Here is a 226809-nt window from a genome sequence, read left to right as displayed (position 1 = left end):
GGTCGGCGGGGTCCGCACCGTCCAGGTCGCCGCGGGCTCCGGCTCCGGCGGCACCCTCGACGTCTCGCTGGAGGGCACCCCGTATCCGCTGCGGTTCCAGCGCGCGGGCGGCGCGGGGGAACTCACCCTCGCCGACTGGGGCAAGAGCGTGGACCTCAAGACCCCCGACCAGAGCCAGGTCGTCGACTACGGCAAGCGGATCTCGCAGACCGGCGGCTGACCGCCGCGGACCCGGGCCGGTCAGCCCCTGCGGCCCCGGCGCAGCAGCTTCGGCAGCGCGGCGGGCACCGGTCGGCGGGTGATCGCGGGCGAGGCCGGCGGCGGTGCGGCGTGCGAGCCGTCCGGCATCCGGCCGGGGCGCTGCTCCGCCTCGCCGGCCGGCGTCAGCCGCAACACCCGGCACTCCCGGGCCCAGCGCTCGGCGATGGTGTCGGCGTCCGGCGCGTTGAGCCGCTTGCCCTTCAACTCCTCGACGGCGGCCTGCCACTCCTCGCCGCCGGGCGGGAGTTCACGGACCGCGGCCGGCCAGGCGACGAGCCGGCCGCCCTTGTCCTTGCTGCGGACGGTGACCGTGGCGGTGCCGCCGTCGGTGAGCCCCAGCGCGGCCAGCGGCTGCTCACCGGTGCCGTCGCCGACCAGGCAGACCGCCCCGTCGTGCCAGACGTGCCACAGCGCGCGGGCCGGGCCCGTCGCCCCCCGCACCCAGATCAGGCCGGACTTCTTCGTGGCCTCTTCGACGAGCGCCTGATCCAGCAGGGCCTGCGACACGGTCTCCTCCGTCATGGGCTCAGCCTAATCGGCCCGCTGACGGGTATCCGGGGGCGCCCAGGCGGTGAGACACCGAGTCCCGCCCCGGCCGGAGCAGCCGCCGGCCGGGGCTACAGCCAGCCGTTGCGCTTGAACCCGCGGTGGATCCCCAGACAGATGGTGACCGTGACGAGCATCATCGCCGGGTAGCCGTACTTCCAGTGCAGCTCCGGCATGTACGTGAAGTTCATGCCGTAGATGCCGGCGATCATCGTGGGGACGGCGAAGATGGCCGCCCAGGCGGTGATCTTGCGCATGTCCTCGTTCTGCGCGACGGCGGCCTGCGCGAGGTTGGCCTGGAGGATGGAGTTCAGCAGGTCGTCGAAGGACAGCACCTGCTCGTTGACCCGCGCCAGGTGGTCGGCGACGTCCCGGAAGTACTTCTGGATGTCGCTGTCCACCAGCCGCATCGGGCGCTCGCTCAGCAGCTGCATCGGCCGCAGCAGCGGGGACACCGCGCGCTTGAACTCCAGTACCTCGCGCTTGAGTTGGTAGATCCGCCCGGCGTCACCGCCCTTGGCGGCCCCCTTGCCGCCGGCGCCCTTGCCGTTGGTGCCCGAGCTGAAGACGTCGATCTCCACCTCGTCGATGTCGTCCTGGACCGCGCCGGCCACCGCCATGTAGCCGTCGACGACCTGGTCGGCGATGGCGTGCAGCACCGCGGACGGGCCCTTGGCCAGCCGCTCCTGGTCCTCCTGGAGGCGGTGCCGCAGCGCGCGCAGCGAGCCCTGGCCGCCGTGCCGGACGGTCACGATGAAGTTCGGGCCCGTGAAACACATCACCTCGCCGGTCTCCACCACCTCGCTGGTCGAGGTCAGCTCGGCGTGCTCCACGTAGTGCACGGTCTTGAAGACGGTGAACAGGGTGTCGTCGTACCGCTCCAGCTTGGGCCGCTGGTGGGCGTGGACGGCGTCCTCCACGGCGAGCGGGTGCAGCCCGAACTCCTGGGCGATACCGGCGAATTCGGCCTCGGTCGGCTCGTGCAGGCCGATCCAGACGAAGCCGCCCTCGTCCCGGACGCCGGCGATCGCCTCGCCCGGGGTGAGGTGCCCGCGCACCCGCTGGCCGTCGCGGTACACGCCGCAGTCGACGATGGCGCTGTTGGCGCAGGCCGGTGCGGCGGACGCGGTGCGGTAGGGGGAGTCGTCGCGGCGTCGAGCCGGGCGGACGGCGGCGCGCAGGTCGCGGATCATCGACATGGCAGGCTCCTTCGGGCCGGCCGTCAGTGGGGCGTGCCGCGGGCGCAACGCGGCCCGGAACGAGGGCGTACGAGGCGACAAAGGGCCGTACGTCCGCAAAGCGGGCGGCGCTCGGCGCGGGGGCTACTGACGGCAGTTCGCTGACATCACGGAAGTAAGAGTCGGAGGCGCTCTTCCGTCATCTGCGTCCGGAGCGGGAGAACTTCGTCGGTTTAGCCGCGGTGCGGCCGGGTACGGAAGCTCTCGGATCAGAAGGATCGCGGTGCGAACGGGATGACGGGAGAACTATCGGTACTGCACGGTCGACTCGGATCCACCGCAGCCCCACCTCCTCCGGCCGGTCCCCGCTGGGGGACGTTCGTCATTCCCTGACCAGACGGCAAGGCTATCAGCCGCCTGAAGCACTATGGCTCCCCTTTGCACGTTCGATACGAAGTGCAGAGCCAGGGCGCCGCCTCCGGCGCATCGGGGCGCGGCGGGCGGGCGTCGGGGCGACACCTATGCTCGGCCCATGTCTGACGTTCTTGAGTTGGTCGAGGCCCGGTTGCGCACGGCGCTGGGCGAACCGGACGCGCGTGCCGCCGTCACCTTCCTCGGTACCGACCGCATCGAGGTGCTCCGCTTCGTCGACGGGGACGTGCTCCGCTACGCCACCCTCGGAATGTCCGCCCAGTCCATGGCCGACCCCACCGCGGTGGTCGCCGACCCGCTCCGCGGCCCGCGGGCCGAACTCCTGCTCTCCGTGCGGGCCGGCCGCGCGGACACCGACAAGGTGCTCCGGCCGCTCGCCGTCCTCGCCGCGTCGCCTCAGGTCGAGGGCGTGATCGTGGCTTCCGGGGCGTCGCTGGACGTCGGCGAGCCGCTGTGGCCCGGGGCGCCGTTCACCTCGGTCCTGGTGGGGGCCTCCGGCGGCCTCGTCGAGGACCTGGAGCTGGACGAGCCCATGGAGCCGGTGCGGTTCCTGCCGCTGCTGCCGATGACGCCGAACGAGGCCGCCTGGAAGCGGGTGCACGGCGCCGAGACACTGCAGGCGCGCTGGCTGGAACGGGGCACCGACCTGCGCGATCCGCTGCGCGCCGGGGTGCCGCTGGACTGACCGCACGGGGGGCACGGTGGGGCGTACCGCCCGTGCCGTACCCGGGCGGCGCGTCAGGTCCCTTGCCCCGGCCGCCGGTTGCCGGGGCCCGCGGGATCTCAGGGGTTGGCCAAGGCCGAGCCCCCGTCCCCCTTCGTGTGCCGGGGTGCCGGCTCCTCGGCATGCGGGGTCGGCGCCCGGCGGCGGACCGCGACGATGCCGGCGCCGATCGCCGCGGGCGTCGCGTGCGCCGAAAGCGTTGACGTTTGCGCACGATGAGTTAGGCGGACTAAAGAATGCGAGATGCAGCTAATTTTCGAGGATGCGGAGCACTGGCAGGAATCAGCCAAGTGTGCGGTCCAGTACGCGATTAGGGGCACACCGGTCGGGTGATCGTCCTTGACGGGACGGCGGCCCAGGAGGACCGTTGGTCCTTATGAGGGGCGAACCCAGTTGCCCAAAGTGCGGAGGCCGGGTGCGGACGCCCGGTCTCTTTTCCGATACCTGGCAGTGCGCCATTCATGGCGCCGTGCACCCGCTCCAGCCGGTCGTCCCGCCGAGCGTCGAGGCGCTCGGTGTTGTCGTGCACCGCGCACAGGTACCGGTATGGATGCCCTGGCCGCTGCCGGTCGGCTGGCTGTTCACCGGTGTGGCCTGCGCCGGTGACGACCGCAGCGGCGGTCGGGCGACCGCCGTCGCCTGCTCCGGCCCCGGGCCGCTCGGCGGCCCCGGTGAACTCCTGCTGATCGCCGAGGAGCTGGGCGTCGGGCTCGGCGCCCGCTATGCCGGCATCGACGGCCCCGACCCCGGCCTGCACCTGCGCGTCGACAAGCCGCCGAACGCGAAGGTGTTGGCCGCCGGCCGCCCGACCCCGATGTGGCAGGTTCATGGCGCCCCGGCGGACCGCGCGGTCTTCGCCGGCGAGGCCCGCGGGCTGTGGCTGTGGGCCATCGCCTGGCCGGAGCAGTCCGGACTGCTGATGTACGACGAACTGGTGCTGACCGATCTGCGGGAGGCCGGCGCCGAAGTCGATCTACTGCCCTGCGGGGCCCTGTCGCCGAGGATTCTGAGCTGAGGCGAGCGGTGCGGCTGCGGATCTTCGGATCCGGTGGAGCGGTGGACTGACGGGGGCATGTCCGGCCGCCCGGTATCCTTCCTTCTGTAGTCCGTGGTAGTGCCGTGTAGTCCTTACGGTGGCCCGCGGTGCGGTGCCCGGCCCGGGACCACCGCCGAGTCCGTCCCGCAGCAGTCTGGAGCCCGTGCCGTGCGTATCGATCTGCACACCCACTCCACGGCCTCCGACGGCACGGACACCCCCGCGGAGCTGGTGCGCAACGCCGCGGCCGCCGGTCTGGACGTCGTCGCGCTGACCGACCACGACACCGTCGGCGGGCACGCCGCGGCGCGCGCCGCGCTGCCCGAGGGGCTGACGCTGGTCACCGGAGCCGAGCTGTCCTGCCGGCTCGACGGGGTCAGCCTGCACATGCTCGCCTACCTCTTCGACCCCGACGAGCCGGAACTCGCCCGCGAGCGGGAGCTGGTCCGTGACGACCGGGTGCCGCGCGCCCGGGCCATGGTCGGCAAGCTGCGCGAGCTGGGCGTCCCGGTCACCTGGGAGCAGGTGGCGCGGATCGCCGGCGACGGCGCCGTCGGACGGCCGCACATCGCCACCGCCCTGGTCGAGCTGGGCGTGGTCGGCTCGGTCTCCGACGCCTTCACCTCCGAGTGGCTCGCCAACGACGGCCGGGCCTACGTCGAGAAGCACGAGCTCGACCCGTTCGACGCGATCCGGCTGGTCAAGGCGGCCGGCGGGGTCACGGTCTTCGCGCACCCGCTCGCCGTCAAGCGCGGCAGCTGCGTCCCGCAGAGCGCGATAGCCGAGCTGGCCGCTGCCGGCCTGGACGGCATCGAGGTCGACCACATGGACCACGACGACGCCACCCGTGCCCGGCTGCGCGGGCTCGCCGCCGACCTCGGGCTGCTGACCACCGGCTCCAGCGACTACCACGGCAGCCGCAAGACCTGTCGCCTCGGCGACTACACCACCGACCCCGAGGTCTACGGGGAGATCGTGCGCCGGTCCACCGGTGCCTTCCCCGTCCCCGGCGCGGGCGGCTGAGCCCGCGGCACCGGTCGTCCGGCCGTTCGCCGAACCGCGTGCACCGCTGAGCGGGCCGCGCTCCGGTACGCCGCCTCCTCTTTCCTCCCTCCGCTTTCTTTCCCACGGGCCGCCGTCGGCCGTGCCGCCTCCGGTCCCGTGCGTCTCCTTCCGTTCGTCCGTACCACTCGCAAGGCCAGCACTGTGTTCGACGTCGCCGTCTTCAGTACCCTCTTTGTCACGCTATTTGTGATCATGGATCCCCCGGGAATCACCCCGATCTTCCTCGCCCTGACCTCCGGCCGGCCGGCCAAGGTGCAGCGCCGGATGGCCTGGCAGGCCGCCACCGTCGCGTTCTGCGTGATCGCCGTCTTCGGGCTCTTCGGCAAGCAGATCCTGGGGCGCCTGCACATCTCCACGCCCGCGCTGATGATCGCCGGTGGGCTGCTGCTCCTGCTGGTGGCGCTCGACCTGCTGACCGGCAAGTCCGAGGAGCCGACCCAGACCAAGGACGTCAACGTGGCGCTGGTGCCGTTGGGCATGCCGCTGCTGGCCGGGCCGGGCGCCATCGTCTCGGTGATCCTCGCGGTGCAGCACGCGCAGGGCGTCGCGTCCCAGGTCGCGGTGTGGTCGGCGATCGCGGCGATCCATGTGGTGCTCTACCTGGTGATGCGGTTCTCGCTGGTGATCATCCGCGTGATCAAGGACGGCGGGGTGGTCCTGGTGACGCGACTGGCCGGCATGATGCTCTCCGCGCTCGCCGTGCAGCAGATCATCAACGGTGTGACGCAGGTGATCCAGGCGTCCTGAGCGGCCCCGGACACGACGGCGCCCCCCGTACGGCAGGTCCGTGCGGGGGGCGTTCGCGCGTCGTCGCTACGTGGTCGTCACGTCGTCGTCCGGACGCGGTCGGCGGTGTCGGTGATCAGCTGACCGCGGCCGTGTCGGCCGGGCGGATGTAGATCCGCTGCCCTATGGCGGCGGCCTGCTGCACGATCTGGTTGACGGAGGCGGCGTCCACGACGGTGCTGTCCACGGCGGCGCCGTCGACATCGTCCAGGCGCATGATCTCGAAGCGCATACGGCTTCTCCCTTCGTCTGATCCTCCTGCGGAGAACTTTTTGACAGGACTTGCCTGGCTTCGTTGCCGGGCGTTCCGTATGGGTACAACGAGCCTACAGCTGAAATGATTCCCTACGCTAAGGAAATTTTTTCATGGTCTAAGGAATGCATCTGTGGAAGCCCGCGTGGTTGTGCCCTCCGAGCGCCCGCCCGGACAATGGATCCCGAAATGAACGACCTCCAGCCCACGGGCACCACCGACCTCGCGGCGCTCGCCGCCGGCATCGAGCGCACCAACGAGCTGCTCACCCGGGTCCTGGCGGAGGTCGCCACCACCCCGTCCACCCATGCGATCTTCGTTGACGCGGGGTACGTCTACGCCGCCACCGGGCGGCTGGTCACCGGTACGGAGGACCGCAAGGCGTTCGAGCTGGACGCCGAGGGGCTCATCGAGGCGTTCATCGACAAGGCGCGGACGATCTTCCCGGACAGCCGGCTGCTGCGGGTCTACTGGTACGACGGCGCCCGCCGCCGGATCCACACCCCGGAACAGCAGCGGGTCGCCGAGCTCCCCGACGTCAAGGTCCGGCTCGGCAACCTCAACGCCCACAACCAGCAGAAGGGCGTGGACTCGCTGATCCGCACGGACCTGGAGTCGCTGGCCCGGCACCGGGCGATCACCGATGCCGTCCTGATCGGCGGCGACGAGGACCTGGTCTCCGCGGTGGAGGCGGCCCAGGGCTACGGCGCCCGGGTCCACCTGTGGGGCATCGAGGCCCCGGGCGGCCGCAACCAGGCCGAGCCGTTGATGTGGGAGGTGGACAGCGCGCGCACCTTCGACCTGGACTTCTGCAAGCCGTACGTCACCCGGCGGACGGCCGCGGAGCACCCCGAGCCGGGGGTCGGCGAGGGGCCGGTGCCCAGCCGCGAGGAGGTCCGGTTCGTCGGGGCGCGGGTCGCCGCCCAGTGGCTGTCGGAGCGCGGCCCGGCATGGGTGGCCGATCTGCTGCCCGGCCACCCCTACCTGCCCGGCGCCGTCGACCAGGAGCTGCTCACCGCCGCCGAGGCGCTGCTGAAGCACTCCCTGCGCGGCCACGCCGATCTGCGGCGGGTGCTGCGCGACGGGTTCTGGGACCACGTGCAGGGGCGGCTCTAGCGGCGCGGCGGCGCGGCGACGTCGCGGTGCCGGCCCGGACCGTGGGCGAGCGTCAGCCGACGTCGCTCCAGAAACCCGCCAGCGCCCCGGCGGTCTTTTCCGGGCGCTCGGCGTTCGGGGAGTGCTCGGCGCCCTCGACGACCGTGCGGCGGGCGGACAGCCGACGGGCCATCGCGTCCATCAGCGCCACCGGCCAGGCGTAGTCCACGACTCCGGAGACGACGTGCACCGGCAGCCCGGTGCGGGCCAACTCGTCGACCCGGTCCGGCTCCGCCAGCATCTGCCGTGCGGTGGCGATCAGTTGCTCGGGGGCGGTGTTCAGCCAGCGCTGCCGGAGGAACGCGGCGATCTCCGGCGGCGCCGCGTCGTCCGCGGCCTCCGGCGGATCCAGCGCCCGCATGGCCTCCCACACCTGTTCCCGCTCCATCGTGCCGAGCGCGTCGATCAGCATCCGCACCCGGGCCTGCTGGGCCGGGTCGATGGCCGCCGGACCGGAGCTGAGCACGGTCAGCGAACGGAACGGGGCCGGGTCGCGGAGCACCGCGGCCCGGGTGATCAGCCCGCCGAGGGAGTGGCCCAGCAGGTGCAGCGGGCCGCCGTCGGGTACCTCCAGGGCCCGCGCCTGGGCCAGTACGTCCAGCGCCAACTCCTGCTGTTCGTACGCCTGTTGAGTGCTCCGGCCGGGGGATTCGTGCTGCCCGCGGCCGTCCACCGCGACCGTTCGGAAGCCGGCCGCGGCGAGCGGTGCCAGCAGGGCGATGAAGTCCTCCTTGCTGCCGGTGAACCCGGGGACCAGGAGGGCGGTGCCGATCGCTGCGCCGTCGGGTCGGGCGTCGTGCACGGCGAACGCGCCGCGTGCGGTGTCGAGCCGGTACGCGCGGGCGCACGGCGGCAGTGTGAGGGTGGGCGGCCTGCTCATGGGGTGAGGCTATCGGGACGGCCGGGGAAAACCCGCCGGTACGCCGGCGTTGCCGGGGCACCCCGGCCCGAAACGGCGGCGACCCGGCGCCCGCACGAGGCGGGGCCGGGTCGTCAGGTGCCGTCGGAGGCGGGCCGGATCAGCTCTCGGCCGGCGCCTCGGCGGGCTTCGCCGGCGTCCGCTTCCGGGTGCGCTTCGGCTTGGCCTCCGCGCCGTCCACCGCTTCCGCGGGGGCGGCCTCGGCGGCCTTGGCGGCGGCGGTCTTCCGCGTCCGCTTCGGCTTGGCGGGGGCCTCCCCGTCGGCGGCCTCGGTCACGGCGGGCTTCGCGGCGGTCTTGGCGGCGGCGGTCTTGGCCGTGGCCGTCTTGGCCGCGGCGGTCTTCCGGGTCCGCTTGGGCTTCTCCGGGGCGACCTCGACGCTCTCGGCCGCGGCGGGGGCCACGGCGGCCTCGGCCTCGGCCGCGGGCTTGGCGGCGGCCACCTTCCGGGTCCGGGTGCGCTTGGGCTTGGCCGGCGCCTCGGGGTCCGCGACGGCGGGGTCCGCGACGGCGGTGTCCGCCACGCCCTCCGCCGCGTCCACGGCGTCAGCCGCCACGGCCTTCTTGGTCGCGGCCCGCTTGCGGGTGCGCTTGGGCTTCTCCGGGGCGGCCTCCGCCGCGACCGGCGCCGACGCGGTCTCCTGCGCCGCCTCGACCACGGTCTCCACGGTGGCCTCCGCCGCCTCGCCCACGCTCTCCGCGGCGGCCTTGGCGGCGCTCCGGGTACGGCGTCGGCGCGGCTTGGCGGCCGGGGCCTCCTCGGTGTCCGGACCGACCGTGGCGGCCGGCGCGGGGGCGGCCTCGACGACCGTGTCGGCCGCGGCCTCGCGGGCCTCGGCCACCGCGGCCTCGGTGGCAGCGGCCGTCACCGCGCCCCGGGTGCGGCGGCGGCGCCGGGGCGTCCGCGGTGCCGCGGCGGCCTCGGTGCCCTCGGCCGTGCGCACCGCCGCGTCGGCGGCGCTCTCGGCGTTCGCGGTCTCCGGCGCGTCCGCGCCGGCCGCCTCGGTCACGGGCGTCCCGCCCCGCGTCCGGCGCCGCTGGCGCGGCGTCCGGGTCCGCCGGGGCTCTTCCTTGGTGTCCGGGGCCCCGGACCGCCGGCCGCGCCCGCGGCCACCGGGCTCGCCCAGGTCCTCGACCTCCTCGGCGGCCAGCCCCGCCCGAGTGCGCTCGGCGCGCGGCAGCACGCCCTTGGTGCCCGCGGGGATGTGCAGCTGCTCGTAGAGGTGCGGCGAGGTGGAGTAGGTCTCCTCCGGCTCGTCGAACGACAGGTCCAGCGCCTTGTTGATCAGCTTCCAGCGCGGGATGTCGTCCCAGTCGACGAGGGTGACCGCGGTGCCCTTGGCGCCCGCCCGGCCGGTGCGGCCGATCCGGTGCAGGTAGGTCTTCTCGTCCTCGGGCGACTGGTAGTTGATGACGTGGGTCACACCCTCGACGTCGATGCCGCGGGCGGCGACGTCGGTGCAGACCAGGACGTCGACCTTGCCGTTGCGGAAGGCGCGCAGCGCCTGCTCGCGGGCGCCCTGGCCGAGGTCGCCGTGGACCGCGCCGGACGCGAAGCCGCGGCGGGCGAGCTGGTCGGCGATGTCGGCGGCGGTCCGCTTCGTGCGGCAGAACACCATGGCCAGCCCGCGGCCCTCCGCCTGGAGCATGCGGGCGACCATCTCCGGCTTGTCCAGGGAGTGCGCCCGGTAGACGTGCTGGGTGATGTTGGCGACCGTCGCGCCCTCGTCGTCCGGCGCGGTGGCACGGATGTGCGTCGGCTGCGACATGTAGCGGCGGGCCAGCGAGATGACCTGGCCGGGCATGGTCGCCGAGAACAGCATGGTCTGCCGCTTGGCCGGCAGCAGCTGGATGATCCTCTCGACGTCGGGCAGGAAGCCCAGGTCGAGCATCTCGTCGGCCTCGTCCAGGACGAGCGTGCGCACCCGCGACAGGTCGAGCTTCCGCTGGCCCGCCAGGTCGAGCAGCCGGCCGGGCGTGCCGACGACCACGTCGACGCCCTTCTTCAGCGCCTCGACCTGGGGCTCGTACGCCCGGCCGCCGTAGATCGCCAGGACCCGGACGTTGCGCACCTTGCCGGCGGTCAGCAGGTCGTTGGTGACCTGCTGGCACAGCTCACGGGTGGGCACGACCACGAGGGCCTGCGGCGCCTCGGTCAGCTGCTCGGGCGTGGCCCGGCCGGCCTCGACGTCGGCGGGGACGGTGACCCGCTCCAGCAGCGGCAGGCCGAAGCCGAGCGTCTTGCCGGTGCCGGTCTTGGCCTGGCCGATGACGTCGTTGCCGGAGAGGGCGACGGGGAGGGTCATCTCCTGGATGGGAAAGGGGGTAACGATGCCGACGGCTTCCAGGGCCTCGGCGGTCTCGGGGAAGATCCCGAGTTCTCGGAACGTCGTAGACAGAGTCTTGCCTCTTCTGTGAGACGCGGCGAGAGGCGGCGAAGGGGGTCGTACCGCACCGTCGTACGGGTTCGTACGGCGCCGACCCGAAGGGGCCGGACGGCGCGGGACCACTGCCGTCGCTCAGGCACTCTTGCCGCGAGCGGTGTGCCTCCTGCTGTGCGTACGTCGCGTACGCGCCGCGGGGGAGGGCGGTCGGTTGGAGCCGATCGGGCCACCGACCGGGCATCCGCTTTCGTGGAACGACCCACCGATACTCGGCGGGTCCTTTAGCACTGTACCCCGGATATCGCGCGTGAATCCGAAGGCGTGTATGACTGAGGAATTCATCACGGCGCGCCGGACCGCTCTCGGCGATCACTCGCACGGGTGACCGAGCCGTGGCTGACCAGGGCCTTCCACGACCCCTCGGGCGGGCTATTGTGCCGGTCATGGAGACGCCTGACAACGCCGCTGCCGACGCGCAGGAACACACCGGAATCGCCGCCCAGGACTGGGACCGGGCATCCGCGGACCCGCAGTACCGGGCCGCTGTGATCGATCTGCTCGGCGCCCTCGCATACGGCGAGCTGTCCGCCTTCGAGCGCCTGGCGGAGGACGCCAAGCTCGCCCCCACCATGGACGACAAGGCCGAACTGGCCAAGATGGCCTCGGCGGAATTCCACCACTTCGAGCGGCTCCGCGACCGGCTCGCCGAGATCGAGGCGGAGCCCAACGAGGCGATGGAGCCGTTCGCCGCGGCACTGGACGAGTTCCACCGCCAGACCGCGCCGTCGGACTGGCTGGAGGGCCTGGTCAAGGCGTACGTCGGCGACTCGATCGCCAGTGACTTCTACCGCGAGGTGGCGGCCCGGCTGGACTCCGACACCCGCGACCTGGTGCTCGCCGTGCTCGACGACACCGGGCATGCCACCTTCGCGGTGGAGAAGGTCCGGGCGGCCATCGAGGTCGAGCCGCGGGTCGGCGGGCGGCTGGCGCTGTGGGCCCGCCGGCTGATGGGCGAGGCGCTCTCGCAGGCCCAGCGGGTGGTCGCGGACCGCGACGCGCTCTCCACGATGCTGGTCGGCGGGGTGGCCGACGGCTTCGACCTGGCCGAGGTCGGTCGGATGTTCTCCCGGATCACCGAGGCGCACACCAAGCGGATGGCGGCGCTGGGCCTGGCGGCCTGACGCCCGTCAGCAGGCCGTCCGGTGGCCCTTCAGGGGGGTGGCCGGACCGGGGGCGCCTCCCGGCGACAGCCGGGGGAGCACCCGGCGGCGCGGCGGGCGCACCAGGACCGACAGCAGCGCGGCGCCCACGGCGAACGCGGCGACCATCACCTGCACGGGGTGTCCGGGGCCCAGGATCGAGCGGGTCAGCAGCGCGCCGAGCAGCGCCGCGACCGGTCCGGTGGCCAGGGTGAGGGCGTGGGCGGGGAATCGCTCGGGGAGCCAGCGCCGCGCGGACAGGGCGATGGCGAATCCGACGATCACGGAGCCGAGCGCTTCCCAGATCATGCTGTTCCCTCCCGCGTGACGAGGCCGATCCAACAAACAAATCGGTCGTAGGCGGTCGTACCCAAGGGCCGCCGGCAGCAACCCTCCGGCGCGGCCCCCTTGTCCGGTCAGCGTGCGCCCTCGTCCGGCCATCGGGCAAGGGTTTTCGGACAGGGATTGCGCACATCCCGGCCGACGGTCGGCGTCGGGCGCCGGTGACACGACGCAGGGCGGCGGCCCGGAAACTTCTCCGGGCCGCCGCCCTGCGTCAGTGATGGCGCCTCGTACGCCGCTGCGCGTCGCTCAGGGTGCGCCGAAACCGACCTTGCGGGTGGTCGGCTCGCCGAGCTCCACGTAGGCCACCCGGTCCGCCGCGACGAAGACCTTGCGGCCGTGCTCGTCCACCAGGCTCAGCAGCTCCGTCTTGCCGGTCAGCGCCTCGCTCACCATGCGCTCGACCTCTTCGGCAGACTGCCCGCTCTCCAGAACGATCTCGCGGGGCGCGTGCTGCACGCCGATCTTGACCTCCACGGCTTCTGTCCCTCCGATGGTCCGGGTGTCCCCCAGCGTCGGCTGGGGGAGGATGCGCGGCCAGCCGCGCGGTACGCAGCACACATTAGCCCGGTACGGGGACGGACAGGACGTCGCCGACCACGCCAGCAGCGAACACGGTCAGTGCATGTCGGTGCCGTGCAGTGGGAATCCGGCGATGCCCTTCCAGGCGAGCGAGGTCAGCAGCTGCACCGCGGTGTCCCGCGGCACCTGGCTCTCCGAGGACAGCCAGTAGCGCGCCACCACCTGGGAGACTCCGCCCAGGCCGACGGCCAGCAGCATCGACTCGTCCCGTGACAGCCCGGTGTCCTCGGCGATCACCGCGCTTATCGCCTCGGCGCACTCCAGGGACACCTTGTCCACCCGCTCGCGGACCGCCGGCTCGTTGGTCAGGTCCGACTCGAAGACCAGGCGGAAGGCGCCGCCCGGGTCCTCCACGTAGGCGAAGTAGGCGTCCATCGTGGCCGCGACCCGCTGCTTGTTGTCCGTGGTGGACTCAAGGGCCGTGCGCACCGAGTGCAGCAGGGCCTCGCAGTGCTGGTCGAGCAGGGCCAGGTACAGCTCCAGCTTGCCGGGGAAGTGCTGGTAGAGCACCGGCTTGCTGACGCCCGCCCGCTCGGCGATGTCGTCCATCGCGGCCGCGTGGTAGCCCTGCGCGACGAAGACTTCCTGGGCCGCGCCCAGGAGCTGGTTCCGCCGGGCTCGGCGTGGCAGGCGCGTGCCCCGCGGACGCGCCGCCTCGGTCTGCTCGATGGCGCTCACGCTGCCTCCCAGAAATCGTTCCGTTCGCGGTCCGTACGAGAAGGTGGTGCACCGCGGCCGTCATCGTACTTTTGGGTAACGGGGCTGTGTGCGGTCCGCGGCGAGAAATTCTGCCCCGCACCCTTCCTCGAAGCCGACATAACGTCCCAGGTCATCGATATTCGTCTTCGTTGAGCTCGACGACCCGGGCCTGTTCGGCCCGGTCCGCCTCATTGGCTGAGAAGTCGCCGCCGGTCACCGTCTCGTCGTGCCGCGGCGCGAGCTCGGCGTGCTGTTCGGCGGCATCGGCCTCCGGTGCCTCCACGTCGAACTGGGTGAGGGCGGGGCCTTCGGCCGCCTCCTCGAAGGTGTCGGGGTCTGTCGGGTCGACGCGCATGGTGGCTCCCTTTCCGGTGCTTTGCTGGGGCCGTGGCCCGCCGTGGGGGCGGTCGCCCTAGCTACGAGCCTAGGAGAGCGGTTGCGGCAGCGCGATGCGGTGTGTGACCGCGAACACACAATCGGGGGCGTGATCGTCTCGTAACATCGACAGCATGTCTTCGACCGAGTCGCCGGACACCGCGACAGCCGCCGCCCTCCCGGTGCCGCCGGCCGGACCCGGCGCCCCGGACGCCGCGGACGAGGCGGTCGACTGGGTCGCGCTGGCGACGCCGCCGCGACTGACGCTGGCCGTCCGCACCCCGGCCGCGCGCCCCGACGCCCCGGCCGACGCCGCCGGCCGGGACCGCGAACCGGCGCTCTACGTCCACGGCCTGGGCGGCTCGTCCCGGAACTGGTCGGCCCTGATGCCGCTGCTCGCCGACCGGCTGGACGGCGAGGCGATCGACCTGCCCGGCTTCGGCGAGTCGCCGCCGCCGGAGGACGGCAACTACTCGGTCTCCGCGCAGGCGCGCGCGCTCGTCCGCTACCTCGACGCGGCCGAGCGCGGCCCCGTCCACCTCATCGGCAACTCCATGGGCGGCGCCGCCGCGACCCGGGTAGCGGCGATGCGCCCCGACCTGATCCGCACCCTCACCCTGATCTCGCCCGCGCTGCCCGAACTCCGGCCGCAGCGCACGGCGGTGCCCACCGCGCTGCTCGCGGTCCCCGGCGCGGCCCGGCTGTTCGGCCGGCTCACCCGCGACTGGACGCCCGAGCAGCGCACCCGCGAGGTGCTGGCGCTCTGCTACGGCGATCCGGCCCGGATCACCTCCGAGGGCTTCGCATCAGCCGCCGAGGAGTACGCCCGACGGCTGGAACTCCCTTATTTCTGGGAGGTGATGGAGCGCTCGGCGCGCGGTGTGGTGGGCGCCTACACGCTCGGTGGCCAGCAGGGTCTGTGGCGCCAGGCCGAACGGGTCCTGGTGCCCACGCTTCTCGTCTACGGTGGACGCGACCGCCTGGTCTCCATCCGGATGGCACGGCGGGCGGCCGCGGCGTTCCGCGGCTCACGGCTGCTGACACTTCCGGAGGCGGGGCACGTGGCGATGATGGAGTACCCCGAGGCGGTGGCACGGGCCGTCCGCGAGTTGGTCGACTCCTCCGCAGCGGCCCGGTCCGACGTGTCGACCGGCGCGGGCGGGAGCTGACGGCGCCGTGGGACGACACAGCCGCCAGGGCGGGCCGCAGCGCCCGTCCGCGGAACCGGCCGGGAGCGCCGGCAGTACCCAGCACGCCCCGGGGACGGGGCGCCGCCGCCGGGTGAGCGGGGCGCCGGAGGGCGGCGCCGCGGTCCGCGGCGGCCATCCCGAGCAGCACGAGCCGGGCGGCGCCTGGGGCGCGGTCCCGCCGCCCGCAGCCGGACCGCACGGCTCCGCGAGGGGCGTGCCGGCCGCGCCGAGGATTCCCCGGCCGCGGTCCGCCGAGCCCGGTGGGCCGGCTTCCGGTACGCCGCCGTTCGGCACGCCCGCGTCCGGCACCCCCGCTTTCGGCACGCCCGCCTTCGGCACGCCGGTGGTCTCGCCGCCGGGCGGCGGTCCGGGGCCCCGGCAGGAGTATCTGGAGGCGTTCGGCGAGACGGCCCGCCGGGCCGCGCCGGGCACGCCGGCCGACGGTTTCCCGACGGGCTCGCCGGACGGCGCCGCCGCCGGCTTCCCGGAGGGCGTCCCCGACGACGTCCGCCAGGGGGATGCGGCGCCGCGGACCGATCGCCGGGACGGCGGTGACGGGCTCGGGCCCGAGACCGTCGGGCCGACCGACGACGGGTCCGGCGCGCGAGGCCCCCGGAAGGGGAGCAGGGCGCGGACCTTCACCGGCGCGGCCGCCGCGGCGGTGACCACCGCGCTCGCCGTCGTCATCGGGGGCCAGGTCGCCGACCAGCACCGCGAGGACGGCGGTCCGCAGGCCCGCAGCGGCGACGACCGGGCCGACGGCGCCGGCGAGGCGTCGCGCTCGCAGACGCGGGCCGGTCAGGACGCCAAGCCCGCCGACTACGCCACCCAGATGGCCGAGGTCTTCCCGCTCGACCCGCACCTGACCGCCGGCGGCCGGTTCCGGCCGGTCGGCGGCGACGCCAAGGCGCCCGGCCACGGCAAGGTGCTGCGCTACCGGGTGGACGTCGAGGAGGGACTGCCGCTGGACGGCGAGCTGTTCGCCGAGGCGGTGCACAAGACCCTCAACGACGACCGGAGTTGGGCGCACGGCGGGCAGCGGACCTTCCAGCGGGTGGGCTCCGGCGACGCGGACTTCGTGATCTCCCTGGCCAGTCCGGGGACCACCGCGAAGTGGTGCGCCAAGTCCGGCCTGGACACCACCGAGGACAACGTCTCCTGCGACTCGGCGGCCACCCAGCGGGTGATGATCAACGCCTATCGGTGGGCGCAGGGCGCCAAGACCTACGGCCCCGACAAGATGCTGGCCTACCGGCAGATGCTGATCAACCACGAGGTCGGGCACCGGCTCGGGCACAACCACGAGGCATGCTCCCGGGCGGGCGCGCTCGCCCCGGTGATGATGCAGCAGACCAAGTTCCTCACCACGGACGGGGTGACCTGCCGCCCCAACTCCTGGCCGTATCCGACCGGGCGGTGAGCCCGGTGCCGGCGGCGGCGATGCGGGCCGGCCGGGGCACGGGGGAGAGGTGGACGAGCGGGCGCACGGCGACACTCAACCCCCTTGCGTGCGAGGGGCGTTGAGGGTCGTTCCGGCACCGGATCCGCAGGTCGCGCTCGGGATGCGCGCCCCGTGGGCGGCGGCGCGACGGCCGGACCTCACCGTCCAACGGGCCGCATAGCGCGTCGAAACGCCCCCAGGGGTGGAAAGTCACGCGTGTTCACCCCTTCCGGTGGTGCGACGGACAACCGTCCATCGCGCCACCGGACCCTTTGCGTAGCTTCTTCCTGCAGGTGGCGGGGGACGTGCCGCGCCAGGACGCCGATATGGGAGGACGGGGGTGCCGTCGTGCGCATTGGACTGCTCACCGAGGGTGGCTATCCCTATGCGTCCGGTGAGGCACACGGCTGGTGCGACCGGCTCGTGCGCGGGCTCACCGGCCATGACTTCGCGCTCTACACGCTGATCACCGACCCCCGTCAGGAGGCCCGCGGCCCCGTCGAACTGCCCGTCAACGCCCGGCTGATGGGGCAGGCGCGGCTGTGGGGCGACATCCCGACGGGGCGCCGCCGGGCCGCCGGCCGCCGCGCCCGGCGCCGCTTCGCCGAGCACTTCGGCGATCTCGCGGCGGCCTGCGTGGCGCTGTCGGCGGGGGAGCCGGTGGCCGGTGCGGAAGCTGCCGCGGACGGACAGGCGGACCGTTTCGCCAGTGGCCTCTACGGGCTCGCCGACCTCGCCCGGGGCAGTGCCGCGCTGCCCGCCCTGCTCCGCTCCGAGGACGCCGTGCGCGCCCTGGAGGCCGTCTGCCACGGCGCCGGCGCACCGTCCGCCGTCCGCGGCGCACAGGTCGCGGACCTGCTGGCGGTCGCCGCCGAGCTGGAGCCGGCGCTGCGCCCGCTCTCGCTGGCCTGGTACGGCGACGCCGGGCTCGCCGCGGTGGACCTCTGCCACGCCGCCTCGGCCGGCACCGCCGCGCTCCCGGGCCTGCTGGCCAAACGCTTCTTCGGTACCCCGCTCCTGGTCACCGAGCACGGTGTGGGGCTGCGGGAGCACTACCTCGCGCTCCCCGCGGCGCCGCGGACCGTGCCCGTGCGGGTCCTGCTCGCCGCCTTCCGGCGCGCCCTCGCCGCCGAGACCTACGCCCGGGCCGCGTTGATCACCCCGGGCGGCACCCGGGCCCGCCGCTGGCAGGAGCGCTGCGGCGCGGACCCGGCCCGGCTGCGCACGGTCTACCCGGGCATGGCCGCGGGCCCGTTCGCGGCGGTCCCGGACGCCGCGGCGGACGACTCCGCGACCCTGGTGTGGACCGGCGCCATCGCCCCGGACAAGGACCTCGTAGGACTGCTGCACGCCTTCGCCGACCTCCGCAGGACCGTCCCCGCCGCCACCCTCCGGATCATCGGCGGCCTCGGCGCCGACCCGGAGGCCGCCGGATACCGCGCCCAGTGCCGGGCGCTGGCCGCCCAGCTCTTCCCCGACGAGGCCGCCGACGCCCGGACCGCCGGGGAGAACCCGGTCAGCTTCGAGGAGATCGGCGGCCCCACCGCGCCCACCGCGGCGGACGCCTACGCCTCGGCGACGGTGGTGGTGCTCTCCAGTGCGGTCGAGGGGTTCCCGCGCTCCCTGGTGGAGGCGATGTTCTGCGGCCGGGCCACGGTCTCCACCGACACCGGCGCGGTCTGCGAGGTGATCGGCGGCACCGGTCTGGTGGTCCCACCGCGCAACCCCCGTGCGCTGGCCGACGCCTGCCGGGCGCTGCTCGGCGACCCGGAGCGGCGCGCCCGGCTGGGCGCCGCGGCCCGCGCCCGGGCCTTCGAACTCTTCACCGTCGAGCAGAACACCGCGGCATTTCGTGGCATCTACCTGGAGCTGATCGCCGGCGCCCCGGGCGGTCCGGCGGGGTGCGGCGCCGGGGACGGCGTCCCGCGGCCCTTCGCCCGGCCCGCCGAGTCCCGGGTGCCCGGGGGGCCGCCCCCGGCCGGCACCGCCCGCACCCCGAGCTGGGCCCGGGCCGAGCAGGCGGATCCGGCGGACCAGGCAGGCGGACGGTCCCGGCGTACGCGGCGCGGGGCGGCCGGCGAACCGGCCGCCGGGCAGGTGTGGTGAGGGTGAGGGAGGCGACAGTGGTGACAGTCGTGCTGGACGTGCTCTGCGCGATGGGCGTGGTGGGCGCGGCCCTGGTGACGGGGATGGCGGACGTGGCACACGAGGGGAGCTGGGGCGCCGCATGGTGGGACGGCCGTCCGGGTGCCGGACGCCGCCCCCGTACCGGGCGCGCGCTGCTGCCCGCCCCCGCCATCCGTGCCGCCGGCCTCTGTCCCCGCGGCCGGGGGAGAGGAGACGGCGCATGACCGCACCCGAGAGCGGCACCGCGGCCCCACCCGCCCGGCCGGCCCCGCGGCACGGCCCCGCCGACCCCGTCAAGATTCTGATGTACCGTCACCGCACCTTGTGCGAAAGGGCAGTTGACCCACTGGAGATCGCCGCCGGACTGGAGGCGCACGGGGTCACCGACCGTGCCGCCGCCCGCTTCCGGCACCGCGACGTCTTCTCCCTGGCCGAGGAGCTCTACGCCCGGGTCCCGCGCACCGACGGACCGGAGCGCGACGCGTCGGCGGGCCCGGAGGACGAACCGGAGGCGCCGAATCCGGCCCCGGCCCCGGACCCGGCGGCCCCCGCCCCGGCCCCCCGCTCCCGGTTCACCCGCGGTGCGGTGCAACTGCTCCCCGGCGCGATCGGCCTCGCCACGGTCGCCGCCCACGCCTCCGTCGTGGCCCCGACCCCGCCGGTGCGCGGCGCCGTTGACGCGGCCGGGCTGCTGCTGACCGTCCTCGCGGCGCGGTTGGCGCTGCGCCACGGACCGCTGCGGCTGCGGCGCGGCCCTGGTTCCCGTACGGCGGTGCTGGGGGCGGCCTGGGCGGTGGGGTACGCGGTCTACGGTGACTGGCTGCTGGCGCAGCTGCTCTCCGGCGGGCCCGACGTGCCGGGCCCGCACCCGCGGGCCGCCGTCGCCGCCGCCGTGGCGCTGGCCTGCGTGATCGCCCCGGCCGCCGGCTGCGCCCACTGGTTCGCGCGGCGCGCCCGGCGCGGGGTGGTCGCCAGCCGCGCACTGGCCGAACTCGCCGCCCGGGTACGGCCGTTGCTGATCGGAGCCACGCTGCTCTTCGTGGTCGTGGCGGGGGCGCTGACGGTCGGCGCCCACCTGCTGCTCGCCCGCGCGGGCAGCCCCGGCGGCCGCTGGGCGGTCCCGGCGGTGGTCGCGCTGGCGGTGCTGCTCTTCCTCGCCCGGCTGCTCGCGGTCCACGGCTTCCCGGCGGCCGCCGCGGCCGGCCTCGGCGGCGCCGCGGCCCTGGAGGTGGTGGCCCTGGCCCTCGTCCTGACCGCCCGGCTCCCCGGCCTGGCGCGGCTCGGCACTCCGGTGGAGGCGCTGGTCACCGCCGCCGGACCGGCCGCGGTCCCGGCCGTCGCGTGCGCGGTTGCCGCGCTGGGCCTCCTCGTCCGCGGCCTGCGGGCGCTCACCGGCGCCTGTGCGCACCCGCCCGCCGTCATGCCCGAACGGCCCGTCGGCACCCCCGTCGGCGACCCCGCGGAGGCCCACCGGCCATGACCGCCCCCCTCCGCCCGTATGGGCCTTCGTACCCCCCGCATGCCGCGGCGCGGTGCCCCGATGCCGCCGCTCCGCGCTCCCCGGCCTCCGTGCCGCGGACCGCACCCCCCACCTGGTCCCCGCGCCCAGCGGCGGACGCCGAACCCGCGGCCGGAGCCGGAGGAACCGGCCCGCTTCCCTCGATCCCCATGAGGAGTCGACACATGAACGTCCACCCGACCACACGGCACGCGCGCAGGGGGGACGCACGATGAGGGTGCTGCTCATCGGCGCCAACGGGTACCTCGGCCGCTATGTCGCCGACCGCCTGCTCGCCGACCCCGCCGTCCAGCTCACCGCCCTGGGCCGGGGAGACGACGCCGACGTCCGCTTCGACCTGGCCACCGGCAGCCCCGGGGCGCTCACCCGCTTCCTCGACGCGGTCCACCCCGGCGTGGTCGTCAACTGCGCCGGCACCACCCGCGGCGGCGCCCGGGAGCTGACCCGGCACAACACCGTCGCGGTCGCCACCATCTGCGAGTCGCTGCGCCGCAGCGGCTGCGGCGCCCGCCTGGTCCACCTCGGCTGCGCCTCGGAGTACGGGCCCTCGCAGCCCGGCTCCTCCACCGCGGAGGACGCGGTGCCGCGCCCCGGGGGCCCGTACGGGGTCAGCAAGCTGGCCGCCACCGAACTGGTGCTGGGCTCCGGGCTGGACGCGGTGGTGCTGCGGGTCTTCTCGCCGGTCGGCCCGGGCACCCCGGCCGGGTCGCCGCTGGGCCGGCTCGCCGAGGCGATGCGGCGCGCGATGCAGTCCGGGGACAACGAGCTGAAGCTGGGCGGGCTCGGCGTCCAGCGGGACTTCGTCGACGTCCGGGACGTGGCCCGGGCGGTGCACGCCGCCTCGCTGTCCGCCGCGCAGGGCGTGGTCAACATCGGCACCGGGCGCGCGGTGCGGCTGCGGGAGGCCGCCGCGGTGCTCGCCCGGGTCGCCGGGTTCGGCGGCTCGCTGCACGAACTCGACTCCCCGCCGGCCCGGTTGGTGATCCCGGCCCCGGCCACCGAGGGGCACGCGGCGGGCGCACCGCCCACCGCCTACCCGTATCCGGACGGCTGCGGCACCTGGCAGCAGGCCGATGTGCGCACCGCCCGCGACCGGCTCGGCTGGCGCCCGCGGATCGGCCTGGAGGAGTCCCTGGCCGACATCTGGATGGAGGCCGCCTGCCGCATCTGAGCGGGCGGCGCCCCGGGCCCCACCCGCGTCTCCACCGGGGCCGGGCCGCTGCGGGCGGGGGTGCCGGGCTTCGCGCACCCCCACCGGCGCCCGCGCCCGTGAGACGGATGTCCACCCAGTGGGACGCCTGGATGCGGAGCGGGGCGCCCGGTCCTTCGCCGCGCCGCTCTCCGGTGCCCGGCGCGGTCGGGAGCGGCATCGGAGGGCGGCGTCTGCCTGGGCCTCCGTCCCGCGGGTCGGCCGCCGCCGGTGCCGCCCCGGAGTCGCTGCCCGGCCACTGGGACGCATTCGTCTCGCACACCGGACCGGGTGTCTCGGAATGAAGAAGGGCGTGGCAGTGTTACGGGGAGAACCATCTCCACCGTTCCCGGTTCCGACCGGGGCGGGGGAACCCCATCGAGACCGACCAACGGAGTCCCCGTGTCGCTGCCACCCCTGGTCGAGCCCGCTCCGGAGCTCACCGTCGACGAGGTCCGCAGGTACTCCCGCCACCTGATCATCCCCGATGTCGGGATGGACGGGCAGAAGCGGCTGAAGAACGCCAAGGTGCTGTGTGTCGGCGCCGGCGGCCTGGGTTCGCCCGCGCTGATGTACCTGGCCGCGGCCGGCGTCGGCACCCTGGGCATCGTGGAGTTCGACGAGGTCGACGAGTCGAACCTGCAGCGCCAGATCATCCACAGCCAGGCGGACATCGGCCGTTCCAAGGCCGCCTCCGCCAAGGACACGGTGCTCGGCATCAACCCGTACGTCACGGTCAACCTCCACGAAGAGCGCCTCGACTCCACCAACGTGATGGAGCTCTTCGCCCAGTACGACCTGATCGTCGACGGCACGGACAACTTCGCCACCCGTTACCTCGTCAACGACGCCTGTGTGCTGCTGAACAAGCCGTACGTCTGGGGTTCCATCTACCGCTTCGACGGCCAGGCGTCGGTGTTCTGGAGCGAGCACGGCCCCTGCTACCGCTGCCTGTACCCGGAGCCCCCGCCGCCCGGCATGGTGCCGTCCTGCGCCGAGGGCGGCGTGCTCGGCGTGCTCTGCGCCTCCATCGGCTCGATCCAGGTCAACGAGGCCATCAAGCTGCTCGCCGGCATCGGCGACCCGCTGGTCGGCCGCCTGATGATCTACGACGCGCTGGAGATGACGTACCGCCAGGTCAAGGTCCGCAAGGACCCCAACTGCGCGGTCTGCGGCGAGAACCCGACCGTCACCGAGCTCATCGACTACGAAGCGTTCTGCGGCGTGGTGTCCGAGGAGGCCCAGGAGGCGGCGGCCGGTTCCACGATCACTCCGCGCCAGCTCAAGGAGTGGATCGACAACGACGAGAAGATCGACATCATCGATGTCCGGGAGCCCAACGAGTACGAGATCGTCTCGATCCCCGGCGCCCGCCTGATCCCGAAGAACGAGTTCCTGATGGGCACCGCCCTCCAGGACCTCCCGCAGGACAAGAAGATCGTCCTGCACTGCAAGACCGGCGTCCGCTCCGCCGAGGTGCTCGCGGTCCTGAAGTCCGCCGGCTTCGCCGACGCGGTGCACGTCGGTGGCGGCGTCATCGGCTGGGTCAACACCGTCGAGCCGGAGAAGCCCGTCTACTGAGCGGCGCAGTCGCCCCGTGACGCTTAAGGCGCCGGTCCGTGCACCACGGACCGGCGCCTTCGCGCGTACCGGCGGAGGCGGGCTTCCCGGCGTGCCGGGGCAGCCCGCCTCGGTCAGATCTCGCCCTTGCGGCTCAGGAAGTTGAAGGCCAGCCAGCCCGGCAGCACCGGCAGCCAGAAGACCATCAGCCGGAACAGCAGCACCGCCGGCAGCGCCGTCTCGGCCGGCAGCCCGCCGAAGATCAGCGCAGCACTCAGGGCGCCCTCCACGGCGCCCACGCCGCCCGGGGTCGGCGCCGCCGAGCCCAGCGCGTTGCCCGCCAGGAAGGCCACCGCGATACCGGCGTAGCTGATCTGGTCGCCGCCGCCGAACGCCCGGATCGAGGCGTCCAGACACATCACGTTCGCCCCCGTCAGCAGCAGCATCCCGCCGATGCCGGTGACCAGCTTGCGCGGCCGCTGGAGGATGTCCAGCATCCGCGGCACCACGCCGGCGAACAGCGACCGCAGCCGGGTCACCACGAACTTCCGCAGCACCGGGACCGCCGTGACGACCAGGACCAGCACCGCCACCGTCAGCAGACCGGCGATCACCGTCCGGGACGCCTGGATCTGCGGGGCGTGCTCGGTGCCGGTCAGATAGCCGAACGCCAGCAGCAGCACGATGTGGCTGCCCAGCCCGAACAGCTGGGACGCGCCGACGCTCGCCACCGCCAGGCCCGGACGCACCCCGGCCCGCTGGAGGAACCGGGTGTTCAGCGCCACCCCGCCGATCGCGGTGGGCGCCACCAGTTTCACGAAGTCGCCCGCGACCTGCGCGAGCAGCGTCCGCAGGAACGAGACCTTCTCGGTGACGAACCCCAACAGGCTCATCGCCGCCGCGACGTACGTCAGCGCCGAGAAGAACGCCGCCACCAGCACCCACACCCACCGGGCCTGGTTGATCACGTCGCCGAAGTTGAAGTTGGTGAGCTGGGACAGCAGCAGGTACGCGGCGAGCGCACCGGCGATCCAGGTGATCAGGATCCGCGGGCTCAGCCGCTCCAGCTTCGCCGGCTCGATGACCGCGGTCGGCCGGATCAGCAGCACCTGTCGGCGGATCTGGGCGAGCAGGTCCTCCTCCAGCGCCTCTTCCGACGCCTCCTCCAGGGCCCGCTTCTCGGCGGTCTTCTCCGCGTTCCGCATCGCCCGCAGCGCCTTGCGGTCGCGGGGGCCGCTCGTTTCCCGGGCCTCCCGCGCCTCCTTCGCGGCCTGCGAGGCGGTGAGCACCGCCTCCCGCTCCCGCTTGGACCGCTCCCTGGCCAGCTGGCGCAGGGTGGCTCGGGTGGTGCGGCTGAGCGCGATCGGCTGGAGCAGCGGCAGGCTGTCGGCCACCGCGTCGGGGCCGAGCACCTCGACGGCCGCGGCGACCGCCCGCTCGGCGCCGACCCGCAGCCCACAGGTGGACAGCAGCTGGGCGATGTCCATCCGCAGCACCAGATCGCCGGCGGCGATCTCGCCGCCCCGCAGGTCGGTCAACACGATGTTGCCGGAACGATCCACCAGCAGGGCGTCCCCGACCAGCCGCCGGTGCGCGATCCGCCGCGACTGCAGCGCGGCCACCTGCCGCCAGGCGCTGTGCATCAGCTCGTCGGTGATCTCCTCGTCGGCCAGCGCGTCGAAGCTGCGGCCGCCGATGTGCTCGTAGACCAGCATCACCGCGTCCGGTCCGAGCTCGGAGGTGGCGATCAGCTTGGGCGCGTTGGCCCCGGCCGCGATCGCCGCGTACGCCAGCAGCGCCTCCTGCTCCAGGGCCTGGCGCAGCGACTGGAGGCTGCGGCGCTGGTTGATGCCGCGCAGCGACAGCCGCCGCCACACCCGGTAGAAGAAGCCCTGCGCCTGCTGCTCGCGGTCCACGACGGTGACGTCGATCGGCGGGCCGTCCTCCAGGGCGACGAGGTAGCGACGGCCCCGGTCGCCGTGGTCCGGGCTGCCGTCCTCCGCGCGCATCGCGCTGACCGGCCGGAAGCCGACCCGGCGCAGGCCCGCGAGGAGGTTCTGGCCGGTGGGGCGGACGTTGGGCGAGCCGACGGCGTAGAGGGTGCCGAAGGCGACGGTCCAGCCGATCAGCACGGTCACCACGATCGCGAACGGGGTGGTGTACCGCCCGATCAGCACCGCGAACGCGTCCAGCAACAGGACGCACCACATCGCCACCCGCCAGCGGGGCCGCCGGGACATCCCCACCGCCGTCATATAGGCGATCACCGGCGCCAGATAGCTGTGCACCGGCGGGGAGAGCGCCCCGTTGGCCAGCGGCTGGGTCAGCGCGCTGCGGATCGAGGCGGGGGCGGCCTCGGCCACCCACAGGTCGGTGGCGAGCGACACCCCGTGTGCCAGTACGGCGGCCAGCACGCCGTCCGCGATCCGCAGCCCGTCCCGCTTGATCAGGCGTTCCACGGCGTAGGCCACCGGCACGATCAGCACCAGGACGCTGGAGGCCAGCCCCGCCAGGTTGATCAGCAGCGGCGGGGCCGCCCCGGCGCCCTGCCCGATGTCGTTCTTCAGCCCCTGGGTGGTGCCGTGCGCGAACGTCGCCAGCGCCAGCACCAGTGCGATCCCGGCGATGCCGAGCAGCAGCCGCAGCAGGTCGGCGGGGCGGTGCACCCGCGCCGGCAGCAGCGGCTCGTCGACCGCGAGCCGGTCCACGTGGAACTCGCCGCTGTCCTCCGGGCCGCCCGTGGAGCGGTACGCGCCGGTGCGGGGCACGCCCCGGGGCGCGTCGTCGGCGGTCTTGTGGTGCTCCAGCCGCTCCTCCGGCTGCTGATCGCTCTGGGCGCTCTCCTTCGTCCGCCGTACGGGCTGGTGCCGCTCGGGTGGCTCCGGCGCCGTGGGCCGTCCCGGCCTCGCGGACGCCTCGGGTCGTTCGGCCTTCTCGATCGTGCTCGCCTTTTCGGTAGCGGAGGCCGCGGTCGGCTTCCGTTGTTGCTTCCCCTGTTCCGCCGCCCGCGGCCCTTGCGGCTGCGCGGTCCCTGCGGTCGGTCCCGGGGCGGTGCCGGCTGCCAGCACATCAGGGGCGCCCGCCTCCCGTGGAGGCGCCGCACCCTGCTGTTCGGCCGTCTCTTCTTGATCTCGTATCACCAGTCACCGTCCGGAAGATGGTGGCACGGCCGTCCGGCCCGGGGAGGCATCAGGGTGCATTTGGGGCCCACGGGAAGTGGAACCACCGCCACCGCACACGGTCTCCGCCGTTCTCAGGGTCTACCCCGGCCGACGCAGGACCCAGCGTCCAAGCCCATTGTCGGTGCTGTGCGGCAGGATGGACCGAATGAAGGGGACCGGAGACACGGACAGCGCCGGCGCCGCCGGCGACGGACCGGCCGCCGCCGTGGAACTGCCCGACTACGCCGAGCGGGTCCTCGGCGTCGCCGAGCTGATCCCGCCCGGCCGGGTCATGACGTACGGGGACGTCGCGGAGTGGCTCAAGGACGAGGAGCACCCCCAGGGGCCGGCGCCCGGCGGCCCCCGGCAGGTGGGCCGGGTGATGGCCCTCTACGGGGGCGCGGTGCCCTGGTGGCGGGTGGTGCGCGCGGACGGCACCCTGCTCCCCGGGAGCGAACTGCGCGCCCTGGCCCACTACCGCGAGGAGGGCACGCCCCTCCGGGAAGCCTCGGCGGTATCCGAGGGCCACATACCGCGGATCGACATGCGGCGGGCGCGATGGGACGGCGGCGGGGCCCCGGACGTGCCCTAGGGTCTGTCGTCAAACTCCCGTCGTTCGCCCGGAGGGCGGGCCTCGCGGCGTCTGGTGCGTGCGATCTCAAGGCGGAGGGTCATCCCGGTACCGGGCGTACCGGGATGAGCCCGACAACGCAGAGAGCGTGCGTGCCAGGCGTCGCGAGGCAGGCGGGAGTTTGACGACAGGCCCTAGGGTTGGCCCCTTGGCCGGTACGGTCGGCGGACCGCCGTGCCGGGCGCGGCCCGCCGCGGCGCCCTGGACGGGCAGCGGCACCGCCGGCACCGCCCGGCACCCTCCGCACCACCACCAGCACTTCCCTTCCCAGGACCGGCGATCCACGTGAGTTCCTCCCTTCCGGCCGTCCCGCCGGCGCAGCCCCGCGAGGCGGCGCGGCGGGACGCCCCCGGCGCCTACCGCCTGGTGCGCACCCCGCCGGAGCGGACCGCGCCGCCCACCCTGGACGCCGGACAGCGCGCCGTGGTGGCACACCGGGACGGGCCGCTGCTGGTCCTCGCCGGCCCCGGCACGGGCAAGACCACGACCCTGGTGGAGTCCGTGGTGCGCCGCATCCGGGACGGGGGCGACCCCGAGCGGATCCTCGTCCTCACCTTCAGCCGGAAGGCCGCGGTCGCCCTCCGCGACCGGCTGACCGCCCGCCTGGCCGACGAGGGGGACGTCCCCGCGCAGTCCAGGCATGGGGGAGGCTCGACCGCCGGGCGCCGGCCGGGCGTCCCGCAGGCCACCACCTTCCACTCCTTCTGCTACGCCCTGGTCCGCGCCCACCAGGACGCCGACCTCTTCGCCGACCCGCTGCGGCTGCTCTCCGGACCCGAGCAGGACCTCGTCGTCCGCGAGCTCCTGGAGGGCCAGGCGGAGCTCGCCGGCGCCGGCCGCGCCCGGGTGAGCTGGCCGGACGAGCTGCGGGCGTGCCTGACCACCCGCGGGTTCGCCGACGAGGTCCGCGCGGTGCTGGCCCGCAGCCGTGAACTGGGCCTGGGGCCGGACGCGCTGGGCGCCTTCGCCCGCCGCACCGGCCGCCCCGACTGGCAGGCCGCGGCCGGCTTCCTCGCCGAGTACCTCGACGTCCTGGATGCCCAGGGAGTGCTGGACTACGCCGAGCTGGTGCACCGCGCGGTACTCCTGGCCGAGCGCCCGGAGGCCGCCGCCCAGCTGGCCGGCGCCTACGACGCGGTCTACGTCGACGAATACCAGGACACCGACGCCGCCCAGGTACGGCTGCTGCGGGCGCTCGCCGGCCACCGGGGCGCACCGGCCGCGCCCGGCTCCCCGGGGCGCACGCTGCTCGCCTTCGGCGACCCCGACCAGTCGATCTACGCCTTCCGCGGCGCCGACGTCAACGGCATCCTCGACTTCCCCGAGACCTTCCGGCGCGCCGACGGCACCCCCGCCCCGGTCGCCGTCCTCGGCACCTCCCGCCGCTCCGGGGCCGAGCTGTTGGCCGCCACCCGCCTGCTGACCCGCCGGATGCCGCTCACCCGTCTTCCGGCCGACGCCGTCCGTGCCCACCGGGAGCCGACGCCCGTACGGGACGGCGGCCGGGCCGAGGTGTACACGTATCCGACCCCCGGCGCCGAGCTGGACAACATCGCGGACCTGCTGCGCCGTGCCCATCTGGAGGAGGGGGTGCCCTGGCGGGAGATGGCCGTCCTGGTACGCGCCGGGGGCCGCTCGATCCCCGCCGTGCGCCGGGCGCTGACCGCCGCCGGGGTCCCGCTCGACATCGACGGCGACGACCTGCCGCTGCGCCACGAACCGGCGGTCGCCCCGCTGCTGACCGCCCTGCGGGTGGCCGCGGGGGCGCCGGGCGCACCGGACGGCGCCGTGGACGTACCGGACGACATCGTGGACGTACCGGACGACGCCGTGGACGCATCGGACGCGCCCGACGGCGCCCCGGGCGACCCGGACCCGCAGGACGCCGCCCCGGACGGCGCGACCGCCCTGCGCATCGACCCCGAGACCGCCGTCGACCTGCTGACTTCCCCCCTGGGCGGTATGGACGCGGCCGATCTGCGGCGGCTGGGCCGGGCGCTGCGCGAGGAGGAGCGGGCGGCCGGCCGCCCGCTGCCGCCCCCCTCCGACGAGCTGATCGCCCGCGCGCTGTCCGAGCCCGAGCGCCTGGTGGCCCACGACCCCCGTTACGCCCGCGGCGCCCAGCGGCTCGGCCTGCTGCTGCGCAAGGCCCGGGAGCTCCTCGCCGGCGGCGGGACGGCCGAGGAGGCGCTGTGGCTGCTGTGGGACGGCACCCCCTGGCCGGGGCGGCTGGAGCGGGCCGCCCGGCGCGGCGGGGCCGCCGGCCGCAACGCCGACCGGGACCTGGACGCGGTGGTCGCCCTGTTCGAGACCGCGGCCCGCGCCGAGGAGCGCACCGGTGGCCGCGGCGCCCGGAACTTCCTGGAGGAGCTGGACGCCCAGGACATCGCCGCGGACACCCTCACCCGCCGCACGGTCCGCCCCGACGCGGTGCGGCTGATGACCGCGCACCGCGCCAAGGGCCTGGAATGGCGGTTCGTGGTCGTCGCCGGGGTCCAGGAGGGCCTCTGGCCCGACCTGCGGCGGCGCGGTTCGCTCCTGGAGGCGGACCGGATCGGCCGGGACGGCCTGGCCGAACCGCTCACCCCGGGCGCCCTGCTCGCCGAGGAGCGCCGGCTGTTCTACGTGGCCGCGACCCGGGCCCGGGAGCGCCTGGTGGTCACCGCGGTGAAGGCCGCGGCCGAGGACGGCGACCAACCGTCCCGGTTCCTGACCGAGCTGGGCGTCGTCCCCCAGGACGTCACCGGCCGCCCCCGCCGCCCCCTGACGGTCGCCGCGCTCGTCGCCGAGCTGCGCGCCACCACCGTCGACCCGGAGGCCGGGCCGGCGCTGCGCGAGGCCGCCGCCCGACGGCTGGCCAAACTGGCCGCCCTGCGCGACGACGACGGGTACCCCCTGGTGCCGGCCGCGCACCCGGACAGCTGGTGGGGCCTGCACGAGCCCACCCACAACGCGGTCCCGCTGCGCGACCGCGACCAGCCCGTGGTGCTCTCCGGCAGCGCCCTCGACCAACTGGCGAACACCTGCGCCCTCCAGTGGTTCCTGGGCCGCGAGGTGAAGGCCGACGCCCCGGCCACCGCCGCCCAGGGCTTCGGCAACGTCGTCCACGTCCTCGCCGACGAGGTCGCCTCCGGACGCACCCCGGCCGACCTGTCCGTCCTGATGGAGCGGCTGGACTCGGTGTGGGACGCGCTCGCCTTCGACGCCCCCTGGAAGTCCCGCCAGGAGAAGGACAGCGCCCGCGCCGCCCTGGAGCGCTTCCTGCGCTGGCACGTCATGGAGCGCGAGGCCCTCGGTCGGGACACCGTCGCCACCGAGCACGGCTTCGACGTCACCCTCGACGCCGGCTCCTACGAGGTCCGCATCCGCGGCAGCATGGACCACGTCTCGCGGGACGCCCAGGGCCGCGCCTACGTCGTCGACTTCAAGACGGGCAAGCAGAAGCCGACCGGGCCCGAGGTCGCCCGCCACCCGCAGCTGGCCGTCTACCAGCTCGCGGTCGTCGAGGGCGCCCTGGACGACGCCTTCGACGGCCGCCGGCCGGAACCGGGCGGCGCCGAACTCGTCCACCTGCGGCTGGGCGCGCCCCGCAAGGAGGGCGGCGACGCGCTGCCGGCCGTCCAGGCGCAGCCGCCGCCGGAGGGCGACTGGGTCGGCGACCTGCTCGCCACCGCCGCCGGCCGCGTCCTGGAGGAGCGCTTCACGCCCACCACCGGTTCGCACTGCACGCACTGCGCCTTCCGGGCCTCGTGCAGTGCGCGGCCGGAGGGCCGGCAGATCGTGGAGTGATCGGCCCGGGCCGGCTCGTGCCTGCGCTGACCTGCGCGGACGCCGAGCGCGGAGGGATTGTCGGTGGCGGCCGTTACGGTGTCCGATGTGTCAGCTCGTATCACCGACCCCGAGCAGCTCAAGGAGTTGCTCGGCATCCCGTTCACCCCGGAGCAGACGGCGTGCATCACGGCGCCGCCCGCCCCGCAGGTCATCGTGGCCGGAGCCGGGTCGGGCAAGACCACCGTCATGGCCGCGCGGGTGGTGTGGCTGGTCGGCACCGGCCAGGTCGCCCCCGAGCAGGTCCTCGGGCTGACGTTCACCAACAAGGCGGCGGGGGAGCTGGCCGAGCGGGTCCGCGCGGCCCTGCTGGCGGCCGGCGTCACCGACCCCGAGCAGCTCCCCGACGGCGCCGGGGGAGCCGAGCCGTCCCCGGGGGAGCCGCGGATCTCCACGTACCACGCCTTCGCCGGCCAGCTCCTCAAGGACCACGGCCTGCGCATCGGCCTGGAGCCCAGCGCCCGGCTGCTCGCCGACGCCACCCGCTTCCAGCTCGCCGCCCGCACCCTGCGCGCCGCCCCCGGCCCCTACCCGTCGCTCACCACCTCGCTGCCCACCCTCGTGGAGGACCTCCTCGCCCTCGACGGCGAGCTGGCCGAGCACCTGGTGGAGCCGGCCGCCCTGCACGCCCACGACACCGCCCTGCTCGCCACCCTGGACGGCGCCAAGCTCAGCAACGCCGACCTGCGCAAGGCCCCCGAGGCCGCCCACGGCCGGCTGGAGCTGCTCGACCTGGTCGGCGCGTACCGCCGCGAGAAGCGCCGCCGCGACCTGCTGGACTTCGGCGACCAGATCGCCCTCGCGGCCACCCTGGCCACCACCCGCCCCGAGGTCGGCGCGCTGCTCCGCGACGAGTTCCGGGTCGTCCTCCTCGACGAGTACCAGGACACCTCCGTCGCCCAGCGGCTGCTGCTCTCCGGCCTCTTCGGCGCCGGTCCGGCCACCGGGTCCGCCACCGGGCATGCCGTCACCGCCGTCGGCGACCCCTGCCAGGCCATCTACGGCTGGCGCGGTGCCTCCGTCGCCAACCTCGACGACTTCCCCGCCCACTTCCCGTTCGCCGACGGCAGCCCGGCCCGCCGCTTCGCCCTCAGTGAGAACCGCCGCAGCGGCGGCCGCCTCCTGGAGCTCGCCAACCGCCTCGCCGCCCCGCTGCGCGCGATGCACGCCGGGGTGGAGGCGCTGCGCCCGGCCCCCGGCGCCGAACGGGACGGCGTGGTCCGCTGCGCCCTGCTGCCCACCCACGCCGAGGAGCTCGGCTGGCTCGCCGACTCCCTCGCCCACCTGGTCCGCACCGGCACCCCGCCCGGCGGGATCGCGGTGCTGTGCCGCACCGCCGCCGATTTCGCCGCCATCCAGGGCGAGTTGGTGGCCCGGGACGTCCCCGTCGAGGTCGTCGGCCTCTCCGGGCTGCTGCACCTCCCCGAGATCGCCGACCTGGTCGCGGTCTGCGAGGTCCTCCAGGACCCGACGGCCAACGCCTGTCTGGTCCGCCTGCTGATCGGCCCCCGCTGGCGGATCGGCCCCCGCGACCTGGCCCTGCTGGGCCGCCGGGCCCGCGCGCTGGCCCACCACGGCACCGCCGCCGCCGACGACCCCGAGCGACGCCTCGCCGAGGCCGTCGAGGGCGTCGACCCGGCCGAGACGGTCTCGCTCGCCGACGCGCTCGACACCTTCCTGGAGACCGGCGGCTCCGACGACGGCCTGCCGTTCTCGGCGGAGGCCCGGGTCCGCTTCGCCCGCCTGGCCACCGAACTCCGCGACCTGCGGCGCTCGCTCGCCGACCCGCTGATGGACGTGCTCCACCGGATCCTCGCCGTCACCGGCCTGGAGGTCGAGCTGTCCGCCTCGCCGCACGCCCTGGCCGCCCGCCGCCGGGAGACCCTGGGCACCTTCCTCGACCTCGCCGCCGGGTTCGCCGCCAAGGAGGGCGGCGCTGCCCTCGACGGCGAGGCGACCCTGCTGGCCTTCCTCGGTTTCCTGCGCACCGCCGTCCAGTACGAGAAGGGCCTGGACAGCTCGCTCCCGGGCGGTGAGCACACCGTCAAGGTGCTCACCGCCCACAAGTCCAAGGGCCTGGAGTGGGACGTCGTCGCGGTGCCCGGCCTGGTGGCCAAGCAGTTCCCCAGCGAGCAGGCCCGCGAGTCCTGGATCAGCCGAGCCAAGGTCCTGCCGCACGCCCTCCGCGGCGACGCCGAGACCCTGCCCGACGTGGCGGAGTGGACCGCCCGCGGCGTCAAGGACTTCAAGGAGGAGACGAAGCACCACCAGGAGATCGAGGAGCTCCGCCTGGGCTACGTCACCTTCACCCGCCCGCGCTCCCTCCTGCTGGGCTCCGGCCACTGGTGGGGCCCCAGCCAGAAGCGCCCCCGTGGCCCGTCCGCCTTCCTGGAGGCGCTGCGCGAGCACTGCGAGGCCGGCCATGGCGAGATCGAGGTCTGGGCCGACCCGCCGGAGGAGGGCGCCGAGAATCCGGCCCTCGCCGAGGACGCCGCCGATCAGCCCTGGCCGCTGCCGCTGGATCCCACCGCCATGGCCCGCCGCCGCGCGGCCGCCGCCACCGTCCGCGACCACCTCGCCGCGTACGCCGCGCCCGCCGTCCCGTCCCCCGGGTACGACCCGGAGTGGCCGCCGCCACCGGACGACGAGGAGTGGGACGAGGACTGGGCGGCCTCCTCCGAGGACGCGCCGTACCCGCCGTTCGACGACGCCCCCTATGAGGAGGCCCCGTTCGACGACGCCCCGTATGACGACGCGTACGCCGCACACGACGACGGGCCCGACGCCCCGCATGCCGGCGGCGAGGGCGGAGCCGCGCTCCCGCACCCCCACCTCATCGCCCAGCGCTCCGCCGAGCCCGATCCGGCGACCCTCGCCGGCGGCCCCGCCCCCACGGCCCCCCCGGGGCGACAGCCCTCGGCGCTGCTCCCCGAGGAGCGCCGCACCGTGGCGTCCTGGGACCGCGATCTGGAGGCGCTCGCCACCGAGTTGCGCAGCTCCCGCGCCCGGGTCCGCGACGTCCCGCTGCCGGCCTCGCTCACCGCCACCCAACTGCTCCAGGTCGCCGCCGACCCGGACGGCTTCGCGCGCGAGCTGGCCCGCCCGATGCCGCGCCCGCCGCAGCCCGCGGCCCGCCGCGGCACCCGCTTCCACGCCTGGGTCCAGTCCCGTTTCGAGGAGCTGCCGCTGCCCCTGCTCGGCCCCGACGAGCTGCCCGGCGCCGAGCCCGGCGAGGCGGCGGAGATCGCCGACGAACAGGACCTGGCGGCCCTGAAGGAGGCGTTCGCCCGGACCCCGTACGCGCACCGGACCCCGTTCCGGGTGGAGGTCCCCTTCCGGATGACGCTCGCCGGGCGGGTGATCCGCGGCCGGATCGACGCGGTCTACAAGGAGCACGGCCCGGACGGCGACCGCTTCGAGATCGTCGACTGGAAGACCGGCCGGCACCTGCCCGCCGGCAGCGGCGGCGCGGACCCGCTCCAGCTGGCCGTCTACCGTCTGGCCTGGGCCGAGCGGTACGGCCTGGCGCCGTCCGCGGTCGGCGCCGCGTTCGTCTTCGTCCGTACCGGCGAGGTCGTCAGGCCCCCCCGGCTGCCGGGCCGGGCCGGGCTCGAACGGATCCTGCTCGGGGAGACCGCCGACCGACATCCCCCGGAAGGCCGATAGGCTCGGGCGTATGAGCACCACCTCGGACAACGCCGTCCGCGCGTACATCGCCGACCACCGCGACGGCTTCCTCGCCGATCTCGCGGAGTGGCTGCGCATCCCCTCCGTCTCCGCCGACCCCGGTTGTGCGGCCGAGGTGCGTCGCAGCGCCGAGTGGCTCGCCGGCAAGCTCGCGGAGACCGGCTTCCCGGTGACCGAGGTGTGGGAGACCGAGGGGCTGCCCGCGGTCTTCGCCGAGTGGCCCGCCGGGGACCCGTCCGCCCCGACCGTGCTCGTCTACGGCCACCACGACGTCCAGCCCGCCGCCCGCGAGGACGGCTGGCACACCGACCCCTTCGAGCCGGTGACCGTCGACGGCAGGCTCTACGCCCGCGGCGCCGCCGACGACAAGGGCCAGGTCTTCTTCCACACCCTCGGCGTCCGCGCCCACCTGGCCGCGAGCGGCCGCACCGCGCCCGCGGTCAACCTCAAGCTGCTCATCGAGGGCGAGGAGGAGTCCGGCTCGCCGCACTTCCCGGCCCTGATCCAGCGCCATGCCGACCGCCTGGCCTGCGACGCGGTGATCGTCTCCGACACCGGGATGTGGGCCGAGGACACCCCCACCGTCTGCACCGGCATGCGTGGACTGACGGACTGTCAGATCGATCTGTTCGGCCCGGACCAGGACATCCACTCCGGCTCGTTCGGCGGCGCGGTGCCCAACCCGGCCACCGAGGCGGCCCGGCTCGCCGCCGCGCTGCACGACGCCGACCGACGGGTCGCGATCCCCGGCTTCTACGACGGGGTGATCGAGCTCACCGAGCGCGAGCGCGAACTCTTCGCCGAGCTGCCCTTCGACGAGGAGCGCTGGCTGCGCACCGCGCACTCGCACGCCACCCTCGGCGAGACCGGCGCCACCACCCTGGAGCGCATCTGGGCCCGCCCGACCGCCGAGGTCAACGGCATCGGCGGCGGCTATCAGGGCCCCGGCGGCAAGACCATCGTGCCGTCCTCCGCCCAGCTGAAGCTCTCCTTCCGCCTGGCCGCCGGCCAGGACGCCGCCGCCGTCCAGCAGGCCGTCCGCACCTGGGTCGCCGACCGGCTGCCGGCCGGCATCCGCCACGAGATCACCTTCTGGGGCGCCACCCGCCCCTGCCTCACCCCGCTCGACCACCCGGCGCTCCAGTCCGTCGTCCGCGCCATGGGGCGGGCCTTCGACACCACGATCCGCTTCACCCGCGAGGGTGGTTCGGGTCCGGCGGCCGACCTCCAGGACGTCCTCGGCGTCCCGGTCCTCTTCCTGGGCATCTCGGTGCCCTCCGACGGCTGGCACGCGCCGAACGAGAAGGTCGAGCTCGACCTGCTGATGAAGGGCGTGGAGACCGCCGCCTACCTCTGGGGCGACCTGGCGGACGCCTGGCGCCCGTCCTGACCCGCGCGCACCGCCGTACCGCTCCGCGCCCGCACGCAGCAATCACCCACGCCATAGGGGGAGTTGGAAACAGCAGTGACCACCTGGACCGACAGCACGGCCGATCGACCGATCACCTTCAGCGCGCCGAGCGGAATTGACCGCTCCGCCCATCACCGTCTCGACGAGGCATGGCTGGCGGCGGCCTGGAGCCACCCGACGACGCGCGTCTTCGTCGTGTCCGGGGGCCAGGCGCTGATCGACGACACCCCTGACGGCCGCACCGAACTGATCATGACGCCGTCTTTCGAGGCGCCGCTGACCGAGGCCCACCGCTACTACCTCGGCACCGACGAGGACGGGGTCAGCTACTTCGCCCTCCAGAAGGACTCGCTGCCCGGCCGCCTGGACCAGTCCGCCCGCGCCGCCGGACTCCGCGAGGCCGGTCTGCTGCTCTCCCCCCGGGACGCCGGCCTCCTCGTCCACGCCGTGGCCCTGGAGAACTGGCAGCGGATGCACCGCTTCTGCTCCCGCTGCGGAGAGCGGACGGTCATCGCGGCGGCCGGCCACATCCGGCGCTGCCCGGCCTGTGGCGCCGAGCACTACCCGCGCACCGACCCGGCCGTGATCATGCTCGTCACCGACGAGCAGGACCGCGCCCTGCTCGGCCGCCAGGTCCACTGGCCCGAGGGGCGCTTCTCCACCCTCGCGGGCTTCGTCGAACCGGGCGAGTCCATCGAGCAGTCGGTCGCCCGGGAGGTCTACGAGGAGGCCGGCGTGGTCGTCGGCGACGTCGAGTACGTCGCCAGCCAGCCCTGGCCCTTCCCCTCCAGCCTGATGCTGGGCTTCATGGCCCGCGCCACCTCCTCCGAGATCCAGGTGGACGGCGAGGAGATCGAGGAGGCCCGGTGGTTCTCCCGGGACGACCTCACCGCCGCCTTCGCCTCCGGCGAGGTCCTCCCGCCCTACGGCATCTCCATCGCGGCACGGCTCATCGAGCAGTGGTACGGCAAGCCGCTGCCCAGGCCCTGACCCTCTCGGTCCCGGCCGCGGACGACGTCCCGGCCGGGACCGCGGACGGCATGGGGCCGCCGGCCGGCTCCCTCACCGGACCGGCCGACGGCCCCGCTTCGGCGGTGCGCCGGGCCCTCAGGCCGCGGCCACCTTCTCCTTGACCTGCGCCAGGGACGGGTTGGTCAGCGTCGTGCCGTCGGCGAAGAGCACGGTCGGCACCGTCTGGTTGCCGCCGTTGGCCTTCTCGACGAACGCCGCGGACTCCGGGTCCTGCTCGATGTTGATCTCGGTGTAGGCAATGCCCTCGCGGTCCATCTGGCCCTTCAGCCGACGGCAGTATCCGCACCAGGTCGTGCTGTACATCGTCACAGTGCCCGCCATGCGTCCCGCGCTCCTTAGCTCGGTTTCTCTCGTGATCATGTGCCACGCGCGTCCAGTCGACGCCGTGGCACCGTCCCTCACAACGCGCACCGGGCCCGGACCATTCCCGCCCGCCCACCGGCGCCCGCCGCCGTCCCCGGCCCGGCCCACCGGTACGACCGGTCCCCGGCCGGTGTGGACGGCTTTCCCGGGTGCCTCCGCGGACCTGGCAGCATGGCGGGGTGACAGCAGCAACGGACGCCACTCTCTTCCCGCAGGTTCCGGCGACGGCCGACGCGGTGCTCGACGGGCTCGACCCCGAGCAGCGCGAGGTCGCCACCGCCCTGCACGGACCGGTGTGCGTCCTGGCCGGTGCCGGCACCGGCAAGACCCGCGCGATCACCCACCGCATCGCCTACGGCGTCCGGGCCGGGATCCTCCAGCCCGCCAGTGTGCTCGCGGTCACCTTCACCGCCCGCGCGGCCGGCGAGATGCGCGGCCGGCTCCGGCAGCTCGGCGCGGCCGGCGTGCAGGCCCGCACCTTCCACTCCGCCGCCCTGCGCCAGCTCCAGTTCTTCTGGCCCCGGGCGATCGGCGGCGAGCTGCCGCGGCTGCTGGACCGCAAGGGCCCGCTGATCGCCGAGGCCGCCGCCCGCTGCCGCCTCCGCCTGGACCGCAACGAGCTGCGCGACGTCACCGGCGAGGTCGAGTGGTCCAAGGTCACCCAGACGGTGCCGGCCGACTACCCGGCCGCGGCCGCCAAGGCCGGCCGCGAGGCGCCCCGCGACCCCGCCGAGATCGGCCAGATCTACGCCACGTACGAGCAGCTCAAGCGCGACCGCGGCACCATCGACTTCGAGGACGTGCTGCTGCTCACGGTCGGCGTGCTCCAGGACCGGCACGACATCGCCGAGCAGGTCCGCAGCCAGTACCAGCACTTCGTCGTCGACGAGTACCAGGACGTCAGCCCGCTCCAGCAGCGGCTGCTGGAGCTGTGGCTGGGAGACCGTGACAGCCTGTGCGTGGTGGGCGACGCCAGCCAGACCATCTACAGCTTCACCGGCGCCACCCCGGACCACCTCCTCGACTTCCGGGTCCGCCACCCGCACGCCACGGTCGTCAAGCTCGTCCGCGACTACCGCTCCACCCCCCAGGTCGTCCACCTCGCCAACGGCCTGCTCTCCCGGGCCCGGGGCCGGGCCGCCGAGCACCGCCTGGAGCTGATCTCGCAGCGCGAGCCGGACACCGAGCCGGTCTTCACCGAGTACGCCGACGAGCCCGCCGAGGCCGAGGGCACCGCCCGCCGGATCCGCGACCTGATCGCCACCGGCGTCCCGGCGAGCGAGATCGCGGTCCTGTTCCGCATCAACGCCCAGTCCGAGGTCTACGAGCAGGCCCTCGCCGACGCCGGGGTGCCCTACCAGCTGCGCGGCGCCGAGCGGTTCTTCGAGCGGCCCGAGGTGCGCGAGGCCGGCGCCAAGCTGCGCGGCGCGGCCCGCTTCGGCGGCAACGACACCCTGCTCGCCGGCGCGACCGGACTGCCCTCCGAGGTCCGCGCGGTGCTCAGCGACATGGGCTGGACCGACCGGCCGCCGGCCGGCTCCGGCGCCGTGCGCGACCGCTGGGAGTCGCTCGCCGCCCTGGTGCGACTCGCCGAGGACTTCGCCCGGGCCCGTCCGACGGCCACCCTCGCCGACCTCGTCGCCGAACTCGACGAGCGGGCCGGCGCCCAGCACGCCCCGACCGTCGAGGGCGTCACCCTCGCCTCGCTGCACGCCGCCAAGGGCCTGGAGTGGGACGCGGTGTTCCTGGTCGGCCTCACCGAGGGCATGCTGCCGATCCACCACGCCCGCACCGACGAGCAGGTCGAGGAGGAGCGCCGGCTGCTCTACGTCGGCATCACCCGGGCCCGGCGCCACCTGGCGCTGTCCTGGTCGCTGGCCCGCTCGCCCGGCGGGCGGCCCTCGCGCAGCGCCAGCCGCTTCCTGGACGGCCTCCGGCCCGGCTCCCGCGCGGCGGGCCACCGCGGCGGCGCGGGCGTGCTCAGGGGCGGCGTCGAGCGCGGCGGCAGCGCCCCGGCGGCCCCCGGCCGGCCCCGGCGGACGCACCGCAGCCCGGCCCGCTGCCGGGTCTGCAACCGCACGCTGACCGACCCCGGCGAGATGAAGCTGATGCGCTGCGAGGAGTGCCCCTCGGAGCTCGACGAGGCGCTCTACGACCGGCTGCGGGACTGGCGCGCCGGGCAGGCCGCCCGGACCCGTCAGCCCGCCTACTGCGTCTTCACCGACAAGACCCTGATGGCCATCGCCGAGGTCGTCCCGACGGCCGCCGAGGAGCTCGCCGTCATCCCCGGCGTGGGCCGTCGCAAGCTCGACCGCTTCGGCGCCGACGTGCTGGCGATCTGCGCCGGTGAGGAGCCCGGCGGCGCCGTCGCGGAGGGGTGCGAGGACGGCGCGGAAAACTCGTCGGAAAAATAGTTTGCGCGCGCGGAGCGCATCCCCATAGCCTTCGGAAGCAGCGGAAACAACGGAACTTCCGAGATCCGATGAATCCGTGCTGTACTTGAACACCCTGGACCGGGTTTCCCGGTCCCCGAGACGCCGAGAGGAGGCGAGCCCAGTGATCAGCTTCATCGAGACCCACAAAATGACCGATCCCTCGGTCGTCGCCCCCTGCGCTCTCGGCATCTCGCTCCTGGGCACCGGTCTGTCCGGCCTCGGCCGCCTGTCCGGTACCAAGGTCGCGCGTCCGGCCGCCCTCGCCTCCCTGACGGCGAGCGAGCGCATCGCGCGACCGACCGAGGCACCCGCGGCAGCAGTAGCGACGGCGGCGCATGCCTTCGCCTTCGCGACGGCGGCCAATGGTGCCGAATCCCGGGAGCAGTACCAGCCTCAGAACGACATGTGGGCCTACCGCGGCCTCGAACCCTGGAGAGATCCAGCCTGATCGGCGATCAGGTCGGCACCTTCCAGGGCCGCGGAACCCACACCGGGATCCGCGGTCCTTTTGTTTTGCCCAACGCGCCCGCCACCAGCCGGGCCGGAACAGACGAGGAACACACCACCGTGCAACTCCAGTCGCACACCCCGTCCGCCACCGACCTGATCCCTCCGCCTGACCTCCAGGAGAACCCCTTGTTGCCCCTCACCGAGCTCGACGACGAGATCGACCGCCTCGGCACCGCCGTACCGTGCCGCACCTACGACCCCGAGGTCTTCTTCGCAGAGTCCCCGGCCGACGTCGAGTACGCCAAGACGCTGTGTCAGACCTGCCCGGTGCGTGAGGCGTGCCTGGCCGGCGCCAAGGACCGCCGCGAGCCGTGGGGCGTCTGGGGCGGCGAGCTCTTCGTCCAGGGCGTCGTCGTGCCGCGCAAGCGTCCGCGGGGCCGTCCGCGCAAGAACCCGGTCGTGGCATGAACACCGCCCGCACAGGAACGATCGACCGTCCCGTCACCCGGGACCCCCAGAAGCAGGACCCCACGATGAACCCGACTTTCACCGAGACCACCGCTCCCGCGAACTTCGGCGCCCTCGAGTCGCGCCAGAACAGGAACCTCGCCATGCAACTCATGCCAGAAGCCCTGGCCAGGGCCCATGTGGAACAACGCCTGCAGGAAGCCGAGTCCCAACGCAGGGGACATCGGCTCGCCGCCGCGCGGCGGATGCAGCGGCGCGCCGAGCGCGCGTCGCTGCGCGCCCGGCGGGCGCTGGCCATGGCCGTGATGCAGTGACCGGGCACCCCCGCACCGCACACTGAGGCTTCGTCACCACGGGGTCCGTCCGACAGGACGGGCCCCGTGCTGCGTTGCGCCCCGATTCGCGGGGCCTGCGGGGATATCGTCGGATGGTGGACCAGAAGACGCATCGACAGGCGGAGTTGACCCCCGACGGCACGGTCTGCGCGCGATGCGGCGCGGTGGCCGAGGGCGCCCCGCCGACCTGGACCTGCTCGGTCGAGAACGGCGAGCGCCGGTACTTCTGCGACCGCTGCGCCCGGGACAACATCCGTGCCATCGAGGGCCGGCTGGACTCCAGCTGGTGGTGACGGTCAGGCCGGACTCTCCGCCGGATCCCCGGCAGAACTCTCCGCGCCCGGCTCGTCCGCGCCCGGTTCCTCCTCGGCCGCGTCCTCCGGCAGGAAGCCCGGCATCCACGCCTCCAGCTCGTCGCGCAGCCGCACCGTGGCACCCAGCTGGCACAGCACCCCGATAGTGCTCAACGTCACACGGTGTATCAGGAGGTAGGAGGGCGGCAGATTGAGCTGCTTGCCCAACTGGTGCGCGGGGGAGCGCGGGTCGCCGATCCGGGTCGCCTGGCGGCGCATCCAGCCCCGGGTGAAGGTGAACGCCTCCACCTGCGCGGGCTCGATGATCGGCAGCAGGTACTCCAGCACTGTGTCCGGATCCAGCTCGATGGACTCCTTGACGAAGCCCTCCTCGCACAGCATGCGGTAGACCGCGTCCGCCTCGCCGTCCAGGGCCATCCGCAGCGAGGTGCCGATCGTCGGCGGCAGCCCGTCGGGCAGCCGGTCGACCGTGCCGAAGTCCAGTACGCCCAGCCGCCACTGCGACACCGGACCGTCCGGCTCCGCCCCGGGCAGCAGCCGGAAGTTGCCCGGGTGCGGGTCGGCGTGCAGCAGGCCCGTGCGCGCCGGACCGGAGAACAGGAAGTGCGCCAGCAACTGGCCGGCGCGGTCGCGCTGCTCCTCGGTGCCGTCGGCGATCACCTCCGACAGTGGCACCCCCTCCAGCCACTCCGTCACCAGCACCTGGTCGCTCTGGTGCACCACGGCCGGCACCACCACGTCCGGATCGCCGGCGAACTCCGTGGCGTGCGCCTGCTGGGCCTCGGCCTCCAGGGCGTAGTCCAGCTCCTCCGAGACCCGGTCGCGCAGCTCGGTGATGAGCGGCTTGATGTCCATGCCCGGGATCAGCGGTCCGAGCAGCCGCGCGAACCGGCTGAGCTGCGTCAGGTCCGACAGCAGAGCCGGGCCCGCCCCCGGGTACTGCACCTTGACGGCCACCTCCCGGCCGTCGTGCCACACCGCCCGGTGCACCTGCCCGATCGACGCCGCCGCGGACGGCTTGTCCTCGAACTCCTCGAACAGTTCCCGCCAGTCCGCGCCGAGCCGCTCGGCCAGCACGGCGTGCACGGTGCTCGTCGGCATCGGCGGTGCCGCTTCCTGGAGCTTCGTCAGGGCCGCGCGGTAGGGACCGGCGACCTCCTCCGGCAGCGCCGACTCGAAGACGGACAGTGCCTGGCCGAACTTCATCGCACCGCCCTTCAGTTCGCCGAGCACCTTGAAGAGCTGCTCCGCGGTGCGCTGTTGGAGCTCCCGGCCGACGATCTCGGCGGATCTGCCGCCGAGCCGTTTGCCCAGGCTCCAGGTGGCACGGCCGGCGAACCCCAGTGGCAGCGCGGCCAGCTTGGCGGTCCGGGTGACCGCCTTGCGGGGAAGATCAGACATGCGCCCCTCCAACTCACACCGTCCCCTACCGGGGTTACCCCGTCATTGTTGCGTGTCGCGGCCGCGGAACCGAGGCGTCCGCCGCGCCCCGTACGGCGGCGGCCCCGCAGCCGCAGTCGGGATGCGGGGCGATCCGCACCGTCCGGGCGCTCGCGCACGGCAGGGGGAGCTCCATCCGCGCCCCTGTGCACGGCGGCGGCTCGCCGTCGAGGAACGCCAGCGCCTGGACGGCGGCGAGCCCGGCGACCGCCGTCGCCAGCGAGGCGTCACAGGCCGGCACCGCCGGTGTGCCGCGCCCCGAGCGCCACTGCGCGAGCAGGCGCGGCCAGGCTGGTTCCGCGTCCGTGCGCCGGAGTTCGTCGCAGCCGGCGCAGGCCGAGACGCCGGGCACCACCAGCGGGCCCACCACTCCGGTGCCCTCCAGCACACCCGCGTAGAGGTGCGGGATGCCCGCGGCGAGCAGCGGCTCGGCGAGCACCGGATCGGGGGCGTAGGCACCGAGGCCGTCGCGCGGGGCGAGCACCAGGAGCGAGATGCCGGGCTCGCCGGACTCGGTGACGGGGGCGCCCGGCCGCGGCCGGCGGCTCCACGGGGAGGACTCCCGGACCAGCCGGCGCGCGGCGTCGCCCCGCCGCTCGCCGATCTCACCGGCCGCCGGCCCGCCCGGGACGACGTCCCACGGTGCGACCGTGCCGCCGTCGACCGCGTCCACCCGGCCGATCCCCGACGCCGCCAGCAGCGCCGCGATCTGGGCGCCCACCCGCCCCGCGCCCTTCACCTTGACCCGGACCGACCGTCGTGCCGCCATCTGCGCGAGCGGCCCCGCGGCGCCTCCCCGCTGCCGCACCGCCAGCGCGGCCAGATCCGCCCGCAGCCGCTCGACCGCCGGGCCGTCCGCCCGCACGGCGCCGTCCGACGGCCCCTCATCCGCCGGCGCCTCCAGCAGCCCTGCCGCGCCGAGCCGCGCCACCACCCCGCGCGCCCGCTCCGGCGGGACGTCCAGCGCCACGGCCTCGTCGACCAGTTGTGCCAGCGAGCGGGTGCCGTCGATCAGCTCCATGAAGCAGCCGGTCGCGAGGTCGAGCGGCCCGACCACCCGCGCATGGGCCGGCGCCACGCCGAACCGCACCGTCTCCCGGTCCCGCCAGCCGCGCCGCAGCGCGGGCTTGAGCATCGGATGCATGCCATCCGCCCCCCGTCTCTTCTCGTCCGACCCCCAGCATGCGCCGGCCGCGCGAACGGCACGGAAGTTATCCACAGGCGCCGGGGCATTACTCCTACGAGCCGTGCGCGCCGGGGCGTTCAGGTGGCGAACCGTCCGTGCGGCGGGACTTCCCGCAGTGCCAGCGGGTAACGTCGGGCGCGTGCCCGCCGACCCTTCCCCGCGCGGATCCGGGGAGACGCCCCTGCGCCGCGCCGCCGACCCCCCGCGCCGGGTCGAGCCGAGCCCGCCGGCCCGCACGGTCGAGGTGCGCCGCAGCACACGGCGGCGGCGGACGGTCTCCGCTTACCGCGAGGGCGACCGCACCATCGTCCTGATCCCGGCCCGGATGTCGCAGGCCGAGGAGCAGCGCTGGGTGGCGGTCATGCTGGACAAGCTCGCCGCCCAGGAGAGCAAGCGGATGCTGGGCGACGACGAACTGACCGAGCGGGCCGAGCGGCTCTCCGGGCAGTACCTCGACGGGCGGGCCCGGCCGGCGACGGTCCGCTGGGTCACCAACCAGAACACCCGCTGGGGGTCGTGCACTCCGGCCGAGGGCAGCATCCGCCTGTCGCACCGCCTGCAGGGCATGCCGGAGTACGTCATCGACTACGTCCTGCTGCACGAGCTGGCGCACCTTCTCGTCCCCGGCCACGGGCCGGAGTTCTGGCGCCTGCTGGAGCCCTATCCGCGCACGGAACGGGCCCGCGGCTATCTCGAAGGCGTGGTGGCCGCCGACCGGCTGCCGCATCTGCCCGCCGCCCGCCGCCGCTGACCGGGACGGGCCGTCCCCCGACGCGCACCGGCGCCGCTGGCCGCCCGCGCCAGGGGCTAGCCTGGCGCGGGTAAGGACTGAGCGCGAGAGTGGGGGAGGGGCGTTGCACATGGCCAGGCAATTCCAACGCGGCCACAAGGCCAGGCTTGCCGATCTGACGGCGGAACGGGACCTGTATATCGGGGTGCAGATCGCCGGCCCCGGTCTGACCTTCGACATCAGCTGCTTCGGACTGGACGCCGACGAACGGCTCTCCGACGACCGCTACTTCGTCTTCTACAACCAGCCCACGACGCCCGAGGGGGCGATCCGGCAACTCGGCCCGCGGGACGGCGACACCGACTCCTTCCAGGTAGCCCTCGACCGCGTCCCCCCGCACATCCGGAAGCTGACCTTCACCGCCGCCCTCGACGGGGCGGGGCAGATGGCGCAGATCGGCCCCGGCTGCCTCCGCCTCGTGGCCGGCGGCGAAGAGGTGGCCCGGTACCCCTTCACCGGCGGCGAGTTCAGCACCGAGCGCGCTGTGATGCTCGGCGACCTCTACGTCAAGGACGTCTGGCGGTTCGCCGCGGTCGGCCAGGGCTTCGACGGTGGACTGGAAGCGCTGCTGACGAACTTCGGCGGCGAGGTCCTGGAGGAGGGCGACGAGACCGGCGCGGCGACGGCGCCGCCCGCCGCGCAGGGCGGGCCCGACTTCCTGCTGCCGCCGCCGGTCCCGGGCCCCGCCCCGTCCGCGGTGCCGCCCGCGTTCGTCCCGGCACCGCCCGTGGCGTCCGCCCCGGACCCGCGCGCCCCGATGCCACAGCACCCCCAGCAGACTCCGCCCCCGCTGCCGCAGCCGGCCGCCGCGCAGATCCACAGTGCGCCGACGGTCATCGCGCCGCTGGTCCCGCCCGGTGGCCCGGCGCCGCACCCGGGCGTACAGGGGCCGCCCCCGCCGCCGCCCCCGCCTCCGGGCGTGCGCGGCACCCAGCCTCCGCCTCCGCCGCCCCTGTACGGCCAGGCCCCCGGCGGCTTCCCCAACGGTCAGCAGCCGCCGCCACCGCCTCCGCAGGGCCAGCAGCCGCCCCCGCTGCCCCCCTATGGTCAGCAGCCCCCGCCGCCTCCGTACGGGCAACAGCCGCCCCCGCTGCCTCCGCAGGGTCAGCAGCCCCCGCCACCGCCTCCGTACGGTCAGCAGCCCCCGCCGCCCGGCGGATACGGCGCGCCCCAGGGGCAGCCCGTGCCGCTCCCGCCCCCGGGTGCGTACGGTCAGCAGCCCCCGGGAGCCCCGTACGCCCCGTATCCGGGGCAGGGCGCGCCGGCCCCGGTGGACGGCGGCACGGGGCCCTGGCCGCACCCCGAATATCCGGGAGCCCCGGGCGATCCCCAGGGCGACCCGCACCGGGGGCGCTGAGCGACCCGGTCCGGACATGCCTCCGGCGTCCGCCCCGAGGAGGGCGGACGCCGGAGGTGATGGTTCGTCAGGAGCTCGCGGACAGCAGCGCGCGGGTGTCCGCCACCAGGCGCACCACCGAGTCGTCGGCGACCGAGGGCACCTCGTCGTAGCGGAACCACCGCAGGTCCAGCGACTCGTCGCTGATCGCCGCCACCGCGTCCGCCGGCGCCAGCGCGGCGTACTGGACGTCCAGGTGCTCCGCGCAGGGCGTCTGATGCCGGTCCAGCCGCACCGGCGTGCCGCCCAGCAGCGTCAGCCCGTGCGCGATCCCGGACTCCTCACGCGCCTCGCGCAGCGCCGCGTCGGCCAGTGAGGCGTCCTCCGGCTCGCAGTGGCCGCCCATCTGGAGCCACATCTTCAACTTGCGGTGCAACGTGAGCAGCACCCGGCCGCCGGCCGGGTCGACCACCAGCGCACTGGCCGTGATGTGCCCGTCCTTGCACGGCTTCCACATGCCGTCCCGATGGGCCGCGAGATGGTCCAGATAGGCCAGTCGCAGCCGCTCCTGGTCGGCCGACGGCGCGGGCCACTCCTTGAGCACCCGCGCCGCGTCCTCACGCAGGCTCACTTGGCGCCGTCACCCTTGCCCTCGTCCTCGGGGCCGCGCGGGCCGCCGTCGGCCGGGCCGTCCCCGGTGCCCTCGGCGTCCCCGGGCCGCTTGGTCAGGTGCGGTCCGCCGCCGCTCGCCGCCTCGCCCAGCATCTTGTCGAGCTCGGAGAAGTCCAGGTGCTCGCGGTGCACGAAGCCGTCCGGGTCGTCCAGGTCGGCCGCCGTCGGCAGCATGTCCGGGTGCTCCCACAGGCCGTCGCGGCCTTCCAGGCCCCGCGCGTCCGTCAGGGAGGCCCACAGCCGCGAGGCGTCCCGCAGGCGCCGCGGACGCAGCTGGAGGCCGATCAGCGTGGAGAACGTCTGCTCGGCCGGGCCGCCGGTGGCCCGGCGCCGCCGCAGGGTCTCCCGGAGCTTGTCGGCGGACGGCAGGTGCGGCTTGGCGGCGGCGTGCACCACCGCGTCCACCCAGCCCTCGACGAGCGCCAGCGCGGTCTCCAGACGGGCCAGCGCGGCCTTCTGCTCCGGGGTGTCCTCGGGCTGGAACATGCCGCCCTGGAGGGCGTTCTGCAGCTCCTCGGGGTGCTGCGGGTCGATCTGGCCGACCATGTCCTCCAGCTTGGTCGTGTCGACCTTGATGCCGCGGGCATAGCCCTCGACGGCGCCGAACAGATGCGAGCGCAGCCACGGCACATGGGCGAAGAGCCGCTGGTGGGCGGCCTCGCGCAGGGCCAGGTAGAGCCGCACCTCCTCCTCCGGGACGCCCAGCCCGGCACCGAACGCCTGGACGTTCGCCGGCAGCAGCGCGGCCTTGCCGGCCGGGCCCAGCGGCAGCCCGACGTCCGTCGAACCGACGACCTCGGAGGCCAGCACGCCCAGCGCCTGCCCGATCTGGGTGCCGAACATGGCACCGCCCATGGAGCGCATCATCCCGAGCAGCGGGCCTGCCATGGCCTGCATCTCCTCGGGCATCACCTCGCCCATCGCCGACCCGACCCGCTCGGCGAGCGGATCGACCAGATCCCGCCACACCGGCAGGGTCTCCTCGACCCACTCGGCGCGGCTCCAGGCCACCACCGAGCCGGCGCCCGACGGGAGCGACGTCACACCGTCCAGCCACAGGTCGGCCAGGCGTACGGCCTCCTGGACCGCGGTCCGCTCACCGGCGGAGACGCTGGCGTCCTTGCTGCCGTCCTCGGCGCCCTGCGCGACGGTCTGCCGCGCGATGTCCTTGGCCATCTCCCAGTTCACCGGGCCGCCCTCGTAGGAGAGCATCTGGCCGAGCCGCTGGAAGGCGGCGCCGAGGTCGCCAGGGTTCATCTGGCCGCCGGGTCCGCCCATGCCGCCGAAGAGCGCCGCGAACGGATTGTCCGCAGCGCCGCTCCCGCCGCCGAACCCGAAGGGGTTCGCGGGGCCCTGGCTACCTCCCTGGCCGTCCTTCTTCTTGCCGTTGTCGCCGTCCTCCGGCTCCTCCGGCGGAAGGCCGAATCCAAATGGGGTGTCACTCACGGGTTTCCTCGGCTCGTAGGGCCGCCGGCCCTACGCCGACGGCGGCTGCCCGACATCACCTCCAGCGTAGACACTCGCCCCGCCTCGGGGCTCGGTGCTTCGCTGTCCCGGTGTCTGCGGCAGGATGGATGTCACCTGGTGCGGACGCGTTCGTCGTGCCCGTACTGAAGACAACCGCTGGAGACGCCCGGTGAGTTCCCCAGATCCGACCGTTCGCGCAGCGCGAAACGCTGCCGCCACAGCCGATCAGGCAGACCGCACCCCGGTCGGCGCCGACCGGCCGCTGCGCCGCCCCGTCGTCGCCGTCACCGGAGCCGCCTCCGGGGTCGGCGCGCTGCTCACCCGTGCCCTGGTCGCGTCCGACGAGGTCAAGGAGGTGGTGGCCATCGACGAACGCCCCGGCGACATCGCCGAGGCGAAGTGGCACGTCCTGGACGTCCGCGACCCCGCCATCGCCGACAAACTGCGCGGAGCGGACGTCGTCGTCCATCTCGCCCTCGACCTCGACCTGGAGACCGACGCCGCGGCCCGCACCGCCTACAACGTGCGCGGCACCCAGACCGTGCTGACCGCCGCCGCGGCCGCCGGCGTCCACCGGGTGGTGCTGTGCACCTCCGCCATGGTCTACGGGGCGCTGCCCGACAACGACGTCCCGCTCGCCGAGGACGCCGAGCTGCGCGCCACCGCGGACGCCACCGGGGTCGGCGACCTCCTGGAGATCGAGCACCTGGCGCGCCGCGCCCCGCGCGCCCACCCCGGCCTGAACGTCACCGTGCTGCGCCCCGCCGTCCTGGTCGGCGGCACCGACACCGCGCTGACCCGCTACTTCGAGTCGCCGCGCCTCCTGGTGGTCGCCGGATCCCGCCCGGCCTGGCAGTTCTGCCACGTGGAGGACCTGGTCAGCGCCCTGGAGTACGCCGCCCTGGAGAAGGTCGAGGGCGAGCTGGCGGTGGGCTGCGACGGCTGGCTGGAGCAGGAGGAGGTCGAGGAGCTCTCCGGCATCAGACGGATGGAGCTGCCGTCCTCGGTGGCGCTGGGCGCCGCCGCCCGCCTGCACCGGATCGGCCTGACGCCGTCGCCAGCCGGGGACCTCGCGTACACCATGCACCCCTGGGTGGTCAGTGGCAGCCGGCTGCACGACGCGGGCTGGCGGCCCCGGTGGACCAACGAGGAGGTCCTCGCCGAGCTGCTGGAGGAGGTCGCGGGTCGGCACACGGTCGCCGGCCGACGGCTGGGCCGCAAGGACGCCACCGCCGCGGGCGCCGCCGGAGCCACCGTCGCCCTCCTGGGCACCGCCGCCCTGGTCCGCCGCGCCCGCAAGGCCCGCCGCCGCATCTGACGCCACCGGGGCCACCGACCACGAGCCGCCGCGTACACCGGGGGCGCATCGCGGGCCGCCTACTGTACGAGCCTCCATACGAGGCCCCGGACGCCCGGTGGAAACGGCCATTCCCCGAGGCATGCCCGGTGCGGCACGATGGGACCATGTCTGGCACGCACTCCCGCCCGTCCACCGGCCGCGACCACCCTGGTGAGCAGGGCGCCGAGGATCCCATCCGGCTCCTGGAGATCCGCGACACCGCGCTGTCCGTGGACGAGGTCTTCGCGGCCGTCGGGGACGAGGCGGCGGGCGGCACGGCTCTCTTCGTCGGCACGGTCCGCTCGCACGACGGCGGCACGGACGTGGACGGCCTGGGCTACTCCGCCCATCCGTCCGCCGCGGCGGAGCTGCGCCGGGTCGCCGAGAAGGTCGTCGCCGACTATCCGGTCCGCGCGCTGGCCGCCGTCCACCGGGTGGGCGATCTGGCCATCGGCGATCTGGCCGTGGTCGTCGCGGTGGCCTGCCCCCACCGTGCCGAGGCGTTCGCCGCCTGCCGCAAGCTGATCGACGACCTCAAGCACGAGGTCCCCATCTGGAAGCACCAGACCTTCTCGGACGGGACAGAAGAGTGGGTGGGCGCGTAAGCGCTCTCTTCTGGGGGTGGAGGTCGGGTGACGGGAGGGCGGGTGGGCGCGTAAGCGCTCTCTTCTGGGGGTGGAGGTCGGGTGGGCGCGTAGCGCCCTTCTTCCGAGGGGGCGGAGGTCCGGCGCGTAGTGCTTCCGGCTCTTGGCCTGCGGCCGAACCGGTGCCCCCGGTTCCGGTTGCGTAACCCGCTCCCCGGCACCAGCGTTGACGTGGCAGATGGTTAATCTGTTTATTCGTCGATCGTGGGCGCGCTAGGTGTAGGGAGGTCGCCATGGGAGCGCTCCTCTGGCTGCTGATTCCGGTGCTGGCCGGTCTGGTCGCTGCGCTCTGGAGCAGCTGGGCCATGCGCAACCGCCGGACCGGGGACGTCGCCGAACTGGCCGGCTACGCCCGATTCCGCGCCGCGATGGAGAAGGAACACGCCGCTCCCGTCCCCGCCGCCGCCGTCCCCGAGGGCGCCTCGGACCTGGTCTGACGCCGCCGGCGCCCGGTGCGGCCCGGTCGTCCGCCCGTCCCCGTACGGACGGCCCCGCGGGCCGGTTGTCATACCCGTCCCGTACTGTCGTTCCATGCCACGCCGCACCGCGACGCTGCTCGCCTCGACCCTGATGCTGATCGCGCTGCTCTGCGCCGGGGTGCTGATTCCCGTCCCGTATTCCGAGATGTCGCCGGGACCGACGGTCAACACCCTCGGTGACCACAACGGCGAGCCGGTGCTGCAGATCTCCGGCCGCAAGACGTATCCGACCTCCGGCAACCTCAACATGACCACGGTGCGGGTCACCGGCCCGGACTACAACATGAACCTCTTCGAGGCGGTCTACGGCTGGCTGGACCCGAGCAGCGCGGTGGTGCCGCACAAGACGCTCTACCCCGAGGGGCAGACGGCCGAGCAGGCCGACCAGCAGAACGCCGAGGAGTTCACGCAGTCCCAGGAGAGCGCCAAGGTCGCCGCGCTCAAGCAGCTGCACATCCCGGTCGCCACCCAGACCGTGGTGGGGGCGGTCGTCAAGGGCAAGCCGGCCGACGGGGTGCTGCACGCCGGCGACGTGATCAAGGCGGTGGACGGCAACGAGGTCCGGCAGACCGGCGACGTCGCCAAGTTCGTCACCCGGCACAAGCCGGGCGAGAAGGTGGTCTTCACCCTCATCCCCGCCAAGGACGCGGCCGCGGCGGAGAAGCAGGGCAAGCGGCCCGAGGGGCCGCTGAAGCAGGTCGCGATCACCACGGCGGCGGACGGCGGCCGGGCGGTGGTGGGCATCCAGGCCCAGGCGGACCACACCTTCCCGTTCACCATCGACGTGAAGCTCGCCGACGTCGGCGGCCCCAGCGCCGGGCTGATGTTCGCGCTCGGCATCGTCGACAAGCTCACGCCCGGCGGCAATCTGACCGGCGGCAGGTTCGTCGCCGGCACGGGCACCATCGACGACCAGGGCAAGGTCGGCCCGATCGGCGGCATTTCGATGAAGACGATCGGCGCGCGGGACAAGGGCGCGGAGTTCTTCCTGACGCCCAAGGAGAACTGCGCGGCCGCCGCGAAGGACACCCCCAGCGGTCTCCGACTGGTCAAGGTCGGCACCATAGGGGACGCGGTGCAGGCGCTGGAGAAGATCCGCAAGAACGACCTCGCCGGCCTGCCGAGCTGCAGCCCGGCAGGCCGGTAGCGAGGTACGAGGCCGACGGCGGGGCATCCATCCGGTGTCCCGCCCGTCAGAAGCGCCCTAGTCCTCGAAGGTCGCCGTCAGGGCGTCCGCGAGGCTGGGGACCAGCGACTTGCCGGTCAGCACCTCGGAGGTGGAGTCCTTCTCCCGCAGCCGCAGCGCCGACTCGCGGGCGCCGTCCCGCAGGACGGCCACCGTCATCCGCACCTCCTGGCGCTCGGGGTGCTCGGCGACCCACTTGGCGAGCTGCCGTTCGGACATGCCCTCCGGCCCGGCCTTCTCGGCGGACGGCGGCAGCATCAGGCGTTCCACGGTCAGTGCGCAGCCGACGACGGCGTCGGGCCAGGCGATGGTGGCGAGGAACTCGTCGAGCGGGGTGCCGGCCGGGATCTCGTCCTGCTCGATGGGGGTCAGGGAGGTGCCGGTGGACTCGTCGATGCCCAGCTGGGCGGCGAGCGAGGGCTCCTGTGCACGGAGCTTGGCGGTGTCGACGAGGGCGAACAAACGGGCGGGCTGGTCCCAGCCGAGGCTGGCCGCGTACTCGTCGATTTCGAGTACCGCGCGGGTCAGTGGGTCGGCGGCGAGGGGGGTGCCGTCAACGGGGAGGTTGGTCATGCTCAACATCGTGCCTTGTGCACCCCGGAAATCGGGAACCGAGTAAAGCCGTCGTAAGTTGCATCACTGGGTCCTAGTATCGCCGGGCCTGCCCCACACGACAGCGAACTTCGAGGTGCGCACCTTGGCTTTCCAGATGCCGGACCGCGGCGGAGGCCCCTCCGGGCCACGGATCAGAGTCGGCCGACCGTCGCGGCGGTTCAGGACCCTGCTCATGACGTTGGGTGTACTGGCCGTGCTGGCCATGCTCTTCGTGATGTTCTCGGGGTTCTGGACCGACTGGCTCTGGTACCGCTCGGTCCACTTCTCCTCGGTCTTCACCACCACCCTGTGGACCAAGATCGGACTGTTCTTCTCCTTCGGCGTCGTGATGGCGGTGGCCGTCGGCGTCAACATCTGGCTGGCGCACCGGCTGCGGCCGCCGCTCAGCGCGATGTCCGTGGAGCAGCAGAGCCTGGACCGCTACCGCATGGGCGTCGCCCCGTTCAAGAAGTGGGCGCTGGTCGCGGTCACCGCGGTGATCGGGCTGATCGCCGGGGCCTCCGCCTCCGGTGAGTGGCGGACGTGGCTCCAGTGGGTCAACGGCGTTCCGTTCGGCACCACGGATCCGCAGTTCCACAAGGACGTCTCGTTCTACGCCTTCGACCTGCCGTGGTACCGCTTCCTGCTGAGCTTCGGCTTCGCCTGCGCGGTGCTGTCCCTGGTGGCCGCCGTGCTCACCCACTACCTCTACGGCGGGCTGCGACTGACCAGCCCCGGTTCGCGGGCGACCGCCGCGGCCACCGGCCACCTCTCGGTGCTGCTGGGCCTCTTCGTCTCCCTCAAGGCGGTCGCGTACTGGCTCGACCGGTACGGCCTCGCGGTGAAGTCCAGCGGCCTGAAGTCGGCCGACAACTGGACCGGTCTGCGCTACGTCGACGCCAACGCCTATCTCCCGGCGAAGACCATCCTGTTCTTCATCGCGGCGATCTGCGCGGTGCTGTTCTTCGCCACCCTGTGGCGGCGCACCTGGCAGCTGCCGGTGATCGGGTTCGGTCTGATGGTGCTCTCCGCGGTCCTGATCGGCGGGCTGTACCCGGCGATCGTCCAGAAGTTCCAGGTCCAGCCGAACGAGCAGGCCAAGGAAGCGCCGTACATCAAGCAGAACATCAAGGCGACCCGGGATGCGTACGACATCCAGGACTCCGAGGTGAAGTCCTACAAGGGCAACTACAAGCCGGCCTCCGAGGAGGACCGGCAGCGGCTCCGGGACGACGCCGACACCGTCGCCAGCATGCGGCTGCTCGACCCGAACGTGGTCTCGCCGGCCTTCCAGCAACAGCAGCAGGTGCGGTCTTACTACCAGTTCCCGTCCACCCTGGACGTCGACCGGTACAAGGGCAAGGACGGCAAGGAGCAGGACACCGTCATCGGCCTGCGCGAGCTGAACCTCGCCGGCATCCCCGAGCGCAACTGGATCAACGACCACTTCAAGTACACCCACGGCTACGGCGCGGTCACCGCCAAGGGGACCGAGACCGCCGACGGCGGCGGCCCGCAGTACACCGAGTCCGACCTGCCGACCAAGGGCCAGCTCCCGAAGTACGAACAGCGCGTCTACTACGGCGAGAAGACCACCCAGTACTCCATCGTGGGCGGGCCGCAGAAGGAGCTGGACTACTCCGACGACAGCGGCGAGAAGGGCTACCGCTATCAGGGCAAGAGCGGCGTGAGCCTGTCCAACCCGATCAACCGCGCCGCGTACGCGGTGGCGTTCGGGGAGCCGCAGATCCTCTACTCCGGGGCCATCGGGGACAAGTCGCGGATCCTGTACAACCGCACGCCCAAGGAGCGCGTCGAGTCCGTCGCCCCCTGGCTGACCATCGACGGCGACGCCTACCCGGCGGTGATCGACGGCCGGATCCAGTGGATCGTGGACGCGTACACCACCAGCAACGGTTACCCGTACGCCTCCCGCACCACCCTCGGGGAGAGCACCGCCGACTCGCTCACCAACGGCCAGCGCGCGGTGGTGGCCCAGCAGAACCAGGTCAACTACATCCGCAACTCCGTCAAGGCGACGGTCGACGCGTACGACGGCACGGTCAAGCTCTACCAGTGGGACACCAAGGACCCGGTCCTGAAGACCTGGATGAAGGCGTTCCCCGGCACGGTCGAGAAGAAGAGCTCCATCAGCCCGGACCTGCTGGCCCACCTGCGGTACCCGCAGGACCTGTTCAAGGTGCAGCGCCAGCTGCTGACCACGTACCACGTCACCGACCCGGGCACCTTCTACACCGGTTCGGAGCGCTGGCAGATTCCCAGCGACCCGACCACCAAATCGGGCAACGCGGTGCCGCCGTACTACCTGAGCATGAAGATGCCCGACCAGAAGGCACAGGCGTTCTCGCTGACGACGACCTTCACGCCCAACAAGAAGGACAACCTGGGCGCCTTCATGGCGGTCGACGCCGATGCCACGAGCGCCGACTACGGCAGGGTCAGACTGCTGAAGCTGCCGGCGCAGACCCCGGTGCCGGGCCCGCAGCTCGCGCAGTCGAAGTTCAACTCCGACCCGACGATCGCCAACGAGCTCAACATCCTCAAGAAGTTCGGCGACTCGGAGATCGAGTACGGCAACCTGCTGACCGTGCCGCTGCACGACGGCCTGCTCTACGTCGAACCGGTCTACCTGCGCGGCGCCAACACCAACTACCCGCTCCTGAAGAAGGTGTTGGTGAGCTACGGCGACAGCAAGCCCGTCCTGGAGAACAGCCTCAAGGACGCCCTCGACGTCGTCTTCGGCAAGAAGGCGCCGAGCACCGGCTCGGAGAACCCGCCGCCCGGCGGCGGGCAGACCGGCGAGCAGCCGCCGGCCGGCCAGACCGTGCAACAGGCCCTGACGGACGCCGAGAAGGCGTACGACGACGGCGAGAAGGCACGGGTGGCCGGCGACTGGGCCGCCTACGGCGAGGCCCAGAAGCGGCTGAAGGACGCGCTGGACCGGGCGGCCAAGGCGTCCGAGAAGGGCGGCAAGGCGAGCGACTGAGCGCCCGGCGCGGATCCCTTCGGTCCGGTGGCCGCCGGCGCACAACGGCGGCCACCGCGACCCGGGTGTCAACCGCGCTCCCCGCGACGTGATACGTTGGAGTCACAACGGCGCGGGGTGGAGCAGCTCGGTAGCTCGCTGGGCTCATAACCCAGAGGTCGCAGGTTCAAATCCTGTCCCCGCTACTGAAAGACCAAGGCCCGGATTCCTTGAGAATCCGGGCCTTTGTCATGCGTTCGGGTCAAAGCTTCCCGGGGGCGGGTCGGACAACCCATGTGGGAAAGCTGTGTGCTTGAGTTTGGCATGTCGTCGTGTCGGGAAGTCGACAAACCGCTGAAGTGACCTCACTGGCTGCGGTATACCAGGTGTACGCGGGTTACAGGTGATGCGACGATGGTTCTTATGGGGGACAAGGCAAGGTTGTTGGAGACGGACCGGTTTGTGCAGGCGCCCGACGACGGGCGCGATTCCGAGATGGCGATGGACGCGATGGAGGCCGACGGCACGGCCGAGGCGTCCGACGCGGTGACCGAGTCCGGCCACCGCCGTGCCGCAGAGGCGGGCGACACCGCCGCCATGAGCGCGCTGGGTGCGATGCTGCTGCGCCGCGCCGACCTCGACGGCGCCGAGCCGTACCTCCGCTCGGCCGCTGCCGCCGGGGACCGGGCCGCGGCCAACAACCTCGGCGTCCTGCTCCACCAGCGGGGCTACGCCGACGAGGCCGCCGGCTGGTGGCGGATCGCCGCCGTCGCCGGCTCCGCCGCCGCGGCGCACGCCCTGGGCCGCCACTACCGCGAGCGCGGCGACGAGCCGGCCGCCGAGTACTGGCTGCGCCAGTCCGCCGAGTCCGGCCACTGCCTGGGCGCGTACGCCCTCGCCGACCTCCTGGAGCACCGCGGCGACATCGGCGCCGAGCGCTGGTTCCGGGCCGCCGCCGAGCGGGGCCACCGCGAGGCCGCCTACCGCCTCGCCCGGCTCATCGAGGACGGCCGCGACGCCGACCGCCGGACGGTGCCCGCCTACGGGGAGCTGACCCAGCAGGCCGAGGCCGAGCAGTGGTACCGCCAGGCCGCCGCCCGCGGCCACCGGCGGGCCGCGCTCCAGCTCGGCGCGCTGCTGGAGGAGCGCGGCGACATCCAGGAGGCCGGCCGCTGGTACCTCTCCGCGGCCAAGGACGGCGAGGCCCGCGCCGCCTGCGCGCTGGGCTTCCTGCTCCGCGACGCCGGGGACGAGGAGAGCGCCGCGGAGTGGTGGCGGCGGGCCGCCCAGGACGGCGACGGCAACGCCGCCAACGCCCTCGGTGCGCTGCACGCCGACCGCGGCGAGCTGCAGACCGCCGAGCGCTGGTACCGCGCCGCGCTGGACGCCGGGGACGTCAACGGCGCCTACAACCTCGGCCTGCTCTGCGCCGAGCAGGGCCGGCCCGGCCGGGGTGAGCAGTGGTACCGCCGCGCCGCCTACGCCGGCCACCGCGAGGCCGCCAACGCGCTGGCCATCCTGCTGCTCCAGCGCGGCGACGCCTCCGGGGCCGAACCGTGGTTCTCCAAGGCGGCCGAAGCGGGCAGCGTGGACGCCGCGTTCAACCTCGGCATCCTGTTCACCGGCCGCGGCGAGGAGCGACTGGCGCGCTCCTGGTACGAGCGGGCGGCGTCCGCCGGGCACACCGACGCGGCGCTCCAGGTCGCCATAGCGCAACTGCGCGACGGCGACCTCCAGGACGCGGAGCGGAACCTGCGCTGCGCGGCCGGCGGCGGCAGCGCCGAGGCGGCCTTCCGGCTCGCCGACCTCCTCGACCGGCGGTCCGGGGAGCCGGACGGCGAGCGGTCCGAGGGCGACGAGAGCCGGCAGTGGTACGAGCGCGCCGCGCGCCAGGGCCACCGCCGCGCCCAGGTCCGGGTTGGCATGTTCGCGGCGGCTCGCGGGGACGCCGTGGAGGCGGCGTCCTGGTACCGCGCGGCGGCCGAGGCCGGCAGCCGTAACGGCGCCTTCAACCTCGGGCTGCTGCTGGCCCGCGAGGGCAGCCTCCCCGAGGCCGTCCTGTGGTGGCAGCGCGCCGCCGAGAGCGGCCACGGCCGGGCGGCGCTGCGGCTGGCGCTGATCGCCGCCCGCCGCGGGGCGCTCACGGAGGCCCAGCGCTGGTGCGCGCGGGCCGTGGAGCTCGGCCCGCCGGAGGTGGCGGAGCGGGCGGCCCGGCTGCGGACCGCACTCCAGGAGGAGCTGAGCGCGTGACGGCCGGCGGCCGGGGACGGTGACCCCGGTTTCCGGGGTGCGGTCCGACGGCCGTGCCCCGGGCCGGTCGGAGCGAATTTGCGCTGGTCGTCGGCGTGGGGTTAAAGTAAAGCCACAACGACGCGGGGTGGAGCAGCTCGGTAGCTCGCTGGGCTCATAACCCAGAGGTCGCAGGTTCAAATCCTGTCCCCGCTACTGAAACCGAAGGCCCGGATCCTCAGGATCCGGGCCTTCGGTGTATGCGGGGCGATGACTACGAGCGGTGCCCAACCGCCTCCGCGTGCAGAGCGCGGTCCACGATCTTCTCCTCCGGCAGCGGTGCCCCCTTGGTGACACCGGCGTCGCGGTAGGCCCGCTGGAGCCGGTCGGGTGCCCTTCCTGATCTCCCAGTCCATCCGGCGCGGCGGCACCGAGGCGAGGATCTCCGGATCCACCTTCAGCAGCCCGGCCAGTTCCGCGACCGCTCCGTGGAACGCCGAAGATCCCCGGGGCGGCAGGGGCCCACGGGGTGGCGGGGGTGCGGCGCGGCCCGGACGGGGCCGGGCCGGGTCAGGAAGCGGCGCTGCAGTTGGGGCAGATGCCCCGGTAGGTCACGGTGACCTCGGAGACCTGGAAGCCGTAGCGCTCCGGCTCGGGCAGCGCGGAGAGCGGGTCGCCGTGGAGGTGCACGTCACGGATCGTGCCGCAGCGCGAGCAGACGAGGTGCTGGTGGTCGTGGTGGGCGTTGGGGTCGTAGCGCTTGGCGCGACCGTCGGTGCTCACCTCGATCACCTCGCCGAGCGAGACCAGCTCGCCGAGGGTGTTGTAGACCGTGGCGCGGGAGATCTCGGGGAGGCGCTCGGACGCCTTGGCGTGCACCTCGTCGGCGGTGTAGTGGACGTGGTCCCCGTCCAGGACCTCGGCGACGACGCGGCGCTGTGCGGTCAGCCGCCAGCCGCGTCCCCGGAGTCGTTCCAGCAGGTCACTCATGCCAATCACCTATCAGTCAGATAGTCACCAGGGTAGCAGTGACGGTCCATCGCCGGACCAGGTACGGATTTCGGGTCCTTCTTGACTTAGACAATGTCCAATGTAGGATCGGGTACGGCGCAAGCCAAGGGCAGGTGAACGAAGACATCAGGAGGCGCACGTGTCGGTAGAGAGCACCACCGGACCGCTGACCACGGAGACCGGAGCCCCGGTCGCGGACAACCAGAACAGCGAGACGGCCGGCCTCGGCGGCCCCGGTCTGATCCAGGACCAGCTCCTGATCGAGAAGCTCGCGCACTTCAACCGGGAGCGCATCCCGGAGCGCATCGTCCACGCCCGCGGCGCGGGTGCGTACGGCACCTTCACCGTCACCGCGGACGTGACGAAGTACACCCGCGCGAAATTCCTCTCGGAGGTTGGCAAGCAGACCGAGACGTTCCTGCGCTTCTCGACGGTCGCCGGCAACCTCGGTGCGGCCGACGCGGTGCGCGACCCCCGCGGCTTCGCGCTGAAGTTCTACACCGAGGAGGGCAACTACGACCTCGTCGGCAACAACACCCCGGTGTTCTTCATCAAGGACGCCATCAAGTTCCCCGACTTCATCCACACCCAGAAGCGCGACCCGTACACCGGCTCCCAGGAGGCGGACAACGTCTGGGACTTCTGGGGCCTTTCGCCCGAGGCCACCCACCAGGTGACCTGGCTGTTCGGCGACCGCGGCATCCCGGCCACGTACCGCCACATGAACGGCTACGGCTCGCACACCTTCCAGTGGAACAACGAGGCGGGCGAGGTCTTCTGGGTCAAGTACCACTTCAAGACCGACCAGGGCATCGAGAACCTCACCCAGGGCGAGGCCAACAGGCTCGCCGGCGAGGACCCCGACAGCCACCAGCGCGACCTGCGCGAGTCCATCGAGCGCGGCGAGTTCCCGACCTGGACCGTCCAGGTGCAGATCATGCCGGCGGCCGACGCGGCCACCTACCGCTTCAACCCGTTCGACCTGACCAAGGTCTGGCCGCACGAGGACTACCCGCCCATCGAGATCGGCACGTTGGAGCTCAACCGCAACCCGGAGAACATCTTCGCCGAGGTCGAGCAGTCGATCTTCTCCCCGCACCACTTCGTGCCGGGCATCGGCCCGTCCCCCGACAAGATGCTCCAGGGCCGCCTCTTCGCGTACGGCGACGCGCACCGCTACCGCGTCGGCATCAACGCCGACCACCTCCCGGTGAACCGCCCGCACGCCACCGAGGCGCGCACCCACGGCCGGGACGGCGCGCTCTACGACGGCCGCCACGGCCGGCAGAAGAACTACGAGCCGAACAGCTTCGGCGGCCCGGTCCAGACCGGCCGGGCGCTGTGGCAGCCGCTGCCGGTGTCCGGCGCGACCGGCGAGACCGTGGCGCCCTCGCACGCCGAGGACGACGACTTCGTCCAGGCCGGCAACCTCTACCGCCTGATGTCGGACGGCGAGAAGGAGCGCCTGATCGACAACCTGGCGGGCTTCATCGCCAAGGTCTCCCGCGACGACATCGCGCAGCGGGCGATCGAGAACTTCCGCAAGGCGGACGCGGACTACGGCAAGCGGCTGGAGGCCGCGGTCCAGGCCCTGCGCGGCTAGGGGTCCCGCGCGGCGGTCCGTCACCTCGGTGGCGAGCCGCCGCGGGGCGACCCGACGTCGCTTGCCGTACATGCCGAAGAGGTCGGACGCCACGGGGCTCCGGCCTCTTCGTGCGGGCGCGTGCGCCCGCGTCCGCACGCTCGTTGCGCCCTCGTGCCGTGACCGCCGGGGCAGCCGCCCTCAGGCCGCCGCGGGCGTCCGCGCGGAGACGTCGGACCAGCAGCGGATGATGTCGCGGACCGAGACGATGCCGACCGGTTCGAGGTTGTCCAGGACGACGAGATGGCGGAAGCCGCCGCGCACCATGGCGCCGGCCGCCTCGTCCAGGGTCCAGTCCGGGGTCGCGAAGACCACGTCGGACGTGGTGTGGCTCTGTGCGGTCTCCCGGTCGGGGTTCTCGCCCGCCCCGAGGGAGTTGAGGATGTCGCGCTCGGTGAGGATGCCGATGCCGAAGGTGTCCTTGTCGAAGACCACGGCCGCGCCGATGCGGCGGGCCGCCATCAGTCGTGCCGCCTGGCGGAGGGTGTGGGCCGGCCCGATGGTGAGGACCGTCGTGCTCATGGCTTCTTTGACGAGCATGGACATGAAAGGGAGCCACCTCCTTGGGTGTATGTGAATATGCGAATCGATTCACAAGTGCACAAAGTGGGGGGTTCTCATGTTCACATGCTCCCGTCCACGTCACAAGGGGCAGATGTTGGACATCAGTCCGAGCATCTGCCCCTTCGCAGGTCGGTGGCGGTTTTCGGCGGCCGGCCCGGCGCCGTCCGCGCGGCGCCGGTCAGCCCCGGTTGTCCCCGACGTACGACAACAGGTCCTCATGGAGCAGGCCGTTGGAGGCCGCCGCGTTCCCGCTGTGCGGACCGGGTCGGCCGTCCAGGCCGGTGTAACGTCCGCCGGCCTCCTGGACGATCACCGCACAGGCCGCCATGTCCCACAGGGACAGCTCCGGCTCCGCGCAGATGTCCACCGTCCCCTCGGCGACCATCATGTAGGGCCAGAAGTCGCCGTAGGCCCGGGTGCGCCAGCAGTCCCGGGACAGGTCGAGGAAGCCGGAGAGCTTGTCGCGCTCCTCCCAGCCGCTCAGCGAGGAGTACGCGAAGGACGCGTCCTGGATGCGGGCGACCTGGGAGGTCTGCAGCCGGGTCGCCGAGGTCAGGCTGCGGCCGGTGAAGGCGCCCAGGCCCTCCGCGGCCCACCAGCGGCGGTTCAGTGCCGGGGCGGAGACGAGCCCGACCACCGGGCGGTCGCCGCCCTCGCCGCGCTCCATCAGGGCGATCAGGGTCGCCCAGACCGGCACCCCGCGGACGTAGTTCTTGGTCCCGTCGATCGGGTCGATGATCCAGCGGCGCGGCCCCGAGCCCTCGCTGCCGAACTCCTCGCCGAGCACCGCGTCCCGCGGCCGGGCGCGCTGGAGTTGGCCGCGGATCAGCTCCTCGGCGGATTTGTCCGCCTCGGTGACCGGAGTCATGTCCGGTTTGGTCTCCACCTTGAGGTCGAGGGCCTTGAACCGTTCCATGGTCGCGGCGTCCGCGGCGTCCGCCAGGACGTGTGCCAGGCGGAGATCATCGTGATAGTCGGGCATGTGCGAACAGTATCCACTGGTATACGCGGGATCCACATGGCCGTGCCGCGTCCTGCGGGTGGTCTCCCGGGAGTCGTCGGCCGGGCCCGCCCGGGGGGTGTCCGCAGTGGGTCTTGACAGTCCCTGACGGTGCGTCAATTCTGTGATCTGGACCACTGTTCGGGTGGAGCCAGGGAGGTGGCCGATGCCTTCGGCACGCGAGGCCCTGCTGGACGCCGCCTACACGGCGCTGCTGACCCGGGCCTGGACGGCCGTCCGGATGGTGGAGGTGGCGGCCGCGGCGGGGGTGTCCCGGCAGACGCTCTACAACGAGTTCGGCGGCAAGGACGGGCTGGCCCGGGCGCTCGTCCAGCGGGAGACCGAGACCTATCTGGCCGGGGTGGACCGGGCGCTGGCCCGCGGGGTCGCCGGACCGGCGGACGACGCCGGCGCCCGGGTGGCCGCGGCGGCCGCCTGGACCCTGCGGACCGCACGGGCGAACCCGCTGGTGCGGGCGGCGCTGACGGGGTGTTGGGGCGATCGGCTGCCGGCCGGTCAGGACGGGCCCGGCGAACTCGTCGGCCGGTTCCGTGACCGGGCGGTGGCGGCGCTGGCGCCCGGCCGGCCCCGGGAGGAACTGCCGGCCCTGGACGCGGCCTGCGAGACCGCGGCCCGGCTGACGCTGTCCTGCGTGATCGCTCCGGCGAGCGCGGAGCGGGACCCGGAACCGGTCCGCCCACCGGCCGACGTGTGCGTGGCGGTGCCGCGGCAGCGGGCGCGGCGCAGGCCCGAGGCCGAGACCGAGGCGGTCTCCCGGCTCGTGCGGGGCGCCTTCGCCGGACTCGCCGGATGACGCGGGCGGCCGGAGCGTCAGTGCGCCGAGCCGGACAGCTGGAGCCCGACCACCCCGACGATGACCAGGGTGATCGAGATGATCTTGAGCGTGGAGACCAGGTCGCCGAGGAAGACCATGCCGTAGATCGCGGTGCCGGCAGCGCCGATGCCGGTCCACACCGCGTACGCCGGGCCGACGTCGAGCTTGCGCAGTGCCAGGGTCAGCAGGCCGAAGCTGCCCAGGGCGAAGACCGCGAAGGCGACGGTCGGGTAGAGGCGGGTGAAGCCGTGCGAGAGCTTGAGGCAGACCGCGAAGCCGGTCTCCAACAGGCCCGCCACCACGACCAGCAGCCACGCCATATCCCATTGCCTCCGTCAGCTCGGTGACTGCTTCAGCCCAGGCGACCCATCACGACCGGATCAGACCGGATCGGACCGGTCCTGGTGTGAGGGTGATTATGCCGTTGGCCCCGACGGACGGCAGGGGATTACCCGGATCAGTCGCCCTCGCGTCGCTCCCGGGTGGACAGCAGTCGGCGCAGGGAATACAGGCGGGCCGGGTCGGCGTGCCCCCCGGCCACCCATGCCTCCAACGCGCAGTCCGGCTCGTCGTGGCTGCACGCCCGGGGGCACTCCTCGGTGCCCGGCTCCAGGTCCGGGAAGGCGTGGATGACCCGGGACGGGTCGATGTGGGCCAGCCCGAAGGACCGCACGCCCGGGGTGTCGATGACCCAGCCGGTGTCGCCGGGCAGCGGCAGCGCCAGCGCCGAGGTGGTGGTGTGCCGGCCGCGGCCGGTGACCGCGTTGACGTGTCCGGTGGCCCGGCGGCGCTCCGGCACCAGGGCGTTGACCAGGGTCGTCTTGCCCACCCCGGAGTGCCCCACGAACGCCGTCATCCGACCGGTCAGCTTCTCCCGGACCCGCTCGGCGGCGCTGCCGTCGGCCAGTTCCTCGCGGTTGGTGACGACGTACGGGACGCCGAGCGCGCCGTAGGACTCCAGCAGCGTGTCCGGCGCGGCCAGGTCGGACTTGGTCAGCACCAGCAGCGGGTCCAGCCCGGCGTCGTAGGCGGCGACCAGGCAGCGGTCGATCAGCCGCGGCCGGGGCTCGGGGTCGGCGAGCGCGGTGACGATCGCCAACTGGTCGGCGTTGGCGACCACCACCCGCTCGTATGGGTCGTCGTCGTCCGCCGTGCGGCGCAGCGTGGAGCTGCGCGGCTCGACCCGCACTATCCGGGCCAGGGTGTCCTTGTCGCCGCTCAGATCGCCGACCACGGCGACCCGGTCGCCGACCACCGCGCTCTTGCGGCCCAGCTCGCGGGCCTTCATGGCGGTGACCTTGCGGTCGTCGATCAGGCAGGTCAGACGGCCCCGGTCGACGGTCAGGACCAGGCCCTCGCGGGCGTCCTCGTGCTTGGGGCGGATGTTCGTCCGCGGGCGGTTGCCCTTGCGGTTGGGACGGACTCGGACGTCGTCCTCATCGGGGTTCTTGCCGTAGCGACGCATGGTGCGGCGACCCTCAGGCTCTCCGGGCGGCGGTGGACGTCGGATCCAGCATCTGCGTCCACAGTGCGGGGAAGTCGGGCAGGGTCTTGGCGGTGGTGGCGACGTTCTCCACCTCCACGCCCTCGACGGCCAGGCCGATGATCGCGGCGGCGGTGGCCAGCCGGTGGTCCTCGTAGGTGTGGAAGATCCCGCCGTGCAGCGGACGCGGCCGGATGTGCAGGCCGTCCGCGGTCTCGGTGACGTCGCCGCCGAGCTCGTTGAGCTCCTTGGTGAGCGCGGCCAGCCGGTCGGTCTCGTGCAGCCGCAGGTGCGCCACACCGCGCAGCGTGGAGGGCGAGTCGGCGAGCGCGGCGACCGCGGCGATGCCCGGGGTCAGCTCGCCGACCTCGCCGAGGTCGATGTCGATGCCGTGGATGCGGCCGCTGCCGGTGAGGGTCAGACCGCGCTCGGTCAGCTCGCAGGAGCCGCCCATGGCGGTGAAGATCTCGCGCAGCGCGTCGCCGGGCTGGGTGGTGTGCTCGGGCCAGTCCGGGACGGTGACCCGGCCGCCGGTGACCAGCGCCGCGGCCAGGAACGGCTGGGCGTTGGAGAGGTCCGGCTCGACGACCAGATCGCGGCCGAGCAGCGCGCCGGGGGTGACCCGCCAGACGTTCGGCTCGCCGCCCGCCTCTGGGGTGTCCACCTGGGCACCGACGCTGCGGAGCATGTCGACGGTCATCCGGATGTGCGGCATCGAGGGCAGCGCCGCGCCGACGTGCCGGACCTCGACGCCCTGGTTGAAGCGCGGCGCGGACAGCAGCAGGGCGCTGACGAACTGCGAGGACGAGGAGGCGTCGATCTCCACCGCGCCGCCCTCCAGGGCGCCGCCGCCGAACACCGTCATCGGGAGGGCGCCGCGGTTGTCGTCGTCGATCCGGGCGCCCAGGGTGCGCAGCGCGTCGATGACGCCGTGCAGCGGGCGCTCGTAGGAGCGCGGGTCGCCGTCGAAGCGGATGGCGCCGTCGGCGAGCGTGGCGACCGGCGGCAGGAAGCGCATGACCGTGCCGGCGTTGCCGACGTCGACGGTGGCCGGGCCGTGCAGGCCGGCCGGGATGATCCGCCACGCCTCGCCGCCGGAGGTGCCCGCGGAGCTGGACGAGGCGGTCTCCTCGATGCCGACGCCCAGGGCACGCAGCGCCTCGGCCATCAGCAGGGTGTCGCGGGAGCGGAGCGGGCGGCGCAGCCAGCCGGGCTCGGAGGAGAGGGCGGCCAGGACCAGGCCGCGGTTCGTGACCGATTTGGAGCCGGGCACGGTGACGGTCGCATCGACCGCCCCGGGAGCGACGGGGGCGGGCCACAGGGCAGGGAGGGCGGGGCTCTCGGTCATGCCCTTACTTTAATGGCTGGACAAGGGTGCCGATCTTGATCAAAAGCGGCGCAACCTGTGCGAAACACGGCTCCCGCGGTGCAACCGCAGGCAGCGGCCCCCTCCGGGGCAACAGGCGCGACACCGACATACGGAATGTGGGTTACCGGATGCCCATCAGTAGGGACATCGGCTCCTCATACACCGAGCAGCCAGCGCCCGCCGCCCATGAGGGAACAGAGGGTCACCACATGGAAGAACCCGAGCCAGACACCGGCCGGGACATGGGTGAGCCGGGCCAACTGATCCGGGTCGGAGTCCCCCGGGCCAGCCCCTCGCCCGACCACCACCCCGGCACGAGCCGCTGACGCGGCGCGCATCATCCGCCGCCGCTTCCCCTGGAGCTCGAACGGCGGCCGCACGCCGCCCAGCAGCAGGAACCACACCACCGCGTACGCGAACCCCGCCTGCACCTCGGGCGCGGTCAGCAAGGACACCAGGAGGAAGGTGCCGCCGGCGAGCACGACGGTCAGGACGCCGTACGCGTTGCGGATCATCACCAGCATCGCCAGCAGCAGCGCGGTGGCCCCCCACAACAGCGCCGTGGTGTGCCCGGCGCCCAACAGGGCGGCGCCCGCCAGACCCAGCAGTGACGGGGCCAGATAGCCGGCCGCGGCGGTCAGGATCATGCCCGGACCGTGCGGTTTGCCGCGGGAGACGGTCAGCCCCGAGGTGTCGGAGTGCAGCCGGATCCCGTCCAGCCGGCGGCCGGTCAGCAGGGCGACCAGGCCGTGGCCGCCCTCGTGGGCGATCGTGACGGCGTTCCGCGACAGCCGCCAGGCGGTGCGCGGTATGACGGCGCCGAGGGCCAGCACGCCGGTGACGATCACCAGCCAGAGCGACGGCCCGGGCTGGGCCGAGAAGACCCGGTCCCAGACGTCCGTGATGTGGTGGGTGTCCAAGATCTCCACGTCTCCCTTCGGCGTGCATGGCAGTGTGGCACGCATGTGCGGTAGGTATGCAGCGAGCCGGCAGCCCGAGGACCTGGTCGGCATCTTCGACGTCCGGCAGTGGCAGCCCACGGAGACCCTGGCGCCCAGTTGGAACATCGCCCCGACGGCCAACGTGCAGGCGGTACTGGAACGTCCCCTCAAGGGCGAGGCCGCCGCCGCTTTCCCGCCCGGCCCGGTGCGCCAGCTGCGGACGCTCAAGTGGGGCCTGGTCCCGTCGTGGGCGAAATCACCCGAGGGCGCCGCGCGGATGATCAACGCCCGGGCCGAGACGGTGCATGAGAAGCCCTCGTTCCGGCAGGCGTTCGCGACCCGCCGCTGCCTGCTCCCCGGGGACGGCTACTTCGAGTGGGTCACCGGCGCCGCCGAGCGGGAGCTGGAGGAGCAGGGCCGGAAGAAGCGGCCCCGCAAGCAGCCGTACTTCGTGACGCCGGCGGACGGCTCGGTGATGGCGATGGCCGGCCTCTACGAGTTCTGGCGGGACCGCACCCTGCCCGGCGACCACCCGCTGGCCTGGTGGGTGACCTGCACGGTCGTCACCACCGAGGCCGAGACCACCCCGCTGGCCGGGGCCACCGGGGACGACGGCCCGCGGACGCTCGCCGACATCCACCCGCGGATGCCGCTGGTGCTGCCGCCGGACCGCTGGGACGCCTGGCTCGACCCGGCCCGCACCGACCCCGACGACCTGCGCGCGCTGCTCGCCCCGCCGCCGCCCGGGCTGATGCGGGCCCACCCGGTCCCCACCGGCGTCAGCAACGTCCGCAACAACGGGCCGGAGCTGGTCACCGAGCTCGAAGGCCCCGAGGTCGGCACGCTGTTCTGACGCGCCGGGCGGGCCGCGCCGCGCTCCCCGGCACGGCCCGGGCAGGATGGCCGTATGAGTACGAGGGCGAACGAGAGCGAGACGGTCGCGACGCCGGCGGGCGACGCCCGGATCTCCTGGTACCGCGACGCCGAGCCGGCCCGGGCCGTGGTCGCCGTCAGCCACGGCGCGGGGGGCGGCATCGAGGCGCGTGACCTGCAGGCCCTGGCGGCCGCGCTGCCGGCCCGCGGCTACACCGTGGCGCTGGTCGAGCAGCCGTGGCGGGTGGCCGGCAAGAAGGTGGCGCCCGCGCCGAAGACCCTGGACACCGGGTGGACGGCGCTCTGGCCGGCGCTGGAGAAGCCCGGCCTGCCGGTGGTCGCGGGCGGCCGGAGCGCCGGCGCCCGGGTGGCCTGCCGCACGGCGCGCGAGCTGGGCGCGCAGGCCGTGCTGGCGCTGAGCTTCCCGCTGCACCCGCCGGGGAAGCCGGAGAAGTCCCGGGCGGAGGAGCTCACCGGCGCCGGGGTGCCGACCCTGGTGGTGCAGGGCGGCCGGGACCCGTTCGGGCGCCCCGAGGAGTTCCCCGCGGGCACCGGGCTCACCGAGGTGGCCTACGGCGACCACGGCTTCGCGGTGCCGAAGTCGGCGGGGGTGACCGAGGCGGAGTCGATGGCGGTGCTCACCGACGCGGTGGTGGCGTGGCTGGACGGGATGTTCGGTTGACCGACCGGGCCCGGGCGGGGCGCCGCCCGGTCCGCGGAGCCCCGGCCCGACCCGCCGGAACGGGCGGTGAAACCGGTGCGTCCGGCCGGGAATGATCCGCACCCGTGCCGCTGTTGTGCCAGGCGAAAGCAGTGGAGTACGTCCAGCGCGCACGAGGAATGGGAGTCCGTCGCATGGGGATCGCTTGCCCGGCCCGCCCGGCCGCCGACCTGCAGTGGTCGCAGATGCAGGTGACGCAGCCCGCTCTGGCTGGAGCGGCGGCGGCACCGGATCGTCGTCTATTCTCCGAATCGAGAGGGTCCGCGGCGGCAGTCGCGGGATCCGCCACGGTGTTGGAGGAGGTGGGTCCGGTCACCGGAACCGACGCAGGGACCGACGGCTCGGCTGCGGAGCAGCCCACGGGCCGGACGGAGAGCGACGTCGAGCGCAATGCGCGCTTCGAGCGGGATGCCCTCGTCTTCCTCGACCAGATGTACTCCGCCGCTCTGCGCATGACGCGCAATCCGGCCGACGCGGAGGACCTGGTGCAGGAGACGTACGCCAAGGCGTACGCGTCCTTCCACCAGTTCCGGGAGGGCACCAACCTCAAGGCGTGGCTGTACCGGATCCTCACCAACACCTTCATCAACTCCTACCGCAAGAAGCAGCGTGAGCCGCAGCGCAGCGCCGCCGACGAGATCGAGGACTGGCAGCTCGCCCGCGCCGAGTCCCACATGTCGACGGGTCTGCGCTCCGCCGAGTCGCAGGCGCTGGACCACCTCCCCGACTCGGACGTGAAGGCCGCGCTCCAGGCGATCCCCGAGGAATTCCGGATCGCCGTCTATCTCGCGGACGTCGAGGGCTTTGCGTACAAGGAGATCGCCGACATCATGGGGACACCCATCGGCACGGTGATGTCCCGTCTCCACCGTGGCCGGCGCCAACTGCGCGGCATGCTGGAGGATTACGCCCGTGAGCGCGGGCTGGTCCCGGCGGGGGCGGCTGCCGAGGCGCAGTCCGCGCCGGCGCCGGAGTCGCACGACCGGAAAGGCACGGGATCATGAGCTGCGGAGAGCCGCACGAGAAGGACTGCTCAGAGGTCCTTGACCACCTGTACGAGTATCTCGACCGCGAGATGCCGGCCGGGGAGTGCGCCGACTTCCAGGTCCATCTCGACGAGTGCTCGCCGTGCCTGGAGAAGTACGGCCTGGAGCAGGCCGTCAAGAAGCTGGTCAAGCGCTGCTGCGGGCACGACGACGTGCCCGTGGACCTGCGGTCGAAGGTCATGGGCCGGATCGAGCTGATCCGGGCCGGCGAGACCGTGCCCGAGGTGAGCGTGCTGGACCAGGCCCGGCACGAACAGGCCCAGCGGGAGCGGGCGGCGGACGCCCAGGGCGCCGCCGGCGCGTCCCCGAAGGCCGACGCGGCGGGCAACGCCGCGCACGCCGAGTAGGACCGCACGGCCCCTCCGGAGCCCGGCTCCGCACGGCCCGCGCGCGTACGCCCGACCCGCCCGTTTCTCGAACGGGTGCGCGCTCCTGTCATCCCTGGGAGTGAGGGGTGGGGCGATCCGTCCCGCTCGATCCGCCGATGCGCCTCCGCCGGCGCCCCGGCCCCTCTATTCTCGCCGGACCCCCGCGGTGCGTGGTCTCCCGCCGTGTGGCGGCGGGTGCGTCGGGCTGGGGGCACCTCCCAGCGGTAGCTGGAGGAGGGGGAGGAGGGCGCGATGCGGGAACTTCCGGCGGCCGCGCGGATGTACATCGGCTGTGCCGCCCTGGCCGCGGCGCTCTGCGCGGCCCCCGCGGTCCGGCTCGGCGCCGCCGCCCCCTGGACCGGCGCGCTGGCCCTCGGCGCCCTCCACGGCCTGTGCGCGCGGATGCGCCGCTGCCCGCTGACCGACGGCCGCGCACGGCAGTCCACCGGCCCCGACGCAACGCCCGGGACGTTTCCGCCGGGCTGGGCCACCCCCGTCGTCCTCGCCGGATCCTTCCTGCTGCCGCCGTCGCTGGCCGTCCTGGTCGCCGTCCCCGGCGCCCTGCTCACCCCGCCCGCCCGGCCCTGGCCGGTGGCCCGCCGCGTCTGGCACACCGCCGAACTCGCCCTCGCCGCCTGGACGGCCGCCCAGGTCTTCCGCACCGCCGCGCCCGCCGCCCCGGCCGCCGCGCCCTTCCCGGAGCTGCTGCCGCCCGCGCTGGCCGCCGCCGGGGCCTTCTGCGCCGTGCTCGTCGCGCTCGGCGGCGGGGTGCTGGTCCTCGCTGAGCGGCACCCCGTGCGCACCGCCTGGCGCGGCCCGACGGTCCGGCTGCCGGTCCCGCACCTCGTCCACGGGCTGACCGGGCTGATGATGGCGGTGCTCTGGCACAGCGTCTACGGGCCGCCGGCGGCGCTGCTGGTGCTGCTGCCGGTGCACCTGTCCTGCTGGGCGTCCGCGCAGTACCAGCGGGAACGCGCCGCCCACCAGGCCACCGTGCGGGCCCTCGTCCAGGCCGTGGACCTCAAGGACCGCTACACCCGCGGGCACAGCGAGCGGGTCGGGCGGGCGTCGGTGCTGATCGCCCGGGAGCTGGGCATGGCGGAGGACCGGCTGGAGGTGCTGCGGTTCGCCGGGATCCTGCACGACGTCGGCAAACTCGGCGTCCCCACCCGGCTGCTGCGCAAGGACGGCCCGCTGACCCCGCAGGAGCGCCGGATCATCGAGCTGCACCCCGAGTACGGCCACGAGATCGTGCGCGGCATCGGCTTCCTCGGCGAGGCGCGGGCGGCGATCCTGCACCACCACGAGCGGATGGACGGCAGCGGCTACCCCTACGGGCTGGCGGGGCATCACATCCCGGAATGCGCCCGGGTGGTGGCGGTCGCCGACGCCTTCGACGCGATGACCTCCACCCGCTCCTACCGACGCGCCCGCCCGGTCCCCGCCGCGGTCGCCGAACTCCGCCGGTGCGCCGGGACGCAGTTCGACCCGCGGATGGTCCGGGCGCTGGCCGCCGCCCTCGACAAGCACGGCTGGCGGCCGGACCAGGTGACCGCGGAGGAGCAGCGGGCGCCGGACCCGGTCCCGGCGGGGCGCGGAAACGTCCCTCCGGCCCGGGCCCACCGGCCGGGCGCGGGCCACGGCGCCGCCCGATGAGCCGCCGCGCGACCGCCTGGGTGCACGGGCCGGCCGCCGTACTGGCCTGCTGGGGCCTGGGCCACACCCTGTGGCACGGGATCACCGGGCCGCGCACCGCGCTGGCCTTCGGGGTGCTGATCGCGGCCGGCGAGGCGGTGCGCCGGGTCCCCGCCCGGCCGGCCGGCCACCGGCCCGACCCGCCCCGAGCACCGCGCTCCGCACCCGCCCCCCACGTCGCTCCGGCGGCGGGAGCCCCCTCCGCGGTGGAGCCCCCGATCCCCTCGGTGCGCCGGCAGCAGCCGCTCCCCGGTCTGCGGGAGGGCGCCCCGCTCGGCGCGGCCGGGGCGCTCGGGTACGCGCTGCTCGACGCCACCGGCGGGCGGCCGGCCGTGCACGGGGTCCCACAGACCGTGGCGGTGGTGGTGGCGGCCGGGCTGGTGGGGCTCGTCCCGTACCTGGTGCGCGGTGGCGGGCCGGCGCTGGACCCGCTCGCCCGCCGGGTGCTGACCGTCGGGTTCGCCGCCACCTGCTGCCAACCCCTATACCACGTCGACGCCTTGCGCTCCTGGGGTGCGGCCGGTCCGGTTCGCCCGCTCTTCCTGGCCGTGCTGCTGGGGCTGACCGCGCTGTGCGACGCGGTGCTGGCGGCGGCGCTGGCCCGGGCCCGGACCGGCTGGCCGTACGGGCCGCTGCTGCGCGACGAGTTGCGGGCGCTGCCCGGCATCGGCACCGCCATCTGCGCCACCGGCGTGGTCATCGCGCTGGCCGTCGCCGCCGCCGGGCTGTGGGCGCTGCCGGTGTTCTGCCTGCCGCTGCTGCTGACCCAGATCGCCTTCCGCCGGTACGCGGCGGTGCGCGCCACCTACCGCCAGACCATCGCCTCGCTGGCCCGCGCCACCGAGATCGCCGGCTGCACCCCGCCCGGCCACGCCCGCCGGGTCGCCGCGCTCAGTCGCGCGGTCGGCCGGGAACTCGGGCTCGGCGGAGCGGACTTGGACGTCCTCGAACACGCCGCCCTGATGCACGACATCGGCCAGCTCTCGCTCGTCGACCCGGTGCCGGACGGCGCCACCGTCCCGCTGCCGGCCGCCGAACAGCGCCGGATCGCCCTGCTCGGCGGCGCCGTGGCCCGGCAGACCGGCGCCCCGGCGCAGGTCGCGGTGATCGTCGAGCGGCAGGCCGATCCGTACCGGGAGCAGCCGGTCACCGCCCGCATCGTCCGCACCGTCAACGCCTACGACGACCTCGTGGCGGGCGCCGCCGGCCCCGCCGGGCGGCTGCGCGCCCTGGAACGGCTGCGGCTGGCCACCGCCAGGGACCACGAGCCGGGGGTGGTCGAGGCGCTCGCCCGGGTGCTGGCGCGCGGGGGTCCGGCGGGCTGATCGCGCACGGTGTGCGCCGGTGCGCGGAAGGGGCCCGTACGCTCCCGTAGCGGGCCCCGCACACCCCTGCCGCATGGTGTTCCCGGGCCGTCCACCGCACGGGAACCCATGGGTAATGAGCGCCCCGCGAGATGGGCATGGTTGGATGCGAAGGGAGCCCCCTGAACGGGGGTTCAGGGGGTCGGCGCAGGGCATGAGCCGCACGGGGGCGCAGCGCACCAGGCTGAGCCCGACGGCAATCTGTGGCAGGTTGTCGAGTGGGCCCCCAGAAGGTCCCGGGCGCCGCCCGGGACACCTCCGGAGCGGCACAAGAGCAACCAGCAGGCGGGAATCGTGAGGATCTTCGGCAAGGTACGGCACCGGCCCTCCGCCTCGTGGCGGCAGGCGACCGACCGCGCTTTCACGCTGATCGGCGACGGCCGTTACGAGGACGCGGGGGCGCTCCTGACCCGCGCGGCGGACATGGAGCCCTGGCTGTCGGAGTCCTGGTTCAACCTCGCGCTGCTGCACAAGTTCCGGCACGACTGGGAGCAGGCCCGGGCCGCCGGACTGCGCGCGGTGGCGCTGCTGGACCGCGAGACCGGGGCCCCCGACTGGTGGAACGTGGGCATCGCCGCCACCGCCCTCCAGGACTGGCCGCTGGCCCGCCGCGCCTGGCAGGCGTACGGGCTGAAGGTCCCCGGCGAGGGCTCGCCCACCGGGGAGCCGCTGGGCATGGCGCTGGGCAGCGCCGCGGTCCGGCTCTCGCCCGAGGGCGAGGCGGAGGTGGTCTGGGGCCGCCGCCTGGACCCGGCCCGGATCGAGGTGCTCTCCATTCCGCTGCCGTCCTCCGGGCGGCGCTGGGGCGAGGTGGTGCTGCACGACGGCGTCCCGCACGGCGAGCGGACCACCACCGCGGTCGGCGGCGAGACCCGGGCGTTCCCGGTCTTCGACGAGATCGAGCTGTGGGCGCCCTCCCCGGTACCCACCTGGGTGGTGCTCCTGGAGGCCGCCTCCGAGGCCGACCGGGACGCCCTGGAGCAGCTGGCGGCCGACGCCGGCTTCGCCGCGGAGGACTGGTCGTCGTCGGTGCGGCTGCTGTGCCGCACGTGCTCCGAGAGCCGCATGCCCAGCGACGAGGGCGACGGCGAGCACCTGGACCCGCACGACCACAGCGAGCCGGGCCACCCCGGGCCGCTGGGTCACCGCACGGCGGGCTCCGGCTCGCTGTGGGTCCCCGAGCGCGAGTGCGGCATCGCGGCGCCCGCGGCCCTGGTGCGCGGGCTGCTGGACGGCTGGGTCGCGGACAGCCCGGACACCCGGGAATGGCGTGATCTTGAAGAGGTCTGCTGAGCGGCGACCGCGTCCCCCGTAGGCTGTAGGGCGTTCCCCGAGGGTTTTGCAGGAAGGCGTACGGCGGAGATGGCCCAGCAGGACAGTGATCAGCAGGAGAACGTCGAGTTCATCGACGACGTCACGGACGCCAAGGAGCGCGAGGCGGCCCACCGGGAGCGCGGCACCTCCCGTCCGATCACCGTGGTCGGCAACCCGGTTCTCCACAAGGAGTGCAAGGACGTCACCGCGTTCGACGACGAGCTGGCGCAGCTGATCGACGACATGTTCGCCAGCCAGCGCACCGCCGAGGGCGTCGGCCTGGCCGCGAACCAGATCGGCGTGGACCTCAAGGTCTTCGTCTACGACTGCCTGGACGACGAGGGCGTCCGGCACGTCGGCGCGGTGTGCAACCCCGTCCTGGACGAGCTGCCCGCCGGCCGTCGGGTGCTGGACGATTCCAACGAGGGCTGCCTGTCCGTCCCCGGCGCGTACGCCGAGCTGCCCCGCCCCGACTACGCGGTGGTCCGCGGCCAGAACGCCGAGGGCGAGCCGATCGTCGTCCAGGGCACCGGCTACTTCGCGCGCTGCCTCCAGCACGAGACCGACCACCTCTACGGCTACCTCTACATCGACCGGCTCTCCAAGCGGGACCGCAAGGACGCGCTGAAGCAGATGGCCGAGCGGGAGCCCCGCTACCCCGTCGTCCCCAACGACTGAGACGACGGCGCGGCGGGGCTCCGGTGATCCACCGGACCGGCCCTATGCGACGTTCTGGTAGGCGGCCCAGACCTGGGGCGGGAGCGAAGTGCCCAGCCCGGTGTCGGGGCCGCCGACGCCGTTCAGCGGCAGCAGCTGGGGCGCGCCCGGTTTGTTGCGGAAGAGAGTGATCGCGGTGGTGGGCTCGCCACCGTCCCCCCGGCCGGAGGCCCGGTCGGCGCGGACACCGGCCCCGCCGGGACCCGACCCGGCCCACCCCGCGCCCCAGTCGGCGGCGCCGGCCGGCGGCGGGGAGCCGACGAACCACGCCGACTTCATCCGGTCCTTGGCCTCGCTGACCGCGGCCGCGACCGGCTGCTGCACCGGCTTCCCGCCCGGCACGCCCAGCGCCCGCCAGCCCAGCCCCGACAGCGTGTTGGTCATCTCCTGCGCGACCGCCGGGGTGACCACCCGCTGCGGCTCGGTGCGCTCGAACCCGGTCACGGCCTTGCCCTGGTGACTCATCTTCGCGACCGCGTACGGCTCGGCGTGCAGCCCGCCGTTGGCGAAGGTGGTGTACGCGCTGGCCAGCCGGACGGCGCTGGGTGCCGAGGTGCCCAGCGGGAAGGTCTGCTCCAGCTGCGCCAGGCTCTCCTTGCGCAGCCCGAGGCCGAGCGTCAGGTCCCGGATCCGCTCCAGTCCGAGCTGCTTCCCGGCCTGCACGAACGGGATGTTGTCGCCCTGCATCAGGGCGCCGCGCAGCGCCTCGGCCCGGCTGGGCGCGTCCACCGGGCGCGGCTGGTCGCCGTACTGCTCGGCCTCCTGCTGGAGGGCGGTGGCCAGCACGAACGGCTTGAAGGCGGAGCCGGCCGGCACCGCCGTGGTGTCGGCGTTGTTGCTGAAGTGCCGGGTGGCGTCGGCGCCGCCGTAGAGCGCGACGATCGCGCCGTCGCCGGGGCGCACCGAGGCCGCGCCGAACTCCACGAAGGTGTCCGCGGCGCGCTTCTTCGGGTCGAGGCTCTTCGTCCGGACGCCGTCGACCGCCTGTTCCAGCCGGAGGGTGCGCTGTTTGTCGAACGTGGTGTGGATGCGGTAGCCGCCGCGGGCCAGGTCCTTGTCGGTCAGCCCGGTGGCGCCCTTGACGAACTTGTTGGCGACGTCCACGAGATAGCCGATCTGGCCGGCCTGGCTGGTGGGCTTGGCCACCGGGTGCGGCTCGGGGAAGTCGCGGTACTGCGCCCGCTCCTCCTGGCTCATCGCGCCGGTGGCGACCAGCCGGTCGAGGATCCACTTCCAACGGGCCACCGCCCGGGCGTGGTTGGCCTTGCTCAGCCCCGGGTCGTACTGCTCGGAGCCCTTCAGCAGGGCGGCCAGCAGGGCGCCCTGGCTGGGATTGAGGTCCTTGGCGTCGATGCCGTAATAGGCGTGTGCCGCGGCCTGTATGCCGTTCGAACCGCGGCCGAACCAGCTGGTGTTGAGGTAGCCCCGCAGGATCTCCGGCTTGGACTTCCGGTTGTTGACCTTCAGCGCGATGATGAATTCCTTCACCTTGCGGGTGGCGGTCTGGTCCGGCGAGAGATAGGTGTTCTTCACATACTGCTGGGTGATGGTCGAACCGCCCTGGGTGTCCCCGCCGGAGAGCATGTTCACCACGGCCCGGCCGATGCCGGTGAGGGAGACCCCGTGGTCCTCGTAGAAGGTGGCGTTCTCCGCTGCTATCACCGCGTTCTGGACGTGCTTGGGCACCTTGTCGAGGGTGACGTTCTGCCGGTTGACGGCGCCGACGCTGACCATCTGGCTGCCGTCCGCCCAGTAGTAGACGGTGGCCTCGCGGGCGGCCAGCGCGTTCTCGTTGGGGATGTCGATCTTCGCGTAGACGAACGCGAACAGCCCCGCCAGAGCGGCGAGGACGAAGGTGAACGTGCCCAGCCACAGGCGCCACGACGGCAGCCAGCGGCGCACCCCCTTGCGGCCCAGACGGGGATAGTCGATGTATCGGCGACTTTTCTTCCTGCCCTCCATATCTGCGTAGATGTGGTGGCAGGGGCTCCGGTTGCCGCTCCGGCCACCCGCTAATCGAACGCTCACATTCGGCGGGTGGCCGGACGACGGGTCAGGCGGTCGGGATCAGAAGTCGTCGTCGAACGAGACCGAGCCCTCGACGGCGACCTGGTAGGCCGAGGCGCGCCGCTCGAAGAAGTTGGTCAGCTCCTGGACGTTCTGCAGCTCCATGAAGGAGAACGGGTTCTCCGAGCCGTACACCGGGGCGAAGCCCAGGCGCTGCAGCCGCTGGTCGGCCACGCACTGGAGGTACTCGCGCATCGAGTCGGTGTTCATGCCCGGCAGGCCGTCGCCGCACAGGTCGCGGGCGAACTGCAGCTCCGCCTCCACGGCCTCCTTGAGCATGTCGGTGACCTGCTGCTGGAGCGCGTCGTCGAAGAGGTCGGGCTCCTCCTCGCGGACGGTGTCCACCACCGAGAACGCGAAGTCCATGTGCATGGTCTCGTCGCGGAAGACCCAGTTGGTGCCGGTGGCCAGGCCGTGCAGCAGGCCGCGCGAGCGGAACCAGTACACGTACGCGAACGCGCCGTAGAAGAACAGGCCCTCGATGCACGCCGCGAAGCAGATCAGGTTCAGCAGGAAGCGGCGGCGGTCGGCCTTGCTCTCCAGCTGGTCCAGCTGGTCGACGTGGTCCATCCACCTGAAGCAGAACTCCGCCTTCTCGCGGATGGACGGGATGTTCTCCACCGCGGCGAAGGCGGCGGCCCGGTCGTCCGGGTCGGGCAGGTAGGTGTCCAGCAGCGTCAGGTAGAACTGGACGTGCACCGCCTCCTCGAAGAGCTGACGGCTCAAGTAGAGCCGCGCCTCGGGGGAGTTGATGTGCTTGTACAGCGTCAGGACGAGGTTGTTGGCCACGATCGAGTCGCCGGTGGCGAAGAACGCCACCAGGCGGCCGATGAGGTGCTGCTCGCCCGGGGAGAGCTTGGCGAGGTCGGCCACGTCGGAGTGGAGGTCGACCTCCTCCACGGTCCAGGTGTTCTTGATCGCGTCCCGGTAGCGGTCGTAGAAGTCCGGGTAGCGCATCGGGCGCAGGGTCAGCTCGAACCCCGGGTCGAGGAGGTTCTTGCGGCCGCCGGCGGTGACGGTGTGGGCGGCGCCGGCGTTCTTCTCGGGTGCAGTGGTCATGATTACTGGCATGCCTCGCAGGACTCGGGGTTTTCCAGGGAGCAGGCGACCGCCTCGGGGTCGGCCACCGGCGGCTGTGCGGGGACGGACGCGGCGCGGGCCGACTGGGCGATCCGGGTCGCCGGCCGCGAGCGCAGGTAGTACGTGGTCTTGATGCCGCGCTTCCAGGCGTAGGCGTACATCGAGCTGAGCTTGCCGATGGTCGGCGACGCCATGAAGAGGTTGAGCGACTGGCTCTGGTCCAGGTACGGCGTGCGGTCCGCGGCCATGTCGATCAGGGCGCGCTGGGGGATCTCCCAGGCCGTGCGGTAGCGGTACCGGACGTCCTCGGGGATCCAGGCCAGCTCCTGGACCGAGCCGTTGGCCTCCCGCAGCGCGTCCCGGGTCCGCGCGTCCCACAGGCCCAACTCCTTGAGCTCCTCGATCAGGTACGTGTTGACCTGGAGGAACTCACCGGACAGCGTCTCGCGCTTGAAGAGGTTGGAGACCTGCGGCTCGATGCACTCGTAGACGCCGGCGATGGAGGCGATGGTGGCGGTCGGCGCGATGGCCAGCAGCAGCGAGTTGCGCATCCCGGTCGCGGCGATCCGGGTGCGCAGCGCCGTCCAGCGGTCCGCCCAGCGCGGTTCGGCGTTCGGGTAGTGGTCCGGGTGCAGCACGCCGCGCGCCGTACGGGTCGCGGACCAGGCCGCGTGCGGGCCGTGCCGCTCGGCGAGGTCGGCGGACGCCTCGTAGGCGGCGAGCATGATCCGCTCGGAAATACGGGTCGACAGCTCGCGCGCCTCGGCCGAGTCGAACGGCAGCCGCAGCCGGAAGAAGACGTCCTGCAGGCCCATCAGGCCCAGACCCACCGGCCGCCAGCGGGAGTTGGAGGCGGCGGCCTGCTCGGTCGGGTAGAAGTTGATGTCCACGACCCGGTCGAGGAAGGTCACCGCGGTGCGGACGGTGGCGTCCAGCCGCTCCCAGTCCATCTCGCCGTCCGCGCCCAGGTGCGCGGCGAGGTTGACCGACCCCAGGTTGCAGACCGCGGTCTCCCCGTCGTCGGTCACCTCCAGGATCTCCGTGCACAGGTTCGAGGAGTGCACGACCCGGCCGGGCTCGGCGGTCTGGTTGGCGGTGCGGTTGGCGGCGTCCTTGAACGTCATCCAGCCGTTGCCGGTCTGCGCCAGGGTGCGCATCATCCGGGAGTACAGCACCCGCGCCGGGACCTGCTTGAGGGCCTTGCCCGCGGCCTCCGCCGCCCGGTAGGCGGCATCGAACTCCTCGCCCCACAGGTCGACGAGCTCGGGCACGTCGGACGGGGAGAACAGCGACCAGTCCGCGTCCGCCTCCACCCGGCGCATGAACTCGTCCGGGATCCAGTGCGCGATGTTGAGGTTGTGGGTCCGGCGAGCCTCCTCGCCGGTGTTGTCCCGCAGCTCCAGGAATTCCTCGATGTCGGCGTGCCAGCTCTCCAGGTAGACGCAGGCCGCGCCCTTGCGGCGGCCGCCCTGGTTGACCGCGGCCACCGACGCGTCCAGGGTCCGCAGGAACGGCACGATGCCGTTGGAGTGCCCGTTGGTGCCGCGGATCAGCGAACCGCGGGCGCGGATCCGGGAGTACGACAGGCCGATCCCGCCGGCGTGCTTCGAGAGCCGGGCCACCTGGTGGTAGCGGTCGTAGATGGAGTCCAGCTCGTCCAGCGGGGAGTCCAGCAGATAGCAGGAGGACATCTGCGGGTGGCGGGTGCCGGAGTTGAAGAGCGTGGGGGAGGACGGCAGGTAGGAGAGCGTGCTGGTCATCCGGTACAGCTCGGCGACGTCCGCGAGCGCCCGCGCCGAGTCGTCCTCGGCGAGCCCGCAGGCCACCCGCAGCAGGAAGTGCTGGGGCGTCTCGATCACCTTGCGGGTGAGGGGGTGCCGCAGCAGATAGCGCGAGTGCAGGGTGCGCAGCCCGAAGTACCCGAACCGGTCGTCGGCGCTGGCCTCCAGCGCCCCGTCGACCAGGGCGTCCAGCCGCTCGGCGTGGGTGCCGACGAACGCGGCGGTGACGTCCGCGATCAGCCCCTCCTGGTGGCCGACCGCGATCGACGCCGAGAAGGAGGTGGCGCCCTGGCCGGCGGCCTCCTCGGCGATGGCGAGGGTCAGCAGCCGCGCGGCGAGCTTGGAGTACTGCGGCTCGTCGGCGATCAGCCCGGCCGCGGCCTCGGTGGCCAGCGACCGCAACTCGGCCTCGTCGGACCCGGGGTGCCGGCCGCGCAGCGCGGCGGCGGCCACCTTGCCGGGGTCGGTCGCGGTCAGGTCCACGGTCAGCTCGGTCAGCGTCCGCAGCAGGGCGGTGCCCGGCCCGTCCGCGTGCGCGGGAGGCGCGGCCACCACGGGCTGCACGACCTCGGCGTCTGACGCTGGCTCCGTTGGCGCGATGGTCACCTGATGCTCTCCCTCACTCGGCGGGGGCCGGGAGGGGTGGCGGCATGACGGGAGCCGAGCGGGCATGGGGCACCCCGCGGCGAACCGGGGGTGCGCGGGTCGGCCGCGCGGCGTCCATCTGCCCATCCCTCGGGGCCCGGACGTATCGACGCCGCACCGATGGCGGTGCGGGCGTACCGTCGGCAGGTCTTCGGACTCGGGAGCGCGCGACCGGCCCTTGAGGAAAGGGCCGTGGTCCGCGCTCGCACACCGTTGCGGGGCAGTCCCGGATTCGCACCGGATTCCCCTGCGGCGACAGCGAGGACGAGCATACATCTTGTGTCGCTCCCCGCACGCACCCCCACATCTTGTGTCGCCGCCTCATACCATTCCCCCAGGTGTGCGAAGCGCCGACCCGCCCGGATCCCCTCGGAAACGCCTCGGAACCCCACCGAAATTCCGCCGGTGGCCCGCCCGAAGGGGGCCCGGAGCCCGCCGGAACGCCGCTTAGGCCAGCTCGCGGGCGAACGCCCACAGCGTCAGACCGGGCACCGGCGCCCAGTCCCGCTCGGCCGCCCGCGCGAACCCCAGCCGCCGGTAGAGCCGGTGCGCCGGCAGCAGGTGCTGCTGGCTCGACAGCACCATCCCGCGCAGCCCCAGCGCCCGCGCCCGCGCCAGACAGGCCCGCACCAGAGCCTCCCCGATGCCGCGCCCGCGCCCCTCGGGCCGCACCGCCAGCATCCGGAACTCGCCCTCCCCGGGCCCGGCCAACTCCGCGTACGGGCTGCCGTGCGCCGCGAACGTCACCGCCCCCAGCACCGCCCCGTCCACGCCGTCCGAGGCCACCAGCACCTCGGCGTGCTCCGCGCGGTGCGCCACCTTCCGCAGCTCCGCCGCGTACGGATCGTGCTCCCCGCCGTGCAGCAACCCCTCGGCCAGATACACCTCCGCCACCAGCTCCCCGACCGTCTCGAACTCCGCCTGGCGTATGGGCCTGATCGTGATGTCCATGGGGCCAGTGTGGCGGCGCGGTCGCCGCCCGTACACGCGAAAGGGCCGCCGCGCCCCAGGGGAACGCGACGGCCCTCCGCCGTAGTTGATGACCGTCAGTGCCCCGCCGGCGACCCCGCCGTGGCCGGCGGCAGGTCGGCGGTGACGCCCTTGTCGCCGAGGTCGGCGGTGTAGTCGGCCGGGACGGTCTCGTCGGTGCCCTCAGGGGCCTTGAGGGCCTTCAGAACGACCGTCAGGACGACCGTCACCACCACGTTCAGCACGAAGGCGGTCAGGCCGATGTAGCCGATCTCGCCGATCCCGGGGATCTCCGCGCTGGAGCCGCCGAAGTGCTTCTGGGTCGGGCTGGCCACCCCGTACGCGGCGAGGGTGCCGTAGACCATGCCGATCGCCCAGCCGGCCAGCAGTGCCCAGCGGTGGAACCACCGGGTGAAGAGGCCGCCGACCAGCGCCGGCATGGTCTGCAGGATCCAGATGCCGCCCAGCAGCTGGAAGTTGATCGCTACGGTCTTGTCCATGGTGAGGACGAAGGCCAGCGCCCCGACCTTGACCAGCAGGGAGACCAGCTTGGCGACCTTGTGCTCCTGCTCGGGCGTGGCGGTCGGCTTGAGGAAGTCCTTGTAGACGTTCCGGGTGAAGAGGTTGGCGGCGGCGATCGACATGATCGCCGCGGGCACCAGTGCGCCGATGCCGATCGCGGCGAACGCCACCCCGGCGAACCAGCTGGGGAACATGTCCGCGAAGAGCTGCGGGATCGCCAACTGCGCATTGCCCCGGGTGTCCGTGCCGGCCTTGATCGCCATGAAGCCGAGCAGCGCGAGAAGGCCCAGCATCAGGGAGTAGAGCGGCAGGATGGTGGTGTTGCGGCGGATGACGTTGCGGCTGCGCGAGGAGAGCGTCGCGGTGATCGAGTGCGGGTACATGAACAGTGCCAGCGCCGAGCCGAGCGCGAGCGTCGCGTACGCCCACTGCGCGTTGGGGCCGCTGGCCAGTTCACCGCGGGGTTTGCCGGTCGGCCCGTGCACGGCGAGCGTTTCCTTGGCCGAGTGGAAGATCTCGCCGAAGCCGCCCAGCTTGATCGGGATGTAGATGATCGCCACCACGATGACGAGGTAGATCAGCCCGTCCTTGACGAACGCGATCAGCGCGGGCGCCCGCAGGCCCGAGGAGTAGGTGTACGCGGCCAGCACGGCGAACGCGATCAGCAGCGGCAGGTCCTTGACGAACCAGTTGGCGTGCTCGCCGCCGCCGACCCCCATCACGTCCAGCACGGCCTGGATGCCGACGAGTTGGAGCGCGATGTAGGGCATCGTGGCGAGCAGGCCGGTGAGCGCCACCGCCAGCGACAGGCCCTTGGAGCCGAAGCGGCCGCGGACGAAGTCGGAGGTGGTGACGTACCCGTGCCGGTGCGAGACCGACCAGAGCCGGGGCAGGAAGGTGAAGATCAGCGGGTAGACCAGGATGGTGTACGGGACGGCGAAGAAGCCGGAGGCGCCGGCCGTGTAGATCGCCGCCGGCACGGCCACGAACGTGTACGCGGTGTACAGGTCGCCGCCCAGCAGGAACCAGGTGATCCAGGTGCCGAAGCTCCGCCCGCCCAGGCCCCATTCGTCGAGGCTGGCGGACTGCTCGGCCCTGCGCCAGCGCGCGGCCAGGAAGCCCATGACCGTGACGGCGAGGAAGAAGAAGACGAAGACGGCGAGCGCCACGCCGTTGACGCCCCGGGAGGCTGCGGCGAGCGTCGTGACAGGGGTCGTCATCGGTCCGCACCACCCTTGCGGGCGCGCTGCTCACGCTGAACCAGCTTGTAGGCCACGGCGGTCAGCGCCGTCGAGATCAGCACCCACGCCATCTGGTACCAGTAGAAGAACGGGATCCCGATCAGCGTCGGCTCGATCCTCGCGTACGAACTCACCCACAACATCGCAACGAACGGGGCGAGCAGGCACAATCCGGCCACCACCCGCGTGGGGGTGACGACCGGTCTGCGGTCCGGTGGTGCGGCTTTCTCGGCCATGACCGTGGCTCCCGTCCCTGGTGAACTCCTGTGTAATCGGCTGGAAATCTAAGCCAGGGACGTGGCACGCGTCACTAGCTGTCCGCATATCGGTATGGGGCGGTTATCGCGGGGGAGTTGGGCGGAGAAGGTGCCGGGACGGCGCTCGTGGTGTGACGCGGTGGACGGGCGGCGGTGCGGTCGGGGCCCGTACGGCCCGGCCCGTGCGGCGTACGCGGGCGGGTTCAGTCCGCCGGGCGCTGGAGGCGGGCGACGAACTTGTAGCGGTCGCCGCGGTAGACCGAGCGCACCCACTCCACCGGCTGCCCGTGGGCGTCCAGGGAGTGCCGGGAGAGCATCAGCATCGGCAGGCCGACGTCGGTGCCCAGCAGCCCGGCCTCGCGCGGGGTGGCCAGCGAGGTCTCGATGGTCTCCTCGGCCTCCGCCAGCCGGACGTCGTAGACCTCGGCCAGCGCGGTGTAGAGCGAGGTGTACTTGACGAGGTTGCGGCGAAGCGCCGGGAACCGCTTGGCCGACAGGTGGGTGGTCTCGATGGCCATCGGCTCGCCGCTGGCCAGCCGCAGCCGCTCGATCCGCAGCACCCGGCCGCCGGGGACGATGTCCAGCAGCCCGGCCAGCCGGTCGTCGGCGGTGACGTAGCCGATGTCCAGCAGCTGGGAGGTCGGCTCCAGGCCCTGGGCCCGCATGTCCTCCGTATAGGAGGTCAGTTGCAGTGCCTGGGAGACCTTGGGCTTGGCGACGAAGGTGCCCTTGCCCTGGATGCGCTCCAGGCGGCCCTCGACGACCAGCTCCTGGAGGGCCTGGCGGACGGTGGTGCGGGAGGTGTCGAACTCCGCGGCGAGGGTGCGCTCGGGCGGCACCGGGGTGCCCGGCGGCAGGGTCTCGGTGATCTCCAGCAAATGCCGCTTGAGCCGGTAGTACTTGGGCACCCGGGCGGTCCGCGCGCCACTGCCGCCGCTCTCGGCGCTGCCCGCCTCGGTGTCCATGACCCGCCTCTCCGATGCCTGTCGTGCTGCCGTCACCGGCTCCTCCGTACGTAGCGGCTCACATCGTGGCACGGACGGGGTGTCCGGGGGTCCACGCGGGTCCCGCCCCGTCAGATGTCGGTCCGGTAACGGACCTGACAGCGACTCTTATACACCCTTGACACCCCTAAAGGTCTAGGCCAAGCTGCGGGAACTGGTCTAAACCATTAAACCCAAACCCGTCCTTGAGGGGGAGAGCGCGATGAAGCGTGGGCTCATAGCGGCGACCGCGGTCGCGGGAATGCTGGTGAGTGTCGCTGCCTGTGGGTCGAGCGGCGGAAATGCGGGTGCCGACGGCTTCAAGGGGCAGAAGCTGACCGTATGGGTGATGTCCGGCTCCAATCCGGACCAATGGACCAAGCAGGTGTCCGAGCAATTCAAGAAGAAGACCGGCGCCACTGTGGAATTCAAGGTCCAGCAGTGGAACGGAATTCAGCAGAAGCTGAGCACCGCGCTTTCCGAGGACACCCCGCCGGACGTCGTCGAGATCGGCAACACCCAGACCGCCGCCTACGCCAAGGCCGGCGCCCTGGTCGACCTCGGCGATCTGAAGAAGGAGATCGGCGCCGACTGGAACGACGCCTTCAACAAGGCCGCGATGGTGGACGGGAAGCAGTACGCCCTGCCGTGGTTCGCCGGCAACCGCGTGGTGATGTACAACAAGAAGATCTGGGCCCAGGCCGGGATCACCAAGCTCCCCACCACCCGCGCCGAGCTCTTCCACGACCTCGACGCCATCAAGCAGAAGACCGACGCCGAGCCGCTCTACCTGCCCGGCCAGAACTGGTACTTCCTCGACGGCCTGACCATCGGCACCGGTGCGCAACTGGTGAAGAAGGAAGGCGGCAAATGGGTCTCGAATTTCTCTGACCCCAAGGTCGCCAAGGCGATGGACATCTACAAGCAGTACCAGGCGTTCAGCACCGCCCCCAAGAACAAGGACGAGGCCACCCCGCAGCAGGGCGAGATCTTCGCCAAGGGGAAGACCGGCGCCATCATCGCCATGGGTTACGAGGCGGCCACCGCCATCAAGGCCAATCCGAAGATCAAGGACGACATCGGATTCTTCACCATTCCGGGGGAGAGTGCCGCCAAGCCCGAGGGCGTCTTCCTCGGCGGCTCCAACTTCGCCGTCGCCGGAATGAGCAAGAACCAGGAACTCGCCAAGGAATTCCTCAAGGTCGCCCTCTCCAAGGACAACGACGCCCAGATGGTCAAGGAATCCGGCTGGACACCCAAGTCCCCGGCCCTGGCCGGCGCCGCCAAGGACAACCCGGCCGCCGCGGCCGCCGCCCCGGCCGCCGAGAAGTCCGGCGGCACCACCCCGCTGATCCCGCAGTGGGCCGCGGTCGAGAACGTGCCGAACCCGATCAAGAACTACATGACCGCGGTCCTGAACGGTAAGGCCCCGACCGACGCCGCCAAGGACATCGAGTCCGAGCTGAACGCCCGGCTCGCCAAGCAGTAGCCGGCCACCGGACGCGTACGGGCCGGGCGTCCCTGCCGCCCGGCCCGTACGCCCGGTACAGCGACCGCGGCCGCCGCCACCGCGCCGGGCCGGCCCCCGCGGGACCGGCGGCCGCCTCCACGGGCACCACAGGCGCATCCACGGGAACGAGGGGACCACACGCTCATGGCAGTGCAGCTCGACGAAGCGGCGGGGAGGACCGCGCCGCGGACCGGCAAGGGCGGCGCACCGCCGGCCCGGAGCGGCGCCGGCGGCCGGCGGGCCGCCCCCTACCTCCTGCTGCTCCCTGCCCTGCTCGCCACCGCGGTCTTCCTGGGCTGGCCGCTCGTCCGCAACCTGGTGCTCTCCTTCCAGAACCTCAACATGAAGGAGCTGATCCAGCACCTCACCGACTGGCGGGGGCTGGGCAACTACCAGGAGGTCCTGGGCAGCGAGCAGTTCTGGCGGGTCACCGTCCGCACCGTCGTCTTCACCGCCGTCAACGTCGTCCTGATCATGGTGCTGGGCACCCTGCTCGGACTGCTGCTGGCCCGGCTGGGCAAGAAGATGCGGCTGACGCTGTCGGTGGCGCTGGTGCTGGCCTGGGCGATGCCGTCGATCGCCGCCACCACCGTCTTCCAGTGGCTCTTCGACTCCCGCTTCGGCGTCGTCAACTGGGTGCTGGACCACCTCGGTTGGCACTCCATGGCCCGCTACGACTGGGTCGGCACCCAGCTGTCCACCTTCTTCGTCATCACCGTCCTGATCGTCTGGCAGTCGCTGCCCTTCGTGGCCCTCAACCTCTACGCCGCCACCACGACGATCCCCAAGGAGCTCTACGAAGCGGCCCGGATGGACGGCGCCGGCACCTGGAAGATCTTCACCTCCGTCACCTTCCCCTTCCTGCGCCCCTTCTTCATGGCCACGACGTTCCTCGAAGTCATCTGGGTCTTCAAGGCGTTCCCGCAGATCTTCGCGATCAACCAGGGCGGCCCGGACCGGCTCACCGAGACGCTGCCGATCTACGCCTTCACCGAGGGCGTCGGCAACCTCCACTTCGGGATGGGCGCCGCGATCTCCGTGCTGACCATCGTGGTGCTGCTCGCCCTCACCGCGTACTACCTGCGCCTGACGCTCAAGCAAGAGGAGGACGCGCTGTGAAGCGCTCACTCGCCGGCCGGATCTGGCCCAACGCGACAGCCGCCGTCCTCGCGCTCGTCTTCGCCTTCCCCGTGTACTGGATGTTCGCCACGGCCTTCAAGCCGACCCAGGACATCCTCAGCGAGGACCCGGTGTGGTTCCCGTTCCACAGCACCTTCTCGCACTTCGTGACGGCCGTGGACGCCCCGAACTTCTGGCGGCTGGCCGGGAATTCCGTCCTGGTGACCGTGGTCGCCGTCGGACTGTCGCTGGTGATCGGACTGTGCGGCTCGTTCGCCATCGCCCGGATGCGGTTCAAGGGCCGCAAGGGCATCCTGCTGACCTTCATGGTCGCCCAGATGGCGCCCTGGGAGGTCATGGTGATCTCGATCTACATGATCGTCCGGGACGCGGACCTGCTGAACAGCCTGCTGCCGCTCACCTTCTTCTACCTGCTGATGGTGCTGCCCTTCACCCTCCTGACACTGCGCGGCTATGTCGCCGCCGTACCCAAGGAGTTGGAGGAGTCCGCGATGGTGGACGGCTGCTCGCGCCGCCAGGCGTTCGTCAAGGTCGTCCTGCCGCTGCTGGCCCCCGGCCTGATGGCCACCTCCCTCTTCGGCTTCATCACCGCCTGGAACGAGTTCCCGCTCGTGCTGGTGCTCAACAAGGAGCCCGGCGCCGGCACCCTGCCGTTGTGGCTGTCCCAGTTCCAGACCCAGTTCGGCAACGACTGGGGCGCCACGATGGCCGCCGCCTCCCTCTTCGCCCTCCCGATCCTCGTCCTCTTCCTGTTCCTGCAACGCAAGGCCGTCGGCGGTCTGACCTCCGGCGCGGTGAAGGGATAGCCATGGCCACCGTCACCCGCTCCATCGACACTCTCACCCGGGACGCGCTCGCCGTCCTCCAGCCCGGCTTCACCGGCACCACCGCGCCGGACTGGCTGCTGCACCGCCTCGACGAGGGACTGACGACCGTCGCCCTCTTCGGTCGCAACGTGCACGACCCCGAACAACTCGCCGCCCTCTCCGGCCGGTTGCGCGACGTCCGCGAGGACCTGCTGATCGCCATCGACGAGGAGGGCGGCGACGTCACCCGCCTCGAAGTGCGCGGCGGCTCCTCCTTCCCGGGCAACCTCGCGCTCGGCGCCGTCGACGACACCGAGCTGACCCGCGCCGTCGCCCGCGAACTCGGCCGCCGCCTGGCCGACTGCGGCATCAACGTCAACTGGGCCCCCTCCGCCGACGTCAACTCCAACCCCGCCAACCCCGTCATCGGGGTCCGCTCCTTCGGCGCCGCCCCCGACCTCGTCGCCCGGCACACCGCCGCCTACGTCGAGGGGTTGCAGTCCGCCGGCGTCGCCGCCTGCACCAAGCACTTCCCCGGTCACGGCGACACCGCCACCGACTCCCACCACGACCTCCCCCGCATCACCGCCGACCTGACGACGCTTCAGGAACGCGAACTGGTGCCGTTCCGCGCCGCGGTGGCCGCCGGCACCCGCGCCGTGATGAGCGCCCATATCCTGCTGCCCGCCCTGGACGCCGAACGTCCCGCCACGCTCAGCCCCGCCGCCCTGCACGGCCTGCTGCGCGCACCCGTCACCGAAGGCGGCCTCGGCTTCGACGGCCTGATCGTCACCGACGGCATCGAGATGCGGGCCATCGCCGCCACCTACGGCATCGAACGCGGCAGCGTCCTGGCGCTCGCGGCCGGGGCCGACGCGATCTGCGTCGGCGGCGGACTCGCCGACGAGGACACCGTGCTGCGGCTCCGCGACGCGCTGGTCCGCGCCGTCCGGGAGGGCGAACTGCCCGAGGAGCGGCTCGCCGACGCCGCGGCACGGGTCCGCGCCCTGGCGCACTGGACCACGGGTGCGGGCGCGGGGGAGGGGATCGCGCCCGCACCCGGGATCGGCCTGGCCGCCGCCCGCCGCGCCCTCCGCCTGACCTCCGCCGCCCCCTGCGCGCCGCTGACCGGCCCCGCCTACGTCGCCTCCTTCACCCCCCTTGCCAACATCGCCGTCGGCGACGAAACCCCCTGGGGCGTCGCCGCCGAACTCTCCCGGCTCCTCCCCGGCACCGAAACCGCCGCCTACGCCGCAGAGGACGCCGCGGCCGGCCCCCGCGCCCTCGTCGACACCCTGCTCACCGCCGCCGGCGAACGCCCCGTCGTGGCCGTCGTCCGCGACCTGCACCGCCACCCGTGGATGGCCGACGCGCTGCACGCCCTGCTGACCGCCCGCCCCCACACCGCCGTCGTCGAGATGGGCGTCCCCCAGGCGCCACCCCAGGGCACCCCCCACCTCGCCACCCACGGCGCCGCCCGCGTCTGCGCGCAGGCCGCGGCCGAGGCCCTCACCGGCCGACGGCCGAACTGACCGGCCCTGACGTCAGCCTCCCTGACGGGTGAGCCGCACCACGCGGCACACCCCTGACGTCAGTGGCCCCGAGGGCGCGCACCCCCTGACGGGTCGTGCGCCCTCCCCGGCGGCCCCTCCCCGACAGCGGACACGCCCGCGGGTGGGGGCAGCCGCCAGGCGGGGCGACCGCGTGGGGCGCGTCGCCCCGCCCCGCGACACGCGCAGGGCCCGTACCCGCGCCGGCCCCGCGAAGGCCCGGCACCGGTACGGACCCTCGGGCCGCCGGTGGGTTCTTCTAGAGCCCCTGCCACTCCGGCTTGGCGGCGTAGGTCGCGCGGAAGTAGTCGGCCAGCTTCAGCTTCGACGCCGCGGCCTCGTCGACGACCACCGTGGCATGCCGGTGGAGCTGGAGTGCCGAGGCCGGCACCAGCGCGGCGACCGGCCCCTCGACGGCCTGTGCCACGGCGTCGGCCTTGCCCTCGCCGGTGGCGAGCAGCACCAGGTGACGGGCCTCCAGGATGGTGCCGATGCCCTGGGTGATGACGTGGTGCGGGACCTCGTCCAGGCTGTCGAAGAAGCGGGCGTTGTCCTCCCGGGTCTGCTGGGTGAGGGTCTTGATACGGGTACGGGAAGCCAGCGACGAACAGGGCTCGTTGAAGCCGATGTGCCCGTCGGTGCCGATGCCGAGCAGCTGGAGGTCCACCCCGCCGGCGTCGCGCAGCGCCTTGTCGTACGCCTCGCAGGCGGCCTGGACGTCCTCCGCCGTGCCGTCCGGCCCCATGAACGCGCTCTCGTCGAGCCCCAGCGGCTCCACCACCTCGCGCAGCACCACCGAGCGGTACGACTCGGGGTGCCCGGAGGGCAGGCCCACATACTCGTCGAGCTGGCAGATCCGGGCCCGCGAGGCGTCCACCGCACCGGCCCGGACCTTCGTCGCCAGCGCCTCGTAGATGGGCAGCGGGGTCGAGCCGGTGGCCACCCCGAGCAGCGCCTCGGGCTTGCGGCGCACCAGGGTCGCGATGGCCTCCGCGATGAGCTCGCCGCCTGCCACGGCATCCGGGACGATGACAACTTCCACGCTTGGCCTGCCGTTCTGGAGAATGGGCTATGTGGTATAGACCAATCTAGCAGAGGCGGGCCACCGCGACCCCGTGGCGCCGCTGAACAAAAGCGCACGTTTTCCCCACTTCTCCCCCTCGCCCCGGTGACCGGACCGAGGCCCTGCGCCCGGGCGCCGAATCCGGCGTACGGTCCGGAACCGGCGTACGGGTGGGAAGGGGCATGTGGGCGGGATCGGGCGCGTCGAGCGGTGCGCCCGGCCGGAGTGCGCACTCGGGCCGCGGCAATCGCGCGGGGCGGCGCGGTCGCGGAGGTCGATCCGCCACTCGTCACCGGTCACCCGTCAGAGCAGGGCGCCGCCGGTGGCATCTATCCACTGGCCCGTCACCCACCGGCTGTCGTTCGAGGCGAGGAACCCCACGAGGTCGCCGATGTCGGTGGGGTCCGCGACCCGCCCCAGCGGCGAGCGCGCCCCGGTCGCCGTGCGCGCCCCGGCGTTCCCCTCGCCGCGTAGCCAGGCGGCGTTCATGTCCGTGTCGACCGCGCCGGGTGCCACCGCGTTGACCGTGATGCCGCGGGGGCCGAGCTCCCGTGCCAACGAACTGGTCAGTATGTCGATCGGGCCCTTGGACATGGCATAGGCGATCAGGTCGGACTTGGCGGCGCTGCGCGTCAGCCCCGTGGAGACGTTGATGATCCGTCCGCCGTCCCGCAGGCGGGACAGCCCCTCCTGGATCACGAAGAACGGCGCGGTGGCATTGACCGCGAAGAGGTGCTCGATATCGCCGCGCGTGATCGCCTCGAACGGGCGCAGGGTGCCGTCCAACGCCTTGTTGATCCCTGCGTTGTTGACCAGGATGTCCAGCCCGTCGGCCTGCGCGTCGAACGCGGCCCACAGCGCCTCGGCGTCCCCCGGTCCCCCCAGCTCGGCGCGCACGGTGAACGCCTCGCCGCCCGCCGCCTCGATCGCCGCGACCGTCTCCTTCGCGGCCGTCTCGTCGCTTGCGTAGTGCACGCCGACCCGCGCGCCGTCCCGCCCCAGTCGCTCCGAGATCGCCCGGCCGATGCCCCGGCCGCCGCCCGTCACCAGTGCCGTCTTCCCGCTGAGTGCACCCATCTCGGGCCCTCCCCTTCGTCTTCCGCGCCCGTGCGTCTCGTCCGCACGCGCAACAGGCCGTCCGGCGAGCCCTTTCTGTAGTGCTCGCTACACAAAAACCGTAGCACGCATTTCTTATCGACCGCTATAGAATTCACTCCATGGTGGCCAAGGAGACCAAGCAGCGTGGCCGGCCCAGGTCGTTCGACCGGGACACGGCCCTGGAGAAGGCGCTCCGTTCGTTCTGGGAGCACGGATACGAATCGACGTCCATCTCCGACCTCACCCGCGAGATGGGGATCAGCGCCCCCAGCCTCTACGCCGCCTTCGGCGACAAGCGGGCCCTGTTCGACGAGGCGATCGCCGTCTACGGACAGCTGTACGGCGGCTTCATCTCCCGCGCGCTGGCCGAGGAGCCGACCGCCCGCCGCGGCGTCGAGCGGGCGCTGCGCGAGGCCGCCGCCGAATACACCGTTCCGGACCGCCCGCGCGGCTGCATGGTCATCAGCGCCGCGCTGAACACCGCACCCGCCTCCGCCGAGGTCGCCGCGTCCCTCCGGGAGAAGCGGCACGCGAACGTCCAGGAGATCGAGCGCGCGATCCGGGCCGACGTCGCCATCGGCGAGGTCCCCTCCGACACGGACGCCAACGCGCTGGCCGAGTACGTGAGCGCGATCCTCGCCGGGATGTCGCAGTCGGCGCGGGACGGCACGGACCGGGCGACGCTGGAGGCGGTCGCCGGGCTGGCGATGAACGCCTGGCCGCGCGAGGGGGAGCGGGGCTAGATCTTCTGCCGCCGGCCCCCGAAAGCACCCGCGGGCCGCGGCGCCGGGACAGGACCCTCAACCTGTCCGGCACCGCAGCCCGGAGCTGACATCGGCCGGCTCCGTACTACGGACGGGAGGCGCCCCCAGTGCGGTAGGGGACGCGGTCCCGTCCCGGGACCGGTCGATCGGAGGCCCGGGCGCAGTCAGGGCAGAGAGCGCCGTGGGCCTCTATCCGCCCTCCTGTGCGGGGAGAGCGGAAGTTCCAGCGGTCCGGGGTTTCCCCCGGTGTGCCGCACCGCACATTCTGGACTAGACCATTCTGCCGTGTCCATGGCCGTGCAGGCACAACACATACCGTACGCCGGTAGGCTCCAAGGTGTGCCCTCGATGAACGATCTCGTACGCCAGCACACCGCTCTGAGCGACTCCGACCTGGAGTGGCTGCACCTGCTGGTCTCGGAGTGGCAGTTGCTCTCCGACCTCTCCTTCGCCGACCTCGTCCTGTGGGTCCCCACCCTCGACGGCACGCGTTACGTGTCGGTCGCCCAGATGAGGCCCAACACCGGACCGACCTCCTACCAGGACGACATGGTCGGACATCTCGTTCCCCGGGGCCGCCGCCCGATGCTGGACTCCGCCCTGGACGAGGGCCGCATCGTGCGCGAGGGCGACCCGGAGTGGCGCGAGGAGGTGCCGGTGCGGGTCGAGTCCATCCCGGTCCGCCGGGAGGGCCGGGTGCTCGGGGTGATCGCCCGGAACACCAACCTGCTGACCGTGCGGACCCCCAGCCGGCTGGAGCTCACCTACCTCCAAAGCGCCTCCGACCTGGCCCAGATGATCGCTGCCGGAACGTTTCCCTTCCCGGAGCAGCAGGTCGACATGGACGCCTCGCCGCGCGCCGGCGACGGACTGATCCGCCTCGACGCCGACGGCGTGGTCCAGTACGCCAGCCCCAACGCGCTCTCCGCCTACCACCGGCTCGGCCTCGCCGCCGACCTGGTGGGCCACCACCTCGGCCAGGCCACCGCCGAACTCGCCCCGGCCCGTGGCCCGGTGGACGAGGCGCTGGTCAAACTGGCCAGCGGCTGGGCCCCGCGGGAATTCGAGGTCGAGGGCAACGACGGGGTGATCCAATTGCGGGCCATTCCCCTCAAACCCAAGGGCACGCACATCGGTTCGCTGGTCCTGCTGCGCGATGTGACCGAACTCCGTCGCCGCGAACGGGAACTGATCACGAAAGACGCGACCATTCGGGAAATCCACCACCGGGTGAAGAACAATCTCCAGACCGTTGCCGCCCTGCTGCGGCTGCAGTCCCGCCGGATGGAATCGGAGCAGGGTCGCGAGGCGCTCGACGAGGCCGTGCGCCGTGTCGGTTCGATCGCGATCGTCCACGAGACGCTTTCCCAGACGCTCGACGAGCGGGTGGAATTCGACGAGATCGCCGACCGGGTGCTGGCCATGGTCGCCGAGATCGCCCCGGGCAAGGTGACCACCCGCCGCACCGGACGCTTCGGCGTACTGGACGCCGAGGTGGCCACCCCGCTGTCGATGGTGCTCACCGAGGTGCTCCAGAACGCCCTGGAACACGCCTTCGACCAGGAGCAGCACGGCACGGTCGAGGTCACCGCGGTCCGTGGCGGCAGCCGCACCGAGCCCCGACTGCTGGTCACCGTCCAGGACAACGGCCGCGGACTGCCCGAGGGATTCGACCCGCACCGCGCCGGAAACCTGGGGCTGCAGATCGTACGGACCCTGGTGGAAGGGGAGTTGGGCGGCACGTTCGACATGGTCCGCCGACCCGAGGGCGGCACCCAGGTGCTCCTCGACATCCCCGTGCGCGCGGAGAAGCAGCACTAGGGCCTGTCCGATGGGTCATGGCCGGGGGTCGCGGCGTCCGGCACCGCCCCCCGGCGCGTGGCACCGCCCCCCGGCGCGCGGCACCGCCCCCCGGCGCGTGGCACTCGCTCTCGACGCATCGGGTGAACGACGGGACGTCGCGGACCCGATCTGGGGCCTGACGCCGGATCGGGTCCGGTTTCACTGGAGAGGTCCGGAATCCGGCCGGCCCCTGGAAGGCCACCCCCCAACAGCAACAAGCCCCGGACCGAAATCGGTCCGGGGCTCAAAGCTGTAGCGATGCGATAACGCCCGGGTCTCAGCTCCGGGTGGGCATCGAAGGTACTGCGCGCTGCGGCTCGGGGGCCACGGGGAGGCTGGCTCAGGCGCTGGCGTTGCGCGCCCGGTTGCGAGCTGCACGGCGCTTCATCGCGCGGCGCTCGTCCTCGCTCAGACCACCCCAGACGCCGGAGTCCTGGCCGGACTCAAGCGCCCACTGCAGGCACTGCTCCATGACGGGGCAGCGGCGGCAGACGGCCTTGGCTTCCTCGATCTGCAGCAGCGCGGGACCGGTGTTGCCGATGGGGAAGAAGAGCTCGGGGTCTTCTTCGCGGCAAACGGCGCGGTGACGCCAGTCCATGGCTGCTCCATCTCCTCGTGTGACGGGAACGTTGCTTGTGAATGTGAACGCTTTCACGAATCCCTCCACAAGGGAAGGGCCGGAGGCCAGTCAACGACTGGTGCGGTCCTGTGGGATGAGGAGGAGGATTCGGGCTCTCAAGGGGGCCGGTAGAGCGGCCGTCCCGATCGCCATGAAGAGACTCGCAAACCTCGGCGACGGATACAACCCCTTCCGGAAACTTTTTTTTGATTCCTTGGTGTCGCCTAGCTCACAGCCGTCATTCCAGGGGGTGGAAGCCAGTCTAAACGTTCGAGTGAAAGGACTTTAGGCCCTACTGCTCACACAATCACACGCAGTGCACGGCGAACGCCTGTGAACGTCACACTCGTCCGCAGTCCCAAGTGGTCACCGTCCATCTGAAACGGCAGGGGAACCTGCGAATGCAAGGTGAAGTCGGTGAGGTCGTGGAGCGAGAGAACGTGTTTGCCCCGTGGGCCGCGATCCGGTGTGGAGGCGAGGAGTTGGGACGCATAACGGGTCACCGCGGGCACCGAGAACTTGTCCAGCGCGAAGAGGTCCAGGGCGGTGTCGAAGGACGCCTCGGGGGAGGGGTAGATCGGGCGATTGCCCAGGTAGGACCAGGGCGCGGTGTTGCAGATTATGGACATCGTGAGGTTCTCGATGACCTCCGTCGTGCCCGGCTCCCCGCCCGGTCGCTCCAGCGTGATGGTGCCGCGCCGGCGATTGGCCTCGCCCATGAACTGCCGGACGACCTGGCGCACGTACAGCGCGTGGGTGGACCGCTTGCCGCGCTCGCGCTGCTGTTCGACCCGGCCGACCACGCCCGCGTCGAAGCCGAAGCCGGCGCAGAACGTGAACCAGCGGGCCGGCACCCCCTCGTCCGGGCTCCCCGGCGTACCCGCGGCCAGGCCCAGGCCCACCGTGCGCTCGCTGCGGTCGCGCAGCGCGTCCAGCAGGGCGCCGGTGGCCTCCACGACGTCGTTGGGCAGCCCCAGGGCCCGGGCGAAGACGTTGGTCGAGCCGCCGGGGACCACGGCGAGCCGGGGGTGCGAGTCCGGGTCGGGGCCGGTCGTCAGCAGGCCGTTGACGACCTCGTTGACCGTGCCGTCGCCGCCGAGCGCCACCACCAGGTCGGTCTCCCCGCCCTCGGCGGCCTCCCGGGCCAGGTCGCGGGCGTGCCCGCGGTACTGCGTCTCGGCGACCTCCAGCTTGAGGTCGCTGGCCAGTGCGTGGGTGAGAACCTCACGGGTGCGGGCACTGGTGGTGGTTGCTGCGGGATTGACCACGAGAAGTGCGCGCATATGCAGCAGCGTACCTACCTGCCGGTACTCCTCTCACTCCTGTCCAGGGTGCGGGCGGGCCCGATCCGGCAGGGGCCCGACGCTACCCTGCTGAGGTGACCAGTCAGCAGAAGCAGTCCCCGAAGCGAGCCGCGGGCACCCCCGCGGTGCCCGAGCCGGACGGCCCGCGGCCCACCCGGCTGAGCGCCGCCGCGGCGCTCACCGGCATCGAGGGGCTGGCCCTGGCCGCCCTCGGTACGTACATGCTGATCAACGGCCTGGTCGGGGCGCCGGACAGTCCGCAGCAGGCGGAGATGGGCGGGGCGACGATCCTGGCGCTGGCGGTGCTGCCGCTGGTCGCCGCGCGGGGGCTGTGGCTGCGTCGGCGGTGGAGCCGGGGGCCGTCGCTGATCACCCAGATCGTGGCGCTGCCGGTCGCCTGGACACTCGTCAAGGGCGGCGGTCTGCTGATCGCCGCCGGGGCCGCGCTGGCGGTGGCGGCGCTGGTCGTGCTCGTCCTGCTGGTCAATCCGACGGCGACCGAGGCGCTGGGCATCGGTCCGCGCGAGGCGCCGTAGCCCGCGAGCGGCGGAGCGCGCGGGGCCCGCGGCGGAGGGGCCCGAAACGACGCGAGGCCCCGTAGGGGAGGGGCGAACGGATCCCGTAGGGGATGCCGGCGCCCCCTGCGGGGCCACAACGGGATGGGGCGGGGTGGGATTCCCGCCCCATCGGGGTTTTCGGGGAGAGATCGGGCTCGATCGGGGTTTTCGGGGGAGACGCCGGGCTCGATCGGGGTGTTTCGGGGAGAGATCGGGCACGACCGGGATTTTCCGGGGAGGGACGCGGCTCGACGGATTGCGAGGCGGATTCCGAGAGGCTCCGAGGAGCGGCCGGAGCGGCCGGAGCGGCCCGAGGGGCGCCGGGCTCGGCGGGTGTGGAGGTCGACGGGGTCGCAGGTGTCGAGGGATGCGGAGTTCCAGGGCCCCGGGGGACCGGGGGCCTGGGTTCCGGAGACCGGGGTTCCGGGCCGGGGGTGCCGGTTACTCCTCCACGAGGAGCTTGTCGCGCAGTTGGGCCAGGGTGCGGGCCAGCAGGCGGGAGACGTGCATCTGGGAGATGCCGACCTCCTGGGCGATCTGTGACTGGGTCATGTTGCCGAAGAACCGCAGCAGCAGGATCTTCTTCTCGCGCGGCGGCAGGTCCTCCAGCAGCGGCTTGAGGGACTCGCGGTACTCCACGCCCTCCAGCGCCTCGTCCTCCGCGCCGAGGGTGTCGGCGACCGCCGGGGACTCGTCGTCGGTGTCCGGGACGTCCAGCGAGAGGGTGCTGTAGGCGTTCGCCGACTCCAGGCCCTCCAGGACCTCCTCCTCGGAGATCCCCAGGTGCTCGGCCAGCTCGTGGACCGTGGGCGCCCGGCCGTGCCGCTGGGACAGCTCGGCGGTCGCCGTGGTCAGCGACAGCCGCAGCTCCTGGAGACGGCGCGGGACCCGGACCGCCCAGCCCTTGTCGCGGAAGTGCCGCTTGATCTCCCCGACGACGGTGGGCGTGGCGTACGTGGAGAACTCCACCCCGCGCTCCGGGTCGAACCGGTCGACCGACTTGATCAGGCCGATGGTGGCGACCTGGGTCAGGTCGTCGAGCGGTTCGCCGCGGTTGCGGAACCGCCGGGCCAGGTGCTCGACCAGCGGCAGGTGCATGCGCACGAGGGTGTTGCGCAGCTCCGCACGCTCCGGGGAGCCGTCCGGGAGCTTGCGCAGCTCGTAGAACATCGCCCGGGCGCCGCCGCGGTCGTGCGGATCCTCCGGTGCCGGGGAATGCCGCTCCTGGGGCCGGTCGCCGGTGGCCGGCGCTTCCTGCCGGTCCGCCTGTCGGCCCTGCTGCTCGCTGTGGTCCATGTGGTCCGCCCGCTCTGCCTGCTCCGCCGCGGCCAGCCGGCCGCCGTGGTCGTCCGCTCCCACCGGGTGCGGCCGGGCATGCTGCCCGGGGATGACCGCGCCCGCCGCCATCCTCGCGCCGCGTTCGAGATCTTTCACGGGGCCCCCTGTTCGGTCATGACGGTCCGGGACCGGCGCCGCGCTCCTTGTACAGACTGATGGTGACCGTACGGTCCTCGGCGACGGTGGAGTCGACCTTGCCGGCCAGTGCGGAGAGCACCGTCCAGGAGAACGTGTCGCGCTCGGGAGCGCGGCCGTCGGTCGTCGGGGCCGACACCGTCACCTGCAGCGCGTCGTCGATCAGCTGGAAGACGCAGCTGAGCACGCTGCCGGGGACGGCCTGTTGCAGCAGGATCGCGCAGGCTTCGTCGACCGCGATGCGCAGATCCTCGATTTCGTCGAGGGTGAAGTCCAAGCGGGCTGCGAGCCCGGCCGTGGCGGTACGCAGCACGGACAGGTAGGCACCCGCAGCGGGCAGACGGACTTCCACGAAGTCCTGAGTCCCGGGCTCGCCTGCGATCTGGGACACCCTCACCTCCAAGGTGGCACAAGCTGGTAGAGCTGGAATGCGTGATGAAGCTCTTGCGGTTCGCGTTTTTCGCGTACTTCGGGGCATCCGTGCCGGGCGGCTCTCCCGCCAGGTGCTAAGGAGAACGATCCGGCGCGGCTCGTGGTTCGGCTGTGACGCTATCGCGATCCGCGGGCCGGTGTCGCCCAGAAGGAGCAGGGCAGCCGTCCGAAAGGCGACGGACGGCTCGCGGCGGAGCATCTGTTACAGAGTGTAAAACCTCGGGCACGGACGGTGGTAGGGGTCTGGGGCGCCAAATCGAGGCTGATTACGCTCCGTTGGCAGGTGCAGCACCCGACAGTGAGTACAGCGCATCTCCAGTGAGCCGGAAGACCGTCCATTCGTCCATGGGCTCGGCGCCGATGGATCGGTAAAAACCAATGGTCGGTTCGTTCCAGTCCAGGACCGACCACTCGAAACGTTCGTAGCCGCGGGTCACGCAGATCTGTGCGAGGGTCGCCAGCAATGCCTTGCCGTGACCGCCGCCGCGCGCCGCGGGGCGGACGTACAGGTCCTCCAGGTAGACACCGTGCGTGCCCGTCCACGTCGAGAAGTTCCGGAACCACAGGGCGAAGCCGACCGGCTCCCCGGCGTCCTCGGCGATCAGTGCGAAGGCGGCCGGCTGCGGACCGAACAGCGCCTCCTTCAGCTGCGGTTCGGTGGCCCGCGCGGCCTCGGGGACGCGCTCGTAGGCGGCCAGTTCGCCGATCATGGCGAGGATGACGGGGACGTCGTCGGGCAGCGCTTCGCGGATCATGCCGCAAGGCTAAACCGGGGCCCCGGAACGCCCCGAGGGGGTCCGCCGCACGCCCCGGCCGGGCTCAGACCAGCACCTCGTCGACGAAGCACCAGCGCCACGAGGCGCCCGGTTCGAACGACCGCATCACCGGGTGGCCGGTCTCCTTGAAGTGCCCGGTGGCGTGGCGGTACGGCGAGGAGTCGCAGCAGCCGACGTGCCCGCATTCCAGGCAGAGCCGCAGCTGTACCGGGTGGCTGCCGACGGCCAGGCACTCCAGGCAGGTCTCGCTCAGCGGCACCGGTTCGGCGCGCGGGAATTCGGGAACATGCGTGCACTCGCTCATGATGGCCAGGTTAGATCGCCGGGACGGCCGGCGGGGGATGAGCGTGGGGACGGTGCGGGCGTGGACGTGATGCCGCTGTTGCTGCTGGTCGCGGGCAGCGCGGGGGTCGCCGGGCTGGCGCGGCGCACCCCGGTGCCGGCGCCGCTGCTGCTGGTCGCCGTGGGGCTCGGGGCCTCGTACATCCCCGGCATCCCGGACTACACCCTCAACCCGCACATCGTGCTGCCGCTGCTGCTGCCCCCGCTGCTGCACACCGCCGCCCTGGACAGCTCCTACCTGGACCTGCGGGCCAATCTGCGGCCGGTGGCGCTGCTCTCCATCGGCTATGTGCTGTTCGCGACGCTGGCCGTCGGGTACGTGGCGTACCTGGTCGTCCCGGACCTGCCGCTGACCGCCGCGCTGGTCCTGGGCGCCGTCGTCGCCCCGCCGGACGCCGTCGCGGCCACCGCGATCGCCCGCAGACTGGGCCTGCCGCACCGGATCACGACGATCCTCCAGGGCGAGTCGCTGGTCAACGACGCCACCGCGATCACCGCGTACAAGGTCGCGCTGGGCGCCGCCGTGGGAGCCAGCGCCTCCTGGGGCGCCGGCCTCCGGGAGTTCGCCGTGGCGTCCCTGGGCGGCATCGGGATCGGCCTGGTGCTGATGGTGCCGCTGCACTGGCTGCGCTGCCGGCTGCGGGAATCGCCGCTCCTGGAGAACACCCTCTCCCTGCTCATCCCGTTCACCGCGTACGCCGCGGCCGAACAGGTCGGGGCCTCCGGGGTGCTGGCCGTCGTGGTCGTCGGCCTCTACCTGGGCCACCGCTCCTGGCAGGTCGACTTCGAGACCCGGCTCCAGGAGGAGGCGGTCTGGAAGATGGTCTCCTTCGTGCTGGAGTCCGCGGTCTTCGCGCTGATCGGACTCCAACTGCCGGTCGTGCTGCGCGGCCTGGGGGAGTTCGGCACGGCCCAGGCCCTCGGGTACGCGGCGGTCGTGTTCGGCGCCGTGGTGCTGGCGCGCTATCTGTGGGTCTTCCCCGCGACGTACCTGCCGCGGCTGCTGTCGGCCCGGATCCGGAACCGCGAACCGGACACCACCTGGACCGCGCCGGTCATCGTCGGCTGGGCCGGGATGCGCGGGGTGGTCTCGCTGGCCATCGCCTTCTCCATCCCCGCGACGGTCCTGGGCGGCGGCCCCTTCCCGGCCCGCAACCTCGTGCTGTTCCTGACCTTCACCACCGTCATCGGCACGCTGGTCGTCCAGGGACTGACGCTGCCGCCGCTGATCCGGGCGCTGCGGCTGCCCGGCCGGGACGCCCAGGCCGAGACGCTGGCCGAGGCGCAGGCCCAGAACGAGGCGTCGCGGGCCGCCGAGGACCGGCTCGACGCCCTGCTCCAGGACGAGCGGAACGCCCTGCCGGGGCCGCTGGCCGACCGGCTGCGCACGGTCATGGAACGCCGCCGCAACGCGGTCTGGGAGCGGCTGGGCGCCGTCAACGAGCTGACCGGGGAGTCCGCCGACGACACCTACCGGCGACTGGCCCGGGAGATGATCGAGACCGAGCGGCGGGTCTTCGTCGAGCTGCGGGACGCCCGGCGCATCGACGACGAGATGATGCGGACGCTGCTGCGGCGGCTGGACCTGGAGGAGGCGGCGGCCTACCGGGAGGCCGAGGGCTGAGGCCGCGGGCTGGGGCCTGTCGGCGCGTCGGCCAGGCCCCGTCGGGTGGGCCTCAGGCGGTGCCGGTGACGACGGCGGCGACGGTGCTGCCGGGCGGGAAGGCGCCCCGCTCGGCGAGCGTGGCCAGGGCGAGCAGCAGCTTGGCGACGTAGACCCGCTCGACGGGCAGGCCGTGCCGCTCCTCGAAGGCGTCGGCGAACGCGTCGAGTTCGGGGGTGCGGCGGGCGTAGCCGCCGCAGTGGAAGTCCTCCGCCAGCGTCCAGTCGCCGCGGACGTCGCCGAAGGCCGCGCGCTGGAGGTCGGCGACCGTCCCGTGGAGGAAGTGCGGGCTGCCGCCCTTGAGGACCGGTATGCCCAGCGCGCGCTGGCCGGGGCCGAGGCCGGCGGCGAGCCCGGCCAGGGTGCCGCCGGTGCCGCAGGCCACCGCGACCGTGTCGGCCTGCCCGCGCAGCTCCCGGCCCAACTCCGTGCAGCCCTGTGCGGCGAGGGCGTTGCTGCCGCCCTCGGGTATGAGGCGGAAGGCGCCGAACCGCTCGTGGAGGGCGGCGAGCACCTCCGGGTCGGACGCGCGGCGGTAGGTGGCGCGGTCGACGAAGTGCAGTTCCATCCCGTCGGCGGTGCAGCGCGCCAGGGACCAGTTGAGCGGGGCGCCGGCGAGCTCGTCGCCGCGGACCACGCCGATGGTCGTGAAGCCGAGCAGCCGGCCCGCGGCGGCCGTGGCGCGCAGGTGGTTGGAGTACGCACCGCCGAAGGTGAGCAGCGCACGGTCGCCGGCCTCGGCCGCGGCCCGGAGGTTGGGGGCCAGCTTGCGCCACTTGTTGCCCGGCAGGGCGGGGTGGATGAGGTCGTCGCGCTTGAGCACCAGCCGGACGCCGTGGCGGGTGAACCGCTCGTCGTGGACGGGCTGGAGGGGGGACGGGAGGCGGGGGCGGAGGGCCTGGGGATCGGGGCTGGTCACGGGAGCGGGGAGGGGGAGGGGGACGGGGGTGCGGTGGTGGTGTGGCGTCAGCCGTGCAGGAAGCCGTCGCCGTGGGCGCTGATGTGGGCTTCGAGGGCGGTGAGGGCGCTCTGGGTGGCATCGGGGGTGCCACTGCCGCGGCGCTCCGCGTAATAGGCCGCGCCGAGCTTCCTCAGGAGGTCGTTGCCCGCGCGCTGCTGCTGCAACTCGTCGACCTTCTGCTTGCCCTGGGCCAGCCCCTGCTTGGCCTGCTCCTTGGCGCGGTCGAGAAACCCTGACATTGCTGCCTCCCTGGCGTACGGGCCGGTGTGACCCGGTCGGTGTCGGTTTCGTAAGGGATCAACGGCGGGGACGGCCGTACGGTTCCCGTGCCAGGCTGGGGGATGTGGGCGAGGAGCGCGACATGGGTGAGCCGGTTGGTGCAGCGGGGGCGGACTCCGGCCGGACCACCCGGGGGACTTACCGGGAGCGGACGTCCCGGCTGCCGGGGGCGGTGCTGTGGAGCACCACCACGCTGCCCGGGGCGGGGCCGGTGCTGCCCGACGGGTGCACGGACCTGATCTGGAGCGCGGGGCGGCTGCTGGTGGCCGGGCCGGACACCGGGCCGCAGCGCGTGGCCGCCGCGGTGCCGGACGGGACGCGCTGGGTGGGGCTGCGGTTCGCGCCGGGGCAGGGGCCGGCCGTCTTCGGGGTGCCGGCCCATGAACTGCGCGACCGACGGGTGCCGTTGGAGGATCTGTGGGGCGCCCGGCGGGCCCGCGAACTGGCGGAGCGGGCGGCGGCCGACGGCCCGGGGGCGGTGCTGGAGGAGGCCGCGCGGGACCGGCTGCGGGCGGCCGGGCGGTGGGCCGCCGGGGCCGGTGCGCGCGGTGAGCTGCCCGGACGGGACGGGCGGACCGCGGTGCTGGTGGCCGCGCTCGGGAGCGGCCGGCCGGTGGCGGAGGCCGCCCGGCTGGCCGGGCTGGGCGAACGGCGGCTGCACCGGCACAGCCTGGCGGTGTTCGGGTACGGACCGAAGACGCTGAGCCGGGTGCTGCGGCTGGTGCGGGCGCTGGACCTGGCCCGCGCCGGCGTCCCGTACGCCGAGGTCGCGGCGCGCGCCGGATACGCGGACCAGGCCCATTTGGCGCGCGAGGTGAAGTCACTTGCGGGGGCTCCGATGGGAGCGGTCCTCGGCGCGGGTTAGCGTGTCCCGTATGGACTACCAGGCCGTTCTTGAAGAGGTAGCGGCCTATGCGAGGCCGTTCGTGGGGCGCGGGCACGTCGCCGACTACATTCCGGCGTTGGCGGAGGTGTCCCCGGACCGCTTCGGGATCGCGGTGGCGGACATCAACGGCGAGGTGTACGGGACCGGTGACTGGCAGGTCCCGTTCTCCGTGCAGTCGATCTCCAAGGCGTTCTCGCTGGCGCTGGTGATGGCCGGTTCCCATGGGGACGACGACATCTGGCAGCGGGTCGGGCGGGAGCCCTCGGGGACGCCGTTCAACTCCCTGGTGCAGCTGGAGTGGGAGAACGGGATTCCGAGGAATCCTTTCATCAACGCGGGCGCGCTGGTGGTGACGGACCGCCTGCTGACCATGACCGGTGACGCCAGCACCTCGATGCTGGAGTTCCTCCAGGCCGAGAGCGGCAATGCGGAGCTGGCGTTCGACCAGGCGGTGGCCGGTTCCGAGGCCGACCACGGGGACCGCAACGCGGCCCTGGCGCACTTCATGGCGTCGTTCGGGAATCTGGAGAACCCCGTGCCGAGCGTCATCGAGCACTACTTCTGGCAGTGCTCGATCGAGATGTCCTGCCGGGACCTGGCGGTGGCCGGCGGGTTCCTGGCCCGGCACGGGCTGCGGGCCGACGGGAGCCGGCTGCTGGAGGCGCGCGAGGCCAAGCGCATCAACGCGGTGATGCTGACCTGCGGCACGTACGACGCCGCCGGGGAGTTCGCCTACCGGGTGGGCCTGCCGGCGAAGAGCGGGGTGGGCGGCGGCATCGTGGCCGTGGTGCCGGGGCGGTGCACGCTGTGCGTGTGGAGCCCGGGGCTGGACGCGCGGGGAAACTCCGTGGCCGGGATGGCGGCGCTCGACCAGTTCACCACGCTCACCGGCTGGTCGGTCTTCTAGGGCGGGCCCCAGGACAGGCCCCAGGGCGGGCCGATGGCCGCCCGGCCGGGTGGGCTGGCGTTGTGGGGTCGGGAGCGGCGGCGCATGGTGGGCGGTAGGAGGTGCACCTGCCATGGAGCATGAGATGCGCGCGGAGTATGCGGAGGGCGTGCTGCCGCACGAGGACACACCGGTCAAGAAGTGGCACATGACCAGGGTGGGCGCGACCATCGCGATGTGCGGCCAGCCGCTGGCCCCGGCTGCCATGACCCAATCGGCCGGCAAGTGGGGGACGGCCGAGGCGCAGCCGTTCTGCCGCACCTGCGGCGTGATGTACCTGGAGGAGCATCCACAGGACACCGAATGACCGGGACGGCCGGCCGGGCCCCGACCGGCCGGGCCCGGCCCTAGGGCAGCGGGGCGAAGAGGTCCACCCCGTGGCCGTCCGGGTCCTGGACGACGGCGTAGCGCTGGCCCCAGTCGGCGTCCCAGGGGGCCTTCCCGCCCCGGTAGCCGGCGGCGGTGAGGTCCCTGTACACGGCGTCGACGTGGGCGGCGTCCGCGCAGGCGAAGGCCAGGCCGGTGGGGGCGCCGGCCGGGAGCGGCGTCCAGCCGGGGTCGAGGGAGCGGGCGGTCTCGTGGGTGTCCCACATCAGGCGGAGGCCGCCGGGGAGCGGTGCCTCGGCGTGCGGGGCGGTGTCGCCGCCGTCGGGGACGGTGAGGCCGAGCCGGCGGTAGAACGCCAGGGAGGCGGCCATGTCGGCCACCACCAGGCCGATCGCGTCGAGGCGGGGTACTACGGGTGGGGTGTTCATGGCCGCGAGCGTAGGAGCGGCGGCGGGGCGCCGTCTTGAAGGAATCGGACGCCGCCGGGCCGGGGCCGTCAGGGGATGCGGACGACCTGCCCGGCGTAGGAGAGGTTGCCGCCGAAGGCGAAGAGCAGCACCGGGGCGCCGGCCGGGACCTCTCGGCGCTCGACCAGCTTGGCCAGGGCGAGCGGGACCGAGGCGGCCGAGGTGTTGCCGGAGTCGACGACGTCCCGGGCGACGACGGCGTTGACCGCGCCGATGCGCTCCGCGACCGGCTCGATGATCCGCAGGTTGGCCTGGTGGAGGACGACGCCGGCCAGCTCCTCGGGGTGCAGGCCGGCCCGGTCGCAGACCTTGCGGGCGATGGCCGGGAGCTGGGTGGTGGCCCAGCGGTAGACGGTCTGGCCCTCCTGGGAGAAGCGGGCCGGGGTGCCCTCGATGCGGACGGCGTTGCCCATCTCCGGGACCGACCCCCACAGCACCGGGCTGATGCCCGGCTCGGGGGAGGCGGTGACCACCGCGGCCGCGGCGCCGTCGCCGACCAGGACGCAGGTGGAGCGGTCGGTCCAGTCCACCACGTCGGTGAACTTCTCCGCGCCGATGACCAGGGCGTTCGTCGCCGAGCCGGCCCGGATCGCGTGGTCGGCGGTGGCCAGCGCGTGGGTGAAGCCGGCACAGACGACGTTGATGTCCATCGTGGCCGGGGCGGCCAGGCCCAGGCTGGCCGCGACCCGGGCCGCGGTGTTGGGGCTGCGGTCGGTGGCGGTGCAGGTGGCGACCAGCACCAGGTCGATGTCCGTGGTGGCCAGGCCGGCGGCGGCCAGGGCCTTCTCGGCGGCCGCGGCGGCCATCGCGTCCACCGTCTCCTCCGGCGCCGCGACGTGCCGGGTGCGGATGCCGACGCGGCTGCGGATCCAGGCGTCGTCGGTGTCGACCATTCCGGCGAGCTCGTCGTTGGTCAGCACACGGGAGGGCTGGTAGTGGCCGAGGGCCAGGATGCGCGACCCGATCATGAGGTCCCCTGCGGTACGTGGAGCGGGCGGTACCCGCACAGTCTCGCCGCTCGTCGGCGCCGGAAGGATGTGCGAACCGCCAACGTTCGGCGCCGAGAACTGGAGGCTTCCGACGCGTCCCGGCCCCGGCGGCGCGGTGCGCGGCCGGGGCCGGGACGGGCCGCGGGGGCTCAGGCCAGGGCGCGGAACCGCCGCAGGCGCAGGCTGTTGCCGACCACGAAGACCGAGGAGAAGGCCATCGCGGCGCCGGCGATCATGGGGTTGAGCAGGCCCGCCGCGGCCAGTGGCAGCGCGGCGACGTTGTAGCCGAACGCCCAGAAGAGGTTGGCGCGGATGGTGCCGAGGGTGGCCCGGGCGAGCCGGATGGCGTCCGCCGCGGCGCGCAGGTCGCCGCGGACGAGGGTGAGGTCGCCGGCCTCGATGGCGGCGTCGGTGCCGGTGCCCATCGCCAGACCGAGGTCGGCGCGGGCCAGCGCCGCGGCGTCGTTGACGCCGTCGCCGACCATGGCGACCGAGCGGCCCTCGGCCTGGAGGCGCTCGACGACGGCCACCTTGTCCTCGGGCAGGACCTCGGCGATCACCTCGTCGATGCCGACCTCCGCGGCGACCGACTCGGCGACCGCCCGGTTGTCGCCGGTCAGCAGGACCGGGGTCAGGCCCAGCGCGCGCAGCCGGCGGACCGCCTCGGCGCTGGTGGGCTTGACCGCGTCGGAGACCACCAGCACGGCGCGGGCCGCGCCGTCCCAGCCGACCACGACCGCGGTGTGCCCGGCCCGCTCGGCGGCGTCCTTGGCGGCGGCCAGCGCGGGCGGCAGCTGCTGGCCGCGGTCGTTGAGCAGCCGTTCCCGGCCGACCAGGACCGAGTGTCCCTCGACGGAGCCGCGGACGCCGAGGCCGGGGACGTTGGTGAAGCCCTCGGGTGCCGGCAGGGTGCCGGTCGGCTCGGCCTCCTGGGCGGCGGTGGCCAGGGCGCGGGCGATGGGGTGCTCGGAGGAGTGCTCCAGGGCGCCGGCCAGCCGCAGCGCCTGCGCGCGGGTCACCCCGTCGGCGAGGTGGACGCCGGTCAGGGTCATCACGCCGGTGGTGACGGTGCCGGTCTTGTCCAGGACGACGGTGTCGACGGCGCGGGTGGTCTCCAGCACCTCCGGCCCCTTGAGCAGGATGCCGAGCTGGGCGCCGCGGCCGGTGCCGACCATCAGCGCGGTCGGCGTCGCCAGGCCCAGCGCGCACGGGCAGGCGATGATCAGCACCGCGACCGCGGCGGTGAACGCGGCGACCGCGCCGTGGCCGGTGCCGAGCCAGAAGCCGAGGGTGGCCAGGGCCAGCGCGATGACGATCGGGACGAAGACGGCGGAGATCCGGTCGGCGAGCCGCTGGGCCGCCGCCTTGCCGTTCTGGGCGTCCTCCACCAGCCTGGCCATCCTGGCGAGCTGGGTGTCCGCGCCGATCCGGGTGGCCTCGACGACCAGCCGGCCGCCCGCGTTGACGGTGGCGCCGGTGACGGTGTCGCCGGGGGCGACCTCCACGGGGACGGACTCGCCGGTGAGCATCGAGGCGTCCACGGCGGAGGAGCCCTCCACCACCCGGCCGTCGGTGGCGATCTTCTCGCCGGGCCGGACCACGAACCGGTCGCCCACCCGCAGCTCGCCGACGGGGATCCGGACCTCCTTGCCGGCGCGGAGCACCGCGACGTCCTTGGCGCCCAGTTCCAGCAGGGCCCGCAGGGCCGCGCCGGCCTTCCGCTTGGCGCGGGCCTCGAAGTACCGGCCGGCCAGGATGAAGGTGGTGACGCCGGCCGCGGCCTCCAGGTAGATGGCGCCGCTGCCGTCGGTGCGGGCGATGGTCAGCTCGAAGGGGTGGGTCATACCGGGCATCCCGGCCGTACCGAAGAACAGCGCCCACAGCGACCAGCCGAAGGCGGCGAGGGTGCCCATCGAGATCAGGGTGTCCATGGTGGCCGCCCCGTGCCGCAGGTTGGTCCAGGCGGCCCGGTGGAACGGCCACGCCCCGTAGGCCACCACGGGGGCGGCCAGGGTCAGCGACAGCCACTGCCAGTTGGTGAACTGGAGCGCCGGGACCATCGCCATCAGGATCACCGGCACGGAGAGCGCCAGGGAGACGAGCAGCCGCTGCCGCAGCGCGGCGAGCGGGCCGTCGGCCGCCTCCGCGGCCGGGCCGCGCTCGGCGCCGTCGGCGGGCGGTTCCGGGGCGGGCGGCGCGGGGACCGCGGCGGTGTAGCCGGTCTTCTCCACGGTGGCGATCAGGTCGGCGGTGCCCACGCCGCTGCCCTCCGCGAGCGTCACCTGTGCCTTCTCGGTGGCGTAGTTGACGGTGGCGGTGACCCCGTCCATGCGGTTGAGCTTCTTCTCGATGCGGGCCGCGCACGAGGCGCAGGTCATACCGCCGATCTCCAGCTCGACTACGGGCCCATCGATCGCGGTGGTCATGACGGCTGCTCCTCCTGTTCGCGGGGCCGTGCGGCAACCGGTGGCGGCCGACGTCCCGTCCACCTTCCGCCGACCCCACCGACACTTTACCCCCCTGGGGTATTCTCGGAAGAGGGTGCCGGCGTGGCGTCCGTCTCGGTGGCGCCGCCCGCCCGCATCATCCGGCCACCCATCTCCCGCACATATCCGGCCAGCTCGGCCGGCTCGTGCACGGTGAACTCCCGGCCCAGCAGCGCCAGCCGCATCGCCAGCCACTCCAGCGAGTCGGGTGCGCTGTGCCAGCGGCAGCTGCCCTCGTCGAGCGGCTCGACCCGGCCCGCCGCCGGGCCGCCGAGCCGGGCCGCCACCTCCTCGGCCGGCCCGTGGACCGTCGCCACCGCCCGATAGGTCGCCGTCATCCCCGCCATGCCGCGCATCCGCTCCCGGACGTACGCCCCGGCGTCGGCGGCCGGCAGTTCGCGCGGCGCGGTCCGCGCACCGGTGGCGAACGGTTCGCTCAGCCGGTCCACCCGGAAGATCCGCCAGTCGTCGCGGTCGTTGTCGAACGCCACCAGGTACCAGCGGCGGCCCGCCGCCACCAGCCGGTGCGGCTCCACCAGGCGCCGGCTGAGGTCGCCCGCGCCGGCGCGGTAGCGGAAGCGCACCCGCTCGTGGTTGGCGATCGCGGCGGCCAGCACCGCCAGGTGCTCCGGGTCGACGGTGGGGCCGTCGCCGGTCGGCATCGGGACGGTCGCCGTGCCCAGCGTGGCCACCCGCCGCCGCAGCCGGGCCGGCAGCACCTGCTCCAGTTTGGCCAGCGCCCGGACCGACGCCTCCTCGATGCCCGCGATGGTGTGCCCCGCCGTCGAGCGCAGGCCCACCGCGATGGCCACCGCCTCCTCGTCGTCCAGCAGCAGCGGCGGCATGGCGGTGCCCGCGGCCAGCCGGTAGCCGCCCTCGGCGCCCATCGTGGCGTGCACCGGATAGCCCAGCTCGCGCAGCCGCTCGATGTCGCGGCGGATGGTCCGGGTGGTCACCCGCAGCCGGTCGGCGAGCTCCCGCCCCGGCCATTCCCGGGGCGTCTGGAGCAGCGACAGCAGGTTCAGCAGACGTGCCGATGTCTCACTCATGGGGACGATGATGGCCGAGCAAGTAGGACGGGAGCTGTCCTAGACGGCGCCTAGTGTCGAGGACGTCCGGGGCGGTGCGCGCCGTCAGCGCAGCGCGTGCCGCCCCGGACGTCTCCCTTCCGTTCGTCCGCCGCACCACCAGGAGTTCCCGCATGACCCCGTCCGACCCGACCCCCGCCGCACCGGTGGGCGACGCGCCCGCGTCCGCCGACCGCAGACGGTGGATAGCCCTCGCCGTCGTGCTGACCGCGAGCTTCATGGACTTGGTCGACGCGACGATCGTCAACATCGCCCTGCCCAACATCCAGCAGGACACAGGAGCCGGCTTCGGCGCCCTGCAATGGATCACCGCCGGATACGCGCTGGCCTTCGCCATCGGCCTGATCACCGGCGGCCGGCTCGGCGACATCCACGGCCGCAAGAAGCTCTTCCTGCTCGGCATGGGCGGCTTCACCGTCGCCTCGGCACTGTGCGGCCTGGCCGCGGACCCGGCGATGCTGGTCGCCGCGCGGGTGCTCCAGGGCGCGATGGCGGCGTTGATGGTGCCGCAGGTGCTGGCGATCATCCACGTCAGCTTCCCGGCCCACGAGCGCGGCAAGGTCTTCGGGATGTTCGGCGCGGTGGTCGGCCTGGGCGCGGTCTGCGGTCCGCTGATCGGCGCCCTGCTCACCCAGGGGAACTTCTTCGGCCTGGAGTGGCGGCCGATCTTCCTGATCAACCTCCCGGTCGGCCTGGTCGGGATCCTGCTCGGCCGCCGCTTCCTCACCGAGTCCCGGTCGGACACCGCGCTCCGCCTCGACCTGGTCGGCACCGCGCTGCTCACCGTCGGCCTGCTGCTGGTGCTCTACCCGCTCACCCACGGCCGCGAGGCCGGCTGGCCCGTCTGGGGCTTCGTCGCCATGGCGGCCGGGCCGCTGGTCCTCGCCGGCTTCGTCCGCTACGAGCGGCACAAGGCCCGCAAGGACGGCTCGCCGCTGGTCGAGCTCTCGCTGTTCCGGATCAAGACCTTCGCGGCGGGCGCCGGCGTCCAGCTCCTCTTCGGCGCGGTCAGTGGACTGTTCTTCCTCATTTGGACGCTCTACATGCAGCTCGGGCTGGGCTGGGGACCGCTGCACGCCGGGCTGACCGGTCTGCCGTTCTCGCTGGCCTGCTCCGCCGCGGCCGGCCTGTCGGTGCAGAAGCTGGTGCCCCGGTTCGGCCGCGCGGTGCTCCAGGCCGGTGCGCTGATCATGCTCGTCGGCGCCCTGCTCTACCTCTGGCAGGCCGACCACTACGGCACCGCCATGCAGTCCTGGCAGATGGCCCCGGCGATGGTCCTGATGGGCGCCGGCATGGGGCTGATCGTCGCGCCGATCACCGACGCGGTGCTCTCCGAGGTGCCGGTCCGGCACTCCGGCTCGGCCTCCGGCATCTTCAACACCACCGGCCAGGTGGGCATGGCGCTGGGCCTGGCGCTGTCGTCGGTGGCGTTCTTCGGCGCGGTGGACGGGCCGGGGCGCGCGGGCTTCGTGGCCGCCACCACGCACGCCCTGTGGTGGATCGCCGGCGGGCTGGTGCTCGTCCTCGGCCTGCTGTTCCGGCTGCCCCGGCGGGCCCGGGCCGGCGGCCCGGCCCAGGAGGAGCCGGGGGCGCCCGCCGAGGCGGCGCCCGACCCGGTCGCGGTCGACCAGCCGGCGCTGGTCCCCTGACGGACGCGCGGGGCGCACGCCCGGGGGCGTGCGGGCAAACGGACGGCACGGCGCGGCCCACGACAGGGTGCGGAGTCCGCAAAATCGAGCACCGGCCGTACCACCCGCGCGCCCCCACGGGCGATACTTGCCGGGTGTCGATGATCAGCAACCTCCGCAAGGCCGCCCGGCTGCCGCAGCCGCGCCAGGGCGGGGTGGACCTCAGCCACCCGGCCCGCTCACCGCTCGGTACGGCCGTGGTGAACTGCGCGGTCTATGTGGCGGGCGCGCGCCAGGACGGCCACCAGCCGGCGCAGGAGGCGATCCGGCAGGTCCGGGAGACCGGCGACGGCTTTGTGTGGATCGGTCTGCACGAGCCGTCCGAGGTGGAGTTCGCCGGCATCGTCGAGCTGTTCGGGCTGCACCCGCTCGCCGTCGAGGACGCCGTCCACGCCCACCAGCGCCCCAAGCTGGAGCACTACGACGACTCGCTGTTCACCGTCTTCAAGACCGTCCGCTACGTCGAACACGACCAGCTCACCGACACCAGCGAGGTCGTCGACACCGGCGAGATCATGGTCTTCACCGGCGTCGACTTCGTGATCACGGTGCGGCACGGCGGCCACGGTTCGCTGGGCCCGCTGCGCGAGCAGCTGGAGCGCGACCCGGAGCAGCTCGCGCTCGGCCCGTCCGCGGTGCTGCACGCCATCGCCGACCTCGTCGTGGACGACTACCTCGACGTCGCCGCCGCCGTCCAGGACGACATCGACGACGTCGAGAGCGAGGTCTTCTCGGTCCGCGGCAGCCGCGGCGCCGACCGGATCTACCAGCTCAAGCGCGAACTGCTGGAGTTCAAGCGGGCGGTGACCCCGCTGGACCGCCCCCTCCAGGAGCTGGCGACCCGCTCGCTGCAGTTCATCGACCCCCGGACCAAGACCTACTTCCGGGACGTCGCGGACCACCTCGACCAGGTCCGCGAGCGGATCACCGGCTTCGACGAACTGCTCAACTCGATACTCCAGGCACATCTCGCCCAGGTCGCCAACGCCCAGAACGACGCGATGCGCCGGATGTCCGCCTGGGCGGCGATCCTGGCCGTCCCCACCATGGTCACCGGCGTCTACGGCATGAACTTCGAGTACATGCCGGAGAAGAGCTGGACCTTCGGCTATCCGCTGGTGATGGTCGTGATGGTGGCGATCTGTGGGCTGATGCACCGCGGATTCAAGCGGAACGGCTGGCTGTAACGCCGTTACGGGGCCGGGCGCGGGGCGCCGTGACGGGCGCTCACCGCCCCCCGACGTGCCCCGGCCGGGCGGCCCCGAACCCCGCCACCACCTGCGGCACCAACAGCACCAGCAGCACCGCCAGCGGCACCGCCCAGGTGCCCGAGGCGTCGTGGACGGCGCCCAGCACCGCCGGGCCGGTGGCGGCCAGGACGTATCCGAAGCACTGGGCCATGCTGGAGAGTTGGGCGGTGCGCCGGGCGTCCGGGGCGCGCTGGACGATGAACAGCAGCGCCAGGCTGATCGCCGCACCCTGGCCCAGGCCCAGCAGCGTCATCCACAGGTACGCGCCGCCGACCGGCGCCGCCCAGACCCCGGCGAAGCCCGCCGCGCACAGCACCGCGCCCAGCGCGGCCAGCGTCCCCGCCCGCAGCCGGCGGCCGACGATCACCGGCGCCAGGAACGAGCCCGCGATCCCCGACAGCGAGGAGAACGACAGCATCCAGCCGGCGTCGCCCGCGCTCATCCCGGCGTCCTTGAGGATCGTCGGCAGCCAGGCGGCGGCCGCGTAGTAGCTCAGCGACTGGAGCCCCATGTAGGCGGTGACCTGCCAGGCCAGCGGGGAGCGCCACAGACCGCGGACGGGGTGGGCGGCCTGCCGGGCGGCGGCCTCCGTCGCCGCGGCGCGGGAGCGGACCTGCGGCAGCCAGACAACCAGCGCGAGCACTGCCAGCGCGCCCCAACAGGCCAGCGTGGCCTGCCAGGAGAGCCCGGCGGCCTGCTGCACCGGGACGGTGACGCCGGCGGCCAGCGCCGCGCCGCCGAACAGCGACATCGAGTAGAGCCCGGTCATCAGGCCCGCCTTCGCCGGGAAGTCCCGCTTGATCAGGCCGGGCAGCAGGACGTTGGCGACGGCGATGCCGGCGCCGATCACGACGGTCCCGGCGAACAGCGCCACCACCGAGTCCAGCAGCCGCAGCCCGGTGCCCAGGCAGATCAGCACCATGGTGCCGAGCAGCGACCGCTCCGTGCCGAAGCGCCGGCCCAGCCGCGGCGCCACCGGCGCCAGCAGCCCGAAGCAGAGCAGCGGCAGCGCGGTCAGCAGGCTGGTGGCGGCCGCCGACATCCCGCTGTCGGCGCGGATGGTGTCGGCCAGCGGGGAGACCGCGACCAGCGCCGGGCGCAGGTTCAGCGCCAACAGGACGACGCCGGCGGCGAGGTGGAGGGCGCGCCGGCCGGTGGCGCCGGCGGGCGCGGGGGCGTCCCCGGCCGGGGCCGTCGTCCCGCCGGCCGGCTGCGGCCGGGCCTCCGATATGGCCGATGCCGGTCCTTGGCTCATGACCGGGGTTCCTCCTCTGTCGCGTCGTTGCTGTTCGTGCCGTCCGCCGGTCGCGCCGGCGGCTCGCGCAGGGCGTCGGCGGCCTCCGCGAGGTGCGCCAGCGCGGCCCGCTCGGCGGCGTCCGGGTCGCGGGCCTCGATGGCGTCGACGATCGCGGCGTGCGCGTCGAACTGGTGGCGGACCGCGTCGGGCAGCAGCGGGGTGTCTACCACGGCCGCCAGCGCCTCCCGCAGGGCGTCGCTGAACTGCTCGTACAGCTCGGCCAGCAGGCTGTTGTGCGCGGCCGCCGCGACCGCCCGGTGGAAGCGCACGTCCGCCTCCACGAACCGGGGCACGTTGCCGGCCTCCCAGGCCCGGCCGCGCACCGCCAGCGCTTCCCGCAGCGCGGCCAGGTCCTCGTCCGTGCGGCGCTCGGCCGCATACCGCGCGGCGTCCCGCTCCAGGCAGGAACGGACCTCGTACGCCTCCAAGTTGGCGGCCCGGCGCAGTCGGCGCTGGACGGCCGCACCGAAACCGCTGCGGGCGCGGACGTAGGTCCCGTCGCCCTGCCGCGGCTCCAGCATCCCGGTGTGCACCAGGGCCCGGACCGCCTCGCGGACGGTGTTCCGGCCGACGTCCAACTGCTCCACGAGCACCGGCTCGGCCGGGATCTTCGCGCCGACCGGCCACTCGCCGTCGGCGATCAGCCGCTCCATCTGCTCGATGACCAGCTCGACGAGGCTGGTGCGGGCGGTGCTGCGCAGCGGCATCGGCGTCGTCCTCTCGTCCGCGTTCCGCGGGTCCGCTCACGGCGGATACCCGTCGACAGGGCATCCGATTCCACCGGTGATGGGAACATCCCATGTTTAGCCGTGTCAAATGATCAGGCTTAACCTGGGGGCGGCGGTGACCCGCCGGACACAGACAGGGAGGCCCACGGACCCATGGACGAGCGAGCCCGCCGGCCATTGCCCTGGCAGGGCGAGTGGCCGGTGATCGGCGTGGTGGCCGTCGGCGGTGCCCTCGGCGCCACGGCCCGCTACGCCGCCGGCCTGCTCTGGCCGACCTCCGACGCCGCCTTCCCCTGGACCACGCTCGTGGTCAACGTGGTCGGCTGCGCACTGATGGGCATCCTGATGGTGCTGATCACCGAGGTGTGGACGGCCCACCGGCTGCTCCGCCCGTTCCTGGGCACCGGCATCCTCGGCGGCTTCACCACCTTCTCCACCTACGCGGTGGACGTCGAGCGCCTGGTGGCCGCCGGGCGGCTGCCGCTCGCCCTGGCCTACCTCGCCGGCACCCTGCTCGCCGCGCTGTCGGCGGTGGCGCTGGCCGGCACCGCCACCCGGGCGCTCCTCGGACTGCGGCGGCGACCGGCATGACAGACCACGCGGCGCCCGGTCCGGCGCCTTCGGTCGGGAGCCCGGCGCTGCGGCTGACCGTCGTCGTCGGCGAGCAGGACGCCTGGCACCACCGGCCGCTCTACGCGGAGATCGTGCACCGCGCCCGCGCCGCGGGCCTCGCCGGGGCGAGCGCCTTCCGCGGCGTCGAGGGCTTCGGGGCGACCTCGCTCATCCACACCCAGCGGCTGCTGTCGCTCAGCGAAGAACTGCCGGTGGCGGTGGTCGTGGTGGACACCGAGGAGCGGGTGCGGGCGTTCCTGCCGCAGCTGACCGAACTCCTGGCGGGCGGGGGCCTGGTGACCCTCGACCCGTGCGAGATGATCGCGTTCCGGGGCCGGGCGGACGGGACCGCCGGCGGGGAGGGCACACGCGGGTGAACTGGCTGCTGGTGGTGGCCGGTGCCATGGTCGGGGCACCGCTGCGCTTCCTCACCGACCGCTTCGTCCAGGCCCGGCACGACACCGTCTTCCCCTGGGGGACGTGGACCGTCAACGCCGTCGGCAGCCTGATCCTCGGCCTGCTGACCGGCGCGGTCGCCACCGGCGCCGCCGGGCCGCACGCCCAACTGCTGCTCGGCACCGGCCTGTGCGGGGCGCTGACGACCTATTCGACGTTCTCCTACGAGACCCTGCGGCTGGTCACCGACGGGGCGCGCCGGTACGCCGCGCTCAACATCGTGCTGAGCCTGGCGGCCGGACTGACCGCCGCCGGCGCCGGGATGGCCCTCGCCCACGCCCTGTGGTCCTGACCCCGGGGGCCGGTCCGCCCAACTGCCCGCACACACGGAAGCGGTGGGGCCCGACGAGGAGCCCCACCGCGTGGGTGGACGTACGGAACGCGAGGGCTGGTGGGGGGTACGGAGCCGGCCGCCAGGTACCGGCCCCGTCAGCCCGGGCCCGCCGTCCTCCCGACCGCCGTCAGCCCGGCCGGGGGACGGCGGACCGACCGCCGTGCCGCGTCCGGGGACGGCCGGGTGGGTCAGCCGCCGAAGCGGATCCCGGCCAGGCCGTTCGCCCAGAGCTGGTCGACCTGGGCGCGCTCGTTGGCGTCCGGCTGGGTGTTCTGGCAGGACGGGCCGGGCCCGCCACCGGACATCAGCTCGCTGCACGGACCCTCGTAGTGGTCCGGCAGGCCCAGCACGTGGCCGGTCTCGTGCGCCACGATGCGGGTGCGGTTGTACTGCTGGGCCTGGCTGTAGTCGATGAAGACGAAGCCCTTGCCGTGGCCGTCGGTGCTGGCGTACGAACCGCGCGGGTCGTTGCCCTCCTTGTACTGGAAGTCGCCGCCGCTGCCCGATTGCAGCTTGACGTTCTGCACCGCGCTGTTCCAGATCGAGGCGCTCTGGGATATCTCGTTCGCGAAGGTCGGAGCGGCGCTCGCGTCGTAGGTGACGGTGACCGACTCCAGGTGCGGGTTGGCCTTCAGCTTGGCCTGGGCCGACTTCATGACGGCCTGGAAGAACGCCTTGGTGTCCGCCTTCTCGGCCGCCGAGCCGGTGTAGGCGGCGATCGAGGCGGGGGTGCTGTGGTGGGAGGCGGGGGAAGTCGCCGACACCGGGGCGGCCGCGGCGAACGCGGCGGCGAGGCCCAGACCGAGCGCAGCCGACAGCGCCGTCTTGGGAGATCTCATGTGGGGGGCTCCTTAATTTCCGAGTGGCCGTACGGCCGCCGTGTGGGGCGGCGGCCGGGGCCCTGCGGATTTCTTGGTGCCGTTGAGTGTGGACGGAGTTCACCCGTGGGGCGGAGATGCCAGGTGGCGATAGCGCGAGTCAATACCCTTGATGGCCATGGACCAACGTGCTGGTGAAGCCCCGGAGTTCGGAGCGCCCTGAGAGTCTGGTGTGAGCCGTGCCTGCGCGTTTATGCTCCGGGCGTGGAGCTTGAGGTAAGGCATCTTCGCGCCCTGTGCGCCATCGCCGACACCGGCAGCGTGCGCAAGGCGGCCCGACAGCTGGGGATGACGCAGCCTTCCTTGACGACCCAGCTCCACCGCATCGAGAAGGCCCTCGGCGGCCAGCTCTTCTTCCGGGAGCCGACCGGTAGCCGGCCCACCCCGCTCGGGCATTCCGTGCTCTGTCGCGCCCGGCCGATAGTGGCCGAGATGCGCGCGCTTGTCGAGGACATCGCCTCGGTCTCGGTCAGGGAGGAAGGCACCCGGCTGCGGATCGGCAGCACCAACAGCCCGGCCGTCGCGGGCTGGTTGCGCCGGCTGCGCGCCCGACTGCCGGAGACCGACACCACGATACGTACCGATGTGTCCGCCAACGCCCTGCTGCACATGGTGGCGATGGGACAGCTCGACGCGGCCTTCGTGCACGAGGTCGAGGGCGCCCCGCTGCGCGTCCCCGACGGCCTGGTGGAGCGCGAACTCCTCGCCAGGGAACCGCAGTTCATCGCCCTCGCGGAGAGCCACCCGGCGGCCGGGCGGACCGTCGTCCGGGTCGCCGACCTGGCCACCGACCAGTGGATGGTCGATCCGACGGTGGACGGCGAGTGGGCCGGACTGCGCCGGATCTGGTCGGCGGCCGGCATCAACCCCCGGGTGGTGCACGGCGATTACCTCACCGCCGTGGACCTCGTCATCGCCGGCGAGGTGGTCACCCCCTGCCAGCCCACCGCCCGCTCACGCCCCGGCATGGCCATCCGCCCGCTGCACTGCGACCCGCTGGCGGTCCGGCTCTTCATGGCCTGCCGCGCGGACGGCCCGCCGGCCGCCTCCGCCGACGAGCTGTTCGCCGACCTGACCGCCGCGTACACCGAGATCGCCTGGGCCAGCGAGGCGTACCACGACTGGCTGGTCCGGCACGGCGGCGTGCTGGCGCCCGGTCACTAGGGCGTCAGGGGCTTATAGGGCAGGGCTATCACCCACCCGTGACCGGCGGATCCGCCCCGCCCGCGAAGGTCGCGTCCTGGCGCACACGACCGCAACCGACCGCACATCACCGCAAACGACCGCACCCGGCCCGCCAGGGCCGCCGGGTTGCGGCGGCTCGCGGACCGGGTGCGGTCAGGGGACCAGGCGGTCGGGAGGACCGCCGGCCGAAGGGGATGAGCCGGGCTCAGCCCTTCTTCGTCTCCAAGTAATCGGCCAGGTCGGTGACCTGCAGCGATGACTGCTGTAGGTCGCTGACCTGGCCTTTCGCTGATTACTGGCGACGGGGTGCGACGGTCTCGATCGGGTGTCTTGCGGACTGTGTGCGGACTGCTCCGGTGCTGTGCCGTTGTCCGGGCCCTCGCTGGCTTCCAGCTGTCCCGGTTGAGGTTGTGCAGTCTGTTGTTCGTCCCAGGGCCTGTTGTCGCGCGATCTATCGCCGCATGAGCGAGGGGCCTGGCACCGCTGCTGTTCGCCAGGCCCCTCGCATGTCAACAGGCGCTCACCATGACAGCGACGTTGCCTGGCTGGTTGGCGCTCTCAGGACCGAGCTGTCCGCGGCAACCAGGCACCGCACGGACACGCCCTGCTCGGCCAGCTTCACCTCGCCCTCCGGGTCCAGCGCACCCGGGCCAGCCGTTACACACCCATCAGGATCGGGAACTCTGATGCCGGAGGTCAGGGGCGATCGGCGGAGTGATCACGGCACGGTGTCAGGCAGCCTGCCTTTGGACCGGGTTCATATCCGGTACAGCACAGTGATGTTGTCAGCACTGGCCGCCAGTTCGGTGCCGGCGTCGTTAAGCGCGAGATTGGCAATGGCCCAAGGTGTTCTCATCGCTCGCATCAGATGACAGTGGTTGTCGTAGATCAGGATGGTGTCTTGGACCACGGTAGCGAGTCGCGTGCCCGTGGCGTTGATCGCTCCGATGCCGCCTTCGTAACCCGGCCCGACAGGTGCAGGCACGGAGCAGCTGGATGCGCCCGGTGCCTTCTGTGTGCCGGCAATCACCCAATCTCTTGCGTCGGAACGATGGTAGAAGACGCGCTTGCCGTCAGCGCTCAGTACCGAGCGTGCTGGATGGGCGGCACGCAGGGTCACCGTGGTCGATTTCCCGGTCAGCGTGTCGCGTAGCTCGCTTCGTTGCTCCTTGCCGACGATCTTGCGTGGAATGAGTAGGTATCGGCCTCCCGGGCTTACGGCAACGGGCACGTAGCGGCCGTCCAGAGTCAGGGCATCGGAGGGGAGGCGGGATGGGAAGTGCGGGGGTAGGCGGGCTGGGCGGCTTGGTGCGCCGTCCCACGGGAAGAGCAGCGCGTTGCGGCCGCTGGTGGGGAAGGGGGGAACTACAAGTAGGCCGTCCTTCTGCGCTGTCACAGCGGGAGGACGATGGTCCGGCATGAAGCGTGGAGGCACTTGCGCTGAGCCCGCTGTCTCCTCTTCGCCTGTACGGGTGTTCCAGCTTTGGAGCGTGCCTTTGTGGTCCATGGTGACGAGGTGCTGCGTGTCCGGTGCGAAGGCGATGTCCTGGACGTCGTGTTTGGTCGTCACAACAACCTCTGAAGGGTCGTCCGGCAGTGCGTAGCGGACCGTGAGAGCACACGCGAGCAGCGTTGCGGTGGAGGCCCCGACCGTCCGGATGCGGCGGCGCGCGATGCTTTGCGGAGTGTGGGGGGCTCGGTCCTGTGCCAATGAGCGACCGGCGAGCCGTTCTTGCAGACGGATGTGGCGGAACTGGTAGGCGCCGGCGGACTGGCGCAGCAGCTGACGGTCTCGAACGTCGGCAAGGAACCGCATGAGCCTCCAGGGGAGTTTGCCGCGTGCGGCGAGAAACAGCCGCAGGAGGAGGAACCGGGGCCAGGCCCGGGTCAGCACGACGAGCAGGGCAATACTCGCTGCGTACATCGAGAAAAACAGGGCGCTGGCCGGCAGGTCGTGGACGGGGCGGCCGAACGGCGAGGGATAGGCGTCGTCCACGGTGGGGAGCTGTTCGAATGCGCCGGTGGGAAGACCAAAGGGCGTGTGGGTGATGTAGAGGACCCCCATAGAGGCTGCGGCCCTCGTCAAGATCGGCAAAGGGGTCACAGCGAGACCGAAGGTAGCTCCTGCGGCCAGCGCTCCGGTCACGGAGGATGCGCGGTCTTGTCGCAGGAGGCCCAAGGGGCTGGCGCCGGTTGCCCGCTCAGGCGGGGCATCGAGCCATGCGTGGACCGCCACAGTCAGGCTGACCGCGAACCCAACCCCCACAACGGACGCCAGGGACAGGATGTAGCCGAGACGTTCGACGCTGGTCCAGCCTTCTTCGGAGAAGGTGACCTGTCCGGCCATCGTGACGACGACAGGGCCAGCGAGGATCGTGCTCAGCTTCATCCCGGTGGTGAAGCCGCTGCGTATCCGCCCGATTGACCCGCGCCGGGTGAACGACAGCCTGCCCGGCGGCCGGTGCGGTGCCGCGTACCACGTGATGGTGGCCAGAACTCCGCAGCCGACGCACAGCAGAACCCCATCTGCGCCGAAGAGTTTTTTGCCTTGCGCCACGGCGACAATGGCGGCAAGGGCCATGACGGTCAGGGCCACCACGATGCCCACGACGAGCCCGGCCGACCGTGGCAGCAGACGGTAGTTCATCACCCACCAGCGCAGGTCGCGTTCCCGCTGCCGGTGCAGGTAGGTGGCCAGGAAAGTCAGGTACCGCTCTGCGCGCTCGGCTTTGCGTAGCCAGGCGCCATCAGCCCGCTGCCCGCGGCTCCCCGGCGGTGGTGCGTAGGCGGCGGTGACGAGATGGTCGACCAGATGATCCTCCACCGCGTGTGCCGATTCGAACGCCAGCAGTTCGGCGGGGTCGCGGCCGGTGTTGCTGTAGACGGTGCGCGCCAGGGTCAGTGCCAGTGGGGTGGACAGTGCCGTGGCCAGCGGACCATTGGGATCCGTGCGTAGGCGCTCGTAGACCGGCTCCCAGGTCACGCCCTCGGGCCAGCTCACCGCACTCAGGTAGGCCATGCCGTCCGCCACGGAGACCGGGGCCACCTCCACGACCGGGGCCCGGCGCAGCACCGGGGAACCGCCCTTGATGACGTCCTGGTACTCCGCCGAGCGGCAGGTCAGCACCACGCCACGTTCCTCGCCGAACGCTTCATTGATCGCCCGCACCGCACTGCGCCGGGACGCCTCGGGCATCTCGTCCAAACCGTCGAGCACGGCCAGCAGGCGCCGGTGCGCCAGCAGCCGCCGCGGAACATCCTCCCGCCCGCCGTAATACGCCTGGGCCAGCTCGGCCACCATCCAGTCGTTGAGCGACACACTCACCGGATCCCAGCCGGACACCTGTAACAGCACCGGCACCGGCGCGCCGGAGGCGCGCTCGGCGAGCAGGCCGAGGGTGAGCATGGCGGCCAGCACCGTCTTGCCTGCCCCGGGCTCCCCGAGGATCACCAACCGGCCGCTGTCGAGGCGCCGATAGCCTTCCGCCAGGCGTGTGGCGGCGGCATCGAACCCGCCCTCCAGACGGCCGTCCAACGACAACCGCAGCACGCGACCGCCCACTGAGCCGACCAGACTGGCCGGGGGTGCGGCCACCGGACGGTTCGTCGCCGCCCAGGACAGCGGGATCACCTGGGGGCCCCGCAGACTTCGGGCGGTGATTTCCTCCTGCCACTGCTCGCGCACCGTGACAGCCAAGTCGTCCGCGAGCTGCGCGGTGTCCGTCGGCGGTACCAGCGTCGGAAACAGATCGGCCAGGGATACCGCCAGCGCGGCAAGGGATACGAACAGACCTGCCCAGGCAACGAGCTGGTCTTCCCCGAAGTCCTTTCCGGAGCGCAGCACCACCCAGCCCAGGACAAGTGTCACCAGTGTCAGCAGGCCGAACACCCCAAGGCGTACCCACCGCCGCCGCACATACCGCGGAAGTCGACTCATCCCAGCAGAGTGCCCAAAATCCTCCGACCCTGACCGCGGAACACCAAGAATCGGCCGATGCCCGCGCACCACTCAGGAGCGAAATCCGTTGAAATAGAGTTCAGTTCGACCGTCTCACCTGTGGACACACTGCACACCGTCGGCCCCGGCAGCCGCAAGGTCACTGACACTGGCCCTAGAGTCACCCCGACCCGTCGGACCCTACCTAGCGCCAGCCGTCGCGGGAGACCTCCGGGCCTCCCGCGAGATATCGGTGGAGAGCGCTTGAGGCGGTGTCGACAAAGTTCTCGGGGATGGCGTCGGCATCGGCCCAACGGACCTGGGCGTGTTTGCGTGGTTCGCGGTTTTCGGTGTCGCCGGTCCCTTCGTGGGCGGCGAAGACGACGGTGAGGAAGCCGTTGGGGGCTTCGACGCCCCAGGCTCCGTGGATGATGTGGGCGACCTTCAGCGCTTCGGGCTTCACGGATAGGCCGGTCTCCTCGGACAGCTTGCGGACCGCCGTTTCGGTGATGGGCTCGCGGGGTTCGCTCTTGCCGACCGGCAGATCCCACGTGCCTTGCGTGAACTTGGCGTTCTGGCTGCGTTGGAGGAGGACGACGCGGTTGGTGGCCTTGTCGTGGACGATGACGGCGGCGACCAGCAGGGTCATGGATTCGAGGGCGGGCTTGACGGCTTTGGGCTGGTCGTCGGTGGTCGGCCGAGCCACAGTGCATCCCTTCGTCGGCCGGTTGGTCGGCAGCTTGGGCCAGCGCCTCTCGTGCGCGGCGGGCGAGTATGGCGGCGCCCTGTACTACCCGCCGCGGGTAAGGCAGACGGCAAGAGTTGACCTGAGCGAGGTGATCGCCTTGCGCGTACGGTCCGAGGTCAAGGTTGTCTTGACTGCCAGACTGACCCTGCCTGTTCAGCTGAGGTGGTCGAGATGCTGCCGCACACTGTCGGCTAGGTCGGCGTAGAACGGCACTCGGGCAGCTGCCTGAAGGATTTCGGTGCAGGCGGTCAGCTCCCCGACCTGGCCGGCGGGGGTGCCCAGGACGTCGGCGAACTCCTTGCGGACACGTTCTGCAAGGTCCGGTACGGGCAGGGAGTGCAGGTACAAGTTCGCGGCGTCGTAGCCGGTGGGCGCGGTGCCCCAGCCTTCCCAGTCGAGGAGGGTCAGTTGTGGTCCGGTGAGGTTGGCCCAGTGGAGGTCGCCGTGGGCGGTGGTCCATGTGATCTCGTTGGGGGTGATGCCGGTGTATTCCGGAACGCGGTGGCGGATGTACTGCTCGCGTACCGCTTGGCGGCTGGTGTCGACGGGCGCGAGGCGGTCGATGGCCTGGTGGAGGTCGTGCCACCAGGTATCCGACAACTCCACGCTGTGGTGGAGGACCGGGCTTTGGGATACCGGCGGCGTGGTGACGTACTCGTACAGTTCTGCCCGGTAGCCCCAGCCGCCGGCTGACCAGTCCCGCAAGCCGATCAGCTGTGGCCGGGGCACGGTGGGGGGCACGAGCTGTTCTGCCTCTTTGGGGCCTTCCCACAGCTTCCCGCCTTCTCTGCCGGCGGGGTCGCTGACCAGCCGCAGCCAGACGGGGCTGTCCGGGGTCGTGGCGGCCCCGGACAGGGTCCGGCCGGCATATCCCCACACCTCCCCGCCCGCGGTGCCTGTGAGGTCTAGCAGGTTGTAGGCGTGGGCGCGGGCGGAGAGCATGCGGTCCCTGATAGTTGGCTCAGGGGCAGTGAACATCGGGATTGCTACCTTCTGCGGCTGACGGCTGCGACGTCGGCCGCGACCAACTCGGTGATCAGAGCGGCGACCTGGCCGACGGAAAGCGACGAGGCTACCGCCAACTCGCCTATGGATGCGGTCCTTCCCTCGGCGAGGTGTTTGACCACGGAGAGGGCCGGGGCGGCGAACGTCCACTGCCGGCCGCCTGCGTTCATCACAGGTCGGCCCTCGCCGTCCACCTCGTACCACGCGCCTGAGGTGGTGAGGCGGACGTGGAGGCGTTCGTCGGCGGGGATGGCGCCGATGAACGGCAGGGACGGCATCGGCCGACCCGGGTCCATTGCGCCCCGCGCGCAGAGGAACTCCTCGATCACCCCCTCGTGCAGGGCTGCCGTGAACTCCTTCAAAAGCGCTGCCAGATAGGCCACCTGCTCCTCGCGGGATGCGAGGTGGGGGAGGTTGGCACGGACGGCTGCCGAGGCTCGCAGCTGGCCCGCCAGCCATGAGAGCAGGTCGGCGCCGGTGGTGGGCTTCAGGCCGCAGGTCAGGTGCAGGGAACGGCCTTCGGTGGCGGCCACGGCGTGCCACCAGCCGCGGGGCAGGTAGAGCATGTCGCCGGCGCGCAGAATGATCTCGGCGACCGGCTCGCTCTCGGGCGGTTCGGGCGCTTCGACGTCGATCCGGAGCGGGTCGATGCGGGTGGGTTCGTGGATCTTCCACCGCTTGGCGCCTTCGAGTTGGACGACCACCACATCGTGGTCGTCGAAGTGGAGGCCGAACCCCTCCTTCGAGGTCCACGACGCATAAAGGTTGACCTGCACGTCGGTACGAAGGTGCCGTTCCAGTGCTTCGGCGAAGCGCTCCACCCTGCGGTGCAGGGTGTCGACCGCGTCCAGGACGAGCGAAGCGCCTTCGTTGAGCTGGTGGTGGAGGTTGCCCGGTTCGATGCGATGCCAGACAGTGTGGCGCTTGGTGACCACTGGGTGGGTGTAAGTGTGCTGGGGGACCTGGGCACCGTCGTTGAACAGCCGCAGCCGCGGGGGTTCGAGGCGGTGCCGGGCGATGATCTCGTTGAGGTCGTCCCAGGTGAACAGGTCAGAGAAGTCGCTGACTTGGGGCCAGAGGCGGTAGGTGCGGCCGAACGCCTCGGCGGGGAAGTCCCCGCCGAGGCTCCGGACCGCCGCGGTGATGGCGGTCATCTTCTACTGGCTCCGATCAGTCGTTGCCGTCGCCCTTGCCGGTGCCGCCGCCGTCGCTCAGGCGGTCCTGGGTGCGGGCGGCCTTCACCGTGCGCTTCGAGACGATCAGGTTGTCCATCTCGTACTCCCTTCTCTCTTTTCGGTTTCCCCGCCGAGGTTTCGGCGGGAAGCTATAGGGCCGCCTACGACGGCGGTTCGGTGTCAGGGGCGGAGACCGGGGCAGCCACGGCGTGGTCGCCGTCGTGCTGGACGACCAACGCCGCCAGGAGGGTCAGGCCGGCGGTGGTGCCCAGCAGCCACACCCTCTCCAGCCACACGTCCAACCGCGGGTCCCTACCGCGGTGGCGGCCCTTCACCGGTCACCGGCCGCCATGTCGGGGTTCAGGTGCCGGTGGAAATACAGCAGGCACCTGGCGAGGGCCTGGAGGCGGTGGGTGGCCGAGACCAGGCCGTTGCCAGGTCCAGCCTTGAGTTGGAACTCGGCCCCGGCGATGGCCTGGCGCCAGGCGCCCTCTCTCGGCTGGTGCTCGTTGACGTGCTCTTTTGCGTGCTCGACCAGCGGGGCGAGGTGCCCCTTGAGGGTGTCGATCAGCTGGAGGACTTCGTCGTATGGCGGGAGCGTGGTCCGAGAGCGCAGTGCGGCGGCGATGTCGGCCCGGCACTGGTCACTGCCGATACCCGTGGTGGGCGGGAGTGGGGCGGTGTGGGTGGTTGCCATGGTGCGACTCCTCGAAGACGGGGGTGGTCAACCGCCGCCGCCTGGGGCGAGGAGAGGCCGGCCGTGCGCGGCCCCTGGCGGCTTAAGAAGAGTCAACCGCCGTGAGGAAGGGCAGATCCGCAAACGCTTTGCGACCTCGCAAACCGCTTGCGGGTCAGTTCAATTGAGGGGGACTCCAGCGCGACCGGCGAAGGCGCGGACGCCAGGAAGAGCCCGGTCATGGTGGAGCAGGCCGTTGGCCATGCCCTTGACCGCACCGCGGCGGATCTCCTGCGGTGCGGCCCGCTCGGCGGCCAGCAGGGCTCGGTAGCACTGTTCGGGCTTGCCCCACTGGTCGAAGCAGCGGGCCACGTCGATGAAGAACCGCCCCTGCCGTTCGGCGGTCGGCAAGGTGGTGGGGTCGATGGTCTTGGCCAGGTCGATCGCCTGTCCCGCGTCCCCGAGCAGATAGTGCACCGACAACTGGTGCAGCTGTACCTGCTGGATCCCGGCGTCTGTGCGGACATCTGCGGCCGCCCGGCCGGCTTTGGCGGCATCGGCCGCCTCCGCGATCAGTGCGTGCGCAGTCTGCCGGTCGCCCATCTTGGCTGCCGTGTAGGCGGCGGTCGCCAGCAGCGACGTGCTCGCGGCCAGTCGCGCCGGCTCCGCGGTGCCGCGGCCGGCCCGTACATCCTGCGCGGCCCGCACGGCGATGTCGGTGGCCCGTGCGAGGTGTCCCTGGCGCCGCCACGCGCTGGAGACCATCCGGTGGGCCTCGGCGATCGTCAGCGCGTCTCCGCCGGTCCTCGCTGCGTTCAGCGCGCGGTCCGCGGTGATCGCCACGAGTCCGTCCTCGCCGAGTTTGATGCACAGGCGAGCGGTGATGTTGTAGAGGTCGGCGACCGCCGTGGCTGCCGTCTCCGCAGGCTGGAGCGCACGGGCGCGGGCGATCTGACCGGGCAGGGTCCGGGCCAGGGTGTCGTAGCGGGCGGCTCGGAAGTGTGCCCGGGATTCCTTCACCGTGGCGGCGACGCCGGCCGGTGACACGTCACCGTCCTCGGGCACAGCGGCGCTGCCGTACAGGAGGAGCTCTTCGAGGGGCGCGAGCGTGCTGGCCTCGGCTGGTGTGGCGCTGGTCAGGGGAGAAGCGAAGACCACCGCCGCAGCGGCCAGAAGTTCACGGCGTCGCACGGGGTCGTCACCCTCCTCCGGACCAAGATTGCGGACCACACTAGCGGAGGCAGATGCTCGGCGAACTGATGCCGGAGGTTGCGCGGGCAGCGGCGCGGCAGCGAGAAGTTCGGGCAGTGGAATATCCAGGACTTCGGAGATCTGACGCAGCGTCTCCAGGCTGTTGACCGGGATCACGTCCCGCTCGACCTGGGACACCCAGCTCTCCGACTTACCGGTCATCGCGGCCAAGTCCCGCTGTGGCCACCCCTTGCGCCTGCGGGCCTTGGCGATCATTTTCCCAAGCGTCAGTGCGTTCCCCGCCACTGGGAGCCCCCGAGATCCGTGTCCCCACCGCGTGAGCAAGCCACGGTACTGCCGTGAGGACCGTGGTTGTAGGGGGCATCACGTCGATGTAAGCGCTGCTTGCCAGTAGCGGTTGGCTCCTCGTTGGCCCGCTCCGGCCCTCGTGCTCGTGCCCGCCCAGGGCCCCAGCGCCCATCTGGTCTCAGCTGCACGACCAGAACGCTGCCGAGTCGCCTCTAGCGACCGGAAGCAGCCTGACGAGAACCAGGGCAGATGTCGCTCGCGGCTCTTCGGTCTTCCTCTGCAGGTGAGGTGTGACCTTTCCCGTCCGGGCCGCTATTCCGTAGTACCGCGGCAGAGGCCCTCGACGCGGAACCACAATCCCGGGGCGTAGACCGAATGGATGACGGCCTCCTGCCCTCTCGTGACCCGCAGGATTCTCAGGGCGCCACTGGGCAGCACGTCGTATTGGTAACTGATCTCGGAATTTCCCTCGACGGCGTCGTCGTAGGAGATATCCGCCGTACGTGCTTGCGCGTATTCCTTCGGCGGACGATTTTCCACCAACTTGATGAAGACGCTCATGGGCCAACAGTAAGGGCGTCTCGCGAGCTCCGCCTTCTGGGATGAGGCGACGGTACGGGCGCCGACTGGGTGGGGCCTCACGCCTGGTTCACAGCAGCCCTGGCAGCCCTGGTCAGGGGAGCGGTTGCTTTCCTCCGTTGGTGCCGGTCATGCGGATTCGACGGCTTGCCGGCTGCCTTTCGGGAGGCCGGGACCGCGGGCTGTACAGGGCATGCGCGGGCCTTGTCACGCCTCGCTGCCCTGTGGGCGGTCAGCTCTCTGTGGTTGGCTGGCCGCCAGCCAGGACCGCGCGGGCCCGGCGGGATGCGCGGTGTCCACGGTGAGCTGGAGCCGGGTGCCGCCGTCGTGGCCGGCCGGGTAGCTGCGCTGCTCGGTGGAATCGAAGCAACGCCGGAGAACGTCTGCCACGCGGCGGGCGATATCGGGGGAAGCCGCGATGATGCGAACGTCGGCGTACCCGGCCCGGGGCAAAGGTTCCGCAGGGTTCATGCCAGCCTCGTTTTCTGGATGACGTGAGGTGGTCTCCGGTGGCTATGGCGTGGTGCGAGCCTACGTCACGCTCGCCGCCCCGGCTGGAGAAAGCCGGAGCCGTCTGCGGTCTCCGTGCGGGCGGCCACGGGTGAGGAGAAGCCTGCCGGGTCGGTTGCCGGCCGTGGTCGGTTCCTGGTTTTGTCGCCATGCCCCAGCACAGCTTCCGGAGGACGAAACCGCTCCGGCGCGAGGAGTACAGTGGGGGCTACTGAGCCTTCGCCCGGTGGCTGCCGACATCGTCGGGCGGTGAATGGACGCGTCCGTCGCCGGGCGTGAATGGATGCGTCGAATTCTCGAAGGCGGACAGAAACGCCATGACCGATTCCGATATTCCTCGTGTCCCAGGACTTTTGCCGAGCGCGATCCATCGATCCGTGAAACCCGGGACGGCACTTCTGCGGCTGGAGACCACGCAGGCCCGTGAGGGGATCCTGGATGGCGCATGGTGGCCACGTTCCCGCGACATAGGTGCAGAGCTTCCCGCGCTGGTCAGTGCCCTGGCCGAGCACCTTGGCCCCATCACACGCGTGGGCTTGGACGCGAGTGCCTGGGAGGAACTGCCGACGCGGCTTACGATCGACGATCGCGTGGTCCACCTCGATTCCTTCCCGATCGGTGACGACACGGTTCTCATCACCCGGGGCGACAACGATCACTTCGCCCTGCTGGTGGTCCCGCCCGATACGCCACCCGACGCCGCGCACGTCGCGATGGCCAGGGCAGTGCGGACCGACAACGTGGCGCAGGCCCGACAGATCCTCATCGAAACTGGCAGCACCCGGCAGACCTAAGCGCCCGGGACGCGGCGCGGCCGAGGAAGGACAGCCGCACCTGATGATGGGGTCACGAGGACGACAGCCTGCGAGACCCAGGAGCGACGGACTGCCAGGCTCACGTCCTGCCGAGGGTTACCTGCGGTGGCCCTGTCGGTGACCATTGGCAATGGGCGGCGTCGTGGCCGTCGGCGCTGTAGCTCGGTAGTTCCCGCGTGTATGTGAGCTGCGGAGTGTTGCAGCTGCACGACGCTTGTTGGGCTGGATGGCGATGCGCCAGTTGAGGACCTCGGCGGGGTGTTCGGCGCTGTCGAGTTCTCGCCGGGCGGCGACTTCTGCCAGGAGGTGCCGGGGGTTGTGGCCGGCGGTTTCGGCGCGGGCGAGGGTGGTGGTCAGGGCGGGCCAGGCGGGGTCGGCGAGGATGCGGTCGGCGTGGTCGGGTATGGCTTGTCGCACGGTGTCCTTGAAGCGTTCGGCGGTCTGGGGGCCTGGGGCACGTCGGCAGAGGTCCGCCAGGACGGGCTCGGCGGCTTGGCGGTAGCCCTGTTGCAGGTGGCGGAAGGCTTCCTCGGCCGCTGCTGCCTGCTGCTCGTGGCCACGTTGTTCGTGCCACTTGGTAGCGGCGCGAGCCAGGTGCAGGGCGGCGAAGACCACGGCGATGGCAAGGCCGCCCGGAATGTTGGGGGCGTAGGCGAGTTCCTTGGCGGCTTGGCGTAGCCCGTTGGCGGCCTGATGGTCGGCCCGGACGGCCGAGCGGCGTGCCCGGTTGAAAGCCCGAGCTGCGGCTTGTAGTTCGGGCTGATGTGGGCCGGGTGTGGTGCGGGCCAGGTTGTGCAGGGTGTCGCCGAGGGCGTCCAGGTGGCCCTGGGCCACGGCATCGTCGCCTGCATCGAGAACTGTGCCGGCCGTGCGCAGCGCGATTTCGGCGCGGCGCCACGAGTCGGCCGGGTCCGCCACCTGCTGGGGGCGGTCAGCCACTTCCTGGGTGAGGAGGCGTTCGGTCAGGCGGTTGTAGGACAGGTCGGGGGCGAGTTTGGAGCCGCCGTAGCCGATGGTGTCGCCGGGTGCGGCCAGGCTGTAGCCGTCCACTTCGCCGGTCTTGGTGCTGATGCGCGGCTTGACCTGGATGCCGAGTGAGCCCAGCACGGTGAAGTACTCGTCGATGCTGTGCACGGAGGCGGCGACCGCGTACGCCTGGTCGCGCAGCCACTCCCGCGCGGTCACGTCCTGCCCCTGGCGCTCGGCCTTGGCCCGCTCGGCCCCGGTGGGCGTCTTGGGGGCGGTGAGGTCGCCGGACTTCAGGCGGCGTAGCCCGAACTCGGCCTCGATCTTGCGGCATTCCTTCTGTGCCCGCCAGCCGTCCCGGTTCGTCCGGGGCCGGCGGCCGTCGGCGCGGACGGTGGTGGCCAGGATGTGGATGTGGTCATCCGCGTGCCGCACGGCTATCCATCGGCAGGCTTTTTCGTCGCCCTCGGGGGCGATGCCTGTGGCGGCGACGACGCGGTGGGCGACCTCGGCCCACTCGGCATCGGTCAGGTAGCGGTCACCGGGTGCGGTGCGTACCGGGCAGTGCCACACGTGCTGCGGTGGCTTCTTGCCGCCCAGCTCGCGCGTGCGCAGGTCGACGTGGTGGTCGAGGCGCTTGGCGAGCTGAGTGTAGGTGGCGTTCGGGTCGCGACCGGGGTCGGGAGCGCCGGCCATGTCCCAGGCGGCCACGATGTGCGGGTCGGTGTGCTCCTCGCGACGTCCCTTGCCGTACAGGTAGTTGATCAGGCCGAGGGTGCTGGAGCCGGTGGAGACGTCAGGCACCATGGGCGGCGCCTTCCTCCATGAGCTGGTCCATCAGCCGGTAGCTGCGCTCGACAGCCTGGCCCACGCGGTCGAGTACCGCCTCGGCCAGGTCGGGGACGGCTCTGCTGTTGATGGCCATGGTGATCTGGTTGAGGTTGTTGCCGACGCGGTTCAGCGCGGTGACGTGCACTTCGATGGCTTCCACCAGAGGGCGCACGGGGTCGTCCTCCGGGCTGCCGGTCAGCGTCATGTGACCGAGGGCTACGGCAAGTGCGGCGTCGCCGACGAACCCGGCGAACGTCTGATCGCGCCGTGCGGCTTCCTCGTCGATGATGCGAACCGCGGTGGGAGTGAAGCGGACGGTCTTGTCCTGGTCGCGCTTTTCGGTGGTGCGCTTGCGGTTCATGCGCGCAGGCAGCTTGGGGGCGTCGGGCTCGCGCCACGAGGGTTGCTCGGTGGGCGGGGCGGTGTCGGCAGACGGCTCGGTGGGCGGGGCGGTGGAGTCGGCGACGGGCGCGGCGTTGGGCTCGGCCTTCCCCTCCCCAGGCTCGGGTGCCCGCTGGCGCCCGGCCTCCTCTTCCTCCGCCACCCCTGGGGCGGGGGCAAGCGCGGACGAAGCCTCGTTAGAGGCTCGTTCGCTCCAGCTTGCTGCTGTGTGGTGGGGCCGGCTGAACAGATGCCAGCGGCGGCGAGAGCGACCTGGCGTGTGGTGGCCATCCTGCCGGTTGGCGTCCGTGTCGTCGATGGGGTCGTGCATGTCTTGCTCCGAAGGGTGTTTCTGGGGTCGGGGAGGTGGTGGTGAGGGCGTTCACGGAGGGGGCGTTCACGCGAGCCCCCCTCTAAGAGGGGGCTCGCGTGAACGCTTTGGCGCGTGACCGCCGTGCACCCCGCCGTGATCGCTTGACCTGGGGTTTCGTGTGGAACGTGAACGCCGTGAACGGTCCGTGCGGGGTGCCGGCCGCCAAGGCCGCGTGAACGGTGCCGTGAACGCTCGACGCGGGCAGAACCTGGGGTGGAGGGACGGACCTGGCGCCCGTTATCTGGCGGAAGTCCGGTTGGCTTCCGGCGGGTGACCGGAAGTCCCCGCGTTGACCGAAAGTCGCGGTCACCACCGGAAGGCGCCACCGGAAGAGGGGCAGGACCGCAGGCGGTCGGCGGCGCCTGCGGTCAAGCCGGTAGTTGAGGCGGTCAGGACACGGCGACCAGGCGATGGGCACGGTAGCGCGCCTGGCTACCGCCACCGGTTCCGCCGGCGCTGCCCTGGGTCCTCTCGACGTGTCCGGCCCGGGCGAGCTGGTCCAGCTTGCGGCGGGCCTTCTCCACGTCCGCGCGGCTGGGTTTGGCCTCCTCGGTCAGATGAGAGGCCAGCTCGCGTGGGGTCAGCCCCTCCGGCGATGCCCGCACCAGGGCGAGCGGGTCGAGTGTCTCCTCGACATAGGAGGTACCGCGCTCGTGGTTGTGGATCACGGGCAACGGGCCGATCTCACCGGTCGGCGTCTTGAGGTGGTGGATCTTGACCGCGGGGTCACCGGCCTCACCCGCTACGAAGAGCACGCTGCCCGCGCCGCTGACGAACCAGGTCGAGCCGTACACCCGGTCCAGGACCGGGCGCTGGTCGCGGGGTGCCTCTGCGGTGGACTTGCGCTGGTGGTGCAGCTCCAGGACCTGTGCCCCCTCGCGCAGAGCATGCTGACGGGCGTTGTTGTACGCGATGGCTGCCTCGTCCTCGGTCAGGCGGCTGACCGCGTCCTTGAGGCTGTCGATCACGACGGTGTCCGCCTTGTGGGCGGCGGAGAGCTCGGCGAGCAGGTGGGGCTCCTTGTCGAGGGTGGTGGGCAGCGGGCCGGACCAGACCCGCAGCCGGTCCCGCAGCGTCGGCTCGTCCCGGGGGCCGAGGTGGCGGCGCAGAGCGCGGGCGATCTGCGGTGGCCGGTCCAGAGCGAGGTACAGCACCCGCTCGCCTTCGGCCACCGGCAGGTCCAGGACCGCCTCGTACACGCCGAGCCGGGCGAGGACGACCTGGTGGGCGAGTGTGGTCTTGCCGACGCCCGGCGGGCCGACGATCATCAGGCTTTCCCCCTTGGCCCAGGCGGTCTGCTCGGGCGTGCCCCACAGGGGGTCGGCGGGCGCGCCGGTCTCGGTGACGAAGTCCCACCCGTCGCTCATGTAGCGGTCGAGGCGTGAGCCGGCAGTGGTGCGGGACCGCTCACGCTGGGCGCGCACCAAGTCCTCTACCGCGGCGAGGACTTCGTCCGGGTCTGCCCCCGGATCGCCGGCGCGCTGGACGGCCTGCAAGCCAGCGGCTTGGACCGCGCGCAGCCCTGCCAGGCGGCGCACGATCGAGGCGTAGTACTCGGCCCGGCCGGGCTCGCCGCACTCGTCCGCGAGGTGGTGCAGGTAGGCCGGCCCACCGACGCGCTCCAGGTCGCCCTGCCTGCGCAGCAGATCGGTGACCGCGATCGGGCTGGTGGGCGCCTCGTCACGCCGAAGCTGAAGCAGGGCGGCCCAGATGGTTCCGTGCCGCGGCTCGTAGAAGTCGGCCCCGTCCAGTACGGAACGGACTTGGTCGACATCATCGGGACGGTGCAGGCACGTCCCCAAGACGGCGCGCTCGGCGAGCGGGTCGCGAGGCGTGTTCCCCTGCGCGTCACCGCTGACGGGCGGCTCGGGTGACGTGCGCGGGGGAGGGACATTACGATGGGGCACGGCAAGTCCTCACCGGCGGTTGCGAGGCGGGCAAGGCCCCGCACCACTCAGGCTGGTCGTTCAAGCGGGCGATCTCGTGGGACTTCGAACGGCCTTTGGTGTTGACGCACCAGGGGCCGTCGCCATTTCCGGGATCGGCTCGTGTCATACGGCCATCCCCCACTCGCCCGAGCCCTGCGCGAGCGCGTGCTCGTAGCGCAGCAGCTCCGCCGTGCTGTACAGCACCCGCTTTCCGATCTTGACTCCGCGCGGCCCCTTCCCGATCTGGCGCCAGTACCGGACCGTGCTCTCGGACGTGCGGTAGCGCTCGGCGACCTCGGCGGTGGTGAGGTAGGTCTCCATCGTTTTCCCATTCGACTAGCTTGCGAGTCGTTCTGGAAAGTTTGTAGCCGACGGATGGCGGCAAGTCAAATGGGGAAGCGTATGATTCAATTTGGAAAACGATGTGATGGTGACAAGGGAGGCCGGCATGGCTGAAGGTCAGGCAGGCGGTGGCGACGTGCCACTGCTGTACAGCGAGGGCAACATCGCGGCGCGAGTGGCTCTGGAGCGCGAGGTCAGGGGGTGGAGTACGACGGAGCTGGCGGACCGGGTCTCCAGGGCCGGCGTCAAGATGAACCAGACGGCGATCTGGCGCATGGAGAACGGCAGCCCGCGACGCCGCATCAACGTCGACGAGGCCCTGGCCTTCAGCAGAGTCTTCGAGCTGCCCCTCGAAGAACTCATGTCTCCGCCGCTCGAAGGCATCGACCTCGAAGGGCGGCGCCTGGTTCAGGAAGCCGTCGAGGCGTTCTACGAGTCCCGCGACGCCCAGGACCGCCTCCACCGGGCCGTGACCGCCACCGCCGAGTACATCGAGGCGCACCCCGACGGCTCACGAGCCATCCATGAACAGTGCCTTCGCCTCACGGGCGACGAGCGCGACGCCCGCACCCTCACCGAGTACATCCAGGGCGGCGGCTACTACCACTAACCAACCCAAAGGAGAACGAACTTGGCGAATATCCAGAAGCGCCCCAACGGCAAGTGGCGTGCCCGCTACCGCGACCTCGACGGCAGGGAGCACGCCCGCCACTTCGACCGCAAGGTCGACGCCCAGCGCTGGCTCGACGAGGTCACGACCAGCATGGTCACCGGCCTGTACGTCGACCCGCGTGCCGGAAAGATCTCCTTCGAGAAGTACGCGACCAAGTGGGAGGGTGAGCAGATATCCGGTGAGGCGGGCACCCGCATCACGGACAACGCCCTGCGGGTCCACCTGATACCCGCCCTCGGCTCGTACGCGATGGCCTCCCTGCGGCGGACCCACCTCCAGGCGCTCTTCAAGAAGCTCTCCGAGCAGCTCGGCCCCGGCAGCGTGCGCAACGTCTACGACGTCCTCGTCCGCGTCATGACGGCCGCCATCGAGGACAAGGTCATCGCCACGAGCCCGTGCAAGCGGATCACGCTGCCGGCCATCTCGGACGAGGAGGTCACGCCGCCCACCGTCGCGCAGGTCGAGGCGATGGCCGGCGTGATGCCGCCGTACGTTCGCGCGGCGATCGTCGTGCTGGCCGGATCGAGACTGCGCATTGGCGAGTTGCTCGGCCTGAAGGTCTCGGACGTCGACTTCAAGCGGGGTGCCATCCGCATCGAGCGGCAGCGGCTGCAGTCCGGGCTCATCGGCCCGCCGAAGACCGCCAAGTCCCGGCGCACGGTCCCGGTCGGAGAGGTCGTCACGGACGCCCTCCTCGCGCACCTCGCCGCACGGCCCTCGAAGGAGTGGCTGTTCACGATGGAGGAGGGGGAGCCCCTCAACTACAGCCGCTGGAAGACCGAGTGGAAGTGCGCCCGCAAGGCGCTGCAGAAGGCGGAGAACGAGGCGGCCGAGCGCGAGGGGCGCCGGCCCGTCGAGCTGCCGCACATGGTGACGCACGACCTGCGGCACTTCTATGCCTCCGCGCTCATCGCGGGAGGGGCCAGCGTCAAGCAGGTCCAGCTCGTCCTCGGCCACGCATCCGCCGTCATCACGCTGCGGATCTACGCCCACCTGTGGCCGGGCGAAGAAGACCGCACCCGATCCGTCATGGACGCCGTGCTCGGCGGCCTGCGGACCGGGTGCGGACAGGGCGACGCTGCAAGTAAGGAAATTGCAGGTCAGAGGGCATGATCCAAGATCAAGCCTTCTTCGTCTCCCAGAAGATCTTGTCGATCTCGGCGATGAGCTCCAGGGCCTTCGTGCCCGTCTTCGGGTCGTTCGAGGCCTTGGCCGCGCTGAGGGCCTTGAGCGTGTCGTTGACCAGCTGGTGGAGCTGCGGGTACTTCTCGAAGTGCGGGGGCTTGAAGTAGTCGCTCCACAGCACCGAGATGTGGTGCTTGGCCAGCTCGGCCCGCTGCTCCTTGATCAGGACGGCGCGGGTGCGGAAGTCCGCGTCCTCGTTGGCCTGGTACTTCTCCTGTACGGCCTTGACCGACTCGGCCTCGATGCGGGCCTGGGCCGGGTCGTACACGCCGCAGGGCAGGTCGCAGTGCGCGCTGACCTTGACCTTGGGGGCGAACAGGCGGGAAAGCATGTTCAGTCCTTCCTCGTGATCGTCTTCTCACGTGCGAGATTACTCGGTGCGGGAAGGCTTTTCTCGGGTGCCCCGGGGGTCTTAGGGCAAAAGTCCGGTGGCGGGCCGGGACTGATGGAGGATGGTCTGGTGAAGGTCGCACAGGGGCTGGACCGGGAGGTACGAATGCCGGAGCGGGTGCGCGAGCCGGAGCAGGACAGCGGCGGCGGCGCGGAGCCGGTGCGGGGCGGGCCGCTGCGGTCGTTCGGGTTGGCGGAGGTCTACAACCCGTCGATGGTGCCGACGCTCCGGCCGGGGGACCATCTGGTGGTCCGGTACGGCGCGGTGGTGCGTCCCGGTGACGTGGTCGTGCTGCGGCACCCGTTCCGGCAGGACCTGCTGATCGTCAAGCGCGCGGTGGAGCGGCGGGACGGCGGCTGGTGGGTGCGCGGCGACAACCCGTACGTGGAGAACGACAGCCGGGAGTTCGGCACGGTCCCCGACGACCTGGTGATCGCCCGGGCGTGGCTGCGGGTGCGGTCGCCGCGCGGGCTTCAGCGCTCGCCGCGGGCCGCGCTCGCCTGGGGCTCCTGGGCGCTGTCGGCGGTGCGGCCGCTCTCCAGGCGCTTGCGGGCGCGGTAGGCGGCGACGTTGGCGCGGGTGGCGCAGCGGTCGGAGCAGTAGCGCCGCGAGCGGTTGGTCGAGGTGTCCAGGTAGGCGTTGCGGCAGGGCTTGGCCTCGCAGATGCCCAGCCGGTCCACGCCGAGCTCGGTGAGGTGGAAGGCCAGGCCCATGCAGGCGGTCGCGGTGAAGCCGGCGGTGGCGTTGGCGGCGTGGTCGGCGATGTGCATGTGCCACTTGGGGCGACCTCCCCCACTCTCGACTCCTCCCCCACTCTCGACTCCGTTCGAGCGGGGGGACCCCCATGAGCGGGAGGTGCCCCCATCGTCGCGGTACTCATGGCCGGAGATCTGTGGGCTGACCGGGAACTCCATCATCAGCGCGTTCAGCAGGTCCACGGCGAGTACCTCGTCGCCGCGGTCGGCGGCCTCGAAGACCGCGCGGAGCCGGGTGCGGACCGTGCGCAGCCGCGTGACGTCGCTCTCGCTGGCCCGCCGGGCGGCCTGCTGGGCACCGCCGAAGAGCTCACGGACCGCCTCGACCGATGTCAGGGTGTCCTCGCCGCGCTCGGGCTGCTCGGTGTTGACCAGTCGCACGGCGTAGTCCGAGTAATAGGTCAGTTCCACTTGTAGTCCTTACGGGACGCGTCCAGAGTGCGGGTGCCCACCTGCGTAATGGGTGTTGTCACTACGAGGGTATTACGACCCGTCCGGTCCGTAACGCCGTGCCGCCTGACGGCGGGGTGTTGCGTTGTCCGCCGTGTCCGCCTGACGGCGGGGGGTGCGTTGTCCGCTGCGCGGGGCTGTTGGGTGCGGTGACGGGCCTGCGGGGGTGGTGTGCAGGACTGCTGCGCTTTACGTCCTGCACACCACCCCCTCCGGCCCGTCCCCTCCCGTGAGTGGGTGGGAAAGACAGGTTCGTCCACCCTCGCGCCGGTGGTCTGCTCACGGTCACCACTCGACAACGAACCCGCACCGGCCGACCGGCCGGCACCTCCACCCACCCTTTCCATGACCACCCACGGGAGGGGACGGGTCTGCGGGGCAGGGGTTGTCCGGACGTAAAGCGCAGCAGTCCGGACAACCCCTGCCCCGCAGACCCGGCACCGCGGCCGAACAGCCCCGCGCAGCGGATTCGCACCGCACCCGAAACGCCCCGCGCAGCGGCACCGCCCACCGCAGGCGACACGGCGGCGGGGCCGGCAACGTACGAACGAGCTCCGCGCAGCGGACCCGCCGCGGCCTCCTAAGGTCACAGCACCTTGGACAGGAACGACTGGGTCCGCTCGTGCTGGGGGTCGGTGAGCACATCGCGCGGGTGGCCGGATTCCACCACCACGCCGTTGTCCATGAACACCAGGGAGTCGCCGACCTCGCGGGCGAAGCCCATCTCGTGGGTCACCACGACCATCGTCATGCCGTCGGCCGCCAGGTCCTTCATGACGTCCAGGACGTCGCCGACCAGCTCCGGGTCGAGGGCCGAGGTCGGCTCGTCGAAGAGCATCAGCTTCGGTTCCATGGCCAGGGCCCGGGCGATCGCCACCCGCTGCTGCTGGCCGCCGGAGAGCTGCGAGGGGTAGTTGCCGGCCTTGTCGGCCAGCCCGACCCGCTCCAGCAGCGCGCCCGCCCGCTCCCGCGCGGCCGCCTTGGACTCGCCCTTGACCTGGACCGGCGCCTCCATGATGTTCTCCAGCGCGGTCATGTGCGGGAAGAGGTTGAAGCGCTGGAAGACCATGCCGATGTCCCGGCGGCGGGCGGCGACCTCGCGGTCGCGCAGCTCGTAGAGCTTGCCGTTGTGCTCGCGGTAGCCGACCAGTTCGCCGTCGACCGACAGCCGGCCGGCGTTGATCTTCTCCAGGTGGTTGATGCACCGCAGGAACGTCGACTTGCCGGAACCGGACGGGCCGATCAGGCAGAAGACCGCGCCGGGCGCCACCTCCAGGTCGATGCCCTTGAGGATGTGCGCGGTGCCGTAGGACTTGTGGACGCCCTCGGCCTTCACCATCGGGACGGTGGCCTCGCCGGAGTCCTTCTCCGCGGTCGTGCTCGTGGTCTTGCTCATGCCGTACCTCCGGCGCGGTTCGGGCCGGCCAGCTTCGCCTTGACGCGCTGGAACGGGGTGGGCGGAAGCTGGCGGCTGGAGCCGCGGGCGTAGTAGCGCTCCAGGTAGTACTGGCCGATGCTGAGCACCGTCGTGGCGATCAGGTACCAGGCGGCGGCCAGGATCAGCATCTCGACCACCACGCCGGAGTCCCGGCCGACGTTCTGCGCGGCCTGGAGGAGGTCGTAGTACTGCACCGCGATCACCAGGGACGAGGTCTTGAGCATGTTGATGACCTCGTTGCCGGTCGGCGGCACGATCACCCGCATCGCCTGCGGCACGACGATCCGGCGCAGCGTCTTGCCGTGGCTCATGCCCAGCGCGTGCGCCGCCTCGGTCTGGCCCTCGTCGACGGCGTTCAGGCCGGCCCGACAGATCTCGGCCATGTACGCGGCCTCGTTGAGGCCGAGACCGAGCAGTGCGCACAGGAACGGGGTCATGAAGTCCGACCACTCGTCCTTGTAGATCGGCATGATGTCGATGTACTGGAAGACCAGGCCGAGGTTGAACCACAGGAAGAGCTGGACGTAGACCGGGGTGCCGCGGAAGAACCAGACGTAGAACCACGCCACGGACTTGGTGACCGGGTTCTTGGACTGTCGCATGACGGCCAGGACCACGCCCAGCACGATGCCGATCACCATCGAGAGCACGGTGATCCACAGGGTGTTGCGCAGGCCCTTGAGGATGTCCGTGTTGAACATGTACTCCGGTATCGCGCCCCAGTTGACCTTCCCGGAGGCGAAGGCCCGGACGAGCAGGGCCAGCAGCCCGATGACGACGAGGGCGGCGACCCAGCGCCCGTAATGGCGGACCGGTATGGCTTTGATGGGCTCGGGCTGGGCCGGCGGAGCGGACGCCGGCGGCTCGGCCGGCTTGTCGACGTCAACTGACACGAAGGTTGCCTTTCAGCGTGTGGCGGGAGAGGCGTGAGGGCGGCCGCGCGGAGCGCGCCGGCGAGGGGGGACGGGCCGCCGGCTCAGGTGCCGCCGTTGATCTGCACTTCCTTGACCCCGGCGTCCTTGACGTTCCACTTGGCCAGGACGCCGTCGTACGCGTGGTTCTTGATCACCAGCTCCACGGCCGCCTTGAGCGCGTCGCGCAGCTGCTCCTGGCCCTTGGGGACGGCGATGCCGTACGGGGCCGCCTTGAGCGGGGCGCCGCCGACCATCTGGAAGTCGTTGCCGCCGCCGGAGACCTTCACCGCGTAGGCCGCGACCGGGTAGTCGCTGGAGACCGCGTCCACACCGCCGGTCCGCAGCCGGGTCTGGGCCTCGGAGTCGTTGTCGAACGCCTCGATGGAGATCGGCTGTTCGCCGCCCGCCTCACATGCCTTGGACTTGTCCTTGGCCAGGTCGTGGGAGACGGTGCCGCGCTGCACGGCGAGCTTCTTGCCGCACATGGTCTCCCAGCCGTCGATGCCCTTGGTCTTGCCCTTCTGGGTGTAGAGCGAGACACCGACGTTGAGGTAGTCCACGAAATCGACGCCCTCACCGATCTTCTTGCCGGTGGTGGAGTCGATGCCCTGCTGGCGGTCCTTGGTGTCCGTCATGGCCGACATCGCGAGGTCGTAGCGCTTGGACTTCAGGCCGCCCATGAGGGTGTCGAAGGTGGCGTTGTTGAAATTGAGCTTGATGCCCAATTCCTTGCCGATTGCCGCCGCGAGATCCGGATCGATGCCTTCCACCGCGCCGTTCGAGCGGAACTCCACCGGCTTGTAGGTGATGTCCGAGCCGACCTGGAGCATCCCCTTGTCCTGGACGTCCTTGGGGAGCTTGCTGAAGAGCGGGGCGTGCGGATTGCGGTTCTTCGCCGCCTCCCGTCGGGCGATCGCCGCGTCGGTCTGGTCACCGCAGGCGCTGAGCAGCAACAGCGATGCGGTGACCGTGGCTATCGCGGCGGCAGTCTTGACGGACTTACCGGACCTGCCGGCCGCCGCGCGACGGGTGGTGTCTGCGGTCATGCGGATCCTCCTGCGGATGGGTAACCGACGTGCCAGTGTGGGCAGCCGATGTGCTGGTGAGAAGGGGGTGTGCACACACCTTTGGGCACCTTTGAGCGTCGCGCCCTCGGTCGGTGACGGAATCCTGCCATCCGCACTCCGGTATGCGGACTGTTGCGCAGGTCAAAATCGGATAACGGACGAGCGAGGGTGATCGTCGGCCGCGTCCCACAAGGGGAAACGCCGCTCACCGGCCCGGGAGGCGATGATCGCGAGTGCGGGGGCGTCTCGGAATTCGGACAGTCGCGGGGGATCTTCGGCGATTTCCGCTATTCCATCACTAATGTCGGAGCTCTGTACCGACAGGTAACGAATCTAACTCGTCGCGCCGGACGCACGTCCGGTAGAAAGGTTCGTTACACCCCTCATCCGGGGCTCAGGGCGCGTGTGCGGCGCGCCCGGCGTCCGTACCTCCCCCCGCGCGGCGGCTATCCGCAGCGCAGGGCGCGGGCGCGGTGCCCGCCCACTCCCCAACCAGGGAGTGGCCACCCTCAACAGATTTACGACAAAGGGGTCAGAGAAAAGTGGCAGCGGAGATCGTCAATCCTCGCAGCGACAGTGAGACAGGCGTCGAAGGGGGCGCGGACGGCACGTCCGGCGAACTCTTCGACCCGGCCTTCGCGCTGCATCGTGGCGGCAAGATGGCCATCCAGGCAACTGTGCCGGTGCGCGACAAGGACGACCTGTCCCTCGCGTACACGCCGGGCGTGGCCAAGGTGTGCAGCGCCATCGCCGAGCGTCCCGAGCTCGTGCACGACTACACGTGGAAGTCCCAGGTCGTGGCAGTGGTCACGGACGGCACCGCGGTGTTGGGCCTGGGCGACATCGGGCCGGAAGCCTCCCTCCCCGTGATGGAGGGCAAGGCCATCCTCTTCAAGCAGTTCGGCGGCGTGGACGCGGTCCCGATCGCGCTCGCGACCACCGACACCGACGAGATCGTGGAGACCGTCGCCCGGCTTGCGCCGTCCTTCGGCGGCGTCAACCTGGAGGACATCTCGGCGCCCCGGTGCTTCGAGATCGAGCGCAAGCTCCAGGAGCGGCTGGACATCCCGGTCTTCCACGACGACCAGCACGGCACCGCCGTGGTCACCCTGGCCGCGCTGCGCAACTCCGCCAAGCTCACCGGGCGCGAGCTCGGCGACCTGCGGGCGGTCATCTCGGGTGCCGGCGCGGCCGGTGTCGCCATCGCCAAGATCCTGGTCAACGCCGGCATCGGCGACGTCTCGGTCTGCGACCGCAAGGGCATCGTCTCGGCGGACCGTGCGGACCTCACGGACGTCAAGCGCGAGCTGGCCGGCTTCACCAACAAGGCGGGCCTGACCGGTTCGCTGGAGACGGCGCTGGACGGCGCCGACGTCTTCATCGGCGTCTCCGGCGGCACGGTGCCGGAGGAGGCGGTGGCGAAGATGGCGAAGGACTCGCTGATCTTCGCGATGGCCAACCCCAACCCGGAGATCCACCCGGACGTCGCCCACAAGTACGCCGCCGTGGTCGCCACCGGGCGCAGCGACTTCCCGAACCAGATCAACAACGTGCTCGCCTTCCCGGGCATCTTCGCCGGCGCCATGCAGGTGCGCGCCTCGCAGATCACCGAGGGCATGAAGCTCGCCGCCGCGGAGGCGCTGGCCGCCGTCGTCGCCGACGAGTTGAGCGCGGACAAGGTCATCCCGTCGCCGTTCGACGAGCGGGTGGCCCCGGCGGTCACCGCCGCCGTCGCGGCCGCCGCCCGTGCGGAGGGCGTCGCCCGGCGCTGACCTGCCACCGTCGCGGACACCACTGACGGGCCGGGCCGGCATCCCTCGCGGGTGCGGGCCCGGCCCGTCGGGCATCTGCGGCGATGGCCGGAAACGGTGGGCGGAATCCGGCCGTCCGAGGCCCGTGCCGGGCGGCGCGCGTCACACCCGCGCCCGCTGTCGCCGGGGGCGCCCGCGCCCTACGTTGGGATCATGTTTGCTGCCTACGCCGCCCGCATCGACCGCGACCAGCCGCTGAACGGCCTCGAATTGGGGGACCGCCCGGCCCCCGCCGCCCGCCCCGGCTGGACCACCGTCGACGTCAAGGCCGCCTCCCTCAACCACCACGACCTGTGGACGCTGCGCGGCGTCGGGATCACCGAGGACTCGCTCCCGATGATCCTCGGCTGCGACGCCGCCGGCATCGACGAGCACGGCAACGAGGTTGTCCTGCACTCCGTCATCGGGCAGACCGGCCACGGCGTCGGACCCGACGAGAAGCCCTCGATCCTCACCGAGCGCTACCAGGGCACCTTCGCCGAGCGGGTCACCGTGCCGACCTGGAACGTCCTCCCCAAGCCCGCGGAGCTCTCCTTCGCGGAGGCCGCCTGTCTGCCGACCGCCTGGCTGACCGCGTACCGGATGCTGTTCACCAACGCCGGGGTCCGGCCCGGGGACAGCGTGCTGGTCCAGGGTGCCGGCGGCGGCGTGGCGACCGCCGCCATCGTCCTGGGTGCCGCCGCGGGCCTGCGGGTCTTCGCCACCAGCCGGGACGAGGCCAAGCGCAAGCGCGCCGTGGAGCTGGGCGCCGAGGCGGCGTTCGCGAGCGGCGAGCGGCTGCCCCGGCGGGTGGACGCGGTGATCGAGACGGTCGGCGCCGCCACCTGGTCGCACTCGGTGAAGTCGCTGCGACCCGGCGGCACCCTGGTCATCTCGGGTGCCACCAGCGGTTTCACGCCCAAGAACGGGGAGCTCAACCGGATCTTCTTCCTGGAGCTGAAGGTCGTCGGCTCGACGATGGGCAGCAAGGAGGAGCTGGCCGGACTGCTCGACTTCTGCGCCGCCAAGGGCATCCGGCCGGTGATCGACTCCACGCTGCCGCTGGACCGGGCCCGCGAGGGCTTCGCGAAGATGGCCGAGGGGGAGCTCTTCGGGAAGATCGTGCTGACGGTCTGACGGCCGTGGTGCGTCGAGTGCGGGGAAGGAGCGGGGACGTGCGGATCCTTCGGGCGGACGGGCGGGCGGCCGTGCCGTGGCGCAACGGCGGCGGGCTCACCCGCGAGGTCGCCGCGCATCCGCCGGGCGCGGGCTGGGACGCCTTCGCCTGGCGGGTGAGCCTGGCCGAGGTGACCCGGGACGGGCCGTACTCCCCGCTGCCCGGTGTCCGGCGGATCCTCACCGTCGTCGATGGCGCCGGGCTGGAACTGACGGTGGACGGCGCCGTGCACCCGCTCCCCGGCCGCTACCGCCCCTTCGCCTTCCCCGGCGCCGCCGCCACCGACTCCCACCTGCTCGACGGCCCGGTGGTCAATCTGAACGTGATGGTCCGGGAGGGGCGGACGGCGGCGCGCGTCACGATGGTGCGCGGGAGCCGGGAGCTGACGGGGGCGCGGACCGCGGTGGTGGTCGCACTGGACGGCGGGGCCCTGATCGATGCCGCGGCGGCGGGGGAGCCGGGCGTGCGGCTGGCGCGGTACGACGCGGCCGTGTGGGAGCCGACGGGGGACACGGCGGCGCCCGTGGTGGTGCGGACGGACGGGGTCGCGGCGGTGATCGAGCTGTCCGACGTCGTCCCCGATGCCCCGTCCGACGTCAACGGGGCCGCGGGGACGGGACGTTGACCAGGGTCTTGTACGGCTGGTAGCCGGAATCCGATGGGCGGGCCGGACCGTCGGCCGTCGCGGGGTCCGTGTGTTCCGCGGGGACGGCCGGTACGGCTGTGACGCCGGGCAGGGCGTCGAGCGCCGCCCGCAGCCGGTCCGCGGTGCCCCCGGCGAGGAATTCCCGCCGGGCCGAAGCGTCCGCCCACTCCGCGTAGTTGAGCACCCGTCCGCCGTCCTGGGCGAGGTGGAGGTGGGCGCCGAGCAGCCCCGGGACCCGTGCGCGGCCCAGGAGGTCGACGACGGTGTCGGCGAGGGCGCGCTGGGCGTCGGGGCCGGTGGTGGCGAAGACCGGGGTGGCCACGAAGCCGGGGCGGGCCGCGGGGCGTTCCTCGGGGACGTGGCTGCGGTAGCGGCGGTAGCGGGTCGGGCCGGGGCGGCGGATGCCCGGGAGGGCCTCGTCGATCGGGGCGATGGCCGCGGGGCGCCGGGTGCGCACCCACTCCCGGTGGGCCCGGTCGTCCGTCCACTGCGCGTAGTTGAGGACATGGCTGCCGTCGGTGCTCAGGAAGGTGGCGAGCGCCAGCATCGCGGCGGGGCGCGGTTGGTCCTCCCAGGCGGCGAGCACCGCGTCCGCCGCCGGGCGCTGGAAGCGGGGCTCCGGTACGAGCCAGGGGCTGATGAGGACGGTGGCGGCGTCGGGGCGGCGGACGTCGGGGAAGTCGGCGGTGGACGGCATGCGGGCTCCGTGATGTCGCGGTGGTGGTGCTGGAAGCCTCTTCCCTCAAGTGCGGTTGAGGTCAAGGGGGTCGAAGGGGTCACCCCACCTGTCAACGATGGTTGACAGGTGGGGTGTGTCAACCTAGATTGACGGTCATGACCGAGGCAACGGATCTCGCCGCACGGGCGAGCGACCCCGACCCGCGGGCCGGCCTCCGCGCCGTGGCCGCGCTCCGCCGGCTGTTGGAGCAGCTGGAGGCGGTACAGGTGCGCAGCGCCCGTGCGAAGGGCTGGTCGTGGCAGGAGATCGCCGCCGAGCTGGGAGTCAGCCGGCAGGCGGTCCACAAGAAACACGGGAGGCGTTGATGTTCGAGAGGTTCACGGCCGCCGCCCGGGCGGTGGTGGGCGGTGCGGTGGAGCACGCGGACCGCACCGGAAGCGACTGCGTCGGCGAACCGGAGCTGCTGCTCGCGCTGTTGGACCAGCGGGACTCCCCGGCCGCGGCCGCGCTCGACAGGCTCGGCGCGCCGCGGCCGGCGGTCGTCCGCGACCTGGCGGCGGACCGGCGGCGGGGCGGTCTCTCGGTGGCCGACACGGTGGCGCTGGCCGCACTCGGGATCGACGTCGACGCGGTCGTGGCCCGGGTGGAGGAGACGCACGGGGCCGGGGCGCTGGCCGGCGGGGGGCGTCGGGCCGGGCGCGGCAAGCGGGTGCGCCGGACGTTCGCGCCGGAGGGCAAGGCGGTGTTGGGGCGCGCGCTGCGGATCGCGGTGGGCCGCGGCGACCGGCGCCTGGGCGACGAGCACCTGCTGCTGGCGCTGACCGCCGGGTCCGGCCCGGCCGGGGTGGTGCTGGCCGGCCACGGGGTGACGTACGACGCCGTGGCGCGGGTCCTGGCGGAGCGCTCCGCCCGACGCGCGAGTTGACCGGTCCGAGGAGGAGCGCGGCGGCGTTGCCCGCGGCCCGGCCCGGCGGCCGTGCACAGGACCCTGGCCCGCGCGAATTCGGTGGAACGGGCCGCACCGGGCTGCGTACCGTGACCCGGATACCGGCCGGCGGCCGGCAGCCGGCGGCCGGTGCGCTCGCCCCTGCCCGCCCGCGGGCCGACCGGAGCGGCAAGAGGAGCACGTGGTGTCGGGTTGGGACCTCCCAGCGGTGGCTGGGGGAGGAGCGGCGGACGAGGGGTTCGGCGCGGTCGCGGAGGAGTTCCGGCGGAACTTCACCGAGCGCGGGGAGCTGGGCGCCGCCGTCACCGTCCACGTCGGCGGGCGCAAGGTCGTGGACCTGTGGGGCGGCACCGCCGACGCGCGGACCGGGCGGGCCTGGGAGGCGGACACCGCGGTTCCGGTGATGTCCTGCGCCAAGGGGATGCTCGCGGTCAGCGCGCATCTGCTGGCGCAGCAGGGCGTCTGGGACCTGGACGCGCCGATCGCCGCGTACTGGCCGGAGTTCGGCCGGCACGGCAAGGAGCGGATCACCGCCCGGATGATGCTCACGCACACCGCCGGGATCCCGCTCGCCGAACGCAAGCTGACGTTCGATCAGATCATGGCGTGGACGCCGATGATCGAGGCGCTGGAGGAGCAGCCGCCCCTGTGGGAGCCCGGCACCGCGTACGAGTACCACGCGCATGCGCTGGGCTTCGTGCTCGGCGAGGTCGTCCGCCGGCTCACCGGGCTGAAGCCCGGCGCCTACTTCCGCCGGGCGATCGGCGACGACCTGGGCCTGCGCACCTGGATCGGGGTGCCGCAGGAGGAACTTCCGACGCTGGCCAGGCTGGTCGAGGCCGAGGGGCGCCCGACCCTGCCGCCGAGCGACTCGCTGATCATGCGGGCGCTGACACTGCACGGCGCGGTGCCCTTCCCCGGCCTCGACGATCCGCACGGCTACAACGCGCCGGACGTGCTGACCCGGGAGTTCCCCGGGGCCGGCGCGGTCTCCTCGGCGCGCGGACTGGCGGCGCTGTTCGCGGCCGTGGCGACCGGCGTGGAGGGCGGGCCGCGGCTGCTGGGCGAGGAGACCGTCACCGACGCCGTCCGGCCGCTGTCCGGCGGCCCGACCTTCTCGGGGCTGCCGGACCTCGGCGCCCGCTACGGCAGCGGCTTCCTGCTGGACTCGCCGTTCCGCCGACTGCTGGGCCCGCGCTCCTTCGCCACCAGCGGGGCGGGCGGCCAGTTCGCCTTCGGCGACGACGAGTTCGGGGTCGGCTTCGGCTATGTCACCAACCGGCTGGGCGCCAGCGGAGACGTCCGCGCCGAGCGGCTGATCGAGGCCGTCCGGGCCTGCGTGGGGGCGCCGGCCGTCGCCTGAGCCCGCGGCGGCGGTCCGCGCCGGGGAGCCGTCGCCCCCGGCGCCGACCGCCGGACCGGCCGCTACGCCTCCCGGTCCGCCTCCGTGCCGTCGGTCCCCGGGCGGCGCAGCAGGGTGCCGATGTGGGCGGCGGCGTTCGCCAGCCGCCGGCGGGACTCGGTGAGCTGATCCTCGGTGACGCCGTGGTCGCGGGCGGCGTCCCGCAGATCGTCCCGGAAGCGGTCCAGCAGGCGGTCGAAGTCGCGGGCCGGATCGCCGCTGGCCGGTTCGGCGGCCCATCCGGGCGCGGGGGGCTCCTCGGGGGCGCGCACGTCGGGGGACCCCGACGCGGCGGGCTCCGGCGCCGCCGGGGCCTGCTTGGTGAGGTCGATCCGCTCGGCCGCCACCCGGGTGCCGTCCGGGGCGGTCCCGGTGTGCTCCTCGGCCGGGGCGGCATCGGTCGGGGCGGTGTCGTGCGGGCCGGCGTCGGACGAGCCGGTGTCGTGCGGGGCGCCCGTGAAGCGGCCGACCTCGCGGGAGACCTCGCTCAGCGCCTCCCGCACCGCCGCCGACCAGTCGCCGGTGCGCACCGCCCCCTGGGTCTGCTCCTGCACGCGCCGGATGACCCGCTGGATCTCCTCGCGGGCGAACACCTGGGCGTCCCGGGCCTGTTTGCGGGCCCGCTGGGCGTCCTGCTTGGCGCGGCGGCTCTCCTCCTTGGCGCGGCGGGCCTGTTCCTTCCACTCCTCCTTGGCACGCCGGAACTCCTCCTTCGCCTGCCGCCAGGAGTCCTTGTCGCCGAACGCGGCGTCGAAGTAGTCCGAGGCTTCCGGGAACGGTCGCCCGCCGGCTTTGCGCCCGGACTTCCCGGCGCCCGCCCGGGCCTGCTGGGCGGCCTCCTTGACCTCCCGGCGCAGGTCCCGCACCGAGCCGCTGACGTCCTCCCGGATGTCGGAGGCGAGGGCCGCCACGGACTCCCGGATCTCCAGCTCCAGATCGGCGAGTTCACCGCCGCGGTCGGCCAGTTCGGCGCGGCCGGCGTCGGTGATGGCGTAGACCTTGCGGCCGCCCTCGGTGGTGTGGTTGACCAGGCCCTCGGCCTCCAGCTTGGCCAGCCGCGGGTAGACCGTGCCGGCGGACGGGGCGTAGAGCCCCTGGAAGCGCTCCTCCAGGAGGCGGATGATCTCGTAGCCGTGTCGCGGGGCCTCGTCGAGCAGCTTGAGGAGGTAGAGGCGCAGACGGCCGTGGGCGAAGACGGGGGGCATGCTCAGAGCACCTTCTTCCCGGCGGGCGGGGTCGTGGGGGAGGGGCCGTCGCCCGGCTCGCCGGCCGGGCCGCCGTCGGCCTCCTCGTAGGCGGGACGGCGCAGCAGGGCGAGAGCGCCGGAGACGGTGGTCGCCTTGAGCCGGCCGGTGCCGGCGCCCAGCGAGCCGGTGATCCGCTTGGTGCCCCACTGGCCGCTGACTCGCAGGTCGTCGAAGGCGTTGGTGACCACGCCGGTGGTGGTGTTGGCCTCGACCTTGGCGTCGGCCGGGTCGGGCAGCCGGATGGCGATCTCGCCGGAGACCGTGGTCAGGTCGATCTCCGCGCCCGCCGCCGGGTCCAGGTCCAGGACCATGTCACCGCTGACGGAGTCGGCGTGCACCGCGCCGCCGGCGCCCTCGACGACCGTCAGATCGCCGGAGACGGAGTTGAACTCCAGGGATCCGGTGAGGGCCTGCGCCTCGACGTCGCCGGAGACGGTGTCGGCGCGGACCGGGCCGGAGAGGCCGACGAGGGTGCTGTTCCCGCTGACCCCGCGCAGCTCGGTGCGCCCGGCGATGCCGGAGACGACCGCGGTGGCGCCGACCACCCCGACCTCGACGCGGGTGGTGGTCGGCACCGTCACCGAGACCACCGCGCTGCGGTTCCAGCCCCGGCGGTCCAGGAACTTCAGGATGCCCTTCCACTGCACGTCGTCATAGCCGACGCACAGGACGCCGTCCTCGTAGGAGACCTCCACCGGCGGGCCGTGCAGCTCGGAGATCTCCAGCCGGGCCGGCCCGCCCTCGGAGGTGCCGACGACGTTGACGGTGCCGCCCACCAGGCGGACGGTCAGGGCGCTGACGGGTTCCTCGATCTCCAGCGTGCGTGCGGTGGAGACCGTCCACTCGGTCCGGGCTGACATACCTGGCCTCCCCTGGGTAGGCAGACAACGCAACATATCGCGTCTTCGTTAGACACGATATATCGCAGCCTGTGGGAGTCAAGTGGATCCGACCCTGACCGTGCCCTGATACACCCCTTTCGTTCCCCCTAGGTGACGCCGACGGGCCGGCGTCCCGGCCGGTGCCTACTCGTCGTCGTCCTCGTCGTCCAGCCGGGCCAGCCAGGTGGCCAGCCGCTCCACCGGCACCTCGAAGTCCGGGTTGAGGTCGACGAACGTCCGCAGCTGATCGGCCAGCCACCCGAGGGTGACCTCCTCGTCGCCGCGCCGGTTCTCCAGCTCCTCGATGCCGCGGTCAGTGAAATACACGTGCTCTCCAGCAGGTCAATGGGACAGTGCGGCCAGGATAGGCAGCCGCGCGGACCGCCCGTGCCGCGGGCGGCGGGTGGACATACCGCTCCCCGACAGCCCGAAGGGCCCGCCCCACCCGGAGGTGGTGACGGGCCCTTCGGGGACCGTGTTCAGCGGTGGCCGACCGCTCAGGCGTCGAAGACCTCCGCCATGAGCTGGGCCTGCTCGGCCTGGTGCCGCTTGGCGGAGCCGACCGCCGGCGACGAGCCGTGCGGCCGCGAGATGCGGCGCAGGCGCTCACCGTGCGGGACGTCGGCGCCGACCGCCAGGTCCAGGTGGTCGATCAGGTTGAGACCGAGGAACGGCCAGGCACCCTGGTTCGCCGGCTCCTCCTGCGCCCACAGGTACTTCCCGGCGTTCGGGAACTTCTTGATCTCCGCCTGGAGCTCGGCACCCGGCAGCGGGTACAGCCGCTCGATGCGGACCAGCGCGGTGTCGAAGGCGCCGCGCTTCTCCCGCTCGGCCTCCAGGTCGTAGTAGACCTTGCCGGAGCAGAAGACGACCTTGCGGACGTCCTCGGCCTTGACCGTGCTGTCGCCGATGACCGGACGGAAGCCGCCGGTGGTGAACTCCGCCGTCTTCGACGCCGCCGCCTTCAGACGCAGCATCGACTTCGGGGTGAAGACGATCAGCGGCTTGTGGTGCGGGTTGTGCACCTGCCAGCGCAGCAGGTGGAAGTAGTTCGACGGGAGCGTCGGCATCGCGACGGTCATGTTGTTCTGCGCGCACAGCTGGAGGTAGCGCTCGATCCGGGCCGAGGAGTGGTCCGGGCCCTGGCCCTCGTAGCCGTGCGGGAGCAGCAGGGTGACGCCGGAGGTCTGGCCCCACTTCTGCTCCGCCGAGGAGATGAACTCGTCGATGACGGTCTGCGCGCCGTTGGCGAAGTCGCCGAACTGCGCCTCCCACATGACCAGCGACTCCGGACGCGCCAGCGAGTAGCCGTACTCGAAGCCCATCGCCGCGTACTCGCTGAGCAGCGAGTCGTAGACGTTGAAGCGGGCCTGGTCGTCGGACAGGTACAGCAGCGGGGTGTAGTCCTCGCCGGTCTTCCGGTCGATCAGCACCGCGTGGCGCTGGCCGAACGTGCCGCGGCGGGAGTCCTGGCCGGCGAGCCGGACCGGGGTGCCCTCCATCAGCAGCGAGCCGATGGCCAGGGTCTCGCCCATGCCCCAGTCGATGGTGTCGTCCTCGATCATCGCCGCCCGGCGCTGCAGCTGCGGCAGCAGACGCGGGTGGACGGTGATGTGGTCGGGGATGTTGACCTGGGACTCGGCGATCCGCTTGACGACCTCCTGGGAGATCGCGGTGTCCACGAAGACCGGGAACTCGGCCTTGGGCTGCGGCACCTCGGGGGTGACCGGGGCCGTCGTGGCGTCGCGGACCTCGGTGAAGACCTTCTCCAGCTGGCCCTGGAAGTCCTGCAGCGCCTGCTCGGCCTCTTCGAGGGTGATGTCGCCCCGGCCGATCAGCGACTCGGTGTAGAGCTTGCGCACCGAGCGCTTCTTGTCGATCAGGTCGTACATCAGCGGCTGGGTGAAGGCCGGGTTGTCCGACTCGTTGTGGCCGCGGCGGCGGTAGCAGATCAGGTCGATGACCACGTCCTTGTTGAACGCCTGGCGGAACTCGAAGGCGAGCCGCGCGACGCGGACGACGGCCTCGGGGTCGTCGCCGTTGACGTGGAAGATCGGGGCCTCGATCATGCGGGCCACGTCCGTCGCGTACATGGAGGAACGCGAGGACTCGGGGGCCGCGGTGAAGCCGACCTGGTTGTTGATGACGACGTGGACCGTGCCGCCGGTGCGGTAGCCGCGCAGCTGCGACATGTTCAGCGTCTCGGCGACCACGCCCTGGCCGGCGAACGCCGCGTCGCCGTGCAGCTGGATCGGCAGGACGGTGAAGTCCGTGCCGCCCTTGTTGATGATGTCCTGCTTGGCGCGGGAGACACCCTCGACGACCGGGTCCACGGCCTCCAGGTGGGAGGGGTTGGCGGTCAGCGAGACCTTGATCTGCTCGCCGTCCAGGCCGGTGAAGGTGCCCTCGGCGCCCAGGTGGTACTTCACGTCGCCGGAGCCGTGCATCGACTTCGGGTCGAGGTTGCCCTCGAACTCGCGGAAGATCTGCGCGTAGGACTTGCCGACGATGTTGGCGAGGACGTTGAGGCGGCCGCGGTGGGCCATGCCGATGACGACCTCGTCCAGCCGCGCCTCGGCCGCGGAGTCGATGACCGCGTCCAGCAGCGGGATGACCGATTCGCCGCCCTCCAGCGAGAACCGCTTCTGGCCGACGTACTTGGTCTGCAGGAAGGTCTCGAACGCCTCGGCGGAGTTCAGCCGGCGCAGGATGCGCAGCTGCTCGTCGCGCTCGGGCGACTTGTGCGTGCGCTCGACCCGGTCCTGGATCCACTTGCGCTGCTTGGGGTCCTGGATGTGCATGAACTCGATGCCGGTGGTGCGGCAGTACGAGTCGCGCAGCACGCCGAGGATGTCGCGCAGCTTCATCATGGACTTGCCGGCGAAGCCGCCGACCGCGAACTCCCGCTCCAGGTCCCACAGGGTGAGGCCGTGCTCGGTGATGTCCAGGTCGGGGTGCTTGCGCTGGTGGTACTCCAGCGGGTCGGTGTCGGCCATGACGTGGCCGCGGACCCGGTAGGAGTGGATCAGCTCGAAGACCCGGGCGGCCTTGGTGACGTCGTCGTCGTGCGAGGCGTCGATGTCGCGCAGCCAGCGGATCGGCTCGTAGGGGATCCGCAGCGACTTGAAGATGTCGTCGAAGAAATCGTTCTCGCCGAGCAGCAGCTGGCTCATGATCCGCAGGAACTCGCCGGAGGCGGCGCCCTGGATCACCCGGTGGTCGTACGTGCTGGTCAGCGTCATGACCTTGGAGACGCCCAGCTTGTTCAGGGCGTCCTGCGAGGTGCCCTGGAACTCGGCCGGGTAGTCCATCGAGCCGACGCCCATGATCATGGACTGGCCGGGCATCAGACGGGGCACCGAGTGGACGGTGCCGATGCCGCCGGGGTTCGTCAGCGACGCGGTGACCCCGGTGAAGTCGGCCATCGTGAGCTTGTTGTCACGGGCCCGGCGGACGATGTCCTCGTACGCCTGCCAGAACTCGAAGAAGGTCATCGTCTCGGCCTTCTTGATGGCCGCGACGACCAGCTGGCGCTCGCCCTTCGCCTTGACCAGGTCGATCGCCAGGCCGAGGTTGATGTGCGGGGGCTTGACCAGCGTCGGCTTGCCGTCCTTCTCCGCGAAGGAGTTGTTCATCGACGGCATGGCCTTGAGGGCCTGCACCATGGCGTACCCGATGATGTGCGTGAAGGAGACCTTCCCGCCGCGGGCGCGCTTGAGGTGGTTGTTGATGACGATCCGGTTGTCGAACAGCAGCTTCACCGGGACCGCGCGGACGGACGTGGCCGTCGGCAGCTCCAGGGACGCGCTCATGTTCTTCGCCACGGCCGCCGACGGGCCGCGCAGCGTCACGAGCTCCGGACCCTCGGGGGCCTCGGCGGGCTGCGTGGCGGCCGGCGCCGGCTTCGCCGCGGGCTTCGCGGGGGCAGCCTTGGCCGGCGCGGCCGGCGCGACCGGCGCAGCCGCGACGGGCTTGGCCGCGGGGGCGGCGGCGGGCTTCGGCGCGGCCGCGGGGGCCGGCGCCGACGGAGCCGGGGCGGGGGCCGAGCCCTGCGCAGGCTTGGCCGGCGCGGTGGCATCGCCCGGCTTGTAGTCGGCGAAGAAGTCCCACCAGGCTCGGTCTACCGAGTTCGGGTCCTGGAGGTACTGCTGGTAGATCTCGTCGACGAGCCACTCGTTGGGCCCGAACGCGGCGGCAGGATTCTTCCCCTGCGCTCCCTGTTCGGTCGAGACACTCGCACTGTTGGGGGACTGTAGCGACACGGCGGCAACCGCCCTCTTCCGCTTCCTAAGGTGGTGGACAGCGGGAATAAAGGCTACGCCTCTTGTGACCTTTGGTGCAGTCCGGGAGGGCCACTCGTCGCGCACGTCACATTCACCGAAGGGTTTCAGGGCCTGACTTGGCGGGAAACACACGTGGTTTGCCCGCGTGCGGGTAGCGCTCATCGCCGATGCACCCCGGAATGAGTGCTCCCGCCACCGACCCTACGTCAGTCGACGTCAACCCCGGGATGACTCCAGCCCCGGAAGAGTGACCCGGATCCGGCAACCCCGGGATGATTCCGCCACCCCGATCCGTCCGCCGTGCAGGTCCACCGCCCAGCGCGCGATCGCCAAGCCCAGCCCCGTCCCGCCGTCGGTGCCCGGGCCCGAGGGGCCGGGGCCGCCGCGGTTGAACCGCTCGAAGACCCGGTAGCGCTCGGACTCCGGAATACCGGGGCCCTCGTCCTGCACCTCCAGCACCAGGCTCGCCGGCCCGTCGCCGCGCCGGGCCCGGACCGTGACCCGGCCGTGCCGCGGGCTGTGCTTGATCGCGTTGTCGATGAGGTTGGCGACGACCTGGTGGAGCCGCTCGGCGTCGGCGTACGCGGTCAGCTCCGGCGGGGAGACGTCGAGGTGCAGATGGACGTCGGTACGGGTGTGGGTGCCGGAGCCGGCGAGGCCGGAGAGCCCGGAGAGGGTGGAGGCGCCGCGGCTCATGTTGGCCTCCTTGAGCACCCCGGACAGGTACGGCCAGACCTCGAAGCGTTGGGCGTGCAGCGGCACCACGCCGTTGTCCAGCCGGGACAGGTCCAGCAGGTGCTCCACCAGCCGGCCCAGCCGCTCGGTCTGCTTCAGCGCCGTGCGCATGGTGTCGGAGTCCGGCTCGCAGACGCCGTCGACGACGTTCTCCAGCACCGCGCGCAGCGCCGCGATGGGGGTGCGCAGCTCGTGCGAGACGTTGGCGACCAATTCCTTGCGGTGGGTGTCCACCGCCTCCAGGTCGGCGGCCATGCGGTTGAAGGCGTCGGCCAGGTCGCCGAACTCGTCGCGGCGGTCGGCGCGCACCCGGCGGGTGTAGTCGCCGTGCGCCATCGCCCGGGTGACGTCGGTCATCTCGCCGAGCGGGGCGGTCAGGCCGGTCGCCACGAACTGGGTGATCAGCAGCGAGGCGATGATCGAGAAGACCGTGATCACCCGCAGCTCGGTCGCCGAGTGCATCGCCACGAAGACCAGGAGTGTGGTGATGATCACCGAGATGATCACCAGGGCGCCGAGCGCCGCCTTGACCGAGCGGTACGGGTCCAGGGGGCGCAGCGCCTCCCAGGTCCGGTCCCACAGGGCGCGCGCCCGTGGCCGCCACTGACGGATCATGCCGGCGGGGTCTCCAGGGCGTACCCCACGCCGTGGACGGTGCGGATGCGCTCGGCTCCGATCTTGCGGCGCAGTGCCTTGATGTGGCTGTCGACCGTCCGCGTGCCCGAGGCGTCCGCCCAGTCCCAGACCTCGGCCAGCAGCTGCTCGCGGGAGAGCACCGCGCGCGGGGTGTTCGCCAGGCAGACCAGCAGGTCGAACTCGGTGGGGGTGAGGTGGACGTCGGCGCCGCGCACCCGTACCCGGCGCTGGGCGTGGTCGATCTCCAGCTCGCCCAGCCGCAGGATGCCGCTGCGCGGGGTGTGCGCGGCCAGCGCGGCCCGCTCGACCCGGCGCAGCAGGACGTGCACCCGGGCGGCCAGCTCCCGCATGGAGAACGGCTTGGTCATGTAGTCGTCGGCGCCGACCCCGAGGCCGACCAGCATGTCGGTCTCGTCGTCGCGGGCGGTGAGCATCATCACCGGCACCGGGCGCTGGGCCTGCACCCGACGGCACACCTCCAGGCCGTCGAAGCCCGGCAGCATCACGTCGAGCACGAGCAGGTCCGGCTGCCACGCCTCGGCGGTGTCGACCGCGGCCGGGCCGTCGGTGGCCGTCTGCACCTGGAACCCCTCGGCGCGCAGCCGGGCCGCGATGGCCTCGACGATCGTCGGATCGTCCTCCACGACCAGGACCCGGCGCTGGGCGCCCGGCGTGGCCGCGGTGGTGCCGCCCTGGGTTGTCTGAGTCTGGTCCATCGCCCGCCCCTGCATGTGCCCTGCGTGGTCGCGTCTTGCTGGGCAGCAGCGTAAGGGCATGATGTGACAGTCGGCTACGCGCCCTACGCGGACCGGAGCGCCAGGTGGACGACGTCCGGGACGCCTCGGGCAACCGACATCTCTTCCGTCCTTACGCCCGCGAAACCGGCATTTCTCAGCGCCTGTTCGAACGCCGGCGAGGGCTGGGCCGACCACACGGCGAGCACCCCGCCCGAGGTCAGACGGTCCCGGCAGGCGGCCAGGCCGGCGGGGGAGTAGAGGCCGTCGTTGTCCTCGGTGACGGTCCAGTCGGGGCCGTTGTCGATGTCCAAGCACAGGGCGTCGTAGGCGAGTTGGCCGACTTCCGCGCACAGGTGCGCCACCAGGTCGGTGTGCAGGATCTCGGTACGGGGATCGGCCAGCGCCGGCCCGGAGACCGCCGCCAGCGGGCCCGTGCGGTGCCAGTCGATCACCGCCGTCTCCCGCTCGACGACCGTGATCCGGCCCCATCGCGGCTCGTCCGCGGCCCGGGCCAGCGAGAAGCCCACGCCCAGTCCGCCGATCAGTACCGAGGGGTCCTCGCGGTCGGGCGGCAGGGCGGCCAGCGCGGCGTCCACCAGCAGCCGTTCGGAGCGGCCGTCGGAGGTGTCCATCAGGAAGCAGCCGTTGGCGATGATCTCGTAGACCGGGCCGCACCTCCCGGGCGCCGCAAGGGCGTTGGGGTCCGCGGCGGCCGGACCCCGCTGCCGCAGCACCACCTCCCCGTAGGGGCCCTCGCGGCGGTCGAGGGTGCGCACGGCCGGCTCGTCGCCGGCGGTCGGATGCCAGGGGTGAACGGGAGCCATGCGGCCATCTTGACCACAGTCCGGCGCGGCGGTCCAACGGTTTCGGACCCGGTTCCGGGACGGTTCCGGGGCGATCCCGCGAGGCCGACACGCGCAACGCCGCGCATCGCACGAGGGTTGAGGGCTGTGAGGGATATCACTCGCACAGCTGACTCATGGGTTGGCCGGGCACAGTGGAGCGCGGACGGTGCGCGGGGCGGCGGAAGGGGCCTGGAATGGCGAGTGCGGTGGAGACGGCCGGCGGCGCGCCGGCCGGGGACGGGCCGGCGCCGGACAGCGGTGCGCCGGTCCTCCTCGCCGGGCTGCCCCGGCAGCGCGGCGGCGCGGCCGCGCCGGCCGCGCACCCCACCGCCCCGGTCCCCGCCGCCCGCCGCCCCTGGACGGGCCTGCGCCCCTGGCGGCTGCTCCCCACCCCGACCGGCACCCCCTTCACGTTCGGTTACGCGCTGCTGCTCGTGGCCACCTCGCTCTTCGCCGAGCACGGCAACCCCTCCGTGGTCTCCGCACTGCTCCAGGGCTCCAGCACCGACGTGGTCCACCTCGCCCAGGCGCCGCTGCTGGTGCTGGTCGCCAGCGCGCTGTGGATCGCCGGCGGGCTGACCTCGGGGTACGCCATCGCCTTCCTCTTCGTGCTGACCGCCCTGGAGCGGCGGATCGGCGGGGTGCGCTGCGCGGTGGTGTTCTTCGGCGGGCACGCGCTGGCCACCCTCGCCACCGAGGTGCCGATCGGCTTCTCGGTCGCCGCCGGCGGGCTGCCGGACAGCTCGCTGCACCGCCTCGACTACGGCATCAGCTTCGGCGTGATGGCCTGCCTGGGGGCGCTCGCCGGGCTGCTGCCCGCCTGGGCGCGCTGGCCGCTGCTGGCCGCCGGCGGCTACCAGGCGGTGACCGGCCTGCTCGCCTACATCGACCCGATGACCGACTGGGGCCATCTGCTCTCGCTCGCCCTGGGCGTCGCCGCCTGGCCGCTGCTGCGCTGCTGGCAGGCGCGGCGGGCCGGGCCCCCGCCGCTGCCGGGGGACCTGGGCCATCCGGCGCTCCGGACGCCCGGGCTGCCGCGGACGTCCTGATCCCCGGCGCCCGGTGCTCGGGCCGCCCGGCCCGCCGCGGGTCACGGACAATGGGACTCCTCGCGGGCGCTCGGTAGGGAGGGCGCCCGCCGGCCGTAGGAGCAGAGAAGAACCGTGTCGCACGAGCACCGCCGCCCCGCCCAGGACCGCACGTCCGCCCCGGCACACGCCCCGGACGCCGCCCGGTTGCCGCTGCTCTCCGACTGCGGGAACTGCTTCGGCCTGTGCTGTGTGGCGCTGCCGTTCGCGCGCTCGGCGGACTTCGCCCTCGACAAGGAGGCCGGGCGGCCCTGCCCGAACCTCCAGGCCGACTTCCGCTGCGGCGTCCACCAGGACCTGCGGCAGCGCGGCTTCTCCGGCTGCACGGTCTTCGAGTGCTTCGGCGCCGGCCAGAAGATCTCCCAGGTCACCTTCCAGGGGCAGGACTGGCGGACCGCGCCGGAGACCGCCCGGCCGATGTTCGACGCGTTCGCCGTGATGCGCCAGCTGCACGAACTGCTCTGGTACCTGACCGAGGCGGTGGCGCTGCCCCCGTCCGGTGCAAGCACCGGCTCCACCGGAGCGGCCGGCGCCGCGCTGCCCGCTGCGCTACGGGACGAGCTGCGGGCGGCCCTGGAGAAGACCGAGCGGCTGACCCTGGGCACCGCGGAGGAACTGGCCGGGCTGGACGTGCCCGCCCACCGGGGCGAGGTCAACACCCTGCTGCTGCGGGTCAGCGAGCTGGTCCGGGCGAAGGTCCCGGGCCGGAAGAAGGACCGGCGCGGCGCGGACCTGATGGGGGCACGCTTGACGGGCGCGGACCTCAAGGGCGCCAACCTGCGCGGCGCCTATCTCATCGCCGCCGACCTTCGGGGCGCCGACCTGCGCTCCGCTGACATGATCGGCGCCGACCTCCGGGACGCCGATCTGCGCGGCGCCGACCTCACCGGCAGCATCTTCCTGACGCAGGCCCAGGTGAACGCCGCCCGGGGCGACGCGACCACCAGGCTGCCGCGCGGGCTGCGCCGCCCCGCCCACTGGTAGCGGCGCGCGCTTGTCCCCGGTCGGGCCCACCGCCCCTGGCCCGTAACCGAGTTGCCGCCTCCTGATCGCTCACAGCGAACACGCGCGAGGGAACAACGGCAGGGCTCCCGGCATTGAGTGGGTAAAGCTCAACTTGCTTGCCGAAGGGGAGATCATGACTGCTGAGTCTGCTCGGTCGACGGAGTCCACACCGCTCACCCTGCCCGTGCTGCCCCTCGACGACGAGGTCGTCCTGCCCGGCATGGTGGTGCCCCTGGACCTGTCCGACGCCGAGGTGCGCGCCGCCGTGGAGGCCGCCCAGGCCGCCGCGCCATCGGGCAGCAAGCCCCGTGTGCTGCTGGTGCCGCGGATCGACGGGACGTACGCGGGGATCGGCACGCTCGGGCGGATCGAGCAGGTCGGACGGCTGTCCGACGGCGATCCCGGGGCCCTGATCCGGGGGCTGGGCCGGGTGCGGATCGGCTCCGGCACCACCGGGCCGGGCGCCGCGCTCTGGGTGGAGGGGACCGCCGTCGAGGAGAAGGTCCAAGACCCTTCCCCCAGCTCTCAACTCCGTTCGAGCAGGGGAGGCCCCAATCCCGGAGCGGTCACCGAACTCGTCACGGAATACAAGGCACTGGCCACCAGCTGGCTGCGCAAGCGCGGCGCCTGGCAGGTCGTGGACCGGGTCGCCGGCATCGACGACGTCCCCACGCTCGCCGACAACGCCGGCTACCTGCCGTTCCTGACGGGCGAGCAGAAGCTCCAGCTGCTGGAGACCACCGACCCGGTCGCCCGGCTGAAGTACGCCACCGAGGTGCTCCGCTCCCACCTGGCCGAGCAGGACGTCGCCGAGTCCATCGCCAAGGACGTCCAGGAGGGCGTCGACAAGCAGCAGCGGGAGTTCCTGCTGCGCCGCCAGCTGGACGCGGTCCGCAAGGAACTGCGCGAGCTGAACGGCGAGAACTCCAAGGACTCGGGCGAGGAGTCCGACGACTACCGCGCCCGCGTGGAGGCCGCCGACCTGCCGGAGAAGGTCCGCGAGGCGGCCCTGAAGGAGGTCGACAAGCTGGAGCGGGCCAGCGACCAGAGCCCGGAGGGCAGCTGGATCCGGACCTGGCTCGACACCGTCCTGGAACTCCCCTGGAGCGAGCGGACCGAGGACGCCTACGACATCGCGGGCGCCCGGCAGGTCCTGGACGCCGACCACGCGGGCCTGGAGGACGTCAAGGAACGGATCACCGAGTACCTGGCCGTGCGCAAGCGGCGCGCCGAGCGGGGGCTCGGGCTCGTCGGCGGGCGCCGCGGCGGCGCGGTGCTGGCGCTGGTCGGGCCGCCGGGCGTCGGAAAGACCTCGCTCGGGGAATCCGTGGCGCGGGCCATGGGGCGGAAGTTCGTGCGGGTCGCCCTCGGCGGCGTCCGGGACGAGGCGGAGATCCGCGGCCACCGGCGGACGTACGTCGGGGCGCTCCCCGGCCGGATCGTGCGGGCCGTCAAGGAGGCCGGCTCGATGAACCCGGTCGTCCTCCTCGACGAGATCGACAAGGTGGGCTCCGACTACCGGGGCGACCCGGCCGCCGCCCTCCTGGAAGTGCTGGACCCCGCGCAGAACCACACCTTCCGGGACCACTACCTGGAGGTCGAACTGGACCTCTCCGACGTGGTGTTCCTGGCCACCGCCAACGTCCTGGAGGCGATCCCCGAGCCGCTGCTGGACCGGATGGAACTGGTCCGGCTGGACGGCTACACCGAGGACGAGAAGGTCGTCATCGCCCGGGACCACCTGGTGCCGCGCCAGTTGGAGCGGGCCGGACTGGAGCCCGGCGAGGTGACCGTCGCCGACGCCGCGCTGCGCAGGCTGGCCGGCGAGTACACCCGTGAGGCGGGCGTGCGGAACCTGGAGCGCTCGGTCGCCCGGCTGCTGCGCAAGGTGGCCGCCCGGCACGAACTGGGCGAGCAGGAGCTGCCGTTCACCGTCGGGGTGGACGAGCTGCGCCCGCTGCTCGGGCGCCCGCACCACACCCCGGAGTCGGCCCAGGACCCGACTGAGCGGCGGACCGCGGTGCCCGGTGTGGTCACCGGTCTGGCGGTCACCGGCGCCGGCGGCGACGTGCTCTACGTCGAGGCGTCGCTGGCCGACCCGGAGACCGGCGCCTCCGGGCTCCAGCTGACCGGCCAGCTGGGCGACGTGATGAAGGAGTCGGCGCACATCGCGCTGTCCTTCCTGCGCTCGCACGGCGCCGAACTGGAGCTCCCGGTGGGCGACCTGAAGGAGCGCGGGGTCCATCTGCACGTCCCGGCCGGCGCCGTCCCCAAGGACGGCCCCAGCGCGGGCATCACGATGACCACCGCGCTGGCCTCGCTGCTGTCGGGCCGGCAGGTCCGTCCGGACGTGGCGATGACCGGTGAGGTCTCGCTCACCGGGCGGGTGCTGCCGATCGGCGGCGTCAAGCAGAAGCTGCTGGCGGCGCACCGGGCCGGCATCACCACCGTGATCATCCCCAAGCGCAACGAACCGGACCTGGACGACGTCCCGGCCGAGGTCCTCGATGCGCTGGCGGTGCACCCGGTCGCGGACGTGAGGCAGGTGCTGGAACTGGCCCTGACGCCGGCCGCGAACGGCCGGCGCCCGGAGGTCCCGGTCGCGGCGTAGCGCACGGTCGGTGACGTCCGGCACGGGCCGGTCCGCCCCTCGCCAGGGGGACGGGCCGGCCCGCCGCGCGTCAGCCGTTGGCCAGCGCCTGGAGCCGGTCGTAGGCCCCGTTGAACTTGTTGTGGTCACCGACCGTCGGGCCGGTCGAGGTGTACTGCCAGATGGTGTGGAAGCCCCAGCCGGCCGGGAGTTCGCCGACCGAGGAGCCGTAGCGGGGGATCCACAGCGGGTTGATGCTGCCGAAGGCGCCGGAGTTGCCGGTGCACTGCTTCCACCAGCCGGTGGAGGTGTAGACGACCGCGTCCCGGCCGGTGCGCGCCTTGTAGGTGGCGAACCAGTCCTTCATCCAGTTCACCAGTCCGGCCGCGCTCAGCCCGTAACAGGTGGCGCCGTAGGGGTTGTACTCCATGTCCAGCGCGCCGGGCAGCGTCTTGCCGTCCTTGGACCAGCCGCCGCCGTGGTCGACGAAGTAGTTGGCCTGGGCGGCGCCGCTGGAGGTGTCGGGCGTGGCGAAGTGGTACGCGCCGCGGATCATGCCGCTGTTGTAGGAGCCGTTGTACTGCTGCGCGAAGGAGGGATTGGTGTAGCTGGTGGACTCGGTGGCCTTGACGTAGGCGAACTTCACGCCGCTGTTCCACAGCGTCGACCAGGCGACGCTGCCGTTGTGGCTGCTGACGTCCACGCCCTCGACGGCCGCGGCCAGCGAGGGCGACGGGAGGGCACCGCCCTTGGTGCCCTCGTGCTTGGCGATCTGGGAGCCGGCCCAGTCGAGTTCGGGGTGGCGGGGTTCGGGTGCGCGCGCGGTGGCGGCGGCACCGGCCGTGCCGGGCAGGCCGACGAGGAGGGAGACGGTCGCGAGGAGGGTCCCGGCCACGGTCGCGCGGGAGCGCACGGAGCGGTGGGGGGAGCCGGATCTGAGCACGGGCATTTACGTGCCTCCGTAGATCTCGGTGGATCTCGATGCGGTGACTCCGAGAAGGAAGTGACCTCTGAGGGGGGAGGTACCGGCACCACATTTGGTGTGGTCATGCCAGAAATGACGATACGCGCGTAGAACCCCGTGACAAAAGGGGGCCGCGGGCTGCCGTTGGTCTACTCCTGCGAAATACTGGCCGAACTGCGGTTCCACCCACCCGGGACAGAAAATTTCAGCCGGACGGAAACGCGGGGCGAACACGACGGGGGATTTGTTGGACGAGCGGGACAACGCGGGAAAGGGTGCTGACGTGCACGAGACCGGAGCCGGCGGTACCACGGCGGACGGCGAGCCGATGGGTGTGGACCCCGCATTCCTGTCCCTGGAACGGGAATTGGCGGTGTTTCTGCGCCGCGCCCGGGCCTCCTCCGGCGAGCTCTCCCGCGAGGTCCACCCCGACCTCGAACCGGCCGCCTACGGCCTGCTGGTGCGGCTCGCCGACGCCGGCGCCCAGCGCGCCACCGACCTCGCCGCCTTCTTCGGCGTCGGCAAGGCGACCATAAGCCGCCAACTGCACGCCCTGGAGCGGCTCGGGCTGGTCGCCCGCGCGCCCGACCCGGCCGACGGCCGCGCGGTCCTGGTGCGGATCACCGACGAGGGCCGGGACCGCTTCAACCGCGTCCGCACCGCCCGCCGCGCCCGCTACGCCCGCCGCCTCGCCTCCTGGGACCGCGCCGAGGTCGCCGAACTCGCCCGTCTTCTGCACCGACTGAACGCGGAGCAGGAGGGTGAGCACGAGGGCGAGCAGGGGGGCGAGCACGAGGGGCAGGACGGCTAGGGCGTTTCTGGCGGCCCTGTCGTCACGGCGCGACGTGGATCACCGCCGCGTCGTCCCGGGCCTTCCCCCGCGGGTGCGCCGCGCCCTCCGGGTCCGCCGCCTCCAGTTCCCGCACCCGGTCGATCAGCGCCTGCGGCCCGGCCTCGGCGACCAGCGCCGCGCACTGGGCCCAGGAGCCCGCGCGGAAGACCTCCACCCAGCGGCCCGCGCCGTCGCTGAGCGCCGTCAGCGAGCGGAGCCCGGCGCGCGGGGTGGCGCCGGTGAGCGCGCGGGCGGCCACCGACGGATCGGCGGCCGCGGTGAAGAAACCGCCCTCGGCGTTGCGCAGCGCCTCCACCGCGCGGACGTACTCCCGGGCCGCGGCGGCGCGTTCGGCGGATCCGCGGAGCAGCGCCCGGACCGTCGCGCGCCGCGCGCGGACCGCGGGCGGGAGGTCGTCCAGGCGGGTGTCCCGCACGGGATGCACCGAGCCGTCCGCCTTCTCCAGGAGCAGTACGGAATCGGACAACACCAGGTGTTCCACGGTCTCCCGGGACCAGCGCGCGGCGACCACCGTCGCCTGCGGCGTACGAGGGTGAGAAAGGTCACAGGTGTCGCGGTGCGCCTCGGCCGTTCTGGTCACGGCCGCGGCGAGCGCCTCAGTCAGCGTCATATCGCGGCGTGAAACCGACAGTTCGAGCATTGCGCCCCCGAGCCGCGCGGTGAACCACGGCACGGAATGGACACAGCCGCAGTCCCCCTCCGGAGGGGTCACCCCGTCCAGCAGCACCAGGGCGCCGCCGTCGCCGGAGGCCGGCAGGGCGACCGACGCGTAGTCCTCGTTGGGGCGTTGGGGATCGCCCGGCTCGGTGGCGAGTTCGATGCGCATACCGGAGAGTCTGCCGGAGGTGGCTGAAAAGGCCCGGTTGCCGGCCGCCGCATCGGAAGGTGGGGCGATAGTGGCCCGCAGGTGTGCGGGGCGCCCGGTGCCGGCTGCGGGCGCGCATCCTTCCAGGACCGGCACGCATCTCCAAACCCGTCGGGGGGTTGCGCAAGGTTGCGGCCGAAACTGATGCCGCACGGAAGTTGATGCCCAAACTCCGATTGCTGTTCACTCGTTCAGGTGGCCGGGCATGTGTTGCCGAGCCACTGCGCGGCGCCGGTGGAATGGTCGATTCCCGGAGTAACCGGGGTGGTCAGGACGTTCGTCGCGACGCGCAGAGCCGGGCTGTTCCCCTTTCGCGGAATTGTGCGCTGCCGCGGTCTTCGCGCAGATCCGCCCCGCGAGCGGTGAGCGAGCCGGGTCCGCGACGCCGACACGGCGTGGGCAGGCGAGATGAGGATGCGAGCAGCGGTGCGGAAGAAGCGGCTTCGGGGCGGCGCAGGGAAGCCGGGGTCACCGGCCGGATCGGTCTCGGTACCGGGCACGGCACCCGGTGCGGGATCGGGCACGGCGGGCGACGACGCGGCCGGTTCGGGACGGCGTCCCGCGCGGGTCCGCAACCGGCTCATGGGGGCCGTGGCCGTGGTCGCCGTGGCCGTCCTGGGAGCCGGCGCCCCCGCCGTGCTGACCGCCGTCGACAACGCCGGTGGCAGTCAGCACCTCGTCGACCTGGCCGGGTTGGACGCGCACGCCGTCACCCTCGCGCACACCCTCGCCGACGAGCGCGACGCGATGACCGCGTACGTCGCCGCCGGCCGCACCGGCCGCAACGTCACCCAGGCCCCCACCGACTCCCAGCGCGCCCAGGTGGACCGGCAGATCGACGAACTGCGCGGCCAGGCCCAGGGCGTGGCCGGGGACACCGCCGCGTTCACCGCCGCCGACAAGCTCCTCAAACAGCTCCCCGAGACCCGCCAGAAGGCGCTCGCCGGGCCCGCCACCGCCGAGCAGGTCTACGACGAGTACAGCGCGGCCGTCGCGGCACTCGGCACGATCAGCGACGACATCGCCCGCGGCCTGCCCGCCCGGGCCGCCGGCGGGGCCGCCGACACCCTGGCGCTGCCCGCCCTCGGCCGGGCCGCCGACCAGGCCGCCGGCACCCGCGCACTGCTGCTCGCCGGGCTCAAGGCGGGCGGCGCCCAGCCCCGGCTGACCGCCGCCGCGCAGGTCGCCCACATCCGCGAGCAGGGCGCCCTCGGCGACTTCAACCAGGCCGCGAGCCAGGACGCCAGGGACCGCTTCCAGCGCACCGTCAACGGCACCGACGTCGACACCGCCGAGCGCTACCTGACCAAGCTGACCGACCAGCCGTTCCTGGACGCCACGGACATGGCCCTCAGCCGGCGCCGGGTGCAGGCCGCCCTGACCGCCCGGGTCGGCCTGATGCGGGGCGTCGAATCGGCCATCGCCACCGCCGAGATCCAGCGCCTGGGCCAGCTGCGCGACGACGACGTGACGGCCCTGGAGATCGCCATCGGCCTGGAGGGGCTCTGCCTCCTGGTGGCCGTCGGCACCGGCATCTGGGCCGCCCGCACGATGACCCAGCCGTTGGCCGCGCTGCGGATCGGCGCCAAGCGGCTGGCGGCCGACCCCGGCCACGAGGAGCCCATCGGCTACAAGGGCCGCAACGACGAGTACGCCGCCGCCGTCCGGTCCGTCAACGCGCTGCACGCCCAGGTCGCCGAGGCCACCCGGCGCGGCGCCGAGCTGGAGGGCGAGCGCAAGCGGCTGGTCGGCGGCCGACAGCGGCTGGTCGCCGAGCGGGAGGTCCTCCAGGAACAGGCCGAGGCGCTCAAGGACGAGGTCGCCGAACTCCACGAGCGGCTGGCGGTGCTGCGCACCGGCGTCCACGGCCGGTTCGTCAACCTCTCGCTGCGCACCCTCGGACTGGTGGAGCGCCAGCTCGCCGTCATCGAGTCCCTGGAGGAGAGCGAGCAGGACCCGGAACGGCTGGACACCCTCTTCAAGCTGGACCACTTCGCCGCGCGGATGCGCCGCAACAGCGAGAACCTGCTCGTGCTGGCCGGCGCCGAACAGCACGGCAGCAGCCACTCAGGGCCGGTGCCGCTGCTGGACATGCTGCGCGCCGCGGTCAGCGAGATCGAGCGGTACGAGCGGGTGCGCATCGCCTCGCTGCCGCCGCACGCCCAGGTCGCCGGGTTCGCCGCCGACGACATCAGCCACCTGGTCGCCGAACTCCTGGAGAACGCCACCGCGTTCTCCCCGCCGGAAGCCCATGTCGAGCTGTCCGGCTGGCTGCTGGAGAGCGGCGAGCTGATGCTCTCGGTCGAGGACGAGGGCATCGGGATGACCGCGGACCGGCTGACCGAGGTCAACGAGCGGCTCTCGGACGCGGCGGCCGCCTCGACCTCCGAGAGCGTGGACGAGGCGCTGGGCCTGGGCCTGTACGTGGTGGTGCGGCTGGCCGCCCGGCACGGCGTGCGGGTCCAGCTGCGCGACCGGAAGCAGGGCGGAGTCACCGCCGTCGTCGTGCTCCCCGGCTCGATCCTGCCCAACCGCCCGGGGCCGGTGCCGTCCGCCCCCGTGGCGGGCGTCGGCGGGTCGTCCGCGCCGACCCTCCCGGGCTCGATCGCGGAGGCCAACTCCAACACCCTCCAGACGCGGATGGGCCGGCCCGAGCCGACGGCACCGCCGGCGGTCGAGGAACCCGTCCCGGCGGAGCCCGCCCGGGTCGCGGACGCAACGGTCGCGGACGCCCCGGCCGCGGACGCAACGGTCGCGGACGCCCCGGTCGCCCGGGAGGCGCCGGAGCCCGCCCCGCAGCAGCCGCCGGCCGGCCGGCGCGGGCTCGCCGACGACCCGTTCGTCGCCGCGGCCGAACGCGCCATCGACGCGGCGGGGCTCGGCGCCCAGCCGCCGGCGGAAGCACCGGCACCGGCCGAGCGGCCGGCGGTACCGGCCCAGTCCCAGGGCCCGGCGGAGCCGCCCGCGGAAGAGGAGACCCCGTTCACCGCGGCGGCGGACGCCGAGCGGCCCGCCGCCGCGCCCGAACCGAGCCCGTACGGCCCGCAGTCGCCCGGTCCGTACGCCACGGCGGGCACCGCCGCCGGCACCACCGGCGAACACACCCGTCCCGGGGAGACCACGCCGTCGGCCGACGGCGCCCCGGCCGTGCCGGCGCCCGGGAAGGGACGGCACGCCGCCTCGGCGCCCGCCAGCGCCGACCCGTACGCCATAGGGCCGGACGAGCACAGTCGCCCGGCGTCGGCCGGGGAGACCGACGGGGCACCGGAACCGGGCGCGGACCCGGACCCGGCGCCCCAGGGGGAAGTGCCCCCGGCGGAGGCACCCGGCGGGCCCGGGCCGCGGCGCCGGACGAGCACCGGGCTGCCCAAGCGCGTCCCGAAGAACGTGGCGCAGAAGAAGGCGCCCGCCGCACCCCGCAAGACCGGGGCCGCCCACGCCGAGGCACTGCGCCGTCGGCTCGGCGGATTCCAGCAGGGTGCGCGGGACGGCCGACGCGATGTCGCGGCCGAGATCGCGGACAGCACCGCGGAGCAGACCATCCCACAGACCGACACCGACGGAGCGGGGGCCCCGGGACAAAGCCATACCGGCGAGGAGGCACGCGATTGAAGGCGCAAGCGCCCACGGCTCAGGGAAAAGGGCCGAGCCCCCAGGCACGTAACCTGCACTGGCTGCTGAGCAATCTGGTCGACGAGGTGCCCGGCATCCACTCGGTCGCGGTGGTCTCCTCCGACGGTCTGCTGCTGCTGTCCTCCGACCCCGAGCGGGTGGAGCAAGCCGCGGCGCACGCCGCCGACGGCGGCCCCCGGGGCTCCAGCGCCGACCTCGCCACCATCGTGTCCGGCCTCGGCAGCCTCACCCACGGGGCCGCGAAGCTGATGGACGGCGGCGCGGTCAAGCAGACGATGGTCGCGATGGACGAGGGCAGCCTGTTCGTCATGTCGATCAGCGACGGCTCGCTGCTCGGCGTGCACGCCACCCCGGACTGCGACATGAGCGTCATCGCCTACCACATGGCGCTCTTCGTCGGCCGGGCCGGCCACGTCCTGACCCCCGAACTGCGCACCGAACTCCGCAAGTCGATGGAGAACGCCCAGTGAGTAGCACTCCCAAACTCCCCGTCCGCGGGGCGGACCGCAAACCCGCGCGGGTCCGGCCGTACTCGCTCACCGGCGGACGCACGCGCTTCGGCCACGTGCTGCTCGTCGAGACGTTCGTGGCCGCGCTGGAGGCCCCCGAGGAGCGGCGGGAGCTCACCGCCTCGTCCGGGCCCGGCTGGCTGGACCGCGTGATGCCGGAGATGCGCGCGATCGTCGAGCTGTGCCGCCGGATGCGCTCGGTCGCGGAGATCTCCGCACTGCTGAAGATGCCGCTGGGAGTCGTCCGCGTCCTCCTCAGCGATCTCGCCGACCAGGGAAAGATTCGCGTCTACGGCACCGGGCACGGCACCGGCCGCCCCGAACGCGCGCTGCTCGAAAGGGTGCTGAGTGGACTTCACAGGCTCTGACACGATAACGGCCGGGACAGGGCCGGCCGCCGCCGACGACGCGGGGCTGCAGAGCTGGCAGATGGATCGGACGCAGGCACCGGTCGCCACCAAGATCGTGGTGGCGGGCGGCTTCGGCGTCGGCAAGACCACCTTCGTCGGATCGGTCTCGGAGATCACTCCGCTGCAGACCGAAGCGGTGATGACCGAGGCCAGCGAGGCGACCGACGACCTGTCGGCGACGCCGGAGAAGACCACGACCACGGTCGCCATGGACTTCGGCCGGATCACCCTCGACCAGGAACTGGTGCTGTACCTCTTCGGCACGCCCGGCCAGCAGCGCTTCTGGTTCATGTGGGACGACCTGGTGCGCGGCGCGATCGGCGCGATCGTGATGGCCGACACCCGGCGGCTGGAGGACTGCTTCCCGGCGCTGGACTACTTCGAGAGCTGCGGGCTGCCGTACGTCGTCGCGGTCAACCACTTCGAGGGGACCGAGCGGTACGAGGTGGACGACGTCCGGGACGCGCTGACCGTGCCGCCGGAGGTGCCGGTCGTGGTGATGGACGCGCGGCGCCGGCCCACCGTGATCCAGGCACTGCTCGCGCTGGTCGGCCACGCGCTGGACGTCACGCCCGAATAGCCCCCGCCACCCCCCCAGCCTTCCCCCGAACAGCAGGAACAGAGAAGAGCCCCGCCATGCGGAAGATACTCATCGTCGGAGCCGGCCAGTCCGGTCTCCAGCTCGCCCTCGGCCTCCAGTCCCAGGGCTACGAGGTCACCCTGATGTCCAACCGCACCGCCGACGAGATCCGCTCCGGCCGGGTCATGTCGACGCAGTGCATGTTCCACACCGCCCTCCAGCACGAGCGCGACCTGGCGCTCAACTTCTGGGAGAGCCAGGCCCCGCGCATCGAGGGCCTGGGCGTCTCGGTCGCCGCGCCCGGCAGCCACGCCGCGCCCGGCGGCACCCAGCGCGCCATCGACTGGGTCGGCAAGCTCGACGGCCACGCCCAGTCCGTCGACCAGCGCCTGAAGATGGCCGGCTGGATGGAGACCTTCGCGCAGCGCGGCGGCCAGGTCGTCATCCACGGCGCCGCCGTCTCCGACCTGGACTTCTTCGCCCAGCGCTACGACCTGACGCTGGTCTCGGCCGGCAAGGGCGAGCTGGTGTCGATGTTCGGCCGGGACGCCGCCCGTTCGCCGTACGACGCCCCGCAGCGCGCGCTGGCCGTCGCCTACGTCCACGGCATGGGCCCGCGCCCGGAGCACCCGGAGTTCGACGCGGTGCGCTGCAACGTCGTCCCCGGCGTCGGCGAGCTGTTCGTGATGCCGACCCTGACCGTCACCGGCCGCGCCGACATCCTCTTCTGGGAGGGCCTGCCCGGCGGCCCGGTGGACGTATTCCAGGGCGTGCGGGACCCCCAGGAGCACCTGGCCCTCACGCTGGACCTGATGAAGACGTTCCTGCCGTGGGAGTACGAGCGCAGCGCCGACGTCGAACTGACCGACGCCAACGGCACGCTGGCCGGCCGCTACGCCCCCACCGTCCGCAAGCCGATCGGCCGGCTGCCCTCCGGCGGCCTGGTCCTGGGCGTCGCGGACGTGGTGGTGGCCAACGACCCGATCACCGGCCAGGGCGCCAACTCGGCCGCCAAGTGCGCCGCGTCCTACCTGGCGTCCATCGTCGAGCAGGGCGAGCGGCCGTTCGACGCGGAGTGGATGCAGGCCACCTTCGACCGCTACTGGCAGACCGCCCAGCACGTCACCAAGTGGACCAACGCGATGCTGGCCCCGCCGCCGGAGCACGTCCTCAACCTGTTCGGCGCCGCCGGCCAGCTCCAGCCGATCGCCGACCGGTTCGCCAACGGCTTCGACGACCCGTCCGACTTCGAGCACTTCTTCTTCGAGCCGGAGAAGGCCGACGCCTACGTGGCGTCGTTCACCGGCTGATCCCGGTACGGCCCGGCGGGCCGGCGGACCGTGCGGCGGTCCACCGGCCCGCAGCCGGCGTGACCGCCGTCGGCGCCACTTCCGTCAACGTCGCTTCCGCCAGGGCCACTTGGGCCCGTCGGCGGAGCGGTCCTCGGGGTCGTAGGCGTACCGCCAGCCGCGCGGCAGCCCCAGTCGGCCGGCCGGCCCGGGGACCCGGCGGTAGAGGTGCACCTCCGGCGGCCGGCCGTCGTCGCGGGGCACCGGGATCTCGTAGGTCTTCGGGGGCAGTCCGGTGGGGCCGACCAGGACGGGAAGGACCCGGCCGTCCAGGGGACCGCCGACGAAGGGGATGTTCTCGCTGCGCACCGACCCAGTCTCACAGCAGGTGGGCGGCGTCGCTCACCACGGGGAGGATCCGGCGCGCCAGCTCGCCGGCCGGGCCGTCGGGCGCCTCGCCCTTCAGCGCCGCCCGCATCACCCGCGCGGTCTGCGGGTCCCGGGCCGCGGTGGCGGTCAGCAGCGCGACGAAGTGGTCCACCAGCCAGTCCCGCAGCTCGTCGAGGGTCGGCCGCTTGTCCTCGTCGAGCCAGATCAGCGAGGCGGCCTCGACCGCGGTGATCCACATCCGGACGGTGGTCCGCAGCCGCGGGCTCGGCTCCGGCTCGCCCAGGTGGCGCAGGATCTGCTCGGCGGCGGCGCGCCGGACCTCGTCCACGATCGCGGTCGTCCGGGACGTCTCCACCACGCTGCCGCCCTGGAGCAGCGCGCTGAACCCGGCGTCGTGCTGGTCGACGAAGGCCAGGTAGCGGTCCAGGGCGTGGCCCAGCCGCTGGGTGAGCGGGCCGCTCTCCGGCTCCGCGAAGCACTGCTCCAGCTCGTCGGCGGCGCTGCGCAGCGCGGCCTCGTACAACTGCTGCTTGCCGCCGGGGAAGTAGCGGTAGACGAGCGGCCGCGAGACCTCGGCGGCGGTCGCGACGTCGTCCAACGAGACGTCCTCCGGCGCGCGCTGGGCGAACAGGCCCAGCGCCGCGGCCAGCAACTGGCTGCGGCGCTGCTCCACGCTCAGCCTGCGGTAGGCGGGTCTGGGTACTGCTGGGGCGGTGCCGCTGCCGTTCATGAACAGCAGCGTAGCCGCCGGGGTTTCCCCCTCGTACAGGTGCTCGGTGTGGAGGTCCCCGCGGACGGGGCGTTCAGGCCAGCAACCCCGAGGAGCGCCACAGGCGGCGGCCCACGCCGCGCAACACCCCGATGTCGTCGAGGAAGTCGGTCAGCCGCTTGGCGCCGTTCTGCATGACCTCGCGCCGGTGGGGGCTGGCCTTCACCTGCGCCATGGCCGCCCGCCTGTCCAGACCGACGTTGGTATAGACCTCGGGGTTGATGAAGGCGATGGCGAAGACCCGGGCGAATTCACCGGAGGTGACCCGGGTGAACTCCTGCGACCACTTCGGCGCGGTCACCATCTGCCGGCGCAGCTCCTCGCGCGCGTACCGCACGTGCCGGGCCTCCTCCACCACGTGGATCCGGGTGACGCCCCGGACCAGCGGCTGCACCCGCTCGTCAGGGAAGGTCAGCCGCTGCATCCAGTCCAGGACCTCCTCGCCGAGCAGGGTCGCGGTGAACGAGCCGGGGGTGGTGGAGATCGTCTTGAAGAGGCGGCCGAGGTTCTGGTGCACCCGGGCGACCGGGTACCAGGGCGTGTCCCCGCGGGAGATCAGCCGCGCGAACATCTTCGAGTGCCGGCACTCGTCCTCGATCTCGGTGAGCGCGTACCGGACGTGTGCGCTGGTCGCCGGCTTGTCGTAGATGTGCCGGACGAGCAGCTGCATGAGGATGATCTCGAACCAGATGCCGAGCGAGGCCAGCGCCGCCGCCTCGTGCTGGGAGAGCAGGATCCGCTGCTCCTCGCTCATCCGCCGCCACATCGGGGTGTCGTACAGCGAGACCAGCTCCGGTGGCCAGAACCACTTGCCCTCCTCGAAGGGCGCGTCCCAGTCGAGTTCGCTGTCGGGGTCGAAGGAGTGCTTGGCGGAGGAGGCGAGCAGCCGCTCGGCGATCTGCTCCCGGTCCTTGAGCAACCCGAGGGCGTCTCGCAGGACGTCGATATCCGCCTCGGTCATTGCGGTGGGCGCGCTCGTCATGGCTCTGGCTACACCTCACAGTCGGAGTTACCCGCGGTCACATGCGGCTGCCTCTTATGAGACTGCCTGTCAGTAAGCGCGTCAATCCCCCGCGTACGACTTATTGACCCGCCGGTAAGAAGCGTGTGAATCTGCCAACGGCCCGTTCGCGACGAGGCGTTCGGCGGGCGGAGGAGGCGAGGCGCCGTGTCGATCCGAGAGCTCTACGTCCAGGACCCCGGGGACTCCCTGTGGACCGTGCCGGCCTCCGGCGCGGCCCGCTTCACCTGGGAGTACGACGACGGGCGGGACCGTCTGCTGGCCCTCTACCAAAAGGGCAAGGACAAGCAGTGGGACGCCACCACGCGGATCGACTGGGACCTGGAGGTGGACCCCAGGGACCCGCTCGGCACCCCCGACGAGTCCCTGGCGCTGTACGGCACGAAGTACTGGGACCGGATGACGGAGAAGGACCGCGGCGACCTCCGGCAGCACTTCTCCGCCTGGCAGTTCAGCCAGTTCCTGCACGGCGAGCAGGGCGCGATGGTGTGCGCCGCGCGGATCGTGGAATCCGTCCCCGACCTCGACGCCAAGTTCTACTCGGCCACCCAGACCATGGACGAGGCCCGGCACGCGGAGATCTACGGCCGCTTCCTCAAGGACAAGATCGGGATGCTCTACCCGGTCAACGACAACCTCAAGGCGCTGCTCGACGACACCCTCGCCGACTCCCGCTGGGACATGCCCTACCTCGGCATGCAGGTGCTCATCGAGGGCCTGGCGCTGGCCGCGTTCGGCATGATCCGCGACACCACCACCAAGCCGCTGCCCAAGCAGATACTCGCCTACGTCATGCAGGACGAGGCCCGCCACGTCGCCTTCGGCCGGATGGCGCTGCGCGACTACTACAGGCAGCTCACCGACGCCGAACTCCGCGAGCGCGAGGAGTTCGTCATCGAGGGCTGCTACCTGATGCGCGACCGGCTGCGCGGCACGGAAGTCCTGGAGAACTACGGCATCCCGGTCGAGGAGGCCGCCGAGTTCACCGAGCGCTCGGAGTTCCTCCAACTCTTCCGGAAGCTGCTGTTCAGCCGGATCGTCCCCTGCGTCAAGGACATCGGCCTGTGGGGCGAACGCCTCCAGCGCGCCTACGTGGACCTCGGCGTCCTCGAACTGGGCGACGCCAACCTGGATCTGCTGATGGCCCAGGACGAGGAACTCGCCGAGCACCTGGACGCCGAGCGGTTCGCCGCCGAGGAGGCGGCCCGCACCGCCGAGGTCGCCGACGCCATCGCGCGGGGCGCCGCCGACGACTGACCCCGCCCGCGCCCCACCGGCCGTACGGACCGGGGCACGGATGACAGGATCCGCCCATGGACACCGACGACCGACGGCGCGCCGCGGTGCGCGGCAGCATCGAGGGCCTGGCACACGGCGATGCCTTCGGCGAACGCTTCTTCGCGCTCTTCCGCCCCGAGGCGGAGGCCCGACGGCTGATCGCCCACCGCCGACTGCCGCCCGAGCCGCGCTGGCACTGGACCGACGACACCGCCATGGCGCTGGACCTGCTCGCCGTCCTGGCCGAGCACGGCGAGGTGCGACAGCCGGCGCTGGTGGCGCGGTTCGCCGCCACCTACCGCGCCGATCCCGGCCGCGGCTACGGCTCCGGCATGCACGCCCTGCTGCCCCGGGCCGCCGCGGCGCCGGCGGAATGGCGGGAGTTGGCGCACGCCCTCTTCGGCGGCGAGGGCAGCCTGGGCAACGGTGCCGCCATGAGGGTGGCCCCGCTCGGCGCCTGGTTCCACCACGACCTCGACCGCGCCGCCGACCAGGCCGCCAGATCCGCGGAGGTCACCCACGCCCACCCCCAAGGTGTCGCCGGCGCGGTGGCGGTGGCCGTCGCCGCCGCCCTCGCCGCCCGTGGCGCCCCGCCCGCCCTCACCGAGATCGCTGCCCGCACCCCCGACGGCCCGGTCCGCCAGGGCCTGCTGCGCGCCGCCGAACTCCCGCCCGGCACCGCCCCCGAGGAGGCCGCCGCCACCCTCGGCAGCGGCCGCCGCATCAGGGCCGACGACACCGTCCCGTTCGCCCTCTGGTGCGCCGCCCGCCATCCCGACGACCTGCCGACAGCCCTGTGGACCACCGCGGCCGGCCTCGGCGACGTGGACACCACCTGCGCCATCACCGGCGGCGTAGTGGCCGCCCGCACGGGCACCACGGCCCTGGGCGAGCAGTGGACGAGCAAACGCGAGCCCCTGCCGGAGTGGACCACCACCGTGTGACCCACACCGCACGGGACGGCCCCCTACACGGGGCCTGCCAACACACGTGCGGGGCCGGGCCCACACGACAGGCTCCGCCCGCCCACGCCCAGGCCGCGCCCCACCCACGCCCCGTCCCGCCCTCAGCCCGTCAGAAACCCGGCCACCCACCCGTCCAACTCCGCCGACCGCAGCTCCGGCAACGCATGGTGCCCGACCCCCGGCACCGTCACGACCCGCGCCCCCGGCAGCGACCGCCCGGCCGCCGTCGCGACCCGTCGCACGTCATGCGCCCTGCTGCGCCCGGCCAGCAGCACCAGCGCGGGCGGCGCGGCGGTCCCCCACCGCGCCACGTCCGGCCGCGGCCCGGTGACCGGCCGCCCCCGGAACTCCCGGCCGCCCAACCCCGTCAGCCTTACCAACTCCGGCGCCACCGCAGGTCCGCCGCGGGTCTCCCACGCCAGGAACCGCCTGGCCGTGACCTCACCGGGCCGCGCCAGCAGCGGTACCGCCCGGGCCAGATACGACGCCCGGAAGCCCGCGAAGCACTGCGTGGGGTCGAGCAAGGCCAGCCGTTCCACCCTCCCCCGAGCTCTGAAGGAGCAAGGGGGGACCCCCATCGCGGCGTGCACCGCGTAACTCAGCGCGATCCACCCCCCGTACGAGTGCCCCAGCAGCGCGACCCGTTCGGCCCCGAGCGCGTCCACCACCCCGTCCAGCCACGCCATCAGATCGGCCGGCCGGCGCAGCGGCCGACCGCCGGGCACGCTCAACCCGGGCCCGCCCATCAGGTCCACCGCGTACACCCGGTGCGTCCGCGCGAGGCTCGCGACCCGTGCGTACCAGACGGCGGAGGTGGTCCCACCGCCGCTCAGCAACACCAGCGGCGGCCCACCGGACGGCCCGCAGGCATTGACCCGCGTGCTGCCGAACTCCGTCTCCAGATCGAGCCGTTCGACCGCCACCGGCCAGAGCGCCATGGCCTGCCCGTACGCGGCCCGGAACTCCGAGGACGCCGACGCCGCAGCGGAGCCCCCGGCCAACGCAGGCGAACGAGGCGAAGCAGGTGAATCAGGTGAAGCGGATGAAGCGGCCGTCGCAGACGACGACGTGCGTTTCGCTTTCACGGTGCGCCTCCGTGGTGAGGACGACAGTAGACGGGCGGGCCGCCAGGTACCTCGCCCACCAAGTATCTCGCTCAGCGAGATAATGCGGGATCATACGCGCCCCGGCCGGGTTAGGTTGCTGGTTCGGGATATACGGGCCGGACGCAGGAGAGGTGGGGATCCGTGGTGGTGGCGCGGGCGCGGGAGCCGGAGGGCATGGACCTGGTCCATCTGCTGCGCGAGGTGACGCTCCAACTCGACCTGGCGGGCGGCGAGTTCGCCACCCGCAACGGCCTGCACCCCACCGACCTACGGGCCCTGATCGCCCTGCTGGACGCGGCCCGGGCCGGCGAGGAACTGACCGCCGGGCGGCTCGGCGCCCGGCTCGGCCTGAACTCCGCCGGCACCACGGCGCTGGTCGACCGCCTGGAACGGCTGGGACACCTCCGCCGGGTCCGCGACACCCGCGACCGACGCCGCGTCCTGCTGGTCGTGGACCCGCGCGCGGTCGCTCTGGGGCAGTCGTTCTTCGGCCCGCTGATCGCGCGCACCCTCGCCCTGCTCGACACCTTCGACCCCGGCGAACAGGACGCCATCCGCCGCTTCCTGACCGGCGTGCGGGACGCGACGGCCGGTACGCGGGAAAGCTGAAGGCGCCGAGAAAACGTAACGGCGCGCAGAGTCAACGGCACGCGGAACGACAACGTCACACAGAAGACGTCACACAGAAGACGTCACGCAGACGACGTCACACAGCGCGCACTACCTCGACCGGACCGGACCGGGCCAGCCACCGCCCCTCGTGCCGGGACACCTCGATCGGCCGGCCGAAACACGCCGTCATCCGCTCGCCCGTCAGCACCTCCGCCACCGGCCCGAGCGCCTGCACCCGCCCGTCGCGCAGCAGCACGGCGTGCCCGATGGCCGGGGACAGCTCCTCCAGATGGTGGGTCACCGTCACCGTCGCCAGCTCCGGCCGCCCCACGGCCAGCCGGTGCAGCGCGTCGATCAGGTCCTCCCGGGAGGGCAGGTCCAGGGCGTTGAACGGCTCGTCGAGCAGCAGCAGCGAAGGATCGGCCATCAGCGCCCGGGCGATCAGGATCCGGGCCCGCTGGCCGCCCGAGCAGACGCCGTACGGCCGGTCCGCCAGCTCCTTGCAGTCCAGCTCGGCCAGCAACTCGTCGGCCCGTTCCCGGGTGGCCTGGTCGTACTTCCGCCACAGCGGCTGCACGGTGCCGGTCGCGCCGGTCAGGACCACCGTGTGCGCGGTGGCGTCCTGCGGCACCTTCTGCGCACCGGACACCAGGCCGATGGCGGCGCGCAGTTCCCGCACGTCCACCCGGCCGAGCCGGTGGCCGAGCACCTCGACGGCACCGACGGTGGGGAACATCAGCGCGCCGACCAGCCGCAGCACGGTGGTCTTGCCCGCGCCGTTCGCGCCGAGCAGCGCCCAGTGCTCGCCCGCCCGCACGGTCCAGTCGATGTCGTCGAGGATGACCTGGTCGGTGGTGTGGCGGCGGACGCCGACGCCCGTCAGCGCGGCGATCACCCGTCCCGCTTCAGGGCGTTGCAGGCCCGAGGGCCGGGCGGTCGGGGACGGCGGTTCCGAAGGCTGCGAGGGAGTCATCGCGGCAGATTAGCTGTGTAAGACACCTTTCCGTGCGCCCGTCCGATGCGTGGAACCGCACGAGAAGATTCCGGCCACCGACCACGGACCGCCAGCCACCGGGAACTGCCCCCGACCACCACCGCCCCCAACCCACTCGCAAACCCGAAGCCCGAAACCCGGAGCCCGGAGCCCGAGACCCGCAGCCTGGAGCCCCATCCCCCGGACACACCGCAGACGCCGTCGACTCACCTCAGTCCCAACAGGGCCCGCACCCGGGTGTACTTGGCGGTCAGCCGCTCCCGGGTGGGTGCGTCCAGGACCGCCAGCCGCACCGGATCGGCGTTGTGCGCCAGATCCGCCTCCTTGACCAGCAGCGCGCCCGGCGTCGCCAGAATCCGGGCGGTGTACTCCTCGACCGTCTCCCCGGGCCGTTTGGTGACCGCCAGGACCATCGCCTTGGTCGCCTCGTCCAGCGGTGCCCCGGCCAGCCAGTCGGCGCTCACCGCGCCGTCCTCGACCGCGTCGTGCAGCCAGGCCGCGGCGATCTGCGCCTCGCTGCCGCCGCGCGCCCGCACTCCCGCCGCGACCGCCGCCAGGTGCTCGGCATACGGGCGGCCCGCCTTGTCGGTCTGTCCCTCGTGCGCGCGCCGGGCCAGCGCCTCCACTTCGGCGAGCGGGAGCCGCGAGGGCGCCGCCGGAGCCGGGCGGGGATCCGCGTCAGAAGCCATGGCGCCATTGTGACCGGACACCCACCACCCCACGCACCCACCACCCCACGCACCCCACCCCCAACCTCGGCCCTCACCGCAACCCCGCCGCCATCACCGCCCGCGCGATCGGCCCGGCGCTGCCGCCCCCGCTGATGTCCTCGCGCTCGGCCTCCGCGTCCTCCACGACCACCGCCACCGCCGACAGCGGCTCATGGCTCTGCCGGTCCCGCACCCATGCGATGAACCAGGCGTACGGCGTGCCCTCGTTGCGCACGCCGTGCTGGGCCGTCCCCGTCTTGCCGCCCACGATGAACCCGTCGATCGCCGCGGTCCGCCCGCTCCCGTGCTCGACGACCTCGGCCATCATTTCCTGCAGCTGCTCGGCGGTGGCCGGATTCATCACCTGCCGGGTGGGCCGACGCGCCCCGGTGGCGACCATCACCCCGTGGGCGTCGGTCACCCGCTCGACGAGGTACGGCGGCGTCAGCTGGCCGTCGTTGGCCACCGCCGCCGCGACCATCGCCATCTGCAGCGGGGTGGCGGCGGTGTCGTACTGCCCGATCGCGGAGAGCGCCAGCTGCGCCGGGCGCATCCTGGTGTCGAAGGTGCTCGGCGCGACGGGGGAGGGGATCCGCAGCCCCCGGTCGTTGAAGCCGAACCGCTGCGCCGCCTCGGCCATCCCGCGCTCCCCGACGCCGACGCCCAGCCGCGCGAAGACGGTGTTGCAGGAGAGCCGGAAGGCTTCCCGCAGGCCCACGTGCTCGCAGCCCTCCGTCGGGTTGCCCAACGGGGTGCGGGTGTCCGGCAGGGTGTAGGGGTCGGGCACGTCCAGCGGCGCGTCGAGGTCCTTGACCAGGCCGCTGTCCAGCGCCGCCGCCGCGGTGACGACCTTGAAGACCGAACCGGGCGGGTAGGTCTGCCGCAGCGCCCGGTTGAGCATCGGCCGGTCCGCCGCCTCGTTCAGCCGCCGCCAGGCACCGGTCACCGACCGGCCGTTCCCTGACAGCTCCCCGGGGTCGTACGACGGCGAGCTGACCAGCGCCAGCACCCGCCCGGTGCGCGGCTCGACCGCCACCACCGCGCCCTTCCGGCCGGCCAGCCCGTGGTAGGCGGCGCGCTGCATCGCCGGGTTGACGGTGGTCTCGACCCGGCCGCCCGGCGGCCGGCGGTGGACCAGCCCGTCCCACCAGGGGAACACGACCAGCCGGTCGTCGGTCCCGGCCAGGATGCCGTCCTCGGAGCTCTCCAGCAGCGAGGTGCCGTACTGCTGCGAGGCGAAGCCGGTGAGCGGCGCGTACAGCGGTCCGTCGGTGTAGGTGCGCTCGTAGCGCAGCCGCCCGCCGCTGTCCCGGGAGCCGGTGACCGGGTGGCCGCCGACCACGACGGCGCCCCGCGGCTGGGCGTACCGGGCGATCGCGGTCCGCCGGTTGGCCGGGTTGTCGGTGTAGCCCTCCGCCTCGAAGACCTGCACCCGCACGGCGTTGACCAGCAGCGCCGCCAGCAGCAGGAAGGAGAACGCGGCGGTGCGCCGGATGGCGCGGGTCACCGGAGCGCCCCGAGGGCGTCCGGGGCGGCGCGGGCCGGCCGGGCAGGGGTGTCGGGCCGCGGCCCCCGCGCCCGGTCGGTGATCCGTACCAGCAGCGCGACGATGATCCAGTTGGTCACCACCGACGAGCCGCCCTGCGCCAGGAACGGCATCGCCATCCCGGTCAGCGGGATCAGCCCCATCACCCCGCCCGCGATCACGAACACCTGGAGGGCGGGCAACACCGCCAGCCCGACCGCCAGCAGACTGCCGAACGCCTCGCGCAGCCCCAGCGCCGCCCGGTAGCCGCACGCCGCCAGCAGCGCGTAGAGCAGGAACAGCGCGCTCAGCCCGGCCAGTCCCAGTTCCTCGCCCAGCGTCGCCAGGATGAAGTCCGACTTGCGCGCGAACCCGATCAGCGACGAGTGCCCCTGCCCCAGCCCGGTCCCGAACGTCCCGCCCGCGGCGAACGCGAACAGCGACTGCGCCAACTGCCCGGGTCCCCGCCCCGCCGCGATCCCGGCGAACGGATGCAGCCAGTCCTGCACCCGGCCGTGCACATGCGGCTCCAGCGTGCCCACCGCCGCCGCCCCGGCCACCGCCATCAGCACCCCCACCACGATCCACCCGGCCCGCCCGGTGGCCACGTACAGCAGGACCACGAACACCCCGAAGAACAGCAGCGAGGTCCCCAGGTCCCGTTCGAGGACCAGCACCCCGACGCTCACCAGCCAGATGGCGACGATCGGCCCGAGCACCTTCCCCCAAGCTCTCAACTCCTCCCCCACTCTCAACTCCGTTCGAGTGGGGGGACCCCCATGAGCAGGGGGTACCCCCTTCGCCGGCAGTCGCAGTCGCCACACCGCCTTCCCGGTGTCCGCCAGCGCCTCCCGGTTGGCCGCCAGGTACGCCGCGAAGAACACCGTGATCAGCACCTTGGCGAACTCGCCCGGCTGGAGCGAGAATCCGGCCGCCCGGATCCAGATCCGCGCCCCGTTGACGGCCGGGAACAGGATCGGCGCCACCATCAGGGCCAGCGCCAGCCCCGCGCACCCGTAGGCGTACCGCTGCAACACCCGGTGGTCCCGCAGCACCGCCACCACCGCGATGAACAGCGCCACGCCCACCGTGGACCACACCAGCTGCGCGGGCGCCGCATGATCGGCCGGCGTCTCCAGGTCGAGCCGGAAAATCAGCACCAGCCCGAGCCCGTTGAGCAGCACTCCGGTCGGCAGCAGCAGCGGATCGGCGTACGGCGCCCCGAACCGCACCGCCAGGTGCGCCAGCAGCGCCAGCCCGCCCAGCCCCGCCGCGTACCGGAGCGCCCCGGCCGGCACCGCGTGCGTCCGGGCCAGCCCCACCGCCAGATAGCCGCAGAAGCTGATGAGCACGGCACCCACGAGGAGGGCCAGTTCGACCCCCCGCCTCTTGGGCCGTGGCGGCGCCGGCGGCGCGCCCGCCGCCCGCCCGTCGCCCGCCGCCTGCGCCCGCGCCTCGGCCGCATCCGGCCGGTCCGCCACATCCATCCCCGCAACGTAGCAAGCAAATCGCTGCATTTCGCCCATAGCGCCCATGGTTGCCGCCCTTGCTCCCGCTCCCTCGGGGGACCCCGCGCCGGGCCGACCGAGTCCCCTAGGGGAAGAATCGGGGTCCTCACGGGGGTGGGTACGGGCTGTTCCGTGAACGAGCTCAATGGCAGTTTGTAAACTCGGTCAGAACGAAAAGCAGAAGGCCGAGCTCGTCACGCTGATACGGACGACCGATCGCACCGATCGCACCGGTCGACGCCATGGACACGCGCCATGGCGCCGCACGCGAGGGGCTGTGGCGTACGACACCAAGCACGCCGAGTAAAGGTCCCGCGCCGTTTCGGCCCACGGGGGCGGCCGAGCGCGGGTGACCGTCCCCCGCGACGAAAGGCAGTATGACCGCCATGACGACCCTCCGTTCCCGGATCTTCGCCTGGGCCGGCCGCCTCTACCTGGCGAGAACGCGGAAGAAGGGCTTCGACCTTTCCCGCATGTCCTTCTTGCCGGAATCCGTCCTGATGCCCCTGCGGCGGGACGGCCTCGACCCGGTCCCCGACCTGGCCGCCGTCCGTGAACGGGAGCCCATCAGCAAGCTCCCGGTGCCGATAGCCGCCAACGTCTGGCTGGTCACCGGCTACGACGAGGCCAAGGCGGTGCTCGGCAAGGCCGACGCCTTCAGCTCCGACTTCACCAACCTCATCGGCAAGGCCGGCGCCGGCGCCGAGCAGAACCCCGGCGGCCTGGGCTTCTCCGACCCGCCCGTGCACACCCGCCTCCGCCGGCTCCTCACCCCCGAATTCACCATGCGCCGCCTGAACAGGCTCACGCCCCGCATCCACGACATCGTCGAGGAGCGCCTGGCGGCCATGGAGAAGGCCGGCAGCAACGGCGACCCGGTGGACCTCGTCGCCGCCTTCGCCCTGCCCATCCCCTCCCTCGTCATCTGCGAGCTCCTCGGCGTCCCCTACGAGGACCGGGACGACTTCGAGCGCCTCAGTGCCGCCCGCTTCGACCTCTTCAGCGGCGCCAACGCCTCCTTCGGCGCCATATCCGAATCGCTCACCTACTTCCGCGAGGTCGTCAAGAAGCAGCGCGCCAACCCGGGTGACGGCCTGCTCGGCATGATCGTGCGGGAACACGGCGACTCGGTCACCGACGAGGAACTGGCCGGCCTCGCCGACGGCGTCCTCACCGGCGGCTTCGAGACCACCGCCAGCATGCTCGCGCTCGGCGCCCTGGTCCTCCTCCAGGACCCGGAGCACTTCGCCGCCCTCAAGGACGGCGACGAGGCCGTCGACCGCTACGTCGAAGAGCTGCTGCGCTACCTCACCGTCGTCCAGGTCGCCTTCCCTCGCTTCGCCCGCGAGGACATGGAGATCGCCGGCGTCCAGATCTCCGCCGGCGACGTCGTCCTGTGCTCCCTCAGCGGCGCCGACCGCGACGGCAAACTCGGCCCCGACATGGAACAGTTCGACCCCCACCGCGCCAAGGTCCCCTCGCACCTCGCCTTCGGCTACGGCATCCACCGCTGCGTGGGCGCCGAACTCGCCCGCATGGAACTCCGCGCCGCCTACCCCGCCCTGGTCCGCCGCTTCCCCGCCATGCGCCTCGCCGTCCCCCCGGAGGAACTCGAATTCCGCAAGCTCTCCATCGTCTACGGCCTGGATTCCCTCCCGGTGCGCCTGGACGCCTGAGCACCCCGGGCCCGCCCGGCCGGCCGGACAGCGCCGGCCGGCCCGCCCCTTCCGCCCGACCGGGGCGCACGGCACACGAGGCGACGTTCGACGAGCACGCACGCCGCACACGGGCCGGGGCACGCCCGTTGAGCGGGGGGATCCGGCGCACCACGACGCCGCACGCGCGCCGGGGACCACGGACACCCACCAGAAGCCGGACGGACAGGAGGAGTTCGCCGCCCGCCTCGCGCCCCGCCCCATGCGTCGCGCAACGCACCGCCAAATGAAAAAACCCGCTCCCAAGAAGGAAGCGGGCTTTAGTGGCACTCTGCTCTGTGTCACACAGACCAGCAGAGTGCCCCCGGCAGGATTCGAACCTGCGCACACGGCTCCGGAGGCCGTTGCTCTATCCCCTGAGCTACGGGGGCTTCGTCGACCGCTCGTTGCGGCGACGAGTAGAACACTACCAGCTCCGAAGGGGTGGTCATGAACGTTTTGGCGGCCTGCGGCGGAGCCGGGTGCGACGGTGGTCCGGGGGCCAAGGAAGGGCGCCCTTACCGCATGCAAAGGGTGGGTCGACGGCGCTCGTCCAAAGGTCCCTCGCACGGGGGCGGAAGTGGGCAAAACCGGGACGCAGCCGCAGGCGCGCACCTAGTCTCATGGTGTGCCTGGCTTGTCCGGTCGGATCCTTGTGGTCGATGACAACAAGGTGATCCGGCAGTTGATCAGGGTCAACCTTGAGCTGGAGGGCTTCGAGGTCGTGACCGCGGCTGATGGTGCCGAATGTCTGGACGTCGTGCACCGGGTGAGACCCGACGTCGTGACCCTCGACGTGACGATGCCGAGGCTGGGCGGGCTGCACACCGCTGCGCGACTGCGTTCCGATCCGCGCACCTGGGACATTCCGATCGCCATCGTGAGCGCCTGCAGCCGGTGCGAGGTGGACAACGGGGAGTCGGTGGGCATCGACGCCTTTCTGGCCAAGCCGTTCGAGCCGATGGAGCTGGTGCGCACGGTGGGGATGCTGGTGCGCGAGGGGCGGCAGCAGCGGGAGCGCCAGGACTGCGAGGGGCGCGGGACCGCCGGCGGCGAGGGCGGACGGCCGCGGGACGACGCGACGGGGGTGGGCGGTGCGGTGCCGGGCGACGCCGCTCCCGGGGGCGGCGCGGAGAGCGGTGGCTCGGCGCAGAGCAGTCCGTAAGGGCCGGTAAGAGCAGGTATGTGACCGTGGACCGGTGTTCGGTGTCCACAGGGCGAAACCCGTTCGCATGGCCGCCCCCTTTCTCCCCTACGCTTGTCGTGTGACCCCGGCCGAGCTCTCCCGTACCGTCCTGTGCTCCGTGCGCAGTGCCGTTGCGGAGCGGGAGCTCTCCGTGCCCGTGCCGGCGCGGATCGTGGTGCAGCCGCCGCCGCGGCCCGGGTGTGGGGACTACGCCTCCAACGTGGCGTTGCAGCTCGCCGGGCAGGCGGGGCTGCCGGCCCGTGAGGTGGCCGAGATCCTGCGGAGGCGACTGGCCGGCCGCGCCGGGATCGCCCGGGTCGAGATCGCCGGACCGGGATTCCTGAACTTCCATCTGGGGGACGGTGCGTCCGCCGGACTGGTGGGGGAGGTGCTGGCCCGAGGGGCGCGCTACGGCGAGCCCGCGGAGTCCGGTGCGGCCGCAGCGGGACCGGGGCGGGCCGTCGAGGGGCCGGCGCGCCATACGGGGGAGTGGGCCCGGGCCCGGGAGGCCGTCGTGGCGGACGTACTGGTCCGGCTCGGACGGGCCGAGGGCCGCGCGGAGCCGTCGACCGGCCCCGGTGCCGCGGAGCTGGCCGGACTCGTGGCGCGGCTGGGCGTCGACGAGGCCCGATGGACGCTGCTCAAGCCCGCCGCGGCGGACCCGGTACGGGTACCGGAGCGGCCGGTGCAGCACGAGGACAACCCCCGGTTCCGGGTGCAGTACGCCCATGCGCGCAGCCGCGCGGCGGTGCGGAACGCCGCCGAGCTGGGGTTCGCCGCCGAGCCGGGGGACGTCGTGGGCGACCGGCCCGCGGACCGCGGCGACGTGCGGACGCTCCAGACGCTGGAAGCCGCTCTCGCCACCTATCCGACGACCACCGCGACCGCGGCGCGGCGGTGTGCGCCGGACCGGGTGGTACGCCATCTGGAGGCCACCGCGGACGCCTATCTGCGCTGGCAGGAGGAGTTCTGGCCGCTGCCCGTCGGCGAGCAGAAACCCTTGGCCGTGCACCGCGCCCGGGTGGCCCTCGCCGAAGCCACGGGGACGGTGCTGGGGAACGGCCTGCGCCTGCTCGGCATCTCTGCTCCTGAACACGTCTGATCCGCATACGCCTGAGTCTGGAAATGTCTGATGTACGCGTCCGAACATCCGCGGAGCGCGCCGAGGACTGTCCCGATCAGCACCACTGAACGATCTTGAGGGGACCGTTTCCGTTATGAGCCGTTCCGCGCATCCCGCAGGGCCCCGGCATGGCGACGTACTGCCCGAGGGGCACTACGCCGGGCCGCCCGCCGACCTCAACTCCCTTGACCCGCAGGTCTGGTCCCGCACCGTCCGGCGCGACGCCGACGGCGCGGTGACGGTCGGCGGGCTGTCCGTGACCGCGCTCGCCGAGGAGTTCGGCACGCCGGCGTACTTCCTGGACGAGGAGGACTTCCGGGCGCGCTGCCGGGCCTGGAAGGACGCGTTCGGGCCGGACGCCGACGTCTTCTACGCGGGCAAGGCGTTCCTGTCCCGGGCCATCGTGCGGTGGCTGGCCGAGGAGGGCCTCAACCTCGACGTCTGTTCGGGGGGCGAGCTGGCCACGGCGCTGGACGCCGGCATGCCCGCCGAGCGGATCGCACTGCACGGCAACAACAAGAGCACCGAGGAGATCACCCGGGCCGTCGAGGCCGGGGTGGGGCGGATCGTGCTCGACTCGTTCCAGGAGATCGTGCGGGTCGCGCACATCGCCGAGCGGCTCGGCAAGCGGCAGCGGGTGCAGATCCGTGTGACGGTCGGTGTCGAGGCGCACACCCACGAGTTCATCGCGACGGCGCACGAGGACCAGAAGTTCGGGATCGCGCTGGCCGGCGGGCAGGCCGCCGAGGCGGTGCGGCGCGCGCTGAAGCTGGACGGGCTCGAACTCATCGGGATCCACAGCCACATCGGGTCGCAGATCTTCGACATGGCCGGGTTCGAGGTCTCCGCCCGCCGGGTGGTGCAACTGCTCGCCGAGGTGCGGGACGAGCACGGCGTGCAGCTGCCGGAGATCGACCTCGGCGGCGGCCTGGGCATCGCGTACACCTCCGACGACGACCCGCGCGCACCGCACGAGATCGCCAAGGCGCTGCGCGAGATCGTGGGCCGGGAGTGCGAGGCGGCCGGGCTGCGGGCGCCGCGGATCTCGGTCGAGCCGGGCCGGGCGATCGTCGGACCGACCGCCTTCACGCTCTACGAGGTCGGCACGGTCAAGGAACTGGACGGGCTGCGGACGTACGTCTCCGTGGACGGCGGGATGTCGGACAACATCCGCACCGCGCTGTACGACGCGGAGTACAGCGTGGCGCTGGCCTCCCGCACCTCGCACGCGGAGCCGATGCTCTCGCGGGTCGTCGGCAAGCACTGCGAGAGCGGCGACATCGTCGTCCGGGACGCCTTCCTGCCCTCCGACGTGGCGCCGGGGGACCTGCTCGCGGTGCCGGCCACCGGCGCGTACTGCCGGTCCATGGCGAGCAACTACAACCACGCGCTGCGGCCGCCGGTGGTGGCGGTCAAGGACGGTGCGGCCCGGGTGATCGTCCGCAGGGAGACGGAGGAAGATCTCCTGCGGTTGGATGTCGGGTAGGGCCGGATCGCCGGGACCGGGCCCCGGATGAAATAAATGTCTCGGCATCCGGACGAACGGCGGAAACCGCCGTCCGGTGCGTGAGACTGGTGCATGACCGGGAAACTGGTGCGTGACCGAGCATGAAACCGCTGGATCGAAGAAAAGACGAGGTCGAATGATGCGTACGCGTCCGCTGAAGGTGGCGCTGCTGGGCTGTGGTGTGGTCGGCTCAGAGGTGGCGCGCATCATGACGACGCACGCCGACGACCTCGCGGCCCGCATCGGTGCGCCCGTGGAGCTCGCCGGGATCGCCGTCCGCCGCCCGGAGAAGGTGCGGGCCGGGATCCCGGCCGAGCTGATCACCACCGATGCGACCGCGCTCGTCAAACGCGGCGACATCGACGTCGTCATCGAGGTGATCGGTGGGATCGAGCCAGCCCGGGGCCTGATCACCACCGCCTTCGAGCACGGCGCGAGCGTGGTGTCGGCCAACAAGGCGCTGGTGGCGGCCGACGGTGCCGCACTGCACGCGGCGGCCGAGAAGCACAGCGCCGACCTGTACTACGAGGCGGCGGTCGCCGGTGCGATCCCGCTGGTGCGCCCGCTGCGCGAGTCGCTCGCCGGCGACAAGGTCAACCGCGTCCTCGGCATCGTCAACGGCACCACCAACTTCATCCTCGACAAGATGGACACCACCGGCGCCGGCTACAGCGAGGCGCTGGACGAGGCCACCGCACTGGGGTACGCCGAGGCCGACCCGACCGCCGACGTCGAGGGCTTCGACGCCGCCGCCAAGGCCGCGATCCTCGCCGGGATCGCCTTCCACACCCGCGTCACCATGGACGACGTGCACCGCGAGGGCCTGACCGAGGTCACCGCCGCCGACATCGCCTCCGCCAAGCGGATGGGCTGCACGGTCAAGCTGCTGGCCATCTGCGAGCGGGCCGCGGACGGCGCGTCGGTGACCGCGCGGGTGCACCCGGCGATGATCCCGCTGACCCATCCGCTGGCCTCCGTGCGCGAGGCGTACAACGCGGTCTTCGTGGAGGCCGAGGCGGCCGGCCAGCTGATGTTCTACGGGCCGGGCGCGGGCGGTTCCCCGACCGCCTCGGCGGTCCTCGGCGACCTCGTCGCGGTCTGCCGCAACAAGCTCGCCGGAGCCACCGGGCCGGGGGAGTCGGCGTACACCGCGCTGCCCGTCAGCCCCATGGGCGAGGTCGTCACCCGCTACCACATCAGTCTCGACGTGGCCGACAAGCCGGGCGTTCTGGCGCAGGTCGCGACGGTCTTCGCCGAACACGGCGTATCGATCGACACGGTCCGTCAGCAGGGGAAGGGTGGGGGTACCTCCCACTCGAACGTAGTTGAGAGTGGGGGCGAGGCGGACCTCGTCGTCGTCACCCACCGAGCGACCGACGCGGCGCTGTCGTCGACGGTCGGGGCACTGCGCGAGCTGGACACCGTCCGCGGTGTCGTCAGCATCATGCGGGTCGAAGGGGAGTAAAGGAACCCATGTCTGCCAATTCCACCGTGACCACCGCGAACGGCCAGTGGCGCGGAATCATCGAGGAGTACCGCGACCGGCTGCCGGTCAGCGACACGACCGAGGTCGTCACCCTCCGGGAAGGCGGTACGCCGCTGGTACCCGCCCAGGTGCTGTCGGAGCGCACCGGGTGCGAGGTGCACCTCAAGGTCGAGGGTGCCAACCCCACGGGCTCGTTCAAGGACCGCGGGATGACGATGGCCATCACCCGTGCCAAGGAGGAGGGCGCCAAGGCCGTCATCTGCGCCTCCACCGGCAACACCTCCGCCTCGGCCGCCGCCTACGCGGTCCGGGCCGGGATGGTCTGCGCGGTCCTGGTCCCGCAGGGCAAGATCGCGCTCGGCAAGATGGGCCAGGCGCTGGTGCACGGCGCCAAGATCCTCCAGGTCGACGGAAATTTCGACGACTGTCTGACCCTGGCCCGGGGTCTCTCCGAGAAGTACCCGGTCGCACTTGTGAACTCCGTGAACCCGGTGCGCATCGAGGGTCAGAAGACCGCGGCCTTCGAAATCGTCGACATGCTCGGCGACGCCCCGGACATCCATGTGCTGCCCGTCGGCAACGCCGGCAACATCACCGCCTACTGGAGGGGCTACCGGGAGTACGCGGCCGACGGCATCGCCGCCCGCACCCCGCGGATGTGGGGCTTCCAGGCGTCCGGCAGCGCCCCGATCGTGCGCGGCGAGGTGGTCAAGGACCCGCACACCATCGCCACCGCGATCCGGATCGGCAACCCCGCCTCGTGGGAGTTCGCCGAGCGCGCCCGGGACGAGTCCGGCGGCCTCATCGATGAGGTGACGGACCGTCAAATCCTGGCGGCCTACCGCCTGTTGGCCGCCAAGGAGGGCGTCTTCGTGGAGCCCGCCTCGGCCGCCTCGGTCGCCGGTCTGCTCAAGGCCGCCGAGGAGGGCAAGGTCGACCCCGGCCAGCGGATCGTCTGCACGGTCACCGGCAACGGCCTCAAGGACCCCGACTGGGCGGTGGCCGGTGCGCCGCAGCCGGTCACGGTCCCGATCGACGCCGACGCCGCCGCCGAGCGGCTCGGCCTCGCCTGACCGGCCCGGACACCCCCGGGCCTGCGGATATGTCGCGGGGGCGACGGGCCGGCCGGCCGCCCGTCGCCCCTCGTGGCGCACTGTGCGCCAAGCCCCGGCAAACGCTGCAAACACTGCAAAGGCGGCGTCGGGGCATACGATGGCGTGCGACACGCATCGTGCGCCTCCTGTGCGCCCTATGTCGCGACAGAACCTTCCTTCGATAGGCTGGCACCCAACTCCCCTCCCCACGGCATAACGCAGTGGTGTGCAGGGCAGGTCAGAACAGACCCCACGAGCCGACCGGGCACCTCGGTGCCGCCGGTGCTGCGCTCCGGGTCAGTACCGCAGCATCAACCAAGGAGAGTCATCGAGCGATGGCCGGTCCCGCGTTCCGCGCCGCCGCCGTCCGGGTGCGCACCCCCGCTACCAGCGCCAATCTCGGCCCCGGCTTCGATGCCCTGGGACTTTCCCTGGGTCTGTACGACGACGTCGTGGTGCGTGTCGCCGACTCCGGCCTGCACGTCGACATCGCCGGCGAGGGAGCCGACACGCTGCCGCGCGACGAGAACCATCTGCTCGTACGGGCCATGCGCACCGCCTTCGACCTGCTCGGCGGGCAGCCGCGCGGCCTGGAAATCGTCTGCGCCAACCGCATTCCGCACGGCCGCGGCCTGGGCTCCTCCTCGGCCGCCATCTGCGCCGGGATCGTCGCCGCCCGCGCCGTGACCATAGGCGGCGAGCAGAAGCTCGACGACACCGCGCTGCTGGAACTCGCCAACGAGATCGAGGGCCACCCCGACAACGTCGCCGCCTGTCTGCTCGGTGGTTTCACCCTTGCCTGGATGGACACCGGCACCGCCCGGGCGATCCGGATGGATCCCGCCGATTCCATCGTTCCGGTGGTCTTCGTGCCCGGCAAACCGGTGCTGACCGAGACCGCTCGCGGACTGCTGCCGCGTACCGTCCCGCACGTGGACGCCGCGGCCAACGCCGGTCGCGCCGCACTGCTCGTCGAGGCCCTGACCAGGCGCCCCGAGCTGCTGCTCGCCGCGACCGAGGACCGACTTCACCAGGACTACCGCACCCCGGCGATGCCGGAGAGCATGGCCCTGGTGAACCGACTGCGCGCGGACGGCGTCCCCGCAGTCATCTCCGGTGCGGGCCCGACGGTGCTCGCACTGGTGGAAGAAGCGGCGGCCGACAAGGTCGCGGCGCTGGCGGGAGAGGGGTGGGCGGCCAACCGGCTGACCCTCGACGCGGCTGGTACGTGTGTGCTGCCGCTCGCCGGGTGATCGCACCGAGCGATCGTCGATTGCCGGTCTTGGAGAGGGGGAATGTTTGTTGGATCCGGTAGTGTTAACCTCAAGTCAGTACTCGACGCCAGTGTGGCGCGGTGCTTCGTGTCCCCCGTTGGGACCACTTTCTTCCGGGAGCCTCCCAAACTGCTTGGAGCAATTGCCTGAGCAGAAGTGAGCACGCTCCGGAATCGGCGTGACGACAAAAGACACACCCCAGATCTTCACGCCGAAGCCATGAATTGATCTTTCCGCCGTATCCGGCGGGACCACCGCCCCGGCCCGGTCCGCAAGACCCAGGACCCAGCCGGACAGCACAACCGGTCGCCGAGCCAGACAGGCCGACGCCCGCTCCAGGGAAGGACCCTTCGTGAGCGACACCACCGATCTGATGGGCGCGCGCACCGATGGCAGTGCCACCACGCCCGCCACGGACGCTCCCGCCGCGCCTGCCACCACGCGACGCCGCCGCTCCGGCACCGGCCTTGAGGGCATGGTCCTGGCAGAGCTCCAGCAGATTGCCTCCGGCCTCGGTATCAAGGGCACCGCGCGGATGCGCAAGAGCCAGCTGATCGAGGTCATCAAGGAGAAGCAGGCTGCCGGCTCCGGGGCCGCTGCCAAGGCCGACGCGCCCGCAGACACCGAGACCAAGCCCAAGCGCCGCACGACCTCCAAGGCCCGCACGGGCGAGGACGGCGCCGAGCCGGCGGCCAAGGCCGCCAAGTCGACCAAGGCCGCGGACAAGTCCGGGACGCAAGCGCAGATCGACATCCCGGGCCAGCCGTCCCCCAAGGTCTCGACTGCGCTCGACCAGGGAGGTGCCCCCACCGACGAGGCGCCGGCCGGCGAGCGTCGCCGTCGCCGGGCCACCGCCCCCGCGGGCAGCCCGGACGCCGACGTCCGCACCGAGGCCAAGGTCGAGGCCGCCACCGCGGTCAAGACCGAGGTCCGTACCGACACCGCGGTCGCCCCGCAGGAGGCCGGCGAGGGCCGGTCCGTCAAGGGCGCCGAGCGCCAGGACCGCGGGGACCGCCAGGACCGCGGCCAGAAGGGCGAGCGCGGTCGGCGCGACCGCGACCGCGACCGCGATCGTGACCGCGACCGTCGTAAGACCGACGCGGGCGACAGCGGCCAGGGCGGCAACCGCCAGCGGGACCGCCGGGACGGCGGCGACGACGAGGACTTCGAGGGCGGCCGGCGCGGTCGGCGCGGCCGTTACCGCGACCGCCGCGGGCGCCGTGGCCGCGAGGACTTCGCCGGTGAGCCGCAGGTGGCCGAGGACGACGTGCTGATCCCGGTCGCGGGCATCCTCGACATCCTCGACAACTACGCGTTCATCCGGACCTCCGGCTACCTGCCCGGTCCGAACGACGTGTACGTCTCGCTCGCCCAGGTCCGCAAGAACGGCCTGCGCAAGGGCGACCACGTCACCGGCGCGGTCCGCCAGCCCAAGGACGGCGAGCGGCGCGAGAAGTTCAACGCCCTGGTGCGACTGGACAGCGTCAACAGCATGGCGCCCGAACAGGGCCGCCAGCGGCCGGAGTTCGGGAAGCTGACGCCCCTTTACCCGCAGGAGCGACTGCGCCTGGAGGGCGAGTCGGGCGGCCTGACGACCCGGATCATCGACCTGGTCACGCCGATCGGCAAGGGCCAGCGTGGTCTGATCGTGGCCCCGCCGAAGACCGGCAAGACCATGATCATGCAGGCGATCGCCAACTCGATCACCCGCAACAACCCCGAGTGCCACCTGATGGTCGTCCTCGTCGACGAGCGTCCGGAAGAGGTCACCGACATGCAGCGGTCGGTCAAGGGCGAGGTCATCTCCTCGACCTTCGACCGCCCGGCCGAGGACCACACCACCGTCGCCGAGCTCGCCATCGAGCGCGCCAAGCGTCTGGTCGAGCTCGGTCACGACGTGGTCGTGCTGCTGGACTCCATCACCCGCCTGGGCCGCGCGTACAACCTCGCGGCGCCCGCCTCCGGCCGCATCCTGTCCGGTGGTGTCGACTCGACCGCGCTCTACCCGCCGAAGCGCTTCTTCGGTGCCGCGCGCAACATCGAGGACGGCGGTTCGCTGACCATCCTGGCCACCGCGCTGGTCGAGACCGGCTCGCGGATGGACGAGGTGATCTTCGAGGAGTTCAAGGGCACCGGCAACCTGGAGCTCAAGCTCGACCGCAAGCTCTCCGACAAGCGCATCTTCCCCGCGGTGGACGTGGACGCGTCCAGCACCCGTAAGGAGGAGATCCTGATGGGCAGCGACGAGCTGGCCATCGTCTGGAAGCTGCGTCGGGTGCTGCACGCACTGGACCAGCAGCAGGCCATCGAGCTGCTGCTGGACAAGATGAAGCAGACGAAGTCCAACGCGGAGTTCCTGCTCCAGATCCAGAAGACGACGCCGACCACGGGCAACGGCAACGACTGACGCCCGCGGCCACGCCGCCTGGTGACCGGGCCCCCTCACCCCCCGCGGGTGAGGGGGCCCGGCGCGTTCCGTCCGGCCGCGCCCCGCGGGTGTGAGCTGCGCCGCGCGGCACCGTGTCCCGCTTGAGACCTTTCGCACAGATCCGTACGGCGTACACGGTTTCCTTCCATACGCGCGCCGCGGCGAAAGCCCTGGTGAGAGCCGTGTAGCGGCCCGCGCGCCGGCTCCGCGCACCCCGTTCTTCTAAGAAGACGCTCATAACGCGCTGTGCAACCCTTCCGGTCGGCCTCCCGTCTGACTAGGCAATCCACCGCTTACGGCAGGGGAGACGGCGAGGCGCAGTCGACCGACGAAGGACTGAGGAACAGATGGCGCAGAGCGACGGGACCGCGCAGGCGGCCGGAGACCGCGGCCGCTCCATACGTGCCACCGGCCGGCGGCGCAAGGCCCCCACCCGGCGTCGGCGGGCCCTCACCACCACGCTGTGCGCGCTGGTCGGCGTCGTCCTGCTCGGCGGCGCCGGGCTCGGCTACCTCTACTTCAAGTTCAACGGCAACCTGACCGGCGTCGACATCAACGCCGCGCTCGGCAAGGACCGGCCCCAGAACATCGACAACGGCTCGATGGACATCCTCGTCATGGGCTCCGACTCCCGCTCCGGCAGCAACGCCTCCTACGGCAAGGACGAGGGCGGGGCGCGCTCGGACACCGCGATGATCGTGCACGTCTTCAAGGGCCACAAGAAGGCCAGCGTCGTCAGCATCCCCCGGGACACCCTGGTCACCCGGCCGGACTGCACCCAGGGCGGCCGGACCGTCCCCGGGCAGCGCCGGGCGATGTTCAACACCGCCTTCGAGGTCGGCGGACCGGCCTGCGCCGTCAAGACCGTCGAGTCGATGAGCGGGATCCGCATGGACCACTTCGTCGAGGTCGACTTCACCGGCTTCAAGAAGCTGATCGACGCCCTCGGCGGGGTGCAGATCACCACCACCAAGCCGATCAACGACAAGTACAGCCATCTGCACCTGCAGCCCGGTACCCACACCCTGGGCGGCGAGGACGCCCTCGGGCTGGTCCGCACCCGGCACGGCGTCCCCGGCGGCGACGGCAGCGACCTGGGCCGCATCCAGCTCCAGCAGACCTTCGTCAAGGCGCTGATGAAGCAGGTCCGCAGCGTCGGCCTGCTCTCCAACCCGGCCAAGCTCTACACCATCGCCGACACCGCCACCAAGGCCGTCACCACCGACACCGACCTCAACTCGGTCACCGCGCTGACCGGCCTGGCCAAGGAGCTCGGCGGGATACCGTCCGACGCGATCGACATGGTGACGCTCCCGGTGACCTACGACCCGATCAACCCCGATCGGGTGCTGCCGCTCACCACCCAGGGCCGCAAGGTCTGGGACGCGCTCCGCAACGACCAGGACATCCCCCGGTCCGCGATCAAGGGTTCCGCAGGTGACAAGGGCGGCACGTCCACCTATGTGAAGTAGCCGCGACCACCCCTCGACCGTCCGGGAATAGCTCCGGCCGTACCCCGGTTTTGGGAGATACGGCCAGTGCTGGCAGACTGGACCGTCGGCCCCGGTTCACGTGACGCAATCAGCGCCACGACCCGGTGCACTCCCGAACCTAGGAGAATCCCTTGAAGCGCGACATCCACCCGGAGTACGTCGAGACCCAGGTCAGCTGCACCTGTGGCGCGTCCTTCACCACCCGTAGCACCGTGGCCGGCGGCAGCATCCGCGCGGACATCTGCTCCGAGTGCCACCCGTTCTACACGGGCAAGCAGAAGATCATGGACACGGGCGGCCGTGTGGCCCGCTTCGAGGCCCGCTTCGGCAAGTCCGCCGCGGCCGCCAAGAAGTAGCGACCCGCAAGGCGCCGGTCTCCGGTCGCCCCCGGACAGGGGGGACCGGACCGGCGTCTTTGTCGTCCGTACCCTCTGCCCCTCCGGCCGGGGGACGGCCCGCCGCACCGCGGCACAGGGGCACTGTCGCCCAGGGAAGTCACACCAGCAGTCAGCAGAGGAACACACGATGTTCGAGGCAGTCGAGGAACTGGTCGGCGAGCACGCCGACCTCGAAAAGCGGCTGGCCGATCCGGCGGTCCACACGGACCAGCGCGAGGCCATGCGGCTGAACAAGCGCTATGCCGAACTGACCCCGATCATCGCCACGTACCGCGCGTGGAAGCAGACCGGCGACGACATCGAGACCGCCCGCGAACTCAGCCAGGACGACCCTGACTTCGCCGACGAGGTCAAGGAGCTCGACGCCCGGCGCGTGGAGCTCACCGAGAAGCTGCGGCTGCTGCTCGTCCCGCGTGACCCCAGTGACGACAAGGACGTGATCCTGGAGGTCAAGGCGGGCGAGGGCGGCGAGGAGTCCGCGCTGTTCGCCGGCGACCTGCTGCGGATGTACCTGCGGTACGCCGAGCGGGTCGGCTGGAAGACCGAGATCCTGGACGCCAACGAGTCCGACCTCGGCGGCTACAAGGACGTCCAGGTCGCGGTGAAGACCAAGGGCGGCGGCGGGGCCACCGAGCCGGGGCAGGGCGTCTGGGCGCGGCTGAAGTACGAGGGCGGGGTGCACCGCGTCCAGCGGGTGCCCGCCACCGAGTCGCAGGGCCGGATCCACACCTCGGCGGCCGGCGTGCTGGTCACGCCGGAGGCCGAGGAGGTCGAGGTCGAGATCGTCGCCAACGACCTGCGGATCGACGTCTACCGCTCCTCGGGGCCGGGCGGCCAGTCGGTCAACACCACCGACTCCGCGGTCCGGATCACCCACCTGCCCAGCGGCATCGTGGTCTCCTGCCAGAACGAGAAGAGCCAGCTCCAGAACAAGGAGCAGGCGATGCGCATCCTCCGCTCGCGGCTGCTGGCCGCGGCCCAGGAGGAGGCCGAGCGGGAGGCTTCGGACGCCCGGCGCAGCCAGGTGCGCACCGTGGACCGCTCGGAGCGCATCCGCACGTACAACTTCCCGGAGAACCGCATCTCGGATCACCGGGTCGGCTTCAAGGCGTACAACTTGGACCAGGTGCTCGACGGCGAGCTGGACCCGGTCATCCAGGCGTGCGTCGACGCTGACGCGGCGGCCAAGCTCGCCGCCGCCCAGTAAGACCGCAAGACCAGACGTACCGGCTGGAGGACCAGTGCCGCACGATTCCGGGGGACGCCCCCCGAGCTCCCGATCGTTGCTGCTCGCGGAGGTGGCCCAGGCCACCCAGCGGCTGGCCGATGCCGGCGTGCCCTCGCCGCGCTTCGACGCGGAGGAGCTGGCCGCGCATGTGCACGGCGTCAAGCGCAGCCAATTGCACACCGTCGCCGACGCGGACTTCGACGCCCGCTACTGGGAGGCCATCGCCCGCCGCGAGGCGCGCGAGCCGCTCCAGCACATCACCGGCCGGGCGTTCTTCCGCTACCTCGAACTCGCCGTCGGGCCCGGGGTGTTCGTCCCCCGCCCGGAGACCGAGTCGGTGGTCGGCTGGGCCATAGACGCGGTGCGCGCCATGGACGTCGTCGAACCCCTGATCGTCGACCTCTGCACCGGCTCGGGGGCGATCGCCCTCGCCCTGGCGCAGGAGGTCCCGCGGTCGCGGGTGCACGCCGTGGAGCTCTCCGAGCAGGCCCTGGGCTACGCCCGCAAGAACGTCGAGGGGTCCCGCGTCGTTCTCCACCACGGCGACGCGCTCACCGCGCTCCCCGAACTGGACGGGCAGGTCGACCTGGTGATCTCCAACCCGCCGTACATCCCGCTCACCGAGTGGGAGTACGTCGCCCCCGAGGCCCGCGACCACGACCCGGAGCTGGCGTTGTTCTCCGGTGAGGACGGCCTGGACACCATCCGGGGCATCGAGCGGACCGCGCACCGCCTGCTGCGGCCGGGCGGCGTGGTCGTCGTCGAGCACGCCGACACCCAGGGCGGACAGGTGCCGTGGATCTTCAACGAGGAGCAGGGCTGGGCCGACGCGGCCGACCACCCCGACCTCAACAACCGGCCCCGATTCGCCACCGCGCGCCGGGCGACGCCATGAACCGCCCCGCTCCGGCGCCCGAGGCAGCCGACGCATCCGAAGTATTCGTTCCGCACGAGGAGGACCGCTAATGGCACGGCGATACGACTGCAGCGACGCGACCGACCGCGCGACCGGCCTGCGTGAGGCCGCCTCGGCCGTCCGCCGCGGCGAGCTGGTCGTGCTGCCGACCGACACCGTCTACGGCATCGGTGCGGACGCCTTCAGCCCGGAGGCCGTCGGCGACCTGCTGGAGGCCAAGGGCCGCGGCCCAGGGATGCCCTCCCCGGTCCTGGTCGGTTCCCCCAACACCCTGCACGGCCTGGTCACCGAGTTCTCCGAGCAGGCGTGGGAACTGGTCGACGCGTTCTGGCCGGGGGCGCTCACCCTCGTCGCCAAGCACCAGCCGTCGCTGACCTGGGACCTCGGCGAGACCCGCGGCACGGTCGCCGTGCGGATGCCGCTGCACCCGGTCGCGATCGAGCTGCTCACCGAGTTCGGCCCGATGGCGGTCTCCAGCGCCAACCTCACCGGCCATCCGTCGCCGCAGGACTGCGACGCCGCCCAGGAGATGCTCGGCGACTCGGTCTCCGTCTACCTCGACGCCGGCCCGACGCCCGCCGCCGTGCCGTCCTCGATCGTGGACGTCACCGGCCAGGTGCCGGTGCTGCTGCGCGAGGGCGCCATCAGCGCGGAGGAACTGCGCAAGGTCGTACCCGAGCTCGAGGTGGCGCATTGATGCCCCCGCCGCAGGGGCGTGGCATAGCGGGACCAGGCGACGACATTCCCTTCGCCGCCCCGGCGGACCCCATGCCCTGTTTCCGGATCCTCCACGTCAGCACCGGCAACGTCTGCCGCTCGCCGATCACCGAGCGGCTGCACCGGCACGCCCTGCAGGAGCGGCTGGGCTCTCCGCAAGCAGTCCGCGGCTGCGGGCTCCTGGTGGAGAGCGCGGGCACCTGGGGCCATGAGGGCGCCCCCATGGAGGCGCACGCCGCCACGGTGCTCGCCGACTACGGCGCTGACCCGGCGGGCTTCATCGGCCGCGAGCTGCTCGACGAGCACGTCATCCGGGCCGACCTGGTGCTCACCGCGACCCGCGACCACCGCGCGCAGGTCATCTCGATGGGGCACTCCGCCGGGCTGCGGACCTTCACGCTGAAGGAGTTCAACCGGCTGGTTCGCGCCATAGATCCGGCCACCTTGCCGGCGCCCGACCCGGACCTGCCCGACAGCGGGCTGGTCGAGCGCGCCCGCGCGCTGGTCGGCGCGGCCGCCGCGCTGCGCGGCTGGCTGCTCGCGCCCAACCCGGAGTCCGACGAGGTCTACGACCCCTACGGCGCGCCGATCACGTTCTTCCGCTCCATCGGCGACGAGATCAACCGCGCGCTCGATCCGGTCGTCACCGCCCTCACCGGGGTCCCGGCACCGGCGTAGCACCCCGGGGAACGGCCCTGGAGGCCCCTGTGCGGCCCGTGGGCCGGCCCCGGGCCCCCGATGCCCCGCCCGCCGCGCCCGATCCCCGTGCCGCGCCTACATTGGGATTGGGGCCTGCCCGGCAGATCGAGGTCCGGGACGGGCCCTGGGGGCACGTGCGACGTGCCCTGGTCCCCGCACGAGGCCCGGAGCCAGCGATGCCCGCCACCACTGCGTCATCCCGCCGTACGTCCGCCGCCGGCCGCGCCCCGGCCGGCGAGCCCCGGGCCGCCGCGGCGGCCCGATCCGTCGAGCAGCGGGCGCAGGAAGCGGCCCGCGACGAGGTCACCCGGCCGCCCGGCGCACCGGACTTCGCCGCCCTCCTGGGCCAGGACCCGGAGATCGCCGGCGTCCTGCTGGCGGAGAGCGCCCGACAGAGCGACGGGCTGCAACTCATCGCCGCGGAGAACTTCGTCTCGCCCGCGGTCCTGGCCGCGCTCGGCTCCCCGCTGAGCAACAAGTACGCCGAGGGCTATCCGGGCGCCCGGCACCACGGCGGCTGCGAGATCGTGGACCTCGCCGAGCGGATCGCGGTGGAGCGCGCCAAGGCCCTGTTCGGCGCCGAACACGCCAACGTCCAGTCCCACTCGGGGTCTTCGGCCGTCCTGGCCGCCTACGCCGCCCTGCTGCGCCCCGGTGACACCGTGCTGGCGATGTCCCTGCCGCACGGCGGGCACCTCACCCACGGCTCGCCGGCCAACTTCTCCGGCCGGTGGTTCGACTTCGCCGGCTACGGCGTCGACGGCGACACCGGGCTGCTCGACTACGACGCGATCCGCGCCCTGGCCCGCGAGCGCCGGCCCAAGGCCCTGGTCTGCGGCTCGATCTCCTACCCGCGGCACATCGACTACGCCGCGTTCCGCGACATCGCCGACGAGACCGGCGCGTACCTGATCGCCGACGTGGCACACCCGATGGGGTTGATCGCCGGCCGCGCGGCCCCCAGCCCGGTGCCGTACGCCGACGTGGTGTGCGCGACCACCCACAAGGTGCTGCGCGGGCCGCGCGGCGGGATGATCCTGTGCCGGGGGCGGCTGGCCGAACGCATCGACCGCGCGGTGTTCCCGTTCACCCAGGGCGGCGCCCAGATGAACGCGATCGCCGCCAAGGCGGTGGCCTTCGCGGAGGCCGCCCGGCCCGCCTTCCGCACCTACGCCCACCAGGTCATCGCCAACGCCCGGGCGCTGGCCGGCGCGCTGGCCGCGGAGGGCCTGCGGGTCACCACGGGCGGCACCGACACCCACCTGATCACCGCGGACACCGCCCCGCTCGGCGTGGACGCCCGCACCGCCCGCGGCCGGCTGGCGGCGGCCGGGATCGTGCTGGACACCTGCGCGCTGCCGGGCGCCGAACCGGCCACGGCGTCCCGGGCCTGCCCGACCGGGATCCGGCTGGGCACCGCCGCGGTGACGACGCAGGGGATGGGCGAGGCCGAAATGCACCGGATCGCGGAGTTGATCGGGGCGGCGCTGCGGGAGGACGGCGCGGTGCGGGCCGCGATCGCCGGCCTGGTCGGCCGATTCCCGCCCTATCCGGATCAGGGCTGATCCGGGCGGAATCGGGAACCGCCGGTGGGACGACGGACGTCCTACCGGGTGTTTCCCTGTATTCACGGCCAGGGGGCGGACACGCATAAGGTGTGAGGCTGTGATGGCCAGCTATCTCGATGGGGCAGCCCGTGCGTGAATACCTGCTGACGCTGTGCGTCACTGCCGCGGTGACCTACCTGCTGACCGGCCCGGTGCGAAAGTTCGCGATCGCGGCCGGTGCGGTACCGGAGATCCGCGCGCGTGACGTGCACCGCGAGCCGACCCCCCGGCTGGGCGGGATCGCGATGTTCGGCGGGCTGTGCGCGGGGCTGCTGGTGGCCGCGCACCTGACCAACCTCAAGAGCGTCTTCGAGACCAACGAGCCGCGGGCGCTGCTGTCGGGCGCCGCGCTGATCTGGATCCTCGGCGTGCTCGACGACAAGTGGGGCGTGGACGCGCTGGTCAAGCTGGGCGGCCAGATGATCGCCGCGGGCGTGATGGTCCTTCAGGGCCTGACGATCCTGTACCTCCCGGTCCCCGGCATCGGCACGGTCGCGCTGACGCCGATGCAGGGCACCCTGCTGACCGTCGCACTGGTCGTCATCACGATCAACGCGGTGAACTTCGTGGACGGTCTGGACGGCCTGGCCTCCGGCATGGTCTGCATCGCCGCGGCCGCGTTCTTCATGTACACGTACCGGCTCTGGTTCGGCTACGGCATCGAGGCGGCGGCGCCCGCCACCCTGTTCTCGGTCGTCCTGATGGGCATGTGCCTGGGCTTCCTGCCGCACAACATGCACCCGGCGCGGATCTTCATGGGCGACTCCGGCTCCATGCTGATCGGCCTGGTGATGGCCGCCGGCGCGGTCTCGCTGACCGGCCAGGTCGACCCCGACCTGCTCAACCAGAAGGCGGGCGGTCTGCGCGAGGCGACCCACGCGATGGTGCCGGTCTACATCCCGCTGCTGCTGCCGCTGACGATCATCGCGGTACCGGTCGCGGACCTGATTCTGGCCATTGTGCGACGGACCTGGAAGGGCCAGTCGCCGTTCGCCGCGGACCGCGGGCACCTGCACCACCGCCTGCTGGAGATCGGCCATTCCCACAGCCGCGCGGTGCTGATCATGTACTTCTGGTCCGCGCTGATCGCCTTCGGCGCGGTGGCGTACTCGGCGAACGACGCGAGCATGTGGATCGTCCTGGGAATCGTGCTGCTCAGCGCGGTCGGACTGGTGCTGCTGCTGCTCCCGCGCTTCACCCCGCGCGCCCCGATCTGGGCCGAGCGGCTGGTCCCGCCGCGCTACCGCCGGGTGGTCCGCGGACCGCTCGCCGCGGGCGCGTCGGCGTCGGACGCCACGGCCGACGGGGTGGCCGAGGAGACGTCGGGGGAGGAGCGTCGGACGGCGGTTCCGGCCGGGATCAACGGCGCCACGGCCATCGGCGATCGGTCACGTTTCGTGGACCGTCGGAAGGCGGGGAGTCATCACTGAGACCCAATGTGGTCGCCCGAACGTGCCTCGAAAATCGGGATGGTTGACCCCATACCAGACAATCGACGGCCCGTCAGTGCACCTATGGGCGCGGCCACTCTCACGTGTGACAGGATCCACACGAAGCAGGTAAAGACCTCATCAAATAGTTTGTGATACCGTTCACGAAACCCGGCGACAGAGCCGAAGGACCGTAGTGCGACGGTCCTTTGGCCACAGGTTCTTCCTCAGGCCGGGTCTACGCTCGTCCCTGACGACACACCCCCACCCATTGCCGGAGCGCCACCATGCTGTCGAATGACGCCCGACTACTCCTCCACGCCGCCGTGCCCACCCTTGCCGCCGGCGCCATCGCCGTTGCCGTGAGCGGTGCGATCGCAGGCGCGACGGGAGCGATCGGCGCCGTCGTCGGCACCGTGCTGGTGGTGCTGGTGATGGGAGCCGGCCTCGCCGTCCTCCAGTCGACCGCGAAGAAGCTTCCGCAGCTGTTCCAGATGATGGGCCTGCTGCTGTACACCGTGCAGATCCTGTTCGTGGCGGTGTTCCTCATCGCCTTCAAGGACACAACTCTCTTCGACACCAAGGCATTTGCGCTCACGTTGCTCGCTGCCACCCTCGTATGGATCGCCGCCCAGACGCGCGGTCATATGAAGGCGAAGATTCTGTACGTGGACCCCGACTCCGCGAAGGCCGAGACGGCCAAGACGGCGGGGTCGCCGACGTGACACGTAGGGCCGAGATAAATGGCCACATGCGGGCCTGCTATCGTCCGGTGCCAACTGCGGCGCTGATGGCGCAGGCGGCTGAGCTCCCGGAGTCCACGAGAAGGAACGGGAAGTTCTCGCGGCCGATGCCTGTGATCCGGTCCGGCCTAGTGCCGACCAGCCGCCCCCTAATCCGTAAGACCAGTCCAGTGCCGCTCCGTGGCTCAACGCCGCGCCGACACAACGAGGTTGCCGTACCTATGCGCCACGCTGAAGGAGCTCGCGGTGAGTGCTGAAACGATGCTCGCCTTCGAGACCGACTGCCACATCTTTTCCGGATGCGGCTTCCCAGCTCCTGGGCTCCAGTCGTTCGTCTTCGAGCCGCTGTTCACCATCAATGGCTTCGAGTTCAACAAGGTCATGCTGCTGGCACTGCTCAGCACCATCATTGTTGTGGTGTTCTTCTGGGCTGCGTTCGGCAGGGCGAAGGTGGTTCCCGGAAAGCTCCAGATGATCGGCGAGGCGGGCTACGACTTCGTCCGCCGCGGGATCGTCTACGACGCGCTCGGGAAGAAGGAGGGCGAGAAGTACGTCCCCTTCATGGTCGCGCTGTTCTTCTTCGTGTGGATCATGAACCTCTGGTCGATCGTTCCGGTCGCCCAGTTCCCGGTGACGTCGATCATCTCCTTCCCGGCGGGCCTCGCTGCGATCGTCTACCTCACGTGGGTCACCCTGACCTTCAAGCGGCACGGCTTCATCGGTGCGCTGAAGAACTTCAGCGGCTACGACAAGTCGCTCGGCTGGGTACTGCCCCTGATGATCGTCCTTGAGCTGCTCTCGAACCTGGTCATCCGGCCCTTCACCCACGCGGTCCGACTCTTCGCGAACATGTTCGCCGGTCACCTGCTGCTGCTGATGTTCACCATCGCCAGCTGGTACCTGCTGAACGGGATCGGCATCGTCTACGCCGGCGCCTCGTTCGTGATGACCATCCTGCTGACCGCGTTCGAGCTCTTCATCCAGGCCGTGCAGGCGTACGTCTTCGTGCTCCTGACCGCGAACTACATCCAGGGCGCGCTCGCCGAGCACCACTGAGCCCCTGATTCCTCAGCCCCTACAGACGCCCGGTGGCCAACCCCCACCGGTCCGTGAAAGAGAAGGAAGTAACGGCATGTCCGCTGCTCTCGAGACTGTCAACCTCGCCGCTGTCACCGGCAACCTCGGCTCGATCGGTTACGGCCTGGCCGCGATCGGTCCCGGCGTCGGCGTCGGCATCATCTTCGGTAACGGCACGCAGGCCCTCGCTCGGCAGCCCGAGGCCGCCGGCCTGATCCGCACCAACCAGATCATGGGTTTCGCCTTCTGTGAGGCGCTCGCCCTCATCGGCATCGTCATGGGCTTCCTCTTCAAGCACTGACGGGCTGCCGTAACCACCCTTGACAGACGGAAGGCACTGATGTGAACGCCCTGAACTTGGCGGCGGAGGTTCCTGAGAACCCGCTGATCCCGCCGATTCCAGAGCTGGTCATCGGCCTGATCGCTTTCTTCATCGTCTTCGGCTTCCTCGCCAAGAAGCTCCTCCCGAACATCAACAAGGTTCTGGACGAGCGCCGGGCGCAGATCGAAGGCCGTATCGAGGATGCCGAGGCGACGCAGGCCGAGGCGCAGCAGGTTCTCGCTGACTACAAGGCTCAGCTCGCTGACGCCCGCCACGAGGCCGCGCGTCTGCGCCAGGAGGCGCAGGAGCAGGGCGCGACGCTCATCGCCGAGATGCGCGCCGAGGGCCAGCGGCAGCGTGAGGAGATCATCGCTGCCGGCCACGCCCAGATCGAGGCGGACCGCAAGACGGCCGCCCAGTCGCTGCGCCAGGACGTGGGCAAGCTCGCCACCGAACTGGCCGGCAAGCTCGTCGGCGAGTCCCTTGAGGACCACGCCCGGCAGAGCCGGACCATCGACCGCTTCCTCGACGACCTCGAGACCAAGGCGGCGTCGGACGCGACGAAGGCTGAGGCCGGCCGATGAATGGAGCGAGCCGCGAGGCACTCGCCTCCGCACGCGAGCGGTTCAACGCGCTGACGGACAGCACCTCCGTCGACGCGGCGAAGCTCGCCGAGGAGCTGGCTGCCGTCACCGCTCTGCTCGACCGCGAGGTGTCGTTGCGTCGGGTCCTCACCGACCCGGCGCAGCCCGGCGAGGCGCGGGCCGAGCTGGCCCGGCGGCTGCTCGGCGGCCAGGTCGGCGAGGCGACGCTCGACGTGGTGACCGGGATGGTCCGGGCCCGCTGGTCGCGCTCGCGCGACCTGCCGGACGCGATCGAGGAGCTGGCCTACAGCGCCGACCTCGTCGCGGCCCAGCGGGCCGACCGGCTGGACGACGTCGAGGACGAGCTGTTCCGGTTCGGCCGGATCATCGCGTCCAGCGGCGATCTCCGCCGTGCGCTCACGGACCGGAGCGCGACGGCGTCCGCCAAGACGGAGCTGTTGCACACGCTGCTGGGCGGCCGGGCCAACCCGGTCACCGAGCGGCTGGTGATCCGTCTCGTCGTACAGCCGCGGGGCCGTAGCCTGGAGGCAGGGCTCGACGCCCTCTCCAAGCTGGCGGCGGCCCGCCGGGACCGCATGGTCGCGGTGGTCACCTCCGCGGTGCCGCTCAGCGATGGGCAGCGGCAGCGCCTCGGCGCCGCACTGGCCACGCTGTACGGCCGGCAGATCCACCTGAACCTCGACGTGGACCCTGAGGTCCTCGGCGGTGTCCAGGTCCGGATCGGCGACGAGGTCATCAACGGGACCATCGCGGACCGCCTCGACGGGGTAGCCCGTCGGATGGCCGGCTGACCCAGCCACCAACTCAAGAGCTGCACACCCGGCGGCCGACCGCCGGACCCGCCGGACCCACAGGTCCGGCCGCGGTCCAGACGACGCCCCGGAGAACAGCACAAGCATGACGGCGGCCCGAGTTGGGCCGTAAGCGGAAACCCCAGGGGGACGAGCCCCCCGGACCCCCGCACGTAACTTCGGGCCCAACAAGGAGAGCAGGGAACCCAGATGGCGGAGCTCACGATCCGGCCGGAGGAGATCCGGGACGCGCTGGAGAACTTCGTCCAGGCGTACAAGCCGGACGCGGCCTCGCGCGAAGAGGTCGGCACGGTCAGCGATGCCGGTGACGGCATCGCGCACGTCGAGGGCCTGCCCTCGACGATGGCGAACGAACTGCTGAAGTTCGAGGACGGCACGCTCGGTCTCGCGCTGAACCTGGAAGAGCGCGAGATCGGTGCGGTCATCCTCGGTGAGTTCAGCGGTATCGAGCAGGGCCAGCCGGTGCAGCGCACCGGTGAGGTGCTCTCGGTCGCCGTGGGCGAGGGCTACCTCGGCCGCGTCGTCGACCCGCTGGGCAACCCGATCGACGGCCTCGGCGAGATCGAGACCGAGGGCCGCCGCGCCCTGGAGCTGCAGGCCCCGGGCGTCATGGTCCGTAAGTCGGTGCACGAGCCGATGGAGACCGGCTACAAGGCCGTCGACTCCATGGTGCCGATCGGCCGCGGCCAGCGTCAGCTGATCATTGGTGACCGCCAGACCGGCAAGACCGCCCTGGCCGTCGACACGATCATCAACCAGCGCGACAACTGGCGCTCGGGCGACCCGAAGAAGCAGGTCCGCTGCATCTACGTCGCCATCGGCCAGAAGGGCTCCACCATCGCGTCCGTGCGCGGCGCGCTGGAGGAGGCCGGTGCCCTGGAGTACACCACCATCGTCGCCGCCCCGGCGTCCGACCCGGCGGGCTTCAAGTACCTCGCGCCCTACACCGGCTCGGCCATCGGCCAGCACTGGATGTACCAGGGCAAGCACGTCCTGATCATCTTCGACGACCTCTCGAAGCAGGCCGACGCCTACCGCGCCGTGTCCCTGCTGCTGCGCCGCCCGCCGGGCCGTGAGGCGTACCCGGGTGACGTCTTCTACCTGCACTCGCGTCTGCTGGAGCGCTGCGCCAAGCTCTCCGACGACATGGGCGCCGGTTCGATGACCGGTCTGCCGATCGTCGAGACCAAGGCCAACGACGTCTCGGCGTTCATCCCGACCAACGTCATCTCCATCACCGACGGCCAGTGCTTCCTGGAGTCGGACCTGTTCAACGCCAACCAGCGTCCGGCGCTGAACGTCGGTATCTCGGTCTCCCGCGTCGGTGGCTCGGCCCAGCACAAGGCCATGCGCCAGGTGTCCGGTCGCCTCCGCGTGGACCTCGCCCAGTACCGCGAGCTGGAGGCGTTCGCCGCCTTCGGTTCCGACCTGGACGCGGCCTCCAAGGCCCAGCTGGGCCGTGGTCAGCGCATGACCGAGCTCCTCAAGCAGGACCAGTACTCCCCGATGGCCACCGAGGACCAGGTCGTCTCCATCTGGGCCGGCACCAACGGCAAGATGGACGACGTCCCGGTCGTGGACGTCCGCCGCTTCGAGCGCGAGCTCCTCGACCACCTTCGCCGGGAGAAGAAGGACCTGCTGACCAGCATCCGCGAGGGCGCCAAGATGTCCGATGACACCATCGGTGCGATCTCGGACGCCGTCGACGCCTTCAAGCGGCAGTTCGAAACCTCGGACGGCAAGCTGCTCGGCGAGGACACCCCCGCCACCGGCAAGTGACGACGGAAGGGACCTGATCCATGGGAGCCTCGCTCCGGGTCTATAAGCGTCGCATCCGCTCCGTCTCCGCGACCAAGAAGATCACTAGGGCGATGGAGATGATCGCCGCCTCGCGCGTCGTCAAGGCGCAGCGCCAGGTGGCGGCATCGACGCCGTACGCGAGTGAGCTGACCCGCGCGGTGACTGCGGTTGCCACGGGTTCGACCACTCAGCACCCGCTGACGACCGAGGCGGAGAAGCCGACCCGGGCCGCGCTGTTGCTCATCACGAGCGACCGCGGTCTGGCCGGTGCCTACTCCTCCAACGTCATCAAGGCCGCGGACCAGCTCACCGAGCGGCTCAAGGCCGAGGGCAAGGAGGTCGACGCCTACATCGTCGGCCGCAAGGGTGTGTCCTACTACAGCTTCCGCGAGCGCAAGGTCGTGGAGTCGTGGACGGGCTTCACCGACAACCCGACCTACGCCGATGCGAAGAAGATCGCCGCGCCGCTGATCGAGGCCGTCCAGAAGGGCGCCTCCGAGGGCGGAGCTGACGAACTCCACATCGTCTACACCGAGTTCATCTCGATGATGACGCAGAACGCGCTGGACGACCGTCTGCTGCCGCTGTCCCTGAAGGGGGAGTCGGCGGACGCGTCCGAGGAGAAGTCCACGGGCGAGATCCTGCCGCTGTTCGACTTCGAGCCGTCGGCCGAGGACGTCCTCGACGCCCTGCTGCCGCGGTATGTGGAGTCGCGGATCTACAACGCGCTGCTGCAGGCCGCCGCCTCCAAGCACGCCGCCACCCGGCGTGCGATGAAGTCGGCGACCGACAATGCGGAAGAGCTCATCAAGTCGCTCTCGCGGCTTGCGAACGCGGCCCGCCAGGCCGAAATCACCCAGGAAATCAGCGAGATCGTCGGTGGCAGTGCCGCACTGGCCGACGCGACCGCGGGGAGTGACTGACAACTATGACCACCACTGTTGAGACGGCCGTTGCCACGGGCCGCGTCGCCCGGGTGATCGGCCCGGTCGTCGACGTGGAGTTCCCCGTCGACGCGATGCCGGACATCTACAACGCGCTGACCGTCGAGGTCGCGGACCCGGCCGAGGCCGGTGCCAAGAAGACCCTGACCCTCGAGGTCGCCCAGCACCTGGGCGAGGGCCTGGTCCGTGCGATCTCCATGCAGCCCACCGACGGCCTGGTCCGCCAGGCCACCGTCACCAACACCGGCAACGGCATCACCGTTCCGGTCGGTGACATCACCAAGGGCAAGGTGTTCAACACCCTCGGTGAGATCCTGAACAAGCCGGAGGCCGAGTCCGAGGTCACCGAGCGCTGGGCGATCCACCGCAAGGCGCCGTCCTTCGACCAGCTCGAGTCGAAGACCGAGATGTTCGAGACCGGCGTCAAGGTCATCGACCTGCTGACCCCGTACGTCAAGGGCGGCAAGATCGGTCTGTTCGGTGGTGCCGGTGTCGGCAAGACCGTTCTGATCCAGGAAATGATCTACCGCGTGGCCAACAACCACGACGGTGTGTCGGTGTTCGCCGGTGTCGGCGAGCGCACCCGTGAGGGCAACGACCTCATCGAGGAGATGACCGACTCCGGCGTCATCGACAAGACCGCGCTGGTCTTCGGTCAGATGGACGAGCCGCCGGGCACCCGTCTGCGCGTCGCGCTGGCCGGCCTCACCATGGCCGAGTACTTCCGTGACGTCCAGAAGCAGGACGTGCTGTTCTTCATCGACAACATCTTCCGCTTCACCCAGGCCGGTTCCGAGGTCTCGACCCTGCTCGGCCGGATGCCCTCCGCGGTGGGTTACCAGCCGAACCTGGCCGACGAGATGGGTCTCCTCCAGGAGCGCATCACCTCGACCCGTGGTCACTCGATCACCTCGATGCAGGCGATCTACGTCCCCGCGGACGACCTGACCGACCCGGCGCCGGCGACCACCTTCGCCCACCTGGACGCGACCACCGTTCTCTCGCGTCCGATCTCGGAGAAGGGCATCTACCCGGCGGTCGACCCGCTGGACTCGACGTCCCGGATCCTGGACCCGCGCTACATCTCGCAGGACCACTACGACTGCGCCTCGCGCGTGAAGTCGATCCTGCAGAAGTACAAGGACCTCCAGGACATCATCTCGATTCTGGGTATGGACGAGCTCAGCGAGGAGGACCGGCTCACGGTCTACCGCGCCCGCCGGATCGAGCGCTTCCTCTCGCAGAACACCCACGTGGCGAAGCAGTTCACCGGTGTGGACGGTTCGGACGTGCCGCTGGACGAGTCGATCGCGGCCTTCAACGCGATCGCCGACGGCGAGTACGACCACTTCCCGGAGCAGGCGTTCTTCATGTGCGGTGGTCTTGAGGACCTCAAGAAGAACGCCAAGGAGCTTGGCGTCTCCTGACCCGTGCTCCCGGACCGGGGGCGGCCCTGGCCGTCCCCGGCCCGTACGACCACTAGTATTTGACCCAACATCTGCCACACCAGGCAGGTGGAGACCCGAGGAGCCATCGTGGCTGAGCTGCACGTCGAGTTGGTCGCCGCGGACCGGCAGGTCTGGTCCGGCGAGGCCAGCCTGGTCGTCGCGCGCACCTCGTCGGGCGACATCGGCGTCATGCCCGGACACCAGCCGCTGCTCGGCGTGCTGCAGTCGGGCCCGGTGACGATTCGCACGACCGGCGAGGGCGGGGACGGCACCGTCGTCGCCGCGGTGCACGGCGGCTTCATTTCGTTCGCCGACAACAAGCTGTCTCTGCTGGCGGAGATCGCCGAGCTGTCGGACGAGATCGATGTCCAGCGTGCGGAGCGGGCTCTGGAGCGAGCGAAGTCGGATGCTGACGCAGCCGCCGAGCGCCGCGCCGACGTCCGGCTGCGCGCGGTGGCGGGCACTCACTGAGCTCCGTCACCGACGAGATCGATCCTCAGCCGCGGGCTGCCCGGACTTCCGGAGCGGTCCGCGGCTGAGGCAATGCAGGTGCGTTTCCCTGCCCCGGACCCAGTCCGGGGGTACCCCACCGAGGCGAGGAGGTCGGTCTAGATGGTCCTCGCTCTGCTTGTGAGCGGCGCGGTCGTGCTGCTGGTGCTGGTGGGGCTGTTCGTCTTCGGACTGAGGCGACGGCTCATCCAGCGGTCCGGCGGCACCTTCGACTGCAGCCTGCGCTGGAACGTGCCGGAGAACGAGCCCAGCGGCAAGGGCTGGATCTACGGCGTGGCGCGGTACAACGGTGACCGGATCGAGTGGTTCCGGGTCTTCTCGTACGCACCCCGGCCCCGTCGCCTGCTGGAGCGCTCCGCCATCGAGGTACTGGAGCGCCGTACCCCCCAGGGCGAAGAGGAGCTCGCGCTGCTCTCCGACTCCATCGTGCTGGCCTGCTCGCACAACGGCATCCGGGTGGAGCTCGCGATGAGCGAGGACGCCCTGACGGGCTTCCTGGCATGGCTGGAGGCGGCACCGCCCGGCCAGCGGGTGAACGTGGCCTGACGCGCGCGGGGGCCTTGGCCGCTTCCACGGGAATACTCCCCGCCCCTGACCCGTTGTGGCCCCGTAGGGGGCCTGGGCGCCCCCTACGGGATCCGTTCGGGTGCCCCCTAGGGTGCCTCCACCCCCAACTCCTGGGCCAGTACGGCCGCTTGCAGCCGGCTGCGCAGTTCCAGTTTGGCCAGGAGTCGGCTGACGTGGGTCTTCACGGTGGCCTCCGCCATGGCCAGCCGCACCGCGATATCGGCGTTCGACAGCCCCTCGCCCAGGCACCCCAGCACCTCCCGCTCCCGCGGCGTCAGCGCGCCCAGTACTGCCGGGTCCGGGGCCTGGCGGTCGCGCGCCGGCCGGGCCGCCGTCCGCGGCCGGGCGAACTCGGCGATCAGCCGACGGGTCACCGCCGGGGCGATCAGGCCCTCGCCGGCCGCCACCGTGCGGACCGCGCCGAGCAGCGTCGCCGCGTCGCTGTCCTTGAGCAGAAAGCCCGCGGCCCCCGCGCGCAGCGCGCCGAAGACGTACTCGTCCAGGTCGAAGGTGGTCAGCACCAGGACGTCGGCCAGCCCCTCCGCGGTGATCCGGCGGGTGGCCGAGACGCCGTCCAGCCGGGGCATCTGGATGTCCATCAGGACGAGGTCCGGGCGCAGGGCGCGGGCCATGGCGAGGGCCTCCTCGCCGTCCACCGCCTCCGCGACGACCTCGATGTCGGGTACGGAGCCCAGGATGAGGACCAGTCCGGCCCGTACGGCTGACTGGTCCTCGGCGACCAGGACCCTGATGGGTCGTTCGGCGGTGCCGGTCATCATTGTTCTTCCTTTCCGCCGGCGGGCAGCGCTGCCCTGACCAGCCAGACGCTTCCGTCCTGCCCGGCTTCCGGGCCGGCGTCGAACTCCCCGCCCAACAGGGCGATCCGCTCCCGCATGCCGACCAGGCCGGCCCCGGAACCGGGCGCGCGGGGGCCCGGCCGGTCGCCGTAGGGACTGCGGACGGTGACGGTGAGCGCCCCGTCGGACTCGTCGGCGATCCGCACCCGGACGTGGCCGGGTACGGCGTGCTTGAGCGCGTTGGTCAGCGACTCCTGGACGATCCGGTACGCGGCCAACTCGACCGGTGCGGGCGGCTTCCGGGCACCCGGCCCGGTCGGCGGCCGGGCGTCGTCCAGGACGAACGTCAGGCCGCTGGCGGCGCCGTTCGTACGGGCCTGTGCGACCAGGGCCTCCAGTCCGTCGAGGGTGGGGGTGGCCGCCGGTTCCTCCGCCCCGGTGGCCTTGTGGTCCCGCAACAGCCCGATGAGGCGGCGCATTTCGGCCAGGCCCTGGACGCTGTTCTCGCGGATCACGCCGAGCGCGGCGCGGGTCGCGGTGGGGTCGTCGAGGGTCTGCGCAGCGGTGGCGTGGATGGCGATCGCGGACAGGTGGTTGGCGACTAGGTCGTGCAGTTCCCTGGCCATCCGGGCGCGTTCGCCGGCCACCGCCTGGTCGCGGTCCATCTCGGCCAGCAGCGCGGTCTGTTCGGCCCGCAGCCGGGCGGCCTGCGCGGCGTCCCGGTGGTTGCGGATGATCAGGCCGGTCCAGGCCGGGGCGACGGTGACCAGTGCGATGCCGATGCCGATCATCAGCACCTGCGGGTTGTGCCAGGTCGCCGCCGCGACGGCCGTGGCCAGCACCGACACCAGCTCCGAGCCGAGCGGGATCCGGCGGGCCGCGGCCGGTGGGCCGTACAGCACCGCGGCGTAGACCACGTCCGTGAACATCAGGAGCGTGGTGATCAGGGTGCCGGTGCAGAAGTCGAGGACCAGTGCCGGCACGGCCAGGGCCAACGCGACCATCGGGGCGGTGCGGCGCAGCAGCACGGCCCCGGCCATGACGGTGAGCGCGAGCAGGTTCAGCGAGGCGGGCAGGCCGAGGAGCGGCGGCCCGCCGTGCAGGTGCAGCGCCCGCAACAGCACCCCGGCGGCCAGTCCGCCGCCCGCGATGAGCACGTCGTGGCGGTGCGGGCGTCCGGGCACGACGAGCACGTCGTGGCGGTGCGCGCGTCCGGGCGCGGCGAGGGCTCTGGCAATCACCCCTCCATCCAACACGGCGCCGCTGCGGTCCGCCGTCACCCCGCGGACCAGGGCGCCTACATCGAAAGATGCAGTGCCGGATCGTCGCCGCCGACGACGTTGCGGGAGCCGGCGGCTGGGAGACTGGGGAGTCCGCTCCGCTCGGTGGGAGCCCCGCAGCAGTCCGGGGCGCGGGGCGGCGGGAGAGGAGAGCAACCGTGGTCGTCACGCTGATCATCGCCTGCGAGGTCGGCTTCTGGGTGCTGCTCGCCGCGGGCCTGGCGCTGCGCTATCTGGCGCGGATGCCGAAGACCGGCGCGGCGGTGCTGCTGCTGGAACCGCTGCTGGAGCTGGCGCTGTTGATCGTCACCGCGATCGACCTGAAGAACGGCGCCACCGCGGACTGGAAGCACGGCCTGGCCGCCCTCTACATCGGCTACACCGTCGCCTACGGCCACTACACGATCAAGTGGGTGGACCTACGCGTCGCGCACCGCTTCGCCGGCGGCCCGGCCCCGATCAAGCGCTACGGCCGGGACCACCTCAAGCACGAGGCGAAGCTGTGGCTGCGCACGGTGCTGATGGCCGCGGTGGCGGCCGCACTGCTACAGGGCGCGATCTGGTACGTCGGCGACGGCGACATCTCGTCGCTGCGCGGCTGGCAGGCCGCGGGCCTGCGCATCGTGTCGATCCACGGCGTGATCGTGCTGACGTATCTGATCTGGCCGAAGAAGGCCCCCAAGGACCGGGCCGCGCCGGAGGAGGCGCCGGCCCGGTCCCGGGAGGAGAGCCTCCACTGAGGCCGGGTGGGGTCTCAGCGCTCGCCGCCCGGCACCCACAGCACGTCCCCGACCTCCTTGTTGGCCGTCCGGGCCAGGATGAACAGCAGGTCGGAGAGGCGGTTGAGGTAGGTGGCGGTGAGCGGGTTCATGGTCTCGCCGTGCTCCTCCATGGCCGCCCAGGTGGAGCGCTCGGCCCGGCGGACGACCGTGCATGCCTGGTGGAGCAGGGCGGCGCCGGGGGTGCCGCCGGGGAGGATGAAGCTGCGGAGCTTCTCCAGCTCTTCCAGGAAGCGGTCGCAGTCCGCCTCCAGCTTGTCGACGTAGGACTGCTCGACGCGCAGCGGCGGGAACTCCGGGTTCTCCACCACGGGGGTGGACAGGTCGGCGCCCACGTCGAAGAGGTCGTTCTGCACCCGCAGCAGTACCGCGGCGATCTCCTCCGACAGCGACCCGAGGGCCAGCGCCACGCCGATCGCCGCATTGGCCTCGTTGGCGTCCGCGTACGCCGCGATGCGGGCGTCGGTCTTGGCGGTCCGGCTCATGTCGCCGAGCGCGGTGGTGCCCTTGTCTCCGGTACGGGTGTAGATGCGGGTCAGATTCACCATACGAGTGAGACTACGCCGCGGCCCGGGGGACGGCTCGGGGCGGCGGGGCCGCCGACGGCGCCGCGGGGCCCGGTTCGCCGGCATCCCCTCGCCCGCGTCCGTGCGGGCACCGTGCGGTTCTTCCCGAGGCTGCGCCGGAGCCGCCGGACGAGCCGCCGAACCAGCCGCCGAACGGGGCGTAGCAACGGGGCGTGGTACGGGGCGCGTTGGCGCCGCCGAGCGGACAGGGCCTCAACTACGCCGTGTGGAGGGCCGGCTGACGGCCTCCCGGGCGTGCGCCGGACCGCAGCAGGGGGTGTGATGTCCGTCATGACGGGAGGCGCCACGGCCCGTCGGGCCGTGTGGAGAGGCGGCGGTCGGGTGAGGGGAGGGAGTGACGCGCATCTCTTCACCGCCAATCGATCGCCGGTGACCGCTAACGTCACTCAGGACCGTCAAATGCACAGGGTGTGAGGGGACAGCAGTGGCAAAGAAGCTTGCCGTCATCGGCGCCGGACTGATGGGTTCCGGTATCGCGCAGGTCTCGGCCCAGGCCGGTTGGGACGTCGTCCTCCGCGATGTCACGGACGAGGCGCTGGCCCGCGGCAAGGGCGGCATCGCCGCCTCCTTCGAGAAGTTCGTCGCGAAGGGCAAGCTGGAGGCGGGCGCCGCCGAGCAGGCGCTGGCCCGCATCACCACCACCACCGATCTGGACGCGGTCGCCGACGCGGACATCGTCGTGGAGGCGGTCTTCGAGAAGATCGAGGTCAAGCGGGAGATCTTCCAGGCGCTGGACAAGCTCGCCAAGGAGGACGCGGTGCTGGCCTCCAACACCTCGGCGATCCCGATCACCAAGATCGCCTCGGCCACCTCGCGGCCCGAGCGGGTGGTCGGCACGCACTTCTTCTCGCCGGTGCCGATGATGCAGCTGTGCGAGCTGGTCCGCGGCTACAAGACCAGTGACGAAACCCTCGCCGCCGCGCGGGAGTTCGCCGAGTCGGTCGGCAAGACCTGCGTCGTGGTCAACCGCGACGTGGCCGGCTTCGTCACCACCCGGCTGATCTCGGCGCTGGTCGTCGAGGCCGCCAAGCTCTACGAGTCCGGCGTGGCCAGCGCCGAGGACATCGACATCGCCTGCAAGCTGGGCTTCGGCCACGCGATGGGGCCGCTGGCCACCGCCGACCTGACCGGCGTCGACATCCTGCTGCACGCCACCGAGAACATCTACACCGAGTCCCAGGACGAGAAGTTCGCCCCGCCGGAGATCATGCGGCGCATGGTGGACGCCGGCGACATCGGCCGCAAGAGCGGACAGGGCTTCTACGCGCACTGATGGCGCGTCAGCCCAGCACTCCGACGGGATCACCCGTCGGAGTGATTTCGGTATCGGTTCGCTTACAGACGGCAACTTCGCCGTATGAGAGGCAGTCAGATCGGTAGACGACAATGCACCACAACCCATGACATCGGGGAGCGCATATGCACATCAGGGGCGACCACGCCGAGCTGGTCGTCGGGGGCCGCCTCGACGTTCGCAGCGCGGCGGACGCCCGCACGGCGCTGCATGCCGCCGTGGACTCCGGCCGGGGTGATCTGGTGCTGGATCTGACCGAACTGGATTCGTGGGACGCCACCGGCCTCGGCGTGATCATGGGCGCACACCGCCGGGCCGGCCGCAACAACCGCCGGCTGGTGCTGCGGGGGGTGCCGCCGCAGATGCAGCGGCTCCTGGTCGCCACCCGGCTCCACCGCATCCTCGCGATCGAGGGCGGGATCGAGGCGGAGTCGCTTCCCCGGGTGTGAGCAGGGTCTCCTCCGGGCGCGAGGAGCGGGGGCGGCGGCCGTGGTCGTCGCCTCGGAGGGGAGGCGGGGATCCGGGATAATCGGTGGAAACGCGGCGAACCGCGCGTTTCCCCTGATCTGCTGTCGTTCCCGTCAAGGTGCCACCCCGGCCGTGCCCCGTGCCGGAGATCGGTCTATGGTTCGGTTGCCCGCCGTGTGCCATCATCCGCGGCGGGGCACCGGACCAGACGCGACGGCTGAGGAGATCCGCCGGAGCCGGGGGAGTGCGGACGGCCGGAAGCACCGACGGCACGCACATTCTGGGAGCTTGCAGCATGGACCCGAACACCCACCCGGGGCCCGAGGAGTACGGCGAGCAGGCCGGCACGGCCGGTCCGCCGGCGTCCGACGCCGCCGGCCGGCAGGGCGGATCCGGCGGGCTCGCCCGCGTCGTCCGCCTGGTCTCCGGCAACTACCTCGTCACCGTCAACCCGGTCGACGGCTGTGAGATACAGCCCTGCCCGCCCGGCGAGCGGCCCGCCGCGCCGGAGAAGCTCGACCCCCAGGACCGTGCCGCCGCGGCCCGCGCGGCCCAGCCGCCGGTGCCGTCCGGGCCGGTGTCCTTCGCCGGTCACGACATCCCCCTCGAAGAGCGCGACGAGGACATCGCCCGACTGGTGCGGCTGCTCACCCGCGGCCGCTCGGTGCGCGTGAGCGGCCCCGCAGGATCGGGCCGCACCCGGCTGCTGGACGCGGTCGCCGGCCGCGTCGGCGACCTCGCCCCGGACGGCGTGGTCCGGCTCTCCGGCTACCACCGCAGCGTCACCGACGTCCTCTACGCCCTGTTCGCGGCGGTCTACCGGGCCCCGGAGCACCGCCCGGAGCGGCCCGAGCTGCTGCGCCTGCTCGGCGGCATCGGCGCGGTCGTCGTCCTGGACGACCTGGAGCTCGGCGGTGCCGCGCTCGACGAGCTGCTGGAGGCCACCCCGGAGTGCGCCTTCCTCTTCGCCGCCACCCCCGACGTGCCCGCCCCCAGCGCCGACGCACACGTCGAAGAGGTCTTCGTCGGCGGGATCAGCCGGGACGCCGGCATGCGGCTGCTGGAGCGCGCCGTGGACCGCCGGCTCACCGCGGACGAGGCCGCCTGGGCCGCCGACCTCTGGTTCGAGTCCGAGGGGCTGCCGCTGCGGTTCGTCCAGGCCGCCGCCCTGCTCCGGCAGCGCGACAAGGCACGGACCGCGCCCGGCGCCCTCGACGACGGCTACGGACTCTTCCCCGAGGACGGCACCGCCGACCCGGTGGACCCAGAGCAGCGCACCGATGTGCCGCTGCCGGCCCTCGGCGAGGCCGTCGCCCCCGCCCCGCTGCTCGCCGAGCGGCTCGGCGCCGCCGCCCAGGAGACCCTCCGCTTCGCGGTCGCCCTCGGTGGCGAGCTGCCGCACCAGGCGCACCTGCCGGCCCTGGCCCAGGACACCCACGCCGACGCCGCCCTCGGCGAACTGCTCGGCTGCGGCCTGATCAGCCCGGCCGGTGGCCACTACCGCCTGGCCGCGACCGTCCTGGACCAGCTGACCGCCGCCGGCTACGCCGAGGACGCCGCCGCCCGCGCGCACACCGCCGCCCAGCACTACGCCTGGTGGGCCGGGCACCCCTCGGTCACCCCCGAGCGGGCCGCCGCCGAGTCCGACGCGGTGCTGGCCGCCATGGGCGTGCTGACCGGCAGCCGGGAGAGCGGCCACCCGGCCGCCGCGGTGCTGCTGGCCCGCACCGCCGCGCCCGCGTTCGCCGCGGCGCTGCACTGGAGCGCCTGGGAGCGCAGCCTGCGGCACGGCCAGGAGGCCGCCCGACTGGCCGGTGAGGTCGCCGAGGAGGCGTACTTCCACCACGACCTGGGCGTGCTCGCGCTGTGCAGCGGCAACGTCGACCGGGCGCGCGCCGAGCTGGAGGCGTCCATCGGGCTGCGCGGGGTGCTCTCCGACCGCGACGGCGCGATCGCCGGGCGGCGGGCCCTCGCCCTGGTCATCGACCGGTCGCGGGCCGCCGCTGCGGACGCGCCGACGACCGTGATGGCCTCCGTCGACCCGGCGGCCGCGGCCTCCGCTGCCGCCGCGACGGACACCCCGGACGGGCCGCAGGCGCACGAGACGGCCGCCGGCCCGGCCGGTGCCGCGACGCCCGACGCCGTGTCCACCGCCAAGCTGCACGCCGTCGCCCGCCCCGAGGGGCCGGCCACCACGGCCGTCGACCGGACTGCCGGGGCCGCCACGGTCGGCCGGCCGTCGGGGGGACCCGCGTCCTCGCCCGGCGCGACCGCCGCCGCCGTCCCGGCCGTGAAGGGCGCGCACGCCGCGAAGTCCGGGACGGCCGGCAAGGCCGCGGCGACCGGCGCCGGGGGCCTGGGGCGCGGTATCCGCCGCACCAGCCGCCGCAACCTCATCGCCGCGGGCGCCGGCGTGCTGGTGGCCGCCGGGCTCGGCACCGCCCTCACCCTCGGCATGACCTCCGACAACTCCGGCCCGCACGACGACAAGGTCACCACCAGGCAGTCCCCGGCCACCGGCGATGCGCAGGACCCGGCCCAGCTGCCCGGCACCGGTTCCGGCCTGCCGCCCACCGGGTCCGGCACCACCCGGCCCGGCACTCCCGGCACGCCCGGCCACCGGGGCACCACCGCGCCGTCCGCCCCGGGCACCACCGGTGCGCCCAGCGGCCCGGGCACCCCGACCGGCGGCCCGACCTCCAGCCCCACCGACCCGACCGGCGGCCCCACGTCGTCCAGCGGCCGTCCGACCCACCGTCCCACCCACACCCCGACCGGTACCCCCACCGACCCCACGCCGACGCAGAAGCCGACCGGCACCCCGACCGACCCCACGCCGACGCAGAAGCCCACGGACACCCCTACCGGCCAGCCGCCGACGACGTCCGGCGGCTCCTCGGGCGGCAGTCCGTCCGGCAGCCATTCCGCGGTGGCGCCGTCCACCACGGGGAACGGCGGCGACACCACCGCGCCGCCGTCGGGCCAGGCGTCATCCGGCCAGTCGGCATCAGGCCAGGGCACCCCGACCGGCTGACACCCCCGGTGCCCCGCAGGCACCACCCGGCACACCAGGCACGCGCCGAAACGCCGCGACGGCCCGGTACGCACCGCCGCCCCATGGGCGGACGGATCGCGTACCGGGCCGTCGCGGTGCGGCCGGTGCGGCGGGTCAGAACAGCCGCAGCTTGTCGTCCTCGATGCCGCGCAGCCCGTCGTAGTCCAGCACCACACAGCCGATGCCGCGGTCGGTGGCCAACACCCGGGCCTGCGGCTTGATTTCCTGAGCTGCGAAGATGCCCTTCACCGGGGCCAGGTGCGGGTCACGGTTGAGGAGTTCGAGATAACGGGTGAGCTGCTCCACGCCGTCGATCTCACCGCGCCGCTTGATCTCGACGGCGACGGTCTGCCCGTCGGCGTCCCGGCACAAGATATCCACCGGGCCAATGGCAGTGGGGTATTCACGCCGAATAAGCGAGTAGCCCTCGCCCAGTGTCTCGATCCGGTCGGCGAGCAGCTCCTGGAGGTGGGCCTCCACACCGTCCTTGATGAGCCCGGGGTCCACGCCCAACTCGTGCGAGGAGTCGTGCATGACCTCCTCCAGGGTGATGATGAGCTTCTCGCCGCCCTTGTTCTCCACCGTCCAGACGTTGCCGTCCCCCTCCTTGAGGGAGCAGGGCGGGGACATCCAGTTGAGGGGTTTGTAGGCCCGGTCGTCCGCATGGATGGACACGGAGCCGTCGGCCTTCACCAGGATGAGGCGGGGCGCGGAGGGGAGATGGGCGGTGAGCCGGCCCGCGTAGTCCACGGAGCAGCGGGCAATGACGAGGCGCATGGTGCGCCACGCTACTCGAATCGGGGCCGCCGACGCGATTCGCCCCCGCACCGGGGTCTCTTTACGGCGGAAACCCCCGCACCCCCGGCGTCCGCGCATGGCCGGTTGTATGTGCAATCTCCTGGTGCGGGCCCCTTGCGCGGCATACCGTTGACGCGGGGGGTCGCGGGGCGAACACGCTCTGTCGCGAATTCCCCTTGTCTCATCCATGAGGCCCCGTCGGTCCCGGCGGGGCCGCGAGAGGAGAACCTCATGTCGCTCGACGTCTCACCGGCCCTCCTCGAACAGGCCGAGCGAGGCGAGGTCGACGAAGCCGCGTTTGTCGACTGCGTCCGGACTTCCCTGCCCTACGCATGGGGGATGATCAGCTCTCTGGTGGACCGGCTGAAGGCGGACGGCGGAGAGTTCGCCGACAACCAGACGCCGCCGCCGGACGAGCAGGCGCGCGGCCAGCTGCTCCGCGCACTCGCGAGCAACGCCATCCGCGACTCGTTGGAGCGTCACTTCGGTGTGCGCCTCGCCTTTCAGAACTGCCACCGGGTCGCGGTCTTCCCGCTCGACCCGGCTGTCGACGAGCGGCTGGCCCGCTTCACCTCCATCCGCGGCCAGTTGCTGAACCAGTCGCCCGAACTCCGCGACTGCTGACCGGAGTTGCTGCCGCTGAGCCAGTTGGCCGGAGAACCCTCCGGGGCTTGCGCACCGGCGGCAGCACCACCGATCAGCCGTGCCCCGTGCCGCAGGGGCCCTCTTGGACCCCGCCGCCGCCCCGGCGGGGTCACGCCAGTTGCGGCAGCACCTCCGCGCCCAGCCGCCGGACGTTCTCCTCGGTGGCGGCCAGATCCCCGGAGCCCTCCACCAGCAGCGCGAACCGCCGGATGCCGGTGCGCTCCGACGTCGCCGCCAGCCGGTCCGCGCACAACTCCGGGGAGCCGACCGGATGCAGCGCGCACAGCAACTCCGTGTACGCCAGCGGGTCGCGCATCGACCGGTACCGGCCGTCGACCGTCACATGCGCCCCCAGCCCCTGCCGCAGCCAGCCGGGCATCGCCTTCGTCAGCGTCTCCACCGCGGCCTGACGGTCGTCCGCCACCTGCACCACGCCCGCCGAGACGTGCTCCGCGGCAGCCACCTCGGAGGGGTCCCGGCCGGCCTCCAGCGCCGCCGACCGCCACAGCGCGACCATCTCCGCCTTCTCCTCGTCGCCGCAGTGCATGCCCAGCAGCATCGGCAGTCCGCGCGTGGCGGCCAGCCGCACCGACGACGGGGAGGTGCACGCCACCACCACCGGGGGCCCGGCCGTCAGCCCGTCCGGATCGTCCGGGTCGGTCAGCGCCTCGGACGACCGCGGCACCACCGCCACTTCGCGGAAGGAATAGCGCTCGCCCTGCGCACCCACCCGGGGCTCGCGCAGCCACCGCAGCAGCAGATCCAGCGACTCGGGGAAACCGTGGTCGTACGCGGCCAGTCCGGAGCCGAAGACCTCCAGATCCACCCAGGGACCGCCCCGGCCGACGCCGAGCGTGAACCGGCCCTCCGACGTCAGGTGCAGCAGCGCCGCCTGCTCGCCGAGCGCCACCGGATGCTGGGTCGGCAGCACGCTCACCGCCGTCCCGACCCCGATCCGGCTCGTCCGTCCCAGCAGCAGTGCCGCCAGCGTCGCCGCCTGCGGACAGACCCCGTAGGGGACGAAGTGATGTTCGGCGAGCCAGACTTCGTGGAGTCCGGCCTGCTCCGCTACCTCAGTGGAACGCACCGCTCGGTGCAGTGCTTCCCCCTGTCCCTGACCGGGGAACTGGGCGCCCAGGATGAAAGCCCCTACGCGCATCGCTCTCTGCCTCCTTGCAGCCGACGCGACCCCCCCTCACCCGGCAACAACGTGCGACACGTGCCCAGGGCACGGCCTGACGCGAAATTTCCAGATCATCGCAGAAACGTGACGGCGGGCTTTTGCCCCTGACCGCGCCGCGTACGCTGGTGACAGCCCTCCCCCGAACTCTCGACGCCTCTCCCGTGCTCCGCTTCGTTCGAGCGGGGGACCCCGTGAGCAGGGGGAACCCCGCCCCCGTCGACCTGCCGAGGTGTGCTGTGTCTCCGCGCCGAAACCGCCAACGCGGTGCGAACCCCCCGGACCGTGCAGCCCGCGCGGACCACGCGGGGGTCGGCCGCTACGGTCTGGAAACCACCGAGGAGTGGCGCGGCGAGGACTGGGTGGTCCGGCCGGTCGGCGCCTCCGGCGCGGCCAAGCACTACCGCTGCCCCGGCTGCGACCAGGAGATCCCGCCCGGCGTCCCGCACGTCGTCACCTGGCCCCGGCACGGCGACGTCGACGACCGCCGGCACTGGCACAAAGCCTGCTGGAACGCACGGAACCGCCGGAGCGCACGGCTCCAGCGGTCCCGGAACGCGCCCCGGTACTGAGGCCGTTACACGTCGCGCCGCTCCTGGACGGCAAAGGCGGCGGCCAGGGCGACGGCGGCGACGCCGGTCAGGATCCACAGCGGGGTCCAGCCCTCGGGGCCGCCGTCGGTGCCGAGGAACGGAATGCCGTACAGCGTCGCCAGGGAATTGGGGACCGAGTAGGTGATCAGGCCCTTGGCGAGCCATTGCAGGCTCGACGCGCCGAGCATGAAGACCGCGAGCAGCATCGGCAGCAGGACGACCCCGAACATGGCGCTGATGGCGCCGGCGGAGTGCCGCAGCAGGGAGCCCACCGCCATGGCCAGCAGGCCGAGCATCGAGACGTACAGTCCGGCGCCCACCGTGCACCGCAGCCATTCGCTGATCGTCGGCTCCCGGCCGCCCACCATCCCGGCCATGGCAAGCGACACGACCGTGGTGGCGAGGGTCGTGATCACAAAGGCGAGCAGGAAGAAGACGATCGACTTCGCGGCGAGCACCCGCGCCCGGCTGGGGCAGACGGTCATGGTGGTCCGGATCAACCCCGTCCCGTACTCGGAGGAGATCACCAGGACGCCGAGCGGGATGATGCACAGGGTGCCCAGCATGACGCTGAAGAAGCCGAAGCCGATGCGGGGGCTGACGGTGTGGCCCGACATGGCGGTGGCGGTGAGCAGCCCGATGCCGACGATCAGCACGACCATCACGCCCAGCGTCCATATCGTCGAGCGCACCGAACGGATCTTGGTCCACTCGGCGGCCAGCGCATGGCCCAGGTGGGTCGGGCGGACCGGGATCGGCGAGACGTAACCGACGTTGCCCGCCTGCCAGTTGGCGCCGACCGGCTGCTGCTGCGGCGGCTGCGGGGCCGGTGCCTGCGGTGCCTGCGGCGACTGTTGGGGCAGCTGGGGCTGGGCCTGCGGGGGCGCGGGAACGGTCAGCATCATCGTGCCGCCCTCCTTGCCCTGCGCACCCGGCCCGTGCGCCGCGAGCGGCCGCGGCTCGGGGTGGCCACCGGCCGGCGGCTGCGCCTGGAGCATCATCGTGCCGGCCTCCTTGACGGGGGCCGGTTGGGGCTGAGGTTGGGTCTGGGTCTGGGCCTGGGCCTGGAGCAGCATCGTCCCCGGCTCCGCGGCGGGTGCCGGGGGCGAGGCCGGCGGCATCGGTCCGGCGGTGGGCGCGGGCACGGGGGCGGACGGGGGAGGAGTCGCCGGCTCGGGGGCGGAGGGCGGCATCGGCTGCGCACCGGTGCCCGGCGCACCGGGCTGCGGCTGGGGCTGCGGCTGCTGAGGGCTGGTCATCGGACGTCCTGGGTGTGCGGCGTGGGCTGGTCGGCGGATCGGGGTCCCCCCTGCTCGAACGGAGTTGAGAGCTCGGGGGCGGCGGGCGGCATGGGCGGCTGCTGCCCGTACGGGTGGGGTGCGCCATACGGAGCGGGTCCCCCGTACGGGTGGCCCTGCTGCGGGGGCACCGGCCCGCCGGGCACCGGGGCGGCCGGGGCGTACGGGGCCTGCTGGGCGTAGGGGGCCTGCTGGGCGTACGGGTTCGGCGGCGGCGCGGCCACCCCCGGCGGCACCTGGCCCGGCAGTGGGGGTGCCCCCTGCTGCCCCGGCGCGTACCCCTGGGGGGCGGCACCCTGCGGCGGGTACCCGGCGGGCGCCGCCTGGAGACCGGACCGCTGGTCGGCCGTCGAGCGGTAGTCGACGACCCCCTGCGTCATCCGCATGTACGCCTCCTCCAGCGACGCCTGGTGCGGCGACAGCTCCCACAGCCGGATGTCGGCCGCGTGCGCGAGATCGCTGATCCGGGGCAGCGGCAGCCCGGTCACCCGCAGCGCGCCGTCCTCCTCCGGCACCGCCTGGCCGCCCGCCTCCGCGACGGCCGCGGTCAGCTTCTCGCGCTGCTCCGGCGCACCGTCCGGCGTCCGCACCCGCGCGAAGTCCGCGGAGTTGGCCGAGATGAAGTCCTTGACGGGCATGTCCGCGAGCAACTGGCCCCGGCCGATCACGATCAGGTGCTCGGCGGTCAGCGCCATCTCGCTCATCAGGTGCGAGGAGACGAAGACCGTACGGCCCTCGGCCGCCAGCTGCTTCATGAGGTTCCGCACCCACAGGATGCCCTCGGGGTCCAGGCCGTTGACCGGCTCGTCGAAGAGCAGCACCTGCGGATCGCCGAGCAGCGCCGCCGCGATCCCCAGCCGCTGGCCCATCCCCAGTGAGAACCCGCCGGACCGGCGCTGGGCGACGTCCTGCAGGCCGACCACCCCCAGCACCTCGTCGACCCGCCGGGCCGGGATGCCGGACAGCTGCGCCAGCGACAGCAGGTGCGCCCGCGCGCTGCGTCCGCCGTGCACCGCCTTGGCGTCCAGCAGCGCACCCACCTGCCGCGCCGCGTTGGGCGTCTGCCGGAACGGGCGACCCCCGATCGTGGCGTGGCCGGACGTCGGGGCGTCGAGGCCCAGGATCATCCGCATGGTCGTCGACTTGCCGGAGCCGTTGGGCCCCAGGAAGCCGGTGACGGTGCCCGGACGCACCTGGAACGACAGGTTGTGCACGGCCGTCTTCGGCCCGTAGCGCTTGGTCAGGCCGACTGCCTCGATCATTCTCCGCCCCTCGCGAGATGGTCGGGGCAGAGGCGCCCTCGTGCCCCCGTGAGGGTTATGAGGCTATCGGGACGTTGACGGTTCCCGCCAAAACGGAGCAGCGGGCGCCGGCGGAGCGGCCCCTGCGCTCAGGCGTCCCGCCGGTTCAACAGCACATAGCCGACGACCAGCGCCGCCACCGTCCACCCCACCATGATCGCGAAACCGCCCCACGGCCCGTACGGCGTCGCGTCGTTGACCGGCGTGACCACCTGCATGATCCGCGAACCGGCCTGGTCCGGGAGATAGCGGCCGACCTTCTGCGTCGCCGAGACGTTGCCCAGGATGCTGGACACCAGGAAGAAGAACGGCATCAGGATGCCCAGCGACAGCATCGGGCTGCGCAGCATCGTCGCCACCGCCATCGAGAACAGCGCCATCATCGCCATGTACAGCCCGCCGCCGATCACCGCCCGCAGCACCCCCGGATCGCCGAGGTGTGCCCGGTGCTCGCCCAGCGCCGTCTGCCCCGCGAAGAACGTCGCGAAGCTGGTCGCCAGACCGACCACGAAGACCAGCGCGGTCGCCACCGCCAGCTTGCAGAAGAGGAACACCCCGCGCTGCGGCACCGCCGCCAGCGACGAACGGATCATCCCGGTGCTGTACTCGTTCGAGACCACCAGCACCCCGAAGACGATCATCGCCAGCTGGCCCAGGCCCATCCCCGCGAAGCTGATGTTGGTGGCGTCGAAGGAGAGCTGCCGCTGTTCCGGCATCGAGTCGAAGTCCTTCCGGACCAGCGTGCAGATCAGCACGCCCGTCACGAGGGTCACCACCGCCGCGGTGCCCAGCGTCCACACCGTCGACCGCACCGACCGGATCTTCGTCCACTCCGACCGCAGGACCTGCCCGACGACCGCCATCCGTCAGCTCCTCTTCCTCTGCCACTGCCGATCCGTGCCCCAACCGTCCGGCGCCGGCCCGCGCGACATCGCACCCTGGGGGACCGCCGACCGCACCGGCCCCCCGCCGCCCTGCACCGCCGGCGGCGGCCCGCCGCCGTTGCGCGCGTGGTACTCCACGACACCGGCCGTCAACTGCATGAACGCCTCTTCCAACGACGCCTGCTGAGGACTCAACTCGTGCAGTACCAGCCGTTCGGCGGCGGCCAGTTCGCCCAGCCGCTCCGCCGGCACCCCGTCGACCTCCAGCGCACCGGCCTCACCGGCGTACACCCGCATCCCCTCCCGGTACAGCATGGTCAGCAGCCGCTCCCGCTCCGGGGAGCGCACCCGCACATACGACCGGGAGTTCTGCTCGATGAACTCCGCCATCGACGTGTCCGCCAACAGCCGGCCCTGCCCGATCACCACCAGGTGCTCCGCGGTCAGCGCCATCTCGCTCATCAGATGGGACGAGACGAAGACCGTCCGCCCCTGGGCCGCGAGGTTCTTCATCAGATTGCGTATCCAGTGGATGCCCTCGGGGTCCAGGCCGTTGACCGGCTCGTCGAAGAGCAGCACCCGCGGATTGCCCAGCAGCGCCGCCGCGATGCCCAACCGCTGACCCATCCCCAGCGAGAAGCCCTTCGACCGCTTCCCCGCCACCGACGCCAACCCGACGAGGTCCAGCACCTCGGCGACCCGGGCCCGCGGGATGCCGTTGCTCTGCGCCAGACACAGCAGATGGTTGGCGGCGCTGCGACCGCCGTGCATCGCCTTGGCGTCCAGCAGCGCTCCCACATACGTCAGCGGGTTCTTCAGCTGCCGGTAGCGCTTGCCGTCGATCCGGACCGTGCCGGCCGTCGGATTGTCCAGACCGAGCATCATCCGCATGGTGGTGGACTTCCCCGCACCATTGGGGCCGAGGAAGCCGGTGACGATCCCCGGCCGCACGGTGAACGTCAGATGGTCCACCGCGACCGTGTCCCCGTAGTGCTTCGTCAGCCCTCTGAGCTCGATCATGTACAGCACGCTAGGGGCGCCCCGAGGCCCCCGCCACCGGGGCGCGCCGCCCGGAGGACCACCGCCCCACCCCCGGGTACGACCGTGCCCCCGCACCACCACACAGGCGGCACGGGGGCACCAACGGACCACGGGAGGAACCCTCCCGGCGCGTCGGCCTCAGCGGGTCTGCTGCGCGGGCACGCCCCGGGTGACGGACTCCTCGTCGCCGGGCACGCCGGCGGCGGCCACCGCCGCACCGGTCAGCGTCGCCAGCATCTCGCGGACGTTGGTCAGCTGCGCGTTGATCGAGTCGCGGCGGTTGGTGAGCGCCGCCAGCTCGCGCTCGGATTCGCTGCGGATCCGGTCGGCCTTGGCGTTGGCGTCCGCCACGATGTCCTCGGCCTGGCGCTGCGCGGTCTCCACCGTCTGGCGGGCCCGGCGCTCCGCGTCCGTCCGCAGCTTCTCCGCCTCCAGGCGCAGCTGCTCGGCGCGGTGCTCGATCTCCGCCAGTCGCTTCTCCGCCTTGGCCTGACGCGAGGCCAGGTCGCGCTCGGACTGCTCGCGGCGCTTGGCGAGGTTGGTCTCGAAGTCCGCTGCGGCCTGCGCCGCCTTGGCGCGGGTCTCCTCGAAGAGGGCGTCCGCCTCCTCCCGCTTGGACTGGGCGTCCTTCTGCGCCTCGGCACGCAGGGTGGCCGCCTCGCCCTTGGCCTTCTCGACGATCCGGG

At 72.4% G+C, this 226809-nt stretch carries 205 protein-coding genes, 3 tRNA genes, 1 pseudogene and 1 riboswitch (2 of these 210 cut by a window edge); of the genes and pseudogenes, 115 read left to right on the top strand and 94 right to left on the bottom strand.

Features of this window, described 5'->3' with window-relative positions; genetic code table 11:
• Positions 1–220 carry the 3' portion of a hypothetical protein gene (locus MOV08_RS15535; protein WP_039633036.1) on the top strand. Its footprint begins 551 nt before the window's first position, so 220 of the gene's 771 nt are visible here — the last part of the coding sequence; the start codon falls outside the window, past its left edge; it ends in the stop codon at positions 218–220.
• Positions 221–240: 20 nt separating this feature from the next.
• Here MOV08_RS15535 and MOV08_RS15530 read toward each other — a convergent pair whose 3' ends face one another.
• Both MOV08_RS15530 and MOV08_RS15525 read right to left on the bottom strand, forming a co-directional pair.
• Positions 241–783, bottom strand: a complete 543-nt coding sequence (locus tag MOV08_RS15530) for a ferredoxin reductase domain-containing protein (RefSeq protein WP_275307779.1) — start codon at positions 781–783, stop codon at positions 241–243.
• Positions 784–878: 95 nt separating this feature from the next.
• The gene (locus tag MOV08_RS15525) at positions 879–2006 is read right to left on the bottom strand and encodes a magnesium and cobalt transport protein CorA (protein WP_102926114.1); all 1128 of its coding nucleotides are present in this window, start codon (positions 2004–2006) and stop codon (positions 879–881) included.
• Positions 2007–2517: 511 nt separating this feature from the next.
• Here MOV08_RS15525 and MOV08_RS15520 point away from each other — a divergent pair.
• The 4 genes from MOV08_RS15520 to MOV08_RS15505 all read left to right on the top strand — a co-directional run bounded on the left by MOV08_RS15520 (position 2518) and on the right by MOV08_RS15505 (position 5989).
• Complete coding sequence (locus MOV08_RS15520) at positions 2518–3102, top strand: suppressor of fused domain protein (RefSeq protein ID WP_275307778.1); 585 nt, start codon at positions 2518–2520, stop codon at positions 3100–3102.
• A 415-nt stretch (positions 3103–3517) separates the two neighbouring features.
• Complete coding sequence (locus tag MOV08_RS15515; RefSeq protein WP_039633028.1) at positions 3518–4156, top strand: DUF6758 family protein; 639 nt, start codon at positions 3518–3520, stop codon at positions 4154–4156.
• Between the two features lie 189 nt (positions 4157–4345).
• Positions 4346–5200, top strand: a complete 855-nt coding sequence (locus MOV08_RS15510) for a PHP domain-containing protein (protein WP_275307777.1) — start codon at positions 4346–4348, stop codon at positions 5198–5200.
• A 183-nt stretch (positions 5201–5383) separates the two neighbouring features.
• Positions 5384–5989, top strand: a complete 606-nt coding sequence (locus tag MOV08_RS15505) for a MarC family protein (RefSeq protein WP_039633024.1) — start codon at positions 5384–5386, stop codon at positions 5987–5989.
• 115 nt (positions 5990–6104) lie between these two features.
• Here MOV08_RS15505 and MOV08_RS15500 read toward each other — a convergent pair whose 3' ends face one another.
• Positions 6105–6260, bottom strand: coding sequence for a hypothetical protein (locus MOV08_RS15500; RefSeq protein WP_099055693.1), 156 nt, complete (start codon positions 6258–6260; stop codon positions 6105–6107).
• 210 nt (positions 6261–6470) lie between these two features.
• Here MOV08_RS15500 and MOV08_RS15495 point away from each other — a divergent pair, with 210 nt between their 5' ends.
• A complete protein-coding gene (locus tag MOV08_RS15495; protein WP_039633022.1) occupies positions 6471–7397 on the top strand; it encodes an NYN domain-containing protein in 927 nt (308 codons plus the stop codon).
• A gap of 52 nt (positions 7398–7449) precedes the next feature.
• On the opposite strand, the gene MOV08_RS15490 is transcribed toward MOV08_RS15495, so the two are convergent.
• Positions 7450–8316, bottom strand: coding sequence for an alpha/beta fold hydrolase (locus MOV08_RS15490; RefSeq protein ID WP_275307776.1), 867 nt, complete (start codon positions 8314–8316; stop codon positions 7450–7452).
• 139 nt (positions 8317–8455) lie between these two features.
• The gene (locus MOV08_RS15485; RefSeq protein WP_275307775.1) at positions 8456–10660 is read right to left on the bottom strand and encodes a DEAD/DEAH box helicase; all 2205 of its coding nucleotides are present in this window, start codon (positions 10658–10660) and stop codon (positions 8456–8458) included.
• A gap of 521 nt (positions 10661–11181) precedes the next feature.
• On the opposite strand from MOV08_RS15485, the gene MOV08_RS15480 reads away from it, so the two are divergent.
• Complete coding sequence (locus tag MOV08_RS15480) at positions 11182–11919, top strand: ferritin-like fold-containing protein (protein WP_039633016.1); 738 nt, start codon at positions 11182–11184, stop codon at positions 11917–11919.
• A gap of 6 nt (positions 11920–11925) precedes the next feature.
• Here MOV08_RS15480 and MOV08_RS15475 read toward each other — a convergent pair whose 3' ends face one another.
• The 4 genes from MOV08_RS15475 to MOV08_RS15460 form a co-directional block, all read right to left on the bottom strand.
• Positions 11926–12246, bottom strand: a complete 321-nt coding sequence (locus MOV08_RS15475; protein ID WP_039633014.1) for a hypothetical protein — start codon at positions 12244–12246, stop codon at positions 11926–11928.
• Positions 12247–12528: 282 nt separating this feature from the next.
• A complete protein-coding gene (locus MOV08_RS15470) occupies positions 12529–12756 on the bottom strand; it encodes a DUF3107 domain-containing protein (RefSeq protein ID WP_275307774.1) in 228 nt (75 codons plus the stop codon).
• A 141-nt stretch (positions 12757–12897) separates the two neighbouring features.
• On the bottom strand, positions 12898–13539 hold the full coding sequence (locus tag MOV08_RS15465) for a TetR/AcrR family transcriptional regulator (RefSeq protein WP_039633010.1): 642 nt from the start codon (positions 13537–13539) through the stop codon (positions 12898–12900).
• Between the two features lie 151 nt (positions 13540–13690).
• Complete coding sequence (locus tag MOV08_RS15460; RefSeq protein ID WP_039633008.1) at positions 13691–13915, bottom strand: hypothetical protein; 225 nt, start codon at positions 13913–13915, stop codon at positions 13691–13693.
• A gap of 154 nt (positions 13916–14069) precedes the next feature.
• Here MOV08_RS15460 and MOV08_RS15455 point away from each other — a divergent pair, with 154 nt between their 5' ends.
• The 7 genes from MOV08_RS15455 to moeZ all read left to right on the top strand — a co-directional run bounded on the left by MOV08_RS15455 (position 14070) and on the right by moeZ (position 22982).
• A complete protein-coding gene (locus tag MOV08_RS15455; protein WP_275307773.1) occupies positions 14070–15104 on the top strand; it encodes an alpha/beta fold hydrolase in 1035 nt (344 codons plus the stop codon).
• 112 nt (positions 15105–15216) lie between these two features.
• On the top strand, positions 15217–16545 hold the full coding sequence (locus MOV08_RS15450; RefSeq protein ID WP_420834294.1) for a DUF3152 domain-containing protein: 1329 nt from the start codon (positions 15217–15219) through the stop codon (positions 16543–16545).
• A 369-nt stretch (positions 16546–16914) separates the two neighbouring features.
• Positions 16915–18672, top strand: a complete 1758-nt coding sequence (locus tag MOV08_RS15445; protein ID WP_275307771.1) for a DUF3492 domain-containing protein — start codon at positions 16915–16917, stop codon at positions 18670–18672.
• A 17-nt stretch (positions 18673–18689) separates the two neighbouring features.
• The gene (locus MOV08_RS15440; protein ID WP_275307770.1) at positions 18690–18917 is read left to right on the top strand and encodes a hypothetical protein; all 228 of its coding nucleotides are present in this window, start codon (positions 18690–18692) and stop codon (positions 18915–18917) included.
• Positions 18914–20173, top strand: a complete 1260-nt coding sequence (locus MOV08_RS15435; protein WP_275307769.1) for a hypothetical protein — start codon at positions 18914–18916, stop codon at positions 20171–20173. Before MOV08_RS15440 ends, MOV08_RS15435 begins: the two co-directional genes overlap by 4 nt.
• Positions 20174–20423: 250 nt before the next feature.
• Entirely contained in the window at positions 20424–21383 is a 960-nt protein-coding gene (locus tag MOV08_RS15430) for an NAD-dependent epimerase/dehydratase family protein (RefSeq protein ID WP_067347144.1), read from the top strand.
• Between the two features lie 420 nt (positions 21384–21803).
• Positions 21804–22982 carry an adenylyltransferase/sulfurtransferase MoeZ gene (gene moeZ / locus MOV08_RS15425; RefSeq protein WP_067347142.1) on the top strand — a complete coding sequence of 393 codons (1179 nt, stop codon included), beginning with the start codon at positions 21804–21806 and terminating at the stop codon, positions 22980–22982.
• 113 nt (positions 22983–23095) lie between these two features.
• On the opposite strand, the gene MOV08_RS15420 is transcribed toward moeZ, so the two are convergent.
• Complete coding sequence (locus MOV08_RS15420; protein ID WP_275307768.1) at positions 23096–26101, bottom strand: lysylphosphatidylglycerol synthase transmembrane domain-containing protein; 3006 nt, start codon at positions 26099–26101, stop codon at positions 23096–23098.
• A 187-nt stretch (positions 26102–26288) separates the two neighbouring features.
• Here MOV08_RS15420 and MOV08_RS15415 point away from each other — a divergent pair, with 187 nt between their 5' ends.
• From MOV08_RS15415 to nudC, 5 genes are all read left to right on the top strand, one after another.
• Positions 26289–26714, top strand: a complete 426-nt coding sequence (locus MOV08_RS15415; RefSeq protein WP_039632993.1) for an MGMT family protein — start codon at positions 26289–26291, stop codon at positions 26712–26714.
• A 324-nt stretch (positions 26715–27038) separates the two neighbouring features.
• On the top strand, positions 27039–30542 hold the full coding sequence (locus MOV08_RS15410) for an ATP-dependent helicase (RefSeq protein WP_420834160.1): 3504 nt from the start codon (positions 27039–27041) through the stop codon (positions 30540–30542).
• A gap of 87 nt (positions 30543–30629) precedes the next feature.
• Positions 30630–34247 (top strand): UvrD-helicase domain-containing protein, encoded by a 3618-nt coding sequence (locus tag MOV08_RS15405; protein ID WP_275307767.1) that lies wholly within the window; start codon positions 30630–30632, stop codon positions 34245–34247.
• Between the two features lie 10 nt (positions 34248–34257).
• Positions 34258–35658, top strand: a complete 1401-nt coding sequence (locus MOV08_RS15400) for a dipeptidase (protein ID WP_275307766.1) — start codon at positions 34258–34260, stop codon at positions 35656–35658.
• Between the two features lie 75 nt (positions 35659–35733).
• Positions 35734–36669 carry an NAD(+) diphosphatase gene (gene nudC, locus MOV08_RS15395; protein WP_039632985.1) on the top strand — a complete coding sequence of 312 codons (936 nt, stop codon included), beginning with the start codon at positions 35734–35736 and terminating at the stop codon, positions 36667–36669.
• A 117-nt stretch (positions 36670–36786) separates the two neighbouring features.
• Here the strand turns inward: nudC and MOV08_RS15390 are convergent, their stop codons facing one another.
• Entirely contained in the window at positions 36787–37032 is a 246-nt protein-coding gene (locus MOV08_RS15390; protein WP_039632983.1) for a mycoredoxin, read from the bottom strand.
• A 221-nt stretch (positions 37033–37253) separates the two neighbouring features.
• On the opposite strand from MOV08_RS15390, the gene MOV08_RS15385 reads away from it, so the two are divergent.
• The 5 genes from MOV08_RS15385 (at position 37254) to MOV08_RS15365 (ending at position 41055) form a co-directional block, all read left to right on the top strand.
• The gene (locus tag MOV08_RS15385) at positions 37254–39488 is read left to right on the top strand and encodes an ATP-dependent DNA helicase UvrD2 (RefSeq protein WP_052286750.1); all 2235 of its coding nucleotides are present in this window, start codon (positions 37254–37256) and stop codon (positions 39486–39488) included.
• Between the two features lie 142 nt (positions 39489–39630).
• The gene (locus MOV08_RS15380; RefSeq protein ID WP_275307765.1) at positions 39631–39957 is read left to right on the top strand and encodes a hypothetical protein; all 327 of its coding nucleotides are present in this window, start codon (positions 39631–39633) and stop codon (positions 39955–39957) included.
• A gap of 119 nt (positions 39958–40076) precedes the next feature.
• Entirely contained in the window at positions 40077–40427 is a 351-nt protein-coding gene (locus MOV08_RS15375; RefSeq protein ID WP_039640881.1) for a WhiB family transcriptional regulator, read from the top strand.
• Entirely contained in the window at positions 40424–40741 is a 318-nt protein-coding gene (locus MOV08_RS15370) for a hypothetical protein (protein ID WP_039632976.1), read from the top strand. The genes MOV08_RS15375 and MOV08_RS15370 overlap by 4 nt, the downstream gene beginning before the upstream one ends.
• 113 nt (positions 40742–40854) lie before the next feature.
• A complete protein-coding gene (locus MOV08_RS15365) occupies positions 40855–41055 on the top strand; it encodes a hypothetical protein (protein WP_039632974.1) in 201 nt (66 codons plus the stop codon).
• A gap of 3 nt (positions 41056–41058) precedes the next feature.
• Here MOV08_RS15365 and MOV08_RS15360 read toward each other — a convergent pair whose 3' ends face one another.
• The gene (locus MOV08_RS15360; RefSeq protein ID WP_275307764.1) at positions 41059–42477 is read right to left on the bottom strand and encodes an ABC1 kinase family protein; all 1419 of its coding nucleotides are present in this window, start codon (positions 42475–42477) and stop codon (positions 41059–41061) included.
• Positions 42478–42511: 34 nt separating this feature from the next.
• Positions 42512–43651: a ThiF family adenylyltransferase gene (locus tag MOV08_RS15355; RefSeq protein WP_203232698.1), complete on the bottom strand. Its 1140-nt coding sequence runs from the start codon at positions 43649–43651 to the stop codon at positions 42512–42514.
• Positions 43652–43841: 190 nt separating this feature from the next.
• Between MOV08_RS15355 and MOV08_RS15350 the strand changes: the two genes are divergently transcribed.
• Complete coding sequence (locus MOV08_RS15350) at positions 43842–44453, top strand: M48 metallopeptidase family protein (protein WP_039632965.1); 612 nt, start codon at positions 43842–43844, stop codon at positions 44451–44453.
• A gap of 109 nt (positions 44454–44562) precedes the next feature.
• Positions 44563–45699 (top strand): annotated as a pseudogene (locus MOV08_RS15345) (TerD family protein); the annotation flags it as partial.
• A 217-nt stretch (positions 45700–45916) separates the two neighbouring features.
• On the opposite strand, the gene MOV08_RS15340 reads toward MOV08_RS15345, so the two are convergent.
• Together MOV08_RS15340 and MOV08_RS15335 are read right to left on the bottom strand one after the other, a co-directional pair.
• Positions 45917–46459, bottom strand: coding sequence for an NUDIX hydrolase (locus MOV08_RS15340; protein ID WP_275307763.1), 543 nt, complete (start codon positions 46457–46459; stop codon positions 45917–45919).
• Complete coding sequence (locus MOV08_RS15335; protein WP_039632961.1) at positions 46456–47946, bottom strand: zinc-dependent metalloprotease; 1491 nt, start codon at positions 47944–47946, stop codon at positions 46456–46458. Before MOV08_RS15335 ends, MOV08_RS15340 begins: the two co-directional genes overlap by 4 nt.
• Positions 47947–48136: 190 nt before the next feature.
• Here MOV08_RS15335 and MOV08_RS15330 point away from each other — a divergent pair, with 190 nt between their 5' ends.
• The 4 genes from MOV08_RS15330 (at position 48137) to MOV08_RS15315 (ending at position 51576) form a co-directional block, all read left to right on the top strand.
• Positions 48137–49285: an SDR family oxidoreductase gene (locus tag MOV08_RS15330; protein WP_039632959.1), complete on the top strand. Its 1149-nt coding sequence runs from the start codon at positions 48137–48139 to the stop codon at positions 49283–49285.
• A gap of 146 nt (positions 49286–49431) precedes the next feature.
• Entirely contained in the window at positions 49432–49911 is a 480-nt protein-coding gene (locus MOV08_RS15325) for a molybdenum cofactor biosynthesis protein MoaE (RefSeq protein ID WP_039632957.1), read from the top strand.
• 272 nt (positions 49912–50183) lie between these two features.
• Complete coding sequence (locus MOV08_RS15320) at positions 50184–50387, top strand: hypothetical protein (RefSeq protein ID WP_039632955.1); 204 nt, start codon at positions 50184–50186, stop codon at positions 50385–50387.
• A gap of 94 nt (positions 50388–50481) precedes the next feature.
• Positions 50482–51576, top strand: coding sequence for a YlbL family protein (locus MOV08_RS15315; RefSeq protein WP_039632953.1), 1095 nt, complete (start codon positions 50482–50484; stop codon positions 51574–51576).
• 57 nt (positions 51577–51633) lie between these two features.
• On the opposite strand, the gene MOV08_RS15310 is transcribed toward MOV08_RS15315, so the two are convergent.
• Positions 51634–52188 (bottom strand): PPA1309 family protein, encoded by a 555-nt coding sequence (locus MOV08_RS15310; RefSeq protein WP_039632952.1) that lies wholly within the window; start codon positions 52186–52188, stop codon positions 51634–51636.
• A 136-nt stretch (positions 52189–52324) separates the two neighbouring features.
• Between MOV08_RS15310 and MOV08_RS15305 the strand changes: the two genes are divergently transcribed.
• From MOV08_RS15305 to MOV08_RS15290, 4 genes are all read left to right on the top strand, one after another.
• The gene (locus tag MOV08_RS15305) at positions 52325–55216 is read left to right on the top strand and encodes a UPF0182 family membrane protein (protein WP_078875751.1); all 2892 of its coding nucleotides are present in this window, start codon (positions 52325–52327) and stop codon (positions 55214–55216) included.
• Between the two features lie 111 nt (positions 55217–55327).
• A tRNA-Met gene (locus tag MOV08_RS15300) sits at positions 55328–55401 on the top strand.
• Between the two features lie 208 nt (positions 55402–55609).
• The gene (locus MOV08_RS15295) at positions 55610–57445 is read left to right on the top strand and encodes a tetratricopeptide repeat protein (protein WP_203232553.1); all 1836 of its coding nucleotides are present in this window, start codon (positions 55610–55612) and stop codon (positions 57443–57445) included.
• A 121-nt stretch (positions 57446–57566) separates the two neighbouring features.
• Positions 57567–57640: transfer RNA gene (locus tag MOV08_RS15290), tRNA-Met, on the top strand.
• 354 nt (positions 57641–57994) lie between these two features.
• Here the strand turns inward: MOV08_RS15290 and MOV08_RS15280 are convergent.
• Positions 57995–58414: a Fur family transcriptional regulator gene (locus MOV08_RS15280; protein ID WP_039632946.1), complete on the bottom strand. Its 420-nt coding sequence runs from the start codon at positions 58412–58414 to the stop codon at positions 57995–57997.
• Positions 58415–58574: 160 nt separating this feature from the next.
• Here MOV08_RS15280 and MOV08_RS15275 point away from each other — a divergent pair, with 160 nt between their 5' ends.
• Positions 58575–60038, top strand: coding sequence for a catalase (locus tag MOV08_RS15275; protein WP_275307762.1), 1464 nt, complete (start codon positions 58575–58577; stop codon positions 60036–60038).
• Between the two features lie 180 nt (positions 60039–60218).
• On the opposite strand, the gene MOV08_RS15270 is transcribed toward MOV08_RS15275, so the two are convergent.
• Together MOV08_RS15270 and hisN are read right to left on the bottom strand one after the other, a co-directional pair.
• Positions 60219–60617 (bottom strand): CBS domain-containing protein, encoded by a 399-nt coding sequence (locus MOV08_RS15270; RefSeq protein WP_039640874.1) that lies wholly within the window; start codon positions 60615–60617, stop codon positions 60219–60221.
• 202 nt (positions 60618–60819) lie between these two features.
• Positions 60820–61623: a histidinol-phosphatase gene (gene hisN / locus MOV08_RS15265; protein ID WP_039632942.1), complete on the bottom strand. Its 804-nt coding sequence runs from the start codon at positions 61621–61623 to the stop codon at positions 60820–60822.
• A 184-nt stretch (positions 61624–61807) separates the two neighbouring features.
• On the opposite strand from hisN, the gene MOV08_RS15260 reads away from it, so the two are divergent.
• Entirely contained in the window at positions 61808–62455 is a 648-nt protein-coding gene (locus MOV08_RS15260) for a TetR/AcrR family transcriptional regulator (protein WP_039632940.1), read from the top strand.
• 17 nt (positions 62456–62472) lie between these two features.
• Here the strand turns inward: MOV08_RS15260 and MOV08_RS15255 are convergent, their stop codons facing one another.
• From MOV08_RS15255 to MOV08_RS15240, 4 genes are all read right to left on the bottom strand, one after another.
• A complete protein-coding gene (locus tag MOV08_RS15255) occupies positions 62473–62796 on the bottom strand; it encodes a DMT family transporter (protein ID WP_039632938.1) in 324 nt (107 codons plus the stop codon).
• Between the two features lie 137 nt (positions 62797–62933).
• Positions 62934–63941 carry a ribosome small subunit-dependent GTPase A gene (gene rsgA / locus MOV08_RS15250; RefSeq protein ID WP_039632936.1) on the bottom strand — a complete coding sequence of 336 codons (1008 nt, stop codon included), beginning with the start codon at positions 63939–63941 and terminating at the stop codon, positions 62934–62936.
• A 13-nt stretch (positions 63942–63954) separates the two neighbouring features.
• The gene (aroA, locus tag MOV08_RS15245; protein ID WP_039632934.1) at positions 63955–65307 is read right to left on the bottom strand and encodes a 3-phosphoshikimate 1-carboxyvinyltransferase; all 1353 of its coding nucleotides are present in this window, start codon (positions 65305–65307) and stop codon (positions 63955–63957) included.
• 176 nt (positions 65308–65483) lie between these two features.
• Positions 65484–66248, bottom strand: coding sequence for a M50 family metallopeptidase (locus MOV08_RS15240; protein ID WP_039640873.1), 765 nt, complete (start codon positions 66246–66248; stop codon positions 65484–65486).
• 43 nt (positions 66249–66291) lie between these two features.
• Between MOV08_RS15240 and MOV08_RS15235 the strand changes: the two genes are divergently transcribed.
• The 8 genes from MOV08_RS15235 to def all read left to right on the top strand — a co-directional run bounded on the left by MOV08_RS15235 (position 66292) and on the right by def (position 74328).
• Positions 66292–67122, top strand: a complete 831-nt coding sequence (locus tag MOV08_RS15235; protein WP_275307761.1) for an SOS response-associated peptidase — start codon at positions 66292–66294, stop codon at positions 67120–67122.
• Positions 67123–67176: 54 nt separating this feature from the next.
• Complete coding sequence (locus MOV08_RS15230; RefSeq protein WP_039632930.1) at positions 67177–67824, top strand: alpha/beta hydrolase family protein; 648 nt, start codon at positions 67177–67179, stop codon at positions 67822–67824.
• A gap of 341 nt (positions 67825–68165) precedes the next feature.
• Positions 68166–68867 carry a sigma-70 family RNA polymerase sigma factor gene (locus tag MOV08_RS15225; protein WP_039640870.1) on the top strand — a complete coding sequence of 234 codons (702 nt, stop codon included), beginning with the start codon at positions 68166–68168 and terminating at the stop codon, positions 68865–68867.
• Positions 68864–69256 (top strand): mycothiol system anti-sigma-R factor, encoded by a 393-nt coding sequence (gene rsrA / locus MOV08_RS15220; protein WP_039632928.1) that lies wholly within the window; start codon positions 68864–68866, stop codon positions 69254–69256. Before MOV08_RS15225 ends, rsrA begins: the two co-directional genes overlap by 4 nt.
• 273 nt (positions 69257–69529) lie before the next feature.
• Positions 69530–70933 carry an HD-GYP domain-containing protein gene (locus tag MOV08_RS15215; protein WP_275307760.1) on the top strand — a complete coding sequence of 468 codons (1404 nt, stop codon included), beginning with the start codon at positions 69530–69532 and terminating at the stop codon, positions 70931–70933.
• The gene (locus MOV08_RS15210; protein ID WP_275307759.1) at positions 70930–72297 is read left to right on the top strand and encodes an HD-GYP domain-containing protein; all 1368 of its coding nucleotides are present in this window, start codon (positions 70930–70932) and stop codon (positions 72295–72297) included. The genes MOV08_RS15215 and MOV08_RS15210 overlap by 4 nt, the downstream gene beginning before the upstream one ends.
• A gap of 333 nt (positions 72298–72630) precedes the next feature.
• On the top strand, positions 72631–73629 hold the full coding sequence (locus tag MOV08_RS15205) for a tetratricopeptide repeat protein (RefSeq protein ID WP_039632926.1): 999 nt from the start codon (positions 72631–72633) through the stop codon (positions 73627–73629).
• A 69-nt stretch (positions 73630–73698) separates the two neighbouring features.
• Positions 73699–74328 carry a peptide deformylase gene (gene def, locus MOV08_RS15200; protein WP_275307758.1) on the top strand — a complete coding sequence of 210 codons (630 nt, stop codon included), beginning with the start codon at positions 73699–73701 and terminating at the stop codon, positions 74326–74328.
• 42 nt (positions 74329–74370) lie between these two features.
• Here def and MOV08_RS15195 read toward each other — a convergent pair whose 3' ends face one another.
• The 7 genes from MOV08_RS15195 to MOV08_RS15165 form a co-directional block, all read right to left on the bottom strand.
• Entirely contained in the window at positions 74371–76329 is a 1959-nt protein-coding gene (locus MOV08_RS15195; RefSeq protein ID WP_275307757.1) for a transglycosylase domain-containing protein, read from the bottom strand.
• A gap of 105 nt (positions 76330–76434) precedes the next feature.
• Positions 76435–77493: a ribonucleotide-diphosphate reductase subunit beta gene (locus MOV08_RS15190; RefSeq protein ID WP_039632924.1), complete on the bottom strand. Its 1059-nt coding sequence runs from the start codon at positions 77491–77493 to the stop codon at positions 76435–76437.
• A gap of 2 nt (positions 77494–77495) precedes the next feature.
• Positions 77496–79901, bottom strand: a complete 2406-nt coding sequence (locus MOV08_RS15185; RefSeq protein ID WP_275307756.1) for a ribonucleoside-diphosphate reductase subunit alpha — start codon at positions 79899–79901, stop codon at positions 77496–77498.
• 164 nt (positions 79902–80065) lie between these two features.
• A riboswitch (cobalamin riboswitch) is annotated at positions 80066–80218 on the bottom strand.
• A gap of 169 nt (positions 80219–80387) precedes the next feature.
• A complete protein-coding gene (locus MOV08_RS15180) occupies positions 80388–80891 on the bottom strand; it encodes a GNAT family N-acetyltransferase (protein WP_039632920.1) in 504 nt (167 codons plus the stop codon).
• A gap of 95 nt (positions 80892–80986) precedes the next feature.
• The gene (gene mctP / locus MOV08_RS15175; protein WP_275307755.1) at positions 80987–82651 is read right to left on the bottom strand and encodes a monocarboxylate uptake permease MctP; all 1665 of its coding nucleotides are present in this window, start codon (positions 82649–82651) and stop codon (positions 80987–80989) included.
• Positions 82648–82908, bottom strand: a complete 261-nt coding sequence (locus MOV08_RS15170; protein ID WP_067347078.1) for a DUF3311 domain-containing protein — start codon at positions 82906–82908, stop codon at positions 82648–82650. The genes mctP and MOV08_RS15170 overlap by 4 nt, the downstream gene beginning before the upstream one ends.
• 224 nt (positions 82909–83132) lie before the next feature.
• Entirely contained in the window at positions 83133–83894 is a 762-nt protein-coding gene (locus tag MOV08_RS15165) for a GntR family transcriptional regulator (RefSeq protein ID WP_039632916.1), read from the bottom strand.
• A gap of 241 nt (positions 83895–84135) precedes the next feature.
• On the opposite strand from MOV08_RS15165, the gene MOV08_RS15160 reads away from it, so the two are divergent.
• The 4 genes from MOV08_RS15160 to MOV08_RS15145 all read left to right on the top strand — a co-directional run bounded on the left by MOV08_RS15160 (position 84136) and on the right by MOV08_RS15145 (position 88900).
• Positions 84136–85401 (top strand): extracellular solute-binding protein, encoded by a 1266-nt coding sequence (locus MOV08_RS15160; protein ID WP_039632914.1) that lies wholly within the window; start codon positions 84136–84138, stop codon positions 85399–85401.
• 165 nt (positions 85402–85566) lie between these two features.
• Positions 85567–86541 carry a carbohydrate ABC transporter permease gene (locus MOV08_RS15155; RefSeq protein ID WP_039632912.1) on the top strand — a complete coding sequence of 325 codons (975 nt, stop codon included), beginning with the start codon at positions 85567–85569 and terminating at the stop codon, positions 86539–86541.
• Positions 86538–87368, top strand: a complete 831-nt coding sequence (locus tag MOV08_RS15150; protein WP_039632911.1) for a carbohydrate ABC transporter permease — start codon at positions 86538–86540, stop codon at positions 87366–87368. Before MOV08_RS15155 ends, MOV08_RS15150 begins: the two co-directional genes overlap by 4 nt.
• A gap of 2 nt (positions 87369–87370) precedes the next feature.
• Positions 87371–88900 carry a glycoside hydrolase family 3 protein gene (locus MOV08_RS15145; RefSeq protein ID WP_275307754.1) on the top strand — a complete coding sequence of 510 codons (1530 nt, stop codon included), beginning with the start codon at positions 87371–87373 and terminating at the stop codon, positions 88898–88900.
• Positions 88901–89177: 277 nt separating this feature from the next.
• On the opposite strand, the gene nagB is transcribed toward MOV08_RS15145, so the two are convergent.
• Together nagB and MOV08_RS15135 are read right to left on the bottom strand one after the other, a co-directional pair.
• Positions 89178–89960, bottom strand: a complete 783-nt coding sequence (nagB, locus tag MOV08_RS15140) for a glucosamine-6-phosphate deaminase (RefSeq protein ID WP_039632907.1) — start codon at positions 89958–89960, stop codon at positions 89178–89180.
• A gap of 324 nt (positions 89961–90284) precedes the next feature.
• Entirely contained in the window at positions 90285–91058 is a 774-nt protein-coding gene (locus MOV08_RS15135) for an SDR family oxidoreductase (RefSeq protein ID WP_275307753.1), read from the bottom strand.
• Positions 91059–91198: 140 nt separating this feature from the next.
• Between MOV08_RS15135 and MOV08_RS15130 the strand changes: the two genes are divergently transcribed.
• A complete protein-coding gene (locus tag MOV08_RS15130) occupies positions 91199–91822 on the top strand; it encodes a TetR/AcrR family transcriptional regulator (RefSeq protein ID WP_275307752.1) in 624 nt (207 codons plus the stop codon).
• A 369-nt stretch (positions 91823–92191) separates the two neighbouring features.
• A complete protein-coding gene (locus MOV08_RS15125) occupies positions 92192–93664 on the top strand; it encodes a sensor histidine kinase (protein ID WP_067347060.1) in 1473 nt (490 codons plus the stop codon).
• Positions 93665–94025: 361 nt separating this feature from the next.
• Here MOV08_RS15125 and MOV08_RS15120 read toward each other — a convergent pair whose 3' ends face one another.
• Both MOV08_RS15120 and MOV08_RS15115 read right to left on the bottom strand, forming a co-directional pair.
• Positions 94026–94283, bottom strand: a complete 258-nt coding sequence (locus MOV08_RS15120) for a WhiB family transcriptional regulator (protein WP_003983230.1) — start codon at positions 94281–94283, stop codon at positions 94026–94028.
• Positions 94284–94603: 320 nt separating this feature from the next.
• On the bottom strand, positions 94604–95587 hold the full coding sequence (locus MOV08_RS15115) for a diacylglycerol/lipid kinase family protein (protein WP_073443541.1): 984 nt from the start codon (positions 95585–95587) through the stop codon (positions 94604–94606).
• Positions 95588–95682: 95 nt separating this feature from the next.
• Here MOV08_RS15115 and MOV08_RS15110 point away from each other — a divergent pair, with 95 nt between their 5' ends.
• Complete coding sequence (locus MOV08_RS15110) at positions 95683–96144, top strand: hypothetical protein (RefSeq protein WP_073443540.1); 462 nt, start codon at positions 95683–95685, stop codon at positions 96142–96144.
• Between the two features lie 462 nt (positions 96145–96606).
• Here the strand turns inward: MOV08_RS15110 and MOV08_RS15105 are convergent, their stop codons facing one another.
• The 4 genes from MOV08_RS15105 to MOV08_RS15090 form a co-directional block, all read right to left on the bottom strand.
• Entirely contained in the window at positions 96607–97572 is a 966-nt protein-coding gene (locus MOV08_RS15105; RefSeq protein WP_275311787.1) for an RNA polymerase sigma factor SigF, read from the bottom strand.
• Positions 97573–97615: 43 nt separating this feature from the next.
• Positions 97616–98029 (bottom strand): ATP-binding protein, encoded by a 414-nt coding sequence (locus MOV08_RS15100; RefSeq protein WP_039632890.1) that lies wholly within the window; start codon positions 98027–98029, stop codon positions 97616–97618.
• A 307-nt stretch (positions 98030–98336) separates the two neighbouring features.
• Entirely contained in the window at positions 98337–98825 is a 489-nt protein-coding gene (locus MOV08_RS15095) for a GNAT family N-acetyltransferase (RefSeq protein WP_275307751.1), read from the bottom strand.
• Between the two features lie 64 nt (positions 98826–98889).
• Positions 98890–99150: a UBP-type zinc finger domain-containing protein gene (locus tag MOV08_RS15090; RefSeq protein ID WP_039632886.1), complete on the bottom strand. Its 261-nt coding sequence runs from the start codon at positions 99148–99150 to the stop codon at positions 98890–98892.
• Between the two features lie 69 nt (positions 99151–99219).
• On the opposite strand from MOV08_RS15090, the gene MOV08_RS15085 reads away from it, so the two are divergent.
• Complete coding sequence (locus MOV08_RS15085) at positions 99220–100812, top strand: Na+/H+ antiporter (protein WP_420834293.1); 1593 nt, start codon at positions 99220–99222, stop codon at positions 100810–100812.
• 52 nt (positions 100813–100864) lie between these two features.
• Here MOV08_RS15085 and MOV08_RS15080 read toward each other — a convergent pair whose 3' ends face one another.
• Both MOV08_RS15080 and MOV08_RS15075 read right to left on the bottom strand, forming a co-directional pair.
• Positions 100865–101770, bottom strand: coding sequence for a 1-aminocyclopropane-1-carboxylate deaminase/D-cysteine desulfhydrase (locus MOV08_RS15080; RefSeq protein WP_275307749.1), 906 nt, complete (start codon positions 101768–101770; stop codon positions 100865–100867).
• 47 nt (positions 101771–101817) lie between these two features.
• The gene (locus MOV08_RS15075; protein ID WP_039632879.1) at positions 101818–102051 is read right to left on the bottom strand and encodes a hypothetical protein; all 234 of its coding nucleotides are present in this window, start codon (positions 102049–102051) and stop codon (positions 101818–101820) included.
• Between the two features lie 122 nt (positions 102052–102173).
• On the opposite strand from MOV08_RS15075, the gene MOV08_RS15070 reads away from it, so the two are divergent.
• The 3 genes from MOV08_RS15070 to MOV08_RS15060 all read left to right on the top strand — a co-directional run bounded on the left by MOV08_RS15070 (position 102174) and on the right by MOV08_RS15060 (position 104230).
• The gene (locus tag MOV08_RS15070; protein ID WP_275307748.1) at positions 102174–102956 is read left to right on the top strand and encodes a helix-turn-helix domain-containing protein; all 783 of its coding nucleotides are present in this window, start codon (positions 102174–102176) and stop codon (positions 102954–102956) included.
• 10 nt (positions 102957–102966) lie between these two features.
• Positions 102967–103884 (top strand): glutaminase, encoded by a 918-nt coding sequence (locus tag MOV08_RS15065; RefSeq protein WP_039632877.1) that lies wholly within the window; start codon positions 102967–102969, stop codon positions 103882–103884.
• A 112-nt stretch (positions 103885–103996) separates the two neighbouring features.
• The gene (locus MOV08_RS15060; protein WP_039632875.1) at positions 103997–104230 is read left to right on the top strand and encodes a hypothetical protein; all 234 of its coding nucleotides are present in this window, start codon (positions 103997–103999) and stop codon (positions 104228–104230) included.
• A 40-nt stretch (positions 104231–104270) separates the two neighbouring features.
• Here MOV08_RS15060 and MOV08_RS15055 read toward each other — a convergent pair whose 3' ends face one another.
• The 4 genes from MOV08_RS15055 to MOV08_RS15040 form a co-directional block, all read right to left on the bottom strand.
• A complete protein-coding gene (locus tag MOV08_RS15055; protein ID WP_039632873.1) occupies positions 104271–104678 on the bottom strand; it encodes a VOC family protein in 408 nt (135 codons plus the stop codon).
• A 68-nt stretch (positions 104679–104746) separates the two neighbouring features.
• The gene (locus MOV08_RS15050; RefSeq protein WP_275307747.1) at positions 104747–105685 is read right to left on the bottom strand and encodes a beta-ketoacyl-ACP synthase III; all 939 of its coding nucleotides are present in this window, start codon (positions 105683–105685) and stop codon (positions 104747–104749) included.
• Positions 105686–105855: 170 nt separating this feature from the next.
• On the bottom strand, positions 105856–108132 hold the full coding sequence (locus tag MOV08_RS15045; protein WP_275307746.1) for a heavy metal translocating P-type ATPase: 2277 nt from the start codon (positions 108130–108132) through the stop codon (positions 105856–105858).
• An 86-nt stretch (positions 108133–108218) separates the two neighbouring features.
• Positions 108219–109241 carry a helix-turn-helix transcriptional regulator gene (locus tag MOV08_RS15040; protein ID WP_275307745.1) on the bottom strand — a complete coding sequence of 341 codons (1023 nt, stop codon included), beginning with the start codon at positions 109239–109241 and terminating at the stop codon, positions 108219–108221.
• Between the two features lie 152 nt (positions 109242–109393).
• Here MOV08_RS15040 and MOV08_RS15035 point away from each other — a divergent pair, with 152 nt between their 5' ends.
• Positions 109394–110929, top strand: a complete 1536-nt coding sequence (locus tag MOV08_RS15035) for an MFS transporter (protein WP_275307744.1) — start codon at positions 109394–109396, stop codon at positions 110927–110929.
• Positions 110930–111069: 140 nt separating this feature from the next.
• On the top strand, positions 111070–112155 hold the full coding sequence (gene corA, locus MOV08_RS15030; protein WP_275311786.1) for a magnesium/cobalt transporter CorA: 1086 nt from the start codon (positions 111070–111072) through the stop codon (positions 112153–112155).
• 40 nt (positions 112156–112195) lie between these two features.
• Here corA and MOV08_RS15025 read toward each other — a convergent pair whose 3' ends face one another.
• Together MOV08_RS15025 and MOV08_RS15020 are read right to left on the bottom strand one after the other, a co-directional pair.
• Positions 112196–113473 carry a CynX/NimT family MFS transporter gene (locus tag MOV08_RS15025; RefSeq protein WP_039632862.1) on the bottom strand — a complete coding sequence of 426 codons (1278 nt, stop codon included), beginning with the start codon at positions 113471–113473 and terminating at the stop codon, positions 112196–112198.
• Positions 113470–114222 carry a FadR/GntR family transcriptional regulator gene (locus tag MOV08_RS15020; RefSeq protein WP_275307743.1) on the bottom strand — a complete coding sequence of 251 codons (753 nt, stop codon included), beginning with the start codon at positions 114220–114222 and terminating at the stop codon, positions 113470–113472. The genes MOV08_RS15025 and MOV08_RS15020 overlap by 4 nt, the downstream gene beginning before the upstream one ends.
• Positions 114223–114396: 174 nt before the next feature.
• Between MOV08_RS15020 and crcB (MOV08_RS15015) the strand changes: the two genes are divergently transcribed.
• Genes crcB (MOV08_RS15015) through crcB (MOV08_RS15005) form a run of 3 tightly spaced genes read left to right on the top strand, consistent with a single transcriptional unit; the run spans position 114397 to position 115603 of the window.
• Complete coding sequence (gene crcB, locus MOV08_RS15015; protein ID WP_275307742.1) at positions 114397–114834, top strand: fluoride efflux transporter CrcB; 438 nt, start codon at positions 114397–114399, stop codon at positions 114832–114834.
• On the top strand, positions 114831–115232 hold the full coding sequence (locus tag MOV08_RS15010) for a DUF190 domain-containing protein (protein WP_052286744.1): 402 nt from the start codon (positions 114831–114833) through the stop codon (positions 115230–115232). The genes crcB (MOV08_RS15015) and MOV08_RS15010 overlap by 4 nt, the downstream gene beginning before the upstream one ends.
• The gene (crcB, locus tag MOV08_RS15005; protein WP_039632856.1) at positions 115229–115603 is read left to right on the top strand and encodes a fluoride efflux transporter CrcB; all 375 of its coding nucleotides are present in this window, start codon (positions 115229–115231) and stop codon (positions 115601–115603) included. The genes MOV08_RS15010 and crcB (MOV08_RS15005) overlap by 4 nt, the downstream gene beginning before the upstream one ends.
• Positions 115604–115833: 230 nt before the next feature.
• Here crcB (MOV08_RS15005) and snpA read toward each other — a convergent pair whose 3' ends face one another.
• A complete protein-coding gene (snpA, locus tag MOV08_RS15000; RefSeq protein WP_275307741.1) occupies positions 115834–116484 on the bottom strand; it encodes a snapalysin in 651 nt (216 codons plus the stop codon).
• A gap of 243 nt (positions 116485–116727) precedes the next feature.
• On the opposite strand from snpA, the gene MOV08_RS14995 reads away from it, so the two are divergent.
• On the top strand, positions 116728–117687 hold the full coding sequence (locus MOV08_RS14995; protein WP_039632852.1) for a LysR family transcriptional regulator: 960 nt from the start codon (positions 116728–116730) through the stop codon (positions 117685–117687).
• A 778-nt stretch (positions 117688–118465) separates the two neighbouring features.
• On the opposite strand, the gene MOV08_RS14990 is transcribed toward MOV08_RS14995, so the two are convergent.
• The 9 genes from MOV08_RS14990 to MOV08_RS14950 form a co-directional block, all read right to left on the bottom strand.
• Positions 118466–121597 (bottom strand): NACHT domain-containing protein, encoded by a 3132-nt coding sequence (locus MOV08_RS14990; protein WP_275307740.1) that lies wholly within the window; start codon positions 121595–121597, stop codon positions 118466–118468.
• 253 nt (positions 121598–121850) lie between these two features.
• Complete coding sequence (locus MOV08_RS14985; protein ID WP_275311785.1) at positions 121851–122384, bottom strand: NUDIX domain-containing protein; 534 nt, start codon at positions 122382–122384, stop codon at positions 121851–121853.
• A 162-nt stretch (positions 122385–122546) separates the two neighbouring features.
• On the bottom strand, positions 122547–123335 hold the full coding sequence (locus MOV08_RS14980) for a phosphotransferase family protein (RefSeq protein ID WP_275307739.1): 789 nt from the start codon (positions 123333–123335) through the stop codon (positions 122547–122549).
• A gap of 44 nt (positions 123336–123379) precedes the next feature.
• A complete protein-coding gene (locus MOV08_RS14975; protein WP_275307738.1) occupies positions 123380–124552 on the bottom strand; it encodes a cupin domain-containing protein in 1173 nt (390 codons plus the stop codon).
• A gap of 182 nt (positions 124553–124734) precedes the next feature.
• A complete protein-coding gene (locus MOV08_RS14970) occupies positions 124735–124875 on the bottom strand; it encodes a hypothetical protein (RefSeq protein ID WP_275307737.1) in 141 nt (46 codons plus the stop codon).
• A gap of 29 nt (positions 124876–124904) precedes the next feature.
• Positions 124905–125270, bottom strand: coding sequence for a DUF6415 family natural product biosynthesis protein (locus tag MOV08_RS14965; protein WP_275307736.1), 366 nt, complete (start codon positions 125268–125270; stop codon positions 124905–124907).
• Positions 125271–125429: 159 nt separating this feature from the next.
• Positions 125430–126716 (bottom strand): helix-turn-helix domain-containing protein, encoded by a 1287-nt coding sequence (locus tag MOV08_RS14960; protein WP_275307735.1) that lies wholly within the window; start codon positions 126714–126716, stop codon positions 125430–125432.
• 345 nt (positions 126717–127061) lie between these two features.
• Positions 127062–127310 (bottom strand): hypothetical protein, encoded by a 249-nt coding sequence (locus tag MOV08_RS14955; protein WP_073443515.1) that lies wholly within the window; start codon positions 127308–127310, stop codon positions 127062–127064.
• Between the two features lie 225 nt (positions 127311–127535).
• Positions 127536–127799: a hypothetical protein gene (locus MOV08_RS14950; protein ID WP_275307734.1), complete on the bottom strand. Its 264-nt coding sequence runs from the start codon at positions 127797–127799 to the stop codon at positions 127536–127538.
• Between the two features lie 356 nt (positions 127800–128155).
• Between MOV08_RS14950 and MOV08_RS14945 the strand changes: the two genes are divergently transcribed.
• A complete protein-coding gene (locus MOV08_RS14945) occupies positions 128156–128632 on the top strand; it encodes a DUF5994 family protein (RefSeq protein WP_073443514.1) in 477 nt (158 codons plus the stop codon).
• A 117-nt stretch (positions 128633–128749) separates the two neighbouring features.
• On the opposite strand, the gene MOV08_RS14940 is transcribed toward MOV08_RS14945, so the two are convergent.
• The 4 genes from MOV08_RS14940 to MOV08_RS14925 form a co-directional block, all read right to left on the bottom strand.
• Positions 128750–130426, bottom strand: a complete 1677-nt coding sequence (locus MOV08_RS14940) for a relaxase/mobilization nuclease domain-containing protein (RefSeq protein ID WP_275307733.1) — start codon at positions 130424–130426, stop codon at positions 128750–128752.
• Positions 130416–131162 carry a MobC domain-containing protein gene (locus MOV08_RS14935; RefSeq protein WP_420834159.1) on the bottom strand — a complete coding sequence of 249 codons (747 nt, stop codon included), beginning with the start codon at positions 131160–131162 and terminating at the stop codon, positions 130416–130418. The genes MOV08_RS14940 and MOV08_RS14935 overlap by 11 nt, the downstream gene beginning before the upstream one ends.
• Positions 131163–131593: 431 nt before the next feature.
• Positions 131594–133111 carry a DnaB-like helicase N-terminal domain-containing protein gene (locus MOV08_RS14930; RefSeq protein ID WP_275307732.1) on the bottom strand — a complete coding sequence of 506 codons (1518 nt, stop codon included), beginning with the start codon at positions 133109–133111 and terminating at the stop codon, positions 131594–131596.
• Positions 133112–133255: 144 nt separating this feature from the next.
• Complete coding sequence (locus tag MOV08_RS14925) at positions 133256–133453, bottom strand: helix-turn-helix transcriptional regulator (protein WP_275307731.1); 198 nt, start codon at positions 133451–133453, stop codon at positions 133256–133258.
• 127 nt (positions 133454–133580) lie between these two features.
• On the opposite strand from MOV08_RS14925, the gene MOV08_RS14920 reads away from it, so the two are divergent.
• Both MOV08_RS14920 and MOV08_RS14915 read left to right on the top strand, forming a co-directional pair.
• Positions 133581–134084 (top strand): helix-turn-helix transcriptional regulator, encoded by a 504-nt coding sequence (locus MOV08_RS14920; protein WP_275307730.1) that lies wholly within the window; start codon positions 133581–133583, stop codon positions 134082–134084.
• Between the two features lie 21 nt (positions 134085–134105).
• Positions 134106–135260 carry a tyrosine-type recombinase/integrase gene (locus tag MOV08_RS14915; RefSeq protein WP_275307729.1) on the top strand — a complete coding sequence of 385 codons (1155 nt, stop codon included), beginning with the start codon at positions 134106–134108 and terminating at the stop codon, positions 135258–135260.
• 7 nt (positions 135261–135267) lie between these two features.
• Here the strand turns inward: MOV08_RS14915 and sodN are convergent, their stop codons facing one another.
• Positions 135268–135663: a superoxide dismutase, Ni gene (sodN, locus tag MOV08_RS14910; protein ID WP_073443512.1), complete on the bottom strand. Its 396-nt coding sequence runs from the start codon at positions 135661–135663 to the stop codon at positions 135268–135270.
• 165 nt (positions 135664–135828) lie between these two features.
• Between sodN and sodX the strand changes: the two genes are divergently transcribed.
• Entirely contained in the window at positions 135829–136284 is a 456-nt protein-coding gene (gene sodX, locus MOV08_RS14905) for a nickel-type superoxide dismutase maturation protease (protein WP_039640859.1), read from the top strand.
• Here sodX and MOV08_RS14900 read toward each other — a convergent pair.
• The 4 genes from MOV08_RS14900 to MOV08_RS14885 all read right to left on the bottom strand — a co-directional run bounded on the left by MOV08_RS14900 (position 136197) and on the right by MOV08_RS14885 (position 140326).
• Entirely contained in the window at positions 136197–136889 is a 693-nt protein-coding gene (locus MOV08_RS14900; RefSeq protein ID WP_275307728.1) for a CGNR zinc finger domain-containing protein, read from the bottom strand. The two genes, sodX and MOV08_RS14900, sit on opposite strands and share 88 nt — an antisense overlap.
• A 625-nt stretch (positions 136890–137514) precedes the next feature.
• Positions 137515–138267 (bottom strand): amino acid ABC transporter ATP-binding protein, encoded by a 753-nt coding sequence (locus tag MOV08_RS14895; protein WP_039640857.1) that lies wholly within the window; start codon positions 138265–138267, stop codon positions 137515–137517.
• A gap of 53 nt (positions 138268–138320) precedes the next feature.
• Positions 138321–139259: an amino acid ABC transporter permease gene (locus tag MOV08_RS14890; protein WP_039632846.1), complete on the bottom strand. Its 939-nt coding sequence runs from the start codon at positions 139257–139259 to the stop codon at positions 138321–138323.
• Positions 139260–139342: 83 nt separating this feature from the next.
• Complete coding sequence (locus MOV08_RS14885; RefSeq protein WP_275307727.1) at positions 139343–140326, bottom strand: ABC transporter substrate-binding protein; 984 nt, start codon at positions 140324–140326, stop codon at positions 139343–139345.
• Positions 140327–140889: 563 nt separating this feature from the next.
• Between MOV08_RS14885 and MOV08_RS14880 the strand changes: the two genes are divergently transcribed.
• From MOV08_RS14880 to MOV08_RS14870, 3 genes are all read left to right on the top strand, one after another.
• The gene (locus tag MOV08_RS14880) at positions 140890–142119 is read left to right on the top strand and encodes an NAD(P)-dependent malic enzyme (RefSeq protein ID WP_039632842.1); all 1230 of its coding nucleotides are present in this window, start codon (positions 140890–140892) and stop codon (positions 142117–142119) included.
• 192 nt (positions 142120–142311) lie between these two features.
• Positions 142312–143274 (top strand): zinc-binding dehydrogenase, encoded by a 963-nt coding sequence (locus MOV08_RS14875; RefSeq protein WP_039632840.1) that lies wholly within the window; start codon positions 142312–142314, stop codon positions 143272–143274.
• A gap of 38 nt (positions 143275–143312) precedes the next feature.
• Positions 143313–143939: a HutD/Ves family protein gene (locus MOV08_RS14870; RefSeq protein ID WP_275307726.1), complete on the top strand. Its 627-nt coding sequence runs from the start codon at positions 143313–143315 to the stop codon at positions 143937–143939.
• On the opposite strand, the gene MOV08_RS14865 is transcribed toward MOV08_RS14870, so the two are convergent.
• On the bottom strand, positions 143911–144657 hold the full coding sequence (locus MOV08_RS14865) for an antibiotic biosynthesis monooxygenase (protein ID WP_275307725.1): 747 nt from the start codon (positions 144655–144657) through the stop codon (positions 143911–143913). The two genes, MOV08_RS14870 and MOV08_RS14865, sit on opposite strands and share 29 nt — an antisense overlap.
• A gap of 137 nt (positions 144658–144794) precedes the next feature.
• On the opposite strand from MOV08_RS14865, the gene MOV08_RS14860 reads away from it, so the two are divergent.
• The 3 genes from MOV08_RS14860 to MOV08_RS14850 all read left to right on the top strand — a co-directional run bounded on the left by MOV08_RS14860 (position 144795) and on the right by MOV08_RS14850 (position 146948).
• Positions 144795–145004 carry a helix-turn-helix domain-containing protein gene (locus MOV08_RS14860; protein ID WP_039640853.1) on the top strand — a complete coding sequence of 70 codons (210 nt, stop codon included), beginning with the start codon at positions 144795–144797 and terminating at the stop codon, positions 145002–145004.
• Positions 145004–145564: a Clp protease N-terminal domain-containing protein gene (locus MOV08_RS14855; RefSeq protein ID WP_275307724.1), complete on the top strand. Its 561-nt coding sequence runs from the start codon at positions 145004–145006 to the stop codon at positions 145562–145564. The genes MOV08_RS14860 and MOV08_RS14855 overlap by 1 nt, the downstream gene beginning before the upstream one ends.
• 205 nt (positions 145565–145769) lie before the next feature.
• Positions 145770–146948 carry a serine hydrolase domain-containing protein gene (locus MOV08_RS14850; RefSeq protein ID WP_420834158.1) on the top strand — a complete coding sequence of 393 codons (1179 nt, stop codon included), beginning with the start codon at positions 145770–145772 and terminating at the stop codon, positions 146946–146948.
• A gap of 62 nt (positions 146949–147010) precedes the next feature.
• Here MOV08_RS14850 and MOV08_RS14845 read toward each other — a convergent pair whose 3' ends face one another.
• The 7 genes from MOV08_RS14845 to MOV08_RS14815 all read right to left on the bottom strand — a co-directional run bounded on the left by MOV08_RS14845 (position 147011) and on the right by MOV08_RS14815 (position 156330).
• Positions 147011–148192, bottom strand: a complete 1182-nt coding sequence (locus MOV08_RS14845; RefSeq protein ID WP_275307723.1) for a helix-turn-helix transcriptional regulator — start codon at positions 148190–148192, stop codon at positions 147011–147013.
• 2 nt (positions 148193–148194) lie between these two features.
• Entirely contained in the window at positions 148195–149094 is a 900-nt protein-coding gene (locus MOV08_RS14840; RefSeq protein WP_039632831.1) for a DUF4097 family beta strand repeat-containing protein, read from the bottom strand.
• A gap of 165 nt (positions 149095–149259) precedes the next feature.
• Entirely contained in the window at positions 149260–149442 is a 183-nt protein-coding gene (locus MOV08_RS14835; protein ID WP_039632829.1) for a DUF6104 family protein, read from the bottom strand.
• Positions 149443–149612: 170 nt separating this feature from the next.
• Entirely contained in the window at positions 149613–153377 is a 3765-nt protein-coding gene (locus MOV08_RS14830) for a multifunctional oxoglutarate decarboxylase/oxoglutarate dehydrogenase thiamine pyrophosphate-binding subunit/dihydrolipoyllysine-residue succinyltransferase subunit (RefSeq protein ID WP_275307722.1), read from the bottom strand.
• Positions 153378–153614: 237 nt separating this feature from the next.
• Positions 153615–154748, bottom strand: a complete 1134-nt coding sequence (locus MOV08_RS14825) for a HAMP domain-containing sensor histidine kinase (RefSeq protein WP_039632825.1) — start codon at positions 154746–154748, stop codon at positions 153615–153617.
• Positions 154745–155485 (bottom strand): response regulator transcription factor, encoded by a 741-nt coding sequence (locus MOV08_RS14820; RefSeq protein WP_039632823.1) that lies wholly within the window; start codon positions 155483–155485, stop codon positions 154745–154747. The genes MOV08_RS14825 and MOV08_RS14820 overlap by 4 nt, the downstream gene beginning before the upstream one ends.
• 83 nt (positions 155486–155568) lie before the next feature.
• The gene (locus tag MOV08_RS14815) at positions 155569–156330 is read right to left on the bottom strand and encodes a spermidine synthase family protein (RefSeq protein WP_275307721.1); all 762 of its coding nucleotides are present in this window, start codon (positions 156328–156330) and stop codon (positions 155569–155571) included.
• A gap of 215 nt (positions 156331–156545) precedes the next feature.
• Here MOV08_RS14815 and MOV08_RS14810 point away from each other — a divergent pair, with 215 nt between their 5' ends.
• The 3 genes from MOV08_RS14810 (at position 156546) to lon (ending at position 161055) form a co-directional block, all read left to right on the top strand.
• Positions 156546–157400, top strand: coding sequence for a rhomboid-like protein (locus tag MOV08_RS14810; RefSeq protein WP_275307720.1), 855 nt, complete (start codon positions 156546–156548; stop codon positions 157398–157400).
• A gap of 114 nt (positions 157401–157514) precedes the next feature.
• The gene (locus MOV08_RS14805) at positions 157515–158423 is read left to right on the top strand and encodes a pentapeptide repeat-containing protein (protein ID WP_420834157.1); all 909 of its coding nucleotides are present in this window, start codon (positions 157515–157517) and stop codon (positions 158421–158423) included.
• Positions 158424–158577: 154 nt separating this feature from the next.
• Complete coding sequence (gene lon / locus MOV08_RS14800) at positions 158578–161055, top strand: endopeptidase La (RefSeq protein WP_275307719.1); 2478 nt, start codon at positions 158578–158580, stop codon at positions 161053–161055.
• A 70-nt stretch (positions 161056–161125) separates the two neighbouring features.
• Here the strand turns inward: lon and MOV08_RS14795 are convergent, their stop codons facing one another.
• Positions 161126–161983, bottom strand: coding sequence for a lysozyme (locus tag MOV08_RS14795; protein ID WP_275307718.1), 858 nt, complete (start codon positions 161981–161983; stop codon positions 161126–161128).
• A 343-nt stretch (positions 161984–162326) separates the two neighbouring features.
• Between MOV08_RS14795 and MOV08_RS14790 the strand changes: the two genes are divergently transcribed.
• On the top strand, positions 162327–162809 hold the full coding sequence (locus tag MOV08_RS14790; protein ID WP_275311781.1) for a MarR family winged helix-turn-helix transcriptional regulator: 483 nt from the start codon (positions 162327–162329) through the stop codon (positions 162807–162809).
• A gap of 22 nt (positions 162810–162831) precedes the next feature.
• Here the strand turns inward: MOV08_RS14790 and MOV08_RS14785 are convergent, their stop codons facing one another.
• Positions 162832–163677 (bottom strand): hypothetical protein, encoded by an 846-nt coding sequence (locus tag MOV08_RS14785; RefSeq protein ID WP_275307717.1) that lies wholly within the window; start codon positions 163675–163677, stop codon positions 162832–162834.
• Positions 163678–164298: 621 nt separating this feature from the next.
• On the opposite strand from MOV08_RS14785, the gene MOV08_RS14780 reads away from it, so the two are divergent.
• The 5 genes from MOV08_RS14780 (at position 164299) to MOV08_RS14760 (ending at position 170158) form a co-directional block, all read left to right on the top strand.
• On the top strand, positions 164299–167328 hold the full coding sequence (locus tag MOV08_RS14780; protein ID WP_275307716.1) for a sensor histidine kinase: 3030 nt from the start codon (positions 164299–164301) through the stop codon (positions 167326–167328).
• A complete protein-coding gene (locus MOV08_RS14775; protein WP_039632810.1) occupies positions 167325–167819 on the top strand; it encodes a roadblock/LC7 domain-containing protein in 495 nt (164 codons plus the stop codon). The genes MOV08_RS14780 and MOV08_RS14775 overlap by 4 nt, the downstream gene beginning before the upstream one ends.
• Positions 167816–168226: a DUF742 domain-containing protein gene (locus MOV08_RS14770; RefSeq protein WP_039632808.1), complete on the top strand. Its 411-nt coding sequence runs from the start codon at positions 167816–167818 to the stop codon at positions 168224–168226. Before MOV08_RS14775 ends, MOV08_RS14770 begins: the two co-directional genes overlap by 4 nt.
• A 61-nt stretch (positions 168227–168287) precedes the next feature.
• Positions 168288–168848: a GTP-binding protein gene (locus MOV08_RS14765; RefSeq protein ID WP_239010052.1), complete on the top strand. Its 561-nt coding sequence runs from the start codon at positions 168288–168290 to the stop codon at positions 168846–168848.
• A gap of 56 nt (positions 168849–168904) precedes the next feature.
• The gene (locus tag MOV08_RS14760; RefSeq protein ID WP_039632805.1) at positions 168905–170158 is read left to right on the top strand and encodes a styrene monooxygenase/indole monooxygenase family protein; all 1254 of its coding nucleotides are present in this window, start codon (positions 168905–168907) and stop codon (positions 170156–170158) included.
• Positions 170159–170242: 84 nt separating this feature from the next.
• Here MOV08_RS14760 and MOV08_RS14755 read toward each other — a convergent pair whose 3' ends face one another.
• From MOV08_RS14755 to MOV08_RS14745, 3 genes are all read right to left on the bottom strand, one after another.
• Positions 170243–170506: a hypothetical protein gene (locus MOV08_RS14755; protein ID WP_275307715.1), complete on the bottom strand. Its 264-nt coding sequence runs from the start codon at positions 170504–170506 to the stop codon at positions 170243–170245.
• Between the two features lie 10 nt (positions 170507–170516).
• Positions 170517–171257 (bottom strand): TetR/AcrR family transcriptional regulator, encoded by a 741-nt coding sequence (locus tag MOV08_RS14750; RefSeq protein WP_052286741.1) that lies wholly within the window; start codon positions 171255–171257, stop codon positions 170517–170519.
• 73 nt (positions 171258–171330) lie between these two features.
• A complete protein-coding gene (locus MOV08_RS14745) occupies positions 171331–172257 on the bottom strand; it encodes an AurF N-oxygenase family protein (protein ID WP_107080315.1) in 927 nt (308 codons plus the stop codon).
• Positions 172258–172464: 207 nt separating this feature from the next.
• Here MOV08_RS14745 and MOV08_RS14740 point away from each other — a divergent pair, with 207 nt between their 5' ends.
• Both MOV08_RS14740 and MOV08_RS14735 read left to right on the top strand, forming a co-directional pair.
• On the top strand, positions 172465–173574 hold the full coding sequence (locus tag MOV08_RS14740) for a ferritin-like domain-containing protein (protein ID WP_039632796.1): 1110 nt from the start codon (positions 172465–172467) through the stop codon (positions 173572–173574).
• A gap of 56 nt (positions 173575–173630) precedes the next feature.
• The gene (locus MOV08_RS14735; RefSeq protein ID WP_275307714.1) at positions 173631–174539 is read left to right on the top strand and encodes an ADP-ribosylglycohydrolase family protein; all 909 of its coding nucleotides are present in this window, start codon (positions 173631–173633) and stop codon (positions 174537–174539) included.
• A gap of 122 nt (positions 174540–174661) precedes the next feature.
• Here the strand turns inward: MOV08_RS14735 and MOV08_RS14730 are convergent, their stop codons facing one another.
• On the bottom strand, positions 174662–175498 hold the full coding sequence (locus MOV08_RS14730) for an alpha/beta fold hydrolase (protein ID WP_275307713.1): 837 nt from the start codon (positions 175496–175498) through the stop codon (positions 174662–174664).
• A gap of 342 nt (positions 175499–175840) precedes the next feature.
• Here MOV08_RS14730 and MOV08_RS14725 point away from each other — a divergent pair, with 342 nt between their 5' ends.
• On the top strand, positions 175841–176275 hold the full coding sequence (locus MOV08_RS14725) for a MarR family transcriptional regulator (RefSeq protein WP_275311780.1): 435 nt from the start codon (positions 175841–175843) through the stop codon (positions 176273–176275).
• Between the two features lie 97 nt (positions 176276–176372).
• Here MOV08_RS14725 and MOV08_RS14720 read toward each other — a convergent pair whose 3' ends face one another.
• The 4 genes from MOV08_RS14720 to MOV08_RS14705 all read right to left on the bottom strand — a co-directional run bounded on the left by MOV08_RS14720 (position 176373) and on the right by MOV08_RS14705 (position 180994).
• On the bottom strand, positions 176373–177251 hold the full coding sequence (locus MOV08_RS14720; RefSeq protein WP_275307712.1) for an ABC transporter ATP-binding protein: 879 nt from the start codon (positions 177249–177251) through the stop codon (positions 176373–176375).
• Between the two features lie 227 nt (positions 177252–177478).
• On the bottom strand, positions 177479–177961 hold the full coding sequence (locus tag MOV08_RS14715; RefSeq protein WP_275307711.1) for an HD domain-containing protein: 483 nt from the start codon (positions 177959–177961) through the stop codon (positions 177479–177481).
• Between the two features lie 73 nt (positions 177962–178034).
• Positions 178035–179489 carry a penicillin-binding transpeptidase domain-containing protein gene (locus MOV08_RS14710; protein WP_275307710.1) on the bottom strand — a complete coding sequence of 485 codons (1455 nt, stop codon included), beginning with the start codon at positions 179487–179489 and terminating at the stop codon, positions 178035–178037.
• Positions 179486–180994: an FtsW/RodA/SpoVE family cell cycle protein gene (locus tag MOV08_RS14705; RefSeq protein WP_275307709.1), complete on the bottom strand. Its 1509-nt coding sequence runs from the start codon at positions 180992–180994 to the stop codon at positions 179486–179488. The genes MOV08_RS14710 and MOV08_RS14705 overlap by 4 nt, the downstream gene beginning before the upstream one ends.
• 398 nt (positions 180995–181392) lie before the next feature.
• Between MOV08_RS14705 and MOV08_RS14700 the strand changes: the two genes are divergently transcribed.
• Positions 181393–182691, top strand: a complete 1299-nt coding sequence (locus MOV08_RS14700; protein ID WP_203232552.1) for a cytochrome P450 — start codon at positions 181393–181395, stop codon at positions 182689–182691.
• 338 nt (positions 182692–183029) lie between these two features.
• Here MOV08_RS14700 and MOV08_RS14695 read toward each other — a convergent pair.
• Positions 183030–183101 (bottom strand) — tRNA-Arg (locus MOV08_RS14695).
• Between the two features lie 236 nt (positions 183102–183337).
• On the opposite strand from MOV08_RS14695, the gene MOV08_RS14690 reads away from it, so the two are divergent.
• The 25 genes from MOV08_RS14690 to MOV08_RS14570 all read left to right on the top strand — a co-directional run bounded on the left by MOV08_RS14690 (position 183338) and on the right by MOV08_RS14570 (position 210102).
• Positions 183338–183874: a response regulator gene (locus MOV08_RS14690; RefSeq protein WP_275307708.1), complete on the top strand. Its 537-nt coding sequence runs from the start codon at positions 183338–183340 to the stop codon at positions 183872–183874.
• 100 nt (positions 183875–183974) lie between these two features.
• Positions 183975–184997 (top strand): ArgS-related anticodon-binding protein NrtL, encoded by a 1023-nt coding sequence (nrtL, locus tag MOV08_RS14685; RefSeq protein WP_275307707.1) that lies wholly within the window; start codon positions 183975–183977, stop codon positions 184995–184997.
• 115 nt (positions 184998–185112) lie between these two features.
• Positions 185113–186504 (top strand): diaminopimelate decarboxylase, encoded by a 1392-nt coding sequence (gene lysA, locus MOV08_RS14680; RefSeq protein WP_039632780.1) that lies wholly within the window; start codon positions 185113–185115, stop codon positions 186502–186504.
• A gap of 160 nt (positions 186505–186664) precedes the next feature.
• Entirely contained in the window at positions 186665–187990 is a 1326-nt protein-coding gene (locus tag MOV08_RS14675) for a homoserine dehydrogenase (protein ID WP_039640841.1), read from the top strand.
• A gap of 8 nt (positions 187991–187998) precedes the next feature.
• A complete protein-coding gene (gene thrC, locus MOV08_RS14670; RefSeq protein ID WP_067346930.1) occupies positions 187999–189084 on the top strand; it encodes a threonine synthase in 1086 nt (361 codons plus the stop codon).
• Positions 189085–189440: 356 nt separating this feature from the next.
• Positions 189441–190358, top strand: coding sequence for a homoserine kinase (gene thrB / locus MOV08_RS14665; RefSeq protein WP_039632779.1), 918 nt, complete (start codon positions 189441–189443; stop codon positions 190356–190358).
• A 373-nt stretch (positions 190359–190731) separates the two neighbouring features.
• Positions 190732–192786 carry a transcription termination factor Rho gene (gene rho / locus MOV08_RS14660; RefSeq protein ID WP_275307706.1) on the top strand — a complete coding sequence of 685 codons (2055 nt, stop codon included), beginning with the start codon at positions 190732–190734 and terminating at the stop codon, positions 192784–192786.
• Positions 192787–193154: 368 nt separating this feature from the next.
• Positions 193155–194279: an LCP family protein gene (locus tag MOV08_RS14655; RefSeq protein ID WP_039632777.1), complete on the top strand. Its 1125-nt coding sequence runs from the start codon at positions 193155–193157 to the stop codon at positions 194277–194279.
• Between the two features lie 152 nt (positions 194280–194431).
• Positions 194432–194656 carry a 50S ribosomal protein L31 gene (gene rpmE, locus MOV08_RS14650; protein WP_030065532.1) on the top strand — a complete coding sequence of 75 codons (225 nt, stop codon included), beginning with the start codon at positions 194432–194434 and terminating at the stop codon, positions 194654–194656.
• 169 nt (positions 194657–194825) lie between these two features.
• Positions 194826–195905 (top strand): peptide chain release factor 1, encoded by a 1080-nt coding sequence (prfA, locus tag MOV08_RS14645; RefSeq protein ID WP_039632776.1) that lies wholly within the window; start codon positions 194826–194828, stop codon positions 195903–195905.
• Between the two features lie 34 nt (positions 195906–195939).
• Positions 195940–196821, top strand: a complete 882-nt coding sequence (gene prmC, locus MOV08_RS14640) for a peptide chain release factor N(5)-glutamine methyltransferase (protein ID WP_078875747.1) — start codon at positions 195940–195942, stop codon at positions 196819–196821.
• A 70-nt stretch (positions 196822–196891) separates the two neighbouring features.
• Complete coding sequence (locus MOV08_RS14635; RefSeq protein ID WP_039632774.1) at positions 196892–197539, top strand: L-threonylcarbamoyladenylate synthase; 648 nt, start codon at positions 196892–196894, stop codon at positions 197537–197539.
• Positions 197539–198237 (top strand): arsenate reductase/protein-tyrosine-phosphatase family protein, encoded by a 699-nt coding sequence (locus tag MOV08_RS14630; RefSeq protein WP_039632773.1) that lies wholly within the window; start codon positions 197539–197541, stop codon positions 198235–198237. The genes MOV08_RS14635 and MOV08_RS14630 overlap by 1 nt, the downstream gene beginning before the upstream one ends.
• 197 nt (positions 198238–198434) lie before the next feature.
• Complete coding sequence (locus MOV08_RS14625; RefSeq protein ID WP_275307705.1) at positions 198435–199823, top strand: serine hydroxymethyltransferase; 1389 nt, start codon at positions 198435–198437, stop codon at positions 199821–199823.
• 119 nt (positions 199824–199942) lie between these two features.
• Positions 199943–201295 carry an MraY family glycosyltransferase gene (locus tag MOV08_RS14620; protein WP_205366669.1) on the top strand — a complete coding sequence of 451 codons (1353 nt, stop codon included), beginning with the start codon at positions 199943–199945 and terminating at the stop codon, positions 201293–201295.
• 287 nt (positions 201296–201582) lie between these two features.
• The gene (locus MOV08_RS14615; RefSeq protein ID WP_039632771.1) at positions 201583–202020 is read left to right on the top strand and encodes a Cg1360 family ATP-synthase-associated protein; all 438 of its coding nucleotides are present in this window, start codon (positions 201583–201585) and stop codon (positions 202018–202020) included.
• A 279-nt stretch (positions 202021–202299) separates the two neighbouring features.
• On the top strand, positions 202300–203094 hold the full coding sequence (gene atpB, locus MOV08_RS14610; RefSeq protein WP_039632770.1) for a F0F1 ATP synthase subunit A: 795 nt from the start codon (positions 202300–202302) through the stop codon (positions 203092–203094).
• 76 nt (positions 203095–203170) lie between these two features.
• Positions 203171–203416 (top strand): ATP synthase F0 subunit C, encoded by a 246-nt coding sequence (gene atpE, locus MOV08_RS14605; RefSeq protein WP_039632769.1) that lies wholly within the window; start codon positions 203171–203173, stop codon positions 203414–203416.
• A gap of 41 nt (positions 203417–203457) precedes the next feature.
• Positions 203458–204021, top strand: coding sequence for a F0F1 ATP synthase subunit B (locus MOV08_RS14600; protein ID WP_039632768.1), 564 nt, complete (start codon positions 203458–203460; stop codon positions 204019–204021).
• Positions 204018–204833 carry a F0F1 ATP synthase subunit delta gene (locus tag MOV08_RS14595; protein WP_039632767.1) on the top strand — a complete coding sequence of 272 codons (816 nt, stop codon included), beginning with the start codon at positions 204018–204020 and terminating at the stop codon, positions 204831–204833. Before MOV08_RS14600 ends, MOV08_RS14595 begins: the two co-directional genes overlap by 4 nt.
• A 210-nt stretch (positions 204834–205043) precedes the next feature.
• Positions 205044–206633, top strand: coding sequence for a F0F1 ATP synthase subunit alpha (atpA, locus tag MOV08_RS14590; RefSeq protein ID WP_039632765.1), 1590 nt, complete (start codon positions 205044–205046; stop codon positions 206631–206633).
• A 20-nt stretch (positions 206634–206653) separates the two neighbouring features.
• Positions 206654–207577, top strand: a complete 924-nt coding sequence (locus MOV08_RS14585; RefSeq protein WP_039632763.1) for a F0F1 ATP synthase subunit gamma — start codon at positions 206654–206656, stop codon at positions 207575–207577.
• Positions 207578–207582: 5 nt separating this feature from the next.
• On the top strand, positions 207583–209025 hold the full coding sequence (atpD, locus tag MOV08_RS14580) for a F0F1 ATP synthase subunit beta (RefSeq protein ID WP_039632762.1): 1443 nt from the start codon (positions 207583–207585) through the stop codon (positions 209023–209025).
• A 108-nt stretch (positions 209026–209133) separates the two neighbouring features.
• On the top strand, positions 209134–209517 hold the full coding sequence (locus tag MOV08_RS14575) for a F0F1 ATP synthase subunit epsilon (protein ID WP_039632760.1): 384 nt from the start codon (positions 209134–209136) through the stop codon (positions 209515–209517).
• A 141-nt stretch (positions 209518–209658) separates the two neighbouring features.
• Complete coding sequence (locus tag MOV08_RS14570) at positions 209659–210102, top strand: DUF2550 domain-containing protein (protein ID WP_039632758.1); 444 nt, start codon at positions 209659–209661, stop codon at positions 210100–210102.
• Between the two features lie 107 nt (positions 210103–210209).
• Here MOV08_RS14570 and MOV08_RS14565 read toward each other — a convergent pair whose 3' ends face one another.
• Positions 210210–210899, bottom strand: coding sequence for a response regulator (locus tag MOV08_RS14565; RefSeq protein WP_039632756.1), 690 nt, complete (start codon positions 210897–210899; stop codon positions 210210–210212).
• Complete coding sequence (locus MOV08_RS14560) at positions 210899–212158, bottom strand: sensor histidine kinase (RefSeq protein WP_420834292.1); 1260 nt, start codon at positions 212156–212158, stop codon at positions 210899–210901. The genes MOV08_RS14565 and MOV08_RS14560 overlap by 1 nt, the downstream gene beginning before the upstream one ends.
• 200 nt (positions 212159–212358) lie before the next feature.
• On the opposite strand from MOV08_RS14560, the gene MOV08_RS14555 reads away from it, so the two are divergent.
• Positions 212359–212940, top strand: coding sequence for a hypothetical protein (locus MOV08_RS14555; RefSeq protein WP_039632755.1), 582 nt, complete (start codon positions 212359–212361; stop codon positions 212938–212940).
• Positions 212941–212954: 14 nt separating this feature from the next.
• On the opposite strand, the gene MOV08_RS14550 is transcribed toward MOV08_RS14555, so the two are convergent.
• Positions 212955–213527 (bottom strand): cob(I)yrinic acid a,c-diamide adenosyltransferase, encoded by a 573-nt coding sequence (locus MOV08_RS14550; protein WP_275307703.1) that lies wholly within the window; start codon positions 213525–213527, stop codon positions 212955–212957.
• A gap of 463 nt (positions 213528–213990) precedes the next feature.
• Here MOV08_RS14550 and MOV08_RS14545 point away from each other — a divergent pair, with 463 nt between their 5' ends.
• From MOV08_RS14545 to MOV08_RS14535, 3 genes are all read left to right on the top strand, one after another.
• On the top strand, positions 213991–214839 hold the full coding sequence (locus MOV08_RS14545) for a 3-hydroxyacyl-CoA dehydrogenase family protein (RefSeq protein WP_039632751.1): 849 nt from the start codon (positions 213991–213993) through the stop codon (positions 214837–214839).
• 146 nt (positions 214840–214985) lie between these two features.
• Positions 214986–215309 carry an STAS domain-containing protein gene (locus tag MOV08_RS14540; RefSeq protein ID WP_039632750.1) on the top strand — a complete coding sequence of 108 codons (324 nt, stop codon included), beginning with the start codon at positions 214986–214988 and terminating at the stop codon, positions 215307–215309.
• Between the two features lie 314 nt (positions 215310–215623).
• Positions 215624–218362, top strand: a complete 2739-nt coding sequence (locus MOV08_RS14535) for a P-loop NTPase family protein (protein ID WP_275307702.1) — start codon at positions 215624–215626, stop codon at positions 218360–218362.
• A 135-nt stretch (positions 218363–218497) separates the two neighbouring features.
• Here MOV08_RS14535 and nucS read toward each other — a convergent pair whose 3' ends face one another.
• The gene (nucS, locus tag MOV08_RS14530; RefSeq protein ID WP_039632746.1) at positions 218498–219160 is read right to left on the bottom strand and encodes an endonuclease NucS; all 663 of its coding nucleotides are present in this window, start codon (positions 219158–219160) and stop codon (positions 218498–218500) included.
• 252 nt (positions 219161–219412) lie between these two features.
• Between nucS and MOV08_RS14525 the strand changes: the two genes are divergently transcribed.
• Positions 219413–219805, top strand: a complete 393-nt coding sequence (locus MOV08_RS14525) for an SCO5389 family protein (protein ID WP_039632745.1) — start codon at positions 219413–219415, stop codon at positions 219803–219805.
• Between the two features lie 130 nt (positions 219806–219935).
• Here the strand turns inward: MOV08_RS14525 and MOV08_RS14520 are convergent, their stop codons facing one another.
• A complete protein-coding gene (locus tag MOV08_RS14520; RefSeq protein WP_039632744.1) occupies positions 219936–220985 on the bottom strand; it encodes an LLM class flavin-dependent oxidoreductase in 1050 nt (349 codons plus the stop codon).
• Between the two features lie 260 nt (positions 220986–221245).
• Here MOV08_RS14520 and MOV08_RS14515 point away from each other — a divergent pair, with 260 nt between their 5' ends.
• Positions 221246–221578 carry an ATP/GTP-binding protein gene (locus MOV08_RS14515; RefSeq protein ID WP_275307701.1) on the top strand — a complete coding sequence of 111 codons (333 nt, stop codon included), beginning with the start codon at positions 221246–221248 and terminating at the stop codon, positions 221576–221578.
• A 5-nt stretch (positions 221579–221583) separates the two neighbouring features.
• Here MOV08_RS14515 and MOV08_RS14510 read toward each other — a convergent pair whose 3' ends face one another.
• The 5 genes from MOV08_RS14510 to MOV08_RS14490 all read right to left on the bottom strand — a co-directional run.
• On the bottom strand, positions 221584–222858 hold the full coding sequence (locus MOV08_RS14510; protein WP_275307700.1) for an ABC transporter permease: 1275 nt from the start codon (positions 222856–222858) through the stop codon (positions 221584–221586).
• Entirely contained in the window at positions 222855–224159 is a 1305-nt protein-coding gene (locus tag MOV08_RS14505) for an ABC transporter ATP-binding protein (RefSeq protein ID WP_275307699.1), read from the bottom strand. The genes MOV08_RS14510 and MOV08_RS14505 overlap by 4 nt, the downstream gene beginning before the upstream one ends.
• Positions 224160–224287: 128 nt before the next feature.
• A complete protein-coding gene (locus MOV08_RS14500) occupies positions 224288–225061 on the bottom strand; it encodes an ABC transporter permease (RefSeq protein WP_039632740.1) in 774 nt (257 codons plus the stop codon).
• Positions 225062–225064: 3 nt separating this feature from the next.
• Positions 225065–226102, bottom strand: coding sequence for an ABC transporter ATP-binding protein (locus tag MOV08_RS14495; protein WP_275307698.1), 1038 nt, complete (start codon positions 226100–226102; stop codon positions 225065–225067).
• A gap of 159 nt (positions 226103–226261) precedes the next feature.
• A protein-coding gene (locus MOV08_RS14490; RefSeq protein WP_039632736.1) for a coiled-coil domain-containing protein crosses the window boundary here: on the bottom strand, positions 226262–226809 show its 3' portion. It continues 391 nt past the right edge of the window; 548 of the gene's 939 nt are visible here — the last part of the coding sequence; the start codon falls outside the window, past its right edge; it ends in the stop codon at positions 226262–226264.

The sequence above is a fragment of the Streptomyces yunnanensis genome, from assembly GCF_029011865.1.
Classification (GTDB): Bacteria; Actinomycetota; Actinomycetes; order Streptomycetales; family Streptomycetaceae; genus Streptomyces; species Streptomyces yunnanensis.
The sequence above is the reverse complement of the archived record's forward strand: the minus strand, read 5'-3'. Positions and strand labels throughout refer to the sequence as shown.

Excerpts from the sequence above, each read along its gene's own strand:
- MOV08_RS15530 (WP_275307779.1), bottom strand. The coding sequence starts at position 783 with ATGACGGAGGAGACCGTGTCGCAGGCCCTGCTGGATCAGGCGCTCGTC.
- MOV08_RS15525 (WP_102926114.1), bottom strand. The coding sequence starts at position 2,006 with ATGTCGATGATCCGCGACCTGCGCGCCGCCGTCCGCCCGGCTCGACGC.
- MOV08_RS15520 (WP_275307778.1), top strand. The coding sequence starts at position 2,518 with ATGTCTGACGTTCTTGAGTTGGTCGAGGCCCGGTTGCGCACGGCGCTG.
- MOV08_RS15515 (WP_039633028.1), top strand. The coding sequence starts at position 3,518 with ATGAGGGGCGAACCCAGTTGCCCAAAGTGCGGAGGCCGGGTGCGGACG.
- MOV08_RS15500 (WP_099055693.1), bottom strand. The coding sequence starts at position 6,260 with ATGCGCTTCGAGATCATGCGCCTGGACGATGTCGACGGCGCCGCCGTG.
- MOV08_RS15495 (WP_039633022.1), top strand. The coding sequence starts at position 6,471 with ATGAACGACCTCCAGCCCACGGGCACCACCGACCTCGCGGCGCTCGCC.
- MOV08_RS15490 (WP_275307776.1), bottom strand. The coding sequence starts at position 8,316 with ATGAGCAGGCCGCCCACCCTCACACTGCCGCCGTGCGCCCGCGCGTAC.
- MOV08_RS15485 (WP_275307775.1), bottom strand. The coding sequence starts at position 10,660 with ATGACCCTCCCCGTCGCCCTCTCCGGCAACGACGTCATCGGCCAGGCC.
- MOV08_RS15480 (WP_039633016.1), top strand. The coding sequence starts at position 11,182 with ATGGAGACGCCTGACAACGCCGCTGCCGACGCGCAGGAACACACCGGA.
- MOV08_RS15475 (WP_039633014.1), bottom strand. The coding sequence starts at position 12,246 with ATGATCTGGGAAGCGCTCGGCTCCGTGATCGTCGGATTCGCCATCGCC.
- MOV08_RS15460 (WP_039633008.1), bottom strand. The coding sequence starts at position 13,915 with ATGCGCGTCGACCCGACAGACCCCGACACCTTCGAGGAGGCGGCCGAA.
- MOV08_RS15455 (WP_275307773.1), top strand. The coding sequence starts at position 14,070 with ATGTCTTCGACCGAGTCGCCGGACACCGCGACAGCCGCCGCCCTCCCG.
- MOV08_RS15435 (WP_275307769.1), top strand. The coding sequence starts at position 18,914 with ATGACCGCACCCGAGAGCGGCACCGCGGCCCCACCCGCCCGGCCGGCC.
- MOV08_RS15430 (WP_067347144.1), top strand. The coding sequence starts at position 20,424 with ATGAGGGTGCTGCTCATCGGCGCCAACGGGTACCTCGGCCGCTATGTC.
- MOV08_RS15415 (WP_039632993.1), top strand. The coding sequence starts at position 26,289 with ATGAAGGGGACCGGAGACACGGACAGCGCCGGCGCCGCCGGCGACGGA.
- MOV08_RS15400 (WP_275307766.1), top strand. The coding sequence starts at position 34,258 with ATGAGCACCACCTCGGACAACGCCGTCCGCGCGTACATCGCCGACCAC.
- MOV08_RS15390 (WP_039632983.1), bottom strand. The coding sequence starts at position 37,032 with ATGGCGGGCACTGTGACGATGTACAGCACGACCTGGTGCGGATACTGC.
- MOV08_RS15370 (WP_039632976.1), top strand. The coding sequence starts at position 40,424 with ATGAACACCGCCCGCACAGGAACGATCGACCGTCCCGTCACCCGGGAC.
- MOV08_RS15365 (WP_039632974.1), top strand. The coding sequence starts at position 40,855 with ATGGTGGACCAGAAGACGCATCGACAGGCGGAGTTGACCCCCGACGGC.
- MOV08_RS15360 (WP_275307764.1), bottom strand. The coding sequence starts at position 42,477 with ATGTCTGATCTTCCCCGCAAGGCGGTCACCCGGACCGCCAAGCTGGCC.
- MOV08_RS15355 (WP_203232698.1), bottom strand. The coding sequence starts at position 43,651 with ATGCTCAAGCCCGCGCTGCGGCGCGGCTGGCGGGACCGGGAGACGGTG.
- MOV08_RS15325 (WP_039632957.1), top strand. The coding sequence starts at position 49,432 with ATGTCTGGCACGCACTCCCGCCCGTCCACCGGCCGCGACCACCCTGGT.
- MOV08_RS15320 (WP_039632955.1), top strand. The coding sequence starts at position 50,184 with ATGGGAGCGCTCCTCTGGCTGCTGATTCCGGTGCTGGCCGGTCTGGTC.
- MOV08_RS15315 (WP_039632953.1), top strand. The coding sequence starts at position 50,482 with ATGCCACGCCGCACCGCGACGCTGCTCGCCTCGACCCTGATGCTGATC.
- MOV08_RS15310 (WP_039632952.1), bottom strand. The coding sequence starts at position 52,188 with ATGACCAACCTCCCCGTTGACGGCACCCCCCTCGCCGCCGACCCACTG.
- MOV08_RS15305 (WP_078875751.1), top strand. The coding sequence starts at position 52,325 with ATGCCGGACCGCGGCGGAGGCCCCTCCGGGCCACGGATCAGAGTCGGC.
- MOV08_RS15295 (WP_203232553.1), top strand. The coding sequence starts at position 55,610 with ATGGTTCTTATGGGGGACAAGGCAAGGTTGTTGGAGACGGACCGGTTT.
- MOV08_RS15280 (WP_039632946.1), bottom strand. The coding sequence starts at position 58,414 with ATGAGTGACCTGCTGGAACGACTCCGGGGACGCGGCTGGCGGCTGACC.
- MOV08_RS15270 (WP_039640874.1), bottom strand. The coding sequence starts at position 60,617 with ATGCTCGTCAAAGAAGCCATGAGCACGACGGTCCTCACCATCGGGCCG.
- hisN (WP_039632942.1), bottom strand. The coding sequence starts at position 61,623 with ATGCCCGACTATCACGATGATCTCCGCCTGGCACACGTCCTGGCGGAC.
- MOV08_RS15260 (WP_039632940.1), top strand. The coding sequence starts at position 61,808 with ATGCCTTCGGCACGCGAGGCCCTGCTGGACGCCGCCTACACGGCGCTG.
- MOV08_RS15255 (WP_039632938.1), bottom strand. The coding sequence starts at position 62,796 with ATGGCGTGGCTGCTGGTCGTGGTGGCGGGCCTGTTGGAGACCGGCTTC.
- rsgA (WP_039632936.1), bottom strand. The coding sequence starts at position 63,941 with ATGCGTCGCTACGGCAAGAACCCCGATGAGGACGACGTCCGAGTCCGT.
- aroA (WP_039632934.1), bottom strand. The coding sequence starts at position 65,307 with ATGACCGAGAGCCCCGCCCTCCCTGCCCTGTGGCCCGCCCCCGTCGCT.
- MOV08_RS15235 (WP_275307761.1), top strand. The coding sequence starts at position 66,292 with ATGTGCGGTAGGTATGCAGCGAGCCGGCAGCCCGAGGACCTGGTCGGC.
- MOV08_RS15230 (WP_039632930.1), top strand. The coding sequence starts at position 67,177 with ATGAGTACGAGGGCGAACGAGAGCGAGACGGTCGCGACGCCGGCGGGC.
- rsrA (WP_039632928.1), top strand. The coding sequence starts at position 68,864 with ATGAGCTGCGGAGAGCCGCACGAGAAGGACTGCTCAGAGGTCCTTGAC.
- MOV08_RS15215 (WP_275307760.1), top strand. The coding sequence starts at position 69,530 with ATGCGGGAACTTCCGGCGGCCGCGCGGATGTACATCGGCTGTGCCGCC.
- MOV08_RS15210 (WP_275307759.1), top strand. The coding sequence starts at position 70,930 with ATGAGCCGCCGCGCGACCGCCTGGGTGCACGGGCCGGCCGCCGTACTG.
- def (WP_275307758.1), top strand. The coding sequence starts at position 73,699 with ATGGCCCAGCAGGACAGTGATCAGCAGGAGAACGTCGAGTTCATCGAC.
- MOV08_RS15195 (WP_275307757.1), bottom strand. The coding sequence starts at position 76,329 with ATGGAGGGCAGGAAGAAAAGTCGCCGATACATCGACTATCCCCGTCTG.
- MOV08_RS15190 (WP_039632924.1), bottom strand. The coding sequence starts at position 77,493 with ATGACCACTGCACCCGAGAAGAACGCCGGCGCCGCCCACACCGTCACC.
- MOV08_RS15180 (WP_039632920.1), bottom strand. The coding sequence starts at position 80,891 with ATGGACATCACGATCAGGCCCATACGCCAGGCGGAGTTCGAGACGGTC.
- mctP (WP_275307755.1), bottom strand. The coding sequence starts at position 82,651 with ATGACGACCCCTGTCACGACGCTCGCCGCAGCCTCCCGGGGCGTCAAC.
- MOV08_RS15170 (WP_067347078.1), bottom strand. The coding sequence starts at position 82,908 with ATGGCCGAGAAAGCCGCACCACCGGACCGCAGACCGGTCGTCACCCCC.
- MOV08_RS15165 (WP_039632916.1), bottom strand. The coding sequence starts at position 83,894 with ATGGACACCGAGGCGGGCAGCGCCGAGAGCGGCGGCAGTGGCGCGCGG.
- MOV08_RS15160 (WP_039632914.1), top strand. The coding sequence starts at position 84,136 with ATGAAGCGTGGGCTCATAGCGGCGACCGCGGTCGCGGGAATGCTGGTG.
- MOV08_RS15155 (WP_039632912.1), top strand. The coding sequence starts at position 85,567 with ATGGCAGTGCAGCTCGACGAAGCGGCGGGGAGGACCGCGCCGCGGACC.
- MOV08_RS15145 (WP_275307754.1), top strand. The coding sequence starts at position 87,371 with ATGGCCACCGTCACCCGCTCCATCGACACTCTCACCCGGGACGCGCTC.
- MOV08_RS15135 (WP_275307753.1), bottom strand. The coding sequence starts at position 91,058 with ATGGGTGCACTCAGCGGGAAGACGGCACTGGTGACGGGCGGCGGCCGG.
- MOV08_RS15130 (WP_275307752.1), top strand. The coding sequence starts at position 91,199 with ATGGTGGCCAAGGAGACCAAGCAGCGTGGCCGGCCCAGGTCGTTCGAC.
- MOV08_RS15125 (WP_067347060.1), top strand. The coding sequence starts at position 92,192 with ATGAACGATCTCGTACGCCAGCACACCGCTCTGAGCGACTCCGACCTG.
- MOV08_RS15120 (WP_003983230.1), bottom strand. The coding sequence starts at position 94,283 with ATGGACTGGCGTCACCGCGCCGTTTGCCGCGAAGAAGACCCCGAGCTC.
- MOV08_RS15115 (WP_073443541.1), bottom strand. The coding sequence starts at position 95,587 with ATGCGCGCACTTCTCGTGGTCAATCCCGCAGCAACCACCACCAGTGCC.
- MOV08_RS15105 (WP_275311787.1), bottom strand. The coding sequence starts at position 97,572 with ATGGCGGCGGGCGCGGTCATCCCCGGGCAGCATGCCCGGCCGCACCCG.
- MOV08_RS15095 (WP_275307751.1), bottom strand. The coding sequence starts at position 98,825 with ATGATCCGCGAAGCGCTGCCCGACGACGTCCCCGTCATCCTCGCCATG.
- MOV08_RS15090 (WP_039632886.1), bottom strand. The coding sequence starts at position 99,150 with ATGAGCGAGTGCACGCATGTTCCCGAATTCCCGCGCGCCGAACCGGTG.
- MOV08_RS15085 (WP_420834293.1), top strand. The coding sequence starts at position 99,220 with ATGCCGCTGTTGCTGCTGGTCGCGGGCAGCGCGGGGGTCGCCGGGCTG.
- MOV08_RS15075 (WP_039632879.1), bottom strand. The coding sequence starts at position 102,051 with ATGTCAGGGTTTCTCGACCGCGCCAAGGAGCAGGCCAAGCAGGGGCTG.
- MOV08_RS15070 (WP_275307748.1), top strand. The coding sequence starts at position 102,174 with ATGGGTGAGCCGGTTGGTGCAGCGGGGGCGGACTCCGGCCGGACCACC.
- MOV08_RS15065 (WP_039632877.1), top strand. The coding sequence starts at position 102,967 with ATGGACTACCAGGCCGTTCTTGAAGAGGTAGCGGCCTATGCGAGGCCG.
- MOV08_RS15060 (WP_039632875.1), top strand. The coding sequence starts at position 103,997 with ATGGAGCATGAGATGCGCGCGGAGTATGCGGAGGGCGTGCTGCCGCAC.
- MOV08_RS15055 (WP_039632873.1), bottom strand. The coding sequence starts at position 104,678 with ATGAACACCCCACCCGTAGTACCCCGCCTCGACGCGATCGGCCTGGTG.
- MOV08_RS15050 (WP_275307747.1), bottom strand. The coding sequence starts at position 105,685 with ATGATCGGGTCGCGCATCCTGGCCCTCGGCCACTACCAGCCCTCCCGT.
- MOV08_RS15045 (WP_275307746.1), bottom strand. The coding sequence starts at position 108,132 with ATGACCACCGCGATCGATGGGCCCGTAGTCGAGCTGGAGATCGGCGGT.
- MOV08_RS15040 (WP_275307745.1), bottom strand. The coding sequence starts at position 109,241 with ATGAGTGAGACATCGGCACGTCTGCTGAACCTGCTGTCGCTGCTCCAG.
- MOV08_RS15035 (WP_275307744.1), top strand. The coding sequence starts at position 109,394 with ATGACCCCGTCCGACCCGACCCCCGCCGCACCGGTGGGCGACGCGCCC.
- corA (WP_275311786.1), top strand. The coding sequence starts at position 111,070 with ATGATCAGCAACCTCCGCAAGGCCGCCCGGCTGCCGCAGCCGCGCCAG.
- MOV08_RS15025 (WP_039632862.1), bottom strand. The coding sequence starts at position 113,473 with ATGAGCCAAGGACCGGCATCGGCCATATCGGAGGCCCGGCCGCAGCCG.
- MOV08_RS15020 (WP_275307743.1), bottom strand. The coding sequence starts at position 114,222 with ATGCCGCTGCGCAGCACCGCCCGCACCAGCCTCGTCGAGCTGGTCATC.
- crcB (WP_275307742.1), top strand. The coding sequence starts at position 114,397 with ATGGACGAGCGAGCCCGCCGGCCATTGCCCTGGCAGGGCGAGTGGCCG.
- MOV08_RS15010 (WP_052286744.1), top strand. The coding sequence starts at position 114,831 with ATGACAGACCACGCGGCGCCCGGTCCGGCGCCTTCGGTCGGGAGCCCG.
- snpA (WP_275307741.1), bottom strand. The coding sequence starts at position 116,484 with ATGAGATCTCCCAAGACGGCGCTGTCGGCTGCGCTCGGTCTGGGCCTC.
- MOV08_RS14980 (WP_275307739.1), bottom strand. The coding sequence starts at position 123,335 with ATGCTCTCCGCCCGCGCCCACGCCTACAACCTGCTAGACCTCACAGGC.
- MOV08_RS14975 (WP_275307738.1), bottom strand. The coding sequence starts at position 124,552 with ATGACCGCCATCACCGCGGCGGTCCGGAGCCTCGGCGGGGACTTCCCC.
- MOV08_RS14965 (WP_275307736.1), bottom strand. The coding sequence starts at position 125,270 with ATGGCAACCACCCACACCGCCCCACTCCCGCCCACCACGGGTATCGGC.
- MOV08_RS14960 (WP_275307735.1), bottom strand. The coding sequence starts at position 126,716 with ATGATCGCCAAGGCCCGCAGGCGCAAGGGGTGGCCACAGCGGGACTTG.
- MOV08_RS14955 (WP_073443515.1), bottom strand. The coding sequence starts at position 127,310 with ATGAGCGTCTTCATCAAGTTGGTGGAAAATCGTCCGCCGAAGGAATAC.
- MOV08_RS14950 (WP_275307734.1), bottom strand. The coding sequence starts at position 127,799 with ATGAACCCTGCGGAACCTTTGCCCCGGGCCGGGTACGCCGACGTTCGC.
- MOV08_RS14945 (WP_073443514.1), top strand. The coding sequence starts at position 128,156 with ATGACCGATTCCGATATTCCTCGTGTCCCAGGACTTTTGCCGAGCGCG.
- MOV08_RS14940 (WP_275307733.1), bottom strand. The coding sequence starts at position 130,426 with ATGGTGCCTGACGTCTCCACCGGCTCCAGCACCCTCGGCCTGATCAAC.
- MOV08_RS14935 (WP_420834159.1), bottom strand. The coding sequence starts at position 131,162 with ATGCACGACCCCATCGACGACACGGACGCCAACCGGCAGGATGGCCAC.
- MOV08_RS14925 (WP_275307731.1), bottom strand. The coding sequence starts at position 133,453 with ATGGAGACCTACCTCACCACCGCCGAGGTCGCCGAGCGCTACCGCACG.
- MOV08_RS14920 (WP_275307730.1), top strand. The coding sequence starts at position 133,581 with ATGGCTGAAGGTCAGGCAGGCGGTGGCGACGTGCCACTGCTGTACAGC.
- sodN (WP_073443512.1), bottom strand. The coding sequence starts at position 135,663 with ATGCTTTCCCGCCTGTTCGCCCCCAAGGTCAAGGTCAGCGCGCACTGC.
- sodX (WP_039640859.1), top strand. The coding sequence starts at position 135,829 with ATGCCGGAGCGGGTGCGCGAGCCGGAGCAGGACAGCGGCGGCGGCGCG.
- MOV08_RS14895 (WP_039640857.1), bottom strand. The coding sequence starts at position 138,267 with ATGGTGAAGGCCGAGGGCGTCCACAAGTCCTACGGCACCGCGCACATC.
- MOV08_RS14885 (WP_275307727.1), bottom strand. The coding sequence starts at position 140,326 with ATGACCGCAGACACCACCCGTCGCGCGGCGGCCGGCAGGTCCGGTAAG.
- MOV08_RS14875 (WP_039632840.1), top strand. The coding sequence starts at position 142,312 with ATGTTTGCTGCCTACGCCGCCCGCATCGACCGCGACCAGCCGCTGAAC.
- MOV08_RS14865 (WP_275307725.1), bottom strand. The coding sequence starts at position 144,657 with ATGCCGTCCACCGCCGACTTCCCCGACGTCCGCCGCCCCGACGCCGCC.
- MOV08_RS14860 (WP_039640853.1), top strand. The coding sequence starts at position 144,795 with ATGACCGAGGCAACGGATCTCGCCGCACGGGCGAGCGACCCCGACCCG.
- MOV08_RS14855 (WP_275307724.1), top strand. The coding sequence starts at position 145,004 with ATGTTCGAGAGGTTCACGGCCGCCGCCCGGGCGGTGGTGGGCGGTGCG.
- MOV08_RS14845 (WP_275307723.1), bottom strand. The coding sequence starts at position 148,192 with ATGCCCCCCGTCTTCGCCCACGGCCGTCTGCGCCTCTACCTCCTCAAG.
- MOV08_RS14840 (WP_039632831.1), bottom strand. The coding sequence starts at position 149,094 with ATGTCAGCCCGGACCGAGTGGACGGTCTCCACCGCACGCACGCTGGAG.
- MOV08_RS14825 (WP_039632825.1), bottom strand. The coding sequence starts at position 154,748 with ATGATCCGTCAGTGGCGGCCACGGGCGCGCGCCCTGTGGGACCGGACC.
- MOV08_RS14820 (WP_039632823.1), bottom strand. The coding sequence starts at position 155,485 with ATGGACCAGACTCAGACAACCCAGGGCGGCACCACCGCGGCCACGCCG.
- MOV08_RS14815 (WP_275307721.1), bottom strand. The coding sequence starts at position 156,330 with ATGGCTCCCGTTCACCCCTGGCATCCGACCGCCGGCGACGAGCCGGCC.
- MOV08_RS14810 (WP_275307720.1), top strand. The coding sequence starts at position 156,546 with ATGGCGAGTGCGGTGGAGACGGCCGGCGGCGCGCCGGCCGGGGACGGG.
- lon (WP_275307719.1), top strand. The coding sequence starts at position 158,578 with ATGACTGCTGAGTCTGCTCGGTCGACGGAGTCCACACCGCTCACCCTG.
- MOV08_RS14795 (WP_275307718.1), bottom strand. The coding sequence starts at position 161,983 with ATGCCCGTGCTCAGATCCGGCTCCCCCCACCGCTCCGTGCGCTCCCGC.
- MOV08_RS14790 (WP_275311781.1), top strand. The coding sequence starts at position 162,327 with ATGGGTGTGGACCCCGCATTCCTGTCCCTGGAACGGGAATTGGCGGTG.
- MOV08_RS14785 (WP_275307717.1), bottom strand. The coding sequence starts at position 163,677 with ATGCGCATCGAACTCGCCACCGAGCCGGGCGATCCCCAACGCCCCAAC.
- MOV08_RS14780 (WP_275307716.1), top strand. The coding sequence starts at position 164,299 with ATGGGGGCCGTGGCCGTGGTCGCCGTGGCCGTCCTGGGAGCCGGCGCC.
- MOV08_RS14765 (WP_239010052.1), top strand. The coding sequence starts at position 168,288 with ATGGATCGGACGCAGGCACCGGTCGCCACCAAGATCGTGGTGGCGGGC.
- MOV08_RS14760 (WP_039632805.1), top strand. The coding sequence starts at position 168,905 with ATGCGGAAGATACTCATCGTCGGAGCCGGCCAGTCCGGTCTCCAGCTC.
- MOV08_RS14750 (WP_052286741.1), bottom strand. The coding sequence starts at position 171,257 with ATGAACGGCAGCGGCACCGCCCCAGCAGTACCCAGACCCGCCTACCGC.
- MOV08_RS14745 (WP_107080315.1), bottom strand. The coding sequence starts at position 172,257 with ATGACCGAGGCGGATATCGACGTCCTGCGAGACGCCCTCGGGTTGCTC.
- MOV08_RS14735 (WP_275307714.1), top strand. The coding sequence starts at position 173,631 with ATGGACACCGACGACCGACGGCGCGCCGCGGTGCGCGGCAGCATCGAG.
- MOV08_RS14730 (WP_275307713.1), bottom strand. The coding sequence starts at position 175,498 with ATGGCGCTCTGGCCGGTGGCGGTCGAACGGCTCGATCTGGAGACGGAG.
- MOV08_RS14725 (WP_275311780.1), top strand. The coding sequence starts at position 175,841 with ATGGACCTGGTCCATCTGCTGCGCGAGGTGACGCTCCAACTCGACCTG.
- MOV08_RS14720 (WP_275307712.1), bottom strand. The coding sequence starts at position 177,251 with ATGACTCCCTCGCAGCCTTCGGAACCGCCGTCCCCGACCGCCCGGCCC.
- MOV08_RS14715 (WP_275307711.1), bottom strand. The coding sequence starts at position 177,961 with ATGGCTTCTGACGCGGATCCCCGCCCGGCTCCGGCGGCGCCCTCGCGG.
- MOV08_RS14705 (WP_275307709.1), bottom strand. The coding sequence starts at position 180,994 with ATGGATGTGGCGGACCGGCCGGATGCGGCCGAGGCGCGGGCGCAGGCG.
- MOV08_RS14700 (WP_203232552.1), top strand. The coding sequence starts at position 181,393 with ATGACCGCCATGACGACCCTCCGTTCCCGGATCTTCGCCTGGGCCGGC.
- lysA (WP_039632780.1), top strand. The coding sequence starts at position 185,113 with ATGAGCCGTTCCGCGCATCCCGCAGGGCCCCGGCATGGCGACGTACTG.
- MOV08_RS14675 (WP_039640841.1), top strand. The coding sequence starts at position 186,665 with ATGCGTACGCGTCCGCTGAAGGTGGCGCTGCTGGGCTGTGGTGTGGTC.
- thrC (WP_067346930.1), top strand. The coding sequence starts at position 187,999 with ATGTCTGCCAATTCCACCGTGACCACCGCGAACGGCCAGTGGCGCGGA.
- thrB (WP_039632779.1), top strand. The coding sequence starts at position 189,441 with ATGGCCGGTCCCGCGTTCCGCGCCGCCGCCGTCCGGGTGCGCACCCCC.
- MOV08_RS14655 (WP_039632777.1), top strand. The coding sequence starts at position 193,155 with ATGGCGCAGAGCGACGGGACCGCGCAGGCGGCCGGAGACCGCGGCCGC.
- prfA (WP_039632776.1), top strand. The coding sequence starts at position 194,826 with ATGTTCGAGGCAGTCGAGGAACTGGTCGGCGAGCACGCCGACCTCGAA.
- MOV08_RS14635 (WP_039632774.1), top strand. The coding sequence starts at position 196,892 with ATGGCACGGCGATACGACTGCAGCGACGCGACCGACCGCGCGACCGGC.
- MOV08_RS14630 (WP_039632773.1), top strand. The coding sequence starts at position 197,539 with ATGCCCCCGCCGCAGGGGCGTGGCATAGCGGGACCAGGCGACGACATT.
- MOV08_RS14625 (WP_275307705.1), top strand. The coding sequence starts at position 198,435 with ATGCCCGCCACCACTGCGTCATCCCGCCGTACGTCCGCCGCCGGCCGC.
- MOV08_RS14620 (WP_205366669.1), top strand. The coding sequence starts at position 199,943 with ATGGGGCAGCCCGTGCGTGAATACCTGCTGACGCTGTGCGTCACTGCC.
- MOV08_RS14615 (WP_039632771.1), top strand. The coding sequence starts at position 201,583 with ATGCTGTCGAATGACGCCCGACTACTCCTCCACGCCGCCGTGCCCACC.
- atpB (WP_039632770.1), top strand. The coding sequence starts at position 202,300 with ATGCTCGCCTTCGAGACCGACTGCCACATCTTTTCCGGATGCGGCTTC.
- atpE (WP_039632769.1), top strand. The coding sequence starts at position 203,171 with ATGTCCGCTGCTCTCGAGACTGTCAACCTCGCCGCTGTCACCGGCAAC.
- MOV08_RS14595 (WP_039632767.1), top strand. The coding sequence starts at position 204,018 with ATGAATGGAGCGAGCCGCGAGGCACTCGCCTCCGCACGCGAGCGGTTC.
- atpA (WP_039632765.1), top strand. The coding sequence starts at position 205,044 with ATGGCGGAGCTCACGATCCGGCCGGAGGAGATCCGGGACGCGCTGGAG.
- MOV08_RS14585 (WP_039632763.1), top strand. The coding sequence starts at position 206,654 with ATGGGAGCCTCGCTCCGGGTCTATAAGCGTCGCATCCGCTCCGTCTCC.
- atpD (WP_039632762.1), top strand. The coding sequence starts at position 207,583 with ATGACCACCACTGTTGAGACGGCCGTTGCCACGGGCCGCGTCGCCCGG.
- MOV08_RS14570 (WP_039632758.1), top strand. The coding sequence starts at position 209,659 with ATGGTCCTCGCTCTGCTTGTGAGCGGCGCGGTCGTGCTGCTGGTGCTG.
- MOV08_RS14565 (WP_039632756.1), bottom strand. The coding sequence starts at position 210,899 with ATGACCGGCACCGCCGAACGACCCATCAGGGTCCTGGTCGCCGAGGAC.
- MOV08_RS14550 (WP_275307703.1), bottom strand. The coding sequence starts at position 213,527 with ATGGTGAATCTGACCCGCATCTACACCCGTACCGGAGACAAGGGCACC.
- MOV08_RS14540 (WP_039632750.1), top strand. The coding sequence starts at position 214,986 with ATGCACATCAGGGGCGACCACGCCGAGCTGGTCGTCGGGGGCCGCCTC.
- MOV08_RS14535 (WP_275307702.1), top strand. The coding sequence starts at position 215,624 with ATGGACCCGAACACCCACCCGGGGCCCGAGGAGTACGGCGAGCAGGCC.
- nucS (WP_039632746.1), bottom strand. The coding sequence starts at position 219,160 with ATGCGCCTCGTCATTGCCCGCTGCTCCGTGGACTACGCGGGCCGGCTC.
- MOV08_RS14525 (WP_039632745.1), top strand. The coding sequence starts at position 219,413 with ATGTCGCTCGACGTCTCACCGGCCCTCCTCGAACAGGCCGAGCGAGGC.
- MOV08_RS14520 (WP_039632744.1), bottom strand. The coding sequence starts at position 220,985 with ATGCGCGTAGGGGCTTTCATCCTGGGCGCCCAGTTCCCCGGTCAGGGA.
- MOV08_RS14510 (WP_275307700.1), bottom strand. The coding sequence starts at position 222,858 with ATGACCAGCCCTCAGCAGCCGCAGCCCCAGCCGCAGCCCGGTGCGCCG.
- MOV08_RS14505 (WP_275307699.1), bottom strand. The coding sequence starts at position 224,159 with ATGATCGAGGCAGTCGGCCTGACCAAGCGCTACGGGCCGAAGACGGCC.
- MOV08_RS14500 (WP_039632740.1), bottom strand. The coding sequence starts at position 225,061 with ATGGCGGTCGTCGGGCAGGTCCTGCGGTCGGAGTGGACGAAGATCCGG.
- MOV08_RS14495 (WP_275307698.1), bottom strand. The coding sequence starts at position 226,102 with ATGATCGAGCTCAGAGGGCTGACGAAGCACTACGGGGACACGGTCGCG.